The organism is Bacillus cereus group sp. BfR-BA-01311 (genome assembly GCF_022664295.1).
GTDB lineage: Bacteria > Bacillota > Bacilli > Bacillales > Bacillaceae_G > Bacillus_A > Bacillus_A cereus.
Window position 1 is genome coordinate 1 of the sequence record NZ_JAKUHC010000006.1, and the last position, 230686, is coordinate 230686.

Here is a 230686-nt window from a genome sequence, read left to right on the forward strand (position 1 = left end):
TCTTGATAATGTATTACTGCATTTATTTTGTCTTCTGAAGTAAATTTAGTCATAAAAAAACTACACCTCCAATTGTTAGACTGTGTCTAACAATTGGGGTGCAGTTCACATTATTAGCGGCTGTTTTGTGTTGTATATTTTCGTTGTACTTGAAAAAGACGGATAAGTAGGAAGGCAGCGCCAAATGCTAGACCGATAATAAGACCGATCCAATAGCCTTTCGCGGCCCATTCTGTATACGTCGCTAATATGTAACCTAGTGGTAGACCTATTATCCAATAAGCAATTAAAGTCATAATTAGAGCAACATTTACATCTTTATAACCACGCAAAGCTCCTTGTACAGGGGTTGCAATTGCATCTGAAATTTGAAATAAAATTGCAAAGATAAGAAATTCTTTTGCTAAATGATGAACTTTTGCATCTGTCGTATAAATAGAAGCAATTTGATCATCAAAGAAGTAGAGAAGAATCGAATATAATAAAGCAAAGGCAAGGGCTAATCCAATTCCAATCAGTCCGTATTGTTTTGCATTATCGTAACGTTTTGCTCCAACTTCGAATCCAACCGCAATAGTCATTGCCATTGCTAAACTTAGCGGAGTCATATATAACAAGGAAGCAAAGTTCATAGCTGCTTGGTGAGCTGCAATAGTTGTCGTACTAAAATTACTCATCATGAGCGTTACCGCAGCGAAAATACTCGTTTCAAAAAAGATAGCAAATCCGATAGGGACGCCAAGTTTTAAGAATGCTATCCAACTCGAAAGAGAAGGTCGGTATAATTGTTTGAAAATGTTGAAAGAGGCAAAAGGCTCTTTCGTCTGAATAATAATGACTGTAATAATTAAAATGCACCAATATGTTGCAGTGGAAGCAATTGCTGCTCCGACACCACCAAGCTTTGGGAAACCGAAGTTACCAAAAATTAATAGGTAATTTAATATTACGTTAATTGGTAATGATAATAATGTAATAATCATCGTTGTTCGAGTTTTTCCTAATGCATCAATAAATCCACGTAAAACAGTGTAAGTGAATAAAGGTATAATTCCTATTGCGATAATACTTAAAAATTGCGCTGCAATACGTTCCACAGGTTCTTCTAAGCGCATGCCATTTAAAATAGGTGAAACGACGAAAAAACCGATAAGGATAACAACGAAGCTAGCACAAATTGCTAAATAAACTGCTTGTATGACAACGTGGGGAACGTCCTCTTTTTTCTTGGATCCAACGAGCTGTGCAACAATGGGAGTAGTAGCCATTAAAATTCCTGTTAACCCCGTACTAACTGGAATCCATATACTTGTTCCAATTGCAACACCTGCTAAATCAGTTGGACTTGCATGTCCTGACATTGTTGTATCAAAAAAACTCATCGCAAATAATGACATTTGCGTTACGAAAATCGGAAAAAATAGTAATACAAATTGCTTTAACTTTTGTGAGAATGAAGTAGTTTCTTTCATAAAATCCCCTTTCCGTATAAAAAAACAAACTCTTACTATCATACAATTTAATCAAAGATTAGAAAAGAAATAAGCGCCTACAACATATGAAACCAATAAAAAAAGGATGCACTTTGAAAAGGGATAAGGTATTATGATAAGGTGTGAAAAAATTACATATTATTTGTTATTAAGGAGGCACTACTTGTGGCTGATTGGTTAATTGGTTTAATCATGGGTGCTGTTGAAGGGTTAACAGAGTTTCTACCAGTATCATCAACAGGACATATGATTTTAACAGGACATTTAATTGGATTTGACGATGAGAGAGCGAAAGTTTTTGAAGTTGTTATCCAATTGGGATCGATTTTAGCAGTTGTTGTTATATTTTGGAAGCGTCTATGGTCGTTAGTTGGAATAGGTAAAGTAACAGACGGACCATCGTTAAATTTATTACATATTATTATCGGGATGATTCCTGCCGGGGTACTTGGCGTGTTATTCCATAGTGCGATTAAAAAAGTTTTATTTGGTCCAGGACCAGTTGTTATTAGCTTAGTAGCCGGTGGTATTTTAATGATTGTTGCTGAGAAGTTTTCGAAACCGAGTACAGCAAGAACTTTAGATGAAATCACATATAAACAGGCATTTACAATTGGAATGTTCCAATGTTTAGCTCTTTGGCCAGGATTTTCTCGTTCTGGTTCTACAATCAGTGGTGGTTTATTAGCTCGCGTGTCGCATACAGCGGCAGCTGAATATACGTTCATTTTAGCGGTACCGATGATGGTAGCTGCAAGTGGATTAGATTTAATTAAAAGCTGGGATGTATTAAGCTCAGCAGATATAACGCTATTTGTAACAGGGTTTGTAACTGCATTCGTTGTTGCGATGCTTGCAATTGTTTCATTCTTGAAATTATTATCTCGTGTGAAACTAACACCGTTTGCTTATTATCGTTTCATTTTAGCTGCGGTATTCTATTTCTTTATTATGTAATAAAAAAACCTGCCGAGCTCGGCAGGTTTTTTATTTTACTATTTTTTCCACCATATTTTCCATTACATGCTCCCAAAGAGAAGTATCATCAGCTAATGTAGCACGGAAATTAGCATACATTTCTTTTTGTTTTTCTTCGAATGTTGGATCTTCTTTTTCGGGTAATGTAGCGCGCATTGAAGTTACTAATTCTTGTACTTTTGGAGCGCGTGGTCCAAAGACGGCTTGTTCATTTCCATCTTTATCAATGAAAATAAAGATTGGAATCGCACGTGCTGTTCCATTTGTTAAATATTGATCCATTAATTCTAAGTTTTCGTCGCGAATTAATAAACTCATTTCAATATTTGCAACTTCAGAAATTCGTTTCATAACAGGTACGCATAAAAGAGCATCGCCACACCAATCAGCAGTTAATACGATAACACGCCAGCCGTCATTTTGACGTTCTTCTAATACAGGAAGTAATTCATTTGGAATTAAAAAGTTATTGTAAATGTGTAGTAGCTCGTATTGGTTTACTTGCATTTCATTCACATATGTATCAAAGGACATACCTTTATCAGCCCATTGTTGTAAGTTCATAATTAACACCTCTTTAGTAAGATTTGCTTTCATTGTACCAATTTTTATATAGAAAAGCTTGTATTCTTACTCTTTCTCGTCACTTAATAACTTATTTAAGAGGAAAAAGAATAGTACGACACATAATTCAGCTATGTTGGACATTTGTACGCTTTCTATCCAATCATCAGCAGTATGAATGACGAACCAATCTAGTGTAATTTCAATGAATGAGAAAAGAGTAATAGAAATCCAATTTGGCATGTTTTGTGTCAGTGGATATAGCAGCGCTTTGAAGAAACTGAAGATGAAAAATGTAATACTGTCTAAGAAAGTGATTAATAAAAAAAAGAGAAGTAACGCAATACGTGAACTATACTCTATACCTGTAATTTGAAAGATTCCTACATATACAAAAAATATAAATGCAAAAATTATAATGAGAAAAAGAGCAATAATACTAATGATAATCGTTTTATCTTTTAGGCTGAGATTTGAGAATTTCTCTTCCTCATGCATTAAGATACCCCCTTTTTCTGGAAGTTAACTTCATTTTATCATGAAATACATATTAAAAAACTACGAATTATGGGAAAATAAGGTGACAAAAAGTAAGATTTCATGTAAAATTATTAATAAGGTTTTTATTTAACTAAATGAAATAAAAGGAGCTGTCAAAGTTGTCTCAAAATCGAGAGCAATTAATGGAAGAACTATCGACAAATGTGTTTGCTATGTTTCGCACATTGCGTAATGATATCGGAAAAATATTTGGTGGTTACATACCGTGGAATGAATTCATCGTCCTGAGAATATTAAATCGTACGAATAAAGAAATGGTATCGCGTGTAGCAAATGAATTAAATGTGTCGAATAGTCATATTACAGCTGTTACAGAAAAATTAATTAATAAAGGTTTTGTAACTCGTTCACGTTCTACATCAGATCGCCGAGTTGTGTATTTAGAGATTACAGAACAAGGGAAAGATTTAGTTGCGAAAATGGAAGATGCGAAAAAACAATATTTACAAGAAAGATTCTCTGCACTTTCAGAAGCTGAAATGAATGTAATGATTTCAATTTCCAAAAAACTTATTTAAGTGATTATAAACAAGAAAACGCTTACGTGATGAAATAGAAGATCTTCCTTATATATGGGAGGTCTTCTTTCATGTGTAATAGATGTTAAAAAATAAAATGTGTATGAAAAAAGATAGAGCGCCATACTACTAATACAAGGAAGGGAGGGAGAAATATGACGAATCGTAACGGTAGTAAAGGGAGCGGTAATCAAGGATCACCAAAGTCCGGCCAGTTTAATCAGGAATTTAGCACTGAATTTGAAACTGGTAATGATAATAAAGGGAAAGAATATCGTTCTAAAAAAGGGAGTAAATCAAAAAAGGAGTGAAATTCATCACTCCTTTTTTGATTTAAGATGCTGCCGATTGATCCGTATTATATTTTTCTTCTGATTTTGCGACAATCATTGCGCAAATTGCATCACCAGAAATGTTTACAGCTGTTCTAGACATATCTAAAATACGGTCAATACCGATAATTAAAGCGATACCTTCTACTGGTAGATTTACTTGATTTAAAACCATTGTAAGCATTACAAGTCCAACACCAGGTACACCAGCAGTACCGATACTAGCTAGTACAGCAGTTAATACGACCATAGCTAATTGCGGTAATGTAAGTTCAACTCCGTATACTTGAGCGATAAATACAGTGGCTACCCCTTGCATAATGGCAGTACCATCCATATTAATAGTTGCCCCTAGTGGTTGTACAAATGAGCTTATCGCTTTTGGAACGCCAAGCTTATCTTGTGCTGTTTTCATTGCAAATGGAAGCGATGCATTAGAGCTAGATGTACTAAATCCAATTGCCATTACTGGTCCGAAATGTTTAAAGAAACGAACAATACTTTCTTTTGCTAATACCTTTAATAAGCCGCCATATACAAAGACCCCGTGAATAATGAGTACTAACATAACGACAATCATATACTTGAACATCGCAGCGACGCCTGCAAGCCCCATTTTACCAACGGATGAAGCGAGCAAACCGAATGTTCCAATTGGGGCTAATTTCATAACGAGATTAACAAGATACATCATTAATTCGTTGCCCTGTTCAAGTAATGAATGGATACCTTGAACTCGTTTTCCTAAAATAGCTATACCGAGTCCAATCAATACGGCAAAGGCAATGATTTGTAACATGTTTCCGTCAGCCATCGCTTTTGCTGGGTTATCTGGTACGATATTTAGCAATGTGTCGACGAAAGATGTTTCAGTTTTTGCACCTTCATACTTAAGACCTTCTGTTTTAAAATTACCGCCAGCTCCTGGTTTTATAATAAGTGCAAATGTAACCGCTATAGAGATGGCAACCGCAGTTGTTACGAGAAAGAATGAAATTGATTTTAAACCGATTCTTCCAAGTTGTTTCGGATCTCCAAGGCCGGCAGCACCAAGTACGATAGAAATGAACACAACAGGAACAACTAGCATTTTAATAAGTCGAATAAACAATTGACCAATTGGGTTGAACACAAATTGATTTAGTGGCTCAAAGATAGATGGAGCAGCTAAATTTAGAGTGAGTCCAACAACTAGACCTAGAAATAATGCGATTAAGATTGCTTTTGTTTGTTTCAATAAAATCCCCCCTTTTGTTTTTGCGAAATTTCTTTCTAAAGTAATTATACCGAAAAAATACCTGATTTGACAATATTTTCTGAATTTTTAGTTTTTGTTTAAGTGTAGATAGACTGATTTTGTGTTTGGAAAATAAAATAGACCATCACATAGGATGGTCTAGGGAAGGGGACAATTTATGTCAATTTAATTAGGGATGGAAGTTGCTTTAAGACACTGGGGAATGTCTTATAAATTAGGGAGGAACAACTTCGATACATATACTATAAAAGGTAGGTGTGACTCTCATGTGAACATAGGGTGAAAGAGAGGGGGAGTTTTAAATAAAAGATAGAAAGACAAAAAAATAAGACCATCATATATAAGATGGTCAAGGAAGGGGACAATTTATGTCAATTTAATTAGGGATGGAAGCTGTTCAAAGACACTGGGGAATGTCTTATAAATTAGGGAGGAACAACTTCGATACATATACTATAAAAGGTAGATGTGACCTCTGTGTGAACATAGAGTGAAAGAGAGAGGGAGTTTTAAATAAAAGATAGAAAGACAAAAAAATAAGACCATCATATATAAGATGGTCAAGGAAGGGAACAATTTATGTCAATTTAATTAGGGATGGAAGCTGCTTTAAGACACTGGGGAATGTCTTATAAATTAGGGAGGAACAACTTCGATACATATACTATAAAAGGTAGATGTGACCTCTGTGTGAATATAGAGTGAAAGAGAGAGGGAGTTTTAAATAAAATGAAAATTTAATGAGTGTTTTTTGTTCATCCCCTGTTAATTATTAAACTTAACCAATCGGGCGTTTATTGCCCACAAATAGCGGAATAAAAGATAGAGCAAACAAAAAATAAGACCATCATATATAAGATGGTCAAGGGAAGGGGACAATTTATGTCAATTTAATTAGGGATGGAAGCTATTCAAAGACACTGGGGAATGTCTTATAAATTAGGGAGGAACAGCTTCGATACATATACTATAAAAGGTGGATGTGACCTCTATGTGAACATAGAGTGAAAGATATGGGGATTTGAAAAATAGTACATATGAAATTGTTATTGCTAGCAATATTGAGTTAGGGTATAGAGTTTTCCAGCATAAAATGAAAAGGAATCTGAATATAAATAAAAGTTGTAATCTATGAAAAAAAGGATTATGCTCAACTATATTATGAGAATATAAGGTTTGTCCCAATTATTTAAGGGCTTTTAAAAAGCTTTTTATTTATGAGGGGAAAGCTTCACTTTAATAAGGGAGTTAGTGATATGGACGTAACAAAAAAACAAGGGCTGTATAATCGTCTTATACGATTAAACCCACCACAAATATTAGCATTAGGATTTTTCTGCTTAATTGTGGTTGGCGGTTTGTTATTAAAATTACCATTTGCAACGAAAGTACATATTAGTTGGGTAGATGCTTTCTTTACAGCAACGTCAGCAGCGACCGTAACTGGTTTGGGAGTAGTGGATACAGCAAGTACATTTACGATGTTTGGCGAAATTGTTATTATGTTTTTAATTCAAACAGGTGGTCTAGGTCTTATGACAATTGCCATTTTAATTGTTTGGGTACTAGGTAAAAAAATCGGATTACGCCATCGTTTGTTAATTGGAGAAGCATTTAATCAAACAAATATAGGTGGTCTTGTAAAATTAGTAAAGCGTGTCTTTATATTTTCGATTTGTATTGAACTTATTGGGATCATCTTTTTATCATTTCGCTTTATTCCAGAGTTTGGTTTTGGAAAAGGTTTATACTATAGTATTTTTCATGTAATTGCATCTTATAATAATGCAGGATTTGCTTTATGGCCAGATAATTTAACAAGATATGTAGGGGATCCCATTATTAATATCGGGATTTGCTCTTTAATTGTAATAGGTGGACTCGGTTTTACCGTATTAATTGATATATGGTATAGTCGCAGTTTTCGAAAATTATCACTTCACTCAAAAATAATGATTATTGGAACAGTAGTGCTAAATGTTATAGCAATGATTGTGATTTTTGTATTGGAATATAATAATGTGAAGACGTTAGGGAATTTATCTTTAAATGAAAAACTATGGGCTTCCTTCTTTCAAGGTATTACCCCGCGGACAGCTGGATTTAATACGGTTGACTATGGAGGTATGGAAGAATCATCTATATTGTTTACGATGATTTTAATGTTTATTGGTGCAGGAAGTGTATCGACAGGTGGAGGAATTAAATTAACAACGTTTGTTATCTTAATTACATCTGTCCTTTCTTTCTTTAGAAAAAAGGAGGAAATTGTTTTATTTCAGCGTACAATTAAAATATCTACAGTAACGAGGGCCTTAGCGATTGCTGTTGCCAGTCAAATACTTATTTTTGCAGCGGTATTTATATTAATGCTTACAGAAAACTTCAGCTTTATTCAATTATTATTTGAGACAATATCAGCGTTTGGCACAGTCGGATTAACGATGGGAATTACTGCAAAGCTATCGGCATTCGGAAAATGTATTATTATGTTTGTTATGTTCTGCGGATTAATCGGACCATTAACACTTGTGTTCTCTTTAGCGCGACCAGCAAAACAAAAAATAAAATATCCATCGGAAGATGTGTTTACAGGATAAGGTATCCCGCGATAAGCGAGATACCTTTTTCTTTTTTAGAACAGGGAGAACAATAGACCAATAAGTGCTACTCGGAATAAAATTGCGATAAGTGCAGCAATCCCACCGACAACTGCAGCGATACCGCCAGTTACAGTAGCTCCGCGATTATAAGCGTAAATACCGAGTAAAACAGAAACAAGACCAAATAGTGTTGGAAATGTAAATAGCGATAAGATAGATAGCGCAAGAGCAATAAAACCAGCAGTTGATCCAGCAGCGGACGATTTTACAACATCTTTATCGTCTTTATCATTGTAATCATAATCAATGCGTTGTGGTGCAACCTCAGCGGCGTACTCTTCTTTATAGTCACTATAATCACTATCTATTCTATCTTTTCTTTTATAATCATCAAATTTCTCAGTCAAAGTCATGACTCCTTTCATAACAAGGTTCAATAGTAGTATGTATCTCTTTTTCTTTTTTATCCCGCTATTTGTGAGAGTCGAGCTACGTACACATCCCACTGATTAAAGTTTCACTATACCGGAGCATGTACAGGGAGTAGTATCTTTTAAAAGGAGGAAAATGTTTTCTTGAAATAGGAAAAGTTAGTATGACTTCCTCTATTTTGGAAAATATAAAAAGGAATAATGAGGAAAGGGTGCAATACATAATGGAACATCCAATTGAAAATTTAATGAAAACGGCAATGACAAATTTAAAAGAGATGGTAGATGTAAATACAATTGTTGGGAGCCCGGTTTCAACAGCTGACGGAAATGTAGTATTAACAGTATCTCAAGTGGCTTTTGGTTTTGGAGCTGGTGGAAGTGATTTTAAAGGGGATTTCATTACTGAAAAACATAACGGTGGGCAAAATCAGCATAAAGAGAACAAACAAGGGCATCCATTTGGAGGAGGAAGCGGGGCTGGGGTTTCCATTAGTCCAGTAGCTTTTTTAGTAGTTGGTTCTAATGGAGTGCAAGTATTACATCTCAACAGCAGTACACATTTAATTGAAAAGGCTTTAAATACTGTACCAAGCACTGTAGATAAATTTGTGAATGGTCGTCAAAAGTGAACTTGCATTTTTTAGGAATTATGATATATTAGAAAAAGTGCGCTTTAGGATGATCGGAATAATTGAAATGTAAATATATATGATGTGTGGAATAAGGGAGAGGAATTTATGATTAATATCAAAAACTTAGTAGTTGGCTTATTTATGTTAGTAAGCGGCTTTGTTGTATATGTAATAAAAGAAAAAGCTCCATTCTAAAACAGACAAACCGTTAATGTCTGTTTTTAATTTGCGGAAAAATATTGACAAGTTATTGTATTGGTGTTAGAATTTTAATTCGTGTCTCGGTTACAGCTAGTGTAAAGTAAATATCTCTTATGAATGCAATACGAAAAGTTTGCGAAAGATCGGGTAATTTTATCAACAACTTTTGTGAACAAACCCTATAAATTGTATTTGTAAGCTATATATGTATACTAGTGAATCAAGGAGCGGTCAGTGGAACCGTAATGATGAGAGAGAGGTAGGGCTTTCATCCAGTATATGTTACTTTCCCGTTAGGTGAATATAAAAAAGAGGACTCCTTTTAAAAGGAGTCCTCTTTCATTTTTTAAGTGCGACTTTCAACTTGTTGACAAATTTCATCCGTTGTTAAACCGTGAGCTGTAATGACTGATCCTTTAATTGATGTATCTGCAATGCCCATCATATTAGAATCTTGCCCAGTTACAACGCAACAATCACACCCTTGTGCATCCTGTTCTGAGTTAAGTGTAACAACTTCATGACCTTGTTGCTGAAGAGCTTGTTGAACGTCTGTTAATGAGTTTTCAACGCCAATTCTAGCCATAATTCTCACCTCCTACCATCTAATTGCTAGTATGCTCAAGTTCACTGCATTTATGAAAAGATGGTAGGAAGTAAATCTTTGTTTAGTCGTTATATACGCCAGTAAGCATTTGACTAACGAATTGATCGTTTAATGTATCTTGGGCAGAAGAAGTATTTGAATGGATGTCGATTGAAGCAATAAAATGATTATGTTCTTGCGTATTTGGTTCTACCTCTACGTAATTATCGAATTTACAAAAACCTTTCGTATCCATTAGATCAAATAATTGCAGCATTTCTACTACCTCTTGTCTCGTTCCTTTAATTTGTACACACGCCATATTAATTTCCTCCTTTATTTTGACAAATTGTTTTTTAAAAATAGGATTATGATTACGAAATGAAAAATATGAATGTTATTTTTAGACAGCGCTATTTTTGCTATTTTCCCCCTTTTTCAGCAAAAGTCGTTATATATTCCCGGATTTATAAAATCGGACGTCCGTTTATTGAATACAATAGATTCGTATCAATTGATGAAAATCCTTCTTTTAAACAAATATTTTTTTAGTGGAAATTGGCGAAAAAAATTTTTTGACTTTTTGTAAACGTTAACAATGTTGTTAAATCAGTATAAGTAAAGAAGTACGTATGATTAAAAATTATAAATTTTCTAAAAATTCACTTGATTTATTTAGAAAGGAGAGTAAACTAGGAAACAATAAAAAATTCATAGAACATAGGAGGCGCTTCTAGTGAATGAGCAATGGATTTTCTTAAATGGAGAATTTGTTCCAAAAGATGAGGCAAAAGTTTCAGTATATGATCATGGCTATTTATATGGCGATGGAGTGTTTGAAGGAATTAGAGTTTATAGCGGTAATGTTTTCCGTTTGAGAGAGCATCTTGTCCGGTTGTATGAATCAGCAAAATCAATCCTTTTAGAAATTCCATATTCATTAGATGAAGTAACAAATATTGTTGTTGAGACGATTCGACAAAATAAATTATCTAATGGATACATTCGCCTTGTTGTATCAAGAGGAGCAGGAAATCTTGGATTGGATCCCGATTCATGTAAGAAGCCGAATGTAGTAGTAATTGCAGAACAATTATCTTTATTCCCACAAGAATATTATGAGAAAGGGATTCCAGTTGTAACAGTTGCAACGCGCCGAAATCGTCCCGATGTTTTATCCCCTCAAGTAAAATCTTTAAATTACTTAAACAATATTTTAGTTCGTATTGAAGCGAAATTAGCTGGAGTACAAGAAGCGCTTATGTTAAATGATCAAGGATATGTAGCTGAAGGATCAGGAGATAACGTGTTTATTGTTAAAGGAAATAAATTAATTACACCACCAAGTTCTGCTGGAGCGTTAGAAGGTATTACACGAAACGCCATTTTAGAAATCGGCGAAAAACTTGGGTATGACGTAAGAGAAGAGTTATTTACAAGACATGATGTATATGTAGCTGATGAAGTGTTTTTAACAGGAACAGCTGCTGAAGTTATTGCTGTTACGACAGTAGATGGTAGAACGATTGGCTTAGGGCAAACAGGTCCACATACGAACCGTTTATTAGAAGAGTTTCGTAAGTTAGTTGTAGAAGATGGAGAGAAAATTTACGAAGAAAATAAAGTTGGATAACAACTTTTTTAACATAAGAAAGCGTTGATAGGGAGGAGTAGTTGATTGTGAAGCCTCACAGAGAGTCGGTGGTTGCTGAAAACCGATGGTTCACGTCGACGAACATCGCCCTTGAGTGCTAAGCTAAAGCATTTGTCTAGGCTTAGACGGTAGCTCCGTTATTAGCTAGATCCATTTATGGATCACTGAGGCAAGAGTATTCTTGCAAAGAAGGGTGGTACCGCGAAATCTTTCGTCCCTTCAGCACATAGCTGGAGTGTGGACGTAGGATTTTTTTATTGTATAAAAGTTTGAAAAAGGGGGCTTATAAGAACAATGTCTTCAAAAACGGAAGAGAAACTGGCAACTGGTGCACAGCTATTGTTAGAAGCGCTAGAAAAGGAAGGCGTAAAAGTGATTTTCGGTTATCCGGGTGGTGCCGTTTTACCTCTCTATGATGCACTGTATGATTGTGAAATTCCGCATATTTTAACAAGGCATGAGCAAGGGGCAATTCACGCTGCTGAAGGGTATGCCAGAATTACAGGGAACCCAGGGGTTGTAATTGCAACGAGTGGACCAGGTGCTACAAATGTAATTACGGGTCTAGCGGATGCGATGATTGATTCATTGCCACTTGTTGTATTTACAGGCCAAGTAGCAACAACGTTAATTGGGAGCGATGCTTTTCAAGAGGCGGATATTATGGGACTTACGATGCCAGTGACAAAACATAACTATCAAGTGCGAAAGGCCTCAGATTTACCTCGAATTATTAAAGAAGCATTTCATATTGCTAAAACAGGAAGACCAGGACCAGTCGTTATTGACCTTCCGAAAGATATGGTAGTCGAGAAAGGTGAGCGATGTAGCAATGTACAAATGGATTTACCAGGATATAACCCTAATTATGAACCGAATCTACTTCAAATAAACAAATTACTACAAGCAATTGAAACCGCAAAAAAACCGTTAATTTTAGCTGGAGCAGGTATACTGCATGCGAAAGCTTCGAAAGAATTGACAAGTTTTGCCCGTAAATATGAAATCCCTGTTGTGCATACGTTACTTGGACTTGGTGGTTTTCCGCCAGATGATGGGCTATTTCTAGGGATGGGGGGAATGCACGGTTCTTACACAGCCAATATGGCGTTATATGAATGCGACTTACTCATTAATATAGGTGCGAGATTTGACGATCGTCTTACTGGGAATTTAGCTTTTTTTGCTAAAGGGGCGACTGTTGCACATATCGATATTGATCCAGCAGAAATCGGGAAAAATGTGCCAACAGAGATTCCTATTGTTGCAAGTGCTAAGCGGGCGTTAGAAGTATTGCTTCAATCAGAAGGAAAGAAAGAAAATCATCATGAATGGCTCTCTTTATTAAAGAGTAGAAAAGAAAAGTATCCATTCTCTTATAAACGAAATTCTGAAAGTATTAAACCTCAATACGCGATTGATATGCTATATGAAATCACGAAAGGAGAAGCGATTGTAACAACAGACGTTGGGCAACATCAAATGTGGGCAGCACAATACTATCCGTTGAAAAATCCAGATAAATGGGTAACTTCTGGCGGATTAGGAACGATGGGGTTCGGATTTCCAGCAGCAATCGGTGCGCAAATTGCAAAGAGAGATGAACTAGTTATTGCAATTGTTGGTGATGCTGGGTTTCAAATGACTCTGCAAGAATTAAGTGTATTAAAAGAACACGCTTTACCCGTTAAAGTATTTATTTTAAATAATGAAGCTTTAGGAATGGTAAGACAATGGCAAGATGAATTTTACAATCAAAGATATTCACATTCTTCATTGCCATGCCAACCAGATTTCGTCGCTCTTGCGAATGCGTATGGTATAAAAGGTGTTCGTATTGACGATCCACTTCTTGCAAAGAAGCAAATCCAGCATGCGATCGAATTACAAGAGCCAGTCGTAATCGATTGTCGTGTACTTCAATCAGAGAAGGTTATGCCGATGGTTGCACCAGGAAAAGGTGTTCACCAAATGGAGGGAGTGGAAAAAGGGTGAAGAGAATTGTTACAGCGACAGTTCGAAATCAAAGTGGTGTGTTAAACCGAATTACAGGGGTTATGACACGAAGACATTTTAATATTGAAAGTATTTCAGTAGGTCATACAGAATCATCAGATATATCGCGAATGACGATTGTTGTACACGTTGAAAGTGAACAGCAAGTTGAGCAGTTAATTAAACAACTGCATAAGCAAATTGATGTTCTGAAAGTATCAGATATTACAGAAGAAGCGATGATTGCTAGAGAGCTTGCTCTTATTAAAGTAGCAACTTCTGTAGCGAGGGCAGAATTATATAGTTTAATTGAACCATTTCGAGCCGCTGTAATAGATGTTGGGAAGGATTCCATAGTTGTGCAAGTAACAGGTACGCAAGATAAAGTAGAAGCGTTAATTGAATTACTTCGTCCATACGGTTTGAAAGAAATTGCTAGAACAGGTGTAACAGCATTTACACGTAGTATGAAAAAACAAGATAAGCAAGTTATGTTAATTCAATAATCATTTAAATATAGGGGGAAATGAAAATGGCAAAAGTTTATTATGAGAAAGATGTAACAGTAAATGTATTAAAGGAAAAGAAAGTAGCAATCATCGGATATGGCTCGCAAGGTCATGCGCATGCGCAAAATTTACGTGATAACGGATTTGATGTAGTAGTAGGTTTAAGAAAAGGTAAGTCTTGGGATAAAGCGAATGAAGATGGGTTTTCTGTATATACAGTAGCAGAAGCTGCGGAAAAAGCTGATGTAGTAATGATTCTATTGCCTGATGAATTACAACCAGAAGTATATGAAGCTGAAATTGCACCAAATTTACAGGCTGGAAACTCTCTCGTGTTCGCACATGGATTTAATGTTCACTTTGATCAAGTAAAACCACCAGCGAATGTAGATGTATTTCTAGTAGCGCCAAAAGGACCGGGGCATCTCGTACGCCGTACGTTCGCCGAGGGAGGGGCTGTTCCTGCATTATTTGCAGTATATCAAGATGCAACAGGAGTTGCGACTGAAAAAGCACTTTCTTATGCTGACGGAATTGGAGCAACGAGAGCTGGTGTATTAGAAACGACGTTTAAAGAAGAAACAGAAACAGATTTATTTGGAGAGCAAGCTGTACTTTGCGGCGGAGTGACTGCACTTGTAAAAGCAGGATTTGAAACGTTAGTTGATGCGGGATACCAGCCTGAACTTGCATATTTTGAATGTTTACATGAACTGAAGCTAATCGTTGACCTTATGTATGAAGGTGGACTTGAAAATATGAGATATTCAGTTTCAGATACAGCGCAGTGGGGAGACTTCGTATCAGGACCACGCGTTGTTACTGAAGATACGAAGAAAGCGATGGGGGCAGTATTAGCAGAAATTCAAGATGGTACATTTGCAAGAGGCTGGATTGCAGAGCATAAAGCAGGAAGACCAAATTTCCACGCGACAAATGAGAAAGAGAATGAACATGAAATCGAAGTAGTAGGACGTAAATTACGTGAAATGATGCCTTTCGTACAGCCGCGAGTAAAGGTAGGGGTTAAATAATATGAAGCAGATTTTGTTCATGGATACAACGCTTCGTGATGGCGAACAATCACCAGGAGTAAATTTAAATGAACAAGAGAAGTTACAAATTGCTAGGCAATTAGAGAGGCTTGGTATTCATGTAATGGAAGCTGGATTCGCGGCAGCTTCCGAAGGTGACTTCCAATCGGTAAAACGCATCGCGAATACAATTCAAAACGCTACGGTTATGAGTTTAGCTAGAGCGAAAGAAAGTGACATTCGAAGAGCATATGAAGCTGTGAGAGGCGCTGTATCTCCTCGTCTACACGTATTTCTAGCTACGAGTGATATTCATATGAAATATAAACTTTGTATGTCAAAAGAAGATGTGTTAAATAGTATTCATCGCTCGGTTACGCTCGGAAAATCATTATTTCCGACAGTACAATTTTCTGCAGAAGATGCGACAAGAACATCGAGAGCATTTTTAGCTGAAGCAGTAGAAATCGCGATTCGAGCAGGAGCGAATGTAATTAATATTCCGGATACAGTTGGATATACAAATCCGGAAGAGTATTATTCTCTTTTTAAATACTTACAAGAATCCGTTCCATCATATGAAAAAGCGATTTTTTCTTGTCATTGTCACGATGATCTTGGTATGGCAGTAGCAAATTCGTTAGCTGCGGTTGAAGGGGGAGCAGTGCAAGTAGAAGGAACGATTAATGGAATTGGAGAAAGAGCAGGGAATGCAGCGTTAGAAGAAGTTGCAGTAGCTCTTCATATTAGAAAAGATTTTTATAAAGCAGAACCTTCGATGACTTTAAAAGAAATTAAGGCGACGAGTACATTAGTAAGCAGGTTAACGGGTATGGTTGTACCGAAAAATAAAGCAATCGTTGGAGCGAATGCATTTGCTCATGAATCAGGCATCCACCAAGATGGGGTTTTAAAAGAAGTAACAACTTATGAAATTATCGAACCAGCGCTTATAGGAGAATCTCAAAATCTCTTTGTACTTGGGAAACATTCTGGCCGTCATGCGTTTACGGAAAAAATGAAAGAGCTTGGTTATGAATTTACAAATGAAGAGCGAGATGCGGCATTCGAAGCATTTAAAAAATTGGCGGATCGTAAAAAGGAAATTACTGAGGAAGATTTACGCGCAATTATGCTTGGTGAAGCAGCATTTGCAGCCCAGCAATATAACATTACGCAATTACAAGTGCATTTCGTATCAAATAGTACACAATGCGCAACAGTTGTGCTGAAGGATGAGGAAGGAAATGTATATGAAGATGCAGCCACTGGTTCTGGTAGTATTGAAGCGATATACAATGCGATTCAAAGAATTTTAGGATTAGAATGTGAATTGGCAGATTATCGCATACAATCTATTACACAAGGTCAAGATGCACTTGCTCACGTTCATGTTGAATTAAAAGAAGGTAGTCACCAAATAGCAGGTTTCGGAGTTGCGCAAGACGTATTGGAAGCGTCGGCGAGAGCTTATGTCCATGCAGCAGGGAAATTAAAATCTCTTATAGCGCTTGTGAAATAAATAATTGATAGGTGAGAGAAGCTTTCCTCACCTATCAAATTAAAGTTCTGAAAATTCGGTTAAAAGGAGTGTTAAAAATGGAAAAACGTATCGTTTGTTTAGCTGGTGATGGTGTCGGTCCAGAAGTAATGGAGAGTGCGAAGGAAGTATTGCATATGGTAGAAAGGCTATATGGACATCATTTTCATTTGCAAGATGAGTACTTTGGTGGTGTTGCTATCGATTTAACTGGGCAACCATTACCACAGCGAACACTTGCCGCCTGTTTAGCGAGTGATGCGGTTTTACTTGGAGCAGTAGGTGGACCAAGGTGGGATAGTGCGAAAGAAAGGCCTGAGAAAGGATTATTAGCATTAAGAAAAGGACTCGGTGTATTTGCGAATGTTCGCCCTGTAACGGTAGAAAGTGCAACTGCACATTTATCACCATTAAAAAACGCTGATGAAATTGATTTCGTTGTCGTTCGTGAATTAACAGGCGGAATTTATTTTTCTTATCCGAAAGAGCGAACGGAAGAAGTGGCGACAGATACACTTACGTATCATCGCCATGAAATTGAACGTATCGTTTCGTATGCTTTTCAATTAGCAAATAAGCGGAAGAAAAAAGTAACATCTATTGATAAAGCGAATGTTTTAGAGTCTAGTAAATTATGGAGAACTGTGACAGAAGAAGTAGCACTTCGCTACCTAAATGTGGAAGTAGAACACATTTTAGTAGATGCAGCAGCTATGGAATTAATTCGGAATCCAGGAAGATTTGACGTTATTGTAACGGAAAATTTATTTGGTGATATTTTAAGTGATGAGGCTTCAGTATTAGCTGGATCATTAGGAATGCTTCCATCAGCAAGTCACGCTGAAAAGGGACCTTCATTATATGAGCCTATTCACGGATCAGCACCGGATATTGCGGGGAAAAATAAGGCGAATCCAATTGCGATGATGCGTTCTGTTGCAATGATGCTTGGGCAATCGTTCGGATTAACGAGAGAAGGAGATGCAATTGAAGAAGCAGTTTCTGCAGTCCTTAAATCAGGGAAATGTACAGCAGATATCGGGGGGACTGAAACGACAACTTCATTTACAAAGGCAGTTATTCAAGAAATGGAAGAGCAAGCGTTAGTAGGGAGAGGAAGATAATGGGAAAAAGGTTACTAGATAAGCTTTGGGAAAGACATGTAGTTGCGACTAATGAAAATGGATTGGATTTATTATATATCGATCTACATCTTGTTCATGAAGTAACGTCACCGCAAGCCTTTGAAGGCTTGCGGCTTACAAATCGAACAGTCCGCAGACCAGATTTAACATTTGCAACGATGGATCATAATATTCCAACGAAAGATGTTTGGAATATTACCGACCGCATTGCGAAGCAGCAACTAGATACACTTCGGCAAAACTGTAAACAATTTCAGGTGCCATTAGCGGATATCGGAGATGAAGAGCAAGGGATCGTTCATGTAATAGGACCAGAACTTGGACTCACACAGCCAGGAAAAACGATTGTTTGTGGTGATAGTCATACAGCAACACACGGTGCTTTTGGCGCACTAGCGTTTGGTATTGGTACGAGTGAAGTGGAACATGTATTGGCAACGCAAACGTTATGGCAACGAAAGCCGAAAGCGATGGGCATTGAGTTAAAAGGAAAGTTACCGCAAGGTGTCTATGCGAAAGATATTATTTTACACCTTCTTTCAAAGTACGGAGTAGCAGTTGGAACAGGTTACGTAATGGAATTTTACGGAGAGGCCATTCATGCTATGGATATGGAAGAGAGGATGACGCTTTGCAATATGGCAATTGAAGGGGGAGCAAAGGCTGGCATTATTGCACCAGATGAAAAAACGTTTGCTTACGTAAAAGGGCGTAAATATGCACCGAAAGACTATGAATCTATTAAGGAAAAATGGTCAGAACTTTATACAGATTTAGATGCAGTTTATGATTTACATATTCTAGTAGATGTTACGGATTTAGCGCCGTACGTTACGTGGGGAACAAATCCTAGTATGGGTGTTCGGATCGATGAGAAATTGCCAGAAAAGCATGATGCAAATGATGAAAGAGCGTTTTCTTATATGGGATTGAGTCCCGGACAAAGTACGTATGACATTCCAGTTCAACATGTTTTCATTGGATCTTGTACAAATTCCAGGCTTTCTGACTTAGAAATTGCTGCATCTGTCGTGAAAGGTAAAAAAGTAAAAGAAGGTGTGCGAGCACTTGTTGTACCTGGATCTCAAAGGGTAAGAGAAGCAGCGATGCATAAAGGATTACATCGCATATTTGAAGAAGCTGGATTTGAATGGAGAGAGCCCGGATGCTCAATGTGTCTAGGTATGAATCCAGATCAAGTGCCTGAAGGAGAACATTGTGCCTCTACGTCCAATCGCAATTTTGAAGGAAGACAAGGAAAGGGAGCACGAACGCATTTAGTTAGCCCGGCAATGGCGGCAGCGGCTGCGTTATATGGTCATTTTGTTGATATTAGAAAGGAGAGTTATGATGGAGCCATTTCGTATTCATAAAGGTACTGCCGCAGTACTGATGAATGATAACATTGATACAGATCAAATTATTCCGAAGCAATATTTAAAGAGAATTGAAAGAACTGGGTTTGGGAAGTTTTTATTTGATGAGTGGCGATATGATAATAATCGCCAAGAAAACCCTAATTTCCCGCTTAATGCACAAGAAAGAAAAGGAGCCAGCATATTAATCACAGGTGATAATTTTGGATGTGGCTCGTCAAGAGAACATGCTCCATGGGCACTTGCTGATTATGGTTTCCGCGTTATTATCGCTGGAGGATTTGCCGATATCTTTTATATGAATTGTATGAAGAATGGCATGTTACCGATTGTAATGGATAAAGATATGCGTGAACAACTTGCTAAAACAGATGCGAGGGAACAAATTACAGTTGATTTAGAAAATGAAATAATTATAACGAATATGCATAGATTCCATTTTACAATCGAGAAAATGTGGAAAGAGAAGTTATTGAATGGTTTAGATGAAATTAGTATTACAATGCAATATGAACAAGAAATAAAAGAGTATGAAAGAAAAGTGGCTTTACATTAAAAAAAAGTGACGGAATATTAAAAATGTATTTACATTCAAAATTAACTGTTATATACTATGTGAAAATCAGAGGAGAAAGGGAGTAAGTATTATGAATACAATAAAATCTATTACAATGCTTACACAACTACATCATCATACATGAAACCCTTGAACCTAGCGTGAAAACGTGTAGGTACAAGGGTTATTCCCGTTGTACCTACACTCTACTGAAGAGCCTTGTAGGTATTTTGTCTACAAGGCTCTTTTTATTTTCGGCTTAGGTGAATGAAATAGGCATACATTAGAAGGGGAAAGGTGTGAAAATTTAGATGACAAAATGGAAACGGGCGAACCCGAATGGAACGAGAGATTATTTATTCGAAGAATGTACGTTAATTGAAGAAGTGGAGCAAAAATTAAGGCTTACTTTTTTAGAGAGAGGTTATGAGGAAATAAGAACACCTACAATTGAATTTTATGATGTTTTTGCATTTCAAAATAGACCGATAGATGAAGAGAAGATGTATAAATTTTTTGATGAAAAGGGAAGGATTATCGTTTTACGTCCAGATATGACAATTCCTTTAGCAAGAGTGATTGGAACACAGAGATGGGATACGCCACTTAAAGTGACGTATAGCGGGAATGTATTTCGAGCGAATGAATCCCATTCTGGAAAATATAATGAAATCGTACAAAGTGGTATTGAAGTTATCGGGATTGATAATGTAAGAGCTGAAATTGAATGTGTAATAAGTGTCATTCAAGCACTTCAAAAGTTGAATGTGCAATCTTTTACAATTGAGATTGGGCAAGTACAGTTATATAAATGTATTGTAAAAAAGCTCTCCATCCATGATGAAGAAGAAAGAGTACTTAGAACGTATATAGAAAGTAAAAATTATGCTGCCCTCTCAAATTTTATCGGAGAAAAGAAATTAGATCGATGCGATGAGACAGTAAGATTACTTGAGAAATTACCAAGGCTATTTGGAAATTTAGAAGTTATTGAGGAGGCAGAAAAGCTTGCTTCAAGTAATGAAATGAAAATGGCAATTGCAAGAGTAAAAGAAATGTATGAAACAATTGAAACGTTAGGGTATGCTTCTTACATATCAATTGATTTGGGCATGATTCAACACTTAGATTACTATACGGGTGTTATTTTCAAAGGATATATATATGAAATTGGAGAAGAAATCGTTAGTGGCGGAAGATACGATGAGCTAATTGGGAATTTTGGAGAAATGCTGCCAGCTGTTGGACTCGCGGTACAAGTAAATCAAATTGTGAAGGCGCTGCAAGAGCAGCAAGAACCATATGAACGAAATCAAATTGATATTGTGATTCATTATGAGTTAAATAGATTAGCGGAAGCAGAAAGGTTACGAAATTTACTTCGAAAGGATGGGAAAAATGCTTGGTTATCTCTATTCTCTAATTTAAGCGATACCTTTCAATTTGCAAGAAAAAATAAAATAGGAACGGTCGTTGAGGCAAAGAATGAATACTTAGTGGAATATGTATGGAATGAGAAATGGGTAGTCCAGAAAGAAGGAGAGGCTTCATGCGTAACATTCAAATTGCGTTAACGAAAGGAAGATTAGAAAAACATGTCATTCCACTTTTTGAGCAGATTGGAATTGATTGTTCCGAGCTCAAAAATAAAGGTCGGAAGCTTGTATTTCAAAGTAAAAATACAAATGTTTCATTTATTTTAGTAAAAGCGGTTGATGTTGCTACTTATGTAGAACATGGGGTAGCTGATATTGGCATCGTTGGAAAAGATATTTTAATGGAAAACGAGAAAGATATTTATGAAATGCTGGATTTAGGAGTGGGGATTTGTAAGTTTTGTGTTGCTTCTATTCCTACGTATAATCCGAAGAGTTACCGGAAGAAAAGAATCGCTACGAAATACCCCCATATTACTTCTACTTATTTTCATGATAAGGGAGAGGATGTAGAAATTATTAAGATAGAAGGTTCTGTAGAAATCGCTCCTCTTCTTGGATTGGCAGATGCGATTGTAGATATTGTTGAAACAGGAAAAACATTACAAGAGAATGGACTCATTGTATTTGAGGAAATGTACTTTATATCGGCTCGGATGATTGTAAATAAGGCAGCCTTAAAAACTAAAAAAGACGAAATATTCAGCATTATAAATATGATGGAGCAAGAAATCTTATCAGGGAAATAGGAGGATTTAAAATGGAAATCATTTATGAAGAATTTAAGGAGGCATTATCTAAAATAAAAGTGCTAAGAGAAAACGCTAATATAATAGAAGAAACTGTTCAAAGAAGTGTAAGAGAAATCATTAGACATGTAAGGGAAGGGAAAGATGAGGCTTTATCTTTCTATACAAAAAAGTTTGATGGTGTAGAGATGAAAAATTTTCGTGTAAGTGAAGAAGAAATACAGCAAGCGAGTATGTTTGTAGAGAATTCATTTTTAGAAGCTTTAAAAGAGGCGAAGAAAAACGTTGTTTCGTATCACGAAAAGCAAAAGAAGCACTCAATATTCGATTGTGAAAGTAAAGGGATAATTAGAGGGCAACTCATTCGGCCGTTAGAAAATGTAGGTGTATATGTACCGGGTGGGACAGCCTCATATCCTTCTTCAGTATTAATGAATGTATTGCCGGCGAAACTCGCAGGTGTGAAAAAGATTGTAATGGTAACACCGCCGAGGAAAGGAGGAATTGATCCACATATATTAGCTGCTGCAGATCTTGCGGGAGTAGATGAAATTTATACGATAGGTGGCGCACAAGCAATTGCTGCTTTAGCATACGGGACGGAATCGATTCCGAAAGTGGATAAAATAGTTGGACCGGGAAATTTGTACGTCGCTCTAGCGAAACGAGAAGTATACGGAATAGTAAATATCGATATGATTGCTGGTCCATCAGAAATTGTAGTTGTCGCGGATGAAACAGGTAATGCAAAATATATCGCAGCGGATTTATTATCGCAAGCAGAGCATGATGAGAGAGCAACGGCGATTTGTATTACAACGAATATGGAACTAGCTAAAGAAGTAGAAAAAGAGGTAGAAAGACAGTTAGAAACGTTACCAAGAAGTGAAATTGCACGTGAATCAATAAATAGAAATGGAGCCACCTTTATCGTTCCTTCTTTAGAGGAGGCGCTAAAGTTATCAAATGAAATTGCTCCAGAACATTTAGAGTTACATATAAAAGAACCAATGAATGCTCTAGATTATGTGAAACATGCAGGCTCTATTTTCCTTGGGCCATATTCACCTGAACCGCTCGGGGATTATTTAGCGGGACCGAATCATGTATTACCAACGAGCGGAACGGCAAGATTCTTTTCTCCGTTATCAGTCGATGATTTCATGAAAAAATCAAGTTTTATTTCTTATACGGAGGAAGCATTAAAAAATGTACAGCATCATATTGTAGAGCTTGCAAATAAAGAAGGGTTACATGCACATGCGAGAGCAATCCAAATAAGGTTTGAGGAGGAAAAATAATGCGTCAGTCCAGTCAAGCACGTGAGACGACAGAAACAAAAATTAAATTAAATTTGCAGCTTGATGAAAGTACAAATGTATCTATTCAAACAGGGGTTGGTTTTTTCGATCATATGCTTACTTTATTTGCTAGACATGGAAGATTTGGATTGCAGGTTGAAGCAGAAGGTGATGTATTTGTCGATGCACATCACACCGTTGAAGATGTTGGAATTGTACTCGGAAATTGCTTGAAAGAAGCATTGCAAAACAAAGAGGGAATTAATCGTTACGGTTCTGCGTATGTACCGATGGATGAATCTTTAGGATTTGTCGCAATTGATATAAGTGGACGCTCATATTGTGTATTTCAAGGGGAATTAACAAATCCGAAGCTCGGGGATTTTGATACAGAATTGACGGAAGAATTTTTTAGAGCAGTTGCACATGCTGCCAATATTACATTACATGCGCGCGTTCTATACGGAAGTAATACACATCACAAAATTGAAGCATTATTTAAAGCTTTTGGTAGAGCGCTTAGAGAAGCGGTCGAAAAAAATGCCAACATTACTGGTGTAAATTCAACGAAAGGAATGTTGTAATTGATTGCCATTATAGATTATGGAATGGGGAATATTCGCAGTGTAGAGCAAGCATTAAAATATATTGGCGCAGAGTACATTGTAACGAGTGATAAAAAAGAGATATTGAGAAGCGATGGCGTGATTTTACCGGGAGTAGGTGCATTTCCGAAAGCGATGGACGTATTAGAAGAAAGAGATTTAGTGTGTGTACTAAAAGAGGTTTGTGATATAGGAAAACCACTCCTCGGTATATGTTTGGGCATGCAGCTTTTATTTGAACGAAGTGAGGAACTAAAAGATTGTAGCGGGTTAGGTTTACTACCAGGGGAAATTCGTAAGTTAAAAGTTTCGTATAAAATTCCTCATATGGGATGGAATGAATTAAGGAAGGAAAGAGAATTTCCGCTTTGGAATGGATTAGTGGATGGTTCTTTCGTGTATTATGTTCACTCATATTACGCGGATTGTCCAGATGAAATTGTATGCGGAGTAAGTGATTATGGAATGCAAGTACCAGGGTTTGTCGCGAAAGGAAATGTATTTGGTGCACAGTTTCATCCAGAAAAAAGTGGCGAAATTGGCATGCAAATATTAAAAAATTTTCAAGGGGTGGTAGAAGCATGGAAATCTTCCCAGCTATCGATTTAAAAGAAGGACGATGCGTTAGACTTTATCAAGGAGAGTTTAGTAAAGAAACGGTGATGAATGAAGATCCAGTAGCGCAGGCGATCATATTTGAAAAGCTTGGAGCGGAAATACTACACATTGTTGATTTAGACGGTGCAATTGCTGGCGAGTCTTTAAATTTGCCCGTCATTGAAAAAATCTGCAAGGCGGTACGTATTCCTGTGCAAGTGGGAGGAGGAATTCGTTCACTTGTAACGGTGGAGAAGTTATTGTCAGCAGGTGTAGAAAAAGTGATTTTAGGAACAGCAGCTCTTTATGATAAGTCATTTTTAGAGGAAGCAGTTCGTCTATATAAAGAGAAAATCATTGTTGGAATTGATGCGAAAAATGGTTTCGTAGCAACGAGAGGTTGGCTTGATCTATCTGAAATTTCTTACGTTAGTTTAGCGAAACAAATGGAAAGTTTAGGTGTTCAAACGATTGTGTTTACAGACATTTCGAAAGACGGGACGCTTGCAGGTCCAAATTTTGAACAATTAGCGATACTTCAAAAAAGTGTGGGCATTCGTCTCATCGCCTCTGGAGGAGTGGCATCTATTCAAGATGTGAAAAAGTTAAATGATATGAATATATATGGTGTCATAATTGGAAAGGCGCTTTACGAGAAAACGATTGATTTAGAAGAAGTATTACAGGTAACGAAGTTATGTTAGCGAAACGAATTATTCCATGTCTAGATGTGAAAGAAGGGCGAGTCGTAAAGGGTGTAAATTTTATAGGATTACAAGATGTCGGTGATCCGGTTGAAATAGCTGAAGCATATAACGAGGCAGGGGCAGATGAAATCGTATTTTTAGATATTACGGCGACTCATGAAGGAAGAAAAACGATTATAGATGTTGTAGAAAAAACAGCAGCAAAAGTATTTATTCCTCTTACGGTTGGCGGGGGGATATCAAGTGTGAAAGATATGTACAATTTACTAAGAGTTGGGGCAGACAAAGTTTCAATAAACTCAGCGGCAGTGCGAAACCCGAAGTTAATAGAAGAAGGGGCAGAACACTTTGGATCACAATGTATTGTCGTGGCAATTGATGCTAGAAAAGTAGCAGAAGGTAAATGGAACGTATATGTCAACGGCGGAAGAGTTGACACAGGAATGGATGCCATAGAATGGGTGAAGCGTGTTGTTAAACTTGGGGCAGGTGAAATTTTGTTAACGAGTATGGATGCAGATGGAACGAAAAGCGGATATGACCTTCGTTTAACAGAAGAAATTTCAAAAAGTGTTTCTATTCCAGTCATCGCATCAGGGGGCTGTGGTCATACGGATCATATTATAGAAGTTTTTCAAAAGACAACAGTTGATGCAGCGTTAGCGGCATCCATATTTCATTATGGTGAGGCGACAGTGCAGAGTGTAAAGCGAAAATTAAGAGATGCAAATGTTGAGGTGCGGTTATGAAACCTAATTTTTCAAAAGGATTAATACCGGCAATTGTCATCGAAGAAGGTACGAAAGAAGTTTTAATGCTAGCTTATATGAATGAAGAAGCATATGAAAAAACGTTAGAGACGAAAAGAACATGGTTTTACTCTCGTTCGAGGCAGTCGTTATGGAATAAGGGGGAAACATCAGGGAATCTTCAATATGTGCAATCTTTATATTTAGATTGTGATCAAGATTCAATTGTTGTGAATGTGAAACAAGTAGGACCTGCTTGTCATACGGGGGAGAAGACATGTTTTCACTATCAAATTATATAGGGGGATACATATGGAAAATGCCTTTAAGTTGCTGTATAAAACAATTGAAGAACGAAAGGAAAGCCCACTTCCTGAATCGTATACAAATTATTTATTTTCAAAAGGAGAAGATAAAATTTTAAAGAAGATTGGTGAAGAGTGTGCTGAAGTAATTATCGCATGTAAAAATAATGATAAAGAAGAAGTAGTGAAAGAAATGGTTGATGTATTTTATCACTGTTTCGTTTTATTAGCTGAAAAAAATATTGCATTGGAAGATGTCATGCGAGAGGTGAAAGAACGAAATGGAAAGCTTTCGAAAGTTGGGGATAGAAGGGAAATAGATATATTATAAGGGGAAATGTATATGAAAGTAGATTATCATCTTCACTTAGAAGAAGGACCGTATTCAATAGGATGGCTTGCTAAAATAAATGAAGCATTGGAATGTTATGAACCGCTTCAAGAAAGGCATTCTATTGATTGGCTTATGAAAACACAAGAGCGTTTGCAAAAGCGTGTGAAGGAAGGGCCATTTACAACAGAATGGATAGATCTATATTTAGAAGAAGCTGTGCGAAAAGGAATAAAAGAAGTGGGAATTGTTGATCATCTATATCGTTTTCATGAAGCAAAAGGATATTATGAAAAATATGTAGATATTAGTGATTCTAAGCTCGGTCGTATACAGAAAGAATGGTTAGATCAAGTAAGGGTAGTTTCACTGTATGATTTTACAAAGGCGATTGAAGAGGCGAAAGAACGATGGGGGAAAAGAGGTGTTACACTTAAACTTGGAATTGAAGCGGATTATTTTATTGGTTGTGAAGGAGAGTTAAAAGAATTATTAGCACTAGGAGACTTTGATTATGTAATTGGTTCCGTTCATTTTCTAAATGGCTGGGGATTTGATAATCCAGATACGAAAGAATATTTTGAGGTGCATGACCTACGCGCATTATACGATACGTTTTTTAAAACAGTTGAGAGTGCGATTCGTACCGAGTTATTTGATATTATCGCTCATCTTGATAATATAAAGGTATTTAATTATCGATTGGATGAGAATGAACAGCTTTCTTATTATAAGGAAATTGCATGTGCGTTAGTAGAAACGAATACGGCAACAGAAATAAATGCAGGATTATACTATCGTTATCCTGTTCGTGAAATGTGCCCAAGTCCACTATATTTACAAGTATTAGCTAAGTATGGTGTTCCAATTACGATTTCTTCGGATGCCCATTACCCAAATGATTTAGGGAATTATGTACAAGAAAATGTACAAACATTACGAGCTCACGGTGTTACTCAGGTTGCAACATTTACGAAGCGAGCAAGAGTAATGAGGTCGCTTGAAGAAGAAGTAACAAATTCAAAATGAAACGCAATTTTTTGATGAAAACTGTCCTTTTTGTTCAAAATAAGAAAGAATGAAAAGGAGGGTAAGAAATGGCGAAACAACAAAATAAACAAAATGTACAAGGTGCACAGCAACAAGCTTATACTTCTGAAACGAATGCTGCATCTCAATCGGTTATTGAGGAGCAAATTAGCGATACGGTTGCAGAAGGAACTATTGATGTGAAGCTCGGAAAAGAATCGCAGGAAAAAGCGTAAGAAGAGGGGAGAGTTGCATCTCCTCTTTTTTCATGGAAAAGTGTCGATTTTCAAAACTATAATCAAATTCCTTGGTTTTTATATGTGGATTTCTTACAATGAAATATAAGAGATGTCTTATTTTCTATAGAAGAGGTGTTAGTAGTGGCAAAAATATTAGTAGCGGGAAAAATTCCGGAAATTGGATTAGAACTATTAAAAGATCATAATGTAGAAATGTACAATAAAGAGGAGTTAATTTCTATAGATGAATTAACAGAGCGTGTAAAAGATAAAGATGCATTGTTAAGTTTACTTTCGACAAAGGTGCCAAAAGAAGTTATTGATGCAGCGCCTCATTTAAAGATTGTTGCAAACTATGGTGCTGGTTACGACAATATTGATTACACGTATGCGGGGGAAAAGGGAATTGCAGTTACGAATACACCGAAAGTATCAACGGAAGCGACTGCAGAATTAACATTTGCACTTCTTTTAGCAGCGGCGCGCAGAATTCCTGAAGGGGATACGTTATGTCGTACGACTGGATTTAACGGATGGGCACCGTTATTTTTCTTAGGACGAGAAGTCCATGGTAAGACAATCGGAATTATAGGTCTTGGAGAAATTGGGAAGGCTGTTGCAAAACGTGCGAAAGCATTTGGAATGGATGTTTTATATACAGGGCCAAATCGTAAGCTTGAAGCTGAAAGTGAACTGGGAGCAACGTATGTGACGTTGGAAGAATTATTACAAACAGCAGACTTTATTACAATTAACTGTGCTTATAATCCAAAATTACATCATATGATTGATGAAGAGCAGTTTAAAATGATGAAGAAAACAGCGTATATTGTAAATGCTTCACGTGGACCAATTATGAATGAAGCAGCACTTGCTCATGCATTAAAAACGAATGAAATTGAAGGAGCAGCTCTTGACGTGTTTGAATTTGAACCGAAAATTACAGAAGAGCTAAAAGAATTAAAGAATGTAGTACTTGCTCCACACGTAGGAAATGCAACATTTGAAACTCGTGATGCGATGGCTGAAATGGCTGTCAGAAATATTTTAGCTGTATTAAACGGCGAAGAGCCAGTAACACCTGTAAATCAAAAGGTATTAGTTACAAAATAAAAAGAAACCTTCCGGACTCGGAAGGTTTTCTTATTTTTCTTTATTCGCTTTTTTAGACGGTCTTTGTCTAATGAATTGAGATAACATGTACAAAATATATAGTGGAATGGCAATGAATAAGAAAACAGAAAAATTTCCAAATCCTGTTTGATACATTGTAATAATGATTCCAACTAAAAATAGTGTAATAATGATGCTATATCGTGGAATTGGTACATCTTTTAAACTTGGGATACGAATGCGGCTCACCATTAAAAATGCGAACGTTACAAATACGGTAATAAGAACGATTTTTGGAATGGTATGTGAAAATAATGTTAAGAAAGCAACAAGCCCTCCCGCTGCTGTAATCGGTACTCCAGTGAAATATTTCATTGAAGTAGAAGATGGTGTTACATTAAATCGTGCTAAACGATATGCTCCGAAAAGAGGGAATAATCCCGCTATGTATAATCCAATGATTCCGTAGTTTGAGAAAGATGTGTAATACATTAAAACAGCTGGTGCTGCACCAAATGTTACGACATCTGCAAGCGAGTCGAGCTCTTTTCCCATTTGTGAATCAACACGTAATAAACGAGCAACACGACCATCAAGACTATCTAACATCATCCCGATAAGTACTAAAATAGCAGCTGATTTATAATATCCTAAAGATGCATAGCCGATAGATAAAAATCCGCTATATAAATTTCCGAGCGTAAATAAGTTTGGAATAGCTGCTCTATACAAAATCTGATCCCTTGCTTTCTGTAATAAATTCTTAATTAGTGTATGAAAGTTTACTTATTTTATCATACCATAAATTTATTCCTCATACGAAAGAAATTACCAATTTGTGAAAGATTTCATAGAAGGATGGTTTGAAAATTAAGTGAAAATAAAAAGAGGAAGCAACTTGTATAAAGTTGCTTCCTTTACTATTCAAATTTCGTTGTCATCGTTCCAGTTTTATATCGATTATTAGGATCGAAGCGTAATAAATCTCCATAAATTAATTTGTCGGAGAGTTTTAATTCTGTTTTTGCTTTTTCAATATACGGCTGACATAGCGTCATGTCAGCTTCTTCACCCGTACTTCTTTTGTAGCACATATTTTTTGTATAAACATACTCTTCAGAAACAAAGCTACCATCACGCATTACCATAAGCGGGTCTTTTTCTTTAATAAATAAGTCAGTTCCAAATTCAACGGATTTATTTGTTTTAATACCAAGTAAATGAAGGAGCGTTGGCTTAATATCAATTTGACCGGATACTTTAGAAACAACTTTTCCTTTTTGGCCAGGCACATGAATAATAAGAGGGACTCGTTGTAATTGCATAGAATCGAATGGTGTAATAGTATCTTTTCCTAGGAACTGTGCCATAGCTGCATTATGGTTTTCGGAAATACCGTAATGATCACCATAAATGACAATAACGGAATTATCATACAATCCTTCTTCTTTTAATTGTTGAATAAATAATTTAAGAGCTTCATCTGTGTAACGAACAGTTGGGAAGTAGCGGTTTACAACACCACTTTCCGAGTTGAATTCGTCAACATATTGATCTTCCGGATTTAGAAGAAACGGAAAATGATTTGTTAATGTAATAAATTTTGTATAGAAAGGTTGCGGTAAAGATTTTAACTTTGGAATAGATTGTTCAAAAAACTCTTTATCTTTTAATCCCCAACCGACAGACATTTGCTCCGTTCCTGCGTAATCATTTAAATTAAAATAACGATCATATCCAAGCGCAGGATACATTACATCGCGATTCCAAAACGTTTTATCGTTTGAATGGAAGACGGCAGAAGAATATCCGTATTTCTTTAATTGTTCTGGTGTCGCTGTGTATTCATTTGTTGCATGAGTAAAGAATACAGAACCACGATCTAGCGGATAAAGTGAGTTTTCAACGATAAATTCAGCATCAGAAGTTTTGCCTTGTCCAGTTTGATGATAGAAGTTATCGAAATAGAAACTATCCTTAATAAATTCATTCAAAAATGGTGTAATTTCTTTTCCATTTATTTTTTTATTAATAACAAAGCTTTGTGTAGATTCCATTGAAATTAAAATTACATTTTTACCTTTTGCAGCTCCAAATAAGTTTTTATCAACTTGCTTGTCTTTTGAGTCTGTATAGTTTTTAATTTCAGAAAATCCATCCCCACTTGCAAATACACGCTCAGCTGAAGACTTGGATTGAAGCGTAATATCAAATAGATGATATGTGTATAAACCTAAATTCTTCACGACAGTTTGACGGTCAAATGAGCGTGAGAACATTTGTGGTTTATAAATAACTGATACAACAATTTGTAGTGCTAATAAAGCTGTTACACCGCTAAAGAAAGTTCGCTTCTCTGAGCGGGAAAGTGGTGTTTTGTCGCCAAATGATGGGAATTTACGCGAAATAAACATTAAAATAATTGCATCTGCAAATAAAAGTAATGTTTTGTACGTAAAGAGTTCTTTTATACTTGTCCCTAAATCAGCCATATTGTTTGTTTGGAATAAAACCGGGAAAGTAACGAAATCGTTATAGAACCCATAAAACATTGCGTTTCCAAATAAAATAAATGACAGTATAAAACTGATTCCAATTATAATTCGGTTTCGGTGCTTAGATGCAAGTAAAGCTAAGCCAAAAAATAAAAGTAACGCAGCTAGTGGATTGATAAAAAGCATGAATTCTTCAAAGAAATTATCAATTTTAATATCAAATGCTAGCTTGTACACAATATATGTTTTAATCCATAGTAAAACGACTGCAACGAGTGCAAATCGCAGTTTTGGAAACAGGTGTTGTAGCATAATATACTCCTCTCCTAAAAAGCATGACAGTTCTTGTGAGTCAGTTTGCTTAACGACTCGTTTTATATATACGAACAGTCCTTTGTTATTATGATTATTATACTATGAGTATCATTATACGAAAATAAAAGAAGGTTGTGGGCTTTTTTATAATAATCGAGTAGAAAAAGAGTGGTGGGAGACAATAAAACAGAATTTCTATGTATGATAATTATCGTACGCAGAAAGAATCGCGTGATAATACGGAGGTTATAATGCGAAAATTATTATATTTTATAGCATGCAGTAGTGTTATACTTTTTACTTCACCGAGTGTGTCGGTAGCCCAATATGATGCACCTCTTATGGAAGATGCACTTTATTCTGTTTTATTTCCAAAAATAAATAAAGCAATTGAAAAACAATATGGAAGTTTGAAACCTTATCAATGTCCTAAAATTATTAGTTTAAAAAAAGTGTATAGCGGTACATATTTATTTCAAGCAAGTATTGAAGTGACAAAGTATGAACGTGTTGCTGGGAAAATTGCTCCACCATTTGAGAAGGTAACGATTACATTTAATAACGAAGAAGGCGAATGGGAAGTGACAAAGATTTCGGTAAAGCGCTTACCAAATGATACGAAACTAAACTGTAAAAAAATAATATAAAAAATTGTTTGACAAATAAAATGGTCCTTTGGTATTGTTAATAGCAACAATTAGATGTTTGAAAATTAAATAGACTTACCTCATCTACTCTCAAAGGTAGAGGCCGCGATAGGAAAGAGTAAGCTATGGGAGATTTAATGGAATCTGTGATCATAGGTTGAAAGGGACTATTGCCGAAATATAAGAATAACCATCTTATTCATATATTGGGACTGCATTGAATAAATGTAGTACTGTCATAAGATTTATTTTATGGAGAGCTATTTGGAGATGTTGATGCGGTTTCTTATTTTGAGGAGATAACAACTCGTTTATTTTTTCAATATATATTTTTCCTAATAAGAAACGCGTGTGAACATTGTTCCGCGCGTTTTTTGTCTATCTAAAAGCGTGCTGCAATGAATAGAAGATTGGGGTTATGAGTTTTAGAGGAAATAAGGGAGGAATTTAAATGTATTTACACGGCACAAGCCGAATTAATGGGCAAGGACACTTAGAAATTGGAGGGTGCGATACGACGCAGCTAGCAAAGCAATACGGAACACCACTTTATGTATACGATGAAGAGTCTATTCGAGGAAAATGCCGAGCATTTCATCGTGCTTTTAAAGAAAGTGGTTTCTCTTATCAAGTAGCATATGCAAGCAAGGCGTTCTTGTGCATGGAGATGTGCCGAGTAGCTCGTGAAGAGAATATGTCATTAGACGTTGTTTCTGGGGGAGAATTATATACTGCGCTCCAAGCAGGATTTCCGGCATCACGTATTCATTTTCATGGAAATAATAAAACAGAAGAAGAAATAGTGATGGCTCTTCAGGCGAATATCGGTTGTTTTGTTGTAGATAATTTCTTTGAATTAGAAGTTTTACACGATTTAGCGATGCAACATGGGAAATTTGTGAACATATTAATTCGTGTAACGCCTGGAGTAGAGGCGCACACACATGAATATATTACAACAGGTCAGGATGATTCGAAATTTGGATTTGGTGTTTCAAATGGTCAAGCAATGCAGGCAATTGGATTTGCTTTACAAAAATCCAATTATAATGTGCTAGGGATCCATTCACATATTGGGTCGCAAATATTTGAAACAGCTGGTTTTGTTCGAGCAATTGAAGTTCTTCGCCAATTTTTAGAAGAAGTGAGAGAGCAAACAAACTATGTAGTAAAAGTGTTAAATGTAGGCGGGGGATTTGGAATACGTTACACAGAGTCGGATACACCATTAACTCTTGAGACATATGTGCGAGCTGTAACAAGTGCAGTGAGAGAACAATTTACTCTATGTGAATATCCATTGCCAGAAATATGGATTGAGCCAGGCCGTAGCATTGTAGGTGATGCTGGGACAACAATTTATACAGTTGGATCTGTGAAAGATATTCCTGGTATTCGGAAATATGTATCAGTCGATGGTGGAATGACAGATAATTTAAGACCTGCTTTATATAATGCGCGTTATGAAGCGATGTTAGCGAATCGAGCAAATGATGAGAATGAGGAACTCGTTTCGATTGCCGGGAAATGCTGTGAGAGTGGAGACATGTTGATTTGGGATATTCATTTACCGAAAGTCGCTGCTTCTGATTTACTAGCAGTTTCCTGTACAGGAGCATACGGGTACTCGATGGCGAATAATTACAATCGGATTCGAAGACCAGCCGTTGTCTTTGCAAAAGGCGGAACATCGCAAGTAGTTGTGGAACGCGAAACATATGAAAATATTATTGGGAACGATCGCATACGTATTAAAGAGCTTGTCTAAATAGGAAAAGGAGTTGTTCGAATGGGCAATTCCTTTTTTATAAAATAAAATAATTAAAATATATCGGAAAACTAGGATTGAAAAAAATCAGAATTGTGATAAAATACAAATACAAAGCTTATCAAGAGAAGCGGAGGGAACTGGCCCGAAGAAGCTCGGCAACCTGCTTATAGAAAGCAAGGTGCTAAATCCAGCAAAATGGGATCCATTTTGAAAGATAAGGTAAAATATATTACCGAACAGTCTTTTCGAAATGGGAAAGATTTTTTTTATGAATAAAAAGGGGGGCTGTTCGCGTGAGTGTACGGGAACATTTTGATGAAGTATCCGAGAAGATTGAAGCGATGCTTGCTGATATGAAATATGGTTCAATTACAATTGTTGTGCAAGATGGAAAAGTAATTCAGTTAGAGAAAAGTGAAAAAGTACGTTTAAAGTGAAAAGCGCTGACTAGAAAAACTAGAGGCGGTTTTAACCTATTTTCATTAGGTTAAAACCGTCTTTTTGCTTTTACAGGGGGAAAAAACATGTTGACGTATGAAACGTGGGAAGAAAATGTTGTTTCGTTTTCGGAAGAAGATGAAACAAAAGGCGCGTTATCAGTATTAAATTGGGCTTATGAAGAGTATAAAGATGAAATCGTCTACGCATGTAGCTTTGGGGTGGAAGGTATGGTATTGCTGCACCTTATAAACCAAGTAAATCCATCTGCTAAAGTTGTATTTTTGGATACAAATGTTCATTTTCAAGAAACGTATGAATTAATTCAAAAAGTGCGGGAACGATTTCCTTCATTGAATATTATAGAAAAACAGCCAGAACTTACACTTGATGAACAGGCGAAGTTGCATGGTGAAAAACTGTGGGAGAGCAATCCGAATCTTTGTTGTAAGATTAGAAAAATTTTACCTTTAGAAAAATCATTAGTCGTTGAAAAAGCATGGATATCGGGCTTAAGAAGGGAACAATCAGAAACACGTAAGCATACAAAGTTTATAAATCAAGATCATCGTTTTCAATCTATTAAAGTTTGTCCACTCATTCATTGGACGTGGAAAGAAGTTTGGCGATATGTATACAAACATAGCTTGCCGTATAACCCGTTGCATGATATTGGCTATCCAAGTATTGGGTGTGAGAAATGTACGTTACCTGTAGGGGATGGTGGCGATTCAAGAGATGGTAGATGGGCTGGGAAAGTGAAAACTGAATGTGGTCTTCATTACCAATAAGATGAATCTTGAAATAAAGCTAAGAGAGGATATAGAAAAATGAGCATAGTAAACGAATTAGTAAACCGTATAGATGAGACATATGACGTATCACAAATTGAAAAAGAAATTAAATTAGACAATATTGCGTTAAGTGATTTAGAACTATTGGCGACAGGTGGATATAGCCCCCTTACTGGTTTTTTAGGGAAGGAAGATTATGATTCAGTTGTAGAAACGCTTCGTTTAGCAAATGGTAGTGTGTGGAGTATACCAATTACATTACCGGTAACAGAAAAAGTCGCAGAAAGCCTGAAGGCTGGAGAGGAAGTAAAGCTTGTCAACAATGGAAATATATACGGTGTCATTCAAATAGAAGATATTTTTGTACCAGATAAAGAAAAAGAAGCGTTACTTGTATATAAAACAACGGATGAGGCTCATCCAGGAGTGAAAAAATTATATGAACGACCAAACGTTTACGTTGGAGGAACTATTATTCTAACAAAACGCTTTGAAAATAATCAATTTCCTTCTTATCATTTAGACCCAATTGAAACGAGGGAAGCATTTAAAAAACGTGGGTGGAAAACAGTGGTCGGATTTCAAACGAGAAACCCGGTACATCGTGCCCATGAGTATATTCAAAAATCTGCTCTTGAAATTGTAGATGGTCTCTTTTTAAATCCGCTCGTTGGAGAAACGAAATCGGATGATATTCCTGCTGATGTAAGAATGGAAAGCTATGAAGTACTTCTTCAAAACTATTATCCGAAAAATCGTGTCTTTTTAAGTGTATTTCCTGCTGCCATGCGTTACGCAGGACCAAGGGAAGCGATATTTCATGCGTTAGTAAGAAAGAATTTTGGATGTACCCACTTTATAGTAGGGCGTGATCATGCTGGAGTAGGAGATTATTACGGAACGTATGAAGCGCAAGAAATCTTCACAAATTTTACGATAGAAGAGTTAGGAATTACACCACTATTCTTTGAGCATAGTTTTTACTGCACGAAATGTGAAGCGATGGCTTCAACGAAAACATGTCCGCACGGAAAAGAAGATCATGTTATTTTATCGGGTACGAAAGTAAGAGAATTATTAAGAAATGGTGAGATTCCGCCAAGTACATTTAGTCGTAAAGAAGTAGTGGAAGTGCTAATTAAAGGCTTGAAAAAAGAAGTAGTAACAGAATAGGGAGAGAACGAGATGGATACGAATATTACTTGGCATACAGCTTCGGTTTCAAAAGATGAGAGAAGAGTGAAGAATGGACACCATAGTTTTGTAATTTGGTTTACTGGTTTATCAGCTTCGGGTAAATCTACAGTAGCGAATGCGGTCGCTCGTAAACTGTTTGAAAAGAATATTGGAAATTATGTGCTGGATGGGGATAACATTCGCCACGGTTTAAATAAAGACTTAGGATTTTCTGAAAGTGATCGCATGGAAAATATAAGACGTATTGGCGAAGTGGCAAAGTTATTTGTAGACCAAGGAGCAGTTGTCCTTACAGCATTTATTTCACCATTTCGAGTAGACCGCAAACAAGTAAGAGATTTATTAGCGGCAGATGAATTTATTGAAATTTTTGTGAAGTGTCCGATTGAAGAGTGTGAGAAACGTGATCCGAAAGGACTTTATAAAAAGGCAAGAAAAGGTGATATTAAGGATTTCACAGGTATTGATTCGCCTTATGAAGAGCCAGAGCAAGCGGAATTAATTGTAGAAACGCACAAATATTCTATTGAAGAATGTGCAGAACAAATCGTGAAGTACTTACAAGAGCGTAGTTTTATATAGGGGGATAAACAATGAGTTATGAAAAAGTATGGGCTAACAATGAAAAATTAAATCAGACCGAGAAAAATAAATTAGAAAAAGATGGCTTAGAAATTTTTAATGATATTCCTTACTATGCGGAAAATGGTTTCGAATCTATTCCGAAAGAAGAGTGGGATGCCTTTAAATGGGCAGGCTTGTATTTACAAAGACCGAAAGAAGCTGGTTATTTTATGATGCGGGTAAATATTCCGTCAGGGATTATTACAAATGCACAGGCAGAAGTACTTGCTTCTATCGCTGAAGATTATGGACGTAATGTAATAGATATTACGACGAGACAGGCGATTCAGTTTCACTGGTTAGAAATTCAGCAAATTCCAGATATTTTTAAAAGATTAGCAAGAGTTGGGTTATCTTCAGCGGGGGCTTGTGGTGATATAACGCGGAATATTACAGGTAATCCGCTTGCTGGCATTGATGCAAATGAACTATTCGATACAACGCATATTGTAAAAGAAGTATATGATTACTTCCAACATAATGAAGAGTTTTCTAACTTGCCACGTAAATTTAAAATGTCTATTAGTTCTAATATTTATAATTCAGCAAACGCAGAAATTAACTGTGTTGCATTTACGCCTGCAACGAAAGAAATAGATGGTGAGAAAAAAGTTGGTTTTCATATAAAAGTAGGTGGAGGATTATCAGCTCGACCGTATTTAGCTGATGAATTAGATGTATTCGTTTTACCAGAAGAAGTGAAGGCGGTGGCGATTGCGATTGCTACTATATTCCGTGATTTTGGATATCGTGAAAAACGTCATTTAGCTCGGTTGAAATTTCTTGTTGCGGACTGGGGAGCAGAGAAATTTAAAGAGAAACTAATAGAGTATACAGGGCCTTTACAAAGTAAAGGGGAAAGTGCACTCAAAGGATGGAATGCAGGCTATTTTTATGGTGTTCAAGACCAAAAACAAAAGGGATTAAAATATGTAGGTTTTAATGTACCGGTAGGTCGTTTACATGCAGAAGAAATGTTTGAGATTGCAAGAATCGCAAAGCAATATGGAAATGGACAAATTCGTACATGTAACTCGCAAAACTTCATTATTCCGAACGTTCCTCCAGAAAATGTAAAAGGATTACTTAGTGAACCGCTGTTTGAAGCGATATCTGCTAGCCCGAAATCATTTATTGGTCATGCGGTTTCATGTACCGGTATTGAATATTGTAATCTTGCACTAGTAGAAACGAAAGAAAGATTACGAAAAATTGCAGAATACTTAGATACACAAATTGCACTCGATGTTCCAGTTCGAATTCATATGGTAGGCTGCCCGAATTCATGTGGTCAACGTCAAATTGCTGACATTGGGCTACAAGGGGTGAAAATGAAAACGAAGGAAAAAGGTATTGTTGAAGCGTTTGAAATATACGTAGGTGGAACATTGTTAGATGGCGGTGCCTACAATCAAAAGTTAAAAGGAAAAATAGATGGCGAGGATCTACCTGATGTACTCGCATCATTTATAAGTTATTTCAAAGAGAATAAATTACCAGCCGAAACATTTTATGATTTTGTAGGTCGTGTTGGTGTAGATACATTACAAATAGCGTTAAATAACGTGCTAGAAGAAGTAATAGCGTCTTAGGAGGGACGATATGGATTTATATCGATTTGAAGCTGTGTTAGTAAATAGTATTGTTCCGATTGTTGTTGTTGCTCAAAGTGAAGAACAGGCATTTAAGCTTGCGGAGATTGAGCTTGAAAAGCATTTTTTACCGTTGCCAGAGGTAAAAGAGATTTCTTTGTTTGAAAAAAAGAAGATTCGAAAAGGTGGGGCATTTGTTATCCATGAGTAGAGATCAGTAATACGAAAAAATAAAAACTTCCATTCTTATATACGAATGGAAGTTTCATTTTAATAGTAGAAATGAGGAGAGATGATGGGAAAGGTTTATATTGTTGGAGCGGGTCCTGGCGATCCAGATTTAATTACTGTTAAAGGGTTGAAATGTATTGAGAAGGCAGATGTTATTTTATACGACCGACTTGTGAATAAAGAGCTGCTTTCATACGCAAAGCCTGACGCGGATTTAATTTATTGTGGAAAACTCCCGAATTATCACACGATGAAGCAAGAGACAATTAACACGTTTCTTATTAAGTATGCGAAAAAAGGAAAAGTTGTAACGAGGCTCAAGGGTGGCGATCCATTTGTGTTTGGTAGAGGGGGAGAAGAAGCTGAAGCATTAGCAAAGCAAGGTGTACCATTTGAAATCATTCCTGGTATTTCAGCTGGAATAGCTGCTCCTGCTTATGCGGGCATTCCAGTGACGCACCGTGATGCAAGTGCAAGTTTTGCTATTGTGACTGGGCATAGGAAAGAAGGTGCTGAAGAAGAAGTGAAATGGGAAAGTTTAGCGAAAGGTGTAGAGACTTTAGCGGTATATATGGGGGTTAGTAATTTGCCCTACATATGTGAGCAACTTATGAAGCATGGAAAAGATAAAAGTACGCCAGCTGCTATTATTGAGCAGGGGACGACGTCTATGCAACGCACAGTTGTTGGAACGTTAGGGACAATTGTAGATGTTGCGAAAAAAGAGCAAATTCAAAATCCGAGTATGATTGTAATTGGAGAGGTTGTCCGTTTTAGAGAAAAAATTCATTGGTTTGAGAAGCAGACAGAAAATGCTTATCAAGTAAGTGGAGTGTTGTAAAATGAAAGCCGTCTTATATATATGTCATGGAAGTCGTTTGAAGACAGCGAAAGAAGAGGCGATTCAATTTATTACATCGTGCATGAGCCGTATAGAAGCGACTATTCAAGAAGTTTGTTTTTTAGAGTTAGCGAATCCTTCTATTGAAGATGGTTTTCGTACATGTGTGAAGCGTGGGGCCACTGAGATTATTGCTATCCCTGTTTTTTTATTAGCGGCAGGTCATGTAAAAAAAGATATCCCTTTTGAATTGGAAAAGTTAACTAATCAATTTTCGGATGTTAAAGTGACCTATGGTAATCCGTTTGGTGTATCAGAAACACTTGTTAAATCGGTGTATAGCGGAAGTGGCATCGAACAGGAAGATAAAAATGAAGTGACGTTACTTCTTGTTGCAAGAGGGAGCAGTGATCCTGAAGTATTAAGAGATATAAACTGGATTGCTTCTTTATTTCAAACAAAAGAGAAGGTTAAAAAAGTAGAAGTTTGTTATTTAGCGGCTGCAGAGCCAAAATTTGAGGAGAAGTTAAAGGAAGTTGTAGAACGAAAAGAAAAGAACATCGTTGTACTGCCTTACTTGTTATTTACAGGTTTACTTATGAAACATATTGAGAAAGAAGTGCGCCAATATAAAGTGGAAGAGATAAAAATTAGTACATATTTAGGGAAGAATGAAGCGTTTCAAGATATGTTAATTCAGAAAACGACGGAGTTATTGAAAGGAGATCAGTATGTATCCACTTACAGTGCGAGTTAATGAGAAACGCGTTGTTGTTATTGGCGGGGGAAAAGTTGCAGGATTTAAAATTATTCCTTTACTCAAACAGGGTGCGGATATAGTTGTGATAAGTCCAGAATTAGATGCGAATTTAGTAAAACTTGTGGAAGAAAAGAAAATTCGTTGGTATCAAAGAGAATATGAAAAAAGTGATATTAAAAGTGCTTTTTTAGTTGTTGCAGCGAGTAGTGATTCAATATTAAATGAACAAGTTGCTGAAGATGCCGCTGAGAATCAATTAGTAAATGTTATTACAAATCCGGAAAGTGGTAATGTTCATTTTCCGGCAGCGATTCATCGTGGTTTACTTAATATAGCAGTTTCTACTGGGGGAGCGAGCCCGAAGCTCGCAAAAAAAATTCGAGATGATATTGCAAATAAATATGATGAGACATATGAATCGTATTTAGATTTTTTATATGAAGTAAGGTTGAAGTTAAAAGATTTACAGTTAGAAAAGAGGGAACGAAATATATTGCTCCAAGAAGTGTTGAAATCAGTATATGTGCAAAATGAGGGGAAAAGAGAAAGTTTTTTACGTGAGTTAGAGGAAAAGGTTTTAAAATAATAAAAGATAAAGTGCGCTTTACAAATATAAAAATATAATTTATAATCACAAGTAACTTCAATAGATGAAATCGATGAGCAAGAAGAGTACGTATATTTGATGCGTTCAGAGAGCTGGGGTTAGGTGGGAGCCCGGTACGATAAAATATACAGAATGGGCTTGCGAGAGGTATGTTGAACATTGTAGTAGGCAACCCGGGTTCCGCCGTTAAAAGGATAGAGTATCGGAATTATTCCTGTACTTGAACAAGTGGGATTTATCAATCCAATTGAGGTGGTACCACGGTATTTACATTACATATATCGTCCTCTACATGCATATTTGCGTGTAGGGGACTTTTTTATTTTCTAAAGGAGGTGTGCGAGTATGAAATGAAAGTGTATAATTAACAAAAGTTTAAATATTCAGAAAAGGAGAAATTATGATGAAAGAAACACAGCAATGGACGTCGAAAATAGGCTTTGTACTCGCAGCAGCCGGAGCCGCAGTAGGTCTTGGTGCGATATGGAAATTTCCATATGTTGCAGGTAATGGCGGGGGAGGCGCATTCTTCCTTGTATTTTTACTATTAACTTTATTTATAGGTATGCCTCTTCTAATAGCGGAGTTTGTTATTGGACGTAGCACGCAAAAAGAGGCGGTTACAGCTTATAAAGTACTAGTGCCAAATAGCAAATTATATCCTTGGATTGGTCGTATGGGAGTTGTTACTTGTTTTAGTGTACTATCTTTTTATAGTGTTGTAGGTGGATGGATTTTACTTTATTTATATTATAGTGTGACAGGAAGTTTCTGGAATGGTGCAGCTGATTATGGACGATTGTTCGGTGAAACGATTTCAAATCCATTAAGTGCGATTGGAGCACAATTTATCTTTATGCTTTGTACGATTTTTGTTGTAAGTAAAGGTGTAGAGAAAGGTATAGAAAAGGCAAGTAAGTACATGATGCCGCTATTATTTATTTTATTTATTGCGATTATTGTTCGTGCGTTAACACTCGATGGTGCTTTTGCTGGAGTAGAGTTCTTCTTAAAACCAGATTTTTCAAAGCTTACAGCAGATACAATTTTATATGCGATGGGACAATCTTTCTTCTCGCTAACTGTAGGTGCCTCGGTAATGGTAACGTATAGTTCGTATTTAAAGAAAGAGGAACATTTAGCGAAATCGGCAACATCTATTGTAAGTTTAACTGTTTTTGTTACAGTACTTGCAGGATTAGCAATTTTCCCAGCGATTTTCGCATTAGGAGTTAAGCCGACTGAAGGACCGGGATTACTGTTTATCGTCCTTCCAGCAGTATTTGCAAAAATACCATTTGGTCAATTTTTCTTTATTATGTTTTTAATTTTATTCTTCTTTGCGACTTTAACATCAGCAATTTCAATGCTTGAAATTGTAGTAGCATCTGTTGCGAAAGGTAATGAGAAGAAGCGTCCGTCAGCATCATTATTAATTGGTATTCTTATTTTTGCAGTCGGTATTCCATCAGCGTTATCATTTGGGATTATGAGTGACGTGAAAATATTTGGGAAAACATTCTTTGATTTAGTCGACTTTTCGGTAAGTAACGTATTGCTGCCGTTAGGAGTACTAGCTATTTCATTATTTGTACCAAATAAAATGAGTAAAGAGTTGTTGATGAAAGAATTAGAAGTGACGGAAACGAAAGGGAAAACGTTATTTAACATTTGGTTCTTCTTACTTCGTTATGTTATTCCGGTAACTGTAATAATTGTATTTTTAAATGCGATAGGTGTATTTAAAATGTTTGCATAAAAAAGGCGGGGATCTCCCGTCTTTTTTTATGTTGATGAATGTAATAGACGATTATACGCTTTATAGGCTGTGGTGACTGTGAGGAATGAACCGATTAAAAATAAAACTGAGCCGCCAAATGTAAATATCCGGCCAATATACGTTTCTCTAGCTTCTTCTATTTTTTGTTGTAATTGCGTATTCATATGGATCACCTCATAAACTATAGGCATTTAGTTATAGTCTATGTAGAATGCCTATATTGTGTGAAGTGTAAATGAAAAACCTCGGTAGGCACCGAGGTTTTTTATAATCCGATATAAGGAGATGGGTCAACTGCGTTTGTCTTGCCGACATTCCATTCTCCAAGATGAAGTTCGAAGTGTAAATGTTGTCCGTATGATTGGCCCGTATTCCCCATAAATCCAAGCTGATCGCCTTGTTTTACAGTTTGTCCATTCGATACAGAACGACTATTCATATGAGCATATACTGTCGTATATGTTTTTCCGTTTATACGGTGAGATAAATACACTACGTTTCCGTAACTAGATGATAATTCTGAGCGAATAACAACGCCATCTGCAGCAGCGATAATTGGAACCGTTCCCGAAGCAGCGATGTCAATTCCTTTATGGTTATCTAAAGAACGTACACCAAATCCGGAAGTTTTTGATCCAGCTGCTGGTTTGATAAAACCACCGATATTTGTATCATGTGGTGTTGGGGCCGCTTGAGCAGATTTAGTAGCTTGTTGTTTGCGAGCCTCTTCTGCCTGGCGGGCTTCTTCCGCTTTACGAGCTTCTTCCGCCCGTTTTTCTTCTTCAATTGCTTTTTGAACAGCTTGACGTTGATTTTCTAAAATGCCTTTGGATTCTTCTAATCCTTCAATCTCTGAATCTACTTTTGCTACTTTCGTATGTAGATCGTTAATAAGAGTTTGTTGCTGCTGTTGGTTATTTTGTAATTCTTGTTGTTTTTGTTCTAGTTTTTGTTCAGAGTCTTTCAGTTGTTGTTCTTTTTTCTCAACAGCCTCTTTTTCTGTCGTTACAGCATTTTGATCAGATGTTTGTTTTTTTACAATATCTGTATCGTTGTTTAATATTAAACTTACGGAGTACATATTATCAACAAGATCAGCAATGTTTGTAGAGTTTGTTAATACTTCTGTAATGATATTTGTACGCGGTTTTTCTTGCATAGATTGTAATCGTTGTTTAATAACTTCCTGACGTGTATCTATGTTTGTTTGTAATTGTTCTATATGTTTCTTTTTGTCAGTAATTACTTGTTGTGTTTTGCTAATTTCTTTTTTTGTATCGTTTAATTCAGTCTCATTTTTATTAATAGAAGTAGTTAATTCATCGATTTTCTTCTGTAACTCTTGAATTTCTTTTTCTATTTGTTCTTTCTCGACTGATTTATTTTGTAAGTCACTTTGTTTGCCTTCTAATTCAGATTGAATGTTAGATAATTTATCTTGATTCGTTTCAGCGTATACGGGTGAAAGTAACGGGGAAGTAAAAATCGTTCCTGCTGCTAAAACACTAAACGCTGCAAATTTCTTTTTCATTGTTGTCTGGCTCCTTTCCCTATGAATGTTATATATCATAAGAAGAAAGGTGTCTATCGTTGTAATCATAATGTAAAGAAAATTTTATAAAATTGCTAAGTTTTGTCGGAATTTATCATTTTTCAACTGTAATTGTCATAGTGCTCGCATTTTATTCATCTGTGTAACAAAGGTATATTTTGGGATTTATCTGTAAAATGAAGGAGGAAAGTAATCTTTTTTATGAGGTGAAATATTGCTTGGAAAGCTAATAAAACACTAGTGAGGAATCGTTCTCATGTTAGGTTTTCTGACATGGGTCTGCTTTTTGTCAAGAAAATTATTTGTGTTCGGGCAAAGTTATTTTGTTGTCAGATTTAAATTTTTGATTTATGATTTTTAACAGGGACAAAATGTAGTGAATTGTCGAATAATATGTAATACTCTTAATTTCTTAGTTTTATAGAGATAGAATGAGAGATAGAGTGACACATCGAAGAGGGGGTTACAACAAATATGAAAAGAATAGGACTTGCATGGCAAATATTAATAGGACTTGCGCTTGGTATTGCGGTTGGTGCGATTTTCTTTGATAATCCAGCTGTTGTGAAGTACTTACAACCAATTGGTGATATTTTCATCCGATTAATTAAAATGATCGTTGTGCCAATTGTTGTAGCAAGTATTGTTGTTGGGGTTGCTGGTGTTGGCGATGTTAAAAAACTAGGTCGACTAGGCGGAAAAACAATTATTTACTTTGAAATCATTACAACAATTGCAATTATTGTCGGTCTATTAATAGCGAATATTTTCCAACCAGGAAAAGGCGTAAATATGGAGCAGTTAACAAAGACAGATATTTCGAAATATACACATACGACAGAGCAAGTACAAAGTCATTCATTTGCAGATACATTTGTAAATATTGTTCCAACGAACATTATGAAGTCGTTAGCTGACGGAGATATGCTAGCTATTATCTTCTTCTCTGTACTATTTGGTTTAGGTGTAGCAGCAATTGGTGAAAGAGGAAGACCAGTTCTTCAATTTTTCCAAGGTGTGGCTGACGCAATGTTTTACGTAACAAACCAAGTTATGAAATTTGCACCATTTGGTGTGTTTGCACTAATTGGTGTTACAGTTTCTACATTTGGTCTTGCTTCATTAATTCCATTAGGGAAATTACTAATTGTCGTATATGGAGCAATGATCTTCTTCGTCGTAGTTGTCTTAGGACTTACAGCGAAAATATTTGGAATTAATATTTTCCAATTCTTTAAGATTTTAAAAGACGAGCTGATTTTAGCGTATTCTACAGCAAGCTCAGAAACAGTTTTACCAAAAATCATGGAGAAAATGGAGAAATTCGGTTGTCCGAAAGCAATTACATCTTTCGTTATTCCGACAGGTTATTCATTTAACTTAGATGGATCAACTTTATATCAAGCAATTGCGGCTATTTTCTTAGCGCAAATGTACGGTATTGATTTATCTATTACACAACAAATTACATTATTGCTTGTATTAATGGTTACATCAAAAGGGATCGCAGGTGTACCGGGCGTATCATTCGTTGTATTATTAGCGACACTTGGTACAGTAGGTATTCCACCTGAAGGCTTAGCGTTCATTGCTGGTATTGACCGTATTTTAGATATGGCTCGTACAGCAGTTAACGTTGTAGGAAACTCTTTAGCAGCTGTAGTTATGTCTAAGTGGGAAGGTCAATATGACGCTGAAAAAGGACAAGCTTATTTAAAAGAGATTTCTGAAAAGGGTCAAGCGGCTTAATTATAATATGAACAAGCTCTCACATAATATGTGGGAGCTTTTCTGTATATAGAAGAGGAGCAGACATAATGAAACGTAAATATGGTGACGGTTCTTCGTGGAAGAGACTAATAGAAAAGAGTTATACGGTTAAGCAAATGGAAGAGGGAATGCTCGGAATACTGGATATAAAAAAGGTGAGAGAGCCTAGTTGTAAAGAATATGATGGTGAAGAACTTTGTATTGCAGCAGATCAGTATATGTGGATTCAATATTTCATAGACGGGAAAAACTTTGCGATTACCGCTATGTTAGATGATCAGAAAAAATTAGTGCAATATTATATCGATGTGGTGAAAGAATATAAAATAGACGATCGTGGTTTACCGTATTTTGATGATTTATATTTAGATGTAGTATTATTATCTAGCGGTAAGGTGTATGTATTAGATGAAGAGGAGCTAGAGGATGCTTATAAAAGTGGTGATGTCACGAAGGAAGAGTATGATCTAGCTTGGTACACTACGAAATGGATATTAGCAACAATAAAAAATAGTGAATTTTATTGGATTTCAATATTGGAAGAAGAAATCGAAAAGTTAAAATGATTGTTGTATTCAAATTTTTGTATAATTACCAAAAAAATCTATACAAAAAATAATTGACTTTTGTTTTGTAAGCGAGTAAAGTTAGGGAAGAAATTATTATTAAAAAATAAATATGAAACCTTCTTATAAAGAGAGGCGGAGGGACTGGCCCTACGATGCCTCGGCAGCGGACTCGATTTCAGAGTGCTGTGCCAAATCCAGCAAGCGTGTGCTTGAAAGATGAGAAGAGTGTTTCTTATAGATGTATAAGACCTCTTCTCATCGGAAGAGGTCTTTTGTTATTCATTAGAAAAAGGTTGAAACTAGGGAGAGATGGTACTTTGAAAGAAACGAGAGGAAATGGTTTAGCTTTATTACCACTTGGGATATTTTTGGCGCTATTTATTGGTTCTGGAATTATTACAGGTGATTTCTATAAATTGCCGATACTTGTAGCGATTTCAATTGCTGTAGGAGTCGCTTTAGTGATGAATCGTAAAGAAAGTTTTAATGTGAAAGTAGAGCGGTTCGCTAAAGGTGCAGGAAATCCGGATATTATGATTATGGTATTAATTTTTGTGCTTGCAGGTGCGTTTTCTGAAACTGCTAAAGGAATGGGCGGAGTAGACTCAACTGTTAATTTAGCGTTAACTATTTTACCGCCAGGATTTATCGTAGCTGGAATCTTTGTTATTGGTGCATTTATTTCATTAGCGATGGGAACTTCAATGGGAACAATTGCAGCATTAGCGCCGATTGCTGTAGGTATTAGTGGTCAAACTGATATCTCAATTGCGCTTGCAATGGCTACTGTTGTTGGCGGAGCGATGTTTGGTGATAATTTATCATTTATTTCAGATACAACAATCGCAGCTGTTCGTTCACAAGGAACAGAAATGAAAGATAAGTTTAAAACGAACTTTTTAATTGTGTTACCAGCGGCTATTATTACAATTGTACTATTAGTAATAGTTACTTCAGGAAGTGACACGCAGATTAAAGCACATAGCTTTGATTGGATAAAGATTTTACCGTACGCAGGAGTACTTATTACAGCGCTACTTGGCTGGAATGTACTTATTGTATTAACTGGTGGAACTGTACTATCTGGTGTTATCGGCCTTATAGATGGAAGTTACACGTTAGAAAGTTTCTTTAAAAGTGTAACGACTGGAATGGGCGGTATGATGGAGTTAGTATTACTTGCTATATTAATTGGCGGTATGGTTGAATTAATCCAATATAATGGTGGTATTCAATATTTAATGAATGTATTAACACGTAATATTCGTTCGAAAAAAGGAGCGGAATTTGGTATTGCTGGTTTAGTGAGTATGACGAATATGTGTACAGCGAATAATACGATTTCAATTATCTTTACAGGCCCGCTTGCAAAAAATATTGCAGATCAATATGAAATAGATCCTCGTAAATCAGCGAGTGTATTAGATCTTTTCTCATGTTGTGTGCAAGGATTAATTCCGTACGGTGCCCAAATGTTAACGGCAGCAGGATTTGCAGCGTTATCTCCGGTTGAATTGTTGCCATATGCATTTTATCCAATCTTAGTTGGAGTATGTGGGATTGTTTCTATTTTAATTGGGTTTCCAAGGTTTTCGAAAGTAGCTGAGAAAAAAGAGTATCATAAAACAGCTTAATTTAATATGAATGTTAGTAATTAAAAAACGTGCAGAGAATAGACTCTGCACGTTTTTTTGCGTAAAGGGCTGAATATGACTCGGTCTTAAGTCTGAGTTAAAAACGGTTCTTAAGCTCGTTATGGAAAGATGAAAAAATAGTTAAGATAAGAGTATCAAATCGAAGGGAGGCAAGCACAAGATGAAACAATTTCTAGCGTTTATCGCAGCCGGTATTTTGGCTTTAATTGCTCTTGGTAGTCTTGCTGGTATTGTAGGATTCGCAATCGGAGCAGGAGTTGTATATTGGAGCTATAAATCATTTGTGCGAGCTAAATCATTTTTTGGAAAGTTAGCTTGGGGTATTGTTGGTTTAATCGGTTTATCCATTGCACTTTCTCATTCGCCAGCATTAATCGGTATCGCTGCTTTAGTGGTTTTATACTACGGATACCGTGAGTGGAAAAAAGAAAAAGATGTAGTTGTTGAATCTGCTCCAGAAAGTTCTAAACCATATAGTAACTTTGAAGATGAGTGGAACAAATTAATGAAAAACTAAAACAATAAATCAAATTATAAATAAAGTAGAAGAGAGGAAGATTTATAATGAAACAATCTTTATTCGGACGTGTACGCGATGCAATTTTAGCTGATTTTCATAACGTGTTAGATGAGAAGGAAAGAAAAAATCCAATTGCGATGTTAAACCAATATTTACGTGATAGTGAGCGTGAAATAACAAAAATTGAGAAGTTAATTGAGCGTCATAAAACATTAAAATCTAATTTTGCTCGTGAGCTTGAGCAAGCACGTTATTTCGTTAATAAAAGATCAAAGCAAGCTATCATTGCTCAAGAAGCAGACGAATTACAATTGCACGAACGTGCGTTAGAAGAGGTAGCTTATTATGAAGGGCAAGTAACTCGATTAGAAGAAATGTATGCAGGTGTTGTAGAGCAAATTGATGAGTTAGAGCGTCGTCTTTCTGAAATGAAAAATAAATTAAAAGAAATGCACGCAAAGCGCATGGAACTAATGGCACGTGAAAATATGGCACATGCAAATCGTCGTATGAATACTGCGATGCATAAAATGGATGAAAATAATCCGTTCTTACGATTTGAAGAGATTGAAGATCATATTCGTGACTTAGAAACTCGTATGAATGAAGAGCATGAGCGTGACACGTTTGATATGAAAATTGCAAAACTTGAGCGTGAAATGAAAGAAAAGAATGATGTATCGTTAACGAAAGAGTTAACAAAATAATAGTAGTATATTATAAAACAGGCTTATGATATAGTGATAGGAGAAAAGGTGTTGGAAAGCAATGCCTTTTCTTCTATGTATATGTGACAAGAAGGGGGGAGCTGAAATGAAGAAACATTTTTCAAAGACACAATTAATGGGGATGCTCCTCATCATATTTGGATTCGGTCTTTTTCTTGATATGATACTTGGACATTTTGAACCAGGTGGTCTCATTTTTGCATTTATTATGCTTATGTTTGGAAGGCATTATCGTAAAAAGAATCGTTATGTACGGGGAAATGTATTTTTATTTGTTGGTGGTATTGTATTTTTATTTTTCTTATTTTCATCAGCAGCATTTGTTCTTGTCGTATTTGCTTGTTTAGCTTTAATTGGTTATCAATTGATTCAACAAGGGCATCAGCAAAAAGCAATGAAGGTTGAAATTAAAGAAAAAGGGATTATAGACGAAGAGAAGCAAATATATCGTACAGAAACATATTTGAAAAATATGTTTGTAGGCAATGTACGAATGATGGATCATATTTATGAACTTGAGGATATTAATGTTCAATATGGTGCTTGTGATGTGGAAATAGATTTAACAACTGCTATGATTCCAGAAGGGGAAACGGTAATTGTTATTCGGGGTGTCGTTGGTAATATTCGTTTATATGTGCCATATGATATTGAACTTTCTTTAAATCATTCTGTTATTGTCGGACGTGTGCTCTTGCCAGGTCATGAAGAGACAGGGTTTAACCGCAATGTTACATTTAGAACAGAGCAGTATAAAGAGGCTCCTCGTCGTATTAAAATTATTTCTTCGCTTGTCGTAGGCGACACGGAAGTGAGGAAAGTATAATGAAGAAACAAAAAAATATTTCGTGGATGTATATTCGTTATTCTATGTTGTCCTCTGTTAGTATCGCACTCATTTGTACAATTGTATATGTATGGAAAAGCGAGCAACAAGTGTATGATTTATTATGGAAGGAATCCATCGCTTCTGTTCCAATTGGCTTGTTTATTATGACTACAAGTTTACTTATCGGGGGAATTGTAGGATATGCAATCGGTTATTATATAGAGCAGCGTATACAAGGATTAAATACTTTTCTATTTGAAGTAGAGCGAGGGAATTTTCCGAGCGATGTTTCGTTTACTGCAGATGATGAATTTCATGAAGTGGAACGAAAAGTAATCGTTCTGGCTCGTCGATTAGAGGAGCAAGCTGGACTCTTTCAAAAAGTAACGAATGAACGAGCTCATTGGAATGAAGAGATGAGACAAGAAGCGATTTCTCAAGAAAGGCATCGTTTAGCAAGGGAGTTGCATGATTCAGTAAGTCAGCAGCTTTTCGCAATGTCGATGATGATGTCAGCGATTAATGAACAAATAACTGAATTTCCAGATGTGACAAAAAAACAATTGCAACTTGTTGAAAATATGGTTGTAAATGCTCAATCAGAAATGAGAGCATTGCTCCTTCATTTACGTCCTGTACAATTGGAAGGTAAGAAACTGACAGAAGGTATAGAGGAATTATTAACGGAATTATCGCGAAAACAACATATGAAAATTGAATGGCTTATTGAGTCAATAGAATTAAAAAAAGGTGTAGAAGATCATTTATTCCGTATTGTGCAAGAAGCGCTATCAAACACGTTGCGACACGCGAAGGCAAAGAAAACAGAAGTGCGCCTTCGAAAAATTGATCAATATGCGATTTTAAAAATCATTGATGACGGCGTTGGGTTTGAAGTAGGGGTTAATAAGGCTGGTTCATATGGCCTAAGATCGATGCAAGAGCGTGTTCATGAAATTGGTGGGACACTTAAGGTACTTAGTTTCCCGGCCAAAGGTACACAAATAGAAGTAAAAGTACCGATCATGATTGAGAGAGGGGGAGAAGTATGATAAAAGTATTGCTTGTCGATGATCATGAAATGGTTCGTATGGGTGTATCGGCATATTTATCTACACAGCCAGATATTGAAGTAGTAGGGGAAGCTGAGAATGGAAGAAAAGGATCAGAATTAGCATTGCAATTAAGGCCGGATATTATTTTAATGGACCTTGTTATGGATGAGATGGATGGTGTCGAAGCAACACGTGCTATTATTCAAGAATGGCCAGAAGCAAAAATTGTAGTTGTAACAAGCTTTTTAGATGACGAAAAATTGTATCCTGTTATTGAGGCTGGGGCGACCAGTTACTTATTAAAAACATCAAGAGCAAGTGATATTGCTGATGCTGTACGAGCTACTTATGATGGAGAAACAGTATTAGAGCCGAAAGTTACCGGGAAAATGATGTCCCGTATGCGTCAAAAGAAAGAGCAACCTTTGCATGATGATTTAACGGAAAGAGAGTTTGAGATTTTGTTATTAATTGCAGAGGGAAAAAGTAATCAAGAGATTGCGGACGAGTTATTTATTGCACTGAAAACGGTAAAGACACATGTGAGTAATATATTAAATAAATTGAATGTAAGTGACCGTACTCAGGCGGTTATTTATGCATTTAGGCATCAATTAACGAAGTGATAAAGTGAAACTTTAATCAGTGGGGAGGTTGTTCCTCTCCCACTGATTATCAGCCCTCACCAATCGGGCTTTTACGGGCAGTTAATGCGGGATAAAGTAAAACTTTAATTGGTGGGGAATTCCTCGCTGATTATTGGCTCGATACAATATAGATTTGGCGTTAAAACAATTGAATGTTTTTATTGACGATAAAAAAATGTAAGCGTTATCATTTGGGTGTTAACAGTACATATAAAGGGGAGAATGTATATGTTAGTTCAAACTATATTCGGAATGGATAAGTCTAAAAAATTAGGGGATTATGTGAACGCATTACAAGCGCTTTGTGAACAATATAATGTTGAAACAGATAAAATTGCGATTATTGAGGCAACAGAGGAATACTATTTATTTTTAGTAAAGCAAGAAGAGCGCTATGATGTTGTCAAGGTAGAAACAGTTGATACAAATATTGAATATTATACGAAGGCTTATAAAATAAGCAGTTTTAATCATGCTGCGTATCAAATGTAAAAAAACTCCCTTTTGGGAGTTTTTTTAGGAGGCTTTTACTTCGTGAGATTCGGTTACTAATGGAACTTTTTTCGTACCGCTTAACCTAGCCGTTGCAAGACCAATAAGACCTCCTACTAATGCTGGTATTAGCCAGCCGATTCCTTCATTATATAAAGGGATAAATTCAAAATATGGTGTGATAAATGAAACTGAAATACCACCTTGTTTTAATCCATCAAATACGCTCACTACAGCTGCTCCAATTAAAGCACCTACATAAACAGAGCGGTATCCACCGAAGTATTTATGAAGTAATGATAGTAGTACGAGTACAATCGCAATTGGATACACAACAAGTAGAATTGGAACAGAGATTGCGATAATTTTCGTTAAACCTAAGTTGGCAACTAGTAATCCTAATGCGCAAATGATACTCGCGAACGTTTTGTATGAAAATGTAGTCAATAATGTTGAAAAATATTGGCTGCACGCAGATACGAGTCCAACGCATGTCGTTAAACAAGCGAGTGTAACGATAAGAGATAATAGGAGCAAACCGTATGGACCGAATAATTGTTGTACGATAACAGTAAGTAGCTGTCCGCCATTTTTTGCATATCCGAGCGAGACGCTAGTTGCCCCAAGCCAGCCGAGTGCACCGTATACAAGTACGAGCCCTGTAGCGGCAATAAGCCCTGCTTTTGCTGTGGCGATGGCAATGGACTTACGATCATTCACACCTTTAGAGCGAATTGCATTTACAACGATAATTCCGAATGCAAGTGCTGAAATAGTGTCCATTGTTAAGTAGCCTTCCATAAAGCCTTTGAAGATTGGAGAAGTTTGATACTCTTGCATCGCTGGTCCTGATTGCCCAAGTGGTGTAAATACACTTTTAACAAATAATAAGAAAATAGAGAGTAATAAAATAGGTGTTAATACATTTCCAATACGATCAACAAGTTTAGATGGATTCAAACTCAGCCAAAATACGATAGTAAAGAAGATGATTGTATATACAAATAGCACTAGGCTGCTAGAGCGGATTGTTTCTGGCAAGAAAGAACTAACCCCCATTTCATAAGCGACATTTGCAACACGTGGAATGCCCATGGATGGACCGATGGCAATGTATACAACTACTGTAAAGAAAATTCCGAATAATGGATGGACATGACTTGCAAGTTGCTGCATTCCATTTCCTGATAGAGAAATTGCGATAACAGTAAGTAGTGGTAAGCCAACTCCTGTTAGTAAAAATCCAATCATTGCTGGCCAAAAGTTTTCACCTGCGTTTTGCCCAAGCATGGGAGGGAAAATTAAATTACCTGCCCCAAAAAATAAAGAAAATAGCATAAGACCCGTGAAAAAAATATGTTTTTTTGATACAGTGTTCATTGTTTTTCCTCCTTTTTCATTCATTTGTAAGAACACAAAAAACTCGTCCCTAAAGAAAGGGACGAGTTATATTTACCCGCGATACCACCCTAATTTACACATGTAGAAATAAATCTATATGTATACGGCTTTGCAACGTACAACATGATACGTGTTCCTTGTAACGGGGGACGGCCGGTAAGAACTTACTGTAACATTCGGTTCTACTTCTCGGAGATGATTTTCGGTTACGCACTGAACGTTGGCTTTCAGCAAATCGCCAACTCTCTGGGGAACAGTTCTATAACGTACTCGTTCTCGTCAATGAATTTTTATTCAAGTATTCTGACAGTATTGTTGCATGTTTTTTTTAGAAAGTCAATATGTTTTTTGGAAGATATATTTATATACGGAAATATCGAAAGTGATATTCGTTGTTGTAAAGGGAATGATGAATTGTAAAATGGAAGTAAAAATTTGCGGAGAATTGTAAAATTTATAGAGAAAATTGATATTTATAGGAGTGAAGAAGGGATTGTTTGAATTTATAGAGAATAATACAACAATCCACTTGCTGGAAAGAACAAACCAAAAGAGGTGACTGAAATGCTTGCGATGGGAGTATTATTTGGCATTATTGCTATAATTGGTTTTATGTGGTTATATTATTCGCGTTCGTTTAAACAAGCAGAAGTTTTACTCTTTCAAAAAGGTAGTTTGTTGACAAATCAGTCTAGATATTTAGTATGTCCGAAGTGTGGAAGTGCACAGGCCAGAAGTGGAGGATATCAAGAGTGTTGCAAAATTAGATTATGAAAGAAAGGAAGCCTCACATTATTTTGTGAGGCTTCCTTCCTTACAACTTCATCGCGCTCCAAATTGTCCATCGATCTCTTTCAATAATAGGAGAGACGTTTTGTAATGCGGTCTGTATATGATGTAGAAGTTGAGAAAGTTCATCATCTGTTAATTCATATAGAATGGATCGACCTGTTCGAGGAGATAAATCTTGCAATAATGCTTCTACAGAATCATGTATTTTTCGTATTTCCCATTGTGTTTGTGGGGGAAGTACATGAAGAGAATGTTTTTGCAATTCTGTCTGTATAGTGTTGGTTTTTGGGCGTCTTTTTGACTCTATTTCAATGAGTCTTGGAAATAGAGAGAAAAAATATCCGCGAATGTGTTCGGGACTTCCTGGAATTGTACAATCTTCAATTGTTCGATCTTGTAAAATAAGTACACCGTTTTTATTTAATATACGAGAAGCTTCACGTAAAAATGTAGGAATGTCTTGTAAATGATGAATAACTGCGCGAGAAATAACTATGTCGAATGTTTCATTAAGGTATAGGAGATTATGTGCATCACCGTGGACGAATGAAATGTTTGGAAAGTTGTTACAATTTTCTTTTGCAGCTTGTAATATTTCTTTTGAAAAATCAAGTCCCACAACATTTTTGGCTCCCATAAGAGCGAGTTCTTTCGTATAAATTCCGCCACCACAGCCGATATCAATTATTTGCTTGTTTTGTATTTCTGTAATGTTTTTTACCATTTCAGCCCAAGAAATATGAGCGTTTCTTGTTGCATATGTGTACTTATTATTTTCATCATGAAAATTAATGGACATGATAAAGACCTCCTTTCAATGATTAGTATAGCGTATTTAATAGGATGTCACGTTTTTGTTTTATGTATGAAGATTATAAGGATTTCTTATCGTAAGAGGAGGATTAATTTGAAAGGGAAATATGTATTGGTGTTGTTGTTTGTTATGTTACTAGCAGCTTGTGGTCAAGTTGAGCCGAAAAAAGAAACAAAAAAAGTAGAAGAGACGGTGAATGAAGTGAAAGAAACAATAGGGGTAACCGTTATACAAAAAAAACATAAAGAGAAAAAGTTGCAGGAATCAGAAGCGAAGTTAGTAATAGACATTTTGAATAAAGCTGAGAAACAAGAAATAACAGGAAGCTTCGGTGAACCTGAATATGAAATACAAATTAGTAGAGATGGGAAAAAAGAAACTTATTATGCATGGTTAAGGGGAGAAGATAGACGAGGATGGGTGCAATATAAGAAAGCTATGTATATGTTGAATGAAAAAGATACGGAAAAGCTTTTGGATATATTTCCAAATGTCTCAGAACAAAAAGAAGATGAGATGCAGGTAAGCCCTTTAACAGAAGTAACAAAAAAAGATTTACAGATTACCGCATTTCATATTAAAACAGGCGATCAAAACGTGAATTATACGGTACGGTATACGATTTCACAATCACTATACAATAAGTTAGTGAAGGAGCAAGAATATTATTTGCAACTCAATTTTCCAGAAAAAGTTCAAAAATTAATTGGAGCAAAAGAGAGTGAAATAATTTTAGGTGAAAAAGTAAAGGAAGGGTATAAGCAATATGAATTGCATGCTACTGTTCCGATAAAAAGCGCTTCAGAATCACAATTAAAATCATTAGAAACATATTACGAAAATTATGATTTGAAAATATTAAACAGTGAAAAAGAAAAAATAGGTTTGTTTCAAAATATAATTCAGATTGTTAAAGATTATGGTGAAAAAATGAATTTTCAAAGATAAAGTGAGACTTTAATTAGCCCTTACGGATTGGAATGAATGTAAACTCGTCAAATCTATATGGCCTTTCCTAGGAAATGATAATAGAGAGGGGAAAACACCCCTCTCTATTACTTTGCTTTTGCAGATGGCTCATTCATTGATTTTCGTGTAATAAGAAAAGAAATCATAAGAGCGGAAAGGATGACAAGGGCAATAAATACGTGATTGGGCAACAAATCTAATAATAATACGTAACTAACGGTATAAAAAATAAGAGTTGAAGCTAAAAACGATAGAGCACCTATTATAAGAGATTGTAAATTCATTTGTGTACACCTCCTTTTATTTATATTTTTGGCTTAAAATGGATTATATAAACATTATTTCTAACAATAGCAAAAAATATGTCATAATAGAGAAAAGAACAAGCTTTGATGAATGAATATGATTCATTAATGAGAGATAAAGGAGAGGAATATGAAAAATAATAAAAAAGGATTATGGGGAATTATTGTTGCGGTAGGTCTATTTTTACTGTCTAAGTTAAAGTGGGTATTTGCAATTTTTAAATTAGCAAAGTTTTCAACGGTATTTAGTATGTTTCTATCGCTTGGCGCATACGCAGTTCTATATGGTTGGAAATTTGGAGTAGCGCTCATTTATTTGTTGTTTGTTCATGAAATGGGCCATTTATGGGCTGCGAAAAGAAAGGGGATCCCGACATCGCCAGCAATCTTTATTCCATTTATGGGGGCCCTTATTGGAATGAAAGAGATGCCGAAAAATGCGAAAGATGAAGCTTACATTGCCTATATGGGGCCGCTTTTCGGACTTCTGTCATTTTTACCGGCGATACCGCTTTATATAATGACGAAAGAGCCATTTTGGGCGCTTGTTATTTTGCTTGGAAGTATGATTAATTTCTTTAATTTAATTCCCGTTTCGCCGCTAGATGGTGGGAGAATTATTTCAGTTGTCAGTACTAAAATTTGGGGAGCAGGCCTTATTTTATTACTTGGCTATTCAATTTACTTTAAAAGTATTTTGGGAGGATTTATTGTTATTATCGGTTGTATGGAGTTATATAGAGTAATAAAGAGAGATGAGCCGATTAAGGAATTAGGGCATAAAATTGATGGGATGAAAGAATATGTTACTAGGCTTGAAGAGGAATTAAAAGAAACGGGTGCTGTACATCGGACTATATACGTGATGCATCATGAGATGAATGCATTAAGACAAAGAGAACGGGAAAAAGAGTTACAAATAGGTGAACTTCAAAAAATGGAAGTGTTAGAGTATCTTTTACCGAAGTTCGAACCGTTAGATTATGTTCCATATGAAGATGAAAAAGATGAGTATACAATTCACATAAGGGAAGCATTTGAAGCGTCAGAAAGAAAATTAAATGAATGGAAAACAGAAAAGGAACAACAAGAAAACTATTATAAAGTGGATGCGAAAACGAAATGGACAGTATTTGCTTGTTATATCGGATTAATGGTTATACTCGGTTACACAGCTTATGAAGGATATATTGTTTTACAAGAACATTTGCCAACGAGAAATGTATAGAAAAATATTGTCGAAATGATAGGAAGAATTAATACAGGAATTATATTTCTACGAGAGAATGTTACAAGTATAGTCATACGTTGTAATATTTTTAGTAGAGAAGGAGTTCTGTGTATGAAGAAATTGTTAAATGTATTAGGTATTATTATCGTGATGATCATTGCGAGTTATAGTCTTATGAAAGTGCTGTTACATTATGCGAATAAGCCTGCTGAGGTAAATACAATAGCTCAAATAGAAGATGTGCAAGAAGAGACAAAAGTGCTAGATTTTATTCGAATGACACATGAAAGCTATAATAATTTCTTAAATTATGGTAAAGCAGAGAATTATACAGACGGGGATTGGAATCAATTTAAGCAATGGTTTCAACAACAAGAACAATCTTTAAAAAATATACATACGGAAATAAAGAATGAAAAAATAAAACGCGATGTAAATAGAAGCTATGAAATTGTAAAAAAAGGTGTGGAACTTCAAAATATTGAGTATGTAGTGTATGCCCACCGTGTATATCATGACTTGGATATTATCGTAAATAAATATAGAGGTGAAACGAATATCTGGGGGTATACGGAGTTTGGCGATGGGAAAGATATAAAAGTAATCGAACAAGCTATACAAACAAAATAATAAGCTAGCTAGAATTCTAGTTAGCTTATTTTCTTTTGTAAATGCAATGTTCATATATTATTCACAAAAACACCGTGTTAATAGTGATTAAAATCACAATCTGCATTATAAGATTCAGTTAAACTAAAAACAGTTAAGGAAATAGAGGAGTGGGATACAATGTTAAGTGTAAAAACAATTGAAATCGTAAAGTCAACAGTACCATTATTACAAGAAAAAGGTGTTGAAATTACAACGAGATTCTATCAAATTTTATTTTCGGAACATCCGGAATTGTTGAATATTTTCAACCATACGAATCAGAAAAAGGGAAGACAACAACAAGCGTTAGCGAATGCTGTTTATGCAGCTGCAACGTACATTGATAATTTAGAAGCAATTATTCCAGTTGTAAAACAAATTGGTCATAAGCATAGAAGTTTAGGGATTAAAGCTGAGCATTATCCGATTGTAGGTACATGTTTACTACGTGCCATTAAAGAGGTCGCAGGTGCACCTGATGAAGTTTTAAATGCATGGGGAGAAGCATATGGTGTAATTGCTGATGCATTCATTAGCATTGAAGCAGAGATGTATGAAGAAGCTGCACATAAAGAAGGTGGATGGAAAGGCTTCCGCAACTTTATGATTGTAAAAAAAGTGAAGGAAAGCGATGTTATTACGTCATTTTATTTGAAACCTGAAGATGGAGGGAAAGTTTCTTCATTCATCCCAGGTCAATATGTAACGATTCAAATCAATATTGAAGGTGAGACATATACACATAATCGTCAATACAGTTTATCCGATGCTCCTGGGAAAGAATATTATCGTATTAGTGTAAAAAAAGAAAAAGGTGTAGATACACCAGACGGTAAAGTGTCTAATTACTTACATGGACATGTAAAAGAAGGAGATGTTTTACCAGTAAGTGCACCAGCGGGAGATTTCGTGTTAAATATGGATTCAACATTACCAGTTGTACTAATTAGTGGTGGAGTAGGGATTACACCGATGATGAGTATGTTAAATACGTTAATTGAACAAGATTCAAAACGTAATGTATATTTTGTTCATGCAGCAATAAATAGTAATACACATGCAATGAAAGAACACGTTAAGGCAGTAGAAAATGAATATGAACAAGTTAAAGCATATACTTGTTATTCTGCACCGACTGAAAAAGATTTAGAAATGAAGAACTTTGATAAAGAAGGTTTCATTGAAAGTGAATGGTTAAAAACTATTATTCCGACAACTGAAGCAGAGTTCTATTTCTGTGGTCCAGTAGCATTTATGAAGCATATAAATGCTGCACTAACTGATTTAAGTGTGAAACAAGAGCATATTCATTATGAATTTTTCGGCCCAGCAACAAGCTTACAATAAGCAAAAAAACGAGGTATTTATTTTACCTCGTTTTTTATTTGTTCTCGTAATAAACGGTTTACTGTTTCACGGCGTATACCTATCAGTTGGCCAATTTCGGTTTGTGTTAATATTTCATATATAGGAATGTCACCTAAATATAGGGTGAACCATTCTTGTAAACGATGAAGACGTTCTTTCGGAGAGACGGTTGTCAATTGATCAATTCGTTGTTGCATCATTCTTAATTTAGATTGCAATTGCATAGCGATGTTAGCATACGATTCGGGATTTGCTTGAAGTCTCTCGTACCATTCATTACTAGTGATCGGTTCCACTTCTGTTTTTATTAAAGCGATAGCTGTACCGTGATATTCTTTCGGCGAAATTAAAGAATGATGAGGTATCGTTTCACCTGGAACGATAATGTTGAATAGAAATGGTGTTCCGTCTTCTTCTAGCCGAACTACTTTTAATAAGCCTGTTTTTATAAAGTATAAAGGACCGTCCTCGCCTTGACGGAATAGTACATCTCCTTTGTGTAGAATCAATGTTAGCCCCCCATTAATATGTTTCTATTTCTTCTATTTTAGCGTATATGTATATAGATAATATGCTATTTCAACAGCAATTTCATTGACGAAATGTATGCTATTACAGTAGTATACTATTTAGTGTGTAATAGTACTAGCAATGAATACGCTGTAGGGGGTTTAGTATATTGTTAGATGCGATGAGAATGACGGATATGAGAATTCCGGCGAATGCTATCATTCATGTAGAAGAGATGAAAGGTGGAGTCGTTTTATCCGTTGAAGTAGACGGCCAAATTATTTATACGATGGCTTATGATGAAGAAACAGATAGTTATGCTGAATTATATGATCGAAACGATAAGAGGGCGTGCCAAGTACATGAAGACTTCATGGGATGGTCACTTCTTCATTAAAAAAGATGTCAATATGACATCTTTTTTTATTAAATCGATAGAATATACAAAGAAATGAAATATAAGGATAAAATTTGTAATAATTGATTTTGCATTGTTAGCGCTCTGTAACTGCAAGTGTACTATTTTTTCGCTATCATAAAGATAACAGTCGCAGTTATAGGAGTGGTCAACTTGAAGAAAGTACATATTTCAAATTATATGTTATTATGTGTTTGTTTAATTTTATTTGTTCTCCTCGGAGGATTTTTATATTCATGTGTATAAGAAAAACGCATTCTAAAAAGAATACGTTATAAAAGGGAAATAATGATTAATCTAGTTCCAAGAATAATTAACGTAATACGTAATAAATTAATTACGGCATTGCCACTTAGTTTTGTATTAATGTAAGCCCCGATTTTTCCGCCGATCCATGCACCCGGAATCAGGATTAATGCATAAATCCAGCTGACATTTCCAAGTGAGATGTGAGTTGCAGAACTTACAATTGCTGATAGAAATACGATGAACATTGAAGTTGCTACTGCAATATGTGCTGGGAATGCAAAAAGAAGCATCATTGCTGGAACAAGTAAGGCACCGCCACCAATTCCAAATAATCCAGATATAAACCCAACTATAAAGGCGATAAAGATAGCAAGAAACGGTGGGAATTGGTAGTGTACAGTATTTCCATCATTATCTGTAAAAGAACGCTTAATTACAGACGTATTTGAGAGGGAAAGAGGTTTTAATTTGTCTCGAAGCATAAGTAGAATTGAGACGAATATAAGGAAAATCCCAAAGTATAAAGAAAATGTGTCTTGGTTTAAAAATTTATTTGCCCATGATCCGATAATACCACCAGGGCCGCTTCCGATAAATAAAATAAGTCCACTTTTATAATCTACTCGCTTATGCTTCATGTAAGTAAGGGTGGAAGATAGTCCTGTGAAAACGACTGTTACCATAGAAGTCCCTACTGCAAGTTGTGGTGATAAACTGTGTAATCCAATTAATAACGGAACAATAATAATTCCGCCTCCAAGCCCAACTAGGCTGCCGACTGTTCCGGCGATTAGTCCGATGAAAAGTAACATGATGTATTCCAAAATTGCCAACTCCTCCAAATAACTTATCCACCAATTATTATACACGCTTTTTAATGAGAAATAGGCTTGTTCACAAAAAAGTCGTCTTCCTAGAAAAATAAGGAAGACGACTTTTGATTAGAAAACAAAATGTAATAGGTAGTAAAACAGAGCAGCTAAAGAAGCTGAAATAGGAAGTGTAATAACCCATGTAATTAACATACGTTTTGCAGTTCCCCATTTTACCCCTTTCACACGGTGAGAAGCACCAACCCCTAAAATAGAAGAAGAGATAACGTGCGTCGTACTAACCGGTAAGTGAATGAATGTTGCACCGAAAATAACAAGTGATGATGATAAATCGGCAGCTACACCATTTACAGGACGAATTTTCATAATTTGTCCACCGACAGTTTTAATAATTTTCCATCCACCGACAGAAGTACCAAGCCCCATTGCGATAGCACAAGATAATTGTACCCAGAACGGGATATCGCTAGAAGTATGATAGTTATTAGCCATAAGAGCCATCGTAATAATTCCCATTGCTTTTTGTGCATCATTCGTACCGTGTGTGTAGGCTTGTAATGCTGCAGTAAAAATCTGGAATATACGGAAGTTCTTATTCGTTTTCGTTAAGTTAAAGTTTTTAAATACTACTTTAAAAATACTGTATACGATATAACCAATAACGAAAGCGATAATCGGTGAAATGATTAAAGCTTCAATAATTTTAATAAATCCTTTAAGATTTAGCGAGCTAATCCCAGCGGCCGCAATTGCTGCACCTGCGATTGAGCCGATAATTGCATGCGAAGAACTACTTGGAATACCGTAGTACCAAGTAATTAAGTTCCAAGCTATCGCCGCAAGCAAAGCAGCTAAAATTACAAGAGAACCATTTTGTAAGGCGAATGGATCAACGATATCTTTTGTAATCGTTTTTGCTACACCTGTAAATGTCATTGCGCCTAAAAAGTTCATAATAGCCGCCATAATAATGGCATGTCTAGGCTTTAGAGCTTTCGTTGAAACAGCCGTTGCAATAGCGTTTGCTGTATCGTGAAATCCATTGATAAAGTCAAAAGCTAAAGCGCAAATGACTACTAAAACGGTCAGTATCAAGAGTGTATCCATGATCAAACTCCTTACGCGTTCTTCATAATAATTGTTTCTAATACGTTTGCAACGCTTTGACAGCTATCAGCTACTTCTTCAAGCTCTTCGTAAATCTCTTTAAATTGAATAATCTTAATCGGATCTTTTTCACGAGAGAATAAGTTCTTAATCGCATGACGGCGAATATCATCACACTGTGATTCATAATCCTTAATTTTAATCGCATTTGTACGAATGTCGACTAATTTTTTGTTAGACATTAATTCAACAGAGTTTGCAATCTCAATCGCACATTGATTAATTGCTTCTACGAATTTAATCATGTATTCATCAGCTTCTGTAATAGAATACATTTCGAACAGACCAGCACTGTGATCTAATCCGTCTAATACATCATCCATACTCATTGCAAGTTGTAGGATGTCCTCACGCTCAATCGGAGTGATAAACGCTTTGTTTAACTCCATAATGATTTCGTGAATAAATGAGTCACCTTTTGACTCATACTCTTTCATGCGCATAGAAAACTCTTTTAAATCGCTAGCATTTTTAATTTTATACTCCACGAAAAACTGCGCGCCTTCTTTTAAATTTTCGGAAACATTCATTAACATTTCAGAAAATTTATCTTTTTTTGATTTAAAGACCATTATTGTTACCCCCACAAAAGTAATATATGTAAAATATATTGGCTAATCAATTCTAACAAAAAACTGTCGTTTTTTAAAACATTTTATCGAAAAGTTTACAAAAACTTAACATAACTCTCGTTGTTCTATTAATAATATTAATATCCAATAGTGAATATCTTACTTGTAGAATGTCCTTTTCTTGCAAAAAGTATGAATGCAAAAGAAAAGCTTTACACTATAGGAATGACTACGTTATTATAATAAATTTAAAAGGCGGTATATTCTTCCTTTTAAAAAGAAGAGTGTAAATAAATGAAGGAAGTGAACGAATGAAATTGAAGAACACTCATTTTAAAAAAATGCTTGAGTGGTTCAATAAGAGGAAGAAACTTCGTAATTCATTAATTGTATTGGGAAGTGTATTCGTTACTCTATTTATTGCTGTAAATATAATAATTTCCATTCAAGACATATCTGAATTAAAACAAGCTGTTCCACAACCGACTTTAATTTATGATGCAAATAATGAGGTCGCAACTAAATTAGCTTCTTCGAAAACAGAAGGCGTTAAAAGAAAAGATATTCCTGATATTATGGTTCAGGCAATTGTTGCAGTAGAAGATAAGGAATTTTTTAACCATCATGGTATTTATTATAGTGGAATTATAAGTGCGGTTTTTAAAAATATTACAGCAGGAGAAGTTGTAGCAGGGGGAAGTACAATAACACAACAACTTGCGAAAAATGTATTTCTGACACAAGACCGCACATACTCCCGAAAAATAAAGGAATATTTTTTAACGAAAAAAATAGAGCGCACGTATACGAAAGATGAAATCATTGAAATGTATATGAACCAAATTTATTTTGGTGAAGGTGCTTGGGGTATAAAAAGGGCAGCTAAATCTTATTTTGATAAAGATGTAAAAGATTTAACAATTTCAGAAGCTGCAACGATTGCGGGCTTGATTAAAGCACCATCTGCGTATTCACCTTATAAAAACTTTAACAAGTCAATTGAAAGACGTAATGTCGTATTAAGTTTAATGAAAGAGCAAGGGTATATTTCTGACGAACAGTATAATAAAGAAAAAGAGAGCGGACTTGTGTTAAAACGTGGCGTTGATGATAAATACAAGGGAAAATACTCTCAATATGTAGACTATATTGTTAGAGAGGCGATGGAAAAGTACGAATTAACACAAAATGAAATTTTAGCGGGTGGTTATCGTATTTATACAGAGCTTGACCCGAAAAAACAACAGGCTGTAGAAGACGTTGTGAATAATGATAGTTATTTCAAAGATAGTGGCTCAGACCAACTTATGCAAACGGGTGTAGTTCTTATGAACCCAAAAACAGGTGGTGTACCAGCTCTAGTTGGAGGCAGAGGGCCGTATCAGTTTTTACAGTTTAACCATGCAACCCAATTAAAAAGACAACCTGGCTCAACGTTAAAGCCTTTGGCTGTATATGTACCAGCGTTAGAACAAGGATATGAAGTATACGATATATTAAAAGATGAACCATTTAACATTAAAGAATATAAACCACAAAATAGCGATCATACTTTTCACGGTGATGTGACAATGTATGAAGCTGTGGCAAAGTCGTACAATGTTTCAGCTGTGTGGCTATTAGAACAAATTGGATTAGATAAAGGATTGAAATCTTTAGAGCGATTTGGTATCCCATTAGTGCCAGAAGATCGTACGTATCCGATTGCTTTAGGCGGTATGCATGTGGGGACATCTCCATTTGTAATGGCTCAAGCATACAGTACATTTGCAAATGATGGAGTCCAAGTGGAAGCTCATGCAATTAGGGAGGTACAAAATGCTGAAGGTGAAACGCTTGGAAAGTGGTATAAGAAAGAGACACGAGTGACGAGCGAGAAAATTTCTCAAAAGATGACATATTTATTAAAAGGTGTTGTCGAAAAGGGAACGGGCGAAAAGGCGAAAGTTAATAATGTTGATACGGCAGGTAAGACAGGAACTACTCAAATTGTAAATGGCCCGAGCACCGGTGCAAAGGATTCATGGTTTGTTGGATACACGCCAGATTTGGTAGGTGCGATTTGGGTAGGATATGATAAAACAGATAGCGATCATTATGTTCCGGGTGGTAGTCAAATTACGACGACAATGTTCCGGGATATTATGAAAAAAGCAAACGCAAATCCAGCTCAAAAAGCATTCCAGTTATCGCTCATATCTGAGGCTGATTATAAAAAACAATTGACTACAATAGAAGAGGAAAAACGAAGAAAAGAAGAAGAGAAGAGAAGGAAAGAAGAGGAACAACAACGAAAACAAGAGCAACAAGAGTGGCTTGATAAAGTGAAAGAATGGATTCCTTCATTTTGGTAAAAGAAAGAGGCGAATAAAAAAATTCGCCTCTTTTTTTGTATGAAAACAAAATAAAATTTTAATCGGTAGAGATTTTTGTCTATCTTAATTAGCTATTAATCCATATCCGTTGAGATACATGATATTACTCATTAAGTACAATATTCGTACTGCCAAAGGATTCGGAATCGTATGTGACGATTATTTTGCCTTTACTAATAGGTTCGTAAGGCAATTCTTCTTCGTAATTACCATTATTTTCATTGTGGATAGAAAGTGTAATTTCATCGATTTTTTTATTTGTATACTGATCTTTAATCGTTTCAGCAATTTGGAGTAACGCCTCGGAACTAGAAGCTTTCGTAATAAGCATTCCTTTTATAACTTTTTTTTCATTATTTGTTGCATTGGAATAAGGGATGTTGCTTTGTTTTGTATACAAAAGTTTGTATGGAACAGTTTTTCTCTCTGCTTTTGATATAGTGGAATATTTTAGAGTTAAAAAAAATCCTACACATAAAATAATGCATACCATAAGTGCAAACCAAATGCGTATTAGTGACATAACTCTCATTTTCATCCCTCTTTCATATCTTTGACTTCACTATTTATCATACAAAATGAGGATTAAGATAGAGTAAATTTGAGGTAAAGAAACGTAAAGAAGGAGCACTTATCCTCCCAAATAAGTGCTCCTTTCTATATAAAGAGAGATTTAATGCACGGTTAAACGATACATATTATTATAAATATACTTTTCAAGCGAAAATTAGTAAATTCGGAATACAGATAGTGTTGCAGTTGTATCGCCCGTGTTAGGAATAGAAATAGTGTTTGCTGTAGGTTGTACAGAAATTGTTGTACCAGCTTGTAAAGTAACGATTGTAGAGAACGATACAGCACTACCGATAACGTTAGTTGAGAAATTACGAGTAGGTGGTTGGCCGTTGAATGAAATACCGAATCCAAACGGTGAAGAGCCTGGGAAAGTTGTAGACGCTGAGAAACTAATATCATATACGCCTGTTTCTAAAATTGTTAAAGTATCTGCAGTGTCATTAAAATTAATGTTATTTATTTCGAAAATTTGATTAAATTGGATGTTTGTTCCAGGGGATATTGTTTGAGCATTGGAGTTTCCGATTGCTGCGATCGTTACAGGAATTGGCGTACCCGCTGGTCCCGTAGCGCCAGTAGCACCTGCTGGTCCTTGAATACCTTGAGGCCCTTGAGGTCCAGTAGCACCTGCTGGTCCTTGAGCACCTTGAGCACCCGTAGCGCCAGTAGCACCTGCTGGTCCTTGAGCACCTTGAGCACCATTAGCACCCGTAGCGCCAGAAGCACCAGCAGCTCCATGAGCACCCGTAGCTCCAGTAGCACCCGCTGGCCCTTGACCACCTTGAGCACCCGTAGCGCCAGTAGCACCTGCTGGTCCTTGAGCACCTTGAGCACCCGTAGCGCCAGTAGCGCCAGTAGCACCCGCTGGTCCTTGAATACCTTGAGGCCCTTGAGGTCCAGTAGCACCTTGAGCGCCCGCTGGTCCCTGAGCACCTTGAGGTCCTTGAGGTCCTTGAGGTCCAGTAGCACCAGTAGCACCTGTTGCTCCTCTGCCTCCAAGGCAACCTGATCCGTATTGAACTAGGATAGTTTGGATCTCTGTTATGAGTCTAACTAGTTTGTCAATCGTACAACAATCTACTTTGAATAACTTAGCGATATACAATAAATAATTAAGCAAGCTTTGTAGCTCAACGTATAATGCTCCGCATGAGAAAGGTGTTGTTCTTAAAATAGTTAATAAATTAGCAATAATAGAATTTCCAATTTGTTTTTGTGCTGGGGATAAATCTAAGCAATTGAGGAATTTTTGTAAGTTATTTAGGGCAGCGATCAAGTTATCTATATTATTTTGAGAAGGGTTTTGAAAGACAGCTTGAATAGCTTGGCCAAGAGCTTGAAGAAGTCTAACGAATTCTGTAAGTTCGGACTTAGAGATGTTAATATGACTACAAGCTCTTACTTCGCAACAATCGTTACCATAAAATACTTTTCCTTTATTTTTATTGTTCATCTTTTCATTCCTTTCTTTCATAGAATCAATAGTCATTACTATATATTAAAATGAAATTTATACTAAATTCGTAATGGACAAACTACCATTTATAAAAAAAATAAGGAATTGGCCCACTTAGCAAAAAGTAAGTAAGGTATAGAAGGCTTTATATAATGTAAAGAAGAAAAGTTTAACATAAAAAACTGCATGTCAATTGTTGAAGAATTAACAATTGGCATGCAGTTCATGGATTGGATTTTATTTGTATTGATTTAATCTTTCAAGGGCTGTTTTAGGTAAGATTGGAATTGAAATAGTAAAAGTTGTACCATTTTCATTACTAGTCATTTTTAATGTACCGTTATGATTTTGAATGATTTTTTTCGTTACTGACAAGCCGAGCCCTGTACCGGAATCTTTTGTTGAGAAGAATGGATCAAAGATATAGTCTTGAATGGCTCGTGGAATACCAGTTCCATTATCAGTGAAAGTAATACGGACAAAATTATCAAGGCGGTAACTAGCGATTTGTATAGAAAGTTTTTTTTCGCTTTGAGCATCGACAGCGTTCTGGAATAAGTTTAAAAAAACTTGTACAAGTTCATGACGATCAATATGAACTAATATATCATCTAATTCGGTAGAAAAATTATAATCAATTGAAATGTTATGTAAAAAGACTTCACTAGCTAATAACTGTTGAATATACTCACGTAAAAATGTATTAATGGGAAAGGGTTCTCTTTTAAATTCACGTGTTTTTGAAATAGATAAAAATTTTGTAATGATACTATTTGCGCGATCTAATTCAGGAATAAGTAAGTTTTTAAATAGTTCCTTATTAGATGGAGAAACATTTTCTTGTAAAAATTGTAAGTATCCTCGTACTGTTGTAAGAGGATTTCGTACTTCGTGTGCAATTCCAGCTGCGATTCGCCCTGCTAACGAAAACTTCTCTGCATCACGTTCTGTATTTAAATAATGAAAGACACTAATAACTCTAAAAATCTCCCCGTTATAATCGCGAATAATTCGGTTATTTATAATGCCATAGTTTTTGTCTAAAACTTCTTCATTATATATTTCTTTTCCCGTTCTTAATGTTTCAATCGCTTTAATTTTTTCTTCCGGCAAGTTTAGTAATTGTTGAATCGGTTTTCCGATAATATCATTTCGTATTACACCGAAATCATCTGCAGCAACTTGATTACATAAAGTAATATTCCCTTTATTATCGACAAAAGTTACATGATGTGAAAAGGCATCAAAAATATGTACAAAGTGTTTTTCGAGTTGTTCAAATAAAAATAATGAATCACAAGTAAGTTGAAAATGAGCCTCTTTATTCTCTTTTGGTATTTCTTGAATGGAATGGGTTGTTCTAGTTTTCTTTATTCGTAAACCAATATGTGGATTTTTGTATGTGAAATGATGTGGTAATTGATTCACAAGTTCTTCATAAAAACGTACTTTATTTTCTAGTTCTTCAATTCGTTTTTCATGAGATACAGTAGCATCGTTTGGAAGCATAAATAAATAACCCCTCATTTTAAAAATTCTTCCATATAGTATATCATATTTTTATAAGGATACTCTTAAAGAAAAGGCTACATGATGCAAAGTGTTTGGAAAGTGAATAGAAGATGAAGTTAAAAAGGGAGGGGTATATGTGCTGTTTATTGGAGTGACAGGATGGGGAGATCATGATTCTTTATACATAAATCCCTATGAAAATAGAAATAAATTACGAACATACAGCGAGTATTTTCCTATAGTAGAAGTGGATAGCTCATTTTATGCGATGCAACCTGCACGAAACTATACAAAATGGGCAATGGAAACACCGAAAGATTTTTCTTTTATCGTAAAAGCATATCAAGGAATGACAGGACATATGAAAGGTGAAATTCCTTTTTCTACGTTCGATGAGATGTTTGATCTATATAAACAATCTATTCTTCCTTTAATTGAAGCTGGTAAATTAAAAACGATTTTATTTCAATATCCACCATGGTTTGATTGTAAAAAGAAAAATGTAGATTTGCTTCGATATACGAAAGAAAAAATGGAAGGTTTACCATGTGCAATAGAATTTCGAAATCAAACATGGTTTTATCCAGAAATGAGAGATAAGACGTTACAGTTTCTAGAACAAGAGAAATGGATTCATACAATTTGTGATGAACCACAGGCTGGGATAGGTTCTGTGCCACTCGTGTTAGAGGTTACGAATTCAGACATGGCATTAATACGTTTTCACGGTCGAAATGTTCATGGTTGGCTTGATAAAGGGGAAAACTGGAGAGCGGTTCGCTGTTTATATCGCTACAACAATAAAGAACTGGAAGAATGGGTTGAACGATTAGAGCAATTAAAAAAGAAAACAAAGGATATATACGTACTGTTTAACAACAATTCAGGTGGGGATGCAGCAGATAATGCGAAACAGCTTATGAAAATGATGAACATTACATATGGTGAGCCGAAGCCGGAGCAATTAAATTTTTTTGAATGATAATAAACAAGAAAGGCACTGTACAAACAGGGGGAATGTACAGTGCCTTTCTATATGAAAAAGAGGGGTAACAATGTTACTGAGCGTTTGGTTGATTCATCAATTGTTGGCTTCATAATAAATGATAATGGTTATCATTATCATTGTCAATGGTTTTTCTAAAAATATATAAAAAACTTTGTATATTTTAAATAGAGATAAAAAAAGAACAGCATTAATGCTGTTCTTTTCCATTGACGAATTGTTGTAAATCAAAAGGAGTTATCGCTTGGATAAATTCTTTTGAGATAAGTGTTTGAACGAGAGTGCTCTCAGAGATAGAAGCACCTGTTTTCTTTTCATAAGCTTGTTTTAATAAATCAAGTTTTTCAGCCGTTTCTTTTGGTAATTCAATTGTAAGTGTGTTCATAATTTCTCCCCCTTATTATTAGAGTACCACTACAGTATAGGAGAGACAAGAAAAGAGAATATGAAATATAAAAAAGGTTACCAAATTTTCAAATGGTAACCTTTTTTATGTATAAGAGTTATTAAGCAATACCGATATACTTTAAAGTTTTTGATGGAGTACTGTGATCAAAGAAGTGTTGTAAAAATGCAATATCAACACCTGATTTGTATGCACAATAACCCCAAGTTTTTCGAAGTGTATGTGAGCTAATCCCTTCTAATCCAACTTCTTTTGCAGCTTTGTTTAAAATGTACCATGCATGTTGTCTCGTAATAGATTTTGTTCCTTTTTGAGATTTTAACAATGGTTCATTACGTTTCCAAGTTTTACGTTCTTTCATGTAGTCTTCGATTGCGTGCTGTAAGTCTTCATTTACAGCAAACCATTTATGTTTCTTCACTTTTTCATTGTAAAATAAAATGGAATGGCGAACATTTTCATTTTCATCGATTACATCACTAACTTTTAATTGTAAGATTTCACTTACTTTTAAGCCAGAATTTACAGCTAATACGAATAATAAGCCATCACGTTTCGAAGATTGTAAAAGTATATTTTTGATAGTTTCTAATTGTTTTTCATTTTGAATAGGTTGTCCTGCTTGTTTCATTTCACGCACTCTCCTCTTTTATATGTGTAAAGGAAAGGATTAACTTGTTTCTTACTATAAAGGGAGAGTGTGAATTTCATGTGAACTCCTAGTGAAATTAAGACAAATTATTTGACTTCTTTTACTTTTTGTAAATTGAAATAGAATACAACACTGTTAGTCGTATTATACACACCGTATTCGGCATGATGGAGGTCTAAAATGTTTTTTACAATAGATAATCCGAGACCGGTACCTCCAGTGTGACGGCTACGTGATGCATCTAGACGATAGAAGCGATCCCAAATTTTTTCAAGACTTTCTTCAGGGATAGGGTTTCCTGTATTCTCGATTTCGACTTTTACGGTATCTTCTGCTTCTATAATGGAGACTTGTATTTTTTCTCCCTCTGGCGTATAACGGATTGCATTACTTAGTAAGTTCACAACTACTTGCTCAATGCGACTGCGATTTGCTTTAACAAGTATAGAAGGGTCTGCATCGATGTTCACTTGTAAATGTTTTTCTTCCATGCTAAATAATAATTTTGTGTAGACTTGTTGCGTTAATTCACCGATTGAGAACGTCGTCATATCTAGTTTGTAAGTACCAGATTCCAACTTTGCTAATTCTAACATTTCAACAATCAGCCTGTTCATATTTTCTGTTTCTTCTAAAATAACATCAGTATAATACGAAGTATCCTTACTAACACCATCTTTAATTCCTTCTGCAAAACTTCTAATTACACTTAGCGGTGTTTTTAATTCGTGTGATACGCCAGAAATGAATTCTTTTCTTGTTTTTTCTAATTGACGTTCACGTTCAATATCTTGTTGTAACTTTGTATTAGCAACATTTAATCGATCGATTCGATCTTTTAAATTTACAGATAATGTATTGATACTGCCAGAAAGCCCGCCAATTTCATCGTCAGCTGTAACAGGTAATTTTTCGCTGAAATCAAAATTAGCCATTTTTTTTGTAACACGATTTATTTTAATTAATGGCTTAACAATGATTTTTGAGTAGTAGAAGGATAACAAAATAATTACGAGAAACACGATGATTAAGGCATAGACATAATAATCTTTTAAAACGAGCATCGCTTCATTAACAGGCTGCAAAGATGCTATCGCAAAAGCGTATTCTGTAATCCTTCCATTTTCTATAATCGGTTTTACAAAGATACTATTTTTTATATTTTCTCCGCCATCTAATATGAAAGTACTTAATTGGTTCGAGTTAGAAGTTCCCTCTCTAATCATATCTGCAAAATATTGAACGGCTTGTAATGTTTCAATATCATTTGCAAGACGAACCTCCGCTTTGGATGGGAGCTGTAACTTAGTTATAACACCTGTAAAGACGATTCGAGTTGTAGATTTGTATCGGCTTGCAAGTCTGTTCTTAGAAGGGTTACCATTAATTGACTGAAAATCCGAATAGAAATGTTCGTTCTGCCATTGATTATAATTCGTTCCTAATTTTTGTGGTGTGATTATATTATTCTCTTGTACGACTCCATCAACATTGATTATTACATCTTTTTTTAAACCTAAATTTTCGAATTTATTATATTCTTCTGGTGTTAAAAGATTGTTGAGTGGAATGGAATACTGTTTATTATTGTTGGGATTAAATACATCGATATAGTAATTGTTATCACTTTTAATAATACCGTTAGAATCCAAAAACTGCATATCGGCATTTGTTTTATCATGAAATTCTTGTTTTAGTTTTCTAACCTGCTCATAACTTTTATCACTTTTATCATAATTATCTACGAATTTTTCAAAAGCAGTTTGGACTGTTTTTACTTTCTTATTAATATAAAATTTCTCTAAAAATAGAGATTGTCCTAGGAAAAAAAGTAGGAATATGATTGTAAATAAAGTGGATGTTAATAAAAATAGTTTAAAGACAATACTTCTGTTTTTCACTGCGTCACCTCTTATGAGAAATACTGTAAATGATTTCTTTATCCCGTTAAATCCGATTGGTTCAACTAATAATCAGTGGGGGATGGAAAAAACCTCCACTGATTAAAGTTTCACTTCATTATAACAAACGTTACAAGAAAGTAGAGGGGAGAAATCTGTCTCTTTATAAAGTAGTTATTTATAAAAAGTCACATAAAAAGAACTCGCCAGACGTATGACAAGTTCTTTAGTGTATTATTGTTGAATTGCTGCATCTAAAGCGATTTCAATCATTTCGTTAAATGTAGTTTGACGCTCTTCAGATGTTGTTTCTTCGCCAGTGAAGATGTGATCGCTAACTGTTAATACAGATAATGCATTTACACCGTATTTCGCTGCTAATGTGTAAAGAGCAGTTGTTTCCATTTCTACTGCTAATACACCGTAATCTCCAAGTTTTTTAACTATGTCCATGCTTTCACGATAAAACACATCTGCTGTTAAAACGTTACCGACACGAACGTGTAATCCTTTTTCAGTTCCAGCATCATAAGCTTTCTTTAAAAGGTCAAAGTTTGCAGCTGGTGCAAAATCAAATCCTGGGAATGTTAAACGGTTCATATTAGAATCAGTACAAGCCGTCATTGCGATAATAACATCACGAACTTTTACATCTTTTTGAATTGCACCGCAAGTTCCAACGCGAATTAAATTTTTAACTCCGTAGCTTTGGATTAATTCGTTTACATAAATAGAAATAGAAGGAACACCCATACCTGTACCTTGAACAGATACACGTTTTCCTTTATAAGTTCCAGTGAAACCTAACATACCACGCACATTATTATAGCAAGTAACGTCCTCTAGAAATGTTTCAGCGATATATTTTGCACGTAATGGATCACCAGGTAATAGAATAGATTCAGCGATTTCGCCTTGTTTTGCTTCGATATGTACACTCATAAAAAAGTCCTCCTTATAATGTATTGATAGAAATCAATATCATTTGCATTATACACTACGAATCCTTTCAATTAAAATCTTTTTATTATTTGTAATATGTGCAAAATAGGAGGATTTCATAAATCATAATCTAGAATATATATCTTAAGAAGTTTTGTATGAATAGAGACAATAAAAATGGTAGGTGATGTTTTGAAAAATCTTGTCATTGGGCTTATTGCGTTAGTACTTATTGTGGCAGGAGGATTTTACATAAAAAAATATCAAGAAAACGAAGAGACTGTAGGAGATGTTCAGGAAGTAAAGTGGGATGTTTCAAATGGAAAGGGAAATGAGAAAGTAGATATTGTATTTCAGTTGTTAAACAACAAGAATAATGAAATTCGTGGTGTAAATGATCAAATGCGGGCAGTGATTGTAGATGGACAGTTAAAAAACATACAACAAATTAAACCCACATTTGCAGGGAACGGGTCATATAAGTTATCTTCCAAAATAGCGAAAGACGAAGAATATACAATATTTTTATACGAAGACAAAAATAAGTCCGTAGAGTCATTCGCTAGGAAGAATTTTGGTAGAACGAAAGAGGAGAACAATAAGAAAAAAGTGAAATTTCCAATCGACAGTGTACTTACAAAAAAAATAGGAGAGTATGAAGTTTCTCTTTTATTTGGCGCATTACATCCGAATGAACCAGTTACGTTAACATTTCAGTTTCAAGCGAAAAAGGGTGAAAAATTGAAATTGCATTCAGAGAGAGGAGAAGTAGAGTCACTCTATATAGTGGATGAAACGAAGGAGAATTTTTTATACGCTATGCCTGTAGATACGGATGAGCAATTACAATACCGAATTACATTTCCTGCCGAGGGCACGTATAAAATGTGGGGGAATTTCTATATAAATGGTAAGAAGTATGAAAAAGAATTTATTGTACAAGTTCAAAAAAGAAAAAACAGCTAAGAATTTAGCTGTTTTTTCTTTTTCCTATTAATTTTGTTACAGAGAGCATTGTAATTGGTAAAGAATGATTCTTCCTAAATGCTAAATATTTACCGCTCCATGCTGGTTTATATTTTTCTTTAAAATGTCGTAATCCGCTGAAACTATACGTATAACGAACGTTATTAAAGATTGCAGCAGCCACTCGTTCAGACCAGAAAGACTGTGTGGATAAACCAACATTTGAAAGTGGTGCCATACCGATATTAAAGGAGTGGTATTCATTTTCTTTTGCCCACTGGAATAAGTGGATGAAAATTGCGTCCATAATGCCGCTAGGCGCATCTGGATAATATCGCATTAAATCGACAGATAATGATCCGTTTTGATATACGGGCATGAATGTTGTGAATGCAATAATTTTTCCATCCGCATCAGATAATGTTGCGATAGGAGCGCGACTAATATATTCACGATCGAAGTATCCGAGTGAAAAACCTTTCTCTTTTTTTCCACCAAGCCATGCATCTGAAACTTTTCTTAACTCTTCATATAATTCGTCGGAGAAAGGTGGCTCATGAATAGAGAATGTATAGCCTTCTCTTTCAAAACGGTTGAAAGTAGCTCGCATGCCAGCGCGTTTCTTTCCTGTTATTGTAAAGGTATTTAAATCAACAACAGCTTCTTCACCAAGCTTAAAGAAGTTATAACCAAAATCGTGGTATAAACTCATCCATTTACTTTCAATTTGATAGAATACACAAATGTATCCAAATCGATCAGCCTCAGCTAAAAACTCTTGCAATACAGTACGATAGGAGGAAGGGGCCCCAATTGGATCACCCAGTACAATAAGTCGTTTTCCAGTTATTGAGAAGAGAATGAGTGCTTTTCCATCACTACTGAAAAAGAACTGTTTATCTCCTAAAAAACCTAAATGACTAAGTACATTTCCACCATGTTCATCTAAGAAGTTTTGTAATCGTTTATCATTAGCTGGTTGCCCGGGAAATTCATTTCGATAACGATTTGCAATGAGTGAACCAATTAGTAAAAAAGTAGGAACAAAAAAGGCAGCTGCTAATGCACTTCGTTTTACTTGTGTAATATTACGAACGACAAAATCAGGTTTGAAAGCTTCTTTTGCACCTGCAAATAAAATACCTAAGTTTTTATATAAATATAACGTTACAAGTAGGAATATAAAAACTTTTACGATATCGGAAAGTGAGACTTCCATTTTCTCACGTACAAACCTTTTACGAAGCATATACAATACAGCGAGTACGATTAATAAAATAAAAGTTTCTTCAACATCAATTCCTTTTAGTGTGTTAAAAATAGCCGCTCCAATTAAAGAAACAATCGTCATATAATAAGAACGTTTTGTTCCGTAATATATCCCCCGCGAAAGAATGAGGAGGAGAATACCGAATGTTAGCGATAAGCTAAAAGAAAATTGAATAAGATGTTTTGGAGCTAGAATATGTAAGGCGTGTGCCCGATTTATACTTGTCGGTAGAATGGTTGATAAAATAACCATTAAGCCAGCAAATACTGTTAAAGCAGCAGATGCCCAAGAACCTAACTTTCCTAGAAAGTCACGCTGCAAAGTCCATATAACACCAGTTGTCTCTAATGCAGGCGCAATAAAAGGTTTATCTTCAAACTTTTTAATGGCTACTCCTGTCATTTCAAAAGCTGCAAAAATGAGACCAAGGCAGAAGGGCAAGATGTAATAGACGAGACGATATAATAACATAGCAGGGAGTAAAACACCTGTATCGATGCCGTATTGCCCAAGCCCAGTTAAGAAGACAAGATCAAATGATCCAAGGCCACCAGGAACAAGACTAACGACACCAGCTAAAGCAGCAATAACATATACGCCTAAAAACTTTTGGAATTCGATTTCAATGCCAAATAATAGTAATATGACGTACATAACAATACCAGCAGATACCCATTCGACTAATGAAACTAATGAGTATAAAACAGTTGGGTTTTTCTCCTCTTCTTCTTGTTCCTCTGTTTGCGTCGCTTTTCTATTTTTTAATTTAGAAAATCCGATATATATAGGGACGAAAAGAGCGAAGAAGATAAGAACAGGCCATAGCCATGGTTTTTCATGCAAAATAAATCTCGTGTCTAATATTCCGATAAGACCAAGAAATGAAAGGATGGCTAATCCATTAATAAAGGCAGTTGTCATCCAAGCGATACTTTTAATAAGTTTTCCATTTTCTTTTATATATGGACGATAAAGCATTGTGCGTACGCCGGCTCCAACAAGACCACCAAACCCGATAAATCCATTTAAAGTATTAGCAATCCACGAGATACGGAAAATCTTTTGGACAGGGATATCAGCTTTTAAGTAACGAAGCATAACATAGTCATAAAAGAACATTGTTGATACAGCGAATGCACCAAGTGTAATTGCTAAAAAGACTCCTCCAGTTGGAATGTTTTTAATTGTATCAATCGCTTCTAAAAAAGAAATGCCCGCTAATTCTTTTTTTGCTTGAAAGAATACAATTGTTAATACAACAAATGGGAAGATAATTTTCCCGATTTGTAAGAAACGTTTCCATGAAAACGACATAAATACAACTCTCCTTGTATAAGAAAACTGAGACAATAATATTATTATGACAAACTTCAAGAAAAATAAAAAGGTAATTTCCTGTATAGGGGAGCTATTTTTTATATAGGTATATTTAAAAGAATATTTCGTTTATCAGAAAATTAAGTTAGAATAAGGTGAAAGAAGGGTGAGGGGGAGTATATGATTATAAAAGGTTACGTAGGATATGAGTTAGAAAAAGAGAAACCTAATACATCAGAAGATTTTTTTAACAGATCTGAAGTGACATATATATTAAATGGTAAAGAGAAAACTTTTTCGGTTTTATATGTTCGATATTTTGAAGAAGTTTTACAAGAAATTACTCCTTTTGAAGGAAATCCAGTGTATAAAGTAGAAGAACAAAACATATATTTGCGCGATATTGTAGCGATATGTTGTTTAATGAAAGATAAGGAGCTTCGTGCGCAAAAACGTTTGTATTTAAATAATATGGAAGAATTTCAACAATATTTTGATGAGGGAACGGTGTCGAAAGTACAAGAAATATTGGCTGAATTACATAAAAATAAAAGAGTAGAAATAGCGTGAAATGGCAAAGGAGAGAGAAAAAATGTCTAATTTGATGGTTGAAAATCAAACAGAACAAGTTTCTATATTTTTAGAAGATGCTATTAATTTGATAACCAATTATGTAAATTATCATACGTTAACTTCTTTATTAGAGGAAACACCAGCAGGGAATGAGCGATATTATAAAGGGTTATTAGCATCAATGAGACGACTTCTCGTTTTTTGCGAAGAAGGACAGGATGCATGTTTTGTTTTGTTGAATAGTCAGCCATTTCGAAAAACAGCAGCTGAAAAAATTTTATATAAAATTTACCATCAAGTAATTGCAGAGTTTTTTTCACCGAAGAGTGATCATTGGTATGAAAATAGTCGGTCTGCATATACAGGGAAAAATTCTATCGTTTTTCAACAAACACCACCTGCATCTTTAGAGCAAGTGATGAAGAGTTTAGAAGGTAAATTTCAATTGATGCGTGAAGAACTAGAATATTATGAGACGGATTATCAGACAAAGATGTTACACAAATATTGATTGAGGAAAAGAAGCTAAGGTGACTTAGCTTCTTTTCCTTTTGTACAGTTATATAAGGGATTTTCATTGAATATAGTTAAGTGGATAGCATTAGGGAGGTGCAACATGAATCAGCAAGGTGTATTTACAGATTACTTTCATGAAGTAGAAAATTGGTGTGAAAGTGTTCTTCACGTATTAGATAGTCGCGCAATGGAAGTGTATGATGTCCATATGCTTGCTTATAAAATTCAGACGTTATTAGAGCGTATGAAAGAGCATGAGTATGAAACAGATGCAGAGTTTATGTATGAAATAAGCGATGATGTAGAACATATTCAGCATCACTTGCAGGAAGTATTTATGCAAGAAGAAGAGGAATATGAATTATATGAAAGAGGGGATAGTGAACGAGCTGTCCCAATTGGAGGACATACACTCCCACCATTACCTTATCCATATAATGCGTTAGAACCGTATATTTCTAAAGAAATTATGATGTTACATCATGATAAACATCATCGGAGTTACGTGGAAGGATTAAATAAAGCAGAGAAGATGATGGAAGAAGCGAGAAAAACAAATAAATTTGATTTAATTAAGCATTGGGAAAGGGAAGCGGCTTTTCATGGGTCAGGTCATTACTTACACACGATATTTTGGAATAACATGAAAAAAGACGGTGGTGGAAGTCCAAGAGGAACTTTTTCACAACAAATTGAACAAGATTTTGGGAGCTTTTTACGTTTCCAAAAACATTTTACAGAAGCAGCCTCTAAAGTAGAAGGTTCAGGCTGGGCAATTCTCGTTTGGGTACCCCGATCTGGAAGGTTAGAAATTTTGCAAAGTACACTTCATCAATTATTTACACAATGGGATACGATACCGCTCCTTGTACTAGATGTCTGGGAACATGCGTATTATTTACAATACCAAAATCGAAAAGATGAATATATTAAAAACTGGTGGAATGTTGTAAATTGGCCTGATGTAGAAAAAAGGTTTGAAACTGCGAAACAAATTGAATGGACACCATATTAGACGCAAATTCTCTGCGTCTTTTTTAATGGAAGTAGAAGGAAGATTTCGTTCATATTTTAAAAGGCCAAGCATACACTTGTACAAAAAGTGCCAAAAGGACGTGGGGGGAAATATGAGACGAATTTGTGTAATCATTACGCTTCTTATGATGTATGCAAGCGTTATGCCGATTCCTACATATGCAAAGATGAACAGCAATGTTAGTGCTCGAAATGCTGTATTAATGGAGCAACAGTCTGGTCGTGTATTATACGGAAAGGCAGAACATGAGCCTCAAAAAATTGCCAGTATAACAAAAATTATGACCGCCTTGTTAGCTGCTGAATCAGGGAAGATGAAAGAAATGGTATCAGTTAGTAATGAAGCGGTGAGGGTGGAAGGATCGGCAATCTATTTAAAGCCTGGACAAAAAGTGAAGTTAGAAGATTTAGTATACGGACTCATGCTTAGATCTGGTAATGACGCAGCGCAAGTAATTGCTGAAAGCGTGGGCGGGAGTATAGATGGATTCGTATATTTAATGAATCAAAAAGCGAAAGAAATTGGAATGAAAGATACGCACTTCTCAAACCCTCATGGCTTAGATGGAGATGGATCACATTATTCGTCGGCTTACGATATGGCATTATTAACGAAATATGCAATGGGAAACGAGACATTTAAGAAAATCTTTGGAACCAAGACATATAAATCAGATTCTTGGGATTACCCGTGGAAAAATAAACATAAGCTGGTAACGTCTTATTATGAATTTGCAACAGGAGGAAAAACAGGCTTTACGAAGAAAGCTGGGCGAACGCTTGTGACAACGGCATCAAAAGGTGGACTAGATTTAATTGTCGTAACTTTGAGTGCCTCAAGTGATTGGGATGATCATATGAATTTGTTTGATAAAGGTTTTGACCGTTTCAAACAAACGAAAGTTTTAGGACAAGGAGCAATTGCTGAAATAAATGAAAAGAAGTATGCCAACCATGTTTATACGAAAAATAGTTTTTCGGTACCGTTAACTGAAGAAGAAAAAAAGAACGTAGTATTAAAAGTTGAACTCGATAAAAGTACAAAACTTACGGATGGAGTAAAGGTTGGGAAGACAGACATTTATGTTGGTAATGAAAAAGTTGGAGAACGGAATTTATTTTATAGTAAACGAAAGTTAGTAGCTACAACGGGACTTTACTGGAATAATGTGAAAGAAATTTTTTCTTACATGATAGGTGTTGGGAACGATGGTTAATCTCGTATGGGTAGCGATGGCTGTCATTGGGATTGTATACGCCATGATAAATGGAACGATGGAAGAAGTGAATAAAGCTGTATTTGACGGAGCAAAAGATGCGGTAACGATTTGTATAGGACTTATTAGTGTTTTAGTATTTTGGCTCGGTTTAATGAAAATTGCAGAGGAAGCCGGATTGTTAAAAAAATTAGTTACACTTTTTATGCCGATAGTAAAAAGGTTGTTTCCAGAAATACCAAAGGATCATCCGTCTATGGGATTTATTCTATCAAATATGATGGCAAACTTTTTTGGTCTAGGTAATGCAGCGACCCCTCTTGGTATTAAAGCGATGGAACAACTGAAAGAGTTAAATGGAGGAAAGGATTCGGCGAGCCGTTCTATGGTGACGTTTCTAGCATTAAATACATCAGCTATTACATTAATTCCTACGACAGTCATTTCCATTCGAATGACGTATGAATCAGCGAATCCTACTGAAATTGTTGGGGTAACATTTATTGCACAAGTACTTTCTATGATTGGGGCAATTTGGATTGACCGCTATTTTTACCGAAGAAGGAGTAGAAAGGGGCGGAAAAAATGAGCATTGTAAATACAATTTCCTTATGGGTAATCCCTTGTGTAATTGGTTTTATCCTTTTATATGGCACAATAAAGAAAGTGCCGACGTATGAATCGTTCGTTGAGGGGGGAAAAGAAGGGATTCAAATTGCAATTTCCATCTTACCGTTTATGGTTGGAATGCTTGTGTCTATTTCTATATTCCGGTCTTCAGGTGCGTTAGATGCAATGATATCGGTAATGAAGCCAATGTTAGATTTGATCCATGTTCCAGCAGAAATTGTACCCTTAGCACTTATACGCCCTATTTCAGGCTCTGCTGGTTTAAGTATTACGACCGATTTAATTGCCACATATGGACCAGATTCGTTTATTGGGCGATTGGCTTCTACGATGCAAGGGAGCACAGATACGACTTTCTATATTTTAACTGTATATTTTGGAGCGGTTGGGATTAGAAAAATGGGGGATGCACTAAAAGTAGGACTTTTTGCAGATTTAATCGGGATTATATGCTCAATTGTGTTCGTTTCTTTATTGTTTCAGTAATACTATTCATTTTTTACGCTATTTCGCTTATAATACGTATACGACCACTATTAAGGTGTAGCTTAATAGTGGTTTTTTTATGTGGTATTTTTGACAAAATGATGAACTTTTATTGTGAGAAATATGAAAAATATGGACAATAATAAAGGGTAAAAACATGATTTGACCTTTATATGTTTATTATCATCGCTATGTTGTTTAAGTAAGATGAAGCGAATAGCCGTAAAGCGTATGCGGTTGCCAAGTCTTTCTAATGTAAGGTAAGATAAATTCGAGGTGAAAAAAAGAAATGGAACGATTACAAAAAGTGATTGCGCAAGCAGGTATTGCATCGAGAAGAAAGGCTGAGGAATTAATTCAGCAAGGAAAAGTGAAAGTTAATGGAAAAATAGTGAAAGAGTTAGGGACAAAAGTAACTCCTCAAGATAAAGTAGAAGTAAATAATATCCCTCTTGAAAAAGAAGAACCTGTTTATTTTTTACTATATAAACCAACTGGCGTAATTTCAAGTGTATCAGACGATAAAGGAAGAAGTGTTGTAACGGACTTTTTCCCGGAAATTACACAACGTTTATTCCCAATCGGACGCTTAGATTATGATACGTCTGGCGTATTATTAATGACAAACGATGGGGACTTCGCAAACGTATTAATGCATCCTAGATATAAAGTTGAAAAAACATATGTTGCAAAAATAAAAGGGCCATTAACAGGTGAGAAAATTCGCATGTTAGAACGCGGTGTTACGTTAGAAGACGGTAAAACAGCACCAGCACGTGTGAAAATTATTTCTTGGGACAAGCGTAAAGAGATGGCTATTGTACAATTAACAATTCATGAAGGACGTAATCGTCAAGTACGTCGTATGTTTGAAGCGTTAGACTGTAAAGTAGTGAAATTAAAACGTGAACGTTATGCTTTCTTAGAAGTAGGAAGCCTGCGACCTGGTGATGCGAGAGAATTGACACCACATGAGGTGAAACAATTACGCGCGCTTGCTTCTACAAAGCCAAGATAAGCTATAGAGTTAAAAATTCACCAGTGGAGTGCTCTGCTGGTGATTTATTCAATACAACATTTACCGAGGAGAGGAGAGGTAATATGAAGAAAAATCGCTTATTATTTCGCGTTATTATTCTACTCATTTTATGTGGTGCTGTAGGATTTACCCTTTATCAAGGATTCTTTGCTAATAAAGAGAAAATGCAAATCGGAAAAGAAGCACCTAACTTTATTGTGACGGATTTAGAAGGAAAGAAAATTGAACTAAAAGATTTAAAGGGAAAAGGTGTATTTTTAAACTTTTGGGGCACGTGGTGTAAACCTTGTGAAAAAGAAATGCCTTATATGAATGAATTATATCCAAAGTATAAAGAAAAAGGCGTTGAAATCATAGCGTTAGATGCAGATGAAACGGATATTGCAGTAAAGAACTTTGTGAACCAATATGGTTTGAAATTCCCAGTTGCCATTGATAAAGGACAAAAGATTATAGGAACATATGGAGTAGGTCCTTTACCGACAAGCTTTTTGATTGATAAAGATGGAAAAGTAGTGGAGCAAATTATAGGGGAACAAACGAAAGAACAGTTAGAAGGGTATTTAAAGAAAATTACTCCGTAATAAAGAAAGCCTTTACATAAGGGGTGCGTGTTTATAGTGCCTCTGGTTTAAAAATTCTGAGTATTGCGGTAACTTGAGGTTAGAATATACAATAGTACATATAGATACAGGGGCGGTGAGAGTGTTGAAAGAAATTAAATGTGAATGTGGACATGTTAATCCGATAGGAACCGTTTTTTGTGAAGCTTGCGGGAAACCATTTGAAAGCAATGAAAATGCAAAACTATTGGATATGCGCTATGAGGGGAGTGCACGGAGATCTCTCACGCAGAAAAAAACGATAGTCGATAAAATTTGGAGCTTTTTCTCTTCTGTAAAAGTAGGTGTATGGCTAATCGTAATAACTTTAGCTGCATCAGCGATAGGAACTATATTTCCGCAAGAAATGTACATAACTCCAGGTATTGCACCAGCTGAATATTATAAACAAGAATACGGATTTTTAGGACAATTATACTATCAATTAGGGTTTAATAATTTATACGGTTCATGGTGGTATATGATTTTGATTGCTTCTATCGGTATTTCACTTGTGATATGTAGTTTAGACCGCGTTATTCCACTTTATAAAGCTTTAAAAAAGCAAGGCGTAAAAAGACATCCTAGTTTTTTAAAGAGACAGAGATTATATGGGACTGGTACACCGCAAGAAGGTGACCTGGAAAGAGTGCAAGAGAATTTAAAGAAAAGAAACTATAACGTGAAAGTGGAAGACGGAAACGTTTTAGCAGAAAAGGGACGCTTCTCGCGTTGGGGTCCATATGTAAATCATATCGGTCTTATTATCTTTTTATTCGGTGCGATGCTTCGTTTTTTACCGAGTATGTACGTAGACGAAGCACTTTGGTTACGTGACGGTGAAACGAAAGAAATACCAGGGACGGATGGACAATACTACTTAAAAAACGAGAAATTTATAAAAGAAGTTTATGATAAAAGTAAGGACAAGGAAGTTTTTGATGAAGCGATTGATCGTGTAGGTGATAAAATGATTGCGAAAAACTTCCAAACGAATGCCGTATTATATAAAGCAGTAGGAGAAAATATAGCAGGACAAAAACCGAAATTAGAAAAAGTAAAAGAAGCGGAAATTCGAGTGAATGAACCACTGAAATTTGATCAATTTGCAGTGTATCAAGTGGATTATAAAGAAAGTGAATTTAAAAGTATGTCCTTTAACTTGCAAAATAAAGAAAATAATCAAAAGTGGGGACCAATTAAAGTAGATTTAACGAATCCTAAGGAAAAATATGATTTAGGAAATGGTTATTCTCTAGAACTATTAAGCTATTTTCCTGATTTTTATTTTGATGAGAATGGAAAACCAAATACAAAAACGAAATTACCAAACAATCCTGCATTTGTATTTAAAATGTTTACACCTGAAACACCAGATGGTGAAGTGAGTTTTGTTGGTATTCAGCAAAATATAGAACCAGATGGAAACAACAAATATAAAATGTCGTTTGCAGGTGTTGAAATGCAAAATGCAACAGCACTTACTGTAAGAAAAGATTTAACGCTTTGGATTCTCAGCATTGGAGGATTTATATTTATGGTTGGTGTCATTCAAGGTATGTATTGGAATCATCGCCGTATTTGGATACAACGTGTTAATGATGAATGGTGGATTGCAGGGCATACAAATAAAAATTGGTTCGGTTTAAAGAAAGATATTGAAAGAGTACTAGAAGGTACAGCAATTCCACAGCCAAATGATAAAGTAATTGATAAAAAAATTAGTTAAGGTGGGGAAACGATATGGTGCAAATAAGTAGTAACTTTCTCTTTACCGCATTTATTTTATATTTAATTGCCACTCTATTTTTCGGGGGAGCAATTAAAGAAAAGGGTCATAAATGGGCAAATGTAGGAATAACGATTACAATTTTAGGGTTTATTGCACAAACAGTATATTTTGTTACAAGGTGGATTGCATCAGGACATGCGCCAGTTAGTAACTTTTTTGAATTCGGTACATTTTTCGGCATGATGCTTGTAGGAGCATTTATTGTCATGTATTTTATGTACCGTGTAAGCATAATCGGACTATTTGCATTACCAGTTGCGCTTTTATTAATTGCCTATGCAAGTATGTTTCCGAGGGAAATATCTCCGCTTATTCCATCTTTAAAAAGTAATTGGTTACATATTCACGTGACGACGGCAGCAGCAGGACAAGCCATTTTAGCGATTAGTTTTATTACAGGTGTTATGTATTTATTGAAAAATGTAGATCAATCGACGAGAAGTAAACGTACATTTTGGCTAGAGACGGTAGTATTTACACTTGTTTGTACAGTTGGATTTATTGGAGTAACAACGGTATTTTCTAGTATGAAATATGAAGCGAAGTTTCAATGGATTGATAAAAATGAACAACAAGTGGAAATGAAATACAATCTTCCGGCTTTAGTTGGACCGCACGAAGGGAAGTTACTGACAGAAAATAAATTAGAACCGGCAGTTGAAGTTCCAGCGATTGTAAATGCGAAAAAATTAAATACTGTTATTTGGTCAGTGTTAGTTGGAACATTACTGTATATTGTATTAAGACTTGTTTTACGGAAGCGAGTATCGGCGGCACTTCAGCCGTTAGTAAAGAATACGAATAGTGATTTACTAGATGAAATCGGATATCGATCTATTGCAATTGGATTCCCAGTGTTCACATTAGGTGCATTAATTTTTGCGATGATTTGGGCACAAATAGCGTGGACACGTTTTTGGGGCTGGGATCCAAAAGAGGTTTGGGCACTTATCACTTGGCTCTTTTATGCGGCAGTATTACATTTACGCCTATCAAAAGGATGGCATGGAGAGAAGTCAGCTTGGCTTGCAGTAATTGGTTTTGCAATCATTATGTTTAACTTTATTGTAGTAAACTTAATTATTGCCGGTTTACATTCATATGCATAGAGAAATAAAATAGGGGAGTGCATGTCACTTTCCTATTTTATTTTTGTCAACTTTTCTTCTTTTTTGAGAAAAACATGACAAAGTAGCGGTTGATTTTGTAAAATGATGTCGAGGACATTATATGCTGTTCAAAAAAAATACATAGTTTTGGAAAAAAATTGAACAAAATTTATTATTCTTGTGAAGCATAATATGGGAAGTGAAACATTTAGAAGATTGCTTAAATAAACGAGAATAGCGCAACATAATAGTTAAAGAAGGGTAGGTGTGAACCGCTGAGGTGAGAGTGCGCAGCGGGTAGTGATGGAAAATGAATCAAGAATTTTAATTGTAGATGATGAGGATCGTATTCGTCGTTTATTGAAAATGTACTTAGAAAGAGAACAATATACGATTGAAGAAGCAGATAATGGTGATACAGCTTTAGAAATGGCGTTGCAAAATGATTACGATTTAATCTTATTAGATCTTATGATGCCTGGTAAAGATGGTATTGAAGTATGTAAAGGGGTTCGTGAGAAGAAAGCGACACCAATTATTATGCTGACAGCAAAAGGTGAAGAAGTAAATAGAGTACAAGGATTTGAAGTTGGAACAGATGATTATATTGTAAAGCCATTTAGTCCACGTGAGGTCGTACTACGTGTGAAAGCGGTATTACGTCGTGCTGTACCAACAACATTCTTTACACAAGATACAACGACAAAAGATGTTACTGTATTCCCGCACTTAACAATTGATAACGATGCACACCGTGTTACTGCAGATGGTAATGAAGTAAACTTAACGCCGAAAGAATATGAGTTACTATTATTTTTAGCGAAAGCTCCTGATAAAGTATTCGATCGTGAGCAACTGTTAAAAGAAGTATGGCAATATGAATTCTTCGGAGATTTACGTACAGTTGATACACATGTAAAGCGTTTACGTGAGAAGTTAAGCAAAAAATCACCAGATGCAGCGAAAATGATCGTTACTGTTTGGGGTGTAGGTTACAAATTTGAGGTTGTGAACGACTGATGCTTTGGAGAAGTGTAGTAGGGAAGTTATGGATGACCATATTACTTCTCGTTTCGTTTGTTCTTGGATTTGTTGCGATTTTACTTTCACAGTTTTTTAGAACGTATTATGTTGATATGAGTGAAGCTAGGCTTCAAAAAGTTGCAACAAGTGTTTCAGAGTTAATTGAAGAAGGTGCCGATGTAAAAACGATTGAGAATATCGCTTACAAATTCTCTGACCCACTTTCAAGGATTATTATTGTAGAAGATGGTAAAGAAATCTCTTCTTCACCGAAACAAGAAGGGTTAGTCACTCTTACAATGGATGACTTAAAAGAAGATAAAGAATTAGCGGCTGTGTTTACAGACAAAAAAGAAATTAAGAATAATATTAGAAAAGCGTCTAATAGTAGGAAGAATAAAAACACCGAAAATGATATTATGATCGTCGGAAAACCAGTGCAATCAAAAAATCAAAGTGCAGTGTTCGTATATGAATCTTTACAAGTACCGATACAAGGTATGGAAAGAACAACTGATTTTATTTTCTTATCGGCTGGAATTGCGATTATATTAACAACTTTCTTTGCGTTCTTCTTATCTACTCGGATTACAGCACCGCTTCGTAAAATGCGTGAGGTTGCTTTTGAAGTGTCACGTGGGAAGTTTGATGCAAAGGCTCCTATGGTATCTCAGGATGAGATTGGTGAGCTTGCAACGGCCTTAAATCAAATGGGAAAACAGTTGAAGTTTAATATGAACGCCTTGCAACAAGAAAAAGAGCAGTTAGCAAGTATTTTGAGTAGTATGGCAGATGGGGTTATTACGTTAAATCAAGAAGGTGAAGTCGTTGTAATCAATCCGCCGGCCGAACATTTCTTACAAGTTTGGCAAGAAGAAAAAGAGATAGAGCTCAGTAAAAAACTACCTTCTGAACTTGTGGAATTATTCCATCTCGTTGTAGAAAGCGAACAACAACAAGTTGTTGAAATTAATTTACAAAAAGGAAACTATGTAGTTCTTATGACGCCGCTTTACAATCAAACGAAAATTCGTGGAGCTGTAGCAGTGCTGCGAGATATGACGGAAGAACGTCGTCTTGAAAAGATGCGTCAAGATTTTATTGCGAATGTATCACATGAACTTCGTACACCAATGGTCATGCTGCAAGGGTATAGTGAAGCGATTTTAGATGATATTGTGCAAACGAAAGAGGAAATAGATGAGTTTGTTCAAATTATTTATGATGAATCTGTTCGTTTAGGTAAACTTGTAAATGAATTGTTAGATTTAGCTCGTATGGAAAGCGGTCATGTAGAGTTACATATTGGTGAAGTGGATATACATCCGTTTGTTGAAAAAATTGGTCGTAAATTCCAAGGGATTGCAAAGGATAAAGAGGTCGCTTTAACGGTTGATTTCAAAGGTCCAATTGAACAATACCCGTTTGATGCAGATCGTATGGAACAAGTATTGACGAATTTAATTGATAACGCAATACGTCATACGAATGCAGGCGGACATGTAACGCTTGTAATTGATACGAAAAATAACGGTCTTATTTTTGAAGTACAAGATTCGGGTGCAGGCATTCCAGAAGAAGATATTCCATTTTTATTTGATCGTTTCTATAAAGCTGATAAAGCAAGAACACGTGGGAAAAAGGGTGGAACAGGACTCGGGCTTGCGATTGCGAAAAATATTGTTCAAGGCCATGATGGTAAAATTTCTGTATCAAGTGTTGTTGGAGGAGGAACTACATTCTCTGTATATTTACCGCATCGTATAATTTAGATATGCGTTTTTAAAGTTGATAATGAATAAAGTTCTGCTGTTTTTTATTTTTTTGTAAACTCAATTAAATAAAGAATGGTAGAACTTTTTTCTATGTTGCTCGAATAAAGAATAACAAGAGAGGTGCTGTGAAGAAATGAAATTATATACAAAAACAGGAGATAAAGGAACGACAAGTGTAATAGGTGGCAGGGTTGATAAAGATGATATCCGTGTGGAAGCGTATGGAACAATAGACGAGGCAAATTCTCATATTGGATATGCAATGACTAAGCTTCAAGGCGGGGCTTTTATAGATATTTACAATGAGCTCGAAAATATTCAACATGAACTATTTGATTGCGGAGGAGACTTGGCAATAGTGGAACAAAAAATTCCTTATAAAGTGACAATTGTGATGGTTGAAAGTTTAGAAAGAAAGATTGATTTATATATAGAAGAAGCCCCGCCACTAGAACGCTTTATTTTGCCAGGTGGTAGCGAGGCAGCGGCTACTATTCACATTGCACGTACTGTTGTAAGGAGAGCAGAACGCTCTATAGTATCATTGCAAAAAGAAGTGAAAATAAATGAAGTTGTATTAAAGTATGTAAATAGATTATCTGATTATTTGTTTGCGATAGCTCGAGTAATAAATGCCCGATTACAAGTGAAAGATGTGGAGTATAACCGTAGTGCATTAGTTTTTCGTGATAAGAAAGAGAAGGAAGTGGAGTAATTCACTTTCTTTTTTTGTATACTTTTTTCTGTAATATACCAAAATAGAGAAGGTATGGTGGTAATTAGAAAACGGAGGATGTATATGAAAGTTTTAAAATGCGGTGTCATGTTATTGAGTATATTGTTTGTATCTCAATTACATGTTTATGCAGAAGAAAATCGATGGACATGGCCTGTTGAAGGTCAGATAAGTGATTATTTTGGGACAAGGCATGGAAAACACTATGGTATTGATGTAGCTGCGCCGATTGGAACGCCTGTGGCAGCTATCCAAGATGGTAAGGTAACGAGGTCTTATTATTCAAGTAGTTATGGAAATGTTGTATTTATTAAACACGGCGAATATGAGGCTGTATATGCACATTTAAATAAGAGATATGTGGATCAAGGAGATTATATTTCCAAAGGAGAAAAAATTGGAGAAGTAGGGAACACGGGAGAATCGCGAGGTGCGCACTTACATCTAGAACTTCATCAAGGAAGATGGACGATGGCGAAAAAGAATGCGATGAACCCATTGCTTGTTTTAAGTGAACAAAGAAATGAAGTTGTTTCTTCGTCATTATATGTCGTACAAAAAGGGGATACTTTAGTTAGTATTGCACGGAAATTTAGTATGACACTTAAGGAAATTAAAGAAAAAAATGGATTGCAGCAAGAGCTAATTTATCCTAATCAACAATTATATGTTAAGTAAAGGAAACGCTTCAAAAATTAAACTTTGAACAAATTTATGTTCTTCTTAAATAAGATTCAATGTAAATGAAATTATATGGGCGCTTTTGCTAGAACTATTGAGTGAATCAGAGCATCTATATCTAAAAGAAAACCGTCCCAAAATTTATTTTGGGACGGCTTCTTTTACCAAAAAATAAAGACACATATAAATCCAGAAATAGCTAAATAGCTATATAAGTAAAAAACTTTTGTTCTTGTTTTCTCTTTTGTTCGAAACAGTACGATAGTCGGTTCAATTAAACCGATTGTCAAACAAAGTAGGCCAAGAAGCATACAACCAATCGAGATAGAATACAGGGCGATTTGTGGTGCTTGAAATGGAATCATCCATTTTAATAAAAATGCAATAAGTGCAGTGTAACAAATACTACCGATGTATTTATTCAGTGGTGTATTAGAACGAAAACCAGGAAGTTTTTTTAAGAAAGAGCGGGAAACAACTTCTGTTTGTAAAGATGTATGCTCTTCAATAATTTTTTGAGCTTCTTTTCCTTTTTGAAAAAGAGATAAGATCCAATTTCGCTCACCCTGAAAAATAAATTGAGAAGTTGTCAAATAGTGATCAATCTTCACTTTATTCCAACTCTTCCACGGATGACGCTCACACAATTTTAATTTACTTTCTGTTTTTTTATCATACTGATAAATACTGATGCCATCTTCATCGAAAGTAGCATAGTATGTCTCGTTTGAGAATGTGCCTAAATCAATTGGGCAGTAGAAAAGTAATTCTTTTTTTAAGTAAAAGTATTCTTTTCTTAAGTTTTTTTTCATTGCTTCTCGAATAGAATGTCTCTTGTCTTTTTTCATGACATTTCCTCCATAACTCAGAAAATGTTCTTATCTTAACAATTCAATATCTTATCACTTTTAATTATATATGACTAGGTAATTCAAAAGAGAAATGCCGAATAATAAAAAATATGGATTGTATTGTAAAATATCTCGCAATTTATTTGTTGTTACGAAAAATAAATAACTAATTTTAAATAAGTTACAATTTTTTAGTTCACAATGTTATGAGGTTGTTGTATAATGAAGGGGAAAATAGAATATCGGTCTATCTTCGGGGCAGGGTGAAAATCCCGACCGGCGGTGATGAACTATTTATGATTTTGTTCTAAGCCCGCGAGCCGTTAAGGCAGGATTTGGTGTGATTCCAAAGCCGACAGTATAGTCTGGATGGGAGAAGATGGAGGTTCAAGCGTTCAAAAAAGATATGGATTTGAATGTCTGTTTGATGTGCCTTAAATTCTCCCTTTGTGTAAAACACAAAGGGTTTTTTCGTTCTATGAAAAAATAGGCATAGCAGAACCTTTCCACTTTCCATGAGATGATCGATGGAAAAGGAGAGAGAAAGATGAAACAAAAAAACAGTGTAGTGCAGATGGTGAGTGTAGCGATGCTAAGTAGTATTGCATATTTACTAATGATGTTGGATTTCCCGTTCCCAGGGCTTCCGCCATTTTTGAAAATTGATTTTAGTGATGTACCAGCTCTAATTGCGGCAATTATCTTTGGACCAGTAGCAGGAGTGATTGTAGAGGCGATAAAGAACATTTTACATTACGGGATTCAAGGAAGTTTAACGGGAGTACCAGTTGGAGAAATTGCAAACTTTATTGCAGGATGTTTATTTATTGGGCCAGCAGCTTTCTTATTTAGAAAGTATCGTACTGTGAAGAGTTTAACTACAGGATTAATGCTAGGGACAATTACAATGGCACTTATTATGAGTGTATTAAACTACATCATCATATTCCCGGCGTACACTTGGTTTTTAAATTCACCAGCTATGTCTAGCGAAGCTATAAAAACAACGGTTGTAACGGCAATCTTACCATTTAATTTAATTAAAGGGATTGTTGTAACAATTGTATTTGTAGCATTATTCTCACGCCTGAAAGTATGGGTGTTTGCAAAAATGAAAAATGCATAATATATACTAAAACCATTAGTAGTGTGAAACTACTAATGGTTTTTTATTAAGGAAAATAAAATTTAGATACAAAAAACGCCCCTCATCAATAGGAGGGGCGTTTTTTGAAGTTAATAAAAGACTATTCGAATTTTAAAGCGTCTCCGTCGAATGATTCGTCAGCAACTTTAATTGAGTCAGTTGGACAGCCTTCGAATGCATCCATCATATCTTCAATTAATACATCTGGAATTTCAACGATACCTTGGTTATCATCTAATGTTACAAATGCAATACCTTCATCATCATAGTCATAAATGTCTGGTGCAGCAGCGCCACAAGCACCACATGCAATACAAGTATCTTTATCAACGATTGTATATTTTGCCATCTTTTTTCCCTCCTGATAATATGTATGTGAAAAGCTCGCCATAAAAATTATAACCTTATTGTAAAACGGTTTGTAAAACTTTTCAACATAAAATTATAATGATAATGCTTATCAATTAGAGTGTCAACTTATTTTTGAATTATGTCATAAGATTTTCAAAATACGTAAATATGATTTCGTTTGATACAATAGAATATATACAAGTATATAGTTCTTATATGATAAGTTTAATGAGCGACAGTAGATAGTGTAATTGTACTGAAAAGAATGAAGTTAAGATTGGAAGGTGGAAGCGGTCATGCAAATACAATATACTTTGTTGCATTGTTTAAAACAATTGAATGGTGAAAGAACCGTTTCTTCTATTTATTATTTACTAAAGGGCAAACGTTCTTCGCAAACTTTACAAGATGGAAATATGTTCCGAATTTCTTTTTTGTTCGGAATATATAAATCATTAAATAGAAATGACTATGATGGTGAAGTTGCAAAGTTGTTGCAAGCGGATTTTATTCAAGAAATACATGAAAATACATATGTGTTAACACCTACGGGTAAAATGCAGTTACATAAATGGGAGGAAGTTTATGCTTTTCCGGCGCATTTGCATGGTTTACATTATGGTGAATTAGGTGAAACATTTTGGAAAAGATTATCATTAATTATTCAAACCATATCAAATTTACAACAGAATAATACGAGATTTATTCCAATTCAGCAAGATACAGAAATAATGATGTGGGTGAAACGTTTTCTAACAGGAAGGCCATATAAGAGAAGTGAGTTGGCGAGAAAACTATGGACGGAAGTACATAATCTTTTAGAAAAGAGTAATGCGATAGAAGCGACGATTGTAACATATCGATTAACGGGTTATGAACGCATTGGTTGTACATTGCAACAATTAGCAGAAATTACGAAACAAGATATATTCAGGGTGTATTTTTTATTTTGGGGTACAATACATTTCTTTATACAAGAAGTTCGTGATAAAGAAAATGAATTTCCACTATTAGCTGAAATTATATCTTATCCAAATGAGAGAGCTGAATTATTTAGTTTATCCACGAAAAAAACATATAATTTTTGGAGACAAGGACGTTCTTTAGAAGAAATAGCGACGATTCGGAATTTAAAGGTTGCAACGATAGAAGATCATTTTGTTGAAATTGCTTTGCGAGAAAAAGATTTTTCTATTGAAATGTTTATGGAAAAAGAAAAGATAGACAAAGTAATAAAAGTAATTGAAGCATTGCAAACGCGGAAGTTACGTGTTTTGAAACAAGCGGTTGGAGAAGATATCTCTTATTTTGAAGTTCGTCTTGTATTAGCGCGGATGGAGGGTGTAAATGAAACTTGAAGAATATTTATATAAGTGGTTTGGATATTCTGAATTTCGTCCAGGTCAAAAAGGAGTAATTACAGATTTATTAGAAGGAAAAGATGTGATAGCAATGCTTCCGACTGGAAGAGGGAAATCTATGTGCTATCAGTTTCCGGGGCTTATGCGAGAAGGAACAGTGCTTGTTGTATCACCGTTATTATCTTTAATGGAAGATCAAGTGACACAATTAAAGTATGTTGTGAAAAACCGAGTGATAGCATTTAATAGTTTTCGGACATTAAATGAAAAAAGAGAAGCGATGAAAAAATTATCTTCATATAAATTTATTTTTGTTTCACCAGAGATGTTGCAGTCGGAGTTATTAATTAGGGAATTGAAGAAAATTCATATTTCATTATTTGTTGTTGATGAGGCTCATTGTATTTCTCAATGGGGTTATGATTTTAGACCGGACTATAAAAAACTAAATGTAGTTATTGGAAATATTGGCTCTCCTACAGTATTAGCATTGACAGCCACAGCGACAAAAGGGGTACTGCAGGATATCGCAGATAGTTTAAATTTAAAGGGTGCCGCGGAACATGTATACTCTATTGATCGTCCTAATATTGCAATGGATGTGCAATTTGTAGAGACGATAGAAGAAAAGAAAGAGGCGCTTTTAGAGCAGGTGATGTATTTACAAGGGCCGGGGATTGTATATTGCTCAAGTAGAGCGTGGACAGAAAGGTTAACGGAATACTTGGGAGGGAAAGGTGTTACTGGTGTAGCTTTTTATCATGGTGGTATGGAACATGAAGAGCGTATGTTAATTCAACAGCAGTTTATGAACGATCAATTGCAACTTGTAATATGCACAAGTGCATTTGGTATGGGGGTAAATAAGGCGAATACGCGATATATTATTCATTTTCATTATCCAACTAATATAGCCTCTTACTTACAAGAAATCGGAAGAGCTGGAAGAGATGGCGAACCGAGTATAGCTATTTTATTATGTAGTCCGTTGGATCATGATTTACCAATTTCAATCATTGAGGATGAATTGCCAAGTAAGTCACAAATAAAATTTTTATTTTCTTTACTACAAGAAAGAATATTTCAAACGAAGGAATTACCAATAGAAGATGTAGAAGAAATTTGTTATAATGCAGCAAGATTTAATGAGCAATATTGGCGTTTCGTTCGTTATCATCTCGAACAGGTTGGAATTATACAACAACGAAGATTATTATTAGAAGGTTTGTCAGATGAAATCATGAACCGATTAATAGCTGAAGTAGAAATAAGGTTGCGTAATAAATATAGTGAGCTAGAAAAGATGAAGTCATGGATACAAGTTAAAGGGTGTAGACGTGAATATGTGCTGCAACAGTTCGGTTATAGGAAAGAGCAAGAGTTAATTAATTGCTGCGATTATTGCGGTATTACCAAAGAAGATTATAAAAAAAGACGAGCGCAACAATCGGATTTCGACTATAATTGGGAAACAGAGTTACAAAAGCTTTTCGGCCTAGAAAAGATGGAGGAATGATGAACATTCAAAGGCATAATGTTGAAGATATGAGTCCGCAGGAAATAAGGCTGAATCTATATATAACACAGTTAATTATTATCGGTATTGGCTGTTTACTGGCATATATATTATTTCAAGATGTAAAAGAAGTCTTTAATTTATGGAAATGGGAACCAGTATCTATACTTATTATAGGTGGTTTGTTAGCGATTGGTATTGTGTTATTAGATTATGTTGCAATGCGAGTGTTTCCGGAGTCATGGTTTGATGATGGTGGTATTAACGATAAGATGTTTCGAGGAATGTCCGTTCTACACTTACTCGTTATTACGTTCTTGATTGGTTTTGCAGAAGAATTTTTATTTAGAGGTGTAGTACAGACTCATTTTGGAATTGTAATTGCGAGCTTCGTATTTGCAGTGTTACATATTCGTTATATAACAAAGCCATTTTTATTTTGTTTCGTCTGTTTCATTAGTTTTGTCTTTGGTTATGTATTTGAATGGACAGGAAATTTGTTTATAACAATCTTTGCACACTTTCTTGTTGATTTTATAATGGGACTCCAATTAAGAAAATAAATGGAAGGTGGTGGTGAACAACATGAGGAAACGAATTCCTGATTTTGAAGAGGAATTAGAAGTTGAGCGAGTGGAAGAAAAAGAAAGTTTACCGCCGCGTAGTGAAATTCATAGAAATAAAGAGAAAAAACAAAAGTTTAAAATAAATCACATTTTCGTCCGGGTTTTAACATTTCTATTCATTCTTCTGCCGATTAGTATTTTGTGGTACACGGATAAATATATTCAGGTGAAGGGTGATAGTAATAATGCTGGAAAAAGTGCGTTTGAAGTAATCTTCTTTGATTCAGCTAAATCTGAGTCGCAGAAATATTCCGAAAAAGTAATAACGCATACTGTGAAAGAGGGAGAAACTTTAGAAAGTATAGCGAAGCAATATTTTTCAGATGGAAATGGAATTGAAGTAATTAAAAAGTATAATAACTTGCAGGAAGATGAAGTGAGTGCAGGTCAAGAATTAAAAATTCCGATAAAAGATAAGTCCACAAAGCAAGAAAGCTAGCGAGTTAAGCGATCACAGTTTGTTATAAAAGCCTAGGATTATCTTTATGAGGAGGGAGTCAAAAATATGATATGGATTATATTATTCAGTACTCTCATAGGCATGGGGATTTTATTACTTTTTGTGATGTATAAAGAAGCGATGCGTAATACGGTGTTGGAACATACTTTAGTATTTAAAGAATTTCCGAAAAGTTTTCAAAAAGTAAATGTGTTTTTTATTTCTGATATTCATAGAAGGGTCATTTCGAATTTGTTAATTGAACAAGTAAAAGGAAAAGTAGATCTCGTAATTATCGGAGGAGATTTAGCAGAGAAAGGTGTCTCTTTATCAAAAATCTCTGCGAATATTCAAAAGTTAAGAGAGATAGGTCCTGTATATTTTGTGTGGGGAAACAATGATTATGAGATAGAATATCATGAATTAGATGCGTTATTATTAGAAAATAACGTAAAAGTTTTAGATAATACAAGAGTGGTATTTGAGTCTGAATTAGGAGAGAAAATTTGTTTGCTCGGTATAGATGATGTTGGATTGCACCGTGATCGTCTAGATTTGGCATTGGCGGATTGTAAAGAAGATGGTTTTCGTATCCTAGTTAGTCACAACCCTGATATAATAAAAAAAATGTCTGGAAATGAACAGATTTCACTTGTGTTAAGTGGACATACGCATGGAGGACAAATCCGATTATTCCCATCTAAAAAATATTTAAAAGGTGGCGTATATAACCATTTGAATACGATTCTCTTTGTTAGTAATGGGTATGGAACAACATTGATACCACTTCGTTTCCGAGCACCTGCTCAAACACATATCATTACATTGTGCGGAGGGAAATGATGCCAACTCTTAGTGGGAAATATAATATAAAAGCCGTTTCGAATATAATTGGAGTTCAGCCGAGTACGCTTCGTGCATGGGAAAGACGATATCAAATTATTGCCCCAAAGCGGAATCAAGCTGGGCATCGCTTATATACAGAAGAGCATATTCAAATTTTAAAATGGTTAATGGAAAAAGTTTCTTCCGGTATGATGATTGGACAAGCAGTTCAGTTATTAGAAGAGAATCGTTTGCAGAGTACAGTTCAAAAAGAGATACATTTCGATAAAGAAGTTGTTTTAGTGGACGATTTGCTACAAGCTTTGTTAAAATTTGATGAAATTACAATTGCTGCATTATTAAACGAAGCTTTTAGTATATATTCAACAGAAAAGGTTGTTGCCAGTATCGTTCTTCGAGTGACAGACAAATTATTAACGTCAAAAAATAATAATGAGATTTCAATGGTGCAATTTCAATATGCACTATCATTTTTACAAACGCGTCTAGGGATGGTGTATCACAATGCCTCAATGTTTTCCTCTTTACACAAAGTTATTGTGTTAGAAAAGGATGCATTGAAAGGATTTATTTTTTCAACTTATTTACGCTTAAAAGGATATGAGGCGATATATATTAGGACAAGCTTAGCTGAAGATGGTATGTTATCAGCGGTAGAGGAAATACAGCCGAAATATGTATTTATATCTTTTGCTGACGAACAAGAAATGAAAAAGACGATGAACTTTATAAATTTATTACAAGAAAAAAGGGAATCTCTTTCTGTTGGATTTATCGGAAAGCTAGGCGTTCTAAACCAGTTGGACATTGAAACAATCTTAATTGGTGATACGAAAGAAGAATGGGATGGATGGTTAAAAATGTCGGAATAGTTGTTCGAAAAGAACCATCTATTTTCTATTTCATATAATAAAAATTAGATGCATTGGTTACGTAGGGAGGGTATGAGATGAGGCTGGAACGATTAAATTACAATAAGATAAAAATTTTTCTAACATTTGATGATTTATCTGAACGAGGATTAACGAAAGAAGATTTATGGAGAAATGCACCGAAAGTACAGCAATTATTTCGTGATATGATGCAAGAAGCAAATAAGGAATTAGGGTTTGAAGCAGATGGTCCGATTGCAGTTGAAGTGTTTTCTCTACAAGCACAAGGGATGGTTGTAATTGTAACGAAAGAAAATCAAGAAATGGATACAGATGATGAGTTCCGTGACGAGTTTATTGAAATGCAAGTGACTCTAGATGAAAGTGAGCATATATTATATGAGTTTGCTACGCTAGATGACGTAATTAACCTGTCGAATCGCTTATATAACCTTGGTGTAACTGGCGGAAAGCTATATACGTGGGATGAGCGCTTCTATCTTTGGGTGGAAGAAGAGGAACAAATTCAATTGTTAAAGGCGGATTTTATAGCTATTTTAGCGGAATACGGTAATCCGTCTACAGCAACCATTTATCGCATCATGGAGTACGGTAAAGAATTAATGGATGTTAACGCGATAGAACAAATACACAATTACTTTGTGAAAAAACAAAACCTCAGCTAATACAACATAGCTGAGGTTTTGTTTTTATTTGGAGAAGGGAAGGGATGATTGTAAATACTCGAACATACTTTTTGAAAATAAAATATGCAGTTTTATGGGAGTGTGGTTGATGAAAATAAAAAATATTTAAATATTTAAGTATTTTACTTTTCTAAAAGTAATAAAAGGACTATAATAATAGTGAAAACGCTTGCAACAGAAAATAGTTTGTATATATTTGTTAGCGTTTTCTATTGCATTCCAAATTTAAGGGTGTATACTAGGCAATGAAGGTTTACTAAACAAGTGAAATTACAGGGGGTTTACTTACTATGGTAGCCGAAAAGGGAACTCAAACAAAAACACAACAACAAAGGGAACAACATTTTGAACTATTGAATTCAACACAAATTGTTATTAGTGAAGCGTTAGAAAAATTGGGTTATCCAAACGAAGTATATGAATTATTAAAAGAACCAATTCGTATGATGACAGTGAAAATACCAGTTCGTATGGATGACGGGACTGTTAAAATATTTACAGGATATCGTGCGCAACATAATGATGCTGTTGGTCCAACGAAAGGTGGAATTCGCTTCCATCCGAATGTAACAGAAAATGAAGTGAAAGCACTTTCAATCTGGATGAGTTTAAAATGTGGTATTGTTGATTTACCATATGGTGGAGGTAAGGGTGGAATTATCTGTGATCCACGTGAAATGTCATTCCGTGAGTTAGAAAGATTAAGCCGCGGTTATGTACGAGCAATTAGCCAAATCGTAGGTCCGACGAAAGATATTCCAGCTCCAGATGTATTCACAAACTCTCAAATTATGGCGTGGATGATGGATGAGTATAGCCGTATTGATGAATTTAATTCACCAGGATTTATTACAGGTAAACCGCTTGTATTAGGTGGATCACATGGACGTGAAACAGCAACAGCGAAAGGTGTAACAATTTGTATTCGCGAAGCTGCTAAAAAACGTGGCATTGATATTAAGGGTGCACGCGTTGTTGTTCAAGGATTCGGTAATGCTGGTAGCTTCTTAGCTAAATTTATGCATGATGCAGGTGCGAAAGTTATTGCAATCTCAGATGCTTACGGCGCGTTACATGATCCAAACGGATTAGATATTGATTATTTATTAGACCGTCGTGATAGCTTCGGTACAGTAACAAAGCTATTTAACAATACAATTTCAAACAAAGAATTGTTAGAACTTGATTGCGATATTTTAGTACCAGCTGCAATTGAGAACCAAATTACAGAAGAAAATGCTAATGATATTAAAGCGAAAATCGTTGTTGAAGCTGCAAATGGTCCAACAACATTAGAAGCGACTAAAATTTTAACAGATCGCGGAATTTTGCTTGTTCCAGACGTGTTAGCAAGTGCTGGTGGTGTAACAGTATCTTACTTTGAGTGGGTACAAAACAACCAAGGTTACTACTGGACTGAAGAAGAAGTAGAACAACGTTTAGAAAAGGTAATGGTAAGATCATTTGATTCTATTTATGAAACAGCACAAGTTCGTAAAGTGAACATGCGCTTAGCGGCGTACATGGTTGGTGTTCGTAAAATGGCTGAAGCAAGCCGCTTCAGAGGTTGGGTATAAAATATTATATCTTGAGAAAACGTGATTTCCTTTCGAGGGAATCACGTTTTTTTGTTGAAGTATTAAATGAGGTGTTGTATATGGAGAATGAAATGCTGGAACGAGTAGAACAATTAGAAGAGAAGGTTAAGAGGTTAGAGGGAGAACTTGGAAGAACGATGAAAGCTCGAAAAATAAGTACCGTTCGGATGTTCGGGGAAGGGTTACTGTTTTTGGTATTTGGTGTGGTTGTAGTAGGGCCGATTATTGCCGTTGTAATCTCGATTTTTACTTGGCTTGCTGAAAAATAAAATAAAAATAAAAAGAACGCTTGTTCTGTACGAACAAACGTGCTATACTCTCCTTAGATAAACAAAACGGAAATGATTTTAAGGAGAGATAAATGATGAAAATGACAGTAGACCAAAGATTTATGATGCCAGCAGATGTTGTAGAGCGAGTGGAAGTATTACGAAACAAACAAAGCAAGCGTGGCACATTATTACAATCGGTAAATAAATTTTTCGGTTTAGATACGAAAGAAGATTGTGTTTGGTTTTACGGTTTTTATGGAGTGGCTGTAAGTATCTTGTTGTTTATGGTGTTCACTTCAAATATTTTCGATTTTCTCTTCGCGTAAGAAATATGCGATAAGGACATTGCTACCGAATACATATATAAGGAAGTAAGGTAATCTTCTAGAGCGGGAGTTGGTAGCAATGGCGATGTTTCCTATAGAGCGCAACTATATTGGATATGGAAGTTCACGACCGGGGATTCCTCTGACTAAAGTGAGATTTATTGTAAGCCATGATACGGGGAATCCTGGAAGCAATGCGATAGGGAATCGAGATTACTTTAATGAATTACAACCGAAAGCTTCGGCGCATACATTTATAGATGATAAAACAATATTGGAGATTATTCCTATAAATGAAGTTGCGTATCATGTTCGATATGGTGTGCCGACGGATAATGACTTATATGGCTATGACGCGAATAAGGCGGCCATTGGAGTGGAACTTTGTTATGGTGGTGATGTTAACTTTTGGGAAGCATATAATCGTTTTACATGGTATCATGCGTATTTATGCCAAAACTTTGGCTTAAATCCGAAAAAAGATATCGTGTCACATAAAACGCTTGATCCAGCTAGAAAGATTGATCCTGAGAATGTATTAGGGAAACAAGGTATTAAATTTCAGCAGTTTTTAGCAGATGTCTATCGGATGTACGTTTCGTTTAGATGACAAATATATGAAAAATGAATACAATAAAGATAGGTGCCTACTGCTGTAAGTAGGTTTTTTCTTGTTTTTATAAATAGTGTATTGGTAGAAGACTAGGAGTGGACGAGTATGCAGAAAGAAACAGTTATTATAATCGGAGGCGGTCCGTGCGGATTAGCGGCTGCAATTTCGTTGCAAAAGGTAGGGATAAATCCGTTAGTAATTGAAAAAGGAAACATTGTAAATGCCATTTATAATTATCCAACTCATCAAACATTTTTCTCTTCTAGTGAAAAATTAGAAATTGGTGATGTAGCTTTTATTACAGAAAATCGTAAGCCAATTCGAAATCAAGCGCTTGCGTATTATCGTGAAGTAGTAAGACGTAAATCTGTACGTGTAAATGCTTTTGAGCGAGTGGAGAAAGTTCAAAAAGATGGAGAAGCTTTTCAGGTTGAGACGACAAAGCGTGACGGAAGTAAGGAAATATATATAGCGAAATATATTGTTGTAGCAACTGGATATTATGATAATCCAAATTATATGAATGTTCCAGGTGAGGAATTGAAGAAAGTAGCTCACTATTTTAAAGAGGGGCATCCTTATTTTGATCGAGATGTAGTAGTTATAGGTGGGAAAAACTCGAGTGTAGATGCCGCGTTAGAACTTGTTAAATCTGGTGCACGTGTAACGGTACTGTATCGTGGAAGTGAGTATTCACCAAGCATAAAGCCTTGGATTTTGCCGGAATTTGAGGCGTTAGTACGAAATGGTACAATTCAAATGCATTTTGGGGCTCATGTGAAAGAAATTACTGAGCATACATTAACGTTTACAGTTGATGGTGAAGCTCTTACAATCAAAAACGATTTTGTATTTGCGATGACTGGTTATCATCCTGATCATAGCTTCTTAACGAAGATGGGTGTTCAGATTGATGAAGAAACAGGACGTCCAATTTATACAGAGGATAGAATGGAAACGAATGCTGAAAATATTTTCATTGCAGGTGTCATTGCTGCTGGAAATAATGCAAATGAAATATTTATCGAGAACGGAAGATTTCATGGAGATGCGATTGCGCAAACCATTGCATCAAGAGAAAAATAAAAAGGAGCTGTCGGGAAAACCTCGACAGCTCCTTTTTATTCGTGCATAAACATATTTTGAATGGATTCATGAGAATTTGTATTCTCTAATGCAACAAGTAATTTAATGCGTGCTTTTTGTGCATTTAAGCCGTATGTGAATACAATGCCCATATCTTTTAAGTGTTTACCGCCACCTTCATACGAATATACGTCTTGAACGATACCGTTGAAACAGCGAGAAACTAATACGACAGGAATACCTCTATTTAATAATCTTTCTAGACTAGGTAGTGTTCTTGGAGGGAGATTACCTTGTCCAAGAGCTTCGATAACAATGCCGTCTACAGGAAGATTTTCGATTGCTGCTAATAATGTATCATCCATGCCAGCATATGCTTTTAGAACAACTACATTTTTAGACACTTTGTTTATCGTATATGTTTCGTGATGTACTAAAGCGTGATGGAAGACAACGCCGCGTTTTGTTACCATTCCAATTGGTCCGTATTGTGGGCTTTGGAATGTTGCAACATTACTTGTATGTGTTTTCGTTACATTTGTAGCGCAATGAATTTCGTCGTTTAATACGACTAAAACACCTTTTTCTGCAGCTTCATCACAACTAGCAACTTTTACAGCTGATAAGAAGTTATATAGACCATCAGCACCTAACTCATTGCTAGAGCGCATTGCACCTGTCACTACGATCGGAATAGTTGCTTGTACTGTTAAATCTAAGAAATAAGCTGTTTCTTCTAATGTATCCGTGCCATGCGTAATGACTACGCCATGAATGTTGTCTTGTTTTACTCTTTCATCAATGATGACTTGTAATTGTAACATTTCGCTCGGTGTCATATGAGGAGATGGTAGGTGGAACACATCTTCAACGATTAAATCAACATCGCCTTCTAAATCAGGAATGAATTTTAAAAGAGGATTTTTTTCACCTGGTTGTACGACCCCAGTTTCTTTATCTTCCTCCATTGCAATTGTTCCACCTGTGTGTAAAACTAGGATTCTTTTCAATGCTTATACCCCTTTCAAGTAAAAAAATACATTTAGAACATAACATGTTTTGAGTAAATTCGACAATGGAAATGTATAAAAGTATGCCTCGAAAATGACAATAAAATTAACTGCTATATGTACGATGTATAAAATCATGAAACGAAATGTGCAAATATAGTATAGGAGGGAAGAATTCCGGTGAAAAAGATGGAGAGAATTTTTATTCGTATATTAATAATACAATTCATTTGTCTTTCTGTTGTGCAATTGTTATTTATACATAAGTCATCAGTGAAATATTTATCTAAAATTGTTTATTATGAGGGTGTCATGGTAAAAAACAAAGTGGAAATCTTGCAGGTGAATAGGTAGTTTTCATTTTCTTCTATGAAGGATTATGCTACAATAATTGAGGATTTAATGACGTGAAGCAAATGAGAAGAAGCAGGGTGAACACCTGCTTTTCGTTTTGTTTTATAAGTGAAAAAATGAGGTGTTACAATGGATAAACGAATTTCAATTGCTATAGATGGTCCAGCAGCTGCTGGGAAAAGTACAGTGGCAAAAGTTGTTGCGAAGGAACTTTCTTACGTTTATATTGATACAGGCGCAATGTACCGTACGCTTACATATGCAGCCCTTGAACAAAAAGTAGACATTGAAAATGAAGAGCAGTTAATGGAAGTTGTAAAGAATGTAAATATTGAGTTTCAGCAAGGAGAAAATACACAGCTTGTATTTTTAAATGGACAAGATGTTTCTGAAGTAATTCGTACACCTGATGTGACGAATCGAGTATCTATTGTAGCGAAACATCGCCTTGTTCGTGAAGAAATGGTACGTCGTCAGCAAGAGTTAGCGAAAAAAGGCGGCGTTGTAATGGACGGCCGTGATATTGGTACACATGTATTACCGGATGCTGAAGTGAAAATCTTTATGCTTGCTTCTGTTGAAGAAAGAGCGGAAAGAAGACATTTAGAAAATTTAAATAAAGGTTTCGATTCTAATTTAGAGCAGCTAAAAGAAGAAATTGCTCAGCGTGATAAATTAGATTCAGAACGCGAAGTTTCTCCACTAAAAAAGGCTGATGATGCATTGGAATTAGATACGACTTCTTTATCAATTGAAGAAGTTGTCCAAAAAATTATGAGCATTGTTTCTGGAGTGTTTGCGAAATAAAGAAAGGGGATAGTCCTCTTTCTTTTTTTGTTTAAATAGAAATGTAAAGGATACGTGAATTGTGAGTCTCTTTCCTTGACAAATGAGCTGATTTGTAAGAAGTTAGTTAAAGAGGAATAAAACTGTCAGAATATATTCGCTATTATATTTCAAAACATACTTTTTTCAAGCTGGTTTTGCTGTATACTATTTATATAGGTTTAATATATTTTCTTGTGAATGTTATTGAAAAAGAGTATGTGATGAGAAATTCTTAAACATGCAAATGAAAACTTTGTTTTCATTTCGTATATACATAAAAAATGCTTTGTCAATTCTGTAGGGAGGTATTTCCATGGTAGAGAAAATGAATGAAGAAGTTATGGATTCAAAAGAATTACAAGTTGGTGACGTTGTTACAGGTTCTGTAACGAAGGTTGAAGAGAAACAAGTGCTTGTAAATGTTGGATACAAAACAGATGGCGTAATTCCAATTAGTGAATTAGCTAACGTTCATATTGAAAAAGCAAGCGATGTTGTAGAATTAGATCAAACACTAGAGTTGAAAATTATTAAATTAGAAGAAGATGATCTTGTCTTATCTAAACGTGCTGTTGATGCAGAAAAAGCATGGGTAGAACTACAAGAGAAATTTACTTCTGGTCATGTATTTGATGTTACTGTAAAAGATATTGTGAATGGCGGATTAGTTGTGGACCTTGGTGTTCGCGGTTTTATTCCAGCTTCACTTGTAGAAGTACATTATGTAGAAGACTTTACTGACTATAAAGGTAAAACATTAGCGGTGAAAATTGTTGAATTAGACCGTGAAAAAAATCGTGTAATCCTTTCGCATAAAGCGGTAGTAGAATTAGAACTAGATTCTAAGAAAAAAGAAGCAATTTCTTCATTAAAAGAAGGGGACGTTGTTGAAGGAACAGTACAACGATTAACTGACTTTGGCGCATTCGTTAACGTTGGTGGAGTGGACGGTTTAGTTCACATTTCACAAATTTCACACGAACGTGTAGAGCAACCTTCTGAAGTGTTAGAGCAAGGTCAAAAGGTTAAGGTAAAGGTGTTATCTGTTGATGCTGATACACAACGTATTTCTTTATCAATTAAAGCAGCTCAACCAGGACCTTGGGAAAACGTTGCTGGCGAAATAAAAGCTGGAGATATTCGTGAGGGAGTAGTAAAACGCCTTGTTACATTTGGTGCATTCGTTGAGATTTTACCGGGCGTTGAAGGGCTTGTACACGTATCTCAAATTGCAAATCGTCACGTGAAAAATCCGAATGAAGTATTGGAAATGGGACAAGAAGTAAAAGTGAAAGTACTTGAAGTTCACGTAGCAGAGAAACGTATTTCTTTAAGTATAAAAGAAGCGCTTGAGGAAAATAATGTAACTGAAGATTATAGTCAGTATGAGCCAAATGCTGATTCTGCTACTTTCCAATTAAGTGATATTATTGGTGAACAACTGAAAAAATTAAAGAAATAATGAGGGGTACAAGTGGTAAGGGCAAAACGTAAATTAGATCATATTGAATACGCTCTTTCTACTGGTCAGTCTCGTACGCATGGCTTTCATGATATTGATTTTGTGCATCAAAGCTTGCCAAATTCAAATTATGACACAATAACATGTGAAACAAAAATCGGCGAACTTTCACTAAGTTCGCCGATTTTTATCAATGCGATGACTGGTGGTGGAGGAGAGAAAACGTTACATATTAATGAGCAATTAGCATATGTAGCGAAACATCATAACCTTGCTATGGCTGTAGGTTCGCAAATGGCGGCGTTAAAAGATGAAAGTGAAGCTGCTTCTTATAAGGTGATTAGAAAGGTAAACCCAAATGGTATTTTCTTTGCTAATTTAGGTAGTGAGGCAACTATCGAGCAGGCAGAGCGCGCCGTTGATATGATTGAAGCGAATGCATTACAAATTCATTTAAATGTCATACAAGAGTTAACGATGCCAGAAGGAGACCGTGATTTTACTGGAGTACTTCAGCGCATTGAGAAAATTGTTTTAAATAGTAAAGTTCCTATCATTGTAAAAGAAGTTGGATTTGGGATGAGTAAGGAAACAATGCAACAGTTAGTGAACGTAGGTGTAACAGCAATTGATATTGGTGGGCAAGGTGGTACGAATTTTGCTGCTGTTGAAAACGAAAGAAGACAGCGAATGCTTTCTTATTTTAATAACTGGGGCATACAAACAGCAACCTCGATTATTGAAGCAACCTCTACAAATAATAACCTCTCTTTTATTGCATCTGGGGGTATACAAACAGCGCTTGACGTAGCGAAAGCAATCGCATTAGGGGCGAATACAACTGCGTTTGCTGGTTATTTTTTACGTATTTTAATGCAAGATGGTATCGAGAAGTTAGTAGATGAAATTGAGCTTCTACATACAGATTTGAAATTTATAATGACAGCTCTTGGTGCGAAGACGATAGAAGAGTTGCAATCTGTACCTCTTGTTGTAAAGGGTGAAACATATCATTGGTTAATGCAGCGTGGTATTGATACTGCGCATTATAGTAGGAGATAAAGTTATTTAATATCAACCGGAGAATTATTTATATCCGGTTGATATTAAATTAATATGAATTGCGTATAGAATTTTTGAATTTGTATATTACTATATAAAAAATATTTTATATAGAGAGGCTATTCTTTAGTGAATTTATTGCTGTAATATAGAAAGGCAGTATTAGAAAGGAGCAAATGTTTTGGGGGATATAGCATTTTTTATGGATAAATTTCGGATTCATTTATTAGAAAAAGGTGAAGAAAATAAAAAAACATCAGATTTGATAGCGATTTTATATATAATATATTTTATTAGTATATTAATGTTGGTTCCTATGTTGTTAAAAAAAGTCGGTATAATAGAATTATCAAATTACTTTGTTGAATTGTTTGATATACTTAAAGGGGTTTTACGTGGGGATATTAGCTACGAAACGCAAAACAAATTAATCATGATGACAGATAAGTTAATGAAATTTACGAATGAATATATAAGCGATTTTAGTCTGTACATAAAATGGACAATTATCGTGTTTATTTTTATGTTAATTAGTCAAGTGATAAGAGTGGTATTTAAATCTATAAAAGTTCGATTGATTGTACAAAGTGTGTTGTCTTTTGTATATTTGATAATGCTTGAAGAAAATATGATTTTTGCATTAATAATTGGGCTAGTAATTCTTTTTTGGATGACACGATATATAAGTGTAGGAAGTTTAAAATATGTTAATTTTTTTATGTATTTAAGTGGTACAATTCGCATTTATCATTTAAATAAAGCAGAAGAAAAAGCGAGGGTTATCAAGAGTCGGTTTAGCTATTGGTTAGTAATTTTAATTAGCTTTTTTGTCGTGACTTATTGTACGAAAATGATTTTTTGGGGTATATCTCTTAAGATGAATGCCTTGATTGGTCTCTCTTTATTTTTGTTAATATGGATGAATTCGAGTTCTAATAAAGTAATAGAACTAGTTAGAAAATTAGTAGTTTATGTATTGTTTATACCTATTGTAATATTAGCTAATGATGTGTTTAATAGTTCTGATGTAGTTAAAACGTTATCTATCTTTATAACTGTCTTTTTTTCATTAGAGCGAATTATCGGGATTGGCAAGGAAATCAAAAAACAAGTTGAAGAATATGATATTAACTATATTTTTAATTTTTATGAGATGAAGGACTATAGGGCCATCCAAAATGTAGATATTTTGAATGAATTAGATTTGGAAATAGAGGAAGAAGAGTTAGTAAAGCAGGTATTATGTTATATGGCTATTGATAAAAATATAGCAAAAAAATTAATAGAATTTTATTTGAAGAATTTTTATAAATACGAGGCGCTAGTACTTTACTGTCAGTACCAATTAAAGATTGAGAAATATAATGAGAGGGAAATTGGAAAAACACAATTGCGTGATTTGTTAAGCGTTATGCAGAGGGTACAAAAAGCGAATAGTAAAGAGCAAAATATTATTAAAATGGAAAACGCAGCGAAAGAATTAGCTGATTTGTATTTTCAATTAGGGGAAAATGAATTGGAAATTATAAACCTTTTATCTGGGTATGTTATGCTATCTGACTATTATAAGTTTATATTGGTAAACTCGTATATCAAAGTTGATAATATTGTAAAGGCCGAGGAAGTATTTTGTACAATTAATGATAAAGATACTTATTCGTTAGAGATATAATATTAATTTAAATAGGTATCGAGATAATCGCTATTCTCAGATATATTTGTAAATTATAGTCTAAACCAATAGGTATAGTGACGATTGATGCCACGTCAAGTAATCGAATCTATAATGCGAACACAAAAGAATTGTATTATGAGTAGAAATTATGAAGAAATATGTAAAAGACGGTTTCGTACAATATAGAAACCGTCTTTTTGTATTAATTAGTGCTGGTTTTGTTTTCGAGCCTGTTCTGGTGTATCAAGTCCAGTTGCACCTGGATATTGTAGTGATTGATCACGATCGGATTCAACGCGGCGTGATTCTCGTAGTTTTCGTTCTTGGCGATCTTTACCCATAATGAATAACACCTCCTTGTTAAAAGTGTTGCTGTTATAAGAAAAAACTATGCGTAAATAAAGTGGATTAACTTTCATAAAAAGTTCCCATAATGGAAAACATAGGAGGTGAAGTTGATGGATGGAAGTACTTTTTATTTTGTAGCTTGGATAGGGTGGATCATTGTAACCTTTTTTATGAAAAAGGACCCTATCCGGTGGAAGTTAGGCGCTTGTATACTGATTTTTATAATTTGCTCTCCGTTACATGTAACGATTGCCTCATTCGTGGTATCAGTAAATGCTCTTTTACTTTGTATTATTTCTTTTATAGGGATCACGCTATATTCCGTCTGGAAAAAATTGTATAGCTTACTTTCGGCACTTATTATTGCAATGTTATATACAAGTTTTCATCTGTTAGAAATATATGATCCGATTTGGATTGTGGTGGATAGAGTGTTTCTGCTAAGTAGTGCTCTTGTGTATGCATCGGTGTTATTGCATGGGGATCGCATATTACGATTATGTTCTCTATATGTAGGGATGTTACAAGGAGAGCTGCTAGTGACATTTATTTTTAGGAAATTGAATTTTCCATATGATTACGGTAGTTTAGCATTTTTTGATATCGTCGCCATTTCTACATTATTCATGGCAATATTGTTTTGGATTGCAAAAGCATCAGTATACATGGAACGGTTTAAGAGAAAAACACGTAAAAGAAAGGCGAGGGTAATACATGACTGAATATACACCAGCCATTTTATGCGGCGTAATAGCGGGGACAGTTACAAGGGTGCTAATGCTTCGGACGGATACGCGGCAATATCCGACGAGGCTACATGGGAAAATTATTCATATTGCAATGGGGTTAATTGCAGCTGCTTTAGGAGCGATTGCAATCCCGTCTATTTTGAAAAAAGATTTTTCTGCCATTACATTTCTTACATTAGCAGCGACACAATTTCGTGATGTACGTAATATGGAAAGAAATACGCTTCAACAATTAGATGGGTATGAGCTCGTACCGCGTGGAAATACATACATTGAAGGAATTGCATTGGTTTTTGAAAGTCGCAACTATTTGGCAATGTTAACGTCGTTTGCAACGACGTTTGCGTATATAGGATTCCGTTCATGGATTGCAGGAGTAATTATGGCTATAATCGCATTTTTTATCGCGAAAAAATTAATGTCTGGTAAAAGGCTACATGATCTTGTTGAAATTGAGCACGTTCCGCTTCGTTTTGAAGGAGCAGGGCTTTATATTGACAATATTTACATTATGAATATTGGATTGCCAGCAAGACAAGAAGAAATTATGAAATATGGTATGGGTTTTATTTTAAAGCCGAAATCAATTGATGCGATGGTTACAATCTCAAATTTAGGGCAACGACAAGCTATTTTACACGATGTTTCAGTAGCGTTAGGGATTTATAGAGATTCTGGTACACCAGCGCTTGTACCGTTAGCAAAGCGTGATTTAGAGGATGGCAGGGTTGGGATTTTTGTCCTGCCGCAAGATCAAGATGCAGAGAAAGCGATAGGTGTCATAGGAAATGTACCAACGTTAGAAAGTGCTGTCCATATGTCATCGGAAGCCCCAAAAGGAAGGGGAGATAAGAGATGATGTTAGAAAGTGTTATTCTGGCAGTTATAACAACGACTCCAGAAAAATTTGCAGGTGGTGCTCCTTTATTCGTTTGCGAATCGACGGAGGAACTAGAATTTGTTGCAAATAATTTAGAAGCAATTTTAGATGGTATAGCACATCGCTTACAAGAGAATGTATATATTATTGTGAAACATTAGCAACGTGTGTTATAATGTGAGGTGTTTTGATACGTTGAGAAATATTCTGGAATGCAAATCCCTTCTTGCACAAAGAAGGGTTTTTTACATAATAAACAGAAGCAAGTTGAAAGGATGAAAGTATATGCCGAAACCAGTAATAGCGATAGTAGGTCGCCCGAACGTAGGGAAATCTACTATTTTCAATAGAATTGTTGGAGAAAGAGTTTCAATCGTAGAAGATATTCCAGGTGTAACGCGCGATCGTATTTATAGCGCTGGAGAATGGTTAAATCATGAATTTAACATTATTGATACGGGCGGAATTGATATTGGAGACGAGCCGTTTTTGACACAAATTCGTCAACAAGCTGAAGTAGCAATTGATGAAGCGGATGTTATCATTTTTATGACAAACGGTCGTGACGGTGTAACAGCAGCTGATGAAGAAGTTGCAAAAATTTTATATCGTTCAAATAAACCGGTTGTACTTGCAGTAAATAAAGTAGACAATCCGGAAATGCGCAGTGACATTTATGACTTTTATGCATTAGGATTTGGCGAACCATTCCCAATTTCAGGTACACACGGATTAGGGTTAGGTGACTTACTAGACGAAGCTGCACAACATTTTCCAAAGATTGAAGAAGACGGATATGATGAAGACACAATTCGTTTCTCTTTAATTGGACGTCCAAACGTAGGGAAATCATCACTTGTAAATGCTCTTCTTGGTCAAGAGCGTGTAATTGTTAGTAATGTAGCAGGAACAACTCGTGATGCTGTCGATACACCATATAGTAAAGATGGAAAAGATTATGTAATTATTGATACAGCTGGTATGCGTAAAAAAGGAAAAGTGTATGAAAGTACAGAAAAATATAGTGTACTTCGTGCGCTAAGAGCGATTGAACGTTCTGACGTTGTTTTAGTCGTTTTAGATGGTGAAGAAGGAATTATTGAGCAAGATAAAAAAATCGCTGGATATGCTCATGATTCAGGGCGAGCTGTTGTTATCGTTGTAAATAAATGGGATGCAGTGAAAAAAGACGAAAAAACAATGAAAGCATTTGAAGAAAATATCCGTGCTCATTTCCAATTCTTAGAATACGCACCAATTGTTTTCTTATCTGCAAAAACGAGAAAACGTACACAAACATTAATACCGGTTATCGATGAGGTAAATGAAAGTCATAGTATCCGTATTCAAACGAACGTATTAAATGATGTAATTATGGATGCGGTAGCGATGAATCCGACGCCAACTCATAATGGTAGCCGTCTGAAAATTTTCTATGCAACACAAGTTGCGGTAAAACCACCGACATTTGTTGTGTTTGTAAACGATCCAGAATTATTGCACTTCTCATATGAGCGTTTCTTAAAGAATCGCTTACGTGAATCATTTGGCTTCGTAGGAACGCCGATTCACATTATCGCTAGAGCAAGAGACTAATGGAGAGGATGTGATTTTATGACAAAAATCACAGTAGTAGGAGCAGGTAGCTGGGGAACAGCGTTAGCGATGGTATTAGCTGACAATGGACATGATGTACGTATTTGGGGAAATCGCCCAGAACTTATGGATGAAATTAATACGAAACATGAGAATAGTCGATATCTCCCAGGCATTACATTGCCAAGCACAATCGTAGCCTACTCTTCTTTAGAAGAAGCATTAGTAGATGTAAATACAGTACTGCTAGTAGTACCAACGAAAGCGTACAGAGATGTATTACAAGAGATGAAAGAAATTGTTACTGAACCAATTACTTGGATTCATGCGAGCAAAGGAATTGAACCTGGTACGTCAAAACGTATTTCGGAAGTGATTGAGGAAGAAATTCCAGAGCACTTAATTAAAGATGTTGTTGTACTGTCTGGACCGAGTCATGCTGAAGAAGTCGGTTTACGACAAGCGACAACAGTTACGTCTGCAGCAAAGCGTATGGAAGCGGCTGAGGAAGTACAAGATTTATTTATGAATAGTTATTTTCGTGTATACACAAATCCAGATATCGTTGGAGTTGAACTTGGTGGTGCGTTAAAAAATATTATCGCATTAGCTGCTGGTATAACTGATGGTCTTGGATTAGGTGATAATGCAAAGGCGGCATTGATGACACGTGGTTTAACAGAGATTGCTCGTTTAGGAAGAAAAATGGGCGGGAATCCGTTAACGTTTGCTGGTCTAACTGGTATGGGAGACTTAATTGTAACTTGTACAAGTGTTCATAGCCGAAATTGGCGCGCTGGAAATATGCTTGGAAAAGGACACTCTTTAGAAGAAGTGTTAGAAAGCATGGGTATGGTTGTGGAAGGTGTAAGAACAACGAAAGCTGCTCATGAATTGGCAGAGAAAATGGAAGTTGAAATGCCGATTACAGCTGCTTTATATGACGTGCTGTTCAATGGGAATAACGTAAAAGATGCAGTAGGCTCATTGATGGGACGTGTTCGAAAACATGAAGTGGAAGCTATACCTGATTTACTGTAAAGAAAAGCGACAGAAGTACATTTGTACTTCTGTCGCTTTTTTATTTTTTGGGTCTTTTCACCATTTTTTCATTTTTGCATAGGATGAAGAGTAACTTGAGGAGAGGGTGAAAAGAATGGATAATAATATTTTTAATAATATTGAGAAGGAAGCGAAAGTAAATAAAGAGGATATTTTTAAATTAGCATCATCCGTGCAAAATGCGAATTTACGTGATGAAACTGTACTTCGTCAATTAATTCATCAAGTGGCTCTTATGGCGGGACGTGAAGTGCCGAAAGAGCAAGAGGATCAAATTGTAAAAGCGATTATTAATAATAATATGCCAACAGATTTTGGTTCGTTAAGCAAAATGTTTAAAAAATAAATTATGAGAAACAAAGAGTTTGGAGATTGCATATGATAGCCATGAAAGAATGGGAATAGAGCTGTTTTTGGGCATATTTGGTCAACCGAAGCGAGAGATACAATCGCTTCGGTTTTATTTTTGCCTAGATTGGTGAGAAATGCTGGAAAACCTATTGATTAAAGTTACATACTCGCGATTTGTAGTAAAATGTTCTTTTTGTATTTGTTTAAAGATTTTAATTTGTTAAAATAGTATAAAAATAGATTAATAAAAAGGGGTGTGTATATGTCAGAAGGGCTTATGAAAATGTGGTTGGCTTTAGGGGCAATTGGATTTATGTTTTTTGCAGTAAGTTTTATTTTATTAAGTAGACATAGAATAAAGAATAAATTTTTGAAAGGGATTACAGCGTTAGTAGCGTACACCCTTATGATTGTGTCAGGAATTGTTATTTTTCTTGTTGTATTTAGTGGACCTGTACAGCAGTAAATGGAATGGTCTCGAAAATACTACATACGGAGCAAATTAGATTAGTATGAAAAGGTGATGCTAGTGAAAAAATTCCATATTATTTTAATATTTTGTTGTATGAGCCTTTTAACGGGGTGTCTGTATCCGAAAGAAAATATGAAGCAAAATGCGGTTCCTTATGAAGATCAGCTACAGGTTGTTCAAAAAGCTGTTGTGACATTTAAGGAGCAAAATGATGGGATATTGCCAATTAAGACGAGGGATATGAGTACACCTATTTATCAAAAGTATCCAATCGATTTTCAACAGATTGCCCCGCGTTACATACAAGAAGCGCCAGGGAATGCGTATGAAAGTGGAGGAGTATATCAATACGTATTAATAGACGTTGAAACAAATCCGACAGTAAAGTTAATTGATGTTAGGATGGCTGAACAAATTCAGGAACTATCTTTAAAGCTTAGGATGTATCGTGATGAACATCAATATCCACCTTTTAAAAAAGTAATTTCAGATGGTGTATATGAATTGGATTTCAAAAAACTAGGATATAAAGATGTGCCACAAGTGACAAGTCCATATTCTGGTAAAGGACTTCCTTTTGTAATTAATGAAAAAGGAGAAGTTTTTGTTGATTATAGAATCGACTTATATGACGCTTTGAAAAAAAATGAAGGGCAGTTTACAGAGGGAGAAGATATTCGAAATATACTTTCGAAAGGTTCCCCGTTTGTACCAGCTTATTCTTTACCGTACACAGTAAAGGACGGAGAACCAATTTTTTTAAAATGATAAGTCATGAACCTTTCTTTTAGTGAATAAGTTCTAGAAGAAAGGTTTTTTATGTTATACAACTTACGATGCAAACAAAAGATATTTTTTAATAGTCATATGAAATTGGACAAAATTATATGATATATTGTCCGAACTTCTAGAATACCATTATATTATATCAGATATTATAGGCAACGTTAGAGAAGGTATTAGTTGACTATAAACGCGGAATTATTCCCAAAAATTTTGAGGGAGGGAATCACTTGGAAAAGGTAGATATTTTTAAAGATATTGCAGAACGAACAGGCGGTGATATTTATTTTGGAGTTGTAGGAGCTGTTCGAACAGGGAAATCAACATTCATTAAAAAATTTATGGAACTTGTAGTTATTCCAAATATTGAGAATGAGTCTGACCGTCAAAGAGCGCAGGATGAATTGCCTCAAAGTGCTGCTGGTCGTACAATTATGACGACGGAACCGAAGTTTGTTCCAAACCAAGCGGTTTCTATCGAAGTAGATGAAGGACTTGAAGTGAATATTCGATTAGTAGATTGTGTTGGATATACGGTTCCTGGAGCGAAGGGCTATGAAGATGAGAATGGCCCGCGTATGATTAATACCCCTTGGTATGAAGAACCTATTCCATTCCATGAAGCTGCAGAAATCGGCACGCGTAAAGTAATTCAAGAACATTCAACAATTGGTGTTGTAATTACAACAGATGGAACAATTGGTGAAATTCCAAGAAGAGATTATATAGAGGCAGAAGAACGCGTTGTAAATGAGTTGAAAGAAGTAGGAAAACCTTTCATTATGATAATTAATACGGTACAGCCGTATCATCCAGATACAGAGCAATTACGCCAAAGTTTATCAGAAGAATATGATATCCCGGTTATTGCAATGAGTGTGGAGAGTTTAAGAGAAACAGATGTATATAATGTACTTCGTGAAGCGCTATTTGAATTCCCTGTATTAGAAGTGAATGTGAACCTTCCGAGTTGGGTAATGGTGCTAAATGAAGGGCATTGGTTGCGTCAAAGTTATCAAGAAGCAGTTCAAGAAACTGTGAAGGATATAAAACGTCTTCGTGATGTGGATCGCGTTGTTTGGCAGTTTAGTCAATATGAATTTATTGATCGAGCGAGCCTAGCTGGCATTGATATGGGGCAAGGTGTGGCGGAGATTGATTTATATGCGCCAGATGAATTATATGATCAGATTTTAAAAGAAGTAGTAGGAGTAGAAATTCGAGGGAAAGATCATTTGTTAAAGCTTATGCTCGATTTATCTCATGCGAAAATAGAGTACGATCAAGTGGCGGATGCACTGCGTATGGTTAAGCAAACAGGATATGGTGTAGCAGCACCTGCATTAGCGGATATGAGCTTAGATGAGCCAGAAATTATTCGTCACGGTTCAAGGTTTGGTGTGAAGTTAAAAGCGGTAGCGCCATCTATTCATATGATTAAAGTAGATGTAGAGTCAACGTTTGAGCCGATTATTGGTACTGAAAAGCAAAGTGAAGAATTAGTTCGTTATTTAATGCAAGATTTTGAAGATGACCCGTTATCAATTTGGAATTCTGATATATTTGGACGTTCACTTAGCTCGATTGTTCGAGAAGGAATTCAGGCGAAATTATCTTTAATGCCAGAAAATGCTAGATATAAATTAAAAGAAACGCTAGAAAGAATTATTAATGAAGGATCTGGCGGATTAATTGCGATTATACTATAAGAAAAAATCCCTCTCATTGTAGAGGGATTTTTTGTTTTTTTTGATTATAAAATAGAAAAATAAACAGTCATTATCTAATACATTGTTGTAAATTGTCAAGTTTCATCAGATTTTCACATTTTAAGAGTAACAATTTCCTTAAAAATATTGAATTATAAAGGAGAATCGTATAATATAGGCGTTGATAATGATTTATCTACATCTTTGTAGTATAGAATTTGCAAAAATTGCCTACAAATGAAAGTAAGACTCATTTTATGATCATTATACAGTCTTATCTTTGGGAGGAGGTGAATGGCATGAACAAGACAGATTTAATCAATGCTGTTGCAGAAGCAAGTTCCCTTTCTAAAAAGGACGCAACAAAAGCAGTAGACGCTGTTTTTGATTCTATCTTAGAAGCTTTAAAACAAGGTGATAAAGTACAACTGATCGGATTCGGTAACTTCGAAGTTCGTGAGCGTGCGGCTCGTAAAGGTCGTAACCCACAAACAGGTGAGGAGATTGAAATCGCTGCAAGTAAAGTACCTGCATTCAAACCTGGTAAAGCGTTAAAAGATGCGGTTAAATAATCCTTACATATTAACAGGGAAGAAGAGTTTCCTTTTTGGGAACTCTTCTTTTTGCTTTTAAAAACATAAATATGCTAGAATGTGTTCGTATCACTTTTAGGTTTTCGGGAGGGCTAGCGGATGGCAAAAGTTAATTTAGAACAAATTGAACATGCAGTACGCCTTATTTTAGAGGCGATTGGAGATGACCCAAATCGTGAGGGAGTACTTGATACACCAAAGCGTGTTGCAAAAATGTACGCAGAAGTGTTCTCAGGTATGCATGAAGATCCGAAAGAGCATTTGCATAAAGTATTCGGAGAAGATCACGAAGAGCTTGTACTAGTAAAAGATATACCATTTTATTCGATGTGTGAGCATCATTTAGTACCATTCTATGGAGTTGCTCACGTTGCATATATTCCGCAAGGTGGAAAGGTAACAGGGTTAAGTAAATTAGCTCGTACCGTAGATACAATTGCACGTCGCCCACAACTGCAAGAACGTATTACATCAACAGTAGCGAACTCTATTATGGAAGTACTAGAGCCTCATGGTGTAATGGTAGTAGTAGAAGCAGAACATATGTGTATGACGATGCGTGGTGTGAAAAAACCAGGTGCGAAAACAGTAACGACAGCAGTGCGTGGTGTGCTTGAAAATGATGCTGCAGCGCGCAGTGAAATTTTATCGTTTATTAAAACGAAGTAAAGAAAAGCGGGAAACTGCTTTTCTTTTTTTTTTTTAGTAAATAAATGATATAGTTTTAACTAGACAGAGTGAGATTAGAAAGATTGCTTACATGAATGGTAGGTGTAGCCAAGTTTTGGTTATAGAAAATAGAGTGTATGTGTTATAATAAGTTTTATGAATTAGAAAACAAGGGTGATTTTTTGTGTGTGACATCTACGGAGGGTATGCGGGTATAAAAGAAAAATTGATGGAGAAATTACGCCATCCTTATTTTATAAACTATATTGAAGAACCATTTATTGATGAAGAAAAGATAGCATTGTTATATGGTGCTTTAAAGAGTGCAAACTTACATATAGAACAAATTGAGCATTACGTAGTAACAATTATGCTTGTACAAATTGCGCTTGATACGCATGAAAGGGTATCAAATAAAGCAGGCGAGGAAGAGATTGAATTCCATAAATGTCGTCAATTAACAGTACTTGCAGGCGATTACTATAGTGGACTATATTATTATTTATTGTCTATGAATCGTGATATTGTTTTAATTCGTGCACTTGCTGAAGGAATTAAAGAGATAAATGAACACAAAATTATGTTATACCAAAAAGCGCATGAAACGACGGATGACATAATGAAAAGCATAGTAACGATTGAGTCTGCGCTCCTTCAAAAAACATGTGATCATTTTCAGTTATCACATTGGAAGCCATTTATCACATACGTATTAGGTGGAAATCGCCTTCAAAAAGAAATTCAATTGTATGCTGATAAGCAACATTCACCTGTTTTTCAAGCTATGCAAGATGCTTTAGGGGATAAAGCAGAAGTAGTGATTAATGGTTGGATGAAGGAATTGAGAAAGAAAGAAAAACAATTTTTAGAAAATCACACAGACATAAATGAAATAAATTCTGTGTTAAGGAATAAATAGAAGACATAAGCAATTTTACATTGGAAGAAGGTACGAGCATGCAACAATCAAAAGAAGAAAGAGTACATGACGTATTTGAAAAGATTTCTGATAAATACGATGTGATGAATTCTGTAATTAGTTTTCAAAGACATAAAGCGTGGCGGAAAGAAACGATGCGAATTATGGATGTACAACCAGGCAGTCAAGCGCTTGATGTATGCTGTGGAACCGCAGATTGGACAATTGCGCTAGCTGGAGCCGTAGGTGAGCAAGGAAAGGTTGTTGGCTTAGACTTCAGTGAAAATATGTTATCTGTTGGTAAGCAAAAGGTAGAGGCGTTACAATTAAAACAAGTAGAACTTCTACATGGGAATGCAATGGAACTTCCGTTTGAAGATAATACGTTTGATTATGTGACGATTGGGTTTGGTTTACGTAACGTACCGGATTATATGCACGTATTAAAAGAAATGACGCGTGTAGTAAAACCAGGTGGAAAAGTAATCTGTTTAGAAACATCTCAACCAACAATGATTGGTTTTCGACAAGGGTATATTTTATACTTTAAATATATCATGCCGTTATTTGGAAAGATGTTTGCGAAAAGTTATAAAGAATATTCATGGCTTCAAGAATCTGCTAGTACGTTCCCAGGGATGAAAGAATTGGCTCAAATGTTTGAGCAAGCTGGGCTTGAACGTGTGCAAGTGAAACCATTTACTTTTGGGGTAGCAGCAATGCATTTAGGAATTAAACCAGAATCAAAATAGAAAAAAGAAGTTTTAGGTTAAGGTGAACAATATGAAGTTACAACTTATGTACTCTTTTTTACGATCGGATATTAATGTGATAGAAAAAGAATTAAAAAAGACAGTCGCTTCTGAACAGCCATTAGTAGAAGAGGCAGCATTACAGCTTATTGAAGCTGGTGGGAAACGAATTCGTCCTGTATTTGTGTTGCTTGCAGGGAAATTTGGAGATTATAAGTTAGATGCGATTAAGCATGTTGCTGTTGCGTTAGAACTTATTCATATGGCTTCTCTTGTTCACGATGATGTTATTGATGCTGCATTTTTACGACGCGGCAGTGCGACTGTGAATGCGAAATGGGGAGATCGTATTGCGATGTATACAGGGGACTATCTGTTCGCTAAGTCTCTTGAATGTATAACCAATATCGAAATTCCAGAGGCACATCAAGCGTTATCACATACTATTTTAGAAGTCTGTAAAGGTGAAATTGAACAAATTAAAGATAAATACAATTATGACCAAAATTTAAGAACGTATTTAAGAAGAATAAAGCGAAAAACAGCATTATTAATTGCCGCGAGTTGTCAATTGGGAGCGATTGCTGCTGGTGCTAATCGTGATACGGTAAATCGTCTATTTTGGTATGGGTATTTTGTAGGAATGTCTTATCAAATTATTGATGACATTTTAGACTTCGTTTCTACAGAAGAGAAACTTGGAAAACCTGCTGGTGGGGATTTACTACAAGGGAATATTACACTTCCTGCTTTATATGCGATGGAAGATCCCGTACTTCGTCAGAAAATCACATCTGTACATGAAAATTCAACAGCAAGTGAAATGCAAGAAATTATTGATGCTGTAAAAAATAGTACAGCAATTGATCAAGCATTTGCGTTTAGTGAACGTTATTTACATAAAGCTTTAGAAATAATAAAACCACTCCCACGTGGAAAAGCAAAGTACGCATTACAAAATGTTGCAAAGTATATTGGAAAACGAAAATTTTAAGGTTTATTCTAAAAAATAAAATAATCTCTCTATTTCAAAACTATTGCACAATTGTGATAAGGGTGATAATATGTGTGTGGGGATATACAATTACATACATAATTCAGAAGTGGAGAGATTTTTTATGGAAAAAACATTTCTAATGGTAAAACCAGACGGTGTACAACGTGCCTTCATTGGGGAAATTGTAGCTCGTTTTGAGAAAAAAGGCTTTCAATTAGTTGGTGCAAAATTAATGCAAGTCACTCCAGAAATTGCTGGACAACACTACGCTGAGCATAAGGAAAAACCTTTCTTTGGTGAGTTAGTAGACTTTATTACATCTGGACCTGTATTCGCAATGGTATGGCAAGGTGAAGGTGTAGTAGATACAGCTCGTAACATGATGGGGAAAACAAGACCACATGAAGCAGCTCCTGGAACAATTCGTGGAGATTTCGGTGTAACTGTTGCGAAAAACATTATCCATGGTTCTGATTCTTTAGAAAGCGCAGAGCGCGAGATTGCTATTTTCTTTAAAGAAGAAGAATTAGTTGACTACTCAAAATTAATGAATGAATGGATTTACTAATTATTTTGAAATAATTTGTAAACGCTTTAATCACTGTGATAATAGTAAAAAGTGCAAGGAGAATAGGGGTATTCTTCTTGCACTTTTTTTATTTTCAGTTAGTTACGAAGTTTGAACTGTTATGATATGTTGATATTTAAATTAGGACTATCGGAAATATAGAATAAGAAAATGGTCGATTTATGATATAATTTCTTTAATATTTTTAGAATGACAAAAGTTAATATAGTGAGATAAATACATATACGAAAAGAGGAATAACGTATGCGATATATTACAGCTGGTGAATCTCATGGTCCACAACTTACAACGATTATAGAAGGTGTTCCGGCAGGATTGTCTTTAGTAGCAGATGATATAAACGAAGAGTTAGCTAGAAGGCAAAAGGGATATGGGCGCGGTAGACGCATGCAAATTGAAACGGATCAAGTGCAAATTTTAAGTGGTGTTAGACATGGAGAAACATTAGGTTCCCCTATTGCACTTGTTGTTGAAAATCGTGATTTTGCACACTGGACAAAAATTATGGGGGCGGAGCCTTTAACTGAGCAAGAAGAAAAAGAGATGAAAAGGAAAGTGACAAAACCAAGGCCTGGGCATGCTGATTTAAATGGTGCGATTAAATATGGTCATAGAGATATGAGGAATGTACTGGAACGTTCGTCAGCGCGCGAAACGACGGTGCGTGTTGCTGCTGGTGCGGTTGCTAAAAAGGTGTTAGCAGAACTTGGTATTAAAGTAGCGGGCCATGTAATTGAAATTGGCGGTGTACAAGCTAAGGAGATTACGTATAGTTCAATTGAAGAATTAAAGAGTATTACCGAAGCATCTCCTGTACGTTGCTTAGATGACGAAGCTGGTAACCAAATGATGAAAGCGATTGATGATGCGAAAGCAAATGGTGATTCAATTGGTGGAATCGTTGAAGTAATTGTGGAAGGGATGCCAATTGGAGTAGGTAGCTACGTGCATTATGATCGAAAACTGGATGCGAAATTAGCAGCTGCAATTATGAGTATTAATGCTTTTAAAGGTGTCGAGATTGGAATTGGTTTTGAAGCAGCGCATAGACCAGGAAGTGAAGTTCATGATGAAATTCTGTGGAATGAGGAGCATGGATATACACGAAGAACAAATAATGCAGGTGGATTAGAAGGCGGTATGACGACTGGAATGCCAATTGTTGTGCGCGGTGTGATGAAACCGATACCTACACTTTATAAACCTCTTCAAAGTGTAGATATTGATACGAAAGAGCCTTTTACAGCGAGCATTGAACGTTCAGATAGTTGTGCAGTGCCAGCAGCTAGTGTCGTTGCAGAAGCGGTTGTGGCTTGGGAATTAGCGACAGCTTTAATAGAACAATTCGGATTAGATCGTATGGAACTAATTCGTGAAAATATTGAGAAACATAATGAATATGCGAGGGGATTTTAATGGGAAACATACATATTCAAACGAAATCAAAAGAATATGATGTACATGTTGGTAAAGAAGTGTTGTCAAACTTAACAACGATCGTTCAAAATATGCAGCCAGCGGTATCTAACGTAATGATTATTTCAGATGAAGCTGTTGCATCACTACATTTACAGACAGTTATCGATGCATTACAAGTAGAGCAGCACGTGTTTTCGTTTGTTGTACCAAGTGGCGAAAAAGAGAAGTCTTTCGAAAATTTCTATGCGGCTCATACGTCAGCTCTTGAAAATAAATTAGATAGAAATTCTTTAATTCTTGCACTTGGAGGCGGAATGATTGGAGATTTAGCTGGTTTTGTTGCTGCATCGTTTATGCGTGGTATTCGCTTTGTGCAGGTTCCGACAACTTTATTAGCGCACGATAGCGCAGTGGGTGGGAAAGTAGCGATTAACCATCCGTTAGGTAAAAATATGATTGGTGCATTCCATCAGCCAGAAGCAGTTGTATATCATACACCGTTTTTACAGTCTCTTCCTGAAAAAGAGTGGCGTTCAGGTTATGCAGAGGTGATAAAGCATGCTCTTATCGGTGATGTGGAGCTATACCATTGGTTAAAAGAAGAAGTGCAAACATTAGCGGATCTTCATGATGAGAAGTTAATCCATATATTAACGAAGGCGATTCCTGTAAAGGCAAATGTTGTGTCACAAGATGAAACAGAGAAGGGTGTACGTGCTCATTTGAATTTTGGACATACGTTAGGACATGCTCTTGAAAAAGAGCTAGGGTATGGAAATATTACTCACGGTGACGGTGTAGCGGTTGGAATGTTATTCGCCATATTTTTAAGTGAGCAAGTGTACAAGGTTGATCTTGCTTATGAAGATATGAAGCAGTGGTTCTTGAAATACGGCTATCCAAAAATGCCAGGAGATTTGAATGTAGAGCGCCTCGTTCAATTGATGAAACAAGATAAGAAAGCAAATGCAGGAGCAATTCATATGGTGCTTATGCAGGAATATGGGGTAGTGAATGTCGTATCTATTTCAGATGAGACTGTTCATATTGCGTTAGAGGCATTTCAAAAAGATATGGTTTAAAATGATAGCGAAGTGCTGTGAAGTGCTCATTTAGAGGTATTCTCGTAATAGTGACGGTTATGACAAAAGATTACAGTAAGGGGCTATAACCGTATTGTAATCAAATTGAATGAAATGACTGGGGGAAGAAAAATGAGAGTGAAAGAGCAATTGTTAACTTTGAGAGCGTATGTGCCTGGGAAAAACATTGAAGAAGTAAAAAGAGAATATGGTTTATCAAAAATTGTGAAATTAGCATCCAACGAAAATCCATTCGGTTGCTCAGCACGTGTGACAGAAGCATTAACTTCTTTAGCGAGCCAATATGCCCTTTATCCAGATGGATATGCCTTTGAACTTCGGACAAAAGTAGCGGAACATTTAGGTGTAAAAGCAGAACAACTACTATTTGGTAGTGGATTAGATGAAGTCATTCAAATGATTAGCCGAGCGTTACTACATGAAGGAACAAACGTTGTAATGGCGAATCCTACGTTTTCACAATATCATCACCATGCTGTTATTGAAGGAGCAGAAGTTCGTGAAGTATCACTTAAAGATGGTATTCACGATTTAGATGCAATGCTAGAGCAAGTAGATGAGAAAACGAAAATTGTATGGATTTGTAATCCGAATAATCCAACAGGTACATATGTTGAGAAACAAAAATTACTTTCATTTTTAGAATCAGTTCCTAAGTCGGCTCTCGTTATTATGGACGAAGCATATTATGAATACGCGGAAGCAGAAGACTATCCGCAAACATTACCACTTCTTGAAAAGTATGAAAATCTTATGGTTTTACGCACGTTTTCAAAAGCATATGGTTTAGCTGCTTTTCGTATCGGATATGCGATTGGGGATGCGAAGTTAATCGGACAGCTAGAAGTAGCTAGGTTACCATTCAATACATCAACTGTAGCCCAATCTGTAGCACTCGCTGCATTAGAAGATCAAGCTTTTTTACAAGATTGTGTGCAAAAGAATGCTGAAGGTTTAAATCAGTATTATGCATTTTGTAAAGAATATAACGTATTCTATTATCCATCTCAAACAAATTTCATTTTCTTAAAACTCGGTATACCAGGTAATGAAGCTTTCGAACGATTAATGAAAAAAGGATATATCGTTCGTTCTGGTGCTGCATTTGGTATCGATGATGGTATTCGTATTACTGTCGGTTTGAAGGAAGAAAATGATGAAATTATAGAGTTACTGAAAGGGCTTGTAAATGAGCAAGTACAGAAAGAAGAAACATATTCTTAAGAGATTGTGAAGGCTCCTATTATAGGAGCCTTTTTTATCGCATTCAAAATAAAGGTTGAAGACTGCTAATTAAGTTATTCTGTAAACCACGGTTTGTATGGCTTGATAATTAGTGAGAGAAGTTATTTGCACGGTCATAAAAGAAAGCGGTACAATAGAAGATGATGATAAGGTATCGGTGTCATATCCGAACCTTTTGAACAATTAACTACTCTGTAGGAAGAAGTATAAGAAGAAGCATGCTCATTCTAAAGGTTGCGTTCTAACAGTGAGTTGCTTATGATAAATGAACAGAAGAGAATATTTTTTAGAATTAAAGGAGACGTTTATGCAAAAGTTTGAACAAGCTGTTTCATATATTGAAAATGGTGAAGCAGAAAAAGGATTACAATTATTAAAAGAACAATTAAAAATTGCGAATGATGAAGAGAAGTATGATATCGCTCGTTACTATCATACACTTGGATTTACAGATGAGGCATTAGCAATTACTGAAGACTTACGTTTACTGTATCCAGAAGAAAGTGAATTCACTGTATTTTTAGCAGAATTATATATTGATCTAGATAAAGAAGATGAAGCGATTGAAGTGCTTCATGATATTCCAGAAAATGACGATTTATATGTTCAATCGTTATTACTTGTTGCAGATTTATTCCAAATGCAAGGTTTTGATGATGTAGCAGAGCAAAAACTATTAAAGGCGAAAGAAATGATGCCTGATGAACCTGTTATTACGTTTGGGTTAGCAGAATTATATAGTAGTAAAGGTGAAGAACAAAAGGCAATTACTTATTATGAATCGCTATTAGCGGAACATAAAGTAATGGGTGGTGTTGTGATCGCACTTCGCCTCGCAGAAACGTTAAGCGCGATCGGAAACTGGGAAGAAGCGATTTCTTATTATGAAGCAGGCCTAGAGGAACAAAAAGATATTCACTCATTATTTGGATATGCCTTCACATTATACCAAGGTGAAGAATATCAGAGAGCAATTGGTGCTTGGCAAGAACTAAAAGAATTAGACCCTGAGTACGCATCACTGTACATGTATTTAGCGAAAAGCTATGAAAAAGAAGGAATGCTTCAAGAAAGCTATGAAACGCTTCATGAAGGAATTAAAGTAGATGAGCTTTCAGTTCCATTTTATGTAGAGTTAGCGAACATTGCGGCGAAATTAGGAAAAATAGTAGAAGCAGAGGAAGTTCTTCAAAAAGCGCTTGAGTTAGATCCAGGGCATTTAGGTGCAACATTAAAATATGCATATATCTTAAAAGAACAAGAAAAGTACGAAGAGTTAATTGCAATTGTAGAGCGTGCTATTGATAGTGGAGAACCAGATACACAACTACTTTGGGATCTTGCGTATGCAAAAAAACAATTAGAAATGTATTCGGATGCATTAAAACACTATGAAAGTGCATATACTTCTTTTAAGAATCATCCAGACTTCTTAGAAGAGTACGGTTATTTCTTATTGGAAGAAGGAAAACGAAAAGAGGCGAAAGAAGTATTTACCCAGTTATTACAACTAGACCCGACACAAATTCATATTGAAGAGTTGTTATATAATTTAGAGGATTTTTCATAAGTTGGAAGGAAACTGAATGCCGCTTCTTGAATCTAAAAAGAAAAGAGAAAGACAGAGGAGGGACTTAATTGCTATGAATACCCCTGTTTCTGTAAACGAGAAGAAGGATTTTGTAAAATGGTTTTTGAATAATTACCAACTGAAACAGCGTGAATGTGTATGGATTCTGAATTATTTAATGAGTCACGACCAATTGATGCATAAAGTCCACTTCGTAGAGCATGCAAAATATTGTCCGCGTGGCTTAGTGATGTCAGCGAATTGTGTGAAAGACACACCGTTTCACTTTTTTAAACAAAATGTTATGACAACAGATGCTGAAAAATCGTTTCATGATATTCGTTTAAATCGAGATGAGGATATTTATATTCAACTCAACTTTAAATCATCGTTTCAAAATGCGAATTATGTAGCTGTATTAGAAGAAAACCCATATCTACCAAAGCATATTGAAGTAAATGAAAAAGATCGTTTACTTGCAGAAAGGTTTTTGGAAGAAAGTGTATTTTCGTTTAGGAGAGAACGCCTTTTGAAACAAATTGATGAAGCGTTAGATAAGCAAGATAAGGAAGCGTTTCATAGATTAACGGCAGAGTTAAAAACTTTATAGAATTTATTTGGATTAATAAATTTTTACAAATTTCAGACTTTCATCAAGAAAAACTACCTATATTGGGTAGTTTTTCTTTTTTTACCTCTTTTAGTATGGTTTAATATATATAAAGTGAAAGTTCTGTCATTTGTAAGTGAAGGAGGGAAGGAATTTGAAGTGGATTGTAAAAGATGTGGAACAGTTTGAGCAAGCAAGAGAGTATGTTGATACAGGAGTAATACCGCTGTTATCAATTTCGGCAGCAAAAGAAATGAAAATGGTTGTAGAACAAGGTGAATTTATCGAATTGTTGAGCACGGAATTGGAAAGAGAGTATAAGGGAAGAGTGCTTTTACTGCCTGCGTTTACGTATTTGGTAGAAAGTCAAAAGAATGAAAAAGGTCGTTTGCAAGAATGGACAAATCATTTACGAAGTGAAGGTTTTAAGCATATTGCTTATGTTACAAGTGATTTTTCATGGAAAGAGGATATGCAAGAGTTACAGGGAGATTTGTTTTGGTTTCCTTCATTAGCATTAGAACAATTTAGTGATCAAGCAAAAAGAGAAGTTATTCATGCACATATAAAAAATATAATGGTGATGTTGGAAGAGAAATGGGGAAACTCATAATAAACAGAAAGTTCTTATTATTATGAGTAGTATGATATTGACCTGTGCATGAGCGTATTATATCATGATAGTGTCCTAGTTTTTATTTTTTATATAATTTATCACGAGGGGACAATTTCTGATAGAGGGGGGAAATTTTCGTGAGCGAGAAAGAACATCGCGTGTCAAGAAGACAATTTTTAAATTACACACTCACAGGGGTAGGAGGCTTTATGGCTGCCGGTATTTTAATGCCGATGACGCGATTTGCGCTTGATCCGGTGTTAAGAAAAGAAGCGGGAACGGATATGGTTGCTGTTGCGCAAGTAAAGGATATTACAACAGAGCCGAAGCGTTTCGATTTTAAAGTGAAGCAGGTTGATGGTTGGTACAAGTCTGAAGAACCAAAATCAGCTTGGGTTCATAAAGATGAAAGCGGAGACATTGTTGCGTTCTCTCCAGTATGTAAACATTTAGGATGTACAGTTAACTGGAATTCGGACAAAGCACATCCGAATCAATTCTTTTGCCCATGTCACGGGGGTCGTTATACAAAAGATGGGATTAACATTAAAGGTACGCCACCCCTTGCTCCGCTTGATGTGTACGAGTCTAAAGTGAAAGATGGAACGCTGTATCTAGGAAAAGCGAAGCCAAGAGGGGGTGCAAAGTAGATGTTAAATAAAATTTATGATTGGGTGGATGAAAGATTAGATATTACACCAATATGGCGTGATATCGCTGATCATGAAGTACCTGAACATGTAAACCCGGCACATCACTTTTCTGCATTCGTCTATTGCTTTGGAGGACTTACCTTTTTCGTTACTGTAATTCAAATTTTATCTGGAATGTTTTTGACGATGTATTATGTGCCTGATATTAAAAATGCTTGGGAATCAGTTTACTATTTACAAAATGAAGTTGCTTATGGGCAAATTGTTCGTGGTATGCACCACTGGGGTGCTAGTCTCGTAATTGTAATGATGTTTTTACATACACTCAGAGTTTTCTTCCAAGGTGCGTATAAAAAGCCCCGTGAGTTAAACTGGATTGTTGGTGTTCTTATTTTCTTTGTTATGTTAGGTCTTGGTTTTACCGGATATTTATTACCGTGGGATATGAAAGCTTTATTTGCTACAAAAGTAGGGATTCAAATTGCAGAGCAAACACCGCTCATTGGTCCTTATATTAAAACATTACTCGCTGGTCATTCCGAAATTGTTGGCGCTCAAACATTAACTCGCTTCTTTGCTATTCACGTCTTCTTCTTACCAGCAGCACTTCTAGGTTTAATGGCCTTCCACTTCATCATGATTCGCAAACAAGGTATTTCCGGTCCACTATAAGAGATTGCTAAATTAAAGGGGAAAGAACTAAAGGAGGGAGATTATGCATCGCGGCAAAGGGATGAAGTTTGTAGGAGATTCTCGGGTACCAGTAGCTCGGAAACCAAATATTCCAAAAGACTATTCTGAATACCCAGGGAAAACAGAAGCATTTTGGCCGAACTTCTTGTTAAAAGAATGGATGGTTGGTGCAGTTTTTTTAATCGGTTATTTATGTTTAACAGTGGCGCATCCGTCGCCGCTTGAGAGAATGGCGGACCCAACAGATGCTGGATATATACCACTTCCAGATTGGTATTTCTTATTCTTGTATCAGTTATTAAAGTATTCGTATGCTTCCGGTTCATTTACTGTAATTGGAGCATTTATTATGCCAGGGATTGCGTTTGGAGCATTACTGTTAGCTCCATTTCTTGATCGAGGTCCAGAAAGACGTCCATTGAAGCGTCCTGTGGCAACTGGATTTATGCTTTTAGCAATTGCATCGATTATCTTTTTAACTTGGGAATCTGTAGCACACCACGACTGGGAAGCTGCAAAAAAACAAGGAGCAATTGTAAAAACAGCGCCAGTTGATAAAAATGATGATGGCTATAAATTAATGCAAAAAAATACTTGTTTAACATGTCATGGTGACAATTTACAAGGCGGGGCAGCAGCACCGGCACTGCAAAACTTAACTTTAAAGCCAGAAGAAATTGCTAAAATTGCGAAAGAGGGAAAAGGTTCAATGCCTAAAGGTGTATTTAAAGGTACGGATGAGGAACTGAAGAAGCTTTCGGAATTCGTTGCAAAGTATAATAAAAAATAATAAAAAAGCTGACTACAAAATTTGTAGTCAGCTTTTCTATTTAGTTGGATGAAGTTTGTTATAATAGAGTAGGATTTAGTGAATGAATTACTTTGCTTGAAAGGTGTTGGACATACGGATTGGTGTACTTGTATGCAATGTTAAGACAACGCTCGGTATTATTATTTTTATTAATTGTTAACTTATTAGGTACAATTTATGGATTTATATGGTACGGAAATCAATTGAAAGAAACGTCACCTATATTTTGGCCGTTTGTACCAGATAGTCCTATGGCGACTCTCTTTTTTGTCTTTGTTTTAATTGCTTTTTTGGCAAAGAGAAACTGGGGATTAATAGAAGCGTTAGCGATTGTAACTTTAATAAAATATGGTATTTGGGCTGTTGTTGTAAACGCGATTATGATTTACGTAAAAGGGCCTATAGGCCTTATGGGCTACATGTTAATGCTTTCGCACTTCGCGATGGCAATACAAGGATTTTTATATGCTCCATTCTATCGTATAAAAAAATGGCATTTTATAGTAGCAGCTGTGTGGACGTTGCATAACGATGCAATTGATTATTTATTTTGGCAAATGCCGCGATATGGAATTATGCATTTGTTTGTAGAGGAAATTGGTTATTTTACGTTTTGGTTAAGTATTGCTGTACTATGTATTACATATTATTGTTGCTTACGTGAGCAAAGAAAACAATTTTCTTTATGATGGTTAGAACATTTAGGGGGAGAACATGGAGAAAAATAAGAGTGGTACAAAAATATTGGATCGATTGATTACTTTAGTTGTTTCATATAGCATAGCATTTTCTATTTTTGCACTCGCAACAACGGCAGTTGTATATGGAAAATGGTTGTATTATTTTGAAATTGATTTTTTAAATATTCCTGATTTAGCGGATATGACGAAGGATGAAATTAAAAGAAATTACGATGTGCTTATTACATATTTATCCCCGTTTTATGACGGAGCATTACATTTGCCCACATTAGATATGTCCACAAATGGCCGTATTCATTTTGTAGATGTTAAAAATATTTTAGTAAAGATTCAATATGTGATGTATGCGACAATTATGATTGCAGTGATAGGCGGAATTTATTTATTAAAAAAGAAAAATGAAAAGTTTTTACTGCACGGATCGATTTTAACAATCATTTTTCCGATAGCGCTTATGTTACCAATTGCTATTAATTTTGAAAAGAGTTTTGTATTATTCCATAAACTTTTATTTAGTAATGATTATTGGGTTTTTGATCCTGAAAAGGATCCAATTATATTAATGTTACCAGAAGAGTTCTTTATGCATGCTGCGTGTGCTATTTTATTATTCATTTTAGGTGGGAGTATACTTTGTTACAGCTTATATAGATATCTCGTAAAAAAGAAAAGGATGTCACAGAAAAAATTCTCTGCTTAAAGAGAATTTTTTTCTTTGTAAAACGATAATATATTTTTCGGTCTAGTTCTGTTCTATTCTTGTCCAAATTAACATATTTTGTACTAGTAGTTAAGGGGGGACCGGGATGAAGAGAACATTAATTGGATTGATAGCATTTCTAATTATAATGTTTCCGTTACGTATATATGCTGAAGAGTGGAATGAGCTAACAGGGTTGTTAGACGACTCGTTACAGTTAGTGAAGCGTAATGAAGATGAAAAAGCGGTACAAGTATTACAACATTTCTCGGAGCAGTTTTTAATAAAGGGGAATGAAAAGAAGCAGGAAGTAACACCAGATCAAGTTAGAGTTATTTCTTTAGCTTACGATAAGGCGCAACAATCGCTCTCTGAAGAAGGTTTAGGTAAGCAAGCTAAAATTGATAATGTGCTGGCATTACAACTTGCTGTTGATGCACAAGTATCGAAATATCAACCACTTTGGATGGAAAGAGAAAGGAAAGTAATGGATGCCTTTTCTCAAATGGAAAAAGCGATGGAAAAAGAAGATGCTGGGCAGTTTCAACAAACGTTAAATACGTTTTTAAATGAATTCAATATTATTTATCCAAGCTTAATGATTGCTTTGCCAGAAAACGAGGTCCAGCGTGTAAATGTTCATTTATCTTATTTAGATGAATTTCGTAACGTTATGTTAAAAACGAAAGGCGGCCAAATGCAATTAGGGATTATTAAAGGGGATTTGCAAAAGATATTTCACACAGTAAAAAAAGATGAAATTGCACCCTCTCTCATTTGGTTTATGACAATTACTGGGGGACTTATTTTATTCACATTAACTTATGTTGGATGGAGAAAGTATAAAGGAGAGAGAGAAAAAAGAAAAAGTAATGTACATTCTAAAAATAGATAATGCAATAAATAAAGATATGGATTGTAAGGTTTATTCATTGACAATAGTGGCAGAAGAAAATAGAATGAGAAGTACTATAATTAAAACTTCAATGGAGGTTCATGATGTTTTATTTAATTTACTTCGCGATCATAATGATCATACCGTTGTATGCACAGTCAAGAGTACGTAGTGCCTATAGCAAGTATTCACAAGTTTATTCAACATCAGGTATGACAGGAGCGGAAGTGGCTCGAAAAATTTTAGATGAAAATGGATTATACAACGTAGCTGTAGAAGAAACACCAGGTCATTTATCAGACCATTATGATCCAACCGCTAAGACGGTTCGATTATCAACAGATAACTATTATGGACATTCAGTTGCTGGTACAGCAGTTGCAGCACACGAAGTAGGACACGCAATTCAAGATGCACAAGATTATAACTTTATGCGTATTCGTCATTCGTTAGTTCCTGTGGCTAATTTTGGATCGAATATATCATGGGTATTTATTATGATTGGTATATTTGCGACAATGTCAAAACTATTGTTATTAGGTATCATTTTAATGGCAGCAGGTGTTGTGTTCCAGCTCGTTACATTGCCAGTTGAGTTTGATGCGTCAAAGCGCGCAATGCAACAAATTGAAGCGTTAGGTATTGTATCAACAGATGAATATGGGCAAGCTCGTAAAGTATTAAATGCGGCAGCATTAACATATGTAGCAGCTGCAGCTGTAGCGGTATTTGAATTATTACGTCTCGTATTAATGTATACTGGTATGCAGCGTAGCGACGACTAAAGACTATCAATTTTGATAGTCTTTTTTTGTTGTGTGGATTGAATTATATAATGTATTGCAAATAGAAATAATAGAAGTAATGCGGAAAGGTGGTGGGGGAAATGAAATATCCAGACCATTTAGTAAAACAAGTACAAGAGCGTAGTGCTCCTTATCAACTAGAAGGTTTTTTAAGTGGACAAGGTCCTGAAAATCCCAAATTTATGTTGTTAGGAGAAGCACCTGGTGAAACAGAAATTCATAATGGGATTCCGTTTAGCGGGAGGGCGGGAAAACAATTAATGGTTTTTTTAGAGCGTATCCACGTTACAAGGGAAGAAGTATATATTACGAGCGCTGTTCGGAGTAGACCTTATAAATGGCGAGAGAAAAAAGAACGAAATGGTGAAATCATACAAAAAAAGTATAATAGAACGCCAAATCAGGGAGAAATAGTTGCCCATGCGCCTTTGTTAGATTATGAATTAGAGAAAATACATCCGAAGCTTATCGTCACGCTTGGAAATATCGGTCTTCAACGTTTAACAGGAAAAAATAAAAAAATCACAGATGTACACGGGCAATTATTAAAACAGCCCATTCAAAAATTAAAGGATATGCAAAGTGCAGAGTTTACATGGTCAGAGAAAGAATATCATGTTTTTCCGACTTTTCATCCAGCTTCCATTTTTTATAATCGGAGTTTATTGGAGCTTATTCATGAGGATTTTGAGAAGCTTAAAAGACTTGTAATAAAAAACTAGAAAAGCTAAGGCGCTTTTCTAGTTATATTTAATTATGTAAAGGGTTTTTATTTTCATCTAACGTAAACCCTTCACCAACTACATCATGTACATCACTTACAGCGACAAAAGCATGAGGATCTACAGAAGTAATGATATTCTTTAATTTCACGATTTCATTTTTAGCAACAACGCAATACAATACATTACGTTCCACTTTTGTATACGATCCAACAGCTTTTAAAAAGGTTGCTCCGCGCTCCATTTCAGATAAAATTTTGGCAGCTATTTCATCGTTTTTCTCTGAGATAATAGTCGCTCCTTTGGCAGCATAAGCTCCTTCTTGCATAAAATCAATGACTTTAGCACCGATAAAAACAGCAACTAGCGTATACATGCCCTCACGGTATGATAAATAGGTAAGAATAGAGACGACGATAACGACAGCATCAAACATAAACATTGTTTTCCCCATACTCCAGCCAACATATTTGTGCGCTAGTCGTGCGATAATATCTACACCGCCAGTAGTCCCGCCATATTTAAATATTATTCCAAGGCCGATACCGATAAATGCCCCGGCGAATAAAGCTGCGAGTGTCATATCATTTTGCAAGTTTAAATGTAAGTTGAGTACTTCGTAACGCTGGAAAATCCATAGAAATAAAGATACGCTAAAGGTTCCAATTAATGTATATAAAAATGTCGTTCTGCCAAGTAACCTCCAGCCAATAAAAAATATAGGAATATTTAAAATTAAGTTTGAGTAGGAAGGATCAAACTTAAATAAAAAATACAATAATAGTGTAATACCAGTAAACCCACCCTCTGCAAGGTGGTTTTCAATATTGATATTGACAATACCGAAAGAAAATATAGCGGAACCAATTAAAATAAAAATAATATTTCGCATCTTCAATTTTGATGTCATATAGAAATCCCCCTAATTATGTAATGATTGCATTGCTCCGCTGAAACGGTAAAACATAATAATAAGTAATTTCTAGTTGCTAGTAAAAATAGTAAGAACCTGATTGATGTGGGCTGATTTTTTGTGAAAAGTGCAAAAGAAAGTTTCACTTTATCCCGCTCTAAAGGCTGATAGGAGATGAAGCAAAGAAGAGGGGCAAACCAGCCGTAGGAACCCGATTGGTGTGGGCTGATCTTTTGCAAAAATCGCAAAAGAAGTTTCACTTTATTATAGTCTATCCAAAAATGGGTCGCAAATAGGTGTTTGGCGGGGAATAATATTTGTCAAATCGCGATGAATTGGCTAACATGAAAGAGGAAGGATTAGAGGTGAATAGTATGGAAGCAAAAACGATGAAAGATATGCAGAAAGAAGTAGATGCATATATTGGTCAGTTTAAAGAAGGTTATTTCAGTCCGCTTGCAATGATGGCTCGTTTAACGGAAGAAATGGGAGAGCTTGCAAGAGAGGTAAATCATTATTATGGTGAGAAACCGAAGAAAACAACTGAAAAAGAAAGAAGTATTGAAGAAGAGCTTGGAGATGTATTATTTGTTATGATTTGTATGGCAAATAGTTTAAATATTGATTTAGAGACAGCACATAACATTGTAATGAATAAATTTAATACACGTGATAAAGATCGCTGGACACGTATTGATGAGGGAGAGAAAGAATAATGAAAGAAATTAAAGTAATTATCGCCGGACCAAGAGGACGTATGGGACATGAAGCAGTCCTTCTTATGGAAAGAACGGAACATTTTAATTTAGTAGCAGCAGTGGATTATAAGCATGGTGGTGAGAAGATTTCTGATTTACCTGGCATGCCAGCATTACATGCGCCGATTTACGCTGATTTACATACTTGTTTAGATGAAGTAGAAGCAGATGTGTTGTTAGATTTAACAACACCAGAAGTGGGGAAACAACACGTTACACTTGCAGTTGAGCGTGGACTTCGTTCGGTTATTGGTACAACTGGATTTACAGAAGAAGAATTGACACGTTTAACAGAGAATGCAAAAGAAAAAGCAGTAGGAACAATTATTGCTCCAAACTTTGCAATTGGTGCAGTTCTTATGATGAAATTCTCACAAATGGCAGCGAAATATTTCCAAGATGTTGAGGTAATTGAATTACATCATGATCAAAAATTAGACGCACCATCTGGTACAGCTGTAAAAACGGTAGAGTTAATTCGCCAAAATCGTGAATCAAAGCAGCAAGGTCATCCAAATGAAGTAGAGCAACTAGCAGGTGCACGAGGTGCAAATGTAGACGGTATTCACATTCATAGTGTACGTTTGCCAGGGCTTATTGCACACCAAGAAGTAATGTTTGGTGGAGATGGACAAATGTTAACAGTTCGTCATGATTCATTCAATCGTGCATCATTTATGTCAGGTGTAAAACTATCAATTGAGACAGTAATGAACCTTGATCATCTTGTGTACGGTTTAGAAAATATTATCGACTAAAGGGGAGACAACGGATGAAAATTGCCTTAATCGCACATGACAAAAAGAAAAATGATATGGTTTCGTTTGCATACGCATATAAACCAATTTTTGAACAACATGAATTATTTGCAACAGGAACGACAGGGCTTCGCATTATGGAAGCGACTGGATTAGTTGTAACAAGATATCAATCTGGCCCTCTTGGTGGAGATCAAGAAATTGGTGCAATGATTGCAAAGAACGATTTAGATATGGTGATTTTCTTCCGCGATCCATTAACAGCACAGCCGCATGAACCGGATGTGAATGCATTACTTCGTTTATGTGATGTATATGCGATTCCACTTGCAACGAATATGGCAAGTGCTGAAATGTTAATGCACGCATTAGAGCGAGGAGATTTAGATTATCGTAAGTTAAGAAAATGAGGGGAACAATTATGAGTGGATTACATATATTAGCGTTTGGTGCTCATGCCGATGATGTTGAAATCGGCATGGCTGGTACCATCGCTAAATATACAAAGCAAGGGTATGAAGTAGGTATTTGTGATTTAACAGAAGCTGATCTTTCTTCAAATGGAACGATAGAGTTGAGAAAAGAAGAAGCGAAGGTCGCAGCTCGTATAATGGGAGTAAAAACGAGGCTGAATTTAGCGATGCCAGACCGTGGTTTGTATATGAAAGAAGAGTATATACGTGAAATTGTCAAGGTGATCCGTACATATAAACCAAAACTAGTTTTTGCGCCGTACTATGAAGATCGCCATCCAGATCATGCAAATTGTGCAAAGCTTGTGGAAGAGGCTATTTTTTCAGCAGGAATCCGTAAATATATGCCGGAACTTTCACCACATCGTGTGGAGTCTTTTTATAATTATATGATTAATGGTTTTCACAAACCGAATTTTTGTATAGATATAAGTGAGTACCTCTCTATAAAGGTGGAAGCATTAGAAGCGTATGAAAGTCAGTTTTCAACAGGGAGTGATGGTGTTAAGACACCGTTAACAGAAGGTTACGTTGAAACTGTGATTGCTCGTGAGAAGATGTTTGGAAAAGAAGTTGGAGTCTTGTATGCCGAGGGATTTATGAGTAAGAAACCGGTTTTATTACATGCTGATTTATTAGGGGGATGTAAATGAAATTAAAAATAGGTATTACATGTTATCCTTCTGTAGGTGGTTCTGGAGTTGTTGGAACAGAATTAGGAAAGCAATTGGCGGAACGTGGGCATGAAATTCACTTTATTACATCGGGTTTACCATTCCGGTTAAATAAAGTATATCCAAACATTTATTTTCATGAAGTGACGGTAAATCAATACTCTGTATTTCAATATCCACCATACGATTTAGCGTTAGCAAGTAAAATGGCCGAGGTTGCACAAAGAGAAAACTTAGACATTTTACATGTGCATTACGCAATACCACATGCAATTTGTGCATATTTAGCAAAACAAATGATCGGAGAGCGTATTAAAATTGTTACAACCTTACATGGAACAGATATTACTGTGTTAGGTTCCGACCCTTCGTTAAATAATTTAATTCGTTTTGGTATTGAGCAATCGGATGTTGTTACTGCTGTCTCGCATTCATTAATTAACGAAACACATGAGCTTGTAAAACCAAGTAAAGAAATTCAAACGGTATATAACTTTATAGACGAACGTGTATATTTCAAGCGTAATATGTCTCAATTAAAGAAAGAATATGGTATAAGTGAGAGTGAAAAAGTACTTATTCATATTTCGAATTTCCGTAAAGTGAAACGTGTGCAGGATGTTGTTCAGGCATTTGCTAAAATTGTTAAAGAAGTAGATGCGAAGTTGCTTCTTGTTGGAGACGGACCAGAATTCTGTACGATTTTACAGATAGTGAAGAATTTACATATTGAAGATCGCGTTTTATTCCTAGGGAAGCAAGATAATGTTGCAGAACTACTTGCGATGAGTGATTTAATGTTGCTTCTATCAGAGAAGGAAAGTTTTGGTCTTGTTTTATTAGAAGCAATGGCGTGTGGTGTACCTTGTATCGGAACGCGGGTTGGAGGTATTCCAGAGGTTATTCAACACGGGGAAACAGGATATTTATGTGAAGTTGGCGATACAACAGGAGTGGCAAATCAAGCTATTCAGCTATTAAAGGACGAGGAACTTCACCGTAATATGGGAGAACGAGCAAGAGAAAGTGTTTATGAGCAATTTCGCTCAGAAAAAATTGTTTCACAATATGAAACGATTTACTATGACGTACTAAGGGATGACAAAAATGGAAAGATTTAAAAAAGCTAGTTCTATTATTGAGACATTAAAGCAACAAGGACATGAGGCTTACTTTGTTGGTGGGAGCGTACGAGATCTTATTATCGATAGGCCGATTGGAGATATTGATATTGCGACATCTGCTCTACCAGAAGAAGTGATGGCTATATTCCCAAGAAATGTTCCTGTTGGTCTTGAGCATGGAACTGTAATTGTTGTAGAAAATGGTGAGCCCTATGAGGTAACTACTTTTCGAACAGAAAGCGAATATGAAGATTTTCGAAGACCTAGTAGTGTTCAATTTGTTCGTTCATTAGAAGAGGATTTAAAACGTCGTGATTTCACGATGAATGCAATTGCTATGACAGAAGAAGGCAAAATGGTCGATTTATTTGCTGGACAGGAAGCCATTCAACAGAGAGAAATTGTGACAGTTGGAAATGCTGCGGATCGTTTTCAAGAAGATGCCCTGCGAATGATGCGTGGTATTCGGTTTGTAAGCACGTTAGGTTTTTCATTAGAAATGAAAACGAAGCAAGCGATTGAAACGTATGGGCATTTGCTAGAACATATAGCAATTGAGCGTATTACAGTAGAGTTTGAGAAACTGTTAACTGGTACATATTGTGTGAAAGGTCTCAAAGAATTAGTAGAGACGAAGCTATTTTCTCATTTGCCATATTTACAAATGTCAGAAGAGAGACTGTTAAAAGCTACGCAGTATAAATGGGATTCTTTCGAAACGGATATTGAGGCGTGGGCATTTTTCTTATATTGTATCGGAGAAGAACATCCATCTGTCTTTTTACGTCAATGGAAGTTTTCGAATAAAAAAATAAAAGATATTGTTGCAGTTTTATTGACAATCCGTACTAGAAAGGAGAAGGATTGGGATACAGTCCTTCTTTATAAAACGGGAATTCATATCGCTGAAATGGCAGAGAGAGTATATGAAGCGATGATTGAACGCTATGCCCCTACATCTGTTGAACGAGTACAATCAATGTTTCATGCATTGCCAATCCAGGAGCGTCAAGAAATGAATGTGACTGGTAATGATTTATTAAACTGGGCAAACAAAAAGCCTGGTCCGTGGGTTGCTGAGATGCTTCAGAAAATCGAAGAAGCAATCGTACAAGGAAACGTAGTTAATGAGAAAGAGCGTATAAGGGAGTGGCTACAAGGATGCAATCTACTATAAGAAAGCAGTTATTGCAAGTTTTTTCTGAAGCGGATGGCGAGTTTGTATCCGGCCAAACAATTAGTGATAAACTTGGTTGTTCAAGAACTGCTGTGTGGAAACATATGGAGGATCTGCGGAGTGAGGGATATGAACTTGAAGCTGTGCGTCGATTAGGTTACCGAATTGCAAGTAAGCCAGACAAAGTGACCGCTAATGAAATTCAGTTAGGGCTACAAACGAAGCGGATTGGTAGAACAGTGTATTTTGAAGAAACTGTTGAATCAACGCAGCACATTGCAGCAAAACTTGCTTATGAAGGTGCAGAAGAAGGAACTGTCGTTGTAGCAGAAGAACAAACAGCGGGAAGAGGTCGTTTAAGCAGAAAATGGCATTCACCAAAAGGAACAGGGATTTGGATGAGTATTATTTTACGCCCATCAATCCCAGTTCATCATGCACCGCAACTTACTTTGTTAGCGGCCGTTAGTGTTGCACAGGCAATTGAAAAATGCACGGGTGTAAACGTAGGAATAAAATGGCCAAATGATATTTTAATTCAAGGTAAAAAGGCTGTAGGTATATTAACAGAAATGCAAGCGGATCCTGATAAAATTAATGCTGTCATTATGGGCATCGGTATTAATGCGAATCAAAAGCAAGAACATTTTGATGAAGAAATTCAGCACATTGCTACTTCATTAGCGATTGAATCAGGTAAGCCGATTGTTCGTGCAGAACTTATGCAACAAATCTATTTACAACTAGAAAAATTATATGAAGAGTATTTACAAAATGGTTTCTCTGTCATTAAAATTCTTTGGGAAAGTTACGCTGTGAGCATCGGGAAAGAAATTACCGCTCGAACGATGAGAGAGACAATTACGGGGTTAGCAAAAGGAATCACAGAGGATGGTGTATTACTTCTGGAGGATCATGAGGGGAAAGTACATCATATTCATTCTGCAGATATTGAAATTAAGTAAAAGAAGTTCCTCTTTTGGAACTTCTTTTTATTTCAATAGTTTTGAGTTGAATTTGTAACATGATAATAAATTTTTTTCATATTTAAAGTTCATTTCAAAATATCTTCCGCCTAATTGGCAGGGCATGTTATTTGACGATTACTTTGCCTGCCATTCCTTTAAGAAGATGGTATCGACATATTAATTCATATGTACCAGTATTTTTAGGTTTCACGGTAATATTCTTTTCTTTTCCTGACTCGATTACGACGTCAATGCCGAGTTTTTTCACTGTAAAGGTGTGCTCGTTTTTACCTTTATTTTTCAATAGTAATGTTGTTGATCCTGCAAGCGGAATCGTGATAACATTTGGATTAAAGTAATCATCATTTAGTTCAACCTCAATCACTTTCGTTAAATCGGTGGGGGGTGTTACGACAGTAACTGAGGCAAATACATGGGAGGATCCTAAAGACATCCACCATACAATCATTACAAGCAAACTGCTGAATCGAAATAACCACCTGTTCATAGACATCTGCAATTCTCCTTTGTTAAGTACTTTCCTCAATTAACCTGCATCATTAGTTTAAGAGTTATACTATACAGTTAAATGGATTACAGAAAAAATTAACTTGGACTTTTTTAGCATGCGTTGAAAAAACATGTATCTTTTCAGGATAGAATTCTCCATAAAAACTGTATAGCATATATACTCTCGTGTTAAATTTCATATACCGTAATAAGAATAAAAAATTATTTTTTCAAAAAAATGTAGTAATTCCTTTTTGTAGTTTGCTATAATTAGTTCGAATGTGGGCAGTATCAGAGCGAACTGCACCATGATTCGAAGTCATACGAAAAATAATAACTTGGATTCTGCCTTGATCCAATAACGGACTGGGACAGAGGGATGAATAATGCCGACTAACACACAACCCTTCTGCCCTTTTATGGTCAGAGGGGTTTTTTATATGATTTCGGCCATCTCCTCTCTCCTGCATAAAGGAGGAGTAGTTTTTGAAAACAAAAACAGATTTTTTGAAGATGAAAGAGCAAGGTGAGCCGATTACAATGCTAACGGCGTATGATTATCCATCTGCTAAATTAGCAGAAGAAGCTGAAGTTGATATGATTCTAGTTGGAGATTCTCTTGGAATGGTTGTACTCGGATACGATTCAACAGTACCTGTAACAGTAGAGGATATGATTCATCATACGAAAGCTGTACGCCGTGGAGCGAAAGAGACGTTTATTGTAACTGATATGCCATTTATGTCGTATCACGTATCATTACAAGAAACGATGGTGAATGCACGTCGCATCGTTCAAGAGAGCGGGGCACACGCACTGAAGGTAGAAGGTGCTGGAGAAGTTATATCGACGATTCAATATTTGACGAACGCAGGAATTCCTGTTGTAGCGCATTTAGGTTTAACCCCTCAATCGGTAGGAGTGTTGGGTGGATATAAAGTGCAAGGAAAAGATGCGGAGAGTGCAAAAAAATTAATAGAAGATGCAAAGAAATGTGAAGAAGCTGGTGCAATAGCGCTTGTGTTAGAATGTGTACCAATGCAGTTAGCAGAACTTATTTCAGAGCAACTAACAATACCAACAATTGGGATTGGTGCAGGACAAAAAGTAGATGGACAAGTGCTTGTTTATCATGATCTTATCTCATACGGCGTAAATCGTGTTCCGAAATTTGTGAAGCAATATACGTCTGTTCAAGAGGAGATTGTGCGTGGGATTTCACAATATGTTACTGAAGTAAAGACAAGGCAATTTCCTGAAGAAAAACATTCGTTCACAATGAAAGAGGAAGAATGCTTAGCGTTATACGGAGGAAAACAATAATGAAAATCGTAACTACAGTGCAAGAGATGCAGCAAATTACAAGCGAACTTCGTGCAAGTGGAAAGAGTATTGGTTTTGTTCCAACAATGGGTTATTTACATGAAGGCCATGCTACTTTATTACGTAAGGCAAGAGAAGAAAATAAAATTGTAGTTTTAAGTGTATTTGTAAACCCGCTACAATTCGGCCCAAATGAAGATTTAGATCGATACCCTCGTGATATTGATAGAGATGAAAATGTAGCAAAAGAAAACGGTGTAGATTATTTATTTTATCCGAGTGTAGAAGAAATGTATCCAGCAGAACAAACAACAACAGTAGAAGTTGTGAAGCGCACGGACGTATTATGCGGTCAACAAAGACCTGGTCATTTCGCTGGTGTTGCAACTGTACTGATGAAACTATTTAATATTACGGTGCCAACGCGTGCTTATTTCGGTATGAAAGATGCTCAACAAGTTGCAGTAATTGAAGGATTTGTAACTGATTTCAATATTCCAGTTACAATCGTACCAGTTGATATTGTAAGGGAAGAAGATGGTTTAGCGAAAAGTTCTCGTAACGTGTACCTATCACAAGATGAACGTGAAGAAGCTCTTTATTTATACCGCAGCCTATGTATAGCGAAAGAAAGAATTGAGGCAGGTGAACGTAATCCGGAAATCATTACAAATCTTGTGAAAGATTATATTGAGACGCATACGAAAGGCACTGTAGATTATGCGGATTTATATGCATATCCGTCATTAACAATGGTAGAGAAAGTCGAAGGAAGAATCATTTTAGCTATTGCAGTTAAGTTTGAAAATGTAAGATTAATTGACAATATAACATTAACGGTTAAATAAGGGGGAGCATCTATGTTTCGCACAATGATGAGAGCAAAGTTACATCGTGCAACTGTAACGGAGGCAAATTTAAATTATGTAGGTAGTATTACAATTGATGAAGACTTAATGGATGCAGTAAATATTGTAGAAAACGAAAAAGTCCAAATTGTAAATAATAATAATGGTGCTCGCTTAGAGACATACGTTATTAAAGGGGAACGCGGTAGTGGTGTTGTTTGTTTAAACGGTGCTGCGGCAAGACTTGTACAACCAGGGGACAAAGTAATTATTATTTGTTATGGGCTAGTTACGGAAGAAGAGATTCATACACAAGAACCAAAAATTGCAGTACTAGACGATAATAATCAAATTATTGAAATGTTAGGTGCTGAAAAAGCGGGTACGATATTATAAGTAGAAAGGCTATCTCCATTGCGGAGATAGCTTTTTTGTGCATCTTTTCATTAAGATGAGATAAAACGTGGTATAGTAACATTATATAAATTATTGTTGTTTGAAAGGTAAGAAATTGAGGTGTTACATATATGAGTAAGCGTTATGTCGTTGTTGATTTAGAGACGACAGGGAACTCCTGGAAAGATGGGAAGGATAAAATTACCCAAATTGCAGCTGTTGTAGTAGAAGATGGAGAGATATTGGAGATTTTTTCGTCTTTTGTTAATCCAAAGAGAGAGATCCCACCATTTATTACAGAATTAACAGGGATTGATGAAAGTCTTGTAAAACAAGCCCCGTTATTTCAAGATGTAGCCCCGATGATTGTTGAGCTATTACAAGGTGCGGCTTTCGTTGCGCATAATGTTCACTTTGATTGGAATTTTTTAAATGAAGAATTAAGGCAAGCTGGATATACAGAAATACATTGTCCGAAAATCGACACGGTTGAATTGGCTCAAATTCTTTTGCCGACAGCCGATAGTTATAAATTACGTGATTTAGCTAAGAAGCATGAACTAGAGCACGATCAACCACATCGTGCGGATAGTGATGCTCTTGCAACAGCGGAATTATTTTTACAATTTTTAAATGAAATTGAAAAGTTACCACTTGTCACGTTGCAATCGCTTTATGAATTAAGTGATGTGTTCCAAAGCGATATAGCTGATGTGCTTTCTGAAAATATTTTAAAGAAAGTAATGCACGGTAAAGAAGATATAGTGGAGTATGAAATACATCGAAATATTGCGCTGAAAAAGCGGAACTATTCCTTAAACCTTGGAGAAACGTGTTCATCAAAGTTTGATGCTTTCTTGAATAAAACGATGGATAAATTGGAATCACATATGCCAAAGTTTGAAAGAAGAGAAAGTCAACAACTGATGATGAAAGAGATATATACGGCGTTAAGAGATTCTCGTTTTTCACTAATTGAAGCCGGTACAGGAACAGGAAAGACTCTCGCTTATTTGCTTCCTAGTCTTTATTTTGCAAAGAGAAAAGAAGAACCTGTCATTATAAGTACACAAACGGTACAACTCCAACAACAAATATTAGAAAAAGAAATTCCGTTATTACAAAAAATAATGCCATTTTCATTTGAGGTAGCTCTTCTAAAAGGAAGAAAGCATTATTTATGCTTACATAAATTTGAGTATGCTTTGCAAGAGGAAGAAAAAAATTATGATATGGCACTTACAAAGGCGAAGATTTTAGTTTGGCTATTGCAAACTGAAACAGGTGATCGAGACGAATTAAATATTCCTGAGGGCGGAAAGTTACTTTGGAATCGTATTTGTAGCGATGCGTATAGTCCAGGCGGTATGCAAAGTAATTGGTTTAGTCGTTGTTTTTACCAGCGAGCGAAGAATAAAGCTTTATTTGCAGATATCGTTATTACAAATCATGCGTTATTATTTCAAGATTTTTCAAGTGAAGAACCGTTGTTTGCTTCATGCGAACATATTATTTTTGATGAAGCTCACCATATTGAAGAAGCCGCGAGTAGAACATTGGGTGAACAGTTCTCTTGTATGTATTTTCAATTGGTTATATCTCGTCTTGGGACACTAGAAACAGAAGATGTACTCTCCAAAGTATATAAAATGATGAAAAAATCAGAGCAAGCATCTCGTTCAACTTTCCGTATGATAAGTTATAGTTTGAAGGAACTTAAGTTTGATGCGGATGAACTCTTCCAAATGTTACGTACTTTTATATTTAAACAAACAAAGCAAGAGCAAGGAACGAATAATATGCCGCTCATCTATAGGTATAACGCAGAACTAGAAAAAGGTAAGTTGTGGGATAGTATCGTCGAATTAACAAATCGTTTTATATATGAATTAAGAAGGGTAGTAACTGCTCTTGAGAAGCAAGTGGATATATTGCAAAGTAAGTTAGAATGGGAGATGCATGTTGTAACAGGTGAATTTATGCATTTAATTGAGTTGCTGAGAAAGATGGCAGAATCATTACAGTTACTCGTATTAGAAAAGAATTCGTATGTAACTTGGATGGAGACTGAAACGAAAGGGACGATTCATTCAACAGTTCTATATGCACAGCCTGTTCATATTGGTGAAAGATTTGCTGATGAATTTTTAACAGAAAAAAAGAGTGTTATTTTTACATCCGCAACACTAACAGTTAACGATACGTTTGATTATATAAAAGAGGAACTTGGTTTACATGATTTCGCTCCAAATACTTTAAAGGTTCCGTCGCCATTTCGTTATGATGAACAGATGAAATTAATGGTGTCAACGGATGTACCTTTTATTAAGCAAGTAAGTAATGAGCGATATATTGAATCTATATCGGAACATATTGCAAAGATAGCGAAAGCCACAAAAGGCAGAATGCTCGTTTTATTCACTTCGTATGAAATGTTAAAAGAAGCGTATGCGAATTTAAAAAATAATGATGAATTAGAGGGTTATTTATTACTCACCCAAAGTGTGAATAATAGAAGTCGAAGCCGCTTAATTCGAAAGTTTCAAGAGTTCGACAAATCAATTTTATTAGGGACGAGCAGTTTCTGGGAAGGAATAGATATTCCTGGAGATGCCTTAAGTTGTCTTGTTATAGTCCGTCTACCATTTACACCTCCTCATCAGCCGATGATGGAAGCGAAAGGTGAGTGGCTAAAAAATCAAGGTGAAGATGTATTCGGTAAATTAGCGCTCCCACAAGCAATATTACGTTTCAAACAAGGATTCGGCCGCTTAATTCGAACGAATACAGATACAGGAACGGTAGTAGTGTTAGATCGTCGTTTGACGAGTTCTTCCTATGGAAAACGATTTCTACAATCGATTCCTAACGTACCTCTTTATGAAGGACCATTAGAAGAATTGTTAGTACAATTAGAAGAACCATCAAATGAATAAAAATGGAAGAAAAATACGCCTGAAGTACTTATAAACTTCAGGCGTAAAAAATGTGGGTAGGAGGAATTTTATTTTTCTTACTTCTTGTATACAAAATGTGTTGGTTTTCGACTTGAAACCTTTTTTTGCTGTACATGTCCTGCTATAATAGATGGGTGATGAAGCAGGGGTTGTAAAGAATGTACTCTTATTGTAACCGCATTGCGTTCTTCTATAATTAGAAATTTTTGTGTAACGGAGGAGTTTTTTCATGGATAAGAAAATCGAAGTACTATCAACGACGCGTATTAAATATTCGTCGGATTTGTATAAAATTGTTGATAGTTTAAATCGTACGTTAAAAGAGCAGGACCTCATGTTCGGACTAGCATTAGACGAAAAAGATAAAGAAACAGCTGTATTTACGATTTACAGAACGTAGTGATACAATGAAAAAGTGGATCTTTGCAATCATTATTGTTATCGTTGCTAGCGGAATATATGGGGCGTATGTTTATAATAAAGCGATGGGAAAGAAAATTCCAAAAGAGTCGAAATTTGTAGAAATTGCTAAAGAAAAAGCAAAGCTTACAAAGGTGAAATCTGTTGATTATTACAACGGAAAATCTGCATATATAGTCGTGCAAGGTACAGATGAAAAGGGAGAACAACTTATCGTTTGGGTGCCTGAGAAAAAAGGGGATACTGTAGTAAGGAAAAAGAGCGAAGGTATTTCTGAAAAAGAGGCTATACAAAGAACAATAGAGCAAGTCGGCAATGAAAGTAAGGAATCAAAAAGTAAGCCGAAAGAGATTATGAAAGTGAAATTAGGCTTTGAAAATGATGTACCACTATGGGAAGTTACATATATTGATGATGACAATCGTTATAGTTATTACTATCTTGAATTTAAAGATGGAAAATTTTTAAGACGATATAGCATTGAAAAATAGATGTAGGGGGAACTACAAATGAAATTAGCAAAGCGAGTAGCTGCTTTAACACCGTCTTCAACTTTAGAAATTACAGCAAAGGCACAAGCATTAAAAGCAGAGGGTCATGATGTAATTGGATTAGGGGCAGGGGAACCTGACTTTAATACACCAGAGCATATTATGGATGCTGCACATAAAGCGATGTTAGAAGGGCATACGAAGTATACACCAACAGGTGGATTACAATCGTTAAAACAAGAAATTGTGAAGAAATTTACTCGCGATCAAGGTATTGCGTATGATCCATCTGAAATTATTGTATGTAATGGTGCAAAGCATGCATTATATACATTATTCCAAGTATTACTTGATGAGGGAGATGAAGTTATCATCCCAACTCCTTACTGGGTAAGCTATCCAGAGCAAGTAAAGCTTGCTGGCGGTAAGCCGGTTTATGTAGAAGGTTTAGAAGACAATGAGTACAAAATTACAGCAAAGCAGCTGCGTGAGGCAATTACAGAGAAAACGAAAGCAGTTATTATTAATTCACCGAGCAATCCAACAGGAATGATTTATAGCAAAGAAGAATTACAACAGCTTGGAGAAGTATGTTTAGAACATGATATTTTAATCGTTTCTGATGAAATTTATGAAAAATTAATTTATGGTGGCGTAGAATATACTTCAATTGCCCAGCTTTCTAATGCATTAAAAGAACAAACACTTATTATTAATGGTGTATCTAAATCTCATTCTATGACAGGATGGCGTATTGGATATGCTGCAGGAAATAAGCAGCTTATTAAAGCAATGACGAATTTAGCGAGTCATAGTACGTCAAACCCTACTTCAATCGCTCAATACGGCGCAATTGCGGCATATGCAGGCTCACAAGAACCTGTGGAAACAATGCGTCAAGCCTTTGAAGAGAGATTAAACATCATTTATGATAAATTAATTCAAATCCCTGGCTTTACTTGTATTAAACCGCAAGGGGCATTTTACTTATTCCCTAACGTAAAAGAAGCTGTAGCTTTATCAGGATATGCAACAGTTGATGATTGGGCAAAAGCTCTATTAGAAGAGGAAAAAGTGGCTCTTGTACCAGGTACAGGATTTGGTGCTCCAAATAATGTTCGTTTATCATATGCGACATCTCTTGAACAAGTAGAGAAAGCATTAGAGCGCATCCATACATTTATGAAAAGTAAAGTGCAAGCTTAATTTTATATTTCATTCATGTAATATAAAAAACCTCCCTATTAATGGGGAGGTTTTTTTGACGGATTGTGGCAAAAAGAAATAGCTAAAGGTGTGTTATACTAGAGAGCGAGGTGTTTGGTGATGAAAAAGAAAATGATGTTACAGTGGTTTGAGCAGGGAAGCATTGCAATTCCAAAATTACTTATGATGCATTATAAAAAATTAGGTTTAAATGAGACGGAATTTATGGTTGTACTTCATGTACACACATTTTTAGAATCAGGTAATTCGTTTCCGACTCCTTCAGAGATTTCTGAACGGATGACGATAACGGAAATGAAATGTATGGAAGTAATTCAGACGTTGATTCAAAAAGGTTTTTTATCACTAGAAGGTGGACAAAGATCAGAAGCGATGATGTGCGAAAGTTATTCTTTACAACCGTTATGGGAAAAAATATTACATTTCTTAATGGATGAATCAATAGAGGAAGAGCAAAAAGAAAAAAAACAGCTACAAGTAAATTTATATACAGTATTTGAAAAAGAATTTGGAAGACCACTTTCGCCGTTCGAATGTGAAACGTTAGGGATGTGGGAGGACCAAGATCAACATCATCCAAATTTAATTCAAGCGGCTCTTAGAGAAGCTGTAATGAGTGGAAAACTAAATTTCCGATATATTGATCGTATTTTATTTGAGTGGAAAAAGAATGGAATTAAAACGGTAGATCAGGCTCAAAATCAAGGTCAAAAATTTAGAGCGAATCAACAAAGGGCACAACAAATGACAAAACAAGAGACGAAATTTACTGGAAAAGTGCCTTTTTATAATTGGTTGGAGCAGTAATATAGGAGGAAAAATATGCTTAACAAAACGCAAATCCGTTATTGTTTAGACACAATGGCGGATATGTATCCAGAAGCACATTGTGAATTGGTTCATGATAATCCATTTGAACTTGTAATCGCGGTGGCATTATCTGCACAATGTACGGATGTACTTGTAAATAAAGTGACAAGAAATTTATTTCAAAAATATAAAACACCAGAAGATTATTTAAGTGTTTCTCTAGAAGAATTACAACAAGATATACGCTCTATCGGATTGTATAGAAATAAAGCAAAAAACATTCAAAAATTATGCCGAATGTTATTAGATGACTATAATGGAGAAGTACCGAACGATCGAGATGAACTTACGAAATTACCAGGTGTAGGAAGGAAAACAGCGAATGTTGTAGTTTCCGTAGCGTTTGGAATTCCGGCAATTGCTGTTGATACACATGTGGAGCGAGTGAGTAAACGATTAGCTATGTGTAGATGGAAAGACTCTGTGTTAGAAGTAGAAAAAACATTAATGAAGAAAGTACCAATGGATGAGTGGGGAGTTACACATCATCGTATGATTTTCTTTGGACGTTATCATTGTAAAGCACAACGACCGCAATGTGAGGAATGCAGACTGTTAGAAGTATGTCGTGAAGGAAAGAAGCGAATGAAGGTGAAATAAAGGATGGAACGAGTTATAGAAATACCGAAAGAATTTCACTGTTTACCATTTTTTAAAGAAAGTGTAAATTTAATTAAGTATCATACAGACAATTCTTTTGAAGAGATAATACAAAATACTTACTTTATATTTGATATTGAAAGACAGTATGAGCCATGGAAGGAAATTGAAAACAGCATTCCAGTGATGTTGAATGTATGGAAAAATAAGCATGAAGACATTGCTATACTGTTTCGAAATAGAAATAAGCAAGAGGCTGAGGGGCCAATGATTCTTTTTGCAGCTCACTTGTTATCGGTTGTCTATTGGCTAAATGAACAACCTGTTCATAGTTTGAATGAAATGCAAATAAATACGAATAAATTAAAAGTGCAACCTGTTAATTTTATGGAAAGATATTCATTCATTATAAAGAAACCGAGTAATTATCATTCTTATATTCAATTAGCGCAGTTGTATATCGAAATAGAAAAGCTGTATGTAAAGAAAATGATAACAAAAAAGAAGTCCGCTTCTCGTTAAGAGAAACGGACTTCTTTTTTTGTATATTAGGACTCTGTTGTAACAACAGCACCGTCTGCGTGAGGTGTATCTCCTCCGGGATTTTGGTGTTGCTGTTCTTGTTGTTTCTTAGCCTCTTCTTCAGCTTTTTTCTTGGCCTCTTCTTCAGCTTTCTTCTTAGCTTCTTCTTCAGCTTTTTTCTTAGCTTCTTCTTCAGCTTTCCTTCTAGCTTCCTCATCAGCTTTCTTTTGAGCTTCTTCTTGCTGTTTACGTTGTTGTTCTTGCTGTTGTTCTTGTTGTTTCTTAGCCTCTTCTTCAGCCTTTTTCTTAGCTTCGTCTTGTTTTACTTTATCTTCATTAGCCTTTTTCTGGGCTTCCTCATCAGCTTTTTTCTTAGCTTCTTCATCGGCCTTTTTCTTAGCCTCTTCTTCAGCTTTTTTTGCATCTGGAGTTCCGCCAGGCGCAGTGAAGGATGCACCAACTGCTGGGCTTGTGCCAGTACCTTTTTTCGCTACTACAGAGAAGCTGTAAGTAACACCTGGTTTAATACCACCAAGAGTAGCTGTCGTACCACTTATTGATAGGCTACCACTTGAACCGTCAGTTGCTTTATAGCTGGCTGCATATGCATCAACTTCTGCTGGTCCAGACCAGTTTAGTGTAACTGTGCTAGCGCCATCAAAAGTGACATTCAGACCACTAGGGGCATCTACTTTAATTTGTTTAATTGCATCTTTTTTCGCACCTTTTACGTATAATTCTCCGTTTATTTCTTGTACAGAAGAAGGACGTTCAAAGCGTGATTTATCTGTAGCGAATTTGCTCATCATTACTTGGAACATTTGCTGTGCAATTTTAGTATAACGATCACTAATGTAGTTTTCTGGACCATTCTTTACGTAACCAGTCCATACAGCCATCGTATATTGTGGTGTATATCCAGCGAACCAGCTATCCCTGTTTGCATCAGCTGGAATGCCGTATTTCTTTAAATCTTTTGCATCAAAGTTTTGCGTTCCAGTTTTACCCGCTACGTCAACACCTGAAACATATGCTGTTGGTCCTGTACCACCAGAACCAGGTTTTACTACGTCACGAAGAACGTCAGTTACCATGTAAGCTGTATAGTCTTGCATAGCGCGTTGTTCTTTCGGTTTAAAGCTTTTCTTTTTCCCGTCCGGGAAGGTTACTTCTTTTACGAAGTGTGGTTTATTATAGTTACCACTATTACCGAAGGTTGCATATGCACCTGCTACTGCTAATGGAGAACTATCGTTACTACCAATTGCAGTAGATTCATGTACTCCATTTTCAAATGTCATGCCTAAACCTTCAGCAAACTCTTTTGATTTATTAAGTCCAACTGTTTGAGCTGTCTTTAAAGCCGGGATGTTTAATGACTTCTTCAATGCTTCACGAAGTGAAACGTCACCTTTAAAACTCCCTGTAGCATTTTTAATCTTTGTGCCATCCGAATAAGTATATTCAGAGTCATTTAATTGATGGTAAGTAGACCATTGGAGATTCTCAATCGCTGGACCGTAGTCGAAAATTGGTTTCATTGTTGAACCAACTTGGCGTTTTAAATCAGTTGCCATATTATGACCTTTGAAAGTGGACTTATTTTCTTTACGTCCAGCACCAATTGCTCGAACTTCTCCAGATTGTGTATCCATAAATACGAATGATCCTTGGAATTGATCGTTTGGATACTTAATAAGATTACCATCCATAATTTTTTCAGCGTAATCTTGAGCATCTTGATCAAGTGTTGTATGAATCGTTAAACCATCTGAACCGATATTTACATCAGGATATTCTTTTTCAACTTCTTTTACAACCGCATCTAAAAATGCTTGATACTTCATCTCAGTTACTTCTGAAGACGGTTGAAGGCCCTCAGTTACTGGGATCTTAACGGCGTTATTCATTTCTTCTTTTGTTATATAACCATGTCGATTCATTAATGATAATACGACATTACGACGATTTGTTGCTCGTTCAACATTTTCCTTTTTTGTTGGATCATAAATGTTTGGACCTTGGGGTAAACCAGCGAGCATAGCAGCTTCATGTAATTGCAAGTCTTTTAAATCTTTACCATAATATTTTTGCGCTGCTGTCGCAATACCGTATGAACGGTTACCTAAATTAATCTTATTTAAGTACATTTCTAAAATCTCATGTTTAGAGTATTGTTGCTCTAATTTGTAAGATAAGTACCATTCTTGTACTTTTCTTTTAGCAGTTTTGTCCATCGTTAGAAAGTAGTTTTTAACGACTTGCTGTGTAATCGTACTACCACCTTGGGAACCGAAACCACCAGTGACATTTTCCATAACTGCTTTTGTAGTTCGTTTAAAATCAATTCCATTATGATCATAGAAACGCGAATCCTCAGTTGCAAGGAATGCATTTTCAACTACTTTTGGAATTTGATCATAAGTAACGTGTGTTCGTTTTTCAGCACCGTATTCATAGAAGAAATTCCCGTTTTTATCAAGAAACTTTGTTGATAAAGGATTAACAAGTTTGGCTTTGTCTAATTTTGGAGCATCCTTTACCATAACAAAGAAAGCGGAAACGCCGGCTACAAGACCAACGATACCAAGAAGTAGACAACCTATAAGAAATTTCTTGAAAAAGGAGCCTTTTTTCTTTGGTTTTTCTTCTTTATGTATTTTTTTCTCTTGATTTTTCACATGATTTCGTTCTGTACGAGAACGATAATTATCTGACATTATACTTTCTCCTACCTTTCATTCTCTCCCCCAAAAGTCGAAAAAAGAGCCTTAGTGATGACTCTATCACGAAAAATAAACCATGTCTAGTACACGGATATAGTCAATCCGAGGGTGATAACCGCATGATAATAAGGATCCATGCTCTTCTATTTCTTCTTTCGTAATTGACTTGCGTCCACCAGTATTTTGACGATTCCAAAATGCAATAATATGTTTTGCATCTAGTAAATAAAATTCATCAAAAAGTGTAAATTTAATAATAACAAATGCAATTCCATTATGAGCAACCACTTGCTTCATATGTTCAATTTGATGAAGGTGGAAGTTTTGAAGTGGGAAACTAGTTTTATTTTTTGTTTCCTTTGCTTCAAAATCGATGTATTTCCCTTTGTATACACCGTTGTAATCTGTTGTAGAAGGTTGTTTAAAATACGCTTCTTTTACCACTGCAGCACTTCGAGCGGGGTAATCTACTTTTACAATTTGAAGAGGTGTAGGCTTTTTATGTACACATGCAATATTATGGGTTAAGTAATATTGATTTGTTTCATTCAATTCCTCTTCAAGGGACATACCTCTATTACTATAAGTATGTGTTTTTATAGGTGTTTTTTGAGGTTGTGAAGCTTGATTATACCTTTTTCCATTTGGGTAACGAATGGTCATAGTGTGTCCACCCCCAACTTGCTAAGAATTACTTACAAAGGTGATTATATCAAAAAATGAAAAAAGATGTGACCTTTTTGATGAAAGGTATGATGACTTATTTATGTTTACATGGAATGATTATATGAAAATGAAACAAAATCGAGAAAAAAATTTTTGTACAGAGGAAGAAAAAGCAATCATTCACAATATTAAAAAGAAAACAGAAATAGCTAATGTGGACAATATTTCTCGGACACAATCTTATCAAGAATATTATTTAAGAAATAGTGAAATCAGGTGGGCCTTTTTAGCGAGTATGGTTTCGAGAAATGCGGGCTGGAATATGACTGATTTAGAAGGGAGATATTATGCTACTGTTTTACCTAGAACGGTAAAAAAACATTTATTTATTCTGTACGAACAGGCTAATTGGATTATTTTTTTAGATGCATTTCCTCAGCTATTATTGTATGAGGAAAGTAAGAAGAGACGTGCACCTCTCTTTCATTTGTTACAATATTTCAACGTATCAATTTTTATGGAAAAAGAATGGTTACTTTTCTGGGAAAGAAGAGATATGAATAGGCTTATGACAGCGCTTATTATAAATGAACAAAATAAAATTCAAAAACCAGTCATTGAGAACACATATTTTAAAAAACATGTATTCCATACTGCACTTTTTAAAGTACAAGAAAGACTTCATATTAGTGCAGTTATCTTCCCAACAATTGAAGGGAGAATGTATGGATTTTCGGTTTATCAATTTGAAACGTTACAACAGCGTATAGAACTAGGAAAAAAATTAGCATGGTTATTGTTTCATCCAATTTATAATGGTTCGTTTTATAAGTTTGCATTGCAAACTACACATACTGGGTCTAGAGAAGATTATGAAGTTTACGCAAAGGAAACTCGAAAGTCTTATACGCCAACACTTAGAGATATTTATCCTGTTATTTTACATGAAGAAATAAAAATGAGAGATTGGTTTTGTGCAAATATGAAAATGAATGTGCTATTTGTACCTGAAGAACCTAAAGGGGAAGTTAATATAACAGAATGGTATAGAAGAAAGAGAGAACAAATCTATAGGCTATCTATCGCAAATCGTTTTGCTAAAAGGATGGATGAGTTCATGATATAATAAAAAAGAAGTCCCGTCTTCCATTTTGAAGACGGGACTTCTTAATTTGAAACAATCCTGCTATGTGTGCTACAACTTTAATCTCAAAACGTAATGCTAGTAGGAGATTAAGGGTGACTTGGAATTTAACTGTTCGTAATAAAGTCTCGCTTTATGTAGCAGGGAAGTTTGGACCATCTAGCTTTGGATTGCCAGTCTCGGGTTTATTTTGTTGTTTGTTTTGGTTTTTCTTTTTTTCATTTTTGTTCTTTGCCATTGTAATACACCTCCTTTTTGTATTGTTACCATTTCTATAAATGACATACGAAATGATTTCTTTGACGAATAACAACTAGTTTTGTCATGTGGGCAGGAGTGGTGAATCATTCGGCGAAATTACATGACAAAGGAAAAGCAAAGAAGGAGGCGTTTTGTATATGGCGATGGTTCAGAAGGAAGATGTAATGAAAAAAATGGATCAAATGTTAAGTTCTCTCGATTTGCTGGAAATGAATATAGGGATTAGAATGAATCATGCATTAAAGGATGCGAGTGAAAAAATATGCAATAAGATAGAAATAACAGAAATGCATATTGAACATATGGAAAATAAATTAGTGCATCACGAAGAGAAAGGGAATTGGGTAAAGACATTTCAAAACGTCGTAGTGAGTGCATAATAAGGTGGGAAAGAAATGAAGAATGAAGCATTAATACAGTCTTCAGAAAAACTCATGCAGTATAATAATGAAGCGAATGTAAAAAAGAGAGAACTAACCGAATACGACTTTTATAAGGATATGAAACCGTTTGTAGATAGGGTAGATGAGGAATTAAAGAAGTGGAAAGAATTAGCTTATAAGTGGATTAAAGAAGAAAAGCCAAAATATATACATGTACAGCAAATTGATCAAGTATATGATAATTTACAAACGAATGTGTTGCAATGCTTTGTAAATAAAGGTAAAGGTAAACGATTCTTTGAAACACACCAAGCCATTTCGTATACTTTGCAAAATATAGTTGAGCAATGTAAATAACAAGAGGGAGAGCCCTCTTGTTATTTTTATGCTTCTGTCATTGTTGTAGGTTTTGTTGCGCCGTTTATTTCTAATTCTTTTATTAATGTTCGATAATCTGAAATGCATATTTTTCCTTCGAGATACCAATGTCTCGCAAAGTCTAATAATTCATTTGCATTCTCTGTGCAATACCCCTTTTTTTGAGAAAACGCTTGTTTTAAATCCCCTAATACCATGTTGATTCCTCCCCCATGAGAATCTTCTTCTTCATTATCATAGCATGGAAGGGTTTTCTTTTTTAATTTTTTAAAAATTTAAACTTCCGACAAAAATAGACAGATACTCCATCACACATATTATTTTATAGGTACATATTATATATGTAGAAACTTATGTGAAGGAGGAGAGAATGCATGTTTCAACAACCTAACTTATATCAGCAAACGAATCCATATGCACAGCAAAATATGTACCAATATAATACGGATACATATTTACGGTATAATATGTATCCTTTCGAGCCTTATTATGGAAATCAAAATTATTATCAACCGTTTGAAGTGTCCTTTATGAATCAAGCTCAACAACCACAACAGCAGCAACCTTATGTGAATCAAGCTCAACAACCACAACAGCAGCAGCAACCTTATGTGAATCAAGCTCAACAATCACAAGCTCAGCAACCATACATGAATCAACCACAGCAGCAGCCTTATATGAATTCGCAATATTATATGCCACCACCATCGCCGTATGCTAATCAACAAGCGATGTTTTATCCACCAAAACAACCGTACCCGACGCAGGGTAAGCAAAAGCAACAACAGCCAAGTCAGTTTTCTAGTTTTGTTTCTCAATTTAAAACATCAGATGGTAACTATGATGTAAATAAAATGATGAATACAGCTGGACAAATGATGAATGCGATGAATCAAGTGACAGGTATTGTAAAGCAAGTTGGAGGCTTTTTTGGTAAGTGATGTTGAAGGATTGTCTATAAAAACAATGTAAATGAAATAAAGGACTAGACAAATTTCCTTGTAATAAATGGGTATATATAACAAACGGCTTTCTCTTTTTTCTCATACTGTAAAGTGTAATCAGATTTTTTTAACGAGAGAGGAGAGAAAAAACTATGCATCATTGTCATCCTTGCTTTGGAGGGCATAAGCCTACAGGACCTATTTGTACGACTGCTCCTGTCATTCATCCGACGAAACAATGCGTAACACACTCTTTTTCAACAACGGTGGTGCCACACATTTTCCCAACACATACAACACATGTACATCATCAACAAATTAAAAACCAAAACTTCTTCCCGCAAACAAATTCAAATGTAAATGTTGTGGACCCAATTGACCCAGGATTCGGTGGCGGATGTGGACCGTGTGGCCATGGTCATCATCATCATCACCACGGTCATCAAATATCTCCATTTGGGCCAGGACCGAATGTATCACCGTTTGGACCAGGACCAAATGTATCACCAGTAGGTCCAAATATCGGACCAAACGTTGGTGGAATATTTAAAAAGTAAATGATATGTTAGAACTAGCGAAATGCTAGTTCTTTTTTTGTAATTGGAGTGTTGATATGAAAGTTATTGCAGTAACAGGATATAAGCCATTTGAACTTGGAATATTTAAAAATGATCATCCAGGAGTGGAGTGTATAAAGAAAGCATTACACCGTAAATTACTCACTTTTGTAGAAGATGGTTTAGAATGGGTTATAATAAGCGGCCAATTAGGTGTAGAATTATGGGCTGCTGAAGTTGTTTTTGAAATGCAAGTAGAATATCCTGATTTAAAATTAGCGGTATTCACTCCGTTTTTAGAACAAGAAGAAAATTGGAAAGAAGATAATCGTGAATATTACGAATTTATTCTTTCTCAAGCAGACCATGTTGATAGTATCACGAAACGGAAGTATGAAAGCCCAGAGCAATTTAAATTAAAAAATCAATTTTTTATTGAAAAAAGTGATGCGCTTTTAGCGGTATACGATGAAGAAAAACCAGGAAGTCCCAAATATATTGTAGAATCAGCAAAGAAAAAAGGGGAAATAGAAAATTATCACAGTTATTTCATTCTTTTTTCTGATTTACAAGATATAATAGAAGAGGAACAGTGGAATAATGCAGAGTAATATGTAATATAGTACTCGTATATATGATTGACAAAAAGCATTGTTTCTGAAAAAATTTAGTTAATGAAAGTTTTGGTAAAAATTTGAGGTGAAGAAAATGATTTCGGATAAAATTAAATTAACAGCGAAAGATATTTTAGAAAAAGAATTTAAAACAGGTATGAGAGGTTATCAGCAAGAAGAAGTAGACAAGTTTCTTGATATGATCATTAAAGACTATGAAGCTTTCCACAAAGAGTTTGAGCAATTAAAGCAACAAAATGCTCGTTTAAAGCGTGAATTAGAGGAACAAAAACTAGCAGTAACGCAAGTTCCACAACAACCTGTACAAACACCAGTTGCACAACCGGTTTATAACAACACGAATACGGATATTTTAAAACGCTTATCTAACTTAGAAAAAGCTGTATTTGGAAGTAAGTTATACGAATGATGTAAGGTGGGAAAAGGTTTAAGCATTTTACATAGAAAAAAACGTTGCAAAATCTTTTTGTTTCCACTATACTAATGGATGTCATAACGTTTGGGTAATCGCTGCAACGCCAACGTTGTAGAGGAAAGTCCATGCTCGCACGGCCTGAGATGGCTGTAGTGTTCGTGCCTAGCCAATTCATAAGCTAGGGTATTCTGGCTGTAAGGCTGGTTTAACGGCAGGGAAAAAACCTAAGTCCTTTCGGATATGGTTTGACTACCTTTAAAGTGCCACAGTGACGAAGTCCTTGAAGAAATGATAGGAGTGGAACGAGGTAAACCCCACGAGCGAGAAACCCAAATAATGGTAGGGGAATCTTTTCCAAGGAAATGAACGACGGGAAAGGACAGGTTTTATAACCTGTAGATAGATGATTGCCACCGGAGTACGAGGCGTGGGCCGTTTGTAGTACAAAGGAACAGAACATGGCTTACAGAACGTTATGAACCAACTATGAAATAACTCAGCTCTCCTTTGTTAGAGGAGGGCTTTTTATTTGTATGAAGTTATAAAGTATGAGTTAAAATGGTTAATGAGAAAATTTTTCGTAAAATGTAATAATTAATAGGACCAATTGCTATTAATTATTGTTTGAATATACATAAGAGGTGAATGCAAATGGGAAAAGTTACTTTAATTGCAACAGCGGCAATGGGTATTGAAGCGTTAGTTGCCCGAGAAGTTCGCGATCTTGGTTATGAATGTCAAGTAGAAAACAGCAAAGTAACATTTGAAGCAGATGAAAAGGCGATTTGTCGTACGAACTTATGGTTACGTACTGCGGACCGTGTAAAAATTAAAGTTGGCGAATTTAAAGCAACGACATTTGATGAGCTATTTGAAAAAACGAAAGCATTAAACTGGGGAGATTATATTCCAGAGAATGGTGAATTCCCTGTTATCGGTAAATCTTTAAAATCTGAATTATTCAGTGTTTCGGATTGCCAACGTATCGTTAAAAAAGCTGTCGTTGAAAAATTAAAAACAACATATAAACGTACAACTTGGTTTGAAGAAGATGGTCCGTTATTCCGTATCGAGATTGCAATGCTCAAGGATATTGCAACATTAACAATTGATGCGAGCGGTGTTGGGCTTCATAAACGTGGATACCGTATGGATCAAGGGGAAGCTCCGTTAAAAGAAACATTAGCTGCGTCTTTAATTAAATTAACAAACTGGAAGCCAGATCGTCCATTTGTTGATCCATTCTGTGGATCAGGTACAATTCCGATTGAAGCAGCATTAATTGGACAAAACATTGCACCAGGATTTAACCGTGGTTTCGCATCTGACGAGTGGGGCTGGGTAGGGAAACAAAACTGGCGTGAAGCTCGTCAAGAAGCTGAAGATTTAGCGAACTATGATCAACGATTACAAATCATTGGATCAGATATTGATCATCGTATGATTCGAGTTGCTCAAGATAACGCAGAAGAAGTAGGCTTAGGCGATTTAATTACATTTAAACAAATGCAAGTAAAAGATTTTACAACAAAAGAGGATTATGGCTACGTTGTAACGAATCCTCCATACGGAGAACGTTTAAGTGAAAAAGCACTCGTTGAACAACTGTATAAAGAAATGGGACAAGTATTCCGCCCATTAGATACATGGTCAGCGTATGTATTAACAAGCTACGAAGCATTTGAGAAGTGTTACGGAAAAGATGCGTCGAAGAAGCGTAAGCTGTTTAACGGATTTATCCGTACAGATTACTACCAATACTTCGGAAAACGTCCACCACGTAATTCATAGTATAAAACTCCTCTAGCGCGCATATACTGGCTATTATGTAATGCGTAAAGGAGGAAGTCATATGGATAATTTTCAATTATCAATGATTCAAAAAGCTATTCACCGTACGTATGATGAGCTCGGAAAAGAAGTGGATAGTCAAGGTGCGATTGTAGATGAAATACAAAAAGCACAAGAAGAATATTTGTCAGCTCTTTCACATGAAACAGCGATTGATAAACGGTATTTAAAGTCATTAATATAGAAGAAAATTTTCCTTTTTCGAAAGGAAAATTTTTTTTCGTGAATTTCTATGTATTGCAACAGGGGAAAGTGGCTGCACACATATGCGTAGCAGTTGCTATTATCTTTTTATAGAAAAACTTTTTGGTTGGAGGCTAAGGATGTTTACTGAGAAGAGATTACCATTTGAAGTAGGAAAACAAGATAATTTTTATGATAAGTTGAATGAGTGGATTGGAGATGTGTTTTACGACATCCTTCCGGAAAAAGGATTTGAAGAGCGTGATGAACAAATTTTTATGGCGTTTCAGTTAGAACGCGCTTTCCAAGAAAAGAAAGTTATGTTCGCAGAAGCTGGTGTAGGAACAGGGAAAACAATTGTATATCTTCTATATGCAATTTGTTACGCGCGTTATACTGGGAAACCAGCTATTATTGCTTGTGCAGATGAAACGTTAATTGAGCAGCTTGTGAAAGAAGAAGGGGACATCGCTAAGTTATCTGAAGCATTAGGGCTATCTGTTGATGTAAGGCTTGCAAAATCAATGGATAATTATTTATGCTTACGTAAACTTGAAGATGTTATGAGTGGACGAGCTCCAGAAGTAATTGAAGACGTATATTACGAGTTACCACAGTTTGTATTCGATCATGGTACGATGCAAAACTTTACTCACTATGGTGACAGAAAAGAATTTCCACTTTTAAATGACGAAGAATGGTCAAAAGTAAATTGGGATTACTTCCAAGATTGCTTTACTTGTGATTCTCGTCATCGTTGTGGACAAACTCTTTCTCGTGAACATTATCGTAAAGCAGCAGATTTAATTATTTGTTCTCAAGATTTCTACATGGATCATATTTGGACGTACGATGCTCGTAAGCGTGAAGGGCAAATTCCATTGTTACCAGAAAGTAGCTGCGTTGTATTCGATGAAGGACATCTTGTAGAATATGCAGCTCAAAAAGCTTTAACATACCGTTTAAAGCAAACGATGATGGAGCAACTATTAACGAGATTGCTACAAAACGATATTCGTGAGGAGTTTGCACATTTAGTAGAAGAAACAATTTGGCAAACTGAACGATTCTTTGATGTGTTACAAGAGAATAAAAAGGAAATTGCCGGTTCTGATCGTCTAGAAATTACTGTGACAGAAAAAGTAACAGCTGAAGCGAAACGACTTTATGCAAAAATCGGTGAAGTTGGAGATGCATTAGTATTCGAAAGTGAAATGCATACAGTAAACACGTATGATTTAAATATTGTTGATGAGCATTTAGATGTATTAGAACATTCACTTCGTCTGTTCATGCACGAGAAAAATGTAATTACTTGGGGGGAAGAAGGTGATGGTGCCTTCACGTTAGTTATTATGCCGCGTGCAGTTGAAGAAGTGTTACAAGAGAAAGTATTCTCGAAGAAAATACCGTATATTTTCTCTTCTGCGACATTATCGAACAACGATTCATTCGCTTTCACAGCTAATAGCCTAGGGGTAAAAGATTACTTGTCATTCTCAGTTGCTTCACCGTTTGATTACGAAGAGCAAATGACAGTAAACTTACTATCATATACGAAAGAAAATGAATGGGAAAGAAAGTGTCAATATACACTTGAAAATATACAAAAAACAAATGGACGTACGCTTGTATTATTCCGTACAACGCAAGAGCTTGCAGCGTTCAAAGAGTATGTAAGTAAAGAGCAAATGTCGGTTCCGTTCTTATATGAAGGAGATCAGGAAATTAGCCAGCTCGTTTCTCGTTTCCAAAATGAAGAAGAGACTGTACTTTGTGCGGTTCATTTATGGGAAGGTTTAGATATTCCTGGTTCATCATTATCGCACGTTATTATTTGGTCTTTACCATTCCCTCCAAACGATCCTGTGTTTGAAGCGAAACGTAAGCACGTAAATGATCCATTCTGGGATGTAGATGTACCATATATGATTTTACGACTTCGTCAAGGAATTGGGCGTTTAATTCGTACAAGTGAAGATAAAGGTGCTATATCAATTTTCTTATCTGATTCAGAAGATGAGAAAGTAGTTGCAGCTGTGAAAAATGTACTGCCAGTAGAAGGTAAAGAATTATAAGGAGAAAGCTTGGCGCTTGCCAAGCTTTTTTTCTATTATAAAAGGAATTTATGTTTCTGTGTCGAATTAAATTTGAGGTAGAAAAAGGAGGCTTTTATACGATGACAGTTGCTACATATGAGGTAGAAAAACAATTTTTAACATACGTGAAGAAGATACAGAATTACGGAGAAGCATTAAGTTTAATGTTTTGGGATTTAAGAACAGGTGCACCAAAAAAAGGTGTAGATCAGCGTTCAGAAGTAATTGGTATGCTTTCGTCAGAAGTGTTTGCTATGTCGACTTCAGATGAGATGGGAAACTATTTAACAGAACTTGAAGCTTTAATAAGTGAAGATAAACTTTCTGAAACAACGAAGAAAATGGTTGAAGAGTGTCGGAAAGAATATGATAGAAATAAAAAAATTCCACAAGCTGAATATGAGGCTTATGTGAAATTAGAAGCGAAAGCAGAGAGTGTGTGGGAAGAAGCTCGTGAAAAATCTGATTTCGAAATGTTCCGCCCATACTTAGAAAAAATTGTTGAATTTAAAAAGAAATTTATTACATATTGGGGTTATGAAACATATAAATATAATACATTATTAGACATGTATGAGCCAGGTATTACAGTAGAAGTTTTAGATCACGTATTTGGTCAACTTCGTGAGCGCATCGTGCCGCTTGTAAAAGAAATCTCTGAGTCTAAAAAAGGATTAAAAACAAGTGCTTTATCGGAACAGTTTTCAAAAGAAAAACAAAAGAACTTTACATTAGAACTATTAAAGCAATTGAATTATGACTTTGAAGCAGGTCGTCTTGATGAAACAGTGCATCCTTTCGAAATTACATTAAATAGAGGGGATGTTCGTATTACGACACGCTATGATGAAAAAGATTTTCGTATGGCTGTTTTTGGAACGATTCATGAATGTGGTCATGCAGTATATGAACAAAATATTGCAGAACAATTTGAAGGTACACCACTTTGCAGTGGTACATCTATGGGTATTCACGAATCACAATCATTATTCTTTGAGAACTTTATCGGCCGTAATAAATCATTCTGGAAGAAAAATTATGATTTATTAAAAGAGTATAGCAATGGTCAATTTGATGATATGTCAGTCGATGAATTTTATGATGCAATTAACGAATCGAAGCCGTCATTCATTCGTATAGAAGCAGATGAGCTTACATACCCGCTTCATGTTATGGTGCGTTATGAATTAGAGAAAGAATTATTTGATGGTACATTACAAGTGAAGGACTTACCAGCAGCTTGGAATGATAAGATGGAAGCATATTTAGGAATTCGTCCGGAAAATGATGCACAAGGTGTATTGCAAGATGTTCACTGGGCTGGTGGCTCATTTGGATACTTCCCATCTTATGCGCTTGGTTACATGTATGCAGCGCAATTTAAGCAAAGAATGTTAAAAGACATTCCGAACTTTGATGCATTATTAGAAGAAGGAAACGTAACACCGATTCGTGAATGGTTAACAGAACATATTCACCAATATGGTAAAACGAAAAAGCCGCTTGAAATTTTAGAAGATGTAACAGGTGAAGGCTTAAATGCAAACTACTTAGCCGATTATTTAGAAGCGAAATATAAAGAGATTTATGAGTTGTAAAAAAAGAGCTGCTTAATTGCAGCTCTTTTTTAAAGGGGGATGGGAGAATGGACTATACATATACAGTAATGACGCAAGAAGAAGCAGAAGAAATTGCATAAAACTGGCATTATGAAGGGAAATATTCCTTTTACGATATAGAGGCAGATGAAGAAGATTTAGCTGAATTTTTACATGATGAAAGTAGAGGGAATCATACATTTTCTGTGAAGGAAAATGGCACTCTCATTGGTTATTTTACTGTTTGTAAAATAAATGACGGAACGGTTGATATTGGTCTTGGAATGAGACCTAATATAACTGGGAACGGATTTGGTTTACAGTTCTTAAACGCTATACTAGCTTTTAGTAAAGAAAAATATGGATGCAAGTATATAACACTATCAGTAGCTATATTTAATGAGAGAGCGATTAAAGTGTATAAAAGGGCAGGATTTGAAGTAGTTGGAACGTTTATACAGAAAACAAATGGTAGTTGTTTTGAGTTTTTGAAAATGAATTATATATGTAAAAATGATTAAAAAACAGAAGAATCTCCTTCTGTTTTTTTATGCAGAAATAAATCATACTTTTTGTAATTGGAAGTTTTGAAATTTTGGAAGAGGATGTGTATGATTGAAGTTTAATAGTAAATAGCAAGTTTAGTAAGGAGAGACAGCATGAGTATAATTAAAACGAAAAATGAAATAGAGTTAATACATGAATCTGGAAAATTACTTGCTTCATGTCATAGAGAAATTGCGAAGATGATGAAACCAGGTATTACTACAAAAGAAATTAATACGTTTGTTGAAGCATATTTAGAACAGCATGGTGCAACGTCTGAGCAGAAAGGGTACAACGGATATCCATATGCGATATGTGCATCTGTAAACGATGAAATGTGTCATGCGTTTCCGGCCGATGTTCCTTTAACTGAGGGTGATATTGTAACAATTGACACGGTAGTAAACTTAAATGGGGGTCTTTCAGATTCTGCTTGGACGTATAGAGTTGGAAAAGTTTCTGATGAAGCAGAAAAGTTGTTGTTAGTAGCTGAGAATGCTTTGTATAAAGGAATTGACCAGGCGATAATCGATAACCATGTAGGAGATATTGGCTATGCAATTGAAAGTTATGTAACAAATGAAGGTTTTTCTGTTGCAAGAGACTTTACGGGACATGGAATCGGTAAAGAGATTCATGAAGAACCAGCAATTTTTCATTTTGGGAAACAAGGACAAGGACCTCAGTTACAAGAAGGAATGGTAATTACAATTGAACCGATTGTAAATATAGGTATGCGATATTCTAAAGTAGATTTAAATGGGTGGACTGCACGAACGATGGACGGGAAATTATCAGCTCAATATGAGCATACAATTGCGATTACAAAAGATGGGCCAATCATTTTAACGAAGTTGTAATTGGAAATGAAAGAGTTTGCAAAACTCGAACAAAAATAGTGGTTTTTAAAAATTTGTACGTGTTTTTTCGATAAATGCTTTTCAAAGCATAAAAAGTACGTTATAATCCTTCTATAAAATAAATAGTTAGCTACACTCATATAATCGCGGGGATATGGCCTGCAAGTTTCTACCGAAGTACCGTAAATACTTTGACTATGAGTGAGGACGAATATAATTGCTTGTTTAGCATTCTTTTTTTGCGAAACTCCAAAAGCGCGTCTCTCACTTGTAACGAGTGGTGGCGGCTTTTGGAGTTTTTTTATTGCATAAGAGGGGGAACAAACATGAAAGTATTACAAGAAAAGATTTTGAACGAAGGAAAGGTTTTATCTGGTGACGTATTAAAGGTAGATGCTTTTTTAAATCATCAAATTGATCCAGTACTTATGCAAGAAATCGGAAAAGAATTTGCTAAACGTTTTAAAGAAGAGAACATTACAAAAATCGTGACGATTGAATCTTCAGGCATTGCACCAGCAGTTATGGCTGCATTAGAGCTTGGTGTAAAAGTAATTTTTGCACGAAAACGTAAATCGTTAACGTTACAAGATAATATGTACGTTGCAAACGTATATTCATTTACAAAACAAGAAACAAATGAAATTTCATTATCTCGAAATCATATCGATGAAAATGATCGTGTATTAATCATCGATGACTTTTTAGCAAACGGTCAGGCTGCTTTAGGTTTAATGAGTTTAGTAGAGCAAGCTGGAGCGAGTATTGCAGGAATTGGAATTGTTATTGAAAAAGCATTTCAAGATGGAGGAAAGAAGCTTCGTGAACAAGGCGTTCGTGTTGAATCACTAGCAGAAATTGCATCACTTGATAACGGCACAGTTACATTTGTACAGCAAGAAACTGCGGAGGTGAAATAAACGATGAAGCAGCATCCATTTAAAATTGCATCGCTTGGTATGCAGCATATGCTTGCAATGTATGCTGGAGCAATTATCGTTCCGCTTATTGTGGGCGGTGGACTTGGTTTAAATCAAAAAGAGTTAACATATTTAGTCTCAATTGATTTATTAATGTGCGGCGTTGCGACAATTTTACAAGCATTATCAAATCGCTTTTTCGGTATAGGACTTCCCGTTGTACTTGGTTGTACATTTACAGCCGTTGGACCGATGATTGCGATTGGAAAACAATACGGTGTGTCCTCAATTTATGGAGCAATTATTGCTGCTGGGTTATTCGTTGTTATTTTTGCGAAATTATTTGGAAAACTTGTAAAACTGTTTCCACCTGTTGTAACAGGATCTGTTGTTACTGTAATTGGAGTTACACTTGTTCCAGCAGCAATTAATGATATGGCTGGAGGAGTAGGAAGTAAGGATTTCGGTAGTCTTGAAAATTTAGCATTAGCATTTGGTGTGTTATTATTTATCATCATTATGTATCGTTTCTTTGATGGATTTATTCGTTCAATCTCTATTTTACTAGGTCTATTGTTCGGTACTATCGTTGCAGCGTTTATGGGGAAAGTAAGTTTGCAAGCGGTTGGAGAGGCGGATTGGTTCCACGGTATTCAACCATTTTACTTTGGTACACCAACATTTGAATTAACACCAATTATTACGATGATTCTCGTTGCTTGTGTAGGGATTGTAGAAGCAACGGGTGTATACTTTGCATTATCTGATATTTGCAATAAAAAAATCGGTGAAAAAGAATTAACAAAAGGCTATCGCGCAGAAGGATTAGCGATGGTGTTAGGTGGCATTTTCAACGCGTTCCCATATACAACATACTCTCAAAACGTAGGACTTGTTCAATTAACTGGAGTAAGAAATCGCGTTATTATTTATACTTGCGGTGGTATGTTAATCGTACTTGGTTTCATTCCTAAAATCGCAGCTATTACAACAATTATTCCGAAATCAGTACTGGGCGGTGCGATGTTAGCGATGTTCGGTATGGTTATGGCATATGGTATTAAAATGTTAAGTAGCGTTGACTTCGGAAGACAAGAAAACTTATTAATCGTTGCATGTTCTGTCGGAATTGGGCTTGGCGTAACAGTCGTTCCTACATTATTTTCACAACTTCCAGAAAGCATTCGTATTTTAACAGATAACGGAATTGTACTTGGAAGTGCGTCAGCAGTACTTTTAAATATCGTATTTAATATGGTGCCGCAGCGCAAAGTGAAAGTAGAAGAAGAGCCAGTATCTATGCAAAATGCAGTAAGAGAAGCGTAAAAAAGCAAGGTCTCGTTATGAGACCTTGCTTTTCTTTTTAAGTGGCATCATTTTCCCGTAAGTACCAAGACGCCAAATGTACTCAAGTGGCCCGTATTGGTAATGTGAAAGCCACCAGCGGCTAATAAAGATTTGTAACGTGTAGAAACTAATGCAGAATATTGGTCCAACCCATAATGGAGCAGGATAATAATTTTTAAGAAATAGACCAAATACAAGTAATGTAACAATTGTATGCGAGATGTAATTTGTTAATGCCATTCGTCCAACGTATTGGAATGGACGTAATAACGTTTGCCATTTTTCTTTTTGTAATAAACGCATTAGTGTGAAAATGTAGAATATGAATAACGTTTTTCCGCTAAACATTGTAAAGACCTGCATATAAATTGGTTCATAAAATGGTTTTGATAAGAAGTAACGAACCATGAAGAACCACATTGGTAATGTAAAAAGGAACATAATAATTTGCCATTTTTTAAGCTTTGGATCTAACTCTTTCGCGCGGCGGAAAATATCCTTTTTGCCGGCGTATAAACCAAGTAAAAACAGCCCAACTGTTTCTGGGAGCATAAGTAAATTTAATCCAATTCCATCAGCGTAAAATGCATGGAAACGATTTTGTATTTGTGACAGCCAGTCTTCTAATGGCATGATAGGTAAGGAAAAACCTAGCTCTTCCTTTGGTACCAATGCAACCGTAATACCAGCCATTAGCATAATGAATTGAAAAATACTCAATAAAACGATAGCCCATATTAAAATAGTACGAGGTTCTCTCTTATAAAATAAAAATAAGAAAAATCCAGCAATCGCATAAGTATGTAAAATGTCTCCGTCCCATAAAAGAACGTAATGTAAGAAACCGAATAATAATAAAATAAGTAAGCGGCGAACAAATAAAATTTTTGGATGATCTGTTTTCGCTTCAGCACGACTCATAAAAATATAAAAACCTAATCCGAATAAAAACGAAAAAATTGTATAAAATTTCGTTTGAATAAACATATCGTAAAATAGGCGAATGTAGCTGTCTATTCCTTCGTAAATTCCTGAAAGATCACGTGAGTCAACCCCGGCGATAACAGGCCAATTCACAAGAAAAATACCTAGTACAGCTATTCCTCTAATAATATCAATGGAGTGTATCCTCTCGCCTTGTGTGAGATTTTGTGTCATTTTTTTCCTCCTTGTTAAGTAATTCCCTTTTATTATACGAAATGTAAGGTGGAGGGGATAGGGGATATTTCCATTTTTTTAAACTGTTAAGTTATGTAGGATGAGATATAATAAGAGTGCACAACAAGTTTTAACCTTTTTCAAAACAGGCAGTAAAGCTCCTTCTTATAAGGAGCTTTCTTTATGAAAAGTGTTGATAATGATTCTCTTTAATGATAAACTGTATTCAAAAGTGATAATCATTATCAAAAAAAGGTTGGTGCGTAAGTATGGTATATGCATTAGTAGCAGGTACAGTCGCTGTATATGCAGTTATTGCGAAGTATGTTTTAAATGGAGTAGGAACAGCAAAATGAGTGATATGACATAAAATCCCTTTCATTTGTAAAAAGAATGAAAGGGATTTTTTATTTTTAATGAGAATATGCTGAAAATTTAGTATGATAGTAAAGTGAAACTGTAATCAATGGGTAGGTGTAACTCTCACTGGTTATGAGCTCGCAAATAGCGGGGAAAAGTATATACATCTTGGATAAAGGGGAACAAGGGGATGACAAACATAGTACAGACAAACGGTATGAAAAAACTTGTTTGTTTTTATGAAGAGTTGCAAAAACACGGCGATGCAGAGAATAGTTTAAAGTTGTTTGAGGTAATTCAAAAATATAAACAAGAACAGCTTATGATAGCGTTCTGCGGTCACTTCTCTGCAGGGAAATCAACGATGATGAATCATCTATATAAAGCGCAGTTGTTACCGACAAGTCCAATTCCGACAAGCGCTAACGTTGTCAAAATTGAAAAAGGAATGGATCGTGTTGTTGTAACGGTTAAATCTGGAGAGCAGTACGAATATGACGGTGCATATTCAGCAGAAGAATTAAAACAAATTTGTAAAGACGGCGATGAAGTAATTGGTGTTCATATTTATCGAAACGACGCGCCGATTCCTGAAGGGGTTATGTTAGTTGATACACCAGGGATCGATTCAACAGATGATGCCCATCAATTAGCGACAGAGTCGACACTTCATCTGGCAGATGTCATTTTTTATATGATGGATTATAATCACGTCCAATCGGAAGTGAATTTACAATTTGTTAAAGAATTGAAACAACGTAATAAAACGGTTTATCTCGTTGTAAATCAAATAGATAAACATAAAGAAAATGAATTATCGTTTGAGAATTATAAAGATAGTGTAAAACAATCATTCTCTAACTGGGATATTGAAGTAGATGGTGTTTATTATACGTCATTACGAATGATGAACCATCCACATAATGAAATTAGAAGCTTAGAAGCGTTAATTACTTCTATTATGAAAGAAAAAGAGCAGTATGTAAGGACTGGAATGGAGCGAGAAACAGAATATTTAATGGGGGAACATTTCTCGTTTATTGTTTCTGAAAATGAAAAAGCTCTCTTGAAATATGAGGAAGAGTTAGCATCACCACTTTCTATTTCAGAGGTAGTTGAAAAGAAGGAAGAGTTAACGGAAGCGAAAAATCGTGAGGCAAGTAAAGAATCTTATGTGAGAAATGAATTTATAAAAGGTTTACAAGCTATATTAGATAACGCATATTTAATGCCGTTTGAAATGAGAGAATTGGCAAATGCATATTTAGAAACGAAATTAACAAAATTTAAGGTCGGTTTGCTATTTTCGAAAGGAAAGACGGAGCAAGAAAAACAAAGACGTGTAGAGGCGTTTTATTCTGCCCTTCAAAAGACTGTTGAAACGCAGCTTGATTTTCATGTGAAGGAATTTATTGTAGCCTTCTTAAAAGAAGAAGGATTGTTCACGGAGGAAATTGGGAAAGACATATATGGGTTAGAAATTGCTTTCGGACCAGAAATGTTGGCTGAAGTAATTAAACAAGGCGCAGGTTTCACAGGTGATTACTTACTTCTTTATACAGCGGATGTAGCGAATGAACTGAAGAAACGTTATTTTATAAAAGCGCAGCAAATTTTTGATAAAAGTGCGGTCGTTTTAAAGCAAAAGGTGAGAGAAGCAGTTGCTCGTATTGAAGAAGAGATTGAAACATATACGATGCTGCAAACGGCGAAAGAAACACAATTACAATACAGTAACAATTTGGAGGCATATGAAGACTATTTACGAAATGTTTGGCACGATCATGTTGCTACGCCTGAAGGGCTGCAAATAGATGAGATATTGCAAAGGGAAAAGCAAATTGTTAGTGAGAAATTTACACTACAAGAGCAGGAAATCGTAAGCGATAACGTAGCGGTTCATGAAGAAGAGCTGAAAGGAACGGCGGCTTTAAATATTCAGCGGATATTAGAGAAAGTGAAAAAAGCTGAAACGATATTAGAGCCATTGCCAGCGCTGAAACATGTACAGCAAGAGGTAATAGAGAAAAGAAGACGTGTGGAAACAAAACAATTTACAGTAGCGTTATTCGGGGCATTTAGTGCTGGAAAATCATCATTTGCCAATGCCTTACTCGGTGAGAAAGTACTTCCTGTATCACCAAACCCGACGACGGCAACGATTAATCAAATTTTGCCGGTTACAGAGGAAAAACCACACGGAACAGTAATTGTTCAGTTTAAATCAAAGCAAGCGTTATTAGAAGATATGAAAGCTGTTTATAAGCTGTTTCATTATGAGATTGCTACGTTAGATGAAGCGTTAGCACAAATTGATAAAGTTATGAAATATCCTTCACCAACTGGGAAGCAAAAAACAACATTTAGCTTTTTACGAGCGGTACAAAAAGGATATGATGCAGTTTCTACTTATTTAGGAGAACAAGTACAAGTTACATTAGAAGAGTTCTCTGATTATGTAGCGAATGAAGAGAAATCATGCTTCGTTGAGTATATGGAACTTTATTATGATTGTGCTTTAACAAGGCAGGGAGTAGCGCTTGTAGACACACCTGGAGCGGATTCTATTAATGCTCGCCATACGGATGTTGCATTCCAGTATATTAAAAACGCAGATGCTATTTTATTTGTAACATATTATAATCATGTATTCTCTCGTGCTGACCGTGAATTTTTAATTCAGCTTGGTCGTGTAAAGGATACTTTTGCCCTTGATAAAATGTTCTTCTTAATTAATGCGGCGGATTTAGCAGAGTCTGAAGAAGAACTTGAAATGGTAAAAGGTTATATCGCAGATCAGCTACTGCAATACGGTATTAGAAATCCGCGTTTATTTGCAATTTCAAGTTTATGTGCGCTTGAAGAGAAACAAGGAAAGAATGTTGAAAAAGAGAAGTATGGTATTTTACAAAACTCTGGGATTACGAAGTTTGAGGAATCATTTACGTCCTTTATGATGAGAGATTTAATGCTTGTTTCTGTGCATGCTCTATATGGTGCGTTGCAAGGGGCAAATCAGCTTTTAGTAAACATGATAAAAGGTGCAAAGCAGGGGAATGAAGAGAAAGAGAAGCAAACGAAAAAATATGAAGCAGAGCGTGATCAACTACTTCATATCATTTCATCATATAGTGTACTTGCTGAAGAACAGGCGATGCAAAATGAAGTGAAAGAGTTGCTTTATTACGTGCAACAGCGTCTATTCCTACGCTATAACGATGTGTTTACTGAATTTATTAATCCGGCGTCACTTCGAACGGATGGAAATGTGAAAACACAATTGCAACAGTGTGTTATGGAATTAGTAGCATTTATTCAGCATGATTTATTGCAAGAAATGCGTGCGACATCATTACGCCTTGAAAAATGGATAGACGAAGCGATGAAGCGTGCAAAGGACGAAATTGTAGTGAACTGTAAAGTAGAAAATGAATCAATTTCTATGAATGGAACAGTGGAGTATGGATATAAAGATATTACACATAAAGAACCGTTCCCTTCAGTTGAAATAAAAGATTTCAAAAAAGCACTGGCACATTTTAAAAATGAGAAAAGCTTTTTTGAAAAGAATGACAAAGCTTTTATGCAAGAAGACGCTAAATCTGTATTAGAACCGTTCGTATCAAACTATGTAGCTGATGAAAAAGATTTATTTGTTCATCATTATAAGCAAGAGTGGGATATGAAGTGGAACTTATTCCAAAAAGTGATGCAGCAAGATGTGATGAACTATTATGAAAGTATATTGTTTGCATTGGCTGAAACGATCGATGTATCTCTATATGAACAAAGTAAAGAACAATTGCAAAAGCAGTTAGTAGAGATTGAAAAAGAAATTTATGTTATATAGTCGTTATGAGAAAAAGATTCGTTCAATTTTCTTTTGCAGTACAGTATCTAAAGATTTTACAAATCCAGCAAATTCATCGGTAGAAATCATATGAGTAAGAACGAGTCGTCTGCCATCTGGTGTTTCACCGCATAAGACGAATGAAGAAAATTCATATGTTTTGTTTTCAACTACTAATTTTGGATAGGAATACGTGTCGCTTTTCTTCTTCTTTCCATCAATAGAGATGACGTTGCATTTTTTCTCATTGTTGTCCATGGTGAATCCCTCCTTTCTATTACTTATGGTAGACAAGGAGGGTTTAGAACAATAGAGAAGGGGGAATTTTTTATGTCTGTTGTAATAGAACGTATTCCAAAAGAGGCTATACCGAAGTCTTTATTGCTACTTGCTGATCCAAGTGAACTGCAAATAGCTACATATGTACAAAGAGGATTAACATACGTAGCTAAGCAGGGGGGGAGCGTTATCGGTGTATATGTTCTTTTGGAAACAAGGCCAAAGACGATGGAAATCATGAATATTGCGGTTGCAGAGCATTTACAAGGAAAAGGGATTGGGAAGAAGCTATTAAGGCATGCTGTAGAAACCGCTAAAGGATATGGTATGTCAAAACTTGAAGTTGGTACAGGCAATTCTAGTGTTTCACAACTTGCTTTATATCAAAAATGTGGATTTCGTATTTTTTCTATTGATTTTGATTACTTTTCGAAGCATTATGAAGAAGAGATTATTGAAAATGGGATTGTATGTCGTGATATGATCCGGCTTGCAATGGAATTGAATAAAAACGTATAACTATTTAGGGGGAAGAGAAGATGGAAGTACATAAAGCAATTACAGCACATTCTCGTAAACAAAATGAAAGTGTAAAAGCATGTTTACAATTAGATGCACAGCGTGAAGCAGCTATTGAAGCTGCCGTATCTCTTGCGTCAAACGGGAAAGAATTTTCGGTTGATGTCATTAATGTTGTAACGAAGCAAATTAATGATCTTGCAAAAAATGGTATTACCTTGCAGCGTAAATATGTTACAGAAGAAATGGTTATGGAGTATGTAAGTCGTTTGAAAGAGAAAGAAGGTCGTTAAAGATGATAGTTACAGTCGAATGGTTACGTGAGCATATAGAAGATGAGAATGTCCGTATAATCGATTGTCGTTTTGATTTAGCGAATCCTAATTGGGGTAGAGAAAAGTATGAAGAAGGACATATTCCTCATGCGTTATATTTTGATTTGAATTTAGATTTATCAAGTCCTATAGCAGAACATGGTGGCCGCCATCCTTTACCAAATATTGAGGAGTTTGCAGACAAGCTTTCGGAGGCTGGTATTGATGAGCATACGACAGTAATTGCGTATGACAGTCAAGCCGGTGCAAATGCTGCTCGTTTATGGTGGTTATGTAACTATGTAGGACATGAGAAAGTATATATATTAGATGGTGGTTTCCCGGCTTGGAAAGAGAATGGACTACCGACAACAGCGGAAATTCCTGTTGTTATACGAAAAACATTCAAAACAAACATACAAGATCATATGCTTGTAACGATGGAAACGGTCAGAGAGAATATCCGTGCAGGTGCGGATGTTACATTAATTGATTCTAGAGAGCCAAAGCGTTATGCTGGTGTCGAGGAACTTGTCGATCATAAAGCAGGTCATATTCCGACAGCGGTAAACCATTTTTGGAAGGATGGAATGTTGCAATCAGGACAATTTAAGAATGGAGCTGGGCAACAAGAACGCTTCCAAAATCTTTCGAAAGATAAGGAAACCATTGTATATTGTGGTTCTGGTGTTACAGCGTGCCCAAATATCGTTGCATTAAAATTAGCTGGATTCCAAAATGTTAAATTGTATGCAGGTAGCTGGAGTGATTGGATTTCTTATCCAGAAAATCAAATTGCAAAAGAAGAAGATTAATCACTTGCATGCAAAAATAATTTGTATTAAAATAAGGTCACAAGCAAGAGATTGCTCGAAAAACTTTGTATTTTACACATTGGAAACAATGTGATAATATAACGACAAGTAAATAATACATCCTGCGGTGTACGTAACTTATTTATGTCTAAAACCGATGTTAGTTATACGGAAGCTCAATATTTAGCGACCATCATCAAGCCTTCCTTGTGGAGGAAGATGTACGGTAACTGTGAGGGCATCCACCTGCGAGTAGCGGGTTTTTGGACATTTACGAGGAGCGGCACGTGCGGGGGTCTTATTTCAACTAACCTTATATAAAATTCCTACGGTGTACGTAGCTTATGCATGTCTTAAACCAATAAGTTTAATATGGAAGTTCAATATTTAAATGTAGCTAACATGCCATCTTTTTAAGAAGGAAGTTACAAACATTTGTGAGAGCATCCACCTGTGAGAGCAGGTTTATGGACATCTAGAGAGAACGGCATATGTGGGGCTATATAAAAACCTTACGTTTTATACGTAAGGTTTTTTTGTTGCATAGATATATCAATATTATCTTGATTCACCTGTGAAGTTTCCGTAATAAATGTAGCACTTTCTGTCTTCATCAATCTCTCTTGAATCTAAGGAGAATTCCATAGACATGCCGTCTCGCTGAATATATATAATATCTGAATGAAGAGATGGTAAAATTTCTTCATAGTTCCATACATCTTGACTATCTACTATGCTTGAACTCGTTTCACTTAGTTCTCTAATTTCAAAACCGATGTAGGAGTATGTAGGGTCTGAAGGGTCATTTGCGAAAACTTCTTTTTGAATATAAATAACTGCTGTTCCGTCTGGATCAACCGAAGTTGCAGTAACAACATAAGTATTTTTCTCTTTAATAAAATATTCACAAGTCATGCGTGCGATAATTTCAGAATTAGAAATATTGGCGTAGTTCCATAAAGCAGGATACCCTTTCGTTTCATCATTAAGTCGATATTCTAAGCGCATTTAATCCCTCTTCTTCCTTTTTCTTCTACTTTATCATGCTATCCTATATAATAGGAATAGAATTTAAAAAGGGGAGTGCGAAGGTGACAAAAACGAAATGGCTAGTAGGTGGTGTCGTAACGTCTTTAATGACTGGCACTTTATTTGGTTGCGCACAAGATCTTCCCCCAAAACCGAATGATAATAGTTGTTCTGATTGGGATTGGGATGATGAACTTGGGGTATGGCAGTGTGATGATAGTAGTTCAGGTTATCGTGGGCATTATTTCTATGGTGGGCGATACTATCAAAATAAATCCACTTTTAAAAATTCATCGGCGTTTAAATCGTATCAATCGTCTGCTGAATTTAAAGGTGGAATTGGAAGCGGTTCAAAGGGAGGATTTGGGGGCTAAAATATGTCGCAATACATAAGGGATCGAAAAGAGTTTTATTTAAAATATCCGGATTTTTGGTCGGATTTATATGAATGTGAGTATAGTTTGTTTCATGTTTTTTCTATAACAAATCAGACTTTGGATCAATTACACTTAGCGACTGAACGAATGGGGAAAATATTTTTTAAGACTGCTAGACTGCTGCGTAATTTAAGTGACGAACAGCTTCTAGATCTTGGCTTTCCATCCGCGAGTTTATCTTTCATTAGAATGAAAGGGCTCTATCCTGAATCTGTAATTTCGCGATTTGATTTTGCTGTAACAGAGGATAACAAAATCAAAATGCTTGAGTTTAATAGTGATACACCAACTTTTATTGTGGAATGTTTTCAAATGAATGGGAAAGTATGTGGAAATCTAGGCTATGATGATCCAAACTCGGATCAAGAACGATTGCTATCTTCTGGTGTAACGAAAGCAGTAATGGAAGCGACAAAGGGATTAGATAATCCAAATGTTGTTTTTACAGCACATCATGAACATATCGAGGATTGGAATACCACTATGTATTTAAGTCAGCTATGCCATGTTGAAAATAAAGTAGTGCCAATGTCAGAACTTAGAATTACAAAGGATGCTCTAGTCGATAAAGATGGGGCGAAGATTGATGTTTTATATCGCCAAACATATCCGATAGAAGATTTAATTGAGGATCAAGATCCTGAAACAGGAGATTTGGTAGGTGTGGAACTGTTACAACTTGTAAAAGCCGGAAAGCTTTTTATAATAAATCCTTTGTCAGCATTTTTACTTCAGCCAAAATCAATTCAGTGTCTTATTTGGGGATTAGCAGAAGAAGAGGCCTTTTATACAAATGAGGAACAACAGTGGATTAAAGAATATATGTTACCTACATATTTAGAACCAGATTTATTTTTAGGAAAAGGTTCTTTCGTTCAAAAACCTTCATTTGGGAGAGAAGGAGATACAATTACGATTCGCGATAAAGACGAAAATATTATGCTTCAAAATGCACACCAAACGTATAAAGCGTCACTGCCGATATTTCAAAAGTATATCGAACTGCCAGTCGTATCCTTGGAAACAGAAAAAGGGATCGAGAAACTGTCATATGTGTTTGGTTCGTTTTTAATTGCTGGAAAAGCGAGTAGTATCGGTATTCGTGCGGGAGAAAAGATTACAGGAAATGAATCGTACTATTTACCGGTAGGTATAAAAAGGAGGGGGAAAAATGATTAATTTTTTATTATATTTAGTAGTAACACTCGGCCTTTTATGTATAGGTCTGTTCTTGATGGAAGTGACAACGAAAGTAAAGGAATTTAAGTTAATGGCTCAAGGAAATAAGGCGGTAAGCTATGTGCTTGGAGGACGATTACTTGGGTTAGCTGTTGTTTTATATTCGACAGCAGCTAATTCAATTTCACTTCTTGATATGATTTCGTGGGGAGCAGTTGGGATTTTGGCTCAAATTATCGTCTTTTATTTAGCTGAGTGGCTTACACCACGCTTTAATATAAACAAAAGTCTCGAAGAAGATAATCAAGCAGTCGGTCTTTTTCTTATGTTTTTATCGCTTTCAATTGGGATTGTAATTGCTGGTTGTATAACTTATTAAAAACTTTACGTTTAAACGTAAAGTTTTTTATTTTATTCCGTAAAAGCCCGATTGGTGAGGGCTAATAATCAGTGGGGGATGAACAAAACCCCCACTGATTAAAGTTACACTTTATATACGTTAGTTTGCCATACCTTTTGAAAAAATTGTAGGCTACGGTTGACATCTATTTTAAATAAGAGTAACATTTTCAATGTAATGAAAATAAGTCTCTGTTAGGTGAGGCTCCTGTATAGAGAAATGCTACTGCCCAAAAATGTCGAGAGACGCCAATGGGTCAACAGGAATGATCGAATTAAGGTTTTTCTTAACGTAGCTGGTAATGTACCTATGCTATACAGTGCTAAAACTCGGTGAGGGAGAGGTCCGTAGATTTCTAATTATATTAGAAATCGTTTATTTGTGTATGTAATGGCCGCTACTCTCTTAAGGGTAGGGGTCTTTTTTGTTACCAAGCTATGAGTAATTTCATAGTATAAACTATAAAATTAAACGAGGAGGTGAGGAGCATGTCAAATTCTGACTCGGTTCCGTTACCCATATACTTCAAATCAAAAATATATGATGTAGGCAGGAAACGATTTGTTCCTCCCTCTATATTTATCACAATATAGCGTTTATAAAGCGCGAGACACTTTCACAGTAAAGTGGATAAATTGAGAAACAAAGCGTTTCTTCCTATGTTGTAAAGGAGGAGACGATAATATGTTATATGCAAACAAAACTGTGGGTAACACGTCATATAAACTAAGTAAAAAATCAATAAAAGAACAAACAATGCTCCAAAAAAATAAAGATTTATTAATTGAAATTGCAACAAGAGATGTCAAATCTGTATTTGCATATTTTAAAACAACAAGAGACGGACTATCAATGAAAGAGGCACAAAAACGTATTCAAGTATATGGCCGAAATGAACTAACTTCAAAAAGAGCACTTCTTACAGAAGTCATGATGAAGCTTGGTGGCATGATTCCAGGTTTTTCAAAACAACGTGTGTGTGATGAATTACAACGTGAAACGATTACTGTATCTAGAGTAGAATGTTCTAGTAGTACAGGGATAAATAGTGAACTGAAAATGATGGAGATACCAGTGCAAGAACTTGTACCTGGAGATATGATTTTTCTTTCGGCTGGAGATGCTGTGCCAGCTGATGTACGTATTATTTATGCAGATGATTTATTAGTGAATGAGTCTGTGTTAACGGGAAACGAAGCGAATATAGAGAAGTTTGAGAGCTGCTATCACCTTGAACGTAAACGATTTATTCCATTAAAACGGATGAAAGATTATAATCCACTTGAGCTTGAAAATGTATGTTTTAAAGGTTCGCATATCGTTAGTGGAAATGCAAAAGCTATCGTTGTTTCTACTGGAAAAAATACGTATTCAGGCATATTGCATACTTGTTGTAGTAGAACGTCTTAATGTGTTAATGGTGCTAAATATACAAAAACAATGTATAATAGACAAAGTTGAGCAAAAACGTAGAATGGTAATCTATTTATATAACCTTACGTGATAACGTGAGGTTATTATTTTTTTAATAGGAGAGGAATTATGAAAAAAGTATTATTAGTTGATGGTATGGCACTATTATTTCGTGCTTTTTACGCAACAAGTGTCTACGGACAATTTATGAAACGACAAGATGGAACCCCTACGAACGGGATTCATGGTTATATGAAACACTTGTTAACAGCTACGCAAGCGATCGAACCAACACATATCGTTACATGCTGGGATATGGGAAGTACGACATTTAGAACAGAATCGTTCTCGAATTATAAAGCAAATCGTGCAGCGCCACCAGAAGAATTAATTCCTCAATTTGATTTAGTGCAAGAAATGACTGCGAAATTATCCATTCCAGTTATCGGTATGAAAGGCTACGAAGCGGACGATTGTATCGGTACGCTTGCAAAACAATACTGCAATGAAGCTGAAGTTTATATTTTAACTGGTGATACAGATTTACTTCAACTTGTTGATAAGAACGTTACAGTTATGCTTCTGCGTAAAGGAATTGGAAATTACGAATATTACACACCGGAGAAAATCATGGAAGAAAAAGGTGTAGAGCCGTGGCAAATCGTCCATGCAAAAGCTTTCATGGGAGATACAAGTGATAATTATCCAGGTGTAAAAGGTATCGGTGAAAAAACAGCGTATAAGCTTATTCAAGAGCACGGAACAGTATCCGCTGTACTAGAAAATGTAGAATCATTAACAAAAGCGCAGCGTACGAAGATTGAAAGTGATTTAGAGAACTTAAATATTTCGTTGCAATTAGCACAAATTCACTGTGAAGTTCCAATTTCATGTTTACTAGAAGAGGGATTACACACAATGGATGAAGAAAAACTTAGATTTGTTTGTGAAGAAATGAATTGGGGAAGACCTGAAATATTAATAAATATGCTATAAATAGTTTGGAAAGAGGGATGTTGCATAAGTCGAACTTTGACTTGGTGACACCTTCTTTTTGTTTTTGTAAACAGTATGATAGTAAATAAAATTATGTCGAACTCAATTTTAAATATATAAATGTTTCGACAAGATATAATGATAAAAGTTGATGAAAATAGTAATTTTTATAATGAAGTGAATTAATTTCAACATAGTTTTAGAGAGTCTTTTTTTCGTGTTCACAAAGTTGTCAGAAAATAAACGGAATTTTCATATGAAGTTCAAATAGAATTCACAACAATCAATTATTATAAGGACACACAGATAATTCTTTATCTTTTATATAAACCATCCCCCAAGGAGGACAATGAAAATGAGAAAAAAAGTGAGAAAATCTTTTAAACAATTATTAATTGAAAATAAACAATCACTATTAAATAATAAAGAAAATATGAAAGAAATTGAAGAGAGAATTGAGAAACGACATGTAGCATATAGTGGTGCTAGTAATTAAATAAAATAAAAAAGATAGCCTATGCAGGCTATCTTTTTTATTTTATATTGAAAAAACGCTATTCATCTCTTTAATTTATGTAAATTTGCAAGATATTTTTATAGTGTTTTTCTATCAATATTACTCATTTTTCGAGGTTGAAATTGGTATATACCAATTTTTGAGATTCGCTATTCATAATATTACAAAAAATGTTACAATACACTCAAATTTATACTATAAAATCATTTTAATATGAAAAATTGGAATGAAAAGAAAGGAGAGGAATATGAATAAAGATGTCGCTTTGAAATGATTATTATCATTTCATTAGGAGTTGATGTAAAAAGATGAAGAGATACGAGGAATTGGATTCTATAAGAGGGATTTCTTCATTAATAGTAATGATCGGTCATCATTTAATGATTTTTTCAGCATTTCAAAATTACAGTTATGAAGATAATAAACCATTTGTTGTGTATCTATTAAAAGAAACGCCTGCTCGTCTAATTTTTAGTAGTGGTAATGAATCTGTTATTATCTTTTTTGTTTTGAGCGGATTTGTTTTGTATGAATCTATTCAAAAAAACTATAGTAGCTATGGGTCATACCTTTTAAAACGTATATGCAGAATATATATTCCTTATATTGTGGCAATAATTATAGCTATTGTATGCCAGATTACAATTAGTGAATATGGTATTTCTTATTTAAGTGAATGGTTTAATCGCTCATGGACGATTGAAAGTTCTTCAAGCTTAATCGCACAACATATTTTATTGGTTGGGAAATATAATACAGATGCATATAACGGTGTGATTTGGTCACTTGTCCATGAAATGCGAATATCAATAATTTTTCCGTTAATTTTGATGATTTGCTTACGAAAAACGTTAAGGTGTTCATTACTATTATTGTTTAGTTTTAGTATATGTTCTGTCGTAATATTATTTTTGTTTCGCTCGGGCTTAACATTAACAAGCTATGCATTAACATTGCATTACACAGTACTGTTTTTACTAGGAGCACTAGTTGCGAAGTATAAAAATAATTTAATAGTTTTTTATAGTAATTGTACTAAAAACACAAAAATTGCATGGTTTTTATTTGCGATTTTACTTTTTATGTATGAAGGGCTTATAGGAGAAATTAAAGTGCTCAATAATTTTATATTTCGAGACTACGTAGTGGCGATAAGTGCAAGTCTATTTGTCATATTAAGTTTGTCAATATCAACTTTGTCGTCCTTGCTACATAATAAATATTTGTTATATTTGGGGAAGATTTCTTACAGTCTTTATTTATACCATATTATATCGTTGTTTTCCCTTATATACATGCTCCATGAAATATTACCGTTGTCTATTATTTTAATTTTTTCACTTGTTTTTTCGTTTATACTTGCAATGCTTTCGTATGTATATGTAGAAAAATTTGCATTCGGAGTCGGAAAGTATGTAACAAAACAAGTGGATAGAAGAGAGAAAGGGTTATCTGTAAAGAGTGAATTGCAGGATGTTATTCAGAAAAGGGCGGTGAAATAATTGAAGCAAGAAATGAGTATAAAAGATTTTCAACAATTACTGAAAAGAAGATTCGTAACGATTATTTTAACGATGTGTTGTTTAACCGCTTCTTTAGTTCTTATCTCTATGTATGTTTTAAAGCCGTCATATCAATATTCAACGCAAATTCTTGTTGGGAATTTAGATGAGTTTAATAAGGAAAATTCAACAAATAAAACACAAGAAAATAAGCAACTAGTAACATCGTATGTTGATATTTTAAAAAGCCCATTAATTATTTCAACAGTCAAAAAAACTTTGAAATTAGAGCAATCAAGTTATGAATTAGCACAAAAAATCTCGGTTGTGAATACGGACAACTCACAAATTGTAACTGTTACAGTAAAAGATTCCAATCCGAAAATCGTGAAAGACATTGTAAAGACATTGGCAGAGCAATCACAACAAAGTTTTCAACAGTACACAAATGTACAAGGTGTGAAAGTGTTGACGGATCCTGAGTTACAGGAACAGGCTGAAAAATTGTTTCCGAAATTTCAACTGATCATTCCTATTTCTTTAATTGTTAGTTTTTTTGTTGGGATAGGTTTAGCTGTATTTCGAGATTATTTTGATGAACGTATATACACGGAACAAGATTTAGAGAAAATAACAACAGTCTCTGTTATTGGTCACATAAATGTGAAACCGAATAGAAAACAGAAATCTACAGAGATTGATAAACAATCATCTATATATCGAGGTGAACATGTCGATGTTTAGGACAAAGAAACAGCTGCCATTCGATTTGCATGATGATCTGATGAAAGAGCAGTTTTATACGGTGTATCACGAGCTGAAAAAATCTGGAAAACAACTATTCACAGTTAGTTCAACGAAGGACAGAGGGGTTGTTGCCTCACTTATAGTAAATATGAGTCTAGTGTTTGCAGAAATGAAGAAAAAGGTGTTACTTATTGATGTGAATTTTTCTGACCCTAAATTACATGTATTATTACAAAGTGATCACATGATAACCGTAAACGATATAATAAGCTCTTTCCCCTGCAATTATGAATCTTTTTCTAGTAATTTGTCTAAATACTTATATTGTATTCCTGCAAAAAAAACAGTACACACAGGGACGCCCTTAGTTGCTATGGATGAATTTGATAATGCGATTGCTAAGTGGAAAGAAGATTTTGATTACATTTTCTTTTATTCTTCTGAAGTATTTGATCTTCCTGCTACGCACATTATTGCAGAGAAATGCGATGGAGTGGTCTTAGCAGTTAAAAAGCGAAAAGATTCACTACGTACAGTGCAAAAAGTAATAGCGGATATAAATAGGAAAGAATGTGAATTAATAGGTATAATTTTATATTCTTGAATGTGGGGGTAACGATCCATGATTCGTGAAACCAATCAAGCCAAGTTGTATACGATTCCGGCTCAAGAAAAGCCTAGCATATTGAATCGAAGTGTAAAACGCTTGTTTGATATTATATTTTCACTCATATTGTTACTATTAACGATACCAATTATGTTGTTCTTTTGTATTATGATTACTTTAGAAACATCAGGGGCTCCAATTTACTTTCAAGAACGTTTAGGTATAAACGGGAAGAAGTTTAATGTATTTAAATTAAGATCAATGGTAAAGGATGCTGAAATAAATGGCCCACAATGGGCAAAAGAACATGATTCAAGAATTACAAAAGTTGGATTGTTTATAAGAAAAACGAGAATTGATGAATTACCACAACTTTTAAATATTTTAAGAGGAGATATGTCTTTTGTAGGTCCTAGACCAGAGAGAGAGTTTTTTTATAATGAATTTGATGCGTATATTCCAGAATTTAAGGAACGTTTAATAGTAAAACCAGGATTAACAGGATGGGCACAAATAAATGGAGGGTATAATCTTGATCCAAAGGAAAAGTTGAGGCTTGACATGGAGTATATTGAAATGAAAACATTTCGGATGGACATCCGTATTTTATGTAAAACCGTTTTAATTGTATTGAACGGTAATGGTGCAAGATAAATATGTAAACAAACAACATATGTAAGTAGGTTACTTGCAAAGGAGAACTTGTATGGATAGATCTATTCTAAACAATATTATCCATCTATTTTATAGTACAATTTTAGCTAACCTTCTTCAGGCCGTCAGTTTAATTGTTTTAGCAAACTTTTTTAACGCACAACATTATGGGATGTTTAGTGTTGCCATAGCAGTGACGTTTGTTATGTTATTCTTTACAGACTTAGGACTTAGTAATACGTTTCTTCGAGAAGGGGCAAAGGATGGAGCAGATTTAGAGCAGATTTTATCATCGTATATAAAAATAAGGATGATTCTACTTATTTTTATTTCTATCATCGGTTATATTGCTATTCATTATATGTATGCGGATAAAAATTTAATTTATATGATGATAAACGTAATGTTTTTCATGTTAATAGGATTAACTTGGCAAAACATAGGGATTGCCTATTTTCAACTGACGGAACGTATGAAGTATATAGCGCTCATAAAAGTTGTATCAGCATCAGTTGTCATTATAATTACATGTTTTTGTATTTTTGGAGAGTTACCGGTGTATGTAACGGCTCGTTTATATGCTTTTGGGTATATGATCGGTGGTTTATTTAGTATATATATCATGAGAAGAAAGACGAAAATGAATATGAAAGTCGTAATTCATAAAGCGTTATTTTGGCAATTAACTCCCTTTATTATTAGCGGTTTTTTAATAATGAGTACGCCACAATTAGCACCTATCTTGCTTAACTATACATTGCCATTAAGTATGGTAGGTGTTTTTGCAGTGGCGTACCGGATGCCGGCAGCTTTATATCAAGTACCAGGGGTAATTGCAGGTGCATTTTTTCCAGTGCTCTTTAAGCATTATAACCAGAATAATATAGAAGAGCATACGAAATTAAATTTACTTCAAATTAAATCAATGGCGATTGTAGGAATATGTATGACGATCGGTTTATATCATTTAGCACCATACTTTATTTCTATATTTTTTCATGAAGAATGGAGCAATGCAGTAGAGCCACTCCAAATATTATCATTTCTTATTGTGCTACAAAGTTTAAATATTGCCATTGCTGACGGTTTAACGACGAGTGGATGTCAAAATAAGAGAACTGTTGTGCAGTGTGTAGCATTGGTGATAGGTGGGGTTATGCTTTATAGCTTTAGTAGTCTTGGTGAAGTGATAGGAGCAGCATACGCTATGGTTTTATTTGAAATAGTCGCTTTAGTGGGATATATAGCAGTGAGTGTAGTGAAGAAAAAAATTGTATTCCAAATTGTAATACCGTATACAATTTATTTTGGTGTAACCTTTATTGGAGTGCAATATATATTGCATACATATCATTTAATTGCGCTTGTTCTTAATATACTAATTGTACTAGCTGTCATATTCCTATATGATTATGAGCTAAAAAAACTTCTTCTTTCTTTTATAAGAAAAATACGCAAAAAGGATTATATTACGAAACAGGGGATATAGCCTATGGAAAATAATATGAAAGTATCGATGGGATGGATTATTCTTCTAATATTATTTGTTATGCTAAGTAAATACAATTTATATATTGGATTTTCATTGAAGATATATATGATTTTTTTAGTCATATATTTTTGTTTAACAATTAAAGACTTTCATATTCAAAAATTATATTTTCATGAAGTTATATTTTTACTGTTTTATTTCATTTATTGTTTAAGTGGAATTCTTTCTATGTATTTAAATGCTAGTATTCGTATGATTTTTGGCGTGCTACTCGTTTTAGGATGCTATTTTATAATGAGAAATTTATTGGGGAATACTGAAATAGTGGTACTTGAATCATCTATTGCTTATGTAGGAGTAGTATTTAATGTTGTAAGTCTAATACTCTATATAATCGGTTTACAATACTTTAGTTTATACGGTGGAGAAGAGAGAGAAATTTTTGCTGGTTTATTAGTGGATAGAGGATATCCACGGTTAATTGGATTGCTAGATGATCCTAACATCTTTATTTTCTATAATACAATATTTTTTATGTACTATATGACGAATTTACAAAATATCACTAACATTCTAGGGTTAATTTTATGTGTTACGACGAGTTTATTAACTTTTTCAAGGGGGGGTATACTAGCGCTTGTGCTTGTCGTTTTTGTATATATATGTATGTCTAGTTTCGCTAAAAAAATAAAAATAATTATAAGTTTAGTATTGTTTAGTGTAGTTATTTTTAGTTTATCGAATAGTGTAATGGGGGGGCAATTAGATGACATATTAAATAAACGAATTTCTGATTTTTCCCATGATAATGGAAGTGGTAGATTTACATTATGGGAAGCTGCTTTTAAATATTATTTATCCAATCCATATATCGGAATTGGTGCTTTTAACTTTTCGAATTATTATGAGTATCAATTTAATGAAAAATTATATGTACACAATACATTTTTAGAAATCTTGTCTGAATCGGGTACAATTGGTTTTCTTCTATATAGCGCGTTTTTATTCATATTAATGTTCAAGCTAGCGCAGCATACTTTGTTTCGTGAAAAACCATATCTTCTATTGACTATGATTGCATTTATATTTCAGATGATGTCATTGTCACTCATTATTAACGAAGCATTCTTTTTATTTTTAGCAGTTGTTGTGAAGTATATTTCAATATATGAAGGAAGGGGAAAGATAGATGGTAAAATGGCTATCAGCACATAACGAGCCGCCTTATGTTTCTGTAATAACACCTTCTTATAATAGTATACGATTTATAGGTGAGACAATTTTATCTGTACAGAATCAATCGTATGAAAACTGGGAAATGCTTATCGTTGATGACGGTTCAACCGACCAATCTGCCACAAAAATTAAAGATATAATAGAAGGAGACTCACGTATTAGGTTATTATCATTAAAACAAAATGTTGGTGCTGCTAAAGCTCGAAATTTAGCGATCCAAGAGGCGAGAGGAAGGTACATTGCCTTTTTAGATAGCGATGATATATGGTTGCCGCATAAATTGAAGACACAATTGTTATTTATGGAAGAAATGAATATTGCTTTTTCATATGCGTCGTATAGTTTAATTGATGAAAACGGTAATGAATTAAATCGTGAAGTGAGTGCACCAAAATCTGTTGACTATCATTATTTAGTAGGAAATACAATTATCGGTTGTTTAACAGTGATGATTGATCGTGAAAAAATTCCATATGTCGAAATGCCTAGTATACAGCCGGAAGATACAGCGTTATGGCTGAACTTATTACATGAAGGGTATGAAGCAAAAGGGATACAGCAAGTGTTAGCAAAATATAGAATTGTTACAAATTCTGTTTCTAGAAATAAAATTAGAGCAGCTTTCCGGTATTGGAAATTGTTAAGGGAACAAGAACGACTGAATTCGGTGCAAATTTTTTACTATTTTAGTAAGTATGCTTATCATGCTTATAAAAAAATAAAATCAATGTAGTTGGGAAGACGCAATTATGAATATACTGTTGATGACAGATAAATTGATAACTGGCGGAGCCGAAAATTATTTCTGTAAATTAGAAAATAATTTGCATTATGAGGATTTTAAGATTTATACAGCTGCAGGTGATGGAGAACTATATGAATCCCTTACTAGAAAAGAAAATTTTATCTTACTTAGTCGATGGAATCATTTGAGAAATATTTATTATTTACGAAACGAAATTTGTAAACGAAAGATAGAACTTATTCATGCAAATAGTTTGCGAATGGTATTATATGCTTTTCTAATTCAAAAGTTTATTAAAAAAAAGATGAAAATTGTTTATACGAAACATAATGTAACGATATTAGAAAAGAAAATGCCAACGCTTTTTCGTTATTTCATGAATAAATATGTGAACAATATTATTACAGTAAGTGAGTTTGAGAAGAATAATTTAATTTCAATTCATGTAGCAGAAGAAAAAATAAATACAATTTATAACGGTGTCGATATTGAAAAGTTTTTATTCCAGCAGAAAAAGAAAGAATCTACATATAAAATAGGGATATTAGCTAGATTATCCAAAGAGAAAAACCATCAACTATTTGTCAAAATTGCAAATGTGTTGAAAAAGAGAAATGATTTTATGTTTTATATTGCTGGTGATGGACCAGAGAAAGAATCGATTATGAAAGAAATAGAAAAATATGGATTACAGCAAAGGGTGAAGATGCTAGGGAATATTTCAGAGCCGCATGAGTTTATAGGGAATATGGATGCTTTACTTTTATTATCTTTTCGTGAAGTGTTTCCAATGGTAGTAATTGAAGCGATGGCTACAGGGACACCAATTGTTTCAATAGATGTTGGTGGAATACATGAAGCGGTAATAGATGGAGAATCAGGTGTTTTAATATCTGAATATTGCGAATCCGAATTTGCAAGTGCACTTGAAGAACTACAAGGGGATGAACAAAGGGTAAATGATATTAGATTGAAAGCACGAGAGAAAGCAGTGAGGTATTTCTCGTTAGCTAAAATGATAGAAGAAACGAAAAATATATATGAGTTAAACAAATGACCGGGTAGGTCGTTTGTTTTTTTAATTATAGAAACTTTTAAGAGAGAACTCACATATTATATGAAAAAAGGTAATATGAGGAGTGAATTTATTTTGTCAGAATATATTTCTTCCCAAGAAGATTGTGCGCCAGAAAGTAGCGTTCACATTGATTGTTTTGGCGCAGTTCCAAACTCGGGAAATGATAGCTCATTAGCAATTCAGCAAGCTATTGATTATTGTGTAGCGAATCGAATTTCGACGGTTAGAATTACAGGGGTAAATACGTACAAAATTGTAAAGCCGATTGTTATTAAATCAAACGTAAGATTAGAGTTAGAACCTACCGTAACGCTGCAAATTGATGGGGATTTTAATGCATTTGAGCTACAAAGTAACGCTTCGATAGTTGGTGGTACTATTCAAGTTATAAATCCATTGTTTCAATCGGCTGTCATTTATGTTTCTGGTTCACAACAAATCGAAGTACCTAATCAATCTGTTATATCAAATATAAATATAATAAATACAACTCCATCGTATAAAGGAAAAGCTATACATTTTTATTGTCAAAAGGCATGGGATTATATTAGTTTCTTTCAAGTCAAATTTATTCAAATTAAAAACTTTCAAACTGCAATATATTTGAAAACAGAGTATATAGATGATATCAATACACCTTGCTGGATTAACGCCAATGTATTTCAATCAATATTTATTGATGGATGTGTGTATGGGATTGAAGTAGATGGAAATAGTGATTTGCCAAATGAAAGTTCAGGAAATACGTTTCATGATATTCAAGTGCAATGTAGACAACAAACGAAAAAAGCAATTCGTTGCTCAGGTGCGTATAATACATTTGATTGTATGATTTGGGATACGTACCGGATGAGTAGTGAACAGATTGTCATTGAATTTTCTTCTAATTCGCATCGTAACTACCTTTTTTCAAATTTACTTTCTACAACTATTGTAGATAAAGGACAATACAATGTTTGTAAGTCTACCTATGAAGAATCGCTTCGAATTCAGTTACCGATTACGTTAAATAAACCACATTTAATAGGGAATCAAGATGATATTTTAGTAAATGCTCAGCAGAAGTATACGATTAAGCAAGTAAGTGGGAAAGTGCCTTACGGGGGGAATCTCGCAAATTGCTTTAATTTAATAGATGAACAAAGTGTAAACTATATTGACGTTCCAGATAGTAATCCAGTTGTAATTGAACTGGATTTTACGAAAAAACCAATACAAATGTTAAATTGTTTTGGAATGTATTTTGGGTGGGGAGAGAGCCCAAAGAAAATTAAAATTGAATATGCATTAAGCGCAACTGGAAGTTGGGTTATCGCGTTGGATGTTCCATTAAATGTTGGCGATACAATTATATCGAATATGAAGGCGAGTCAGTTATATAAAGTTAGAATTACATTAAGTGGTTATTCTCAAGATCATAAGCGTTTTCGAATTAATCGTATTTTTGCAAGGTCTTCTATGGAAAACGGGAACGCTTGGTTAGCGACAACTGGTGGAAGAATGTTTGGAGATATTGAAATAGAGGCAAGTAAAGGTATAATCATGAAGACTGCTAGTGGAGTGAAATGGAAAGTTACTATTAATGAAGCTGGCCAACTTATTACGACTAAGATAACTTGAGATGTTGTTTAATTGTATATCCTTGGACGAGTTACAACGTAGTGGGATATAGATAATGAAAAAGAGATTGTAATTTGGTTTCAACCAAACTACAATCTCTTTTTTGTTTCAATTACTTCCACCAAATCCAAGTCCAAAGGTAATTTCGTACATTTCGAGGAGTAATGCGAATGAAGCGTTCACCGTCAAAGAAGCAATTTAAATTTGGAAGTGTTTCATCTGGATTTTCTGGAACAAAAGTGACGATGTTTTCGTTACTTGTAACGGTTACTGTAATTGGTGGGTCGGTAGGCGAGACTTGAAGTTGTAACGAAATATTGGCCGTATTTTTAAATTCATTATTAACAGGTGGACTTATTACTTGTACTGTGAATAATACGATAATTGTTTCGTTTGGTTCCAAATTAGTGGCAACTAGGAAACCGATATTCGGATTCGCTAGTGGAGAGCGTTCACCGTTAATAAAGACAGTGCCGTTTATAAATTGTAAGCCTGCTGGAATAGTATCTTGTAAAGAAATATTTGAGAGTGAAATTTTGGAAGTATTTGTAATGCGTACCGTGTAATCAAAATATTGATTTAAATAAGCTGAGCTGACGGAAGCATTTTTCGTGACTGTTGCAGTTATAAATTGAATTGGTATACGAACAATATTTGAATTAACAATGAAAGTAATAATTGGATCCTGTGGTGTCAATTGAAAGGCAGCGGTAACTGTTGCAGAATTTATAATTGTACTGTTTGAAGGAATAGAAGTTACGAGAACCTGAAATGTTATAGTTGCTACTGAATCTGCAGGTAAAGAGCCGATATTAATACCAGTGTCTGGACGAACATTTGTAACGGGAGTACCGTTAATTGTTACGCTGTTTTCTATAAATGTTGTACCAGCTGGAATGCTGTCTATAACAGAAGTACTGATTGTCGGAATTGGGGAGTGATTAAATACCGCTAATGTGAATGTAATGATATCTCCTATAACGACAATAGATTTGTCAGCTGTTTTTTCAATGTCAACCATCGGATCAACGACTGTCGTTGTAACGGTATTTGTTTGCTTTGTAACTGTATTTATTTGCTTTGTAATCGTAATAGGTGGTTGGATTGGACCGACAATAGGCGTATAGGAAATAGTAGCATCGTTATTGATTGTAGATTGAAGAGTAGAAGAAGAAATTGTCACTTGGAATGTAATAATAACAGATTCATTTGGAGCAAGATTTCCTAACGTAATACCATTTTCCGGATTCGCATTAGGTTGATTGATTCCGTTAATCGTAACACTACCAATAACAAATGTCGTATCTGCTGGTGCTGTGTCTACTAAAAGAAGGTCTTCGATAATGATATTACCATTATTAGTAATCGTGATGGTATACGTTAAAGTTTGACCGGGTAAGGCACTTGTGAAATCAACAGCTTTTATCGCAATGACATTATCATTTTGGACAGTAGTTGTGACGGTGTTTGTTGTAGTCGTATTTGTAACAGGTACGTTATTTGGGTTGACTATATAGTTAAAAGTAGTAATTGCGTTGTTGTTTAGTTCATTTGGTGTTGGAATAGAAGTCACAGTTACTTGGAATGAAACGATAGCATCTTCACCAATAGTTATAGTACCAATTGGTATGCCGCTTACTGGATTCACTCCTGGAAGGGTTTCTCCGTTTACAATGACGCTATTTTCTATAAACGTAGTACCTTGAGGAATAATATCTTGAATGATTACATCATTTACTGCAACATTACCGGTTTGATTTAGTGTAATCGTATACGTTAACGTATCACCAACCGTTGCAAATGCAAGGTCAACAGCTTTATTACTATTCAAATTTGCGTGATTAATTTCTGTTGCGGCAGCTGATGAAATAATAGTTTCGGTAATAGGTGGTCGATCTGGTAACGTGTATTCATATTCAATTGTACTCGTGTTAGAGATTGGATTTGTTTGTGGAATCGAAGTAACCCTTACTTGGAATAGAATAGTTGCTGTCGTATTAGGTGGAATGGTATCAATTTGTATACCGTTAAGAGGATTGTCATTTGGCCGAGCGTTGCCGTTCACGATAACACTATTCTCTATAAAGCTCGTATTTGCTGGGATAATATCTGTAACAATAATGTTTTCGACTTGTATATTTCCGTTATTTATGATGGAAATTGTATAAGGGATGATAGTTTGTAAGTCAGCATATTGGATAGGTGTTGTTTTTGTCGCAATTACATTAGCGGAAATAACTTCAGTGAAGGTAATATTGCTAGTCGATATTTGTTCTTCCACGTTTATTGTATAACGAGAAGTTGATTGATTTTGAACATGACCGCTAGCAGGAAGAGCTACGACGGTAACAGAAAATGTGACTGGGATAGAAATGTTAGGAGCGATCGTTCCCACAAGTATACCTACACTTGGGTTGGCGTTAAGCTGAGGAATGTTATTTACTAAAACGCTACCGTCAATAATGGTTGTTCCAGCAGGTATATTGTCTGTAAATACAACAGCAGTGGCATCCGTATTCCCTGTATTCGTTAAAGTTGTTGTATAAGTTAAAATGTCACCAATCGTTACAGAGGTTAAATCAACAGTTTTAAGTGAAACGATATCAGCATCATTAATTTGAACGAAAGTAGTATTGGAAGTAGTAGATTTTTGAATTGGTGCAAAGTCAGGATTGAAAATAAAGTCGTAGACAATGTTTGCAGTATTAGGTGTTGGATTTACAGTAGGTAAATTCGTAACGGAAACTTGGAATGTTATTGTAGTCATTTGACCTGCTGCGACATTAGGAATGGAAAAGCCGATATTCGGATCTGCTGCAGGAAGTACAGTATTATTAACTATTACACTTCCTGGAATAAATACTGTTCCATCTGCTATAGTATCTGTAAAAAAGATGGAGTTAGTTGTAGCCGATCCATTATTTTGAATGAATACTGTATATTCAATGGTTTCATCAATAGTAGCTAATACAGTATTAGCAGATTTTGTAGCAATAAGAATAGCATCAATAAATTGTATGTTTGTAGCATTGGAAGAGGTCGTTTCTGAAATTGGTGGTGTGCTTGGGTCTGGTCGATACTCATAGTGAATGACGGCGATATTATTAATGTTATTTTGTGGCGGTATAGAAACTACGCTTACTTGGAACGTAACAATAATCGTATTATTTGGAAGAATTATATCAAGATTGATACCGGTAATTGGATTTTCGTTAGGTCTTGGTACGCCATCTACAAGAATGCTATTTGGAACGAATGTGGTGCCAGAAGCAATTGCGTCAAGTAGGAGAGTATTTGTAATAGGTATTGTACCGGCGTTTGTAACTGCGACTGTATATGTGATGATTTGACCGATACGTGTAATGGATCTGTTAGCGGATTTAATTGCGCTAACATTTGCCGTTCGCACTTCAGTATTTACTGCATTTGATAACGATCTACGCTGAATAATTGGAGAACTAGGGTCAATTTGGTATTCGTACGAAGTGTCTGAAATATTAATGACTGTATTGCCCTCTGGTATATTTGTAAGTTGTACTTGGAATGAAATAGTGACTGTTTCATTTGGTTGTATCGTGCCGAGAGTTACTCCGTTTTCAGGATTCACGCCAGGCTGAATTACATTATTTATTGCTAAGCTATCTTCAATGAATATAGTACCTTCTGGAATGTTATCAATGAACACGATATTATTAGCCGGAACGGTTCCTATATTTTGAAGTGTATTTGTGTAGGTAATCATTTGCCCGATTGATACGAAATTTACATCCGCACTTTTAACAGAAATAATATTTGCATTTTGAAGTGATGTTGTAACAATGTTAGAATTTGCAGAGCGATTTACTGGTGGGGCTGTAGGAATACTTACATATTGATAAGTTGCTGAAGATTGATTTACAATTTCAGTTTCATTCGGTGGATTATTTGTTTGCACTTGAAATAGTATCGTTTTGGAACTGTTTGCTGGAATTGTTCCAATCGGTATTCCGTTTTCAGGATTTACACCTGGCTGAAGGACACCATTAATTGTGACACTATCGGGAACGAATGTAGTCCCAGCAGGGATAGAATCTGTGAAATTAATATTTATTGCGTCAACATTACCGATATTTTTCACTTCAGAAATATAAAGTATAGTTCCACCGATATCTACAGTTGTTGGATTGGATGTTTTTGTAATTGCCAATTGTGCTTGCACGAAATTTGTAATAACGATATTACTAGTAGATGTTTCAGTAATAGGCGGTTGCCCTGAGTCTGGTTGGATTGTATATGTTGTATTGGATTGATTTGTAATCGATTCTTGGGAGAATGAATCGTTAATAAGAATTTGGAACGAAATAAGGTGAGTAGCGTTTGCTGCTAAAGTAGGTAAAGTAACACCTACATTTGGATTGGCATCAAGTATAGTTGTTCCGTTAAGTGTAAAACTATTTTCTACGAATGTAGTATCTTGGGGGATCGTATCTGAAAATATGAGATTAGTAGCTGGAATATTTCCTGTATTTTCTAGTGTTATTGTGTAAGTCAAAATATCACCTGTTGTTGCTTGCTGTGCATTGACTGCTTTTAAAGAAAGGATAGTCGCATCCGAAATTTGTGTGAAAGCAGGATTAGACGTAATTGTTCGAGAGATGATAGGAGCAGTTGGATCGGCGATAAAAGTATAGTCAATACGGGCTGTATTAGAAATTGGGTTTACGCTTGGAATAGATTGGACGATAACCTGGAATGTTACAGTGACGATTTCTGACGGTGTGATGGAGTTTAATGGTATTCCTACGTTAGGATTAGCATCTGGAACGGAAACGCTATTAATAGTTACGCTATTCGGAATAAAGGCAGTTCCTTCGGGGACCAAATCTGTTAAAGTAACTGTATTTGCAGTAGTATTTCCGTTATTTTGAACGACTACTGTGTAAGTGATTGTACCGTCAGTAGATTGTACGAGAGAATCTGTACTTTTAATTACGGATAATGATGCATCAACAACAGCTGTATTAACCGTATTAGACGAGGATGTTGCTGTAACAGGAGGTTGACTTGGATCGACAATATACGTGTAACTTGTAAGTGCTTGATTTATAATTGCTCCTTGTGATGGAATAGAACTTGCAAGAAATTGGAACGTAATAGTAGCGGAATCACCTGGTGCGATAATACCAACGGGAATACCGAGAGTTGGACTTGCATCTGGAAGTGAAATCCCGTTGAGCGTAACACTATTTGGAACAAATAATGCTCCTTCAGGAACTCCGTTAATGAGTAATACAGAGTTTGCAGGGAAGTTTCCAGTATTCGTTAATGTTGCTGTATACGTAATTACATCCCTGATAGACACAATTGAACGATTTGCTTGTAAAACAGTTGTAACAGTCGCGTTATTAATTTGTGTTGAAGCGCTATTAGAATTTATCGTGCCTGTAACAGGAGGAGAGGCCGGATCAACGATGAATGTGTATTGAATAGATGCTACGTTTGTAATCGGATTTGAAGGTGGAGTTGATGTAACTATGACTTGGAAAGTAACGGTTAAGGAACTATCCGAGCTAATTGTTCCGATATTCACTCCGTTATTTGGATTTGCACCTGGAATGGTACTTCCATTTACAGCAAAACTATTTTCAACAAAGGTTGTTCCTGCTGGAACTGGGTCTGAGAAATTTACATTCGTAGCGTTTGTATTGCCGCTATTTTGAATCAAAACTGTATAAGTGATCGTATCTCCAATATTTGCAAAGGCTGTATTAGCAGTTTTTACAGCTGAAAGTATTGCTGTATTAATAGAAGTAACGAAGACATTCGTTTCCACATTGCCAGGTTGAGCCAGTAATGCATTGCCTACGTTATATTGGAAGTTAACAAATCCTAAGTTTTGGAGTTCAGGTGTGAACGTTGTTGGATTACTTACGATTTGTACTTGGAATATGATTGTAACAGTTTGATTTGGATTGATTGTATTTATGCCAACACCGTTAATAATCGAAGCGGATGGTAATGGAGTGCCATCAACAATAACGGATCCTGCAACAAATTGTGTCCACGATGGTAAAGGGTCTGAGAATATAGCGTTGTTAGCAGGAATATTGCCTGTGTTCGTAATAGTCGTTGTATACGTAATCGTATCACCAATCGTTGCAAAAGTTTTATCTCCTATTTTAATAGTATTTAAAATAGCACTTTCAATTTTTGTTGTAACGTTGTTAGAAATAATATTTTTTGAAACTGGGGGATTAGCTGGATTAACGATATGTTGAAAGCTAACGCTAGCTTGATTAGTAATTGGATTTATAGGCGGAATTTCATTGGCGATAATGTTAAATGCTACGATGACAGCTTCGTTTGGCGCGATATCACCGATTGGAACGCCTGTAATGATATCTGCATTTGGGATGCTAGTTCCGTTCAGTGTAAAGCTATTCGGTTCAAAGGAAGTTCCGTCTGGAATAAGGTCGGTAAAAATAACATTCGTTGCACTTACATTTCCGCTATTTGTAATTGTAACGGTGTAGGTAATATCCTGCCCGATATCTACCGTAGATACATTTGAATTTTTTTGTGCAGTAAGGATAGCGCTATTAATTTGTGTTGTCGTTGTATTAGATTGATTGGAAGTTGTAATAAGTGGCTGGCTAGGATCAACGACATAATGATATGTGGTAGAAGCAGAGTTAGAAATGGGATTAAGTGTTGGAAGTGTAATAACAGTTGCTTGGAATGTAACGATTGCCGTATTACCACCATTAATGGAACCAATATTTACACCAGTTGATAAATCGGCGTTTGGAATGGTTTGCCCATTAGCTGTGAAACTATTTGGAACGAAACTTAAATTGCTATCAAGAATATCGATAATAGTTACATCAGTTGCGGTCACATTTCCGGTATTAGGAAGGTTAAGTGTAAATGTTATTGTATTACCAACATCCGCAAAAGTAAGATCTGCTGTTTTGGTGCTAATAATAGTTGCGTTGTTTATTTGAAGGAGTGTAGTGTTGGAAGTAGCTGCACTTGAAACGGGAGGATTAACAGGATCAACAGTAAATTCATACGTCGTTGATGCTGTATTTGGTGCTGGGTTACTAAGGGGAATATTGTTTACTGTAACTTGAAAGACGATACTATATATTTCATTTGGTGGAAGTGTTGCAAGTAATACACCTGTATTTGGATTCGCGTCAGGTTGTAGAACACCATCAACAGTTAATGTGTTAGGAACAAATGTGAGTCCGCTCGGTAATGCATCTGTGAATACAATATTAGTTGCATCGGTATTGCCTACATTGGTAATAGAAGTAGTATAAAAAGCAGTTTGCCCGATATCTGCAAAGGATACACTTTCATTTTTCGTCATAGACAATATTGCTTCGTTAATTTGGGTTGAAACAGGATTACTAATTGAAGTTTCTGCATCAGGCGGTGAGACTAATTGATACGATGTTGATGAGAAATTTACAATTGGGTTTTGGGTTGGTAATGATGTTACAGTAACTTGGAACGAAACTGTTACTGTAGTCCCGGCTGTTATTGTCCCAATATTCACACCATTTGATGGGTCCGCCCCACTTTGAGGAACTCCATTAATAGAAAATGTGTTTGCAATAAATGTAGTTCCACTTGGCACGGTATCTGTGAATATAACATTTTGTGCGGATGAGTTTCCATTGTTTGTTAAAGCGACAGTATAAGTGAGTGTGTCTCCGATACGACTAAAAGACTTATCGACTTGTTTTAATGAAAGAATGGTAGCTGTATTAATCGTAGTGAACACTGTGTTTGAAGTAACGGTCCTTGAAACAATCGGTGCATTTGGGTCAGCGATAAATGTGTAAGAAGCAGTAGCGGAATTGGCAATAGGATTTTGGGCTGGTGTAGAAGTAACGGTAACTTGAAATGCTATAGATATTGAGCTGTTAGGAGCAATTGATCCAATCGTTATACCGGTATTAGGATTGAGTCCAATTTGTGTGATGTCATCTATTGTAACGCTATCAGTAATAAACGTTGTTCCATCTGGTATAAGGTCAATGAAAGCAATATCTGTAGCGTTTGTATTACCACTATTCGTTAAAATGGTCGTATAGGTAATGGTATCACCTAGCGTTACAAGTGTTTGATCGACGGATTTCACCATCGTAATGATAGCATCTAATACAGGGGTTGTAACGATATTCGTTGAAGTAGAAGTTGTAACAGGAGTTCCGTTTGGATCGACAGTATAAGAATATAAAATGGTATCATTCCCCATAATTGAACTTGAAGGGGGAACAGAAAGAACATTTACTTGGAAAGTAACGGTTACTGTTTCACCAGGAGCGATATTTGGTATGTTTACTCCAAGTGCTGGTTGCACACTAGGCTGCTGAATTCCATTTATTGTGACTGAATTTGGTATAAATGTAGTACTAGCTGGAATGGTGCTCGTAAAAGTTACATTTGTAGCTGGTGTATTTCCTGTATTCGTAATAGTCGTTGTATACGTAATGGTATCACCGATAGAAATAATAGATTTATCAACAGTTTTTGTTGTAGTTAATATTACACTATTAATGGTCGTTGAAACTGTATTTGATATCGTTGTTTGTAACGCAGAAGGTTGACTAGGATCAACTACATGTTCAAATTGTGTGGAACTAAAATTAGAAATTGGATTTATACTTGGAATGTTTGTAACAAGTACGTTGAGAGTAATAACGGCCGTTCCATTTGGGTTTATATTTCCAATCTGAATCCCGTTAGCTGGATTTCCGATTTGCTGTGTACCAGAATCGTTTGTAAGAGTGCCAGATATGAATGTCGTCCCATCAGGTAAAGTATCCGTGAAAATTATATTTTGTGAAGTGACATTTCCAGGGTTACTTAATGTAATTGTATAAGAAATTGTATCACCAATCGTTGCGAAAGTTTTATCTACAGATTTGATTGCCACAATTTCCCCAGAATTTATTTGTGTCGAAACAGAATTAGATGTCGTATTTCGTGAAACAAGTGGTAAATTAGGTCCTGTCATAAATTTATAATCAATAGAAGCGCCGTTTACAACCGGTGAGTTTGGTCCGCCTGGCCCAATTGTGAAAATTGGATTTGGAATGCTAACTACTTGCACACGGAAGGTAACATTTATAAAATCTCCTGCAATAATATCTCCAATTGGTATCCCGTTAGCTGGATTTACTCCAGGTAATAAAACTCCGCCTACTCGAACGCTATCTTCTATAAATACTGTGTTATTTGGAATCGGATCTGTAAAAATGATATTCGTAGCAGTTGTGTTTCCTACATTTTCTAATAAAACTGTATACGTTAAAAATGAATTTCCAGGTGCTATGTCAGAAAATAGCCGATCCACACTTTTCGTTGCTTGAATAATCGCTTCGTTAATTTGAACTAAAGTTGGATTACTTGTAGCTGTTTCTGTCACCGGCGGCTGGGTAGGATCAACAATGATCGAGTATGTCGTGCTAGACTGGTTCAAAGTTGGATTTGTAACTGGTATTGAGCCAACGATAGCTTGAAAGCTAATTGTTGTCGTTCCTCCAACTGGAATTGAGTCTAAAGAAATCCCGCTATCTGGTCTAAATCCAAGTTGTGGGATGGTATTAATTTGTACGCTATCAGGAACGAATGAAAGTTCAGGTGGTAATATATCGATAAAAACAGGTGTGTTTGCGGCAGTATTTCCGCTATTGGTGAGGGTAGTTGTATACGTAATTGTATCTCCAACAGCAGCAAAAGCACTGCTTGCAGTTTTTGTTGCGATAACAGAAGCAGTATTTACTTGTGTAAAGGTTTTATTAGATTGAACTGTTCGTGAAACTGGCGGTTCATTTATATCTACAATAAAGCTATATTGAAGCGATGATTTATTCGGGATTGGATTAGGGTTTGGAAGTGTTGTAATGTTTACTTGAAAACTGAGTGTAGCAGATGCATTTGAATTCAAGTTATCAATATTGATACCGTTTTGTGGATTTGCATTCGGAACGGTTACACCATTTATCTTAAAGCTATTTGGGATAAAGGTAGTACCGTTTGGAATTGTATCAGTAAAAATAATGTTGTTCGCAGTAGTATTTCCGTTGTTTGTAACAGCTGAAGTGAATGTAATTGTATCACCGATTGTAGCAAAAGTTGTACTGGCGCTTTTATTTATTACTAAAGTAGCGTCAATAATTGGTGTAACTGTTGTATTTGTTACAGTGCTACCAACAGCAGGAGATTGGTTTGGATTTACGGTATATTCATAATTTACAAGAGCATTATTTGTTAATGTGCCACTAGGTGGTATCGCTAAAATTAGTGCTTGAAAAGTAATGAATACAGTATCTCCTGGCGAAATATCTGCCAAGTGAACACCAAGTGATGGATCTAATCCTGGTTGTGGAACATTATTGATCGTTACGGAGTTTTGGATAAATGAAGCTCCTGCGCCAAGCCCATCTGTTAAAACAGTTGCACTAGCAGGGATATTACCTGTATTTGTTACTGCAATCGTATAAGTAACAATATCACCAATTGCAGCTGTCGGTGTATTCACAGACTTAGTAGCGACAATAGTAGCGTTATTAATTTGAGTTGTTATTACGTTACTTAACGTATTGGCGGATGCTGGAGGTAAGTTAGGATCTACGACATACTGGTACGTTGTATTACTTTGGTTCGGGATTGGATTTGGATTCGGGATAGAATTTACTTGTACTTGGAATGAGATGATTGTATTTGCATTCGGATTTATTGGGTCGATTGCAATTCCGCTTGCTGGATTGACATTAGGCAGTGTATTCCCATTTACAGTAACACTATTAGGAATAAACGATGTTCCGTTTGGAATTACATCTGTAAATATTACATTTGATGCAAGTGTGTTCCCGTTATTCGTTAAAGTAGTCGTGTACGTAATAATATCATTTACGTTAGCAAACTGTTTATCTGCCGATTTAGTAGCAGCAATTGAGGCGTTATTAATAGTTGTCTGTACAGTGTTAGAAGCAACCATCTGCATCACAGCAGGTTTGGATGGATCATACGTATATTGGAATGTTGTGTCTGATTGATTTGTAATTGGGTTTACAGCAGGGATAGTTGGTACAAAAACTTGGAATGCAACGGTGCGTGATGAATTCGCTCCTATCGTACCAATCGAAATGCCGTTAGCAGGATTTGCATTGGCTACAGGGACATTATTAATCGTTACAGTATTAGGAATGAAGAGGGTACCCGCTGGAATGATATCTGTAAACGTTACATTAGCAGCAGGGGTATTCCCGTTATTTGTTAAAATGGTTGCATATAGTATGACATCACCGACATCAGCGAAGTTTGTACTCGTTAGTTTTGTAGCAACGATATTAGCAGTATTAATTTGTGTAGTTACTATATTGCTAGCAGCGTTTCTAACGAGAGCAGGTAAATTTGGATCAGCGATAAAGCTATATTGCAGTGAAGCGCTGTTTTGAATTGGGTTTGGTGAAGGTAGCCCATTTGCACTTATTTGAAAAACAATCGTTGTAAAACCACCTGAAGGAATGGAGCCTACTTGAAGACCGGTACTAGGGTCTGCACCTAGTTGTAAAGCACCACCTATAAAAATACTATTTGGTACGATAGTGGTGCCATTTGGGATTATATCAGTAACAATAACATTATTTGCTGTAGTATTGCCAAGATTAGCTAAAGAAATTGTATATGTGATTGGTTGCCGGACATCGGCGATAGTCAAATCTACTTCTTTGACAATCACTACATTTGCTAAATTAATTTGTGTACTTACGGTATTACTTACAGATGTTTCTATAGTTGGTGGATCGTCCGGATTTAAAGTAAAGCTATATTGTGTACTAGATGAATTTATTGTTGGATTTTGAGCTGGTAAAGAGGTGATAGTTACTTGGTAAGAAACAGTAATTTCACCGTTAGCAGGAATGGAAGGCAATGGAACACCAATGTTCGGATCTGCGTTATTTTGGAGTACACCATTAATAAGGAAAGTGTTTGGGATAAAGGTAGTGCCATCTGGATTTGTATCTACGAAAGTTGGGTTATCAGCAGTAACGCTTCCTGCATTTGTTAAAAGAATGGTATAAGTTAATACATCCCCAACAGTAGCGAACGCTCGATCCACTGTTTTTGCTGAAATGACATTTGCGTCATTTACTTGAGTAAATGTAGTGGTTGAAGTTGTGTTCTTACTTATAGGGGGAGCGTTTGGATCAACGATAAAGTTATAAGAAATAGAAGCGCTATTTGAAATAGGATTTGGGTTTGGAATGCTAGTTATTACTACTTGGAATGAAGCTGTAATCGTAGTATTAGCATTAATGCTACCAATATTAATGCTAGCTGGTGTTGCGCCCGGCTGAGTAACGCCGTTAACTATAACACTGTTCGATACAAAGGAAGTACCGTTTGCTATTGAATCGAATAGTAATACATTGTTCGCCGTAACATTTCCATTGTTTGTAAGAGCGAAGGTATAAGTTAATACATCGCCAACTTCTGCGAACGTTTTATCTACAGATTTAGTAGCTTGAAGGTTTGCTAGTCTAATTGTTGATGTAACAGAATTAGAATTTGCTGTTTTTGAAGTTGGTGGCAAATTTGGATTTACAGTATATAGATAAGAGGCGAAAGCATTATTAATGATAGGATTTTGGGTCGTAATATTGATGACTGTTACTTGGAAAGAAAGGGTAACAGTAGCCCCACCAGGAATTGTGCCGATAGGTAAAGCAACGAGAGAATCTACATTTTGTAAAACTCCGTTTAGTGTTACAGAACCAGGAGTCAATATCGTTCCGTTTGGAAGTGGATCTGTTAGTTGCACGTTAGTAGCAGCTGTATTTCCACTGTTTGTAATAAGAATTGTATAACTGATTGTTTCGCCAATTGTAGCAAATTGTTTATTTGTTGATTTTGTTAATGTTACATTCGCATTGTTAATTTGAGTGGAAACGAGATTAGAAGAAATGTTTTTGGTAACGGGTGATTGACTAGGATTGACGGTATATTGATAAGAAGCGCTTGAACTATTAGATACGACATTTGACGCGGGTATTGTATTTACAACTACTTGAAATGCAACATTTTTTGTTGTACCAGTTGGAATAGATCCTATATTCACACCAGTAGCGGGATTTGCTCCAACTTGTGTCGTGCCATCTATTGTTAAACTGTTGAGAACAAAAGTTGTACCAGTAGGAATGACATCTGTAAAAATAACGTTATTTGCATTCGTATTACCTATACCTGTAAAGGAAACGGTGTACGTTAGTGTATCACCAATATCTGCAAAATTTTTATCTACTGCTTTCGTCATTGTTACAGTAGCATTATTCACTTGAGTGGAGACGATATTCGTCGTATCAGTCCCGCTTACTGCAGGTTGATTAGGTACAGGAATGTATTGATATGTTGTTGTTCCACTATTTAATATTGGGTTTGTTTGAGGGATAGAAGGAACGAGCACTTGGAATGAAATAGTAGTAGTGGAATTTGCGGCAATTGAACCAATTGGTATACCATTAGCGGGATTTGCGCCAGTTTGAGTAACTCCGTTCACAGTTACACTTCCTGGAATGAAAGTAGTCCCGCTAGGAATCGGATCCGTATATATCACATTCGTTGCAACGATATTTCCTATATTAGCTAAGGCAATACTGTATGTTAACGTTTCACCAATATCTGTAAAAAGTTTGTTAACTGATTTTGTGCCATTAATATCTGCAAGGTTAACTTGTGTTCCAGCAGAGTTGCTTGTTGCAAGACCGTTAAAGGTTGTTCCTCCGGCAATTGGTGTATATTGAAATGTAATATTAGCAGTGTTAGAGATAGGATTTTGACTTGGAAGAGAAACGACGGTAGCTTGGAAAGTTACTGTACGAGAAGCACCATTATTAATGGTTCCGAGAGATATACCAGCGGCCGGATTTGCGTTCGTTTGTGGGACATTATCTATTGTTACAGTGCCAGGTATAAAGGAAGTACCGTTAGGGAGAATGTCTGTAAAAATAACGTTATTGGCAGGAAGAAGTCCGGTGTTAGGGATAGTAACTGTATAAGTGAGAACGTCTCCAATTGCCGCAACACTTTTATTTACGCTTTTCGTTGCTTGAATATTAGGTGAATTTATGTTGATTTGTAAACCGACTGTATTCAACATATAAGCGTCTCCGTTAGTCGTTAAACGGATTGCGGCGGACACTTGAGAATTTGTTAAATAAGGAGAAATATCAATGGAAGTAATGTCCCAGCCCTGTCTTCCAGCGGAGATGTTTGTGCCTGTAGAAGCACTTTGATTTCGCGTTCCAAATGTTCCAGTTGTATCTAAATTTCCAGCAGCATTGTTAACTTGAGAACCGAAGAAATTATTTACAGCATTATTTGGCCCAGATAAAGCATTTAATGAACTGAAATTTGGTCCAAATAATGCTTGATCCCCTGTTATATCTGCATCTCCTTCAATAGAACTTAAAAATAATCGTCCACTTACAGGTCCTCCTGAAGGTGTTAAAAATCCAGAAACAGCTACATCTGCACTACCAGTATCAGCAGAAACACGGTTACCAGCTACATAAATGGTTAAGTTTCTTGCTGGCAATGTCCCGTTTTGATAAGCGACGATAAGCGTCCATCCAGCCGAATTAATTGTTCCATTAGAAGCATCTATAGGATCTACAAGTCCAGGAACCGCTCCTGTAGTATAGGAACCAGCACCTCCAGATTGAATAAGAGTTGTTACGTCTGCTGAACGAGTGTAAAAGCCAAATGTAATAGAGTTTGAAACGAATGTTTGATTTGAAGCTGTAACAGCTGAAGGAGTAATCGAGTATGTTGAAACAGGTGTTGTAAAAGAAACTGGATTTCCTAATACACTCGTAATGTTTTGATCACGAGATAAATAGTTTCCACCCCAAACGAGTTCTGCGTAAAGAATCGTACTACCAGCAGGGATATTTAAAATAGCGGTAGAACTATTTTGTGTATAGTTTAACGTTGTACCAGCAGGAAAAGTGGGAACTTGTAAAGCGGTATTCGTAGTTGCGAATGCACCAATTGCCCCGATTGTACCAGCACGGTTTTGATTACTGATTTTACTTAACCCTAAAGTATTACCTGTAATAGCCAGTGCGCCATTAGTGGTGGTAGAAAATCGATTCGTAATGGGCATGTTGTCACCTCATTTACAATATAGTCTTGGTCAAAATAACATATGTGTGTGATAAATAAAGGGAAACATGTACAAGTTGATTTAGTAATAATGATTTAAATGTCTAGATAAGGGGATGGAGTATGATTGAATTGGAAATTAGAGTGGAGCGTCTTAGGGAAGAACAAATAGGCGACATTGTAGCATTATCATCTTATATTGGCTGGGATTATAACAGAGAAGAAGTTGAAACAATTTTTAACTCAGGTATTGTATACGGCGTATGGAATGAGAGAAAGGAACTTATTGCTAGCGCAGCAATAATATTATATGGGGAGGCGTTGGCATCTATCGGAATGGTAATTGTACATCCAGATTATAAGGGAAGAGGAATTGGAAAGAGGATTACAAATTCATGCATGAATAGCGTATCAGTTCAAACTCCATTTATGCTTATTGCTACGGATGAAGGGAAGCCCTTATATGAAAAATTAGGATTTAGGGCTGTTAGTTATGTTTCTAAATACATATGTAACTCGTACAATACGAAGGATCATTGTATAGAAAATGAAGGTTATATGATGAATTATGAAGAGTGTGATTTAGAAAAAATAATAAAAATAGATAGAGATGCATTTGGGACAAGTCGAAACGATTTTTTAAAACAAAGAATTATGCAAAGTGAGCAGTGTGTCGTTGTAAAGGATACGAAAGAAAATGTAGTAGGATACGGTATAAGTATACAAACGCCAGAAAATAAAATAATAGGACCAGTCGTTGCTAAAAATAATGCGATGGCAATGAGAATAGTACATAATTTAGCAAGAGGGCATAATGGGAGATTAAGAATGGATGTACCAGAAGGAAAGAACGATTTCATGAAAGAATTAGAGATTGCTGGTTTTAAAAAGGTGAATACACCACCAATTATGATGAAAAATAGCGGTCAATTATTAAAAAGGAATAATGAGTTATATAGCATTGCAGCACAAATTTTTGGGTGAAAAAGAATCCTTCTGAATGAAGGATTCTTTTTCGCTAATCACGATATTGATCATGAGTCGGCTGAAAGAGGTCTTCCTCGATATCTCTCACCATAGAAAAATGATCAACGTTATAATGACCGTGTAAAGTTTTATTGTGATGACCAATAATTTGTTCTGCAGACAATACGTTAGAATCAGTTGTTGAATGACCGTTTTTAATTAATGTAACGTCAAATCCTTGTACAGTTGCTGCTCTAACTGCAGTGTCAATGCAATGTTCTGTTTTACATCCGCCTATAACAATATGATTAATGTTTTCTTCTTTTAAAAGTTCAAGTAAAGAAGTGCCGTAGAATGAATTGGTTGCTGCTTTATTAATAAAGATTGCAGACTGGGGTACTTGAATTTGATTATGTACTTCAAATCCTTCGCCACTACCAGAAGCAACATCGATATCTCTTACGAAAACAATAAGAGCATTTGAATCTATTGCTTTCTGCAGGGCTATATTTAGTGTAGATAATAGCTCGGTTTTACGAAAAACTTCATTTTCTTGCTCATTTCCATCAATTAATTCTTGCTGAGCGTCAATAATTAATAGTGCTTGTTTCATCGTGTCTCCCCTTTAATATGAAATAAGTTCCACTGTACATATTCCTTCAGATTGTTAGAAAATCCTCCATTGTAAGAGAAGTAGAAGATTGATTTACAAAGTTGTCAAAGAAATTTCATTCTCATAGCGTGTAAAAACATGTATGATAGGAGATGGAGAATTTTTGAGTAGGTGGGAATAACATGCAAACAGTAGAAGATTATCTTTCATTCTTACATACGAAAGGATTTAAATTATCAGAGGAAGCACAAGGGTTTATTATGTTTGGACAAGGATATACTGGTGCGTCTGATGGGATTGTGAACGCAGCAATAGAAGCGACAATTAAACATCAATTGCAGTTTGATGGTAGTTATTTCGTTGCGTTATTAGAACGATTGAAAGAGGAAGAAATTACAGATAAAAAAAGCGCTAAGGCTTTTATGCGGAAGTTACAAGCGTAACTTCACGCAGCCTGCGCTTCTTTTTTTGTTTTGGAAGGTAATTCAACAAAAATCATGCCTAGAAAAATACATAGACATCCGATAATAGCAGAAATAGAAAGTTGTTCATTTGCAACGAGAACGCCTGTTAATGCAGCAAAAACGGGCTCCATTGCGAAAATAATTGCTACTCTCGTTGGAGAAGTGTGTTTTTGTGCCGATGTTTGAATGAAAAAAGCAATAGATGTTGCAAACAGGGCAGTTAGAAAGAGTGCGAATAAAAAGGATTGATTCGTCCATAGTGATACTGAAAATAACTTTTTCCAATCTTCAAACAAGAAAGCGCAAATAGAAGAAAATATACCAACAGCTAATACTTGAGATGTGCTTAATAATAAAGGTGATATTTTTTTAGAAAAGAAGCCGTTAATAAGAATATGGGCAGCGAAAGCGACTGCACAACCAAGAACAAGTATATCTCCTATATTTAATTGGAAAGAATCAGCAGCTGTTAATAAGTACAAACCTGTTGTAGCTACAGCAATACCAAGTATGATGAAAATGGTGGCTTTTTGTTTTAAAAAGATAAATGATAAGATTGGGACCATAACAATGCTTAGCCCAGTTAAGAAACCTGCTTTTGAAGAAGTTGTATAGAGTAAGCCAAATGTTTGTAATAAATAGCCGACAAATAAGAAGAACCCAACCATTAATCCAGCTAAACTACTATGTTTTAATTCTTGTTTTGAAGTTTTCTGTGAGAAAATAATTTGAACGAATAATAAAATAATTCCAGCGAATAAAAAGCGAATACCATTAAACGTAAATGGACCAACGAAAGACATAGCGTTTTGAACGACAACAAACGTAGCTCCCCAAATAAAAGAGACAAATAATAAAGCAAGAGGAGCAATCCACTCTTTTTTCACACTCATACCCCCGTTAATTTTGTAAGATAGCTTTTCTAGCTAATTCATCAGCTACTTTATTTTGACTACTTGGAATCCACTTAATAAAAAAGAGATCGAAGTTTTTTATGTACTGCAGTGCTTCATCTAAAAGAGGTGCAAATATTTTATTTTTTGCGTATTCCTTTTCAACAGCCCGCTCAACAAGCTGCGAATCTGTACGAAAAGAGACAGTGCTATAATTATGCTCGATGCAATATTTTAATGCTAGAAGTAAAGCGCGGTATTCTGCTTCATGATTGGACATTGTTCCAAGTGGTACTGATAGTTGTATAGGTGGCTGAACGCCTTTAATAAACACTCCTGCACCAGAAGGACCAGGATTTCCTTTTGATGCACCATCAATATATACTTCAATCAAAATGAGAAACCTCCAAATTATAAGATGATCCCCTACTTAAATATTTTTTTGAAGTAGGGGATAGAGTAGTTATCCGATTGTGATGCTGTAACGACATGTAAATGTTTCATTCGCTTGTAAAGATTGAATTCCCTTTTTGTCCTTGAAATCTTTTGCTGGATTTACTTCATCAGCGATTCCATACCAAGGTTCAATACATAAGAAAGGTGCGTTATCCCCTGGTGTCCATACGCCAACAAATGGGAATCCATCAAATTCCACTTTTACAAATTTATTATGTTTATGAGAACGAATCGAAATTTCATTCGTATTCATATGTTCAAAAATAAGTGCATCATTTTTGAATAAATCATATGTAAGTGGCAATTCAGTCGTATTTTCAGCGATTAATTGCTTTTTGTTTGAAAGATAAGGTCCTTCTAATACGCTTGTTTCTAAGCGTTCCGAACCATTAAACGATAAGTAATAATCTGTAAATGATTCACCGTCCAATAAAGGGAAGTTGAATCCAGGATGTGCTCCGATTGAGAAGAACATTTCTTTAGAAGTAGGATTGTTTACTTCATATGTTACATGAACACTTTGTCCATCTAGCTCATAAGAAACGAGTAATTCGAATTCGTATGGGTATTTTTTTAATGTTTCTTCATTACTAGTAACGATATAAGTGATCTTTGTTTCGCTTTGTTCTTTCACGGAGAAAGTAAGATCACGAGCGAAACCGTGTTGTGTTAATGAATATGGTTTACCGTCTACGTAGTATGTATTATCTACTAATCGACCGACAATTGGGAACAAAATTGGTGCACGGCGTCCCCAATAAGTAGAATCACCTTGCCATAAATATTCTATGTTGTCTTCTTTTAAGCGAACGCTCTGTAATTCTGCACCTTTGTCAGAAATGGAAACGATCACTTTTTTATTTTGAATTGTTGCTGTCATGAAGTGAAACCTCCTAAATCTTTCATATGCTTTATTATACGTTGTCTAAAAGAAAAAAGGTAGTTCACGATAGGAATCTATTGACGAAAGAGGGGCTACCACGTAAAATATAATCTTGTTGCTTAAAAAACGAATAACGTGGTTCGAAACCATCCCACGTAAAAAAACTAAGGAGATTTTGTCATGAATATTAGAACATTAGTCGGTAATGGTATTTTAGCGGCATTATATATTGCTGTTTCTATGCTTATTCAGCCATTTGGCTTTACGAATGTACAGTTTCGTATTTCAGAGATGTTTAATCATCTCGTTGTATTTAACAAGAAAGCAATTTACGGAATTGTATTAGGTGTATTTTTAACGAATCTCTTTTTCTCACCTATGATCGCTTATGATTTAGTATTTGGAGTAGGTCAATCTATTCTTGCATTAGTTGCAACGATTATTTCTATGCGGTTTATTAAAGGTGTTTGGGCTCGTATGATTTTTAATACAGTTATCTTTACGATTACAATGTTTATGATTGCAATTGAACTTCATCTTGCATTGGGTTTACCATTTATGTTGTCTTGGTTAACTTGTGCAATTGGTGAATTTGTTGTCATGGCGATCGGTATGCCTGTAATGTACTGGATTAATAAGCGAGTACAATTTGAAAGATTTATGTAATAGATGAAAGAGCTATTCCTATAGGGATAGCTCTTTTTGTATGTAATCATATTGAATATAATACTGTGACTCTTGATAAAATATAATAAAATAAAGTGAGGCTTCAATTAGCCGGATAAATAAGAAGTCTTACATAAGGGGAATGTAGTATGAAATATAAAATTCATTGGTTGTATAAAACGAAGCGCGGATTGCAGACGGAATTAACGACAGGGTATATGAACATAGAAGAAGTACTTCAATTTGCAGAGGATTTTGAGAAAACAGGAAGAGTAAAAGAATTTTCATTTTATGATGAAATGGACGCAGAATGGTCATTAAAAGAGATGAAAAAGTTAAGTAAGCAAGTAGAGGAAGAGCCCCAAGAAATACTCGTTTATTTTGATGGTGGGTATGATGTGCAAACGAAAGAAGCTGGCATTGGTATATGTGTGTATTATAAAAAAGCAAATACAAACTACCGCATTCGCCGCAATGCATATATAGAAGGTATATATGATAATAATGAAGCGGAATATGCATCATTATTATACGGTATGAATATACTCGAGGAACTAGGGATTAAGTATGAAGCAGTTACACTTCGCGGAGACTCACAAGTGGTACTGCAGCAATTAGCCGGAGAATGGCCTTGTTATGATGAACATTTAAATCATTATTTAGATCAAATTGAACAAAAGGCGAAGCAAATGAAATTAAAACTTATATGTGAGCCGATATCTAGAAAACAAAATAAAGAAGCACATCAATTAGCTACGCAAGCATTGGAAGGAACAGTTATTGATAGTCATAAAGAAATAACTGAATAGAGAGGTGCAAAGGTGGATAAAAAGCAACTCATTACAGAGGTAAATGACTTATTAGAAACGTATTGTGAAGGCTGTTTTTTGCGAGAACATAATCGAAAGACAAATAGTAAATATTATGCCCATTCATTTTGTATAAGGCAATGTACAGTTGGAGAAACATTGAAAAAGTATGGGGACCAGTTGTCATGAAAAACATCCAGAGAAAATTCTCTGGATGTTTTTTAGTGTCTTGCTTCGTTTAGTTGATGCTCACATTTATTTAATTTCTTTTCCTCATTCATTAAAAATGGTTCATCTAAATCAGTTGCAACAGATTTCATAATTTCAAGCTGAGAGCGAGCTGCTTCTACAGCAGTAGTAGCATGCTCTAATGTATCTGGATCCATTGAAATTGTTGCTGATCCTACCATTTTTTGTGCTGTTTCTACACGGAATTTCACTTCTTCAAAATCATTTACTTCTGATCCCATTAATAATTCCTCCTTTGTATAGTGCGCATTTCACATAGTTTTTGCTCTGTAAAACGGAAATATACAAAGGAATAACAAAGGAGGTTACCAAGTAAGGTAACCTCCTGTTATATGTTGGATTAAAGTTTTACTACGTTAGCAGCTTGAGGTCCGCGGTTACCTTCAGTAATGTCGAAAGATACTTCTTGACCTTCTTCTAAAGCTTTGTAGCCGTCTCCTTGAATAGCAGAGAAATGTACGAATACATCGTCAGCGCCTTCCATTTCGATAAATCCAAAACCTTTTTCGTTGTTAAACCATTTTACTTTTCCTTGCATGTTACAATTCCTCCTAAAAGCGTTTACTATTTTCATTTAGTGAAATTCATTTTAAAAAAATAATATAAACTAAAAATGCTATATTCTTGAATATTCTGCTAAATGATTAATTTAAATATACACGAATTGGGAGAATTTAGTCAAGTAAGCGATTTTATTTTTTTGTATTTTTAAATAATTTTTCAGTCAAATTTTTAAGTAGGTATAGGACAGGCCGAGTATGTAATATTCTTAATTGAATGCTATACATAATGAGGTGAAAGAATGAATAAGTCTTACTTATTAGATAATGAAGGAATGAGAACGAGAACCGACATACCGGATTGGGTTGCAAAAGAATTTGAGATTTTTTCAAGTGTCGTGTTAGAACCAACTTTTCCATGCTATTTCGGTTTAACAGCTTTGAAAAAGAATGAACTTCGTTATTCATTTCTTTCTCATAATGATTGGAGTCATTTGCCGCATACAATGTTATCTTTTTTAGAGTTAATGAAAGAGAGACCGATTGTAAGAAGAGGCTTTTTCCTTTTTGTAGAACCGGAATGTGAAGAACAATCACTCGAATATTACCGTGATTCCTTTTGGAAAGTGTTACAGTATTTACATGAAAACGATAATCAAGCATGGCCAAAGCAAATTCCTGAAGATCCAGACCATTATTTATGGGAATTTTCATTTGGTGGTGAGCCAATATTCGCATTTGGAAATGCGCCAGCTTATAAAAAACGAAAAACTAGACATTTAGGGAATTCACTCGTTATTGGGTTTCAGCCACGCACTATTTTTGATGGATTAGAGGGAGATCGTCCTAAAGGAGCATATTCAAGACAAATGGTCCGTGAGCGAGTTGAAAAGTGGGATCAATTGCCGAAACATCCTAACATTAGTCATTATGGTGACCCAGAGCATCGCGAATGGAAACAATATTTCATAGGAGACGATGTAGAGCTAATAAAAGGGAAATGTCCTTTTCTTCATAAGATAGAAAAGTAAGAGCCATCACCTAGATGGCTCTTTTGTATATTTTGGATAAAAAAGGGTATTTTATTATGAAAGCTAGTCTATTTTTTTAATTACATCATTAACTAGTAGTAAAGAGAGTAGAAAGGATAGAGCGATGTTTGGAGCAATTATACAGCAAATCGTATTAGGTATATCATTGGCTGCGCCAGTAGGTCCAATTAATATTGAAATGTTAAAACGAGGAATTGAACGTGGGTTTTGGCACGCTTGGGTTGTTGGAATTGGCGGAATGACTGCAGATGTTTTATTTATGCTTCTCATTTATTTCGGTTTATCTTCTGTGTTTATGTATACATATGTACAAGCCTTCATGTATTGCACGGGTTTTTTCTTGTTATTTTATTTAGGATTTCAAAGTGTAAAACAAGGAATTTTCCACTCGAATATGGAATATAAAAAAGAAGAGGTAGGTGGCCTTAAGCAATCGTTTATGGCAGGATTTTTAATTGCGATATCCAATCCATTAAATCTTGTTTTTTGGTTTGGTATATACGGAAGTACACTTAGCTCATTACTTACGAAGGTAACGAAACAAGAAGCTTTTTTATACAGTCTTTGCATTATTGCTGGTATTATTTTATGGAATTTAAATATTGCTTTTTCTGTACATTTTGGAAGAACTTTATTAAAACCAAAAGCGCTTAGCTACATAACAGCCGGAGCAGGTATTATTTTAGTATGTTATTCTATACATTTTGCATACAAAGCTTTACAGTTGTTCACATAAGATTGAAGGGGAGATTTTTATGTATCGAACCACTATTGAAGGAAAAGAAATTATAATTACGTTAGCGCCAAAAATCCGAAAAGAAATTACTGATAGAAATCCACTATATGAAACGGTATTTCATAATGCAGCAAGATTGTTACAAACAAAGCAACCGACGTTTGCAGTAAATCATGAAATATTTGGGCTCATTATTGGAGAAGTGCAAAGAGGAGAAGTAACAGTGTTTGCAGTGGAACATATTATTCCGAAGCAAAATATATTTGGACCAAACAATTTTTTCTCGACAATAGAACAGCAGGCAAATTTGTAAAGTGAATAGAATAAGAATAGAAAAGAAATAGTCGTAACGATATGTTGCGGCTGTTTTTTTTGAAAAGGGGGAAACAAGATGAAGAAAGTGGGGAAAGAGTTCTTTTTACAACATGATATCGTTATTATGTATAGTATTTTATTTGTTTTTATCATTATTTTAAAAATGCAATTTTTCACATGGATCGGTTTGTTATCATGTTTGTTTGGGATTATTTTTTATACGCTAAACGAATATATGACACACCGGTTTTTATTTCACTTAAAACCACCTAAAAACATATTTTTATTAAAGATGTTAAGAAGATTACATTATGACCATCACGTATATCCAGATGATTTAAAACTTTTATTTTTGCCTGTATGGTTTAGTATACCGAGCTTTACTATATATTTACTTATATCATATGCTATAACAAAAAGTGTTACTATTACACTTTCATTCGGAATTGGAATGATTAGTATGCTTCTCGTTTATGAATGGAAACATTATATTGCACATAAGCCAATTCGTCCCGTCACTAAGTTTGGAAGATGGCTAAAAAAACAGCACATATTACACCATTATAAAAATGAAAAGTTTTGGTTTGGTGTTTCAAATCCAGTATTCGATTTCATATTTGGAACGCTTAAAGATGGAAAAGACGTTGAGTTAAGCGAAACGGCTCGTAATTTAGAAAAGGAGAAAAAGACAAAAGTAGTGCGTTAAGCACTGCTTTTGTTTTAATGAGGAAAAAATAAGTAAGGTGTCACTTTATTTTGAAAAATTATATTAAAAACTTAGGGGAAAATGCCGAAAAATGTCTATCAAAAAATCTTTGCAGAAATGTATGGATTGTCTAAAATGAAAATAAGTTTCTGAATATTTATAAAATTTAGTCTTTAGGTATACAAGGGGGAAGTGTATTTCAAGTAAGAGAGGGGACCGGTTAATGAAACGAGACGATACGTCAGCACGTAAGTTGCAAAATGAGGTGAATTATACAGAGGTCGTTCAGTCGGAAGAATTTCAATTGTTATTAAATACGAAAAAGAAGTTTATCATTCCAATGAGTATTTTCTTTTTTAGTTTTTTTATCGCATTACCTATTCTAACATCGTATTCAAAGGTGCTTAATACACCTGCATTTGGAGACGTTACATGGGCGTGGGTATTTGCTTTTTCCCAATTTATCATGACATGGGCACTATGTATGATTTATAGCAAAAAAGCAGAATCATTTGATGAAATCTCCCGAAAAATTCTACAAGATATGCAAAAAGGGAGGGGCTGAACTTGAATACTACTGCATTTGCACTATTTTTAATTATTGTTCTTGGTACGCTCGTCATAACCTATTTTGCATCGAAAAAAACGAAAAATGCGAGTGAATTTTATACGGCTGGAGGGGGATTAACTGGTTGGCAAAATGGTCTGGCCATTGCTGGAGATTACATGTCTGCTGCTTCATTTCTCGGTATAGCTGGAGCAATCGCATTAACTGGGTTTGATGGATTCTTTTATAGTATCGGTTTTTTAGTTGCTTATCTAGTTGTACTATATCTTGTTGCAGAACCGCTTAGAAATTTAGGAAAGTACACTTTGGCGGATATGATTGCAGCACGCTTTGATGCGAAAAAAGTTCGCGGAGTTGCAGCTCTTAATACGATGACGATTTCTATCTTTTATATGATTGCACAATTAGTTGGCGCGGGTGCACTTATTAAATTATTATTAGGGATTGAATATACGACATCTGTATTAATCGTTGGAACACTTATGACGGTGTATGTTATTTTTGGAGGTATGACAGCAACGAGCTGGGTACAAATCGTAAAGGCTGTATTACTTATGGCTGGTACGTTTATTATTTCTGTTATCGTTTTCGCAAAATTCAACTTCAGCGTGACTGAAATGTTCGCTCAAATGAAAACAGCTACACCTTTAAAAGATTCATTTTTAAATCCAGGTGTAAAGTATAAGGATGGTCTTGATACACTTTCTTTAAATTTAGGACTAGTACTTGGTACAGCTGGATTACCACATATACTTGTCCGCTTTTTTACAGTACGTGATGCAAAAACTGCACGTCAATCTGTCGTATATGCGACGTGGTTAATTGGTGCATTTTATATTATGACGATTTTCTTAGGATTTGGTGCGGCAGCGTTTGTAGGAAATGAAGCGATTATTAAAGCGAACCCAGCTGGTAATATGGCGGCACCTTTATTAGCCAAAGCGTTAGGTGGAGACTTCTTATTTGCTTTCGTATCAGCAATTGCTTTTGCAACGATTTTGGCTGTAGTGGCAGGTCTTGTATTAACAGCAGCATCAGCATTCGCTCATGATTTTTATAATGAAATCATTCGTAAAGGAAAATCAACGGAAAAAGAGCAAGTATCCATGGCTCGTTATGCATCTATTGGAGTAGCGATACTATCTATCATACTTGCATTATTTGCCCAAACATTAAACGTAGCATTTTTAGTATCATTAGCATTTGCAGTTGCAGCGAGTGCAAATCTACCAGTAATTTTATTTACAATATATTGGAAGCGTTTTAATACAACGGGTGCTATTTCGGGTATGATTGTAGGTCTCGTATCAGCAATTGTTCTCGTAGCGTTGAGTCCGAATGTTTGGAACCCTGTAGCTGGAAAAGCTATTTTTGTTGGGGAAGCGTTATTCCCATATACGACACCAGGAATTATTTCAATTCCACTCGGATTTCTTGCAGCATATTTAGGAACGGTTTTATCTAGTAAGAAAGAAGATGAAGCGAAATTTGATGAAATTCTAGTGAAATCTAATACTGGTCATGGCATTAGCGATGCGTCTTCACATTAAATAAAAGAGGAGCTTTTCGATAGATAAGAAAAGCTCTTTTTTCTTTTGTCATTTTCTTGTAAATATTACTGATTTGTAAGTAGGATTTGTCTTAATTTTGTGGAATGAAAATAGCAGGGAGAAATTTAAGTCATCATGGCACCAGCGCAGCTTTTGTGAAAAATAAGTTGTTATGGAAGGTGGAAGTAATGATGAAAACGAAGCAAACTGATGAATTATTAGCAAAAGATGAGCAATATGTTTGGCACGGAATGCGTCCCTTTAGTCCAAATAGTACAATGGTAGGGGCAAAAGCTGAAGGGTGCTGGGTTGAAGATATACAAGGAAAAAGATATTTAGATGGTATGAGTGGCCTTTGGTGTGTCAATAGTGGATATGGAAGAAAAGAGCTCGCAGAAGCGGCTTATAAGCAATTACAAACATTATCATACTTTCCAATGTCACAATCCCATGAGCCAGCTATAAAGCTTGCTGAAAAGTTAAATGAGTGGCTTGGGGGAGAGTATGTTATTTTCTTCTCAAATAGTGGTTCAGAAGCGAACGAAACAGCTTTTAAAATAGCAAGGCAATACTATGCTCAAAAAGGTGAACCACATCGTTATAAATTTATGTCACGTTACCGTGGGTATCACGGGAATACAATGGCGACAATGGCAGCGACGGGACAAGCGCAGCGTAGATATCAGTATGAGCCGTTTGCTTCAGGTTTTTTACACGTAACACCACCGGATTGTTACCGTATGCCTGAAATTGAAGGGCAGCATATTTATGATGTAGAATGTGTGAAAGAAGTCGATCGTGTTATGACGTGGGAATTAAGTGAAACAATTGCTGCTTTTATTATGGAACCAATTATTACAGGCGGGGGCATATTAATGCCACCACAAGACTATATGAAAGCTGTTCATGAGACGTGTCAAAAACACGGTGCCTTGCTTATTAGTGATGAAGTAATTTGCGGTTTCGGTCGTACAGGAAAAGCATTTGGGTTTATGAATTATGATGTGAAGCCAGATATTATTACAATGGCAAAGGGCATTACGAGCGCATATTTACCATTATCTGCAACAGCTGTGAAAAAAGAAATATATGAGGCTTTTAAAGGTAAAGGAGAATATGAATTCTTCCGCCATATTAATACATTTGGTGGAAATCCAGCAGCTTGTGCATTAGCACTTAAAAACTTAGAGATTATGGAAAATGAAAAATTAATCGAGCGATCTGCGCAAATGGGTTCCCTTTTATTAGAGCAACTAAAAGATGAAATTGGGGAACATCCGCTTGTTGGGAATATTAGAGGAAAAGGTCTATTAGTTGGAATTGAATTAGTAAATGATAAAGAGACGAAAGAGCCAATTGATAACGACAAAATTGCAAGTGTTGTAAATGCTTGTAAAGAAAAGGGCTTAATTATAGGACGAAACGGTATGACAACAGCAGGATATAATAACGTTTTAACATTAGCGCCGCCTCTTGTTATTTCGAGTGAAGAAATCGCTTTTGTTGTTGGAACGTTGAAGACAGCGATGGAACGCATTTAATGGATGAAGCGAGCTGTAGATTACAGCTCGCTTTTGTTTAGTAGGAGGGGACTTTTAATGGATAAATATGATCCGAACAAACATTATCACATCGGATACTATGAAGACGGATATGATTTAGAAGTGACGGCGTACAAAAGAATAAATGAACCAGTTTGGGATGCTTATCTTCCGCACTATGAGGCAGACGATTTTTATAAGAAAGTGGAGGAAATGAAACTGGGTGAATATATAGATGATTATGGTATTAAGGTGTATTCATTTAGTAATGATATCAATGATGAAGAAGCACGAACTATTTTTGAAAAATGGTTAAAAAAGAACGAGATTGTTTAAAGATAAAACAAAAAGGAGATTGCTATCTTATAAAATAGCAATCTCCTTTTATTATAGTAAACTTATTTACTTGCTTTCATTGCTTTATCTTTTGCACCAAAAGTGTATTTTAACATTGGTGGTGTAATCATTGTAGTTAAAATAACGACAATAACAATTGCTGTAAAGTAATCTTGTGCCAATAGACCTGAAGAAAGTCCTGTTCCTGCGATGATAAGTGCAACTTCACCACGAGAAACCATTCCAGCACCGATAATTGCAGAAGACTTAGCGTCAAATCCAGTCATTCGTGCACCGAATCCACAGCCGATTAATTTCGTTAATACAGCGATAACAGTTAATGCTAAGATGAACCAAATTTGATTACCGATACCGTCAAATGTAATATTCATACCGATACTAACGAAGAATACTGGAACGAACATAGCGTAAGCAATTGGTTCTACTTTCTTTTCTACTTCATGTTTGTAGTTTGTTTGAGAAATTGCAATACCAGCAGCGAAAGCACCGATAATACCAGCAATTCCTAATAATTCGCCGAAATATGCGAATGAGAAACAGATGATAAGAGCCGCGCTCACGATAGACTCAGATACGCGTAGTGGTGATAACCAGCGCATAATCGCAGGAACACCTTTCCATCCGATTAAAATAATAGAAGCGAAGAATACAACTTTCTTCAAGATAACCATTGTTAAGTTAACATCATCTGTGCCTAAGAAGCTCATTGCAAATGCTAATAAAATAACAACAAGAATGTCATCAAATACAGCGGCTCCAAGCATCGTCGTACTTTCACGTGTTTTCATTTTACCTAAATCACGAAGTGTTTGTACGGAAATACTAACACTTGTCGCACATAGAAGTAATCCTAAGAATACAGCGTTTCCTTGTTCCATTCCCATCACAAGACCGGAAACGTAACCACCTACGAATGGAAGAATGATACCTCCGAGTGCAACTGCTAAAGAAGAATTACGATTTGCGTTTAATTCTTCTAAGTCTGTTTCAAGTCCAGCCATAAACATTAAAAGAATAACCCCGACATTACTTAATTGAGTTAGAAGCTCTGAATTTTCAATCCAACCTAATACAGCTGGACCGATAACGATACCGACAATTAATTTACCTAGTACAGAAGGTTGACCTAATCTAACACTAAGATCACCAGCAAGCTTTGTACTTAATAAAATAAGTGCAATTTGAAAGAAAAATTCGAATTCCATCTGATCCTCTCCTCGTCATTTTTAATTTTATCATACGATTTCTCGGAATTTGCCTAATGAAAATATGTAAAACCCATTAAACAAAAGGGTCTGATTACAAGTTCTTTTGAACTCGTAATTTGAACCTGTAATTAATATATAATAGATTTTATAAAAAATCAATGAAAAAATGGGAGCTTTTTGAGGAAGAAGCTGTCTTATTGGGATATAGGTGTAAGAGTAGTGTGTGAATTTTATATGTATAAAATAGTATGAAGTCCTTTTCTATTACAAATAATAAAGTCTACATACTATTTTACGAACTATAACTGTGAAAGGGAGGATTTATAATTTGAAGGCATTAAAAAATAACTTGTCTATTGTTGCTTTAGGTGGAGTAAATGAAATAGGAAAAAATATGTATGCTATCCAATATGAAAATGATATTGTCGTCATTGATTGTGGATCTAAATTTCCAGATGAAAGTTTATTAGGGATTGATTTAATAATTCCAGACGTCACATATTTGCAAGAAAATAAAGAAAAAATTCGCGGTTTAATAGTAACACACGGGCATGAGGACCATATTGGTGGAATACCATATTTTTTAAAACAACTAAATGTACCAATCTATGCAACAAAGTTAACGTTAGGTTTAATTGAAATTAAATTAAAGGAACACAATCTTCAAAATGATACGGAATTAATCGTTATTCATTCAGAATCAGAAATTGATTGTGGTTCTATTAAGGCAACTTTTTTTAAAACGAACCACAGTATTCCGGATTGTCTCGGTATTGTTTTTCATACACCAGAAGGTACTGTAGTACATACAGGTGATTTTAAATTTGATTTAACACCAGTAAATAATCAACATCCTGACATTCATAAAATGGCTAAAATAGGAAGTGAAGGTGTACTAGCTTTATTATCTGAAAGCACAAATGCAGAACGCCCAGGTTTTACTCCATCAGAAAGGTCAGTAGGAGAACGGATAGAGGAAATATTTATGAAAGCAAATAGAAAAGTAATTATTTCTACGTTTGCTTCTAATGTGAATCGTGTTCAGCAAATAGTTGAAGCATGTATAAAAACAAATCGAAAACTAGCTTTGCTAGGGAGAAGTATGGTAAATGTAGTAGAGGTTGCTCTAGAGAAAGGTTATTTATATATTCCAGAAGGTATGTTGATTGAAGCAAATGAGGTAAATCGTTTAGATCCAAAGCAGGTTGCAATACTTTGTACAGGAAGTCAAGGAGAACCAATGGCAGCTTTAGCGCGTTTAGCTAGTGGAAACTATAGACAAGTGGATATTTTACCAGAAGATACGGTTATTATAGCCGCGACCCCTATCCCAGGAAATGAACGTAACGTTTCTCGAATTATCGATAATTTATTTGCATTAGGAGCAAAGGTGATTTACGGATCAGGTAGTTCTACTGGAGTGCATGTATCAGGTCATGCATATCAAGAAGAGTTGAAGTTAATGCTTACATTAATGAAGCCAAAATATTTTATTCCAATTCATGGAGAGTTTAGAATGCTACATCACCATAGTTTGTTAGCAGAATCAATTGGTATTGAAAAGGAAAATATCTTTATTGTACGTAATGGAGATGTTGTAGATATAAGTAATGAAGTGGCAATTCAATCTAGAAGAATACAGGCAGGAAATATATATGTAGATGGATTAGGAATTGGAGATGTTGGAAATGCATTATTACGTGATCGTAAACAACTTTCAGAAGATGGAATGCTCGTTATAGTTATTACTTTTAATAAAGTGGATGGAGAAATAATTTCAGGTCCAGATATTATTTCTCGTGGATTTGTCTATGTCCGTGATTCAGAAGAATTTCTAAGAGAATTAAATAAATTAGCTGTTATTACGATTAATAATTTAAAGAAAGAGAATGTGAATAGCTGGGGTATTTTGAAAAGGGAGGTAAGAGAAGCATTAGGGAAGTATATATATACAAATACAAAACGAAAACCGATGATTCTTCCTATAATAATAGAGGTTTAATAGTAAAAAAGAATTCTCGTATGGGAATTCTTTTTTGTTTTGAAGAGAAAATGAACATATAATGAAATAAATAGAAATGGAAGGAAATAAAAGATGTTATTAAATAAACGTTTTACAATTGGAGAAATGGCGAAAATGCATAATATCGCAGAATCTACATTAAGGTATTATGATGAAAAAGGAATTTTTCATCCGTCCATTGTGGATCCTCAAACGAATTATCGTTATTATACAATCGATCAATTTTCACTGTTAGATACGATTAAATTTTTACGCCAGTTAAATATTCCGTTAAAGGAAATTAAGAAATATATTGATGAAAGAAATCCAGCATACGCACTCAATTTACTGGAAAAACAACAAGAGATGATGCTGAAGAAACAAAGAGAAATTGAGTATGCTTTGGCGAAAATGGAGCATAGAATTCATTTAATTAAGAAAGCAACAAAAGCAAAAGCTGAACAAATGGTAATTAAAGAGATTCCGCAGCGAAAAATTACAGCAATTGCGGTTGCTCCAAATACGACGGATGATATGTTTGAGTACTACATCCATTCGTTACAAAAAAATATGAGGCAAATGGATGATAGTTTATTTTCTGGAGATATTGGTGTAACTGTTGCGAAAAAAGGATTAATGCAAAATGAGTTTCAAGCATATAGCAGTGTATTTATTCTTTTGGATTATATGCCGTATGAAGTGCATACTTCAGATGAAATTAAAGAAGGTTTATATGCTTGCTCTTATCATCATGGACCGTATGAAGAAACAGATGCAACGTACAAGGAGTTACTTACATACATTGATAAAGCAGGTTACGAAGTACATGGAGATTCGATTGAGATTGGATTGATTGATTGGTCTGTAACAGAAAATCCAGAGGAGCAAGTAACAGAAATTCAAATTCCTGTAGTGAAAAAATAAGATGAAAACCTTTGAATTGATTACAAATTTACATTCATTAGTATAAGTCAGTTACCTGTTTTTTAATTCTCTCTTGACCTTCAAGTTACTTGAAGGTTTAAACTAAGAAAAGAGAGTTGAAAAAAAGGAGCATATTAGAGTATGGAAGCAACAGAAAAATTAAGAGAAAAACCGATAAAAAGCTTATTTATTTCTTATTTAATACCAGCCGTTCTTGGAATGGTATTAATGTCAGTGAATATTGTAATTGATGCGGTCATGATTAGTAGAGGAGTTGGGGCGAACGGTTTAGCAGGAGTGAACGTGGCTATTCCAGCATTTTCGATTTTCTTCTCTATTTCATTATGGATCGGAATGGGCGGGGCAACGTTATACTCCATTGCATTAGGTGAAAATAAACGAGAGAGAGCAAGGTCTATTTTTACTCAATCCATGACGGTAGCAGTTGTTATCGTAGGTGTTTTAGCAGCTATTTGCTTATGGAGAATAGAAGATTTAGCATACTTATTTGGTGCAAATGAAGTAATTCTACCATATGCGTTAGACTATTTACACGTATTATTAACATTTGGAATGATATACGTTTTAGAAAATATTTTAAGTACGTTCATACGAAATGATGGAAATCCTAATTTAGCAATGGCTGGTCTTGTTGTAACAGCTGTATTAAATATAGTGTTTGACTATATCTTTATTTTTATCTTTGGATGGGGCGTAACAGGTGCTGCTTCAGCGACTATTCTTTCGGCAGCGATTGGTTTCCTTGTATTATTAACTCATTTCTTTAGAAAAAGTAGTATTTTAAAGTGGACGAAATTCCATTTTGAATGGGATACTGTCAAACAAATTATGGTGATTGGTTTCCCAAGTTTTACAGCAGAAAGTACGGTTGCAATCGTAACGATTGGTTTTAATATCGCATTCGTTCAATATGTAGGAGAAGTAGGAGTAGCTTCCTATGCGATGGTGAATAGTATTCATGCAATGACATTACTATTATTCTTTGGTGTTGGAGGAGCATTACAGCCAATTGCTAGTTTCCATTATGGGGCAAATTTATCAGAGAGACTTCGTGAAGGATTGAAGTTTGCTGTGAAAATTGCAGTTGTCCTCGGAGGCATTGCGATAATTGTCGGATTATTCTTCGGGAAATATATCATTGGTTTATTTGATGTCCAATCTCCAGAATTATTGGAGTTAACCTTAACAGGTATTAGCTTATTCTTTATCCAATACGTATTTTTAGGTTATAACATTGTGTATGGAGAGTACTTCCAATCAGTGCGACAAACGAAGAAATCAGTACTTATTATAATGAGCAGAGGATTACTATTTATTATTCCATTGTTATGGATTATGCCGAAATTATTTGGGATAAACGGAATTTGGCTCGTTATGCCAGTTGCAGAAGTAATGACAGCGATTATCGTATTTACGATGAATCGTATGAAACATCCTGTTCCATTAAATATGGCAGGAGAGAAAGAAGCGATATGATGAAGAAAATCCCCTTAAGCAATTAAGGGGATTTTTTTATTCCTTTAAACTAATCGCAAAAGATCCATCCGTTTCTTGAACAGAAGCAAAGGCAACGTTTTTAATATTTGTAATTCCTTTTTCCTTTAATTCTTTATATAACCATTTTTCATCTTTATGTATTAACTTTAAGTTATCATATTGAATTTGTGAATCGACGATAAGTGCAATTGGTAATCCAGCATACTTAACTTCTATGTTTAAATCTTTTGGAGTTAATGGTACAAGTTCTCTTTTTGGTAAAATACTAATAGCGCCGTTCGCTTCTAAAATAGCGTATTCAATTTCATGAACACTTGGATATCCTGCAACGCGAAGGTTAGAAAGTAATTCAGCAATTGGATATCTACTTTTTTGTAAATTCTCAAAAATAATGTCACCATGTTTAATTAAAATAATAGGGTGCCCGAGAATAAAACGATTTAGTTTGTTGAATAGGCTTAATTTTGTAAGGATTAAATGTAAACATGTAATTACAAGCATACCGAGAAAAGCTTGCAAAGCACCAGAGACTGGTATGGCCTGAAAAGCTAAATAAGATAAAAAGATAATAGCACCAAAATCATGAGGAGTTAGTTGTGCTAAAGCTGATTTACCGAGCATCTTAAGTGATAGTAAAAATAAGATAAAAAAGAACGATACGTTACATAAAAAGAGAAGCAATAGAGACACTCCTTCGTGCAAAGTTGTACTTACTGTTCCCGAAAGAAATATAAATATTACTTTCTAGAGGATAAATTAGGTTGAATTGGAATTTGTCTGTATACAAACAAATAAATGGATATTATCATGAAAGAAGCAAAGAACATAGGAGTATATGGATATGAAAAAGAAAAAAATAATTAAGTATATGATAGGAATTATAATGGTTTGCGCCGTTTATGTGGGATTTTTACAATATAACATTTATAAGCATGGGCAAATGAATGCGACCTATGAAGCTGATTATATAATTGTATTGGGCTCGAAAGTAAACGGAACGAAACCATCGTACTCATTGCAATATCGTATTGATAAAGCAGCTGAGTATTTGAAATCACATGAGAAAGCAATCGCTATTGTATCTGGAGGGAAAGGAAAAGGGGAAGATATTTCAGAAGCATTAGCAATGAAAAATGAATTAATGAAATTAAAAATTGCAGAAGACCGCATTATAATGGAAGATAAGTCAACGAGTACTGATGAAAATATTAAATTCTCAAAACCTTTAATTCCGGACAATATGAAAAAAGGAATGATCGTAACAAACGATTTCCACATGTTTAGAGCGAAAAAAATAGCAGCTAAGCAAGGGTTACAATTAGAAGGTCTTCCGGCCGAAACACCAAAGCGAATTGTCATTCCATCGAATATACGTGAGTATTTAGCCATTACGCAATATTGGTTTATGAATCGAATATAGAGAAAAAAATCCCGTCTGAAAGTCCAGGTGGGATTTTTTGAGGGAAATCTTACAAACATGTCATCTTAATGAAAGGTAAAGCGATAGTTTCTAGAATGGATTCCTGACATAATGAAGATAACAAAAACTATTTAGAGGTGAGTCGGATGAAAGGAAATAATATACTATCTTCACTATGTTACTTTAGTATCTTTTTTGCACCATTTTTACTACCAATTATCGTGTACTTCGTTGCGGAAGATGAAGTGAAATACCACGCGAAAAAAGCATTTTGGTCACATATTTTCCCGTACGCAATTTTATTCGGAGGATTAGCGATATCAGGAATATTCGGTTTAGGATTCAATCAATCTGACAGTGCTGGAATTGGAATGATGATCACATATGCAGTGTTCATTCTTGTAGGAATTTACTACTTCATTTGGAATATCGGAAAAGGTATTAAAGTTTTGAAAACGGCGTAATAAGATAAGTATAATTTCATTTACCGTATCGATAAACGTTTTAAAAAAGAGCAGTTCAAAAAGAATTGCTCTTTTTGTGCTTATAAGTTGTGAAAATTGAAAAAGATATGTTAATTTTTCATTATGAAGAGAAAAAAGGAGTGATTTTCATGAATGAGATCATACATAAGATGGAGCAACATGTTTCAGTTCGTAAATATAAAGAAGAATCAATTCCGAAAGATGTAGTAGAAAAGATGGTGCACGCTGCGCAACATGCAGCTTCATCACATTTTGTACAGGCGTATTCTGTTATATATGTAACAGATCAGGAATTAAAGGCTAAACTAGCAGAGCTATCCGGAAATCGTCATGTGAAGGACTGTGCAGCATTTTTTGTTTGTTGTGCAGATTTAAAACGACTTGAAATTGCATGTGAAAAACATAGTACAGAGATAAAGCATGAGGGAGTAGAAGACTTTATCGTTGCGACGGTAGATGCTTCGCTTTTTGCGCAAAACTTAGCACTAGCAGCAGAATCGTTAGGATACGGTATTTGTTATATTGGTGGTATTCGTAATAATCCGAGAGAAGTGAGTGAACTGCTTCATTTACCTGATAAAGTATATCCTGTATTCGGAATGACAGTCGGCGTACCAGATGAAGATCATGGAGTGAAACCACGTTTACCAGTAGCAGCAATCCTTCATGAAAATGGATATGATGAAAAGAAATATGATGAATTATTAAATGAATATGATGAAACGATGAGCGCGTATTATAAAGAAAGATCATCAAACAAGAAAAACGTAACATGGACGGAATCAATGAGTTCGTTTATGTCTAAAGAAAAAAGAATGCATATGAAAGAGTTCTTAAGTGAAAAAGGATTAAATAAGAAGTGAGTAAAGAGGCAAACCTGTGATGCGGGTTTGCCTTTTTGGGAAGGAGAAATACCTAAGGCCAGAAAGTTGTTTATTCTTTCTGAACTTAGGTATTTTGTTTGTTATCATATACATAGAAATAAAAATTAATAATTTTTTACAAAAGTGATAGAAAATGAGAATGAAATGCCAATAGTAAGTAAAAGCAGCTGCTAAAGGGGAACTGAGGAAGGAAGAGGCTTATGATTTTCAATTCTGAAGAGGATTTAATTATAGCTATGAAAAAACATGATCAAGATGCTTTGAAAGAAGTGATTGATCAATATGGAAAATTAATTTTGTACATTATTCATAAATCATTAAGTACCCCTATTGAAAAACAATATGTGGATGATTGTTATA

The 230686-nt window shown here is 35.4% G+C and carries 235 protein-coding genes, 3 other RNA genes, 1 pseudogene, 7 riboswitches and 3 other annotated features (1 of these 249 cut by a window edge); of the genes and pseudogenes, 191 read left to right on the forward strand and 48 right to left on the reverse strand.

Going from position 1 to position 230686, the window contains the following annotated elements; translation table 11 throughout:
- Window positions 1-113 precede the first annotated feature (113 nt).
- Window positions 114-1472 (reverse strand): MATE family efflux transporter, encoded by a 1359-nt coding sequence (locus MR136_RS15570; RefSeq protein WP_000665546.1) that lies wholly within the window; start codon window positions 1470-1472, stop codon window positions 114-116.
- 186 nt (window positions 1473-1658) lie between these two features.
- Between MR136_RS15570 and uppP the strand changes: the two genes are divergently transcribed.
- Window positions 1659-2450 (forward strand): bacitracin resistance undecaprenyl-diphosphatase, encoded by a 792-nt coding sequence (gene uppP, locus MR136_RS15575; protein ID WP_000796254.1) that lies wholly within the window; start codon window positions 1659-1661, stop codon window positions 2448-2450.
- Between the two features lie 30 nt (window positions 2451-2480).
- Here uppP and MR136_RS15580 read toward each other — a convergent pair whose 3' ends face one another.
- A complete protein-coding gene (locus MR136_RS15580; protein ID WP_002040836.1) occupies window positions 2481-3068 on the reverse strand; it encodes a thioredoxin family protein in 588 nt (195 codons plus the stop codon).
- A gap of 33 nt (window positions 3069-3101) precedes the next feature.
- Window positions 3102-3533, reverse strand: coding sequence for a YrvL family regulatory protein (locus MR136_RS15585; RefSeq protein ID WP_000544070.1), 432 nt, complete (start codon window positions 3531-3533; stop codon window positions 3102-3104).
- A gap of 161 nt (window positions 3534-3694) precedes the next feature.
- On the opposite strand from MR136_RS15585, the gene MR136_RS15590 reads away from it, so the two are divergent.
- Complete coding sequence (locus MR136_RS15590) at window positions 3695-4114, forward strand: MarR family winged helix-turn-helix transcriptional regulator (RefSeq protein WP_224200890.1); 420 nt, start codon at window positions 3695-3697, stop codon at window positions 4112-4114.
- 155 nt (window positions 4115-4269) lie between these two features.
- Window positions 4270-4425, forward strand: coding sequence for a hypothetical protein (locus tag MR136_RS15595; protein WP_000184928.1), 156 nt, complete (start codon window positions 4270-4272; stop codon window positions 4423-4425).
- Between the two features lie 22 nt (window positions 4426-4447).
- Here the strand turns inward: MR136_RS15595 and MR136_RS15600 are convergent, their stop codons facing one another.
- Window positions 4448-5683 carry a dicarboxylate/amino acid:cation symporter gene (locus MR136_RS15600; RefSeq protein WP_000814802.1) on the reverse strand — a complete coding sequence of 412 codons (1236 nt, stop codon included), beginning with the start codon at window positions 5681-5683 and terminating at the stop codon, window positions 4448-4450.
- Between the two features lie 1277 nt (window positions 5684-6960).
- Between MR136_RS15600 and MR136_RS15605 the strand changes: the two genes are divergently transcribed.
- Entirely contained in the window at window positions 6961-8304 is a 1344-nt protein-coding gene (locus MR136_RS15605) for a TrkH family potassium uptake protein (RefSeq protein WP_224200891.1), read from the forward strand.
- Window positions 8305-8339: 35 nt separating this feature from the next.
- Here MR136_RS15605 and MR136_RS15610 read toward each other — a convergent pair whose 3' ends face one another.
- Window positions 8340-8714 carry a hypothetical protein gene (locus MR136_RS15610; protein WP_000136542.1) on the reverse strand — a complete coding sequence of 125 codons (375 nt, stop codon included), beginning with the start codon at window positions 8712-8714 and terminating at the stop codon, window positions 8340-8342.
- A gap of 188 nt (window positions 8715-8902) precedes the next feature.
- On the opposite strand from MR136_RS15610, the gene ytfJ reads away from it, so the two are divergent.
- Entirely contained in the window at window positions 8903-9370 is a 468-nt protein-coding gene (ytfJ, locus tag MR136_RS15615; protein WP_000204234.1) for a GerW family sporulation protein, read from the forward strand.
- 108 nt (window positions 9371-9478) lie between these two features.
- Complete coding sequence (locus tag MR136_RS15620; protein ID WP_000608227.1) at window positions 9479-9568, forward strand: hypothetical protein; 90 nt, start codon at window positions 9479-9481, stop codon at window positions 9566-9568.
- A 352-nt stretch (window positions 9569-9920) separates the two neighbouring features.
- On the opposite strand, the gene MR136_RS15625 is transcribed toward MR136_RS15620, so the two are convergent.
- Window positions 9921-10160 carry a YkuS family protein gene (locus MR136_RS15625; protein WP_000101019.1) on the reverse strand — a complete coding sequence of 80 codons (240 nt, stop codon included), beginning with the start codon at window positions 10158-10160 and terminating at the stop codon, window positions 9921-9923.
- 82 nt (window positions 10161-10242) lie between these two features.
- Window positions 10243-10482: a DUF3911 family protein gene (locus MR136_RS15630; protein ID WP_000752514.1), complete on the reverse strand. Its 240-nt coding sequence runs from the start codon at window positions 10480-10482 to the stop codon at window positions 10243-10245.
- 414 nt (window positions 10483-10896) lie between these two features.
- On the opposite strand from MR136_RS15630, the gene ilvE reads away from it, so the two are divergent.
- The 20 genes from ilvE to MR136_RS15730 all read left to right on the forward strand — a co-directional run bounded on the left by ilvE (window position 10897) and on the right by MR136_RS15730 (window position 29130).
- A complete protein-coding gene (gene ilvE / locus MR136_RS15635) occupies window positions 10897-11793 on the forward strand; it encodes a branched-chain-amino-acid transaminase (RefSeq protein ID WP_001005486.1) in 897 nt (298 codons plus the stop codon).
- A gap of 15 nt (window positions 11794-11808) precedes the next feature.
- Window positions 11809-12036, forward strand: a binding site (T-box leader).
- Between the two features lie 72 nt (window positions 12037-12108).
- Window positions 12109-13809: an acetolactate synthase large subunit gene (gene ilvB, locus MR136_RS15640; protein WP_017673046.1), complete on the forward strand. Its 1701-nt coding sequence runs from the start codon at window positions 12109-12111 to the stop codon at window positions 13807-13809.
- A complete protein-coding gene (gene ilvN / locus MR136_RS15645) occupies window positions 13806-14315 on the forward strand; it encodes an acetolactate synthase small subunit (protein ID WP_000822952.1) in 510 nt (169 codons plus the stop codon). The genes ilvB and ilvN overlap by 4 nt, the downstream gene beginning before the upstream one ends.
- Before the next feature lie 26 nt (window positions 14316-14341).
- The gene (gene ilvC, locus MR136_RS15650) at window positions 14342-15352 is read left to right on the forward strand and encodes a ketol-acid reductoisomerase (RefSeq protein WP_119683139.1); all 1011 of its coding nucleotides are present in this window, start codon (window positions 14342-14344) and stop codon (window positions 15350-15352) included.
- A gap of 1 nt (window position 15353) precedes the next feature.
- A complete protein-coding gene (leuA, locus tag MR136_RS15655) occupies window positions 15354-16874 on the forward strand; it encodes a 2-isopropylmalate synthase (protein WP_061456957.1) in 1521 nt (506 codons plus the stop codon).
- A gap of 77 nt (window positions 16875-16951) precedes the next feature.
- A complete protein-coding gene (leuB, locus tag MR136_RS15660; RefSeq protein WP_017673045.1) occupies window positions 16952-18016 on the forward strand; it encodes a 3-isopropylmalate dehydrogenase in 1065 nt (354 codons plus the stop codon).
- Window positions 18016-19410: a 3-isopropylmalate dehydratase large subunit gene (gene leuC, locus MR136_RS15665; protein WP_000518109.1), complete on the forward strand. Its 1395-nt coding sequence runs from the start codon at window positions 18016-18018 to the stop codon at window positions 19408-19410. The genes leuB and leuC overlap by 1 nt, the downstream gene beginning before the upstream one ends.
- Window positions 19388-19969, forward strand: coding sequence for a 3-isopropylmalate dehydratase small subunit (gene leuD, locus MR136_RS15670; protein ID WP_000433187.1), 582 nt, complete (start codon window positions 19388-19390; stop codon window positions 19967-19969). The genes leuC and leuD overlap by 23 nt, the downstream gene beginning before the upstream one ends.
- 311 nt (window positions 19970-20280) lie before the next feature.
- Window positions 20281-21543, forward strand: a complete 1263-nt coding sequence (locus MR136_RS15675) for an ATP phosphoribosyltransferase regulatory subunit (protein ID WP_017673044.1) — start codon at window positions 20281-20283, stop codon at window positions 21541-21543.
- Window positions 21519-22154 carry an ATP phosphoribosyltransferase gene (gene hisG, locus MR136_RS15680; RefSeq protein WP_001244493.1) on the forward strand — a complete coding sequence of 212 codons (636 nt, stop codon included), beginning with the start codon at window positions 21519-21521 and terminating at the stop codon, window positions 22152-22154. Before MR136_RS15675 ends, hisG begins: the two co-directional genes overlap by 25 nt.
- A gap of 11 nt (window positions 22155-22165) precedes the next feature.
- On the forward strand, window positions 22166-23455 hold the full coding sequence (gene hisD / locus MR136_RS15685) for a histidinol dehydrogenase (protein WP_017673042.1): 1290 nt from the start codon (window positions 22166-22168) through the stop codon (window positions 23453-23455).
- The gene (hisB, locus tag MR136_RS15690) at window positions 23455-24039 is read left to right on the forward strand and encodes an imidazoleglycerol-phosphate dehydratase HisB (protein WP_001249949.1); all 585 of its coding nucleotides are present in this window, start codon (window positions 23455-23457) and stop codon (window positions 24037-24039) included. Before hisD ends, hisB begins: the two co-directional genes overlap by 1 nt.
- Window positions 24040-24669: an imidazole glycerol phosphate synthase subunit HisH gene (hisH, locus tag MR136_RS15695; RefSeq protein WP_000560360.1), complete on the forward strand. Its 630-nt coding sequence runs from the start codon at window positions 24040-24042 to the stop codon at window positions 24667-24669.
- A complete protein-coding gene (hisA, locus tag MR136_RS15700; protein ID WP_000402298.1) occupies window positions 24642-25361 on the forward strand; it encodes a 1-(5-phosphoribosyl)-5-[(5-phosphoribosylamino)methylideneamino]imidazole-4-carboxamide isomerase in 720 nt (239 codons plus the stop codon). Before hisH ends, hisA begins: the two co-directional genes overlap by 28 nt.
- Window positions 25355-26113, forward strand: a complete 759-nt coding sequence (gene hisF / locus MR136_RS15705; protein ID WP_242259519.1) for an imidazoleglycerol phosphate synthase cyclase subunit — start codon at window positions 25355-25357, stop codon at window positions 26111-26113. Before hisA ends, hisF begins: the two co-directional genes overlap by 7 nt.
- Window positions 26110-26415 carry a phosphoribosyl-AMP cyclohydrolase gene (hisI, locus tag MR136_RS15710; RefSeq protein ID WP_000803961.1) on the forward strand — a complete coding sequence of 102 codons (306 nt, stop codon included), beginning with the start codon at window positions 26110-26112 and terminating at the stop codon, window positions 26413-26415. Before hisF ends, hisI begins: the two co-directional genes overlap by 4 nt.
- A gap of 10 nt (window positions 26416-26425) precedes the next feature.
- Window positions 26426-26749, forward strand: coding sequence for a phosphoribosyl-ATP diphosphatase (hisE, locus tag MR136_RS15715; protein WP_017673039.1), 324 nt, complete (start codon window positions 26426-26428; stop codon window positions 26747-26749).
- A gap of 12 nt (window positions 26750-26761) precedes the next feature.
- Entirely contained in the window at window positions 26762-27778 is a 1017-nt protein-coding gene (locus MR136_RS15720) for a histidinol phosphate phosphatase domain-containing protein (RefSeq protein WP_061456961.1), read from the forward strand.
- 68 nt (window positions 27779-27846) lie between these two features.
- On the forward strand, window positions 27847-28014 hold the full coding sequence (locus MR136_RS15725) for a YozQ family protein (RefSeq protein ID WP_001118878.1): 168 nt from the start codon (window positions 27847-27849) through the stop codon (window positions 28012-28014).
- 144 nt (window positions 28015-28158) lie between these two features.
- Window positions 28159-29130 (forward strand): NAD(P)-dependent oxidoreductase, encoded by a 972-nt coding sequence (locus MR136_RS15730; RefSeq protein WP_001062858.1) that lies wholly within the window; start codon window positions 28159-28161, stop codon window positions 29128-29130.
- Window positions 29131-29160: 30 nt separating this feature from the next.
- On the opposite strand, the gene pssA is transcribed toward MR136_RS15730, so the two are convergent.
- On the reverse strand, window positions 29161-29862 hold the full coding sequence (gene pssA / locus MR136_RS15735; RefSeq protein WP_000285417.1) for a CDP-diacylglycerol--serine O-phosphatidyltransferase: 702 nt from the start codon (window positions 29860-29862) through the stop codon (window positions 29161-29163).
- A gap of 188 nt (window positions 29863-30050) precedes the next feature.
- Window positions 30051-31937, reverse strand: coding sequence for an LTA synthase family protein (locus MR136_RS15740; RefSeq protein ID WP_061456962.1), 1887 nt, complete (start codon window positions 31935-31937; stop codon window positions 30051-30053).
- A gap of 254 nt (window positions 31938-32191) precedes the next feature.
- Here MR136_RS15740 and MR136_RS15745 point away from each other — a divergent pair, with 254 nt between their 5' ends.
- The 12 genes from MR136_RS15745 (at window position 32192) to MR136_RS15800 (ending at window position 43201) form a co-directional block, all read left to right on the forward strand.
- Entirely contained in the window at window positions 32192-32587 is a 396-nt protein-coding gene (locus MR136_RS15745) for a DUF3888 domain-containing protein (protein ID WP_031312108.1), read from the forward strand.
- Window positions 32588-32676: 89 nt separating this feature from the next.
- Window positions 32677-32858: riboswitch (Lysine riboswitch) on the forward strand.
- A gap of 180 nt (window positions 32859-33038) precedes the next feature.
- Window positions 33039-34355, forward strand: a complete 1317-nt coding sequence (lysA, locus tag MR136_RS15750; protein WP_017673037.1) for a diaminopimelate decarboxylase — start codon at window positions 33039-33041, stop codon at window positions 34353-34355.
- A 115-nt stretch (window positions 34356-34470) separates the two neighbouring features.
- A riboswitch (SAM riboswitch) is annotated at window positions 34471-34579 on the forward strand.
- 72 nt (window positions 34580-34651) lie between these two features.
- Window positions 34652-34795, forward strand: coding sequence for a YezD family protein (locus MR136_RS15755; protein ID WP_000116158.1), 144 nt, complete (start codon window positions 34652-34654; stop codon window positions 34793-34795).
- 87 nt (window positions 34796-34882) lie between these two features.
- The gene (locus MR136_RS15760; RefSeq protein WP_017673036.1) at window positions 34883-35587 is read left to right on the forward strand and encodes a phosphoadenylyl-sulfate reductase; all 705 of its coding nucleotides are present in this window, start codon (window positions 34883-34885) and stop codon (window positions 35585-35587) included.
- Between the two features lie 39 nt (window positions 35588-35626).
- Complete coding sequence (sat, locus tag MR136_RS15765) at window positions 35627-36763, forward strand: sulfate adenylyltransferase (protein ID WP_000029491.1); 1137 nt, start codon at window positions 35627-35629, stop codon at window positions 36761-36763.
- Between the two features lie 12 nt (window positions 36764-36775).
- A complete protein-coding gene (gene cysC, locus MR136_RS15770; RefSeq protein WP_000380499.1) occupies window positions 36776-37369 on the forward strand; it encodes an adenylyl-sulfate kinase in 594 nt (197 codons plus the stop codon).
- A gap of 11 nt (window positions 37370-37380) precedes the next feature.
- Window positions 37381-39003 carry a nitrite/sulfite reductase gene (locus MR136_RS15775; RefSeq protein WP_000119621.1) on the forward strand — a complete coding sequence of 541 codons (1623 nt, stop codon included), beginning with the start codon at window positions 37381-37383 and terminating at the stop codon, window positions 39001-39003.
- A 10-nt stretch (window positions 39004-39013) separates the two neighbouring features.
- Window positions 39014-39214, forward strand: a complete 201-nt coding sequence (locus MR136_RS15780; protein WP_000366914.1) for a DUF3906 family protein — start codon at window positions 39014-39016, stop codon at window positions 39212-39214.
- 84 nt (window positions 39215-39298) lie between these two features.
- Complete coding sequence (cobA, locus tag MR136_RS15785; RefSeq protein ID WP_000521262.1) at window positions 39299-40075, forward strand: uroporphyrinogen-III C-methyltransferase; 777 nt, start codon at window positions 39299-39301, stop codon at window positions 40073-40075.
- Between the two features lies 1 nt (window position 40076).
- A complete protein-coding gene (locus MR136_RS15790) occupies window positions 40077-40832 on the forward strand; it encodes a sirohydrochlorin chelatase (protein ID WP_242259520.1) in 756 nt (251 codons plus the stop codon).
- Window positions 40807-41421 carry an NAD(P)-binding protein gene (locus MR136_RS15795; protein ID WP_000283356.1) on the forward strand — a complete coding sequence of 205 codons (615 nt, stop codon included), beginning with the start codon at window positions 40807-40809 and terminating at the stop codon, window positions 41419-41421. Before MR136_RS15790 ends, MR136_RS15795 begins: the two co-directional genes overlap by 26 nt.
- A gap of 64 nt (window positions 41422-41485) precedes the next feature.
- Window positions 41486-41734: a binding site (T-box leader), on the forward strand.
- Between the two features lie 111 nt (window positions 41735-41845).
- Window positions 41846-43201, forward strand: a complete 1356-nt coding sequence (locus MR136_RS15800; protein WP_017673035.1) for a sodium-dependent transporter — start codon at window positions 41846-41848, stop codon at window positions 43199-43201.
- A 26-nt stretch (window positions 43202-43227) separates the two neighbouring features.
- Here MR136_RS15800 and MR136_RS15805 read toward each other — a convergent pair whose 3' ends face one another.
- Window positions 43228-43386: a hypothetical protein gene (locus MR136_RS15805; protein WP_017673034.1), complete on the reverse strand. Its 159-nt coding sequence runs from the start codon at window positions 43384-43386 to the stop codon at window positions 43228-43230.
- 101 nt (window positions 43387-43487) lie between these two features.
- Entirely contained in the window at window positions 43488-44753 is a 1266-nt protein-coding gene (locus MR136_RS15810) for a murein hydrolase activator EnvC family protein (protein ID WP_017673033.1), read from the reverse strand.
- A 495-nt stretch (window positions 44754-45248) separates the two neighbouring features.
- Here MR136_RS15810 and gltP point away from each other — a divergent pair, with 495 nt between their 5' ends.
- From gltP to MR136_RS15855, 9 genes are all read left to right on the forward strand, one after another.
- Window positions 45249-46523: a glutamate/aspartate:proton symporter GltP gene (gltP, locus tag MR136_RS15815; RefSeq protein WP_000821126.1), complete on the forward strand. Its 1275-nt coding sequence runs from the start codon at window positions 45249-45251 to the stop codon at window positions 46521-46523.
- A gap of 68 nt (window positions 46524-46591) precedes the next feature.
- Window positions 46592-47110 carry a ribonuclease FAU-1 family protein gene (locus MR136_RS15820; RefSeq protein WP_017673032.1) on the forward strand — a complete coding sequence of 173 codons (519 nt, stop codon included), beginning with the start codon at window positions 46592-46594 and terminating at the stop codon, window positions 47108-47110.
- 120 nt (window positions 47111-47230) lie between these two features.
- A riboswitch (SAM riboswitch) is annotated at window positions 47231-47336 on the forward strand.
- 94 nt (window positions 47337-47430) lie between these two features.
- The gene (locus tag MR136_RS15825) at window positions 47431-48747 is read left to right on the forward strand and encodes a Na+/H+ antiporter NhaC family protein (RefSeq protein ID WP_000665496.1); all 1317 of its coding nucleotides are present in this window, start codon (window positions 47431-47433) and stop codon (window positions 48745-48747) included.
- Window positions 48748-48928: 181 nt separating this feature from the next.
- A complete protein-coding gene (locus MR136_RS15830; RefSeq protein ID WP_000808640.1) occupies window positions 48929-49285 on the forward strand; it encodes a lmo0954 family membrane protein in 357 nt (118 codons plus the stop codon).
- 47 nt (window positions 49286-49332) lie between these two features.
- The gene (locus MR136_RS15835) at window positions 49333-49995 is read left to right on the forward strand and encodes a PspA/IM30 family protein (protein ID WP_000814124.1); all 663 of its coding nucleotides are present in this window, start codon (window positions 49333-49335) and stop codon (window positions 49993-49995) included.
- Between the two features lie 106 nt (window positions 49996-50101).
- Window positions 50102-50842, forward strand: coding sequence for a cell wall-active antibiotics response protein LiaF (liaF, locus tag MR136_RS15840; protein WP_000716095.1), 741 nt, complete (start codon window positions 50102-50104; stop codon window positions 50840-50842).
- Window positions 50842-51897, forward strand: coding sequence for a sensor histidine kinase (locus MR136_RS15845; RefSeq protein WP_098584452.1), 1056 nt, complete (start codon window positions 50842-50844; stop codon window positions 51895-51897). Before liaF ends, MR136_RS15845 begins: the two co-directional genes overlap by 1 nt.
- Window positions 51894-52526 carry a response regulator gene (locus MR136_RS15850; protein ID WP_000598707.1) on the forward strand — a complete coding sequence of 211 codons (633 nt, stop codon included), beginning with the start codon at window positions 51894-51896 and terminating at the stop codon, window positions 52524-52526. Before MR136_RS15845 ends, MR136_RS15850 begins: the two co-directional genes overlap by 4 nt.
- 243 nt (window positions 52527-52769) lie before the next feature.
- Window positions 52770-53039, forward strand: a complete 270-nt coding sequence (locus MR136_RS15855) for a DUF3992 domain-containing protein (RefSeq protein WP_107992272.1) — start codon at window positions 52770-52772, stop codon at window positions 53037-53039.
- Window positions 53040-53063: 24 nt separating this feature from the next.
- Here the strand turns inward: MR136_RS15855 and brnQ3 are convergent, their stop codons facing one another.
- Window positions 53064-54419 (reverse strand): branched-chain amino acid transport system II carrier protein BrnQ3, encoded by a 1356-nt coding sequence (gene brnQ3, locus MR136_RS15860; protein ID WP_001099177.1) that lies wholly within the window; start codon window positions 54417-54419, stop codon window positions 53064-53066.
- Window positions 54420-54473: 54 nt separating this feature from the next.
- Window positions 54474-54732, reverse strand: a binding site (T-box leader).
- 272 nt (window positions 54733-55004) lie between these two features.
- Here brnQ3 and MR136_RS15865 point away from each other — a divergent pair.
- The gene (locus tag MR136_RS15865; RefSeq protein WP_000880630.1) at window positions 55005-55214 is read left to right on the forward strand and encodes a hypothetical protein; all 210 of its coding nucleotides are present in this window, start codon (window positions 55005-55007) and stop codon (window positions 55212-55214) included.
- 40 nt (window positions 55215-55254) lie between these two features.
- On the opposite strand, the gene MR136_RS15870 is transcribed toward MR136_RS15865, so the two are convergent.
- Window positions 55255-56031, reverse strand: coding sequence for a class I SAM-dependent methyltransferase (locus MR136_RS15870; RefSeq protein ID WP_017673030.1), 777 nt, complete (start codon window positions 56029-56031; stop codon window positions 55255-55257).
- 108 nt (window positions 56032-56139) lie between these two features.
- Between MR136_RS15870 and MR136_RS15875 the strand changes: the two genes are divergently transcribed.
- Complete coding sequence (locus MR136_RS15875; RefSeq protein ID WP_063535977.1) at window positions 56140-56994, forward strand: YhfM domain-containing protein; 855 nt, start codon at window positions 56140-56142, stop codon at window positions 56992-56994.
- 107 nt (window positions 56995-57101) lie between these two features.
- Here the strand turns inward: MR136_RS15875 and MR136_RS15880 are convergent, their stop codons facing one another.
- The gene (locus MR136_RS15880) at window positions 57102-57299 is read right to left on the reverse strand and encodes a hypothetical protein (protein ID WP_001053356.1); all 198 of its coding nucleotides are present in this window, start codon (window positions 57297-57299) and stop codon (window positions 57102-57104) included.
- A gap of 151 nt (window positions 57300-57450) precedes the next feature.
- On the opposite strand from MR136_RS15880, the gene MR136_RS15885 reads away from it, so the two are divergent.
- The 3 genes from MR136_RS15885 to hmpA all read left to right on the forward strand — a co-directional run bounded on the left by MR136_RS15885 (window position 57451) and on the right by hmpA (window position 60549).
- Window positions 57451-58548, forward strand: coding sequence for a site-2 protease family protein (locus tag MR136_RS15885; protein ID WP_000794503.1), 1098 nt, complete (start codon window positions 57451-57453; stop codon window positions 58546-58548).
- Window positions 58549-58662: 114 nt separating this feature from the next.
- Complete coding sequence (locus MR136_RS15890; protein WP_000735227.1) at window positions 58663-59181, forward strand: hypothetical protein; 519 nt, start codon at window positions 58663-58665, stop codon at window positions 59179-59181.
- A 159-nt stretch (window positions 59182-59340) separates the two neighbouring features.
- Window positions 59341-60549: an NO-inducible flavohemoprotein gene (gene hmpA / locus MR136_RS15895; protein ID WP_017673029.1), complete on the forward strand. Its 1209-nt coding sequence runs from the start codon at window positions 59341-59343 to the stop codon at window positions 60547-60549.
- Window positions 60550-60566: 17 nt separating this feature from the next.
- On the opposite strand, the gene MR136_RS15900 is transcribed toward hmpA, so the two are convergent.
- The gene (locus MR136_RS15900; protein WP_000600582.1) at window positions 60567-61079 is read right to left on the reverse strand and encodes a Crp/Fnr family transcriptional regulator; all 513 of its coding nucleotides are present in this window, start codon (window positions 61077-61079) and stop codon (window positions 60567-60569) included.
- 170 nt (window positions 61080-61249) lie between these two features.
- Here MR136_RS15900 and MR136_RS15905 point away from each other — a divergent pair, with 170 nt between their 5' ends.
- Window positions 61250-61477: a hypothetical protein gene (locus MR136_RS15905; RefSeq protein WP_000883009.1), complete on the forward strand. Its 228-nt coding sequence runs from the start codon at window positions 61250-61252 to the stop codon at window positions 61475-61477.
- Window positions 61478-61770: 293 nt separating this feature from the next.
- On the opposite strand, the gene MR136_RS15910 is transcribed toward MR136_RS15905, so the two are convergent.
- The 3 genes from MR136_RS15910 to MR136_RS15920 all read right to left on the reverse strand — a co-directional run bounded on the left by MR136_RS15910 (window position 61771) and on the right by MR136_RS15920 (window position 64319).
- On the reverse strand, window positions 61771-62571 hold the full coding sequence (locus tag MR136_RS15910; RefSeq protein WP_000455762.1) for a sulfite exporter TauE/SafE family protein: 801 nt from the start codon (window positions 62569-62571) through the stop codon (window positions 61771-61773).
- A gap of 117 nt (window positions 62572-62688) precedes the next feature.
- Window positions 62689-63687, reverse strand: a complete 999-nt coding sequence (locus MR136_RS15915; RefSeq protein WP_000380272.1) for an inorganic phosphate transporter — start codon at window positions 63685-63687, stop codon at window positions 62689-62691.
- Window positions 63688-63698: 11 nt separating this feature from the next.
- A complete protein-coding gene (locus MR136_RS15920) occupies window positions 63699-64319 on the reverse strand; it encodes a DUF47 domain-containing protein (RefSeq protein ID WP_000231449.1) in 621 nt (206 codons plus the stop codon).
- A gap of 311 nt (window positions 64320-64630) precedes the next feature.
- Between MR136_RS15920 and MR136_RS15925 the strand changes: the two genes are divergently transcribed.
- Window positions 64631-66673: a transglycosylase domain-containing protein gene (locus tag MR136_RS15925; RefSeq protein WP_000769242.1), complete on the forward strand. Its 2043-nt coding sequence runs from the start codon at window positions 64631-64633 to the stop codon at window positions 66671-66673.
- Window positions 66674-66797: 124 nt separating this feature from the next.
- Here the strand turns inward: MR136_RS15925 and MR136_RS15930 are convergent, their stop codons facing one another.
- The 3 genes from MR136_RS15930 to MR136_RS15940 form a co-directional block, all read right to left on the reverse strand.
- Window positions 66798-67226 carry a hypothetical protein gene (locus MR136_RS15930; protein ID WP_001265569.1) on the reverse strand — a complete coding sequence of 143 codons (429 nt, stop codon included), beginning with the start codon at window positions 67224-67226 and terminating at the stop codon, window positions 66798-66800.
- Window positions 67227-67421: 195 nt separating this feature from the next.
- Window positions 67422-68723 (reverse strand): Gly-Xaa-Xaa repeat protein, encoded by a 1302-nt coding sequence (locus MR136_RS15935; RefSeq protein ID WP_242259521.1) that lies wholly within the window; start codon window positions 68721-68723, stop codon window positions 67422-67424.
- 240 nt (window positions 68724-68963) lie between these two features.
- A complete protein-coding gene (locus tag MR136_RS15940; RefSeq protein ID WP_242259522.1) occupies window positions 68964-70235 on the reverse strand; it encodes an ATP-binding protein in 1272 nt (423 codons plus the stop codon).
- 139 nt (window positions 70236-70374) lie between these two features.
- Between MR136_RS15940 and MR136_RS15945 the strand changes: the two genes are divergently transcribed.
- Window positions 70375-71220, forward strand: a complete 846-nt coding sequence (locus MR136_RS15945) for a DUF72 domain-containing protein (RefSeq protein ID WP_000897358.1) — start codon at window positions 70375-70377, stop codon at window positions 71218-71220.
- Between the two features lie 214 nt (window positions 71221-71434).
- Here MR136_RS15945 and MR136_RS15950 read toward each other — a convergent pair whose 3' ends face one another.
- From MR136_RS15950 to deoD, 4 genes are all read right to left on the reverse strand, one after another.
- Window positions 71435-71629 carry a DUF3924 domain-containing protein gene (locus MR136_RS15950; RefSeq protein WP_001094860.1) on the reverse strand — a complete coding sequence of 65 codons (195 nt, stop codon included), beginning with the start codon at window positions 71627-71629 and terminating at the stop codon, window positions 71435-71437.
- Between the two features lie 121 nt (window positions 71630-71750).
- Window positions 71751-72281 carry a tyrosine-type recombinase/integrase gene (locus MR136_RS15955; RefSeq protein WP_000806236.1) on the reverse strand — a complete coding sequence of 177 codons (531 nt, stop codon included), beginning with the start codon at window positions 72279-72281 and terminating at the stop codon, window positions 71751-71753.
- A gap of 107 nt (window positions 72282-72388) precedes the next feature.
- Window positions 72389-74203 carry a sensor histidine kinase gene (locus MR136_RS15960; protein WP_000797516.1) on the reverse strand — a complete coding sequence of 605 codons (1815 nt, stop codon included), beginning with the start codon at window positions 74201-74203 and terminating at the stop codon, window positions 72389-72391.
- Between the two features lie 234 nt (window positions 74204-74437).
- Entirely contained in the window at window positions 74438-75145 is a 708-nt protein-coding gene (gene deoD, locus MR136_RS15965) for a purine-nucleoside phosphorylase (protein WP_000110703.1), read from the reverse strand.
- A 177-nt stretch (window positions 75146-75322) separates the two neighbouring features.
- Here deoD and MR136_RS15970 point away from each other — a divergent pair, with 177 nt between their 5' ends.
- Window positions 75323-76111, forward strand: a complete 789-nt coding sequence (locus MR136_RS15970) for a hypothetical protein (RefSeq protein WP_000232610.1) — start codon at window positions 75323-75325, stop codon at window positions 76109-76111.
- Between the two features lie 4 nt (window positions 76112-76115).
- Here the strand turns inward: MR136_RS15970 and mprF are convergent, their stop codons facing one another.
- Window positions 76116-78695, reverse strand: a complete 2580-nt coding sequence (gene mprF / locus MR136_RS15975) for a bifunctional lysylphosphatidylglycerol flippase/synthetase MprF (RefSeq protein ID WP_000010845.1) — start codon at window positions 78693-78695, stop codon at window positions 76116-76118.
- A gap of 183 nt (window positions 78696-78878) precedes the next feature.
- On the opposite strand from mprF, the gene MR136_RS15980 reads away from it, so the two are divergent.
- From MR136_RS15980 to MR136_RS16045, 14 genes are all read left to right on the forward strand, one after another.
- Window positions 78879-79268, forward strand: coding sequence for a hypothetical protein (locus tag MR136_RS15980; RefSeq protein WP_000584367.1), 390 nt, complete (start codon window positions 78879-78881; stop codon window positions 79266-79268).
- 22 nt (window positions 79269-79290) lie between these two features.
- Window positions 79291-79782 carry a YpuI family protein gene (locus MR136_RS15985; RefSeq protein WP_017673022.1) on the forward strand — a complete coding sequence of 164 codons (492 nt, stop codon included), beginning with the start codon at window positions 79291-79293 and terminating at the stop codon, window positions 79780-79782.
- A 105-nt stretch (window positions 79783-79887) separates the two neighbouring features.
- A complete protein-coding gene (locus MR136_RS15990; protein WP_001075741.1) occupies window positions 79888-80802 on the forward strand; it encodes a superoxide dismutase in 915 nt (304 codons plus the stop codon).
- A 112-nt stretch (window positions 80803-80914) separates the two neighbouring features.
- Window positions 80915-82039: a D-alanyl-D-alanine carboxypeptidase DacB gene (gene dacB / locus MR136_RS15995; RefSeq protein ID WP_001252638.1), complete on the forward strand. Its 1125-nt coding sequence runs from the start codon at window positions 80915-80917 to the stop codon at window positions 82037-82039.
- Window positions 82032-82628 carry a spore maturation protein SpmA gene (gene spmA / locus MR136_RS16000; protein WP_000247811.1) on the forward strand — a complete coding sequence of 199 codons (597 nt, stop codon included), beginning with the start codon at window positions 82032-82034 and terminating at the stop codon, window positions 82626-82628. The genes dacB and spmA overlap by 8 nt, the downstream gene beginning before the upstream one ends.
- Window positions 82625-83155 carry a spore maturation protein SpmB gene (gene spmB / locus MR136_RS16005; RefSeq protein ID WP_000029514.1) on the forward strand — a complete coding sequence of 177 codons (531 nt, stop codon included), beginning with the start codon at window positions 82625-82627 and terminating at the stop codon, window positions 83153-83155. The genes spmA and spmB overlap by 4 nt, the downstream gene beginning before the upstream one ends.
- Window positions 83156-83444: 289 nt before the next feature.
- On the forward strand, window positions 83445-84173 hold the full coding sequence (rluB, locus tag MR136_RS16010) for a 23S rRNA pseudouridine(2605) synthase RluB (protein ID WP_000440556.1): 729 nt from the start codon (window positions 83445-83447) through the stop codon (window positions 84171-84173).
- 83 nt (window positions 84174-84256) lie between these two features.
- On the forward strand, window positions 84257-84778 hold the full coding sequence (gene resA / locus MR136_RS16015) for a thiol-disulfide oxidoreductase ResA (protein ID WP_000742192.1): 522 nt from the start codon (window positions 84257-84259) through the stop codon (window positions 84776-84778).
- 121 nt (window positions 84779-84899) lie between these two features.
- Window positions 84900-86525 (forward strand): cytochrome c biogenesis protein ResB, encoded by a 1626-nt coding sequence (gene resB, locus MR136_RS16020; RefSeq protein WP_242259523.1) that lies wholly within the window; start codon window positions 84900-84902, stop codon window positions 86523-86525.
- A 14-nt stretch (window positions 86526-86539) separates the two neighbouring features.
- Window positions 86540-87697: a cytochrome c biogenesis protein ResC gene (gene resC / locus MR136_RS16025; RefSeq protein WP_000250083.1), complete on the forward strand. Its 1158-nt coding sequence runs from the start codon at window positions 86540-86542 to the stop codon at window positions 87695-87697.
- A 303-nt stretch (window positions 87698-88000) separates the two neighbouring features.
- Complete coding sequence (gene resD, locus MR136_RS16030) at window positions 88001-88717, forward strand: DNA-binding response regulator ResD (protein WP_000426861.1); 717 nt, start codon at window positions 88001-88003, stop codon at window positions 88715-88717.
- The gene (gene resE, locus MR136_RS16035; protein WP_080446918.1) at window positions 88717-90492 is read left to right on the forward strand and encodes a sensor histidine kinase ResE; all 1776 of its coding nucleotides are present in this window, start codon (window positions 88717-88719) and stop codon (window positions 90490-90492) included. Before resD ends, resE begins: the two co-directional genes overlap by 1 nt.
- A gap of 136 nt (window positions 90493-90628) precedes the next feature.
- Window positions 90629-91210 carry a cob(I)yrinic acid a,c-diamide adenosyltransferase gene (locus tag MR136_RS16040; protein WP_000781268.1) on the forward strand — a complete coding sequence of 194 codons (582 nt, stop codon included), beginning with the start codon at window positions 90629-90631 and terminating at the stop codon, window positions 91208-91210.
- Window positions 91211-91294: 84 nt separating this feature from the next.
- A complete protein-coding gene (locus MR136_RS16045; RefSeq protein ID WP_000866117.1) occupies window positions 91295-91909 on the forward strand; it encodes a peptidoglycan DD-metalloendopeptidase family protein in 615 nt (204 codons plus the stop codon).
- A 164-nt stretch (window positions 91910-92073) separates the two neighbouring features.
- Here the strand turns inward: MR136_RS16045 and MR136_RS16050 are convergent, their stop codons facing one another.
- Window positions 92074-92760, reverse strand: a complete 687-nt coding sequence (locus MR136_RS16050; RefSeq protein ID WP_000710837.1) for a hypothetical protein — start codon at window positions 92758-92760, stop codon at window positions 92074-92076.
- 248 nt (window positions 92761-93008) lie between these two features.
- Window positions 93009-93148: riboswitch (FMN riboswitch) on the forward strand.
- A gap of 162 nt (window positions 93149-93310) precedes the next feature.
- Here MR136_RS16050 and MR136_RS16055 point away from each other — a divergent pair.
- The gene (locus MR136_RS16055; RefSeq protein ID WP_000810855.1) at window positions 93311-93889 is read left to right on the forward strand and encodes an ECF transporter S component; all 579 of its coding nucleotides are present in this window, start codon (window positions 93311-93313) and stop codon (window positions 93887-93889) included.
- A 121-nt stretch (window positions 93890-94010) separates the two neighbouring features.
- Here MR136_RS16055 and MR136_RS16060 read toward each other — a convergent pair whose 3' ends face one another.
- Window positions 94011-94259: a ferredoxin gene (locus MR136_RS16060; RefSeq protein ID WP_001151993.1), complete on the reverse strand. Its 249-nt coding sequence runs from the start codon at window positions 94257-94259 to the stop codon at window positions 94011-94013.
- Window positions 94260-94557: 298 nt separating this feature from the next.
- On the opposite strand from MR136_RS16060, the gene MR136_RS16065 reads away from it, so the two are divergent.
- The 12 genes from MR136_RS16065 to MR136_RS16120 all read left to right on the forward strand — a co-directional run bounded on the left by MR136_RS16065 (window position 94558) and on the right by MR136_RS16120 (window position 104523).
- Complete coding sequence (locus MR136_RS16065) at window positions 94558-95619, forward strand: YpbB family protein (RefSeq protein ID WP_001167004.1); 1062 nt, start codon at window positions 94558-94560, stop codon at window positions 95617-95619.
- Window positions 95609-97138: an ATP-dependent DNA helicase RecQ gene (gene recQ, locus MR136_RS16070; protein ID WP_242259524.1), complete on the forward strand. Its 1530-nt coding sequence runs from the start codon at window positions 95609-95611 to the stop codon at window positions 97136-97138. Before MR136_RS16065 ends, recQ begins: the two co-directional genes overlap by 11 nt.
- On the forward strand, window positions 97138-97701 hold the full coding sequence (locus MR136_RS16075; protein WP_001025780.1) for a CPBP family intramembrane glutamic endopeptidase: 564 nt from the start codon (window positions 97138-97140) through the stop codon (window positions 97699-97701). Before recQ ends, MR136_RS16075 begins: the two co-directional genes overlap by 1 nt.
- A gap of 22 nt (window positions 97702-97723) precedes the next feature.
- Window positions 97724-98203, forward strand: coding sequence for a LysM peptidoglycan-binding domain-containing protein (locus MR136_RS16080; protein WP_001231557.1), 480 nt, complete (start codon window positions 97724-97726; stop codon window positions 98201-98203).
- Window positions 98204-98269: 66 nt separating this feature from the next.
- Entirely contained in the window at window positions 98270-99046 is a 777-nt protein-coding gene (locus tag MR136_RS16085; RefSeq protein WP_000637791.1) for a metallophosphoesterase, read from the forward strand.
- Window positions 99046-99921, forward strand: a complete 876-nt coding sequence (locus MR136_RS16090) for a MerR family transcriptional regulator (RefSeq protein ID WP_001142718.1) — start codon at window positions 99046-99048, stop codon at window positions 99919-99921. Before MR136_RS16085 ends, MR136_RS16090 begins: the two co-directional genes overlap by 1 nt.
- 77 nt (window positions 99922-99998) lie before the next feature.
- The gene (locus MR136_RS16095; protein ID WP_001235402.1) at window positions 99999-100607 is read left to right on the forward strand and encodes a genetic competence negative regulator; all 609 of its coding nucleotides are present in this window, start codon (window positions 99999-100001) and stop codon (window positions 100605-100607) included.
- Window positions 100608-100918: 311 nt separating this feature from the next.
- On the forward strand, window positions 100919-102205 hold the full coding sequence (gudB, locus tag MR136_RS16100; RefSeq protein ID WP_000225173.1) for an NAD-specific glutamate dehydrogenase: 1287 nt from the start codon (window positions 100919-100921) through the stop codon (window positions 102203-102205).
- Window positions 102206-102285: 80 nt separating this feature from the next.
- Window positions 102286-102495 carry a hypothetical protein gene (locus tag MR136_RS16105; protein WP_000426767.1) on the forward strand — a complete coding sequence of 70 codons (210 nt, stop codon included), beginning with the start codon at window positions 102286-102288 and terminating at the stop codon, window positions 102493-102495.
- Window positions 102496-102587: 92 nt separating this feature from the next.
- Window positions 102588-102824 carry a DUF3961 domain-containing protein gene (locus tag MR136_RS16110; RefSeq protein WP_001983018.1) on the forward strand — a complete coding sequence of 79 codons (237 nt, stop codon included), beginning with the start codon at window positions 102588-102590 and terminating at the stop codon, window positions 102822-102824.
- Window positions 102825-102903: 79 nt separating this feature from the next.
- Complete coding sequence (locus MR136_RS16115; protein WP_001240655.1) at window positions 102904-103434, forward strand: peptidoglycan recognition protein family protein; 531 nt, start codon at window positions 102904-102906, stop codon at window positions 103432-103434.
- Window positions 103435-103542: 108 nt separating this feature from the next.
- Window positions 103543-104523 (forward strand): YpdA family putative bacillithiol disulfide reductase, encoded by a 981-nt coding sequence (locus MR136_RS16120; protein ID WP_017673019.1) that lies wholly within the window; start codon window positions 103543-103545, stop codon window positions 104521-104523.
- A gap of 35 nt (window positions 104524-104558) precedes the next feature.
- Here the strand turns inward: MR136_RS16120 and ansA are convergent, their stop codons facing one another.
- Complete coding sequence (ansA, locus tag MR136_RS16125; protein ID WP_000822010.1) at window positions 104559-105533, reverse strand: asparaginase; 975 nt, start codon at window positions 105531-105533, stop codon at window positions 104559-104561.
- Between the two features lie 180 nt (window positions 105534-105713).
- Here ansA and MR136_RS16130 point away from each other — a divergent pair, with 180 nt between their 5' ends.
- The 5 genes from MR136_RS16130 to MR136_RS16150 all read left to right on the forward strand — a co-directional run bounded on the left by MR136_RS16130 (window position 105714) and on the right by MR136_RS16150 (window position 110911).
- Window positions 105714-105887, forward strand: a complete 174-nt coding sequence (locus MR136_RS16130; protein ID WP_000738057.1) for a YpfB family protein — start codon at window positions 105714-105716, stop codon at window positions 105885-105887.
- Between the two features lie 129 nt (window positions 105888-106016).
- Window positions 106017-106694, forward strand: coding sequence for a (d)CMP kinase (cmk, locus tag MR136_RS16135; RefSeq protein WP_000361252.1), 678 nt, complete (start codon window positions 106017-106019; stop codon window positions 106692-106694).
- A gap of 334 nt (window positions 106695-107028) precedes the next feature.
- The gene (gene rpsA / locus MR136_RS16140) at window positions 107029-108177 is read left to right on the forward strand and encodes a 30S ribosomal protein S1 (protein ID WP_000229559.1); all 1149 of its coding nucleotides are present in this window, start codon (window positions 107029-107031) and stop codon (window positions 108175-108177) included.
- 12 nt (window positions 108178-108189) lie between these two features.
- Window positions 108190-109239, forward strand: a complete 1050-nt coding sequence (locus tag MR136_RS16145) for a type 2 isopentenyl-diphosphate Delta-isomerase (RefSeq protein WP_000251036.1) — start codon at window positions 108190-108192, stop codon at window positions 109237-109239.
- A gap of 181 nt (window positions 109240-109420) precedes the next feature.
- Window positions 109421-110911 carry a hypothetical protein gene (locus MR136_RS16150; protein ID WP_242259525.1) on the forward strand — a complete coding sequence of 497 codons (1491 nt, stop codon included), beginning with the start codon at window positions 109421-109423 and terminating at the stop codon, window positions 110909-110911.
- 209 nt (window positions 110912-111120) lie between these two features.
- Here MR136_RS16150 and MR136_RS16155 read toward each other — a convergent pair whose 3' ends face one another.
- Window positions 111121-111255, reverse strand: coding sequence for a YpzI family protein (locus MR136_RS16155; RefSeq protein ID WP_000513900.1), 135 nt, complete (start codon window positions 111253-111255; stop codon window positions 111121-111123).
- 117 nt (window positions 111256-111372) lie between these two features.
- Between MR136_RS16155 and MR136_RS16160 the strand changes: the two genes are divergently transcribed.
- The 29 genes from MR136_RS16160 to MR136_RS16300 all read left to right on the forward strand — a co-directional run bounded on the left by MR136_RS16160 (window position 111373) and on the right by MR136_RS16300 (window position 135927).
- Complete coding sequence (locus tag MR136_RS16160; protein ID WP_000349103.1) at window positions 111373-111984, forward strand: YphA family membrane protein; 612 nt, start codon at window positions 111373-111375, stop codon at window positions 111982-111984.
- Complete coding sequence (locus tag MR136_RS16165) at window positions 111977-112870, forward strand: YIEGIA family protein (RefSeq protein WP_000141596.1); 894 nt, start codon at window positions 111977-111979, stop codon at window positions 112868-112870. The genes MR136_RS16160 and MR136_RS16165 overlap by 8 nt, the downstream gene beginning before the upstream one ends.
- Complete coding sequence (locus MR136_RS16170; protein WP_000979059.1) at window positions 112867-113052, forward strand: capping complex subunit for YIEGIA; 186 nt, start codon at window positions 112867-112869, stop codon at window positions 113050-113052. Before MR136_RS16165 ends, MR136_RS16170 begins: the two co-directional genes overlap by 4 nt.
- Window positions 113053-113176: 124 nt before the next feature.
- Entirely contained in the window at window positions 113177-114487 is a 1311-nt protein-coding gene (gene der, locus MR136_RS16175; RefSeq protein ID WP_001125893.1) for a ribosome biogenesis GTPase Der, read from the forward strand.
- An 18-nt stretch (window positions 114488-114505) separates the two neighbouring features.
- On the forward strand, window positions 114506-115528 hold the full coding sequence (locus MR136_RS16180) for an NAD(P)H-dependent glycerol-3-phosphate dehydrogenase (protein ID WP_000161763.1): 1023 nt from the start codon (window positions 114506-114508) through the stop codon (window positions 115526-115528).
- 115 nt (window positions 115529-115643) lie between these two features.
- Window positions 115644-115895, forward strand: coding sequence for a stage VI sporulation protein F (locus tag MR136_RS16185; RefSeq protein ID WP_000369754.1), 252 nt, complete (start codon window positions 115644-115646; stop codon window positions 115893-115895).
- A 267-nt stretch (window positions 115896-116162) separates the two neighbouring features.
- Window positions 116163-116366, forward strand: a complete 204-nt coding sequence (locus tag MR136_RS16190; RefSeq protein ID WP_001289008.1) for a DUF2768 domain-containing protein — start codon at window positions 116163-116165, stop codon at window positions 116364-116366.
- A 63-nt stretch (window positions 116367-116429) separates the two neighbouring features.
- Window positions 116430-117140, forward strand: a complete 711-nt coding sequence (locus MR136_RS16195) for a hypothetical protein (RefSeq protein WP_000713407.1) — start codon at window positions 116430-116432, stop codon at window positions 117138-117140.
- A 245-nt stretch (window positions 117141-117385) separates the two neighbouring features.
- Window positions 117386-118864 (forward strand): stage IV sporulation protein A, encoded by a 1479-nt coding sequence (gene spoIVA / locus MR136_RS16200; protein WP_000416519.1) that lies wholly within the window; start codon window positions 117386-117388, stop codon window positions 118862-118864.
- Window positions 118865-119163: 299 nt separating this feature from the next.
- Window positions 119164-119436, forward strand: coding sequence for an HU family DNA-binding protein (locus MR136_RS16205; RefSeq protein ID WP_001043860.1), 273 nt, complete (start codon window positions 119164-119166; stop codon window positions 119434-119436).
- A 120-nt stretch (window positions 119437-119556) separates the two neighbouring features.
- Window positions 119557-120126 (forward strand): GTP cyclohydrolase I FolE, encoded by a 570-nt coding sequence (gene folE / locus MR136_RS16210; RefSeq protein ID WP_001151482.1) that lies wholly within the window; start codon window positions 119557-119559, stop codon window positions 120124-120126.
- Between the two features lie 184 nt (window positions 120127-120310).
- Complete coding sequence (locus MR136_RS16215; RefSeq protein ID WP_000332847.1) at window positions 120311-121045, forward strand: heptaprenyl diphosphate synthase component 1; 735 nt, start codon at window positions 120311-120313, stop codon at window positions 121043-121045.
- A 38-nt stretch (window positions 121046-121083) separates the two neighbouring features.
- The gene (menG, locus tag MR136_RS16220; RefSeq protein ID WP_001187674.1) at window positions 121084-121797 is read left to right on the forward strand and encodes a 2-heptaprenyl-1,4-naphthoquinone methyltransferase; all 714 of its coding nucleotides are present in this window, start codon (window positions 121084-121086) and stop codon (window positions 121795-121797) included.
- A gap of 31 nt (window positions 121798-121828) precedes the next feature.
- Entirely contained in the window at window positions 121829-122791 is a 963-nt protein-coding gene (gene hepT / locus MR136_RS16225) for a heptaprenyl diphosphate synthase component II (protein ID WP_000776077.1), read from the forward strand.
- 124 nt (window positions 122792-122915) lie between these two features.
- Window positions 122916-123362 (forward strand): nucleoside-diphosphate kinase, encoded by a 447-nt coding sequence (ndk, locus tag MR136_RS16230; protein ID WP_000415883.1) that lies wholly within the window; start codon window positions 122916-122918, stop codon window positions 123360-123362.
- Window positions 123363-123626: 264 nt separating this feature from the next.
- Window positions 123627-124799, forward strand: coding sequence for a chorismate synthase (gene aroC, locus MR136_RS16235; RefSeq protein ID WP_001269384.1), 1173 nt, complete (start codon window positions 123627-123629; stop codon window positions 124797-124799).
- Window positions 124799-125884 carry a 3-dehydroquinate synthase gene (gene aroB / locus MR136_RS16240; RefSeq protein ID WP_000526819.1) on the forward strand — a complete coding sequence of 362 codons (1086 nt, stop codon included), beginning with the start codon at window positions 124799-124801 and terminating at the stop codon, window positions 125882-125884. The genes aroC and aroB overlap by 1 nt, the downstream gene beginning before the upstream one ends.
- A 132-nt stretch (window positions 125885-126016) precedes the next feature.
- Complete coding sequence (hisC, locus tag MR136_RS16245) at window positions 126017-127129, forward strand: histidinol-phosphate transaminase (protein ID WP_242259526.1); 1113 nt, start codon at window positions 126017-126019, stop codon at window positions 127127-127129.
- Window positions 127130-127457: 328 nt separating this feature from the next.
- Window positions 127458-128720: a tetratricopeptide repeat protein gene (locus MR136_RS16250; protein WP_001168671.1), complete on the forward strand. Its 1263-nt coding sequence runs from the start codon at window positions 127458-127460 to the stop codon at window positions 128718-128720.
- 73 nt (window positions 128721-128793) lie between these two features.
- Window positions 128794-129330 (forward strand): ReoY family proteolytic degradation factor, encoded by a 537-nt coding sequence (locus MR136_RS16255; protein ID WP_001095925.1) that lies wholly within the window; start codon window positions 128794-128796, stop codon window positions 129328-129330.
- Window positions 129331-129484: 154 nt separating this feature from the next.
- The gene (locus MR136_RS16260) at window positions 129485-129943 is read left to right on the forward strand and encodes a YpiF family protein (protein ID WP_000871313.1); all 459 of its coding nucleotides are present in this window, start codon (window positions 129485-129487) and stop codon (window positions 129941-129943) included.
- A 140-nt stretch (window positions 129944-130083) separates the two neighbouring features.
- Complete coding sequence (gene qcrA, locus MR136_RS16265) at window positions 130084-130596, forward strand: menaquinol-cytochrome c reductase iron-sulfur subunit (RefSeq protein WP_001290418.1); 513 nt, start codon at window positions 130084-130086, stop codon at window positions 130594-130596.
- Window positions 130597-131271, forward strand: a complete 675-nt coding sequence (qcrB, locus tag MR136_RS16270; RefSeq protein WP_000932700.1) for a menaquinol-cytochrome c reductase cytochrome b subunit — start codon at window positions 130597-130599, stop codon at window positions 131269-131271.
- A gap of 43 nt (window positions 131272-131314) precedes the next feature.
- Window positions 131315-132082: a menaquinol-cytochrome c reductase cytochrome b/c subunit gene (qcrC, locus tag MR136_RS16275; protein WP_000554603.1), complete on the forward strand. Its 768-nt coding sequence runs from the start codon at window positions 131315-131317 to the stop codon at window positions 132080-132082.
- A gap of 119 nt (window positions 132083-132201) precedes the next feature.
- Window positions 132202-132792 carry a lipoprotein heptaprenylglyceryl N-acetyltransferase LhaT gene (lhaT, locus tag MR136_RS16280; RefSeq protein ID WP_025709269.1) on the forward strand — a complete coding sequence of 197 codons (591 nt, stop codon included), beginning with the start codon at window positions 132202-132204 and terminating at the stop codon, window positions 132790-132792.
- A gap of 25 nt (window positions 132793-132817) precedes the next feature.
- Window positions 132818-133504: a lipoprotein intramolecular transacylase Lit gene (gene lit / locus MR136_RS16285; RefSeq protein WP_000414378.1), complete on the forward strand. Its 687-nt coding sequence runs from the start codon at window positions 132818-132820 to the stop codon at window positions 133502-133504.
- A 106-nt stretch (window positions 133505-133610) separates the two neighbouring features.
- The gene (ypjB, locus tag MR136_RS16290; RefSeq protein ID WP_000831584.1) at window positions 133611-134399 is read left to right on the forward strand and encodes a sporulation protein YpjB; all 789 of its coding nucleotides are present in this window, start codon (window positions 133611-133613) and stop codon (window positions 134397-134399) included.
- A gap of 101 nt (window positions 134400-134500) precedes the next feature.
- Window positions 134501-135184, forward strand: coding sequence for a zinc metallopeptidase (locus tag MR136_RS16295; protein WP_011109966.1), 684 nt, complete (start codon window positions 134501-134503; stop codon window positions 135182-135184).
- A gap of 101 nt (window positions 135185-135285) precedes the next feature.
- Entirely contained in the window at window positions 135286-135927 is a 642-nt protein-coding gene (locus tag MR136_RS16300) for a uracil-DNA glycosylase (protein ID WP_000876873.1), read from the forward strand.
- A gap of 28 nt (window positions 135928-135955) precedes the next feature.
- Here MR136_RS16300 and MR136_RS16305 read toward each other — a convergent pair whose 3' ends face one another.
- Window positions 135956-136837 (reverse strand): YitT family protein, encoded by an 882-nt coding sequence (locus tag MR136_RS16305; protein ID WP_000202121.1) that lies wholly within the window; start codon window positions 136835-136837, stop codon window positions 135956-135958.
- 377 nt (window positions 136838-137214) lie between these two features.
- On the opposite strand from MR136_RS16305, the gene MR136_RS16310 reads away from it, so the two are divergent.
- Genes MR136_RS16310 through MR136_RS16340 form a run of 7 tightly spaced genes read left to right on the forward strand, consistent with a single transcriptional unit; the run spans window position 137215 to window position 142769 of the window.
- Window positions 137215-137556 (forward strand): nucleotide pyrophosphohydrolase, encoded by a 342-nt coding sequence (locus MR136_RS16310; protein WP_002108639.1) that lies wholly within the window; start codon window positions 137215-137217, stop codon window positions 137554-137556.
- On the forward strand, window positions 137556-138356 hold the full coding sequence (gene dapB / locus MR136_RS16315) for a dihydrodipicolinate reductase (RefSeq protein ID WP_000658813.1): 801 nt from the start codon (window positions 137556-137558) through the stop codon (window positions 138354-138356). The genes MR136_RS16310 and dapB overlap by 1 nt, the downstream gene beginning before the upstream one ends.
- 14 nt (window positions 138357-138370) lie before the next feature.
- On the forward strand, window positions 138371-138766 hold the full coding sequence (gene mgsA, locus MR136_RS16320; RefSeq protein WP_000684765.1) for a methylglyoxal synthase: 396 nt from the start codon (window positions 138371-138373) through the stop codon (window positions 138764-138766).
- Between the two features lie 11 nt (window positions 138767-138777).
- A complete protein-coding gene (gene bshB1, locus MR136_RS16325; RefSeq protein WP_000015673.1) occupies window positions 138778-139482 on the forward strand; it encodes a bacillithiol biosynthesis deacetylase BshB1 in 705 nt (234 codons plus the stop codon).
- Entirely contained in the window at window positions 139479-140624 is a 1146-nt protein-coding gene (bshA, locus tag MR136_RS16330) for an N-acetyl-alpha-D-glucosaminyl L-malate synthase BshA (RefSeq protein WP_000768305.1), read from the forward strand. The genes bshB1 and bshA overlap by 4 nt, the downstream gene beginning before the upstream one ends.
- Entirely contained in the window at window positions 140611-141804 is a 1194-nt protein-coding gene (locus MR136_RS16335) for a CCA tRNA nucleotidyltransferase (RefSeq protein WP_098770611.1), read from the forward strand. The genes bshA and MR136_RS16335 overlap by 14 nt, the downstream gene beginning before the upstream one ends.
- Window positions 141789-142769 carry a biotin--[acetyl-CoA-carboxylase] ligase gene (locus MR136_RS16340; protein ID WP_001192063.1) on the forward strand — a complete coding sequence of 327 codons (981 nt, stop codon included), beginning with the start codon at window positions 141789-141791 and terminating at the stop codon, window positions 142767-142769. The genes MR136_RS16335 and MR136_RS16340 overlap by 16 nt, the downstream gene beginning before the upstream one ends.
- A gap of 127 nt (window positions 142770-142896) precedes the next feature.
- Here MR136_RS16340 and MR136_RS16345 read toward each other — a convergent pair whose 3' ends face one another.
- The gene (locus MR136_RS16345; RefSeq protein WP_000062387.1) at window positions 142897-143286 is read right to left on the reverse strand and encodes a cupredoxin domain-containing protein; all 390 of its coding nucleotides are present in this window, start codon (window positions 143284-143286) and stop codon (window positions 142897-142899) included.
- Window positions 143287-143768: 482 nt separating this feature from the next.
- Between MR136_RS16345 and panB the strand changes: the two genes are divergently transcribed.
- The 10 genes from panB to MR136_RS16395 all read left to right on the forward strand — a co-directional run bounded on the left by panB (window position 143769) and on the right by MR136_RS16395 (window position 152936).
- Window positions 143769-144605 carry a 3-methyl-2-oxobutanoate hydroxymethyltransferase gene (gene panB, locus MR136_RS16350; protein ID WP_000851108.1) on the forward strand — a complete coding sequence of 279 codons (837 nt, stop codon included), beginning with the start codon at window positions 143769-143771 and terminating at the stop codon, window positions 144603-144605.
- The gene (panC, locus tag MR136_RS16355) at window positions 144605-145453 is read left to right on the forward strand and encodes a pantoate--beta-alanine ligase (protein WP_000707030.1); all 849 of its coding nucleotides are present in this window, start codon (window positions 144605-144607) and stop codon (window positions 145451-145453) included. The genes panB and panC overlap by 1 nt, the downstream gene beginning before the upstream one ends.
- 12 nt (window positions 145454-145465) lie before the next feature.
- Window positions 145466-145849, forward strand: a complete 384-nt coding sequence (gene panD, locus MR136_RS16360) for an aspartate 1-decarboxylase (RefSeq protein WP_000490184.1) — start codon at window positions 145466-145468, stop codon at window positions 145847-145849.
- A gap of 131 nt (window positions 145850-145980) precedes the next feature.
- Entirely contained in the window at window positions 145981-148785 is a 2805-nt protein-coding gene (gene dinG / locus MR136_RS16365; RefSeq protein WP_242259527.1) for an ATP-dependent DNA helicase DinG, read from the forward strand.
- A gap of 250 nt (window positions 148786-149035) precedes the next feature.
- Window positions 149036-149206: a YpmA family protein gene (locus MR136_RS16370; protein ID WP_000358352.1), complete on the forward strand. Its 171-nt coding sequence runs from the start codon at window positions 149036-149038 to the stop codon at window positions 149204-149206.
- Between the two features lie 7 nt (window positions 149207-149213).
- Entirely contained in the window at window positions 149214-149717 is a 504-nt protein-coding gene (locus MR136_RS16375) for a cell wall elongation regulator TseB-like domain-containing protein (protein ID WP_000758739.1), read from the forward strand.
- Window positions 149718-149735: 18 nt separating this feature from the next.
- Complete coding sequence (gene aspB / locus MR136_RS16380; protein ID WP_000761571.1) at window positions 149736-150923, forward strand: aspartate transaminase AspB; 1188 nt, start codon at window positions 149736-149738, stop codon at window positions 150921-150923.
- Between the two features lie 120 nt (window positions 150924-151043).
- Window positions 151044-151751 carry a DNA replication protein DnaD gene (gene dnaD / locus MR136_RS16385; RefSeq protein WP_000728552.1) on the forward strand — a complete coding sequence of 236 codons (708 nt, stop codon included), beginning with the start codon at window positions 151044-151046 and terminating at the stop codon, window positions 151749-151751.
- A gap of 15 nt (window positions 151752-151766) precedes the next feature.
- Window positions 151767-152414 carry an endonuclease III gene (gene nth / locus MR136_RS16390; protein ID WP_000933034.1) on the forward strand — a complete coding sequence of 216 codons (648 nt, stop codon included), beginning with the start codon at window positions 151767-151769 and terminating at the stop codon, window positions 152412-152414.
- Window positions 152415-152417: 3 nt separating this feature from the next.
- Window positions 152418-152936 carry a YpoC family protein gene (locus tag MR136_RS16395; RefSeq protein WP_000442652.1) on the forward strand — a complete coding sequence of 173 codons (519 nt, stop codon included), beginning with the start codon at window positions 152418-152420 and terminating at the stop codon, window positions 152934-152936.
- Window positions 152937-152962: 26 nt separating this feature from the next.
- Here MR136_RS16395 and MR136_RS16400 read toward each other — a convergent pair whose 3' ends face one another.
- The gene (locus MR136_RS16400) at window positions 152963-155656 is read right to left on the reverse strand and encodes a PBP1A family penicillin-binding protein (RefSeq protein WP_017673008.1); all 2694 of its coding nucleotides are present in this window, start codon (window positions 155654-155656) and stop codon (window positions 152963-152965) included.
- Between the two features lie 66 nt (window positions 155657-155722).
- Complete coding sequence (gene recU, locus MR136_RS16405) at window positions 155723-156325, reverse strand: Holliday junction resolvase RecU (protein ID WP_000155598.1); 603 nt, start codon at window positions 156323-156325, stop codon at window positions 155723-155725.
- A gap of 103 nt (window positions 156326-156428) precedes the next feature.
- On the opposite strand from recU, the gene MR136_RS16410 reads away from it, so the two are divergent.
- Window positions 156429-157454, forward strand: coding sequence for a DUF2515 domain-containing protein (locus tag MR136_RS16410; protein WP_000495658.1), 1026 nt, complete (start codon window positions 156429-156431; stop codon window positions 157452-157454).
- Between the two features lie 151 nt (window positions 157455-157605).
- On the opposite strand, the gene MR136_RS28595 is transcribed toward MR136_RS16410, so the two are convergent.
- Complete coding sequence (locus tag MR136_RS28595; protein ID WP_001987054.1) at window positions 157606-157785, reverse strand: hypothetical protein; 180 nt, start codon at window positions 157783-157785, stop codon at window positions 157606-157608.
- 85 nt (window positions 157786-157870) lie between these two features.
- Here MR136_RS28595 and MR136_RS16415 point away from each other — a divergent pair, with 85 nt between their 5' ends.
- Window positions 157871-158113, forward strand: coding sequence for a hypothetical protein (locus MR136_RS16415; protein ID WP_001252036.1), 243 nt, complete (start codon window positions 157871-157873; stop codon window positions 158111-158113).
- A gap of 15 nt (window positions 158114-158128) precedes the next feature.
- On the forward strand, window positions 158129-158473 hold the full coding sequence (locus MR136_RS16420; RefSeq protein ID WP_017673007.1) for a YppE family protein: 345 nt from the start codon (window positions 158129-158131) through the stop codon (window positions 158471-158473).
- A 26-nt stretch (window positions 158474-158499) separates the two neighbouring features.
- Here the strand turns inward: MR136_RS16420 and MR136_RS16425 are convergent, their stop codons facing one another.
- Window positions 158500-158691, reverse strand: a complete 192-nt coding sequence (locus tag MR136_RS16425) for a YppF family protein (RefSeq protein ID WP_000242652.1) — start codon at window positions 158689-158691, stop codon at window positions 158500-158502.
- Between the two features lie 177 nt (window positions 158692-158868).
- Between MR136_RS16425 and MR136_RS16430 the strand changes: the two genes are divergently transcribed.
- The 13 genes and pseudogenes from MR136_RS16430 to pbuX all read left to right on the forward strand — a co-directional run bounded on the left by MR136_RS16430 (window position 158869) and on the right by pbuX (window position 170428).
- Complete coding sequence (locus tag MR136_RS16430) at window positions 158869-159435, forward strand: YppG family protein (RefSeq protein WP_000487608.1); 567 nt, start codon at window positions 158869-158871, stop codon at window positions 159433-159435.
- 155 nt (window positions 159436-159590) lie between these two features.
- Complete coding sequence (locus MR136_RS16435; RefSeq protein WP_000546271.1) at window positions 159591-159995, forward strand: CotD family spore coat protein; 405 nt, start codon at window positions 159591-159593, stop codon at window positions 159993-159995.
- Window positions 159996-160051: 56 nt separating this feature from the next.
- Window positions 160052-160606 carry an SLOG family protein gene (locus MR136_RS16440; protein ID WP_000862910.1) on the forward strand — a complete coding sequence of 185 codons (555 nt, stop codon included), beginning with the start codon at window positions 160052-160054 and terminating at the stop codon, window positions 160604-160606.
- Window positions 160607-160703: 97 nt separating this feature from the next.
- Window positions 160704-161039, forward strand: coding sequence for a cell division regulator GpsB (gene gpsB, locus MR136_RS16445; RefSeq protein WP_000622431.1), 336 nt, complete (start codon window positions 160704-160706; stop codon window positions 161037-161039).
- Window positions 161040-161125: 86 nt separating this feature from the next.
- An RNA gene (gene rnpB, locus MR136_RS16450) (RNase P RNA component class B) lies at window positions 161126-161516 on the forward strand.
- A 180-nt stretch (window positions 161517-161696) separates the two neighbouring features.
- Complete coding sequence (locus MR136_RS16455; RefSeq protein WP_000521224.1) at window positions 161697-162836, forward strand: THUMP domain-containing class I SAM-dependent RNA methyltransferase; 1140 nt, start codon at window positions 161697-161699, stop codon at window positions 162834-162836.
- A 61-nt stretch (window positions 162837-162897) separates the two neighbouring features.
- Window positions 162898-163080: a DUF3921 domain-containing protein gene (locus tag MR136_RS16460; protein ID WP_000368570.1), complete on the forward strand. Its 183-nt coding sequence runs from the start codon at window positions 162898-162900 to the stop codon at window positions 163078-163080.
- Window positions 163081-163219: 139 nt separating this feature from the next.
- Window positions 163220-165157 carry an ATP-dependent DNA helicase gene (locus MR136_RS16465; protein WP_017673005.1) on the forward strand — a complete coding sequence of 646 codons (1938 nt, stop codon included), beginning with the start codon at window positions 163220-163222 and terminating at the stop codon, window positions 165155-165157.
- A 101-nt stretch (window positions 165158-165258) separates the two neighbouring features.
- The gene (gene ypwA, locus MR136_RS16470) at window positions 165259-166776 is read left to right on the forward strand and encodes a carboxypeptidase M32 (RefSeq protein ID WP_242259528.1); all 1518 of its coding nucleotides are present in this window, start codon (window positions 165259-165261) and stop codon (window positions 166774-166776) included.
- Between the two features lie 47 nt (window positions 166777-166823).
- Window positions 166824-167297 (forward strand): annotated as a pseudogene (locus tag MR136_RS16475) (GNAT family N-acetyltransferase).
- Between the two features lie 138 nt (window positions 167298-167435).
- Window positions 167436-168182 carry a type I methionyl aminopeptidase gene (locus tag MR136_RS16480; protein WP_017673003.1) on the forward strand — a complete coding sequence of 249 codons (747 nt, stop codon included), beginning with the start codon at window positions 167436-167438 and terminating at the stop codon, window positions 168180-168182.
- Between the two features lie 116 nt (window positions 168183-168298).
- Window positions 168299-168400, forward strand: a riboswitch (purine riboswitch).
- Window positions 168401-168508: 108 nt separating this feature from the next.
- Window positions 168509-169102 (forward strand): xanthine phosphoribosyltransferase, encoded by a 594-nt coding sequence (locus tag MR136_RS16485; protein WP_000866483.1) that lies wholly within the window; start codon window positions 168509-168511, stop codon window positions 169100-169102.
- Window positions 169103-169105: 3 nt separating this feature from the next.
- Window positions 169106-170428: a xanthine permease PbuX gene (gene pbuX, locus MR136_RS16490; protein WP_000809224.1), complete on the forward strand. Its 1323-nt coding sequence runs from the start codon at window positions 169106-169108 to the stop codon at window positions 170426-170428.
- 15 nt (window positions 170429-170443) lie between these two features.
- Here the strand turns inward: pbuX and MR136_RS16495 are convergent, their stop codons facing one another.
- Window positions 170444-171607 (reverse strand): DUF418 domain-containing protein, encoded by a 1164-nt coding sequence (locus tag MR136_RS16495; protein WP_000193190.1) that lies wholly within the window; start codon window positions 171605-171607, stop codon window positions 170444-170446.
- A gap of 550 nt (window positions 171608-172157) precedes the next feature.
- Here MR136_RS16495 and MR136_RS16500 point away from each other — a divergent pair.
- Window positions 172158-175817, forward strand: a complete 3660-nt coding sequence (locus MR136_RS16500; RefSeq protein ID WP_017673001.1) for a dynamin family protein — start codon at window positions 172158-172160, stop codon at window positions 175815-175817.
- A 3-nt stretch (window positions 175818-175820) separates the two neighbouring features.
- Here the strand turns inward: MR136_RS16500 and MR136_RS16505 are convergent, their stop codons facing one another.
- On the reverse strand, window positions 175821-176075 hold the full coding sequence (locus MR136_RS16505; protein WP_000369740.1) for a DUF3931 domain-containing protein: 255 nt from the start codon (window positions 176073-176075) through the stop codon (window positions 175821-175823).
- Window positions 176076-176147: 72 nt separating this feature from the next.
- Between MR136_RS16505 and MR136_RS16510 the strand changes: the two genes are divergently transcribed.
- The 5 genes from MR136_RS16510 (at window position 176148) to ssrS (MR136_RS16530) (ending at window position 178248) form a co-directional block, all read left to right on the forward strand.
- Window positions 176148-176615 (forward strand): GNAT family N-acetyltransferase, encoded by a 468-nt coding sequence (locus MR136_RS16510; protein ID WP_017673000.1) that lies wholly within the window; start codon window positions 176148-176150, stop codon window positions 176613-176615.
- A gap of 20 nt (window positions 176616-176635) precedes the next feature.
- Window positions 176636-176908: a YpbS family protein gene (locus MR136_RS16515; RefSeq protein ID WP_000451814.1), complete on the forward strand. Its 273-nt coding sequence runs from the start codon at window positions 176636-176638 to the stop codon at window positions 176906-176908.
- Between the two features lie 2 nt (window positions 176909-176910).
- Window positions 176911-177744 (forward strand): sulfurtransferase, encoded by an 834-nt coding sequence (locus MR136_RS16520; protein ID WP_017672999.1) that lies wholly within the window; start codon window positions 176911-176913, stop codon window positions 177742-177744.
- Between the two features lie 116 nt (window positions 177745-177860).
- A non-coding RNA gene (gene ssrS / locus MR136_RS16525) (6S RNA) lies at window positions 177861-178043 on the forward strand.
- A gap of 21 nt (window positions 178044-178064) precedes the next feature.
- A non-coding RNA gene (ssrS, locus tag MR136_RS16530) (6S RNA) lies at window positions 178065-178248 on the forward strand.
- 54 nt (window positions 178249-178302) lie between these two features.
- On the opposite strand, the gene MR136_RS16535 is transcribed toward ssrS (MR136_RS16530), so the two are convergent.
- Window positions 178303-178752 (reverse strand): hypothetical protein, encoded by a 450-nt coding sequence (locus tag MR136_RS16535; protein ID WP_001235524.1) that lies wholly within the window; start codon window positions 178750-178752, stop codon window positions 178303-178305.
- Window positions 178753-178835: 83 nt separating this feature from the next.
- Here MR136_RS16535 and MR136_RS16540 point away from each other — a divergent pair, with 83 nt between their 5' ends.
- The 15 genes from MR136_RS16540 to MR136_RS16610 all read left to right on the forward strand — a co-directional run bounded on the left by MR136_RS16540 (window position 178836) and on the right by MR136_RS16610 (window position 193396).
- Complete coding sequence (locus MR136_RS16540) at window positions 178836-179147, forward strand: hypothetical protein (RefSeq protein ID WP_000169030.1); 312 nt, start codon at window positions 178836-178838, stop codon at window positions 179145-179147.
- A gap of 3 nt (window positions 179148-179150) precedes the next feature.
- Window positions 179151-180389 (forward strand): glutathionylspermidine synthase family protein, encoded by a 1239-nt coding sequence (locus tag MR136_RS16545; protein ID WP_000084933.1) that lies wholly within the window; start codon window positions 179151-179153, stop codon window positions 180387-180389.
- On the forward strand, window positions 180382-180768 hold the full coding sequence (locus MR136_RS16550; protein WP_000606869.1) for a DUF350 domain-containing protein: 387 nt from the start codon (window positions 180382-180384) through the stop codon (window positions 180766-180768). Before MR136_RS16545 ends, MR136_RS16550 begins: the two co-directional genes overlap by 8 nt.
- Before the next feature lie 204 nt (window positions 180769-180972).
- Window positions 180973-181138: riboswitch (M-box (ykoK) riboswitch) on the forward strand.
- A gap of 335 nt (window positions 181139-181473) precedes the next feature.
- A complete protein-coding gene (locus MR136_RS16555; RefSeq protein WP_061456983.1) occupies window positions 181474-182199 on the forward strand; it encodes a P-type ATPase actuator domain-containing protein in 726 nt (241 codons plus the stop codon).
- 132 nt (window positions 182200-182331) lie between these two features.
- Window positions 182332-183198: a 5'-3' exonuclease gene (locus MR136_RS16560; RefSeq protein ID WP_000757069.1), complete on the forward strand. Its 867-nt coding sequence runs from the start codon at window positions 182332-182334 to the stop codon at window positions 183196-183198.
- A 355-nt stretch (window positions 183199-183553) separates the two neighbouring features.
- Entirely contained in the window at window positions 183554-183694 is a 141-nt protein-coding gene (locus tag MR136_RS16565; RefSeq protein WP_001228048.1) for an FbpB family small basic protein, read from the forward strand.
- 329 nt (window positions 183695-184023) lie between these two features.
- Window positions 184024-185217, forward strand: a complete 1194-nt coding sequence (locus tag MR136_RS16570; RefSeq protein WP_078420953.1) for an acyltransferase family protein — start codon at window positions 184024-184026, stop codon at window positions 185215-185217.
- On the forward strand, window positions 185218-185961 hold the full coding sequence (locus MR136_RS16575) for a YveK family protein (protein WP_000807058.1): 744 nt from the start codon (window positions 185218-185220) through the stop codon (window positions 185959-185961).
- A complete protein-coding gene (locus MR136_RS16580; RefSeq protein WP_031312102.1) occupies window positions 185948-186568 on the forward strand; it encodes a CpsD/CapB family tyrosine-protein kinase in 621 nt (206 codons plus the stop codon). The genes MR136_RS16575 and MR136_RS16580 overlap by 14 nt, the downstream gene beginning before the upstream one ends.
- A gap of 18 nt (window positions 186569-186586) precedes the next feature.
- The gene (locus tag MR136_RS16585) at window positions 186587-187225 is read left to right on the forward strand and encodes a sugar transferase (protein WP_000617653.1); all 639 of its coding nucleotides are present in this window, start codon (window positions 186587-186589) and stop codon (window positions 187223-187225) included.
- Window positions 187226-187277: 52 nt separating this feature from the next.
- The gene (locus MR136_RS16590; protein WP_061456987.1) at window positions 187278-188714 is read left to right on the forward strand and encodes an oligosaccharide flippase family protein; all 1437 of its coding nucleotides are present in this window, start codon (window positions 187278-187280) and stop codon (window positions 188712-188714) included.
- Window positions 188715-188717: 3 nt separating this feature from the next.
- Window positions 188718-189932, forward strand: coding sequence for an O-antigen ligase family protein (locus MR136_RS16595; RefSeq protein WP_061456988.1), 1215 nt, complete (start codon window positions 188718-188720; stop codon window positions 189930-189932).
- Window positions 189907-190686 (forward strand): glycosyltransferase family 2 protein, encoded by a 780-nt coding sequence (locus MR136_RS16600; protein ID WP_002183445.1) that lies wholly within the window; start codon window positions 189907-189909, stop codon window positions 190684-190686. The genes MR136_RS16595 and MR136_RS16600 overlap by 26 nt, the downstream gene beginning before the upstream one ends.
- Window positions 190687-190702: 16 nt before the next feature.
- Complete coding sequence (locus MR136_RS16605) at window positions 190703-191755, forward strand: glycosyltransferase family 4 protein (protein ID WP_001023682.1); 1053 nt, start codon at window positions 190703-190705, stop codon at window positions 191753-191755.
- Window positions 191756-191848: 93 nt separating this feature from the next.
- Window positions 191849-193396, forward strand: a complete 1548-nt coding sequence (locus tag MR136_RS16610; protein ID WP_139365835.1) for a glycoside hydrolase family protein — start codon at window positions 191849-191851, stop codon at window positions 193394-193396.
- Window positions 193397-193508: 112 nt separating this feature from the next.
- Here the strand turns inward: MR136_RS16610 and MR136_RS16615 are convergent, their stop codons facing one another.
- Window positions 193509-208562 (reverse strand): DUF7507 domain-containing protein, encoded by a 15054-nt coding sequence (locus tag MR136_RS16615; RefSeq protein ID WP_242259529.1) that lies wholly within the window; start codon window positions 208560-208562, stop codon window positions 193509-193511.
- 122 nt (window positions 208563-208684) lie between these two features.
- Between MR136_RS16615 and MR136_RS16620 the strand changes: the two genes are divergently transcribed.
- On the forward strand, window positions 208685-209545 hold the full coding sequence (locus MR136_RS16620; protein ID WP_000571016.1) for a GNAT family N-acetyltransferase: 861 nt from the start codon (window positions 208685-208687) through the stop codon (window positions 209543-209545).
- 34 nt (window positions 209546-209579) lie between these two features.
- On the opposite strand, the gene MR136_RS16625 is transcribed toward MR136_RS16620, so the two are convergent.
- Window positions 209580-210140, reverse strand: coding sequence for a cysteine hydrolase family protein (locus MR136_RS16625; RefSeq protein WP_000806319.1), 561 nt, complete (start codon window positions 210138-210140; stop codon window positions 209580-209582).
- 182 nt (window positions 210141-210322) lie between these two features.
- Here MR136_RS16625 and MR136_RS16630 point away from each other — a divergent pair, with 182 nt between their 5' ends.
- Window positions 210323-210583: a DUF6123 family protein gene (locus MR136_RS16630; protein ID WP_001195212.1), complete on the forward strand. Its 261-nt coding sequence runs from the start codon at window positions 210323-210325 to the stop codon at window positions 210581-210583.
- A 2-nt stretch (window positions 210584-210585) separates the two neighbouring features.
- Here MR136_RS16630 and MR136_RS16635 read toward each other — a convergent pair whose 3' ends face one another.
- The 3 genes from MR136_RS16635 to MR136_RS16645 form a co-directional block, all read right to left on the reverse strand.
- A complete protein-coding gene (locus tag MR136_RS16635) occupies window positions 210586-211491 on the reverse strand; it encodes a DMT family transporter (RefSeq protein WP_000712607.1) in 906 nt (301 codons plus the stop codon).
- A gap of 13 nt (window positions 211492-211504) precedes the next feature.
- Window positions 211505-211891: a reverse transcriptase-like protein gene (locus MR136_RS16640; protein ID WP_017672989.1), complete on the reverse strand. Its 387-nt coding sequence runs from the start codon at window positions 211889-211891 to the stop codon at window positions 211505-211507.
- Between the two features lie 69 nt (window positions 211892-211960).
- Window positions 211961-212833 (reverse strand): aldose 1-epimerase family protein, encoded by an 873-nt coding sequence (locus tag MR136_RS16645; protein ID WP_000127435.1) that lies wholly within the window; start codon window positions 212831-212833, stop codon window positions 211961-211963.
- Between the two features lie 132 nt (window positions 212834-212965).
- A riboswitch (PreQ1 riboswitch) is annotated at window positions 212966-213010 on the forward strand.
- Between the two features lie 6 nt (window positions 213011-213016).
- On the opposite strand from MR136_RS16645, the gene MR136_RS16650 reads away from it, so the two are divergent.
- The 3 genes from MR136_RS16650 (at window position 213017) to MR136_RS16660 (ending at window position 214500) form a co-directional block, all read left to right on the forward strand.
- The gene (locus tag MR136_RS16650; protein ID WP_001026474.1) at window positions 213017-213502 is read left to right on the forward strand and encodes a QueT transporter family protein; all 486 of its coding nucleotides are present in this window, start codon (window positions 213017-213019) and stop codon (window positions 213500-213502) included.
- A 149-nt stretch (window positions 213503-213651) separates the two neighbouring features.
- Window positions 213652-214311 carry a ribonuclease H family protein gene (locus MR136_RS16655; protein WP_000875558.1) on the forward strand — a complete coding sequence of 220 codons (660 nt, stop codon included), beginning with the start codon at window positions 213652-213654 and terminating at the stop codon, window positions 214309-214311.
- 12 nt (window positions 214312-214323) lie between these two features.
- Window positions 214324-214500, forward strand: a complete 177-nt coding sequence (locus tag MR136_RS16660; RefSeq protein WP_002023738.1) for a zinc-finger domain-containing protein — start codon at window positions 214324-214326, stop codon at window positions 214498-214500.
- 32 nt (window positions 214501-214532) lie between these two features.
- Here the strand turns inward: MR136_RS16660 and MR136_RS16665 are convergent, their stop codons facing one another.
- A complete protein-coding gene (locus tag MR136_RS16665; RefSeq protein ID WP_000534392.1) occupies window positions 214533-214781 on the reverse strand; it encodes a DUF2564 family protein in 249 nt (82 codons plus the stop codon).
- Between the two features lie 119 nt (window positions 214782-214900).
- Window positions 214901-215098, reverse strand: coding sequence for a cold shock-like protein CspB (gene cspB, locus MR136_RS16670; protein ID WP_001161731.1), 198 nt, complete (start codon window positions 215096-215098; stop codon window positions 214901-214903).
- Between the two features lie 264 nt (window positions 215099-215362).
- On the opposite strand from cspB, the gene MR136_RS16675 reads away from it, so the two are divergent.
- From MR136_RS16675 to MR136_RS16710, 8 genes are all read left to right on the forward strand, one after another.
- On the forward strand, window positions 215363-216091 hold the full coding sequence (locus MR136_RS16675) for a YqcI/YcgG family protein (protein WP_001043771.1): 729 nt from the start codon (window positions 215363-215365) through the stop codon (window positions 216089-216091).
- A 124-nt stretch (window positions 216092-216215) separates the two neighbouring features.
- The gene (locus MR136_RS16680; protein ID WP_017672988.1) at window positions 216216-216848 is read left to right on the forward strand and encodes a LysE family transporter; all 633 of its coding nucleotides are present in this window, start codon (window positions 216216-216218) and stop codon (window positions 216846-216848) included.
- 19 nt (window positions 216849-216867) lie between these two features.
- On the forward strand, window positions 216868-217161 hold the full coding sequence (locus MR136_RS16685; protein WP_000286383.1) for a hypothetical protein: 294 nt from the start codon (window positions 216868-216870) through the stop codon (window positions 217159-217161).
- Window positions 217162-217239: 78 nt separating this feature from the next.
- Window positions 217240-217869, forward strand: a complete 630-nt coding sequence (locus MR136_RS16690) for a sterol desaturase family protein (RefSeq protein WP_017672987.1) — start codon at window positions 217240-217242, stop codon at window positions 217867-217869.
- A gap of 223 nt (window positions 217870-218092) precedes the next feature.
- The gene (locus tag MR136_RS16695; RefSeq protein WP_000817366.1) at window positions 218093-218434 is read left to right on the forward strand and encodes a DUF485 domain-containing protein; all 342 of its coding nucleotides are present in this window, start codon (window positions 218093-218095) and stop codon (window positions 218432-218434) included.
- A gap of 2 nt (window positions 218435-218436) precedes the next feature.
- Window positions 218437-219987, forward strand: coding sequence for a solute symporter family protein (locus MR136_RS16700; RefSeq protein WP_001098240.1), 1551 nt, complete (start codon window positions 218437-218439; stop codon window positions 219985-219987).
- 191 nt (window positions 219988-220178) lie between these two features.
- Complete coding sequence (locus MR136_RS16705) at window positions 220179-221528, forward strand: aspartate aminotransferase family protein (protein WP_017672985.1); 1350 nt, start codon at window positions 220179-220181, stop codon at window positions 221526-221528.
- Window positions 221529-221585: 57 nt separating this feature from the next.
- Window positions 221586-221864: a DUF3986 family protein gene (locus tag MR136_RS16710; protein ID WP_000362149.1), complete on the forward strand. Its 279-nt coding sequence runs from the start codon at window positions 221586-221588 to the stop codon at window positions 221862-221864.
- A 62-nt stretch (window positions 221865-221926) separates the two neighbouring features.
- On the opposite strand, the gene MR136_RS16715 is transcribed toward MR136_RS16710, so the two are convergent.
- Window positions 221927-223090, reverse strand: coding sequence for a cation:proton antiporter (locus MR136_RS16715; protein WP_000393901.1), 1164 nt, complete (start codon window positions 223088-223090; stop codon window positions 221927-221929).
- Window positions 223091-223421: 331 nt separating this feature from the next.
- On the opposite strand from MR136_RS16715, the gene MR136_RS16720 reads away from it, so the two are divergent.
- The 3 genes from MR136_RS16720 (at window position 223422) to MR136_RS16730 (ending at window position 227516) form a co-directional block, all read left to right on the forward strand.
- Window positions 223422-225095 (forward strand): ribonuclease J, encoded by a 1674-nt coding sequence (locus MR136_RS16720; RefSeq protein WP_000645620.1) that lies wholly within the window; start codon window positions 223422-223424, stop codon window positions 225093-225095.
- A gap of 93 nt (window positions 225096-225188) precedes the next feature.
- Window positions 225189-226019: a MerR family transcriptional regulator gene (locus MR136_RS16725; protein ID WP_000925934.1), complete on the forward strand. Its 831-nt coding sequence runs from the start codon at window positions 225189-225191 to the stop codon at window positions 226017-226019.
- A gap of 141 nt (window positions 226020-226160) precedes the next feature.
- Window positions 226161-227516, forward strand: coding sequence for an MATE family efflux transporter (locus tag MR136_RS16730; RefSeq protein ID WP_017672984.1), 1356 nt, complete (start codon window positions 226161-226163; stop codon window positions 227514-227516).
- Window positions 227517-227552: 36 nt separating this feature from the next.
- Here the strand turns inward: MR136_RS16730 and MR136_RS16735 are convergent, their stop codons facing one another.
- Window positions 227553-228218 carry a DUF421 domain-containing protein gene (locus MR136_RS16735; RefSeq protein ID WP_000923927.1) on the reverse strand — a complete coding sequence of 222 codons (666 nt, stop codon included), beginning with the start codon at window positions 228216-228218 and terminating at the stop codon, window positions 227553-227555.
- Between the two features lie 160 nt (window positions 228219-228378).
- Between MR136_RS16735 and MR136_RS16740 the strand changes: the two genes are divergently transcribed.
- From MR136_RS16740 to MR136_RS16755, 4 genes are all read left to right on the forward strand, one after another.
- A complete protein-coding gene (locus tag MR136_RS16740; protein ID WP_000727396.1) occupies window positions 228379-228957 on the forward strand; it encodes a YdcF family protein in 579 nt (192 codons plus the stop codon).
- A gap of 146 nt (window positions 228958-229103) precedes the next feature.
- On the forward strand, window positions 229104-229421 hold the full coding sequence (locus tag MR136_RS16745; protein ID WP_242259530.1) for a magnetosome magnetite crystal formation protein family: 318 nt from the start codon (window positions 229104-229106) through the stop codon (window positions 229419-229421).
- A gap of 149 nt (window positions 229422-229570) precedes the next feature.
- Window positions 229571-230305 (forward strand): oxygen-insensitive NADPH nitroreductase, encoded by a 735-nt coding sequence (gene nfsA / locus MR136_RS16750; RefSeq protein WP_061456995.1) that lies wholly within the window; start codon window positions 229571-229573, stop codon window positions 230303-230305.
- Window positions 230306-230526: 221 nt separating this feature from the next.
- Window positions 230527-230686, forward strand: partial view of a sigma-70 family RNA polymerase sigma factor gene (locus MR136_RS16755; RefSeq protein ID WP_017672982.1) — the start only. Its footprint extends 380 nt past the window's final position; only the first 160 of its 540 coding nucleotides appear in the window; it begins with the start codon at window positions 230527-230529; its stop codon lies off the right edge, out of view.

Excerpts from the sequence above, each read along its gene's own strand:
- MR136_RS16310 (WP_002108639.1), top strand. The coding sequence starts at position 137,215 with ATGGAAGCAAAAACGATGAAAGATATGCAGAAAGAAGTAGATGCATAT.
- gltP (WP_000821126.1), top strand. The coding sequence starts at position 45,249 with ATGAAAAGAATAGGACTTGCATGGCAAATATTAATAGGACTTGCGCTT.
- panD (WP_000490184.1), top strand. The coding sequence starts at position 145,466 with ATGTTTCGCACAATGATGAGAGCAAAGTTACATCGTGCAACTGTAACG.
- MR136_RS16645 (WP_000127435.1), bottom strand. The coding sequence starts at position 212,833 with ATGACAGCAACAATTCAAAATAAAAAAGTGATCGTTTCCATTTCTGAC.
- MR136_RS16480 (WP_017673003.1), top strand. The coding sequence starts at position 167,436 with ATGAGTATAATTAAAACGAAAAATGAAATAGAGTTAATACATGAATCT.
- MR136_RS15605 (WP_224200891.1), top strand. The coding sequence starts at position 6,961 with ATGGACGTAACAAAAAAACAAGGGCTGTATAATCGTCTTATACGATTA.
- MR136_RS15880 (WP_001053356.1), bottom strand. The coding sequence starts at position 57,299 with ATGAATTTACAATCTCTTATAATAGGTGCTCTATCGTTTTTAGCTTCA.
- MR136_RS16300 (WP_000876873.1), top strand. The coding sequence starts at position 135,286 with ATGAAATATCCAGACCATTTAGTAAAACAAGTACAAGAGCGTAGTGCT.
- MR136_RS16655 (WP_000875558.1), top strand. The coding sequence starts at position 213,652 with ATGAAATATAAAATTCATTGGTTGTATAAAACGAAGCGCGGATTGCAG.
- MR136_RS15855 (WP_107992272.1), top strand. The coding sequence starts at position 52,770 with ATGTATATGTTAGTTCAAACTATATTCGGAATGGATAAGTCTAAAAAA.
- MR136_RS15935 (WP_242259521.1), bottom strand. The coding sequence starts at position 68,723 with ATGAACAATAAAAATAAAGGAAAAGTATTTTATGGTAACGATTGTTGC.
- hisC (WP_242259526.1), top strand. The coding sequence starts at position 126,017 with ATGAGAGTGAAAGAGCAATTGTTAACTTTGAGAGCGTATGTGCCTGGG.
- MR136_RS16545 (WP_000084933.1), top strand. The coding sequence starts at position 179,151 with ATGTCGCAATACATAAGGGATCGAAAAGAGTTTTATTTAAAATATCCG.
- panC (WP_000707030.1), top strand. The coding sequence starts at position 144,605 with ATGAAAATCGTAACTACAGTGCAAGAGATGCAGCAAATTACAAGCGAA.
- MR136_RS16690 (WP_017672987.1), top strand. The coding sequence starts at position 217,240 with ATGAAGAAAGTGGGGAAAGAGTTCTTTTTACAACATGATATCGTTATT.
- MR136_RS16520 (WP_017672999.1), top strand. The coding sequence starts at position 176,911 with ATGATAGTTACAGTCGAATGGTTACGTGAGCATATAGAAGATGAGAAT.
- leuD (WP_000433187.1), top strand. The coding sequence starts at position 19,388 with ATGGAGCCATTTCGTATTCATAAAGGTACTGCCGCAGTACTGATGAAT.
- MR136_RS16625 (WP_000806319.1), bottom strand. The coding sequence starts at position 210,140 with ATGAAACAAGCACTATTAATTATTGACGCTCAGCAAGAATTAATTGAT.
- MR136_RS15620 (WP_000608227.1), top strand. The coding sequence starts at position 9,479 with ATGATTAATATCAAAAACTTAGTAGTTGGCTTATTTATGTTAGTAAGC.
- aroB (WP_000526819.1), top strand. The coding sequence starts at position 124,799 with ATGGGAAACATACATATTCAAACGAAATCAAAAGAATATGATGTACAT.
- MR136_RS16725 (WP_000925934.1), top strand. The coding sequence starts at position 225,189 with ATGTTATTAAATAAACGTTTTACAATTGGAGAAATGGCGAAAATGCAT.
- hisF (WP_242259519.1), top strand. The coding sequence starts at position 25,355 with ATGTTAGCGAAACGAATTATTCCATGTCTAGATGTGAAAGAAGGGCGA.
- MR136_RS16495 (WP_000193190.1), bottom strand. The coding sequence starts at position 171,607 with ATGACACAAAATCTCACACAAGGCGAGAGGATACACTCCATTGATATT.
- gudB (WP_000225173.1), top strand. The coding sequence starts at position 100,919 with ATGGTAGCCGAAAAGGGAACTCAAACAAAAACACAACAACAAAGGGAA.
- MR136_RS16185 (WP_000369754.1), top strand. The coding sequence starts at position 115,644 with ATGGATAATAATATTTTTAATAATATTGAGAAGGAAGCGAAAGTAAAT.
- MR136_RS15775 (WP_000119621.1), top strand. The coding sequence starts at position 37,381 with ATGAGTTATGAAAAAGTATGGGCTAACAATGAAAAATTAAATCAGACC.
- dnaD (WP_000728552.1), top strand. The coding sequence starts at position 151,044 with ATGAAAAAGAAAATGATGTTACAGTGGTTTGAGCAGGGAAGCATTGCA.
- MR136_RS16485 (WP_000866483.1), top strand. The coding sequence starts at position 168,509 with ATGAAAGTATTACAAGAAAAGATTTTGAACGAAGGAAAGGTTTTATCT.
- MR136_RS16090 (WP_001142718.1), top strand. The coding sequence starts at position 99,046 with ATGCCAACTCTTAGTGGGAAATATAATATAAAAGCCGTTTCGAATATA.
- MR136_RS15725 (WP_001118878.1), top strand. The coding sequence starts at position 27,847 with ATGGCGAAACAACAAAATAAACAAAATGTACAAGGTGCACAGCAACAA.
- MR136_RS16110 (WP_001983018.1), top strand. The coding sequence starts at position 102,588 with ATGATGAAAATGACAGTAGACCAAAGATTTATGATGCCAGCAGATGTT.
- MR136_RS16160 (WP_000349103.1), top strand. The coding sequence starts at position 111,373 with ATGGATGGAAGTACTTTTTATTTTGTAGCTTGGATAGGGTGGATCATT.
- ytfJ (WP_000204234.1), top strand. The coding sequence starts at position 8,903 with ATGACTTCCTCTATTTTGGAAAATATAAAAAGGAATAATGAGGAAAGG.
- MR136_RS15675 (WP_017673044.1), top strand. The coding sequence starts at position 20,281 with ATGACAAAATGGAAACGGGCGAACCCGAATGGAACGAGAGATTATTTA.
- MR136_RS16180 (WP_000161763.1), top strand. The coding sequence starts at position 114,506 with ATGACAAAAATCACAGTAGTAGGAGCAGGTAGCTGGGGAACAGCGTTA.
- MR136_RS15595 (WP_000184928.1), top strand. The coding sequence starts at position 4,270 with ATGACGAATCGTAACGGTAGTAAAGGGAGCGGTAATCAAGGATCACCA.
- MR136_RS16505 (WP_000369740.1), bottom strand. The coding sequence starts at position 176,075 with ATGGACAACAATGAGAAAAAATGCAACGTCATCTCTATTGATGGAAAG.
- brnQ3 (WP_001099177.1), bottom strand. The coding sequence starts at position 54,419 with ATGAACACTGTATCAAAAAAACATATTTTTTTCACGGGTCTTATGCTA.
- ilvB (WP_017673046.1), top strand. The coding sequence starts at position 12,109 with ATGTCTTCAAAAACGGAAGAGAAACTGGCAACTGGTGCACAGCTATTG.
- MR136_RS16675 (WP_001043771.1), top strand. The coding sequence starts at position 215,363 with ATGAATAAGTCTTACTTATTAGATAATGAAGGAATGAGAACGAGAACC.
- ypwA (WP_242259528.1), top strand. The coding sequence starts at position 165,259 with ATGACAGTTGCTACATATGAGGTAGAAAAACAATTTTTAACATACGTG.
- MR136_RS15720 (WP_061456961.1), top strand. The coding sequence starts at position 26,762 with ATGAAAGTAGATTATCATCTTCACTTAGAAGAAGGACCGTATTCAATA.
- MR136_RS16570 (WP_078420953.1), top strand. The coding sequence starts at position 184,024 with ATGAAGAGATACGAGGAATTGGATTCTATAAGAGGGATTTCTTCATTA.
- MR136_RS15830 (WP_000808640.1), top strand. The coding sequence starts at position 48,929 with ATGAAACAATTTCTAGCGTTTATCGCAGCCGGTATTTTGGCTTTAATT.
- MR136_RS15805 (WP_017673034.1), bottom strand. The coding sequence starts at position 43,386 with ATGAATACGCAATTACAACAAAAAATAGAAGAAGCTAGAGAAACGTAT.
- MR136_RS16680 (WP_017672988.1), top strand. The coding sequence starts at position 216,216 with ATGTTTGGAGCAATTATACAGCAAATCGTATTAGGTATATCATTGGCT.
- MR136_RS15820 (WP_017673032.1), top strand. The coding sequence starts at position 46,592 with ATGAAACGTAAATATGGTGACGGTTCTTCGTGGAAGAGACTAATAGAA.
- nth (WP_000933034.1), top strand. The coding sequence starts at position 151,767 with ATGCTTAACAAAACGCAAATCCGTTATTGTTTAGACACAATGGCGGAT.
- MR136_RS16430 (WP_000487608.1), top strand. The coding sequence starts at position 158,869 with ATGTTTCAACAACCTAACTTATATCAGCAAACGAATCCATATGCACAG.
- MR136_RS15940 (WP_242259522.1), bottom strand. The coding sequence starts at position 70,235 with ATGCTTCCAAACGATGCTACTGTATCTCATGAAAAACGAATTGAAGAA.
- MR136_RS16455 (WP_000521224.1), top strand. The coding sequence starts at position 161,697 with ATGGGAAAAGTTACTTTAATTGCAACAGCGGCAATGGGTATTGAAGCG.
- liaF (WP_000716095.1), top strand. The coding sequence starts at position 50,102 with ATGAAGAAACATTTTTCAAAGACACAATTAATGGGGATGCTCCTCATC.
- MR136_RS15915 (WP_000380272.1), bottom strand. The coding sequence starts at position 63,687 with ATGGATACACTCTTGATACTGACCGTTTTAGTAGTCATTTGCGCTTTA.
- recQ (WP_242259524.1), top strand. The coding sequence starts at position 95,609 with ATGAAACTTGAAGAATATTTATATAAGTGGTTTGGATATTCTGAATTT.
- resA (WP_000742192.1), top strand. The coding sequence starts at position 84,257 with ATGAAGAAAAATCGCTTATTATTTCGCGTTATTATTCTACTCATTTTA.
- aroC (WP_001269384.1), top strand. The coding sequence starts at position 123,627 with ATGCGATATATTACAGCTGGTGAATCTCATGGTCCACAACTTACAACG.
- MR136_RS16295 (WP_011109966.1), top strand. The coding sequence starts at position 134,501 with ATGATGTTTTATTTAATTTACTTCGCGATCATAATGATCATACCGTTG.
- ndk (WP_000415883.1), top strand. The coding sequence starts at position 122,916 with ATGGAAAAAACATTTCTAATGGTAAAACCAGACGGTGTACAACGTGCC.
- MR136_RS16705 (WP_017672985.1), top strand. The coding sequence starts at position 220,179 with ATGAAAACGAAGCAAACTGATGAATTATTAGCAAAAGATGAGCAATAT.
- MR136_RS16500 (WP_017673001.1), top strand. The coding sequence starts at position 172,158 with ATGACAAACATAGTACAGACAAACGGTATGAAAAAACTTGTTTGTTTT.
- MR136_RS16065 (WP_001167004.1), top strand. The coding sequence starts at position 94,558 with ATGCAAATACAATATACTTTGTTGCATTGTTTAAAACAATTGAATGGT.
- MR136_RS16045 (WP_000866117.1), top strand. The coding sequence starts at position 91,295 with ATGAAAGTTTTAAAATGCGGTGTCATGTTATTGAGTATATTGTTTGTA.
- MR136_RS16085 (WP_000637791.1), top strand. The coding sequence starts at position 98,270 with ATGATATGGATTATATTATTCAGTACTCTCATAGGCATGGGGATTTTA.
- MR136_RS16190 (WP_001289008.1), top strand. The coding sequence starts at position 116,163 with ATGTCAGAAGGGCTTATGAAAATGTGGTTGGCTTTAGGGGCAATTGGA.
- resE (WP_080446918.1), top strand. The coding sequence starts at position 88,717 with ATGCTTTGGAGAAGTGTAGTAGGGAAGTTATGGATGACCATATTACTT.
- MR136_RS16440 (WP_000862910.1), top strand. The coding sequence starts at position 160,052 with ATGAAAGTTATTGCAGTAACAGGATATAAGCCATTTGAACTTGGAATA.
- MR136_RS16415 (WP_001252036.1), top strand. The coding sequence starts at position 157,871 with ATGGCGATGGTTCAGAAGGAAGATGTAATGAAAAAAATGGATCAAATG.
- deoD (WP_000110703.1), bottom strand. The coding sequence starts at position 75,145 with ATGAGTGTACATATCGAAGCAAAACAAGGCGAAATCGCTGAATCTATT.
- MR136_RS16595 (WP_061456988.1), top strand. The coding sequence starts at position 188,718 with ATGGAAAATAATATGAAAGTATCGATGGGATGGATTATTCTTCTAATA.
- MR136_RS15850 (WP_000598707.1), top strand. The coding sequence starts at position 51,894 with ATGATAAAAGTATTGCTTGTCGATGATCATGAAATGGTTCGTATGGGT.
- MR136_RS16580 (WP_031312102.1), top strand. The coding sequence starts at position 185,948 with ATGTCGATGTTTAGGACAAAGAAACAGCTGCCATTCGATTTGCATGAT.
- resC (WP_000250083.1), top strand. The coding sequence starts at position 86,540 with ATGGTGCAAATAAGTAGTAACTTTCTCTTTACCGCATTTATTTTATAT.
- MR136_RS15870 (WP_017673030.1), bottom strand. The coding sequence starts at position 56,031 with ATGTCCATTAATTTTCATGATGAAAATAATAAGTACACATATGCAACA.
- MR136_RS16335 (WP_098770611.1), top strand. The coding sequence starts at position 140,611 with ATGGAAAGATTTAAAAAAGCTAGTTCTATTATTGAGACATTAAAGCAA.
- MR136_RS16420 (WP_017673007.1), top strand. The coding sequence starts at position 158,129 with ATGAAGAATGAAGCATTAATACAGTCTTCAGAAAAACTCATGCAGTAT.
- MR136_RS15930 (WP_001265569.1), bottom strand. The coding sequence starts at position 67,226 with ATGAGAGTTATGTCACTAATACGCATTTGGTTTGCACTTATGGTATGC.
- MR136_RS16105 (WP_000426767.1), top strand. The coding sequence starts at position 102,286 with ATGGAGAATGAAATGCTGGAACGAGTAGAACAATTAGAAGAGAAGGTT.
- cspB (WP_001161731.1), bottom strand. The coding sequence starts at position 215,098 with ATGCAAGGAAAAGTAAAATGGTTTAACAACGAAAAAGGTTTTGGATTT.
- MR136_RS15980 (WP_000584367.1), top strand. The coding sequence starts at position 78,879 with ATGATTATAAAAGGTTACGTAGGATATGAGTTAGAAAAAGAGAAACCT.
- MR136_RS15990 (WP_001075741.1), top strand. The coding sequence starts at position 79,888 with ATGAATCAGCAAGGTGTATTTACAGATTACTTTCATGAAGTAGAAAAT.
- dinG (WP_242259527.1), top strand. The coding sequence starts at position 145,981 with ATGAGTAAGCGTTATGTCGTTGTTGATTTAGAGACGACAGGGAACTCC.
- hmpA (WP_017673029.1), top strand. The coding sequence starts at position 59,341 with ATGTTAAGTGTAAAAACAATTGAAATCGTAAAGTCAACAGTACCATTA.
- MR136_RS16460 (WP_000368570.1), top strand. The coding sequence starts at position 162,898 with ATGGATAATTTTCAATTATCAATGATTCAAAAAGCTATTCACCGTACG.
- MR136_RS16370 (WP_000358352.1), top strand. The coding sequence starts at position 149,036 with ATGGATAAGAAAATCGAAGTACTATCAACGACGCGTATTAAATATTCG.
- MR136_RS15920 (WP_000231449.1), bottom strand. The coding sequence starts at position 64,319 with ATGGTCTTTAAATCAAAAAAAGATAAATTTTCTGAAATGTTAATGAAT.
- MR136_RS16550 (WP_000606869.1), top strand. The coding sequence starts at position 180,382 with ATGATTAATTTTTTATTATATTTAGTAGTAACACTCGGCCTTTTATGT.
- hepT (WP_000776077.1), top strand. The coding sequence starts at position 121,829 with ATGAAGTTACAACTTATGTACTCTTTTTTACGATCGGATATTAATGTG.
- dacB (WP_001252638.1), top strand. The coding sequence starts at position 80,915 with ATGAGACGAATTTGTGTAATCATTACGCTTCTTATGATGTATGCAAGC.
- leuA (WP_061456957.1), top strand. The coding sequence starts at position 15,354 with ATGAAGCAGATTTTGTTCATGGATACAACGCTTCGTGATGGCGAACAA.
- menG (WP_001187674.1), top strand. The coding sequence starts at position 121,084 with ATGCAACAATCAAAAGAAGAAAGAGTACATGACGTATTTGAAAAGATT.
- MR136_RS15950 (WP_001094860.1), bottom strand. The coding sequence starts at position 71,629 with ATGAACACACTTACAATTGAATTACCAAAAGAAACGGCTGAAAAACTT.
- MR136_RS15800 (WP_017673035.1), top strand. The coding sequence starts at position 41,846 with ATGAAAGAAACACAGCAATGGACGTCGAAAATAGGCTTTGTACTCGCA.
- lysA (WP_017673037.1), top strand. The coding sequence starts at position 33,039 with ATGTATTTACACGGCACAAGCCGAATTAATGGGCAAGGACACTTAGAA.
- MR136_RS16620 (WP_000571016.1), top strand. The coding sequence starts at position 208,685 with ATGATTGAATTGGAAATTAGAGTGGAGCGTCTTAGGGAAGAACAAATA.
- dapB (WP_000658813.1), top strand. The coding sequence starts at position 137,556 with ATGAAAGAAATTAAAGTAATTATCGCCGGACCAAGAGGACGTATGGGA.
- mprF (WP_000010845.1), bottom strand. The coding sequence starts at position 78,695 with ATGTCGTTTTCATGGAAACGTTTCTTACAAATCGGGAAAATTATCTTC.
- MR136_RS16340 (WP_001192063.1), top strand. The coding sequence starts at position 141,789 with ATGCAATCTACTATAAGAAAGCAGTTATTGCAAGTTTTTTCTGAAGCG.
- MR136_RS16555 (WP_061456983.1), top strand. The coding sequence starts at position 181,474 with ATGTTATATGCAAACAAAACTGTGGGTAACACGTCATATAAACTAAGT.
- MR136_RS15630 (WP_000752514.1), bottom strand. The coding sequence starts at position 10,482 with ATGGCGTGTGTACAAATTAAAGGAACGAGACAAGAGGTAGTAGAAATG.
- sat (WP_000029491.1), top strand. The coding sequence starts at position 35,627 with ATGAGCATAGTAAACGAATTAGTAAACCGTATAGATGAGACATATGAC.
- MR136_RS15885 (WP_000794503.1), top strand. The coding sequence starts at position 57,451 with ATGAAAAATAATAAAAAAGGATTATGGGGAATTATTGTTGCGGTAGGT.
- MR136_RS16395 (WP_000442652.1), top strand. The coding sequence starts at position 152,418 with ATGGAACGAGTTATAGAAATACCGAAAGAATTTCACTGTTTACCATTT.
- MR136_RS16205 (WP_001043860.1), top strand. The coding sequence starts at position 119,164 with ATGAACAAGACAGATTTAATCAATGCTGTTGCAGAAGCAAGTTCCCTT.
- MR136_RS15580 (WP_002040836.1), bottom strand. The coding sequence starts at position 3,068 with ATGAAAGCAAATCTTACTAAAGAGGTGTTAATTATGAACTTACAACAA.
- MR136_RS16055 (WP_000810855.1), top strand. The coding sequence starts at position 93,311 with ATGAAACAAAAAAACAGTGTAGTGCAGATGGTGAGTGTAGCGATGCTA.
- MR136_RS15780 (WP_000366914.1), top strand. The coding sequence starts at position 39,014 with ATGGATTTATATCGATTTGAAGCTGTGTTAGTAAATAGTATTGTTCCG.
- MR136_RS16400 (WP_017673008.1), bottom strand. The coding sequence starts at position 155,656 with ATGTCAGATAATTATCGTTCTCGTACAGAACGAAATCATGTGAAAAAT.
- qcrB (WP_000932700.1), top strand. The coding sequence starts at position 130,597 with ATGTTAAATAAAATTTATGATTGGGTGGATGAAAGATTAGATATTACA.
- bshB1 (WP_000015673.1), top strand. The coding sequence starts at position 138,778 with ATGAGTGGATTACATATATTAGCGTTTGGTGCTCATGCCGATGATGTT.
- MR136_RS16745 (WP_242259530.1), top strand. The coding sequence starts at position 229,104 with ATGAAAGGAAATAATATACTATCTTCACTATGTTACTTTAGTATCTTT.
- MR136_RS15925 (WP_000769242.1), top strand. The coding sequence starts at position 64,631 with ATGAAATTGAAGAACACTCATTTTAAAAAAATGCTTGAGTGGTTCAAT.
- MR136_RS16560 (WP_000757069.1), top strand. The coding sequence starts at position 182,332 with ATGAAAAAAGTATTATTAGTTGATGGTATGGCACTATTATTTCGTGCT.
- MR136_RS15970 (WP_000232610.1), top strand. The coding sequence starts at position 75,323 with ATGGTAGGTGATGTTTTGAAAAATCTTGTCATTGGGCTTATTGCGTTA.
- MR136_RS16740 (WP_000727396.1), top strand. The coding sequence starts at position 228,379 with ATGAAAAAGAAAAAAATAATTAAGTATATGATAGGAATTATAATGGTT.
- gpsB (WP_000622431.1), top strand. The coding sequence starts at position 160,704 with ATGATTTCGGATAAAATTAAATTAACAGCGAAAGATATTTTAGAAAAA.
- MR136_RS15810 (WP_017673033.1), bottom strand. The coding sequence starts at position 44,753 with ATGAAAAAGAAATTTGCAGCGTTTAGTGTTTTAGCAGCAGGAACGATT.
- MR136_RS16585 (WP_000617653.1), top strand. The coding sequence starts at position 186,587 with ATGATTCGTGAAACCAATCAAGCCAAGTTGTATACGATTCCGGCTCAA.
- MR136_RS16155 (WP_000513900.1), bottom strand. The coding sequence starts at position 111,255 with ATGGGTAAAGATCGCCAAGAACGAAAACTACGAGAATCACGCCGCGTT.
- MR136_RS16255 (WP_001095925.1), top strand. The coding sequence starts at position 128,794 with ATGAATACCCCTGTTTCTGTAAACGAGAAGAAGGATTTTGTAAAATGG.
- MR136_RS16165 (WP_000141596.1), top strand. The coding sequence starts at position 111,977 with ATGACTGAATATACACCAGCCATTTTATGCGGCGTAATAGCGGGGACA.
- MR136_RS16095 (WP_001235402.1), top strand. The coding sequence starts at position 99,999 with ATGAGGCTGGAACGATTAAATTACAATAAGATAAAAATTTTTCTAACA.
- ilvC (WP_119683139.1), top strand. The coding sequence starts at position 14,342 with ATGGCAAAAGTTTATTATGAGAAAGATGTAACAGTAAATGTATTAAAG.
- cmk (WP_000361252.1), top strand. The coding sequence starts at position 106,017 with ATGGATAAACGAATTTCAATTGCTATAGATGGTCCAGCAGCTGCTGGG.
- MR136_RS16170 (WP_000979059.1), top strand. The coding sequence starts at position 112,867 with ATGATGTTAGAAAGTGTTATTCTGGCAGTTATAACAACGACTCCAGAA.
- MR136_RS16250 (WP_001168671.1), top strand. The coding sequence starts at position 127,458 with ATGCAAAAGTTTGAACAAGCTGTTTCATATATTGAAAATGGTGAAGCA.
- MR136_RS16050 (WP_000710837.1), bottom strand. The coding sequence starts at position 92,760 with ATGAAAAAAGACAAGAGACATTCTATTCGAGAAGCAATGAAAAAAAAC.
- folE (WP_001151482.1), top strand. The coding sequence starts at position 119,557 with ATGGCAAAAGTTAATTTAGAACAAATTGAACATGCAGTACGCCTTATT.
- MR136_RS15790 (WP_242259520.1), top strand. The coding sequence starts at position 40,077 with ATGAAAGCCGTCTTATATATATGTCATGGAAGTCGTTTGAAGACAGCG.
- rpsA (WP_000229559.1), top strand. The coding sequence starts at position 107,029 with ATGGTAGAGAAAATGAATGAAGAAGTTATGGATTCAAAAGAATTACAA.
- MR136_RS16510 (WP_017673000.1), top strand. The coding sequence starts at position 176,148 with ATGTCTGTTGTAATAGAACGTATTCCAAAAGAGGCTATACCGAAGTCT.
- MR136_RS16120 (WP_017673019.1), top strand. The coding sequence starts at position 103,543 with ATGCAGAAAGAAACAGTTATTATAATCGGAGGCGGTCCGTGCGGATTA.
- spmA (WP_000247811.1), top strand. The coding sequence starts at position 82,032 with ATGGTTAATCTCGTATGGGTAGCGATGGCTGTCATTGGGATTGTATAC.
- MR136_RS15865 (WP_000880630.1), top strand. The coding sequence starts at position 55,005 with ATGCTTGCGATGGGAGTATTATTTGGCATTATTGCTATAATTGGTTTT.
- MR136_RS16695 (WP_000817366.1), top strand. The coding sequence starts at position 218,093 with ATGAAACGAGACGATACGTCAGCACGTAAGTTGCAAAATGAGGTGAAT.
- ypjB (WP_000831584.1), top strand. The coding sequence starts at position 133,611 with ATGAAGAGAACATTAATTGGATTGATAGCATTTCTAATTATAATGTTT.
- pbuX (WP_000809224.1), top strand. The coding sequence starts at position 169,106 with ATGAAGCAGCATCCATTTAAAATTGCATCGCTTGGTATGCAGCATATG.
- recU (WP_000155598.1), bottom strand. The coding sequence starts at position 156,325 with ATGACCATTCGTTACCCAAATGGAAAAAGGTATAATCAAGCTTCACAA.
- MR136_RS15760 (WP_017673036.1), top strand. The coding sequence starts at position 34,883 with ATGTTGACGTATGAAACGTGGGAAGAAAATGTTGTTTCGTTTTCGGAA.
- MR136_RS16115 (WP_001240655.1), top strand. The coding sequence starts at position 102,904 with ATGGCGATGTTTCCTATAGAGCGCAACTATATTGGATATGGAAGTTCA.
- hisI (WP_000803961.1), top strand. The coding sequence starts at position 26,110 with ATGAAACCTAATTTTTCAAAAGGATTAATACCGGCAATTGTCATCGAA.
- MR136_RS15835 (WP_000814124.1), top strand. The coding sequence starts at position 49,333 with ATGAAACAATCTTTATTCGGACGTGTACGCGATGCAATTTTAGCTGAT.
- MR136_RS16590 (WP_061456987.1), top strand. The coding sequence starts at position 187,278 with ATGGATAGATCTATTCTAAACAATATTATCCATCTATTTTATAGTACA.
- MR136_RS16080 (WP_001231557.1), top strand. The coding sequence starts at position 97,724 with ATGAGGAAACGAATTCCTGATTTTGAAGAGGAATTAGAAGTTGAGCGA.
- mgsA (WP_000684765.1), top strand. The coding sequence starts at position 138,371 with ATGAAAATTGCCTTAATCGCACATGACAAAAAGAAAAATGATATGGTT.
- lit (WP_000414378.1), top strand. The coding sequence starts at position 132,818 with ATGGAGAAAAATAAGAGTGGTACAAAAATATTGGATCGATTGATTACT.
- MR136_RS16650 (WP_001026474.1), top strand. The coding sequence starts at position 213,017 with ATGAATATTAGAACATTAGTCGGTAATGGTATTTTAGCGGCATTATAT.
- MR136_RS16410 (WP_000495658.1), top strand. The coding sequence starts at position 156,429 with ATGTTTACATGGAATGATTATATGAAAATGAAACAAAATCGAGAAAAA.
- MR136_RS15570 (WP_000665546.1), bottom strand. The coding sequence starts at position 1,472 with ATGAAAGAAACTACTTCATTCTCACAAAAGTTAAAGCAATTTGTATTA.
- MR136_RS16040 (WP_000781268.1), top strand. The coding sequence starts at position 90,629 with ATGAAATTATATACAAAAACAGGAGATAAAGGAACGACAAGTGTAATA.
- MR136_RS16665 (WP_000534392.1), bottom strand. The coding sequence starts at position 214,781 with ATGGGATCAGAAGTAAATGATTTTGAAGAAGTGAAATTCCGTGTAGAA.
- MR136_RS16060 (WP_001151993.1), bottom strand. The coding sequence starts at position 94,259 with ATGGCAAAATATACAATCGTTGATAAAGATACTTGTATTGCATGTGGT.
- MR136_RS16075 (WP_001025780.1), top strand. The coding sequence starts at position 97,138 with ATGAACATTCAAAGGCATAATGTTGAAGATATGAGTCCGCAGGAAATA.
- resD (WP_000426861.1), top strand. The coding sequence starts at position 88,001 with ATGGAAAATGAATCAAGAATTTTAATTGTAGATGATGAGGATCGTATT.
- MR136_RS16305 (WP_000202121.1), bottom strand. The coding sequence starts at position 136,837 with ATGACATCAAAATTGAAGATGCGAAATATTATTTTTATTTTAATTGGT.
- hisD (WP_017673042.1), top strand. The coding sequence starts at position 22,166 with ATGGAAATCATTTATGAAGAATTTAAGGAGGCATTATCTAAAATAAAA.
- MR136_RS16565 (WP_001228048.1), top strand. The coding sequence starts at position 183,554 with ATGAGAAAAAAAGTGAGAAAATCTTTTAAACAATTATTAATTGAAAAT.
- MR136_RS15625 (WP_000101019.1), bottom strand. The coding sequence starts at position 10,160 with ATGGCTAGAATTGGCGTTGAAAACTCATTAACAGACGTTCAACAAGCT.
- nfsA (WP_061456995.1), top strand. The coding sequence starts at position 229,571 with ATGAATGAGATCATACATAAGATGGAGCAACATGTTTCAGTTCGTAAA.
- MR136_RS15845 (WP_098584452.1), top strand. The coding sequence starts at position 50,842 with ATGAAGAAACAAAAAAATATTTCGTGGATGTATATTCGTTATTCTATG.
- MR136_RS15955 (WP_000806236.1), bottom strand. The coding sequence starts at position 72,281 with ATGAAACAAGCAGGACAACCTATTCAAAATGAAAAACAATTAGAAACT.
- leuB (WP_017673045.1), top strand. The coding sequence starts at position 16,952 with ATGGAAAAACGTATCGTTTGTTTAGCTGGTGATGGTGTCGGTCCAGAA.
- MR136_RS16600 (WP_002183445.1), top strand. The coding sequence starts at position 189,907 with ATGGTAAAATGGCTATCAGCACATAACGAGCCGCCTTATGTTTCTGTA.
- MR136_RS15745 (WP_031312108.1), top strand. The coding sequence starts at position 32,192 with ATGCGAAAATTATTATATTTTATAGCATGCAGTAGTGTTATACTTTTT.
- qcrC (WP_000554603.1), top strand. The coding sequence starts at position 131,315 with ATGCATCGCGGCAAAGGGATGAAGTTTGTAGGAGATTCTCGGGTACCA.
- MR136_RS16710 (WP_000362149.1), top strand. The coding sequence starts at position 221,586 with ATGGATAAATATGATCCGAACAAACATTATCACATCGGATACTATGAA.
- MR136_RS16425 (WP_000242652.1), bottom strand. The coding sequence starts at position 158,691 with ATGGTATTAGGGGATTTAAAACAAGCGTTTTCTCAAAAAAAGGGGTAT.
- MR136_RS16715 (WP_000393901.1), bottom strand. The coding sequence starts at position 223,090 with ATGGAATTCGAATTTTTCTTTCAAATTGCACTTATTTTATTAAGTACA.
- MR136_RS16535 (WP_001235524.1), bottom strand. The coding sequence starts at position 178,752 with ATGCGCTTAGAATATCGACTTAATGATGAAACGAAAGGGTATCCTGCT.
- MR136_RS16345 (WP_000062387.1), bottom strand. The coding sequence starts at position 143,286 with ATGTCTATGAACAGGTGGTTATTTCGATTCAGCAGTTTGCTTGTAATG.
- bshA (WP_000768305.1), top strand. The coding sequence starts at position 139,479 with ATGAAATTAAAAATAGGTATTACATGTTATCCTTCTGTAGGTGGTTCT.
- MR136_RS16375 (WP_000758739.1), top strand. The coding sequence starts at position 149,214 with ATGAAAAAGTGGATCTTTGCAATCATTATTGTTATCGTTGCTAGCGGA.
- MR136_RS15740 (WP_061456962.1), bottom strand. The coding sequence starts at position 31,937 with ATGCTACAACACCTGTTTCCAAAACTGCGATTTGCACTCGTTGCAGTC.
- MR136_RS16605 (WP_001023682.1), top strand. The coding sequence starts at position 190,703 with ATGAATATACTGTTGATGACAGATAAATTGATAACTGGCGGAGCCGAA.
- MR136_RS16730 (WP_017672984.1), top strand. The coding sequence starts at position 226,161 with ATGGAAGCAACAGAAAAATTAAGAGAAAAACCGATAAAAAGCTTATTT.
- MR136_RS16435 (WP_000546271.1), top strand. The coding sequence starts at position 159,591 with ATGCATCATTGTCATCCTTGCTTTGGAGGGCATAAGCCTACAGGACCT.
- aspB (WP_000761571.1), top strand. The coding sequence starts at position 149,736 with ATGAAATTAGCAAAGCGAGTAGCTGCTTTAACACCGTCTTCAACTTTA.
- hisA (WP_000402298.1), top strand. The coding sequence starts at position 24,642 with ATGGAAATCTTCCCAGCTATCGATTTAAAAGAAGGACGATGCGTTAGA.
- MR136_RS15585 (WP_000544070.1), bottom strand. The coding sequence starts at position 3,533 with ATGCATGAGGAAGAGAAATTCTCAAATCTCAGCCTAAAAGATAAAACG.
- MR136_RS16630 (WP_001195212.1), top strand. The coding sequence starts at position 210,323 with ATGCAAACAGTAGAAGATTATCTTTCATTCTTACATACGAAAGGATTT.
- MR136_RS15985 (WP_017673022.1), top strand. The coding sequence starts at position 79,291 with ATGTCTAATTTGATGGTTGAAAATCAAACAGAACAAGTTTCTATATTT.
- cobA (WP_000521262.1), top strand. The coding sequence starts at position 39,299 with ATGGGAAAGGTTTATATTGTTGGAGCGGGTCCTGGCGATCCAGATTTA.
- leuC (WP_000518109.1), top strand. The coding sequence starts at position 18,016 with ATGGGAAAAAGGTTACTAGATAAGCTTTGGGAAAGACATGTAGTTGCG.
- MR136_RS16615 (WP_242259529.1), bottom strand. The coding sequence starts at position 208,562 with ATGCCCATTACGAATCGATTTTCTACCACCACTAATGGCGCACTGGCT.
- MR136_RS15890 (WP_000735227.1), top strand. The coding sequence starts at position 58,663 with ATGAAGAAATTGTTAAATGTATTAGGTATTATTATCGTGATGATCATT.
- MR136_RS16685 (WP_000286383.1), top strand. The coding sequence starts at position 216,868 with ATGTATCGAACCACTATTGAAGGAAAAGAAATTATAATTACGTTAGCG.
- hisE (WP_017673039.1), top strand. The coding sequence starts at position 26,426 with ATGGAAAATGCCTTTAAGTTGCTGTATAAAACAATTGAAGAACGAAAG.
- rluB (WP_000440556.1), top strand. The coding sequence starts at position 83,445 with ATGGAACGATTACAAAAAGTGATTGCGCAAGCAGGTATTGCATCGAGA.
- MR136_RS16515 (WP_000451814.1), top strand. The coding sequence starts at position 176,636 with ATGGAAGTACATAAAGCAATTACAGCACATTCTCGTAAACAAAATGAA.
- MR136_RS15795 (WP_000283356.1), top strand. The coding sequence starts at position 40,807 with ATGTATCCACTTACAGTGCGAGTTAATGAGAAACGCGTTGTTGTTATT.
- MR136_RS16465 (WP_017673005.1), top strand. The coding sequence starts at position 163,220 with ATGTTTACTGAGAAGAGATTACCATTTGAAGTAGGAAAACAAGATAAT.
- cysC (WP_000380499.1), top strand. The coding sequence starts at position 36,776 with ATGGATACGAATATTACTTGGCATACAGCTTCGGTTTCAAAAGATGAG.
- hisB (WP_001249949.1), top strand. The coding sequence starts at position 23,455 with ATGCGTCAGTCCAGTCAAGCACGTGAGACGACAGAAACAAAAATTAAA.
- hisG (WP_001244493.1), top strand. The coding sequence starts at position 21,519 with ATGCGTAACATTCAAATTGCGTTAACGAAAGGAAGATTAGAAAAACAT.
- der (WP_001125893.1), top strand. The coding sequence starts at position 113,177 with ATGCCGAAACCAGTAATAGCGATAGTAGGTCGCCCGAACGTAGGGAAA.
- spmB (WP_000029514.1), top strand. The coding sequence starts at position 82,625 with ATGAGCATTGTAAATACAATTTCCTTATGGGTAATCCCTTGTGTAATT.